Consider the following 230686-nt stretch of genomic DNA (forward strand, 5'->3'; position numbering starts at 1 on the left):
GCCTATTTAAGTGATGTGCTGAAAAGGTTGCCGACACATAAAGTGACTCAGATTGAAGAATTACTGCCACATCGCTGGAAATCCAACTCAAATTAAAAAATAGGCATGGGGTTCAGCGGACGCTTACGCTCAATACAAATAATTTTGATGAGCAAGGGCAACAAAAAATTCATTTAAAAGAATTTATGCAGCTTTATCGCGCTTGAGCAAAAGCCAACTATCAAGACTTTGAGCCTGTTAGTCATATCTTTTTTCAAGTGCAAATTCGATGATGTGCTGGCACTGCGCTTGCGAGCAGAGATTTTGACTTGATCGGTGTTTAAATAGTGATTTGACCGTTGATGCATGCAGAAAGTAAGAAAAAGCCTGCGGCTGTGTTGTCGCTGTTGGTAAAATTAAATTTTTATCTATTGCCCTTAGTTGAGCCGTGGATTCTAAAGTCCAAGGCTCAGTGGCATATATAGCAAAATGATTGAGACTGCTTTGCTCGGAGACACTGAGGTCTGTCGCATTTTGGAGCTTGAGTAAAATCTGAAATAAAGTCATCAAGTCGATTCCTTTATCGAAAGGTAATTTAACCGCGCTTTGAGCAGATGACCTTTACATGCTGTGCCTCTGATCGGTAACAGCATGTATTTAACAGTACATGCTATTCAAAGGCACTGACATCACCGACACCACGGCGAATCACTTCAGGGTATTCACCTGCAAGGTTTACAACGCTAGTGGTATTTAAAGTACCTAAACCGCCATCAATTAATACATCTATTCGTTTGCCGATTTGCAGTTCAATTTCATAAGGATCATCAATCGGTTCTTTTTGGCCAGGTAAAATTAAGGTCGATGTTAATAAAGGCTCACCGAGTTCTTTGAGTAATAATTGGCAAATCGGGTTGCTCGGAATGCGTAGTCCAATGGTTTTCTTTTTAGGATGCATTAAACGGCGAGGAACTTCACTGGTCGCAGGCAAAATAAAGGTAGTGACCGCAGGGGTGTTATTTTTCAATAAACGATACATGGCATTATCGACTTTGGCATAAGTGGCAATGTCAGATAAATCTGCACAAATAATCGCATATTGATGTTTAGCATCGAGCTGACGAATTTGGGCAATGCGTTCCATGGCATTTTTGTTCCCAATTTGGCAACCGATGGCATAGGCGGCATCTGTAGGATAAACCACCACATCGCCGGCACGAATCCGTTCAACGGCTTGCGTAATTAAACGGGGCTGAGGATTTTCCGGATGTATTCTTAAATGCAACATGTCGTTTTCCTCTTATTATTAAAAGCTCTAGACATTATGTCGCGGTCTATTTGCTTTGTGCAATGTGAAATGCAGTCAAATTGTATAATTTAATCAAGCATTTCACGTTGAAATTCATTCGCCTGTAACATTTTGCCAGCACGTGTACAGTGGCAAATGCATTGGATAAAGCGCCAAGCATCGCGTGGAAGTTTGGCTTCGCCCTTAAAATAAGCCTGTAATTGTGCATAGACATTATCTTTAAAGCTGCTGCCATCACCGCCTTCACCAGTAAGGTTATCAAGTGATACACGAAACTTACGTCCAAAGGCTTTGGCAAATAACCATTCGATCGCTTGGGGCTTAATTTCTACCTGTTCAAAGAGGGCTTGTTGCTCTTTGCTGCGACCATCTGGTGCATACCAATAGCCTAAATCAGGAAGTAAACGGCGTTGCTCGCCAGCAATAGTCCAATGGCTAATTTCATGCAAAGCGCTATTGAAATAACCATGAGCAAATTGAATACGGGCAGGGCCGTTTGAATCAGCAGGAAAGTACTCGGGCTCAAAGTCACCTTTCACTAAGCTCACATTCAGGTGGGAAAACCAATGATTAAAGTGTAAGATGAGCCAATCGACGTGTTCTGTTTCTGTGGAAAGTTTCTCCCAAGCCGAGAGTTGCACTTGGTCGGCTGAAATGTCAGAATCAAGCGTTGAAATTGTGCTCATAAGTGATGAAACATTCACTTCTGTTTGCGGCTGCAACAGATGCATAACTTAAGTTACCCAAATGGTCTGTCTAAATAAGTACAAAATTGTATCTTAATCTTTGACAGAGTACTGATGAATTTGTAGAATTGCCGCCTTAATTATGTCAGCAAATACCTTTCCGGCACAGATTGAGCCGTTTAAATGGGCTGAACAAGGCTTTAAATGGTCAGGAACACTGCCATTATCTCGCTTTGTTCGTATTGCTCGTGAAGCTGTTGGATCAATTGATGATCAATTGATTAACATAGACTGTAAGCTATCAATGGATGCTTATCATCGCATTGTATGGCTAGATGGTCATGTTGAAACAAATGTTCCAATGGAATGCCAGCGTTGTCTGGATACTGTTGAGATTCCACTTGTTTTAAGTTTTCATCTAGCTCTTGTAGATGACGAGTCACTGATAGAGCGCTTGGATGAGGATGCTGATTTCATCGTTTTAGGTGAAAGTGAAGCAACAACCAAAGGTTCATATGATGCACCTGCGACTGCTGATTTACTCTCACTGATAGAGGATGAATTGTTATTGTTGATGCCTTTGTCACCTAAGCATGACGCTTGTGAACATAAGCATCAACCTGCCGCTGAAGAGCTTGTTGAAGAAAAACGGGACAACCCGTTTGATGTTTTGGCAGGTTTGAAGGGTAAACTTAACTAATTTTTGTGTTATACTCTTAAGTATAAGACAATCGAATTTGTTCTGATCCATTTTTTCGATCTTTGTAAGGAGCCATCATGGCCGTTCAGCAAAACCGTAAAAGTCGCTCTCGCCGTGACATGCGCCGTTCACATGACGCTTTAACCGAGAATGCATTAACTGTAGACCAAGCTACTGGCGAGACTCACCGTCGTCACCACGTATCTAAAGATGGTATCTACCGTGGTCGTCAATTATTCGCTAAAGCATCTGCTGAATAATTGGTGATGTATTAAGCGTCAAGCTTAGTAGAAAAAATGGGAGCGTTAAGCTCCCTTTTTTTGTACCGATTTTTTGTACCGATTTTTTGTTGCATTTGGCAATTACCAAGACAAAAATTAAGTGTTAAATTTCCGTCCCTGAAACAAGCTTACATGGGATTGTGTTGAATAAATGTCCAAATAGCATAAATTCACCAGTCTTGATAAAGGATTTTTTTATGTCTGCTAAACAACTCGAGCAAGCAGCTCAAGCTACTAAAACTGCATTCGTGTTCCCGGGTCAAGGGTCACAGAAAGTCGGCATGCTCGCTGAACTTGCAGAACAGTTTAGTAGTGTGCAAGCAACATTTGCAGAAGCATCAGAAGCGGCTGGTTTTGATCTTTGGCAAATTGCGCAAAGTGGTGAAGGGTTAAACCAAACAGAATTTACTCAACCTGTACTACTGACTGCCAGTATTGCTTTATGGCGTGTGTGGTTAGAGTTAGGTGGTGTTGCACCGAAATACCTTGCAGGTCACTCATTAGGTGAATACAGCGCCTTGGTTGCCGCAGGTGCGATGAGCCTAGGTGATGCCGTTAAACTGGTGAACCTACGTGGTCAGTTAATGCAAAGTGCTGTACCTGAAGGTCAAGGTGCAATGGCGGCAATTTTGGGTCTAGATGATGCCAAAGTCATTGAACTTTGTGCTCAAGCAGAAGGCCCAGGTTCAGTAGATGCTGCAAACTACAATGCACAAGGTCAAGTTGTCATTGCGGGCGATAAAGCCATGGTTGAAGCGGTTATGGCTGCTGCTAAAGAAAATGGCGGTAAGGCAATTGCACTTCCGGTTTCTGTACCATCGCATTGTGCATTGATGAAACCTGCTGCTGAACAGTTTGCGACAGCATTGGAACAAACTGCCATTGAGCTGCCTACTATACCTGTAATACAAAATGTAGGCGCTGAAATCGCGACTGATGTAGCGCAATTACGTCAGGCGTTAACTGCACAGTTATACCAATCTGTACAGTGGACAAAGACCATGCAGTATTTGCAAGACCAAGGTATTCAGTACATTGCTGAATGTGGTCCGGGTAATGTCCTTGCGAATCTCGCAAAACGTTTGCCAAATATTGAAAAAGCATTCCCACTCGACACGAAAGGTCGTATGGAAGATGCACTGAATGCCATTTTAGTGGCAGAAGGGAAAATTGCATGACACAAGAACGCAAAGTTGCTTTAGTAACAGGTGCGAGCCGAGGGATTGGAGCAGCAATTGCTCAGCAATTGATTCAAGACGGTTATTTTGTTGTAGGTACTGCAACTTCAGAAGCGGGTGCGGAAAAATTATCTGCTGCTTTTGCTGAAAATGGTGCGGGTAAAGTTCTAGATGTACGTGATGCAACTGCAATTGATGCATTGGTATCAGACATTGAGCAAAACTTTGGTTCTGTATTGGTTTTGGTGAACAATGCGGGTATTACCAAAGATAATTTGTTACTTCGTATGTCAGAAGATGATTGGGATGACATTCTCAACATTCATTTGAAAGCCGTTTATCGACTTTCTAAACGTGTTTTAAAGGGTATGACCAAAGCACGTTTTGGCCGAATTATTAATATTAGTTCTGTGGTTGCACATTTTGCTAACCCAGGACAAGCAAACTATTCTGCTGCAAAAGCAGGGATTGAGGCCTTTGGTCGCAGCCTTGCAAAAGAGATGGGAAGCCGCCAAATCACTGTAAATGCAGTGGCTCCGGGCTTTATTGCAACAGAAATGACAGAACAGTTAAGCGAAGAAATTCGTAAAAAGATGAGTGATCAAGTGGCTTTAAACCGTTTAGGTGAGCCGCAAGATATCGCAAATGCCGTAAGTTTTCTTGCTTCTGAAAAGGCAAGTTACATTACCGGAACTGTATTACATGTAAATGGTGGTTTATACATGAGCTAAGCGCTCAAGTATAAACTTTCAAAACGATTTAGATTCAATTAAACTAACGGCATTAAAAACGCCACAAGCAATGAGGAGAATTCCTGTGAGCGATATCGAACAACGCGTAAAACAAGCAGTAGCTGAACAACTTGGTCTTAAAGCAGACGAGATCAAAAACGAAGCTTCTTTCATGGATGACTTAGGTGCAGACTCTCTAGACCTAGTTGAATTAGTTATGTCTTTCGAAAACGATTTCGACATCACTATTCCTGATGAAGATTCAAACGAAATCACTACTGTACAATCTGCAATTGACTATGTTTCTAAGAAACTAGGTTAATTTTAGATTTCAGCGATGCTGATTTAAAAAGCCACCATTCGGTGGCTTTTTTTATGCTGAATATTTTGTTTTTACATTAGCTTACGTTTCTGTCACCAACAACAACTCAAAAGCGGTTATTTTTTAGCTATAAAAATAGAGTTTGAACAATAGTTAAATTATTTAAAACAGTAAAAACAACGGAGAAAAACATGGGTCTTTTTGATTTTGTAAAAGGAATTGGTAAAAAAAATACAGCGCCTGCAGAACCTCAGGCAGCGCCAGCAACACCTTCTGAACCATCTGCACAAGAAATTGCCAATAAGTTATTGGGTCATATCAAAGCACTGGGCTTACCTGTAACTGGCTTGTCTGTGAGTTATAACGGGACTTCAGATCTAGCAACAGTGAAAGGTCAGGTGCAAAGCCAAGCAGATCGTGAAAAGATTATCTTGGCGGTAGGGAATATTGATCATGTGGCGCAAGTGGATGATCAGTTGACTGTAGCAACGCCAGAACCAGAAAGTAAATTTTATACAGTTAAATCAGGCGATAATCTTTCTAAGATTTCTAAAGAATTTTATGGTGATGCAAATCAATACAATAAAATTTTTGAAGCAAACCGTCCTTTGCTAAAAAATGCCGATGACATTTTCCCAGGTCAGGTGCTTCGTATTCCTGCATAAATATTTGTGTTTAAAGTAAAAAAAGCCATCTTGTGATGGCTTTTTTTTGTATGCGTGAATGGTGAAGTTGAATATAATGCGGCTGAAATAATTCAAAATAAGAAATCAATGAAACAAAAAATCATCTTTATTTTCTTGCTGTTGCTTGCAGTTGTTGTGTGTTTTTGTCTTTGGCTGCGGTGGGATGAGCGTATTGATCCTCGGGTGCTCAAGTGGCAGCAGTCTGAAATTTCTTATCATTCAAATTACACACAAGAGCCGTATTTTAACTTGCTTGGGCTGAATGCTGGAGATCGGTTTTCGGCATTGAATGTTGGGCGCTATCGTTATCATCAAGATTGGGCATTTAGTTTGTTGGGGCAAGAGCAACAAAATGTATTGGGTCAGCCATTGAATGCGAAGCTAACACGTGAAAAGTGGTCAGAAGAACAGACGAATTTAGTTGCGGAGTTTCAGCAATTGCTGGTCGATGATCCTAAGGCGGCTAGCGCATTTGTTGTTGAGCATCATCAGGTGCTCTGCGCTGATACAGCAAGAAAAGGTACCGTTGCAGCGCTTTAACACATGGTTGCAGCATGCAGACCAATACCGCAGTTTAAGTATGCCGAGCAATTCCGCATATCCAGACTTTAAGTATTTAAATCAGTTGGCGATCCTTTATCAGATCAATATTGCGTTAAATAAAGAGGATAAGCTGGATGCATATATGGCTGAATATCACAGATTACAGCAGATGCTTGAGCGCCCGATCTCATTGGTTGAAAGGATGTTGATTCAAAGCTGGCTGGCACGTTATGTTCGAATTATACGTAATGAGCAATTAAAGACCGGACAAGTTGTTTATTTAGAGCCTTTAAGTACCCGTCAGTTAAGTTTGCGCTCAGCTGCGCAATTGGAAGCCTATGGCGTATATGCGGTGTTGAAGCAGGTGCAGCAATCATCGGACTGGAATACCTCGTTGATGTATTGGTTGTATTTGCCAAGTCAAACTGCAAATCAATTGTTTAAGCAATATGAAGATGCGGCACAGCTATCTGAGCTTTCTTATGATTCGTTTAGGATGCAGGCTGGTCAAAAACAGGGACAGTATTCATCTTGGCATATCAAAAACTATTTGGGCAATACTTTGTCCAATATAGAGGGGGTGCCTTGGGAGCACTCTGTGCTTGCAGGGCACATTTTGAATGATCGTATTATGATTTTTAATTTGTTGAATCAGGGGGCGACTGATTTAACGCAGTTGAGTCAAAATAGCCACGGTCGACGTTTCTTTAAGAAAGAGGGGATGTTGTGTGCTGAAGTGCCGTATCCGCGTGAGCAATTTAGAGCACACAATTGGAATATTTTAGATAGCTGTGTGCAGTTGTAGTTTTTGTATATAAACATTTTGATATAGAAATAAAAAAGCCCCAATGAGTAGGGGCTTTTTTACAGTCGTTTAGAAGCTTGGCTTCACTACAACTAAAATAACCACCGCAAATAAAATCAAAGTGGGCATTTCATTAAAATAACGCCAGAATTTATGCGACTTATAATGTGCATTTTCGATAAGCTTTTTACGGTAATAACCACAAACAAAATGATAAATCACCAATAGTCCAACCAATCCAACTTTTAAATAGAACCAAAGCGCTTCATGGTAGTGTCGTGTTGCATCACCCCAATCGACGAGGAAGTGCGCCGTGATCAGTGTAGCAATCATAGCGGGCCACATAATGCCGCGGTATAGCTTACGTTCCATGATTTGAAAGCGCTGATGACTGGTAGCATCTTCACTCATAGCATGGTAGACAAAAAGGCGAGGGAGATAAAATAGCGCTGCGAACCAGCAAACAACTGCGATGATATGCAATGCTTTTACCCAGAGGAAAGCATCTGATGGAGCATCCATATATTAACCCTTAAAAGGGCGGTGGGTATGTGCTTTGGCACCGAAGCACCAAAGCAGCAAACTTTATATTATGCTTCCCATTTTTTGAAAACGAGGCAAGCGTTTACACCGCCAAAACCAAAACTGTTACTCATCACAGTATTCAATTTTGCATCACGTTTTTCAAGTACGATATCAAAAGGTTTTGCACCTTCGTCAAGTTCAGTCACGTTGATATTTGGTGCAATAAAGTCATTTTGCATCATCAAAATAGAATAAATCGCTTCTTGTACACCTGCAGCACCCAGGCTGTGACCGGTCATCGATTTGGTCGAGCTGAGCGGAGGAACTTGTCCTTCACCGAAAGCACGCTCCATCGCTTTAAGTTCAGTGACATCGCCTGCCGGAGTAGATGTACCGTGTGTATTAACATAGTCGATGGTATCTACACCATGTTGTTTAGCTTCTTCTAAAGCTATAAGGATACAACGCGTCGCACCTTCGCCCGATGGTGCAACCATGTCAGCGCCGTCAGAATTTGCTGCATAGCCGACAACTTCAGCCAAAATGTTTGCACCACGTGCTTGAGCATGTTCAAGTGACTCTAGTACAACGAAGCCACCGCCGCCAGCGATCACGAAACCGTCACGGTCAGCAGAGTAAGGGCGGGAAGCAGTTTCAGGAGTGTCATTGTATTTTGAACAAAGTGCGCCCATTGCATCAAATAAAAGACTTTGTGACCAATGGTCCTCTTCACCACCACCGGCAAGCATTAAGTCTTGTTTGCCTAATTGAATCAGGTTGTATGCATAACCAATGGCATCTGCAGATGTTGCACATGCGCTAGTAATCGTGTGTGCAATACCTTGCATTTTAAATGCAACACCCACGTTTGCGGTAATGGTGTTGGTCATGTTACGTGGTACAAAGAATGGACCAACTTTACGTGCACCTTTGGTGTCTAGAAGTTCTTTCATTTCAACAACAGATGCAGTTGAACCACCACCTGACCCACCTGCAATACCGTAACGTGGATTACCACCGATTTGTTCTGCTGTTAAGCCTGCATTTTCTACCGCAGCCAAAGCTGAGTTGTATGCATACATTGCGCATACGCCCATAAAGCGTTTTAAGCGGCGGTCAATACCGTCAAAGTTTTGTTCTGCAGCCGCACTGACATGACTTTTGAAATTAAGTTCAGCATAACTTGGGTTGAAACGTGTTCCAGAAATCCCGTTTTGCAAAGAATGAGTGACATCTTCTAATGTATTACCAATGCATGAGTTGATGCCCATACCAGTGATTACAACACGTTTCATCTACAGATCCTTTATAGGTAGTGTGTGAGCAAGCTATTGAAAGTATACGAAGGAAACTTTCTAAATAGACGAACTCATATAATTTGATTGGAATAATGATAGCAGAAAGCTTTTTGAATTCTTATGGCAAATCCTATGCCTATTTTTGACTGAGCTAATTTGCAACGATGCAGCAAAAAACTTAACTTAAAGATACATATTCAAGTTGTGATAAAGTTTGACTACACCTAGTATTTATCAAGAATTTCAAGAATAGTCTGAATGAGGTAGGGAATGGCGAAAACGAATAATAAACCAACGGCTGGTCTGCTCTCAAACGCCTTTGGAGTGGCTAAAAAGCTCAGTTCTACAGGGGTGTCTATTATCAATCATGTTGCACCCGAATCTGTAACTAAGGTCATTCAACCACAAAAAAATGGTCAAACCTTGGAAGGTCAGTCACGTCAGACGAGCGTATTTGATGTGAAAAAATATGATAATCCGCAGCAAATTCTGCGTGAACATGTTCCGAATGTTTCTAGACAATTATTCGGTCGACATTTTAATACCGTAAATAATGTAGCTAATTTTGTTGCCCCTCAATTTAGCGACAAGATTTCTGACTATCTTTTTGATCGATTGAATCATTTTAGTTCGGATATTTCATCTGTAGATGCAGTGCTTGATGAAGCTGGCGTACGTGATTTAGAAGAGTTGACACAAGATGTCGATCGTTCACGCCGCATTAGTCAGGCCTTAGGCGAGCAAAATAAATGGATTGCTTCAATTCAAGGGGCTTTAACAGGTGCGACAGGTGTTATCGGTTCAAGTATTGATATCCCTGCTTCACTGATTATGACTTTGCGAGTGATTTATCAAGTTGGACGTTCTTATGGTTTTGACTTAAGTAAAGAAAGTGACCAAGATATCGTTCAGTTTATTTTTAAACAGGTCGACCTGAGTTTAATTGCAGAAAAACAAACCTTGCTTATGGCGATTAAAGCCCTGAGTAGCACGCTGCAAAATAGTGATTTGCATCAGTTGCAGCAATTGGTGGGTTCAGACACCGATGCAGCTGCATTGAAGAAATATGTACTGGATGAAAATGGTCAGTTCAAGTGGGCATGGCTCAATCAAATGCCAAAAGTTTCACTTTTAAATCAGCTATCACGGTTATCTCCTGTGGCGAGTGCTGGTGTAAGTGTGGTGTATAGTCGCCGTTTGGTGGATGAAGTGAATCAGAAGGCACAGCAAGTCTTTTCAAATGCGCGCCAATATATTTTGCAGCATCAAGATATCACCTTGTCACCATTACATGCCTATGAGCGCTCTCTTGAGTTGCTTGCTCAAGCAACACCTAAATTACTAGAAGGCATTAAGGCGAAAGATATCGATTTGGCTGAACCAGTATTGGATCAGACCATAGATGTTGCAGGTCACGAGAGTATCCGCGCAGTAAAAGTCACTAAAAAAGCACAAGCTAAAACCGCTGATGCAGCCGAAGTGGCGGTAGCGCAGGAACAAAAAGTCTCAGAAGGTTTGGAGGCACTCGCAGAAAAAGTTGTTGAGCCTCATGCACCCGTGGCTGCGCAAAAACCTGCTTTAGCTGAAACGGATGAGTTTGATGTGTTGGAAGCTGTACAGGATGATGATGTCCCTGTGGCGAAAGCTGCACCCAAAGCTAAGCCGCGTAAAGCCAAAACAGCAGCCGTAGATAAAGTTACAAAAAAATCAGCAGATTCTTCTGAAAAATAACCTATTTATTTGTGGGTGAAAATTTGCGCAACTCACGATGAATAAATGTTTTCGATGATCGTATATTGTTGACCAATTTTAAGTCTTCGCTTACAATTGCATGCCCTCAAAAAGTAGTATTTTTTTGGGCTTTTTATTAACGGGAGAATTGCCAAATGGCAACAACAAATCAGTTGATCCGTAAGGGTCGTACAACTTTAGTTGAAAAATCTAAAGTTCCTGCGTTGAAGGCTTGTCCACAACGTCGTGGTGTTTGTACACGTGTTTACACAACTACACCTAAAAAACCTAACTCAGCAATGCGTAAAGTTTGCCGTGTTCGCTTAACTTCAGGTTTCGAAGTTTCTAGCTACATCGGTGGTGAAGGCCATAACCTACAAGAGCACAGTGTTGTTCTTATCCGTGGTGGTCGTGTTAAAGATTTACCAGGTGTACGTTACCATACCGTTCGTGGTTCTTTAGACTGTGCTGGTGTTAAAGATCGTAACCAGTCTCGTTCTAAATACGGTGCTAAACGTCCTAAGAAATAATCTGAAAAGATTGGCTTCTTAGTTCGTTAGAACTGCAATCCTTTATCGTCTCGCTTGTCTGATTTCTGCATTTTTTGTGAAAATTCCAAGCGACGTATAGTAAGGCCAGCGAAAGCACATGACACTTTGTGCACCTGCTGGAATAACCTGAAGTGTCATATTTATTAGGTGTATTAAAATGCCAAGACGTCGCGTAGTTGCTGCCCGTGAAATCCTTCCGGATCCTAAGTTCAGCAGCCAAACAATCGCTAAATTCATGAACCACGTAATGCAAGATGGTAAAAAATCTATTGCTGAAAGTATCGTTTACGGTGCTTTAGACCGCGTTCAAGAAAAATCTAAAGTAGACCCAGTTGAATTTTTCGAGACTACTCTTGAAAAAGTTCGTCCTATGGTCGAAGTAAAAGCACGCCGTGTTGGTGGTGCTACATACCAAGTGCCTATGGAAGTACGCCCATCCCGTCGTACTGCCTTGGCTATGCGTTGGTTAGTAGATGCTGCTGCTAAGCGTTCTGAAAAAACTATGGCTTTACGTCTTGCTGGTGAGTTGCTTGATGCAGCTGAAGGTAAAGGCGCAGCGATCAAAAAACGTGAAGATGTGCATCGTATGGCTGAAGCCAACAAAGCCTTCTCTCATTACCGTTTCTAAGCGGATAAAACAGCCCCTATTCAGGAGGGTGACAAATCAGTTGTCACTGTTTTGTCATCGAATCGCTTTAAGTTGCTATGCAGCTTAAAGCGTCCTGTTTTAAACAACAAAATTTAGGAATGCTAGAAATCATGGCTCGTCAAACCCCAATTTCTCGTTATCGTAACATTGGTATCTCTGCGCACATTGATGCTGGTAAAACTACCACTTCAGAACGTATTTTGTTCTACACAGGTGAGAGTCACAAACTTGGTGAAACTCATGAAGGTTCTGCAACTACAGACTGGATGGAACAAGAGCAAGAACGTGGTATTACTATTACCTCAGCGGCAGTAACATGCTTCTGGAAAGGGATGGGTAACCAATTCGAACAGCACCGTATTAACGTAATTGATACCCCAGGACACGTAGACTTCACTATTGAAGTTGAACGTTCTATGCGTGTTCTTGACGGTGCATGCATGGTTTACTGTGCTGTAGGTGGTGTACAACCTCAGTCTGAAACTGTATGGCGTCAAGCAAATAAATATAAAGTTCCACGTATTGCATTCGTGAACAAAATGGACCGTACTGGTGCGAACTTCTTCCGTGCTGTTGAACAAGTTAAAACACGTCTTGGTGGTAATCCAGTGCCAATCGTTGTTCCAATCGGTGCAGAAGAAAACTTCCAGGGTGTTGTTGACCTAATCGAAATGAAAGCGATTATCTGGGACGAAGCGTCTCAAGGTATGAAGTTTGAATATGGCGAAATCCCTGCTGAATTAGTTGAACTAGCTAACGAATGGCGTACTAACATGGTTGAAGCTGCTGCGGAAGCATCAGAAGAACTCATGGACAAGTACCTTGAAGAAGGTGAGTTAACTAAAGAAGAAATCGTTTCAGGTTTACGTGCACGTACATTGTTGAATGAAATTCAACCAATGCTTTGTGGTTCAGCGTTCAAAAACAAAGGTGTTCAACGTATGTTGGATGCTGTAATTGAATTCTTACCTGCGCCGACTGACGTTGAAGCGATTAAAGGTATCCTTGACGACAAAGACGAAACTGAAGGTTCTCGTGAAGCGTCTGACGATGCTCCGTTCTCTGCGCTTGCGTTCAAAATCATGAACGACAAATTCGTAGGTAACTTAACATTCGTACGTGTTTACTCTGGTGTGCTTAAAGCAGGTAGCCCTTGCTATAACCCAGTTAAAATGAAGCGCGAACGTGTTGGCCGTATCGTACAGATGCACGCAAATGACCGTCACGATATTGAAGAAATTCGTGCGGGTGATATCGCAGCATGTGTAGGTCTTAAAGATACTACGACTGGTGATACATTATGTGATGAAAACAATGTAATTACACTAGAGCGTATGGAATTCCCAGAGCCAGTAATTGCGCTTGCGGTTGAGCCTAAAACTAAAGCTGACCAAGAAAAAATGTCTGTTGCTTTAGGTCGTTTGGCGAAAGAAGATCCATCATTCCGCGTACGTACTGACGAAGAATCTGGTCAAACAATTATTGCTGGTATGGGTGAGCTTCACCTTGACATTATTGTTGACCGTATGAAGCGTGAATTCAACGTTGAAGCGAACATTGGTAAACCAATGGTAGCTTACCGTGAAACGATCAAAAAATCAGTTGAACAAGAAGGTAAGTTCGTACGTCAAACTGGTGGTAAAGGTAAGTTTGGTCACGTATACGTACGTTTAGAACCACTTGCTGAAGATGCTGGCAAAGATTACGAGTTCGCTGAAGAAGTTGTAGGTGGTGTAGTACCTAAAGAATTCTTCGGTGCGGTTGACAAAGGTATCCAAGAACGTATGAAGAATGGTGTCCTAGCTGGTTATCCAGTTGTTGGCATCAAAGCGACATTGTTCGATGGTTCTTACCATGACGTCGACTCTGACGAATTATCGTTCAAAATGGCGGGTTCTTACGCATTCCGTGACGGTTTCATGAAAGCAGATCCTATCTTGCTTGAACCAATCATGAAAGTTGAAGTAGAAACTCCAGAAGACTACATGGGCGATATCATGGGTGACTTAAACCGTCGTCGTGGTCTTGTTCAAGGTATGGACGATTTACCTGGTGGTACTAAAGCTATCCGTGCAGAAGTTCCACTTTCTGAGATGTTTGGTTACGCAACACATATGCGTTCTATGTCTCAAGGTCGTGCGACTTATTCTATGGAATTCGCTAAATACGCTGAAACACCACGTAACGTGGCTGAAGGCATCATCGCTAAGTTCCAATCTGGCGGTAAAAAAGGTGACGACGAGTAATCTTTCGATTACTATAAGCCCAAACTAATTCATAGTTAAAAACCAAATGCTCATGCAGTATCCCTGCATGAGTAGTTTAAAAAGGAAGATCTCATGGCTAAGGCTAAGTTCGAACGTAATAAGCCACACGTTAACGTGGGTACAATTGGTCACGTCGACCACGGTAAAACTACTTTAACAGCTGCAATTGCAACTGTATGTGCAAAAAAATTCGGTGGTGAAGCGAAAGATTACGCTGCAATCGACTCTGCACCAGAAGAAAAAGCACGTGGTATTACAATTAATACTTCACACGTAGAATACGATTCTCCAATCCGTCACTACGCTCACGTAGACTGCCCAGGTCACGCCGATTATGTTAAAAACATGATTACTGGTGCTGCGCAAATGGATGGTGCGATCCTTGTATGTGCTGCGACTGATGGTCCAATGCCACAAACTCGTGAACACATCCTTCTTTCTCGTCAGGTAGGTGTACCTTACATCGTTGTATTCTTAAACAAATGCGACCTTGTTGACGACGAAGAACTTCTTGAATTAGTAGAAATGGAAGTTCGTGAACTTCTTTCTACTTATGACTTCCCAGGCGACGACACTCCAGTAATCCGTGGTTCTGCTCTTGCGGCGCTTAATGGTGAAGCTGGTCAATACGGCGAAGATGCTGTAGTTGCTCTTGTTGAAGCTCTTGACTCTTACATCCCAGAACCAGAACGTGCTATCGACCAAGCATTCCTTATGCCAATCGAAGACGTATTCTCAATTTCAGGTCGTGGTACAGTAGTAACTGGCCGTGTTGAAACTGGTATCGTGAAAGTAGGCGAAGAAGTTGAAATCGTTGGTATTAAAGATACAGTTAAAACAACTGTAACTGGCGTAGAAATGTTCCGTAAACTTCTTGACGAAGGTCGTGCGGGCGAGAACTGTGGTGTTCTTCTACGTGGTACTAAACGTGAAGACGTTCAACGTGGTCAAGTACTTGCTAAACCAGGTACAATCAAACCGCATACTAAATTCGACGCAGAAGTATACGTACTTTCTAAAGACGAAGGTGGCCGTCATACTCCATTCCTTAACGGTTACCGTCCACAGTTCTACTTCCGTACAACTGACGTAACTGGTGCGATCGCGCTTAAAGAAGGCGTTGAAATGGTTATGCCTGGTGACAACGTAGAAATGTCAGTAGAATTAATCCACCCAATCGCAATGGACGCTGGCTTACGCTTTGCGATCCGTGAAGGTGGCCGTACAGTTGGTGCTGGTGTAGTTTCTAAAGTAACTGCATAATCACTAAATGTGTGTAAAAAAGCGCCTCTTTGAGGCGCTTTTTTTATGCTTATTCAATGTGATAGGGGAAATTGTCTGACAATATTTTTTAAAGCTGTCCTTTAGTGATAATTCACTGTCCTTAACTGAAATAATTACGCTTCAATAAAACCGTAATATGAACTCAAGAAAACCAATAAAAAGTTTGAGTATTTAATAACTCAAAAAGGAGTTAGGCATGAACGCTAAAGTAAAGATTACTAATCGAGCAGGTGCAAGTTTCCCTGTACGTCGCATGAATTTTGAATTTGATGCAGTACCAGAGTATTGGATGAACGGCTCAGCTGGTTTGACACATTTTATGACCGCATTATCTGCTTTATTTCCAGCGGGTGAAATGTTCTTTATTGATAGTGTGCGTGCCGTACGTAAACACCCAGCGATCGCAAACAATGAAGCCTTACAAAAAGAAATTAGTGCTTTCATTGGTCAGGAAGCCATGCATACGCAAGAGCATGAAGGCTTCAATGCTTCTGCACAAAAATACGGTCATGATGTCGAAACGCTTGATAAGGCAACGGGTCGAGTTATCCAAGGCGTGCGCAAAGTCTTTGCACGTATTGGTAAACCTGTTGGTATTACTCAAGAAATGGTGGATCTAACCGCAACTACGGCACTTGAGCATTTCACTGCAACGATTGCTTCACAGTTATTGGTTAACCCACATATTCAAGTTTTAATGACAGATGAAACCATGAAAAATATGTGGTTGTGGCATGCGATTGAAGAAAATGAACATAAAGCCGTGGCTTATGATGTTTTTGAAGGTGTCTTTGGTCAGGGAATTAAGGCCTACGCACTCCGTACAGGTTCATTGATTGGCGCAATGGTGACTTTATTCTTCGTACAAAGCTACTTTGTTGCTCGTTTATTAAAAGAAGATAACAAGCTTAATTTTGAAGCATTAAAAGATATTTATACCTATGGTTATAGCCCTTCAAAAGGCATCATCACTGGTATGGGTAAAGAAATGCTGATGTATTTTAAACCTGGTTTTCACCCGAATGATTTAGATACTTCAGGTTTGTTAAAAACGTGGAAAGCTTATTTGGGTCTCTAATCACAGCGCTGTGGTGACTTTTTGAGAAGGGCGATGTAAATCGCTCTTTTTTTTATTCAACTTTAGAGACAAACTTTTTATAATGCGCATACCCTAGCTATAGAAAGATAAACGAAGATGATTCGTTTGATGCAAGACGCTGATGTACAGCAGGTTTACGATATCGAGCGCCGCGTACAAAGCCATCCTTGGACCATAAAACAATTTCAAGAATCGATTGCTGCCTATCAAAGTACGGTGATTGAGCGACAAGGAAAAGTTGTAGGTTTTTGCATTTTACAACCCGTTTTAGATGAAGCAAATTTATTGCTGATGGCGATCGATCCGGGCCAGCAAGGCAAAGGCTTAGGTTTTCAATTGCTCGATGAATCTATTGCTTTACTCAAAAATAACCCCATTCAAATCTTCTTAGAAGTACGAGAAGGTAATCAACCTGCGATCCGTTTATATGAAAAAGCGGATTTTCATCAAATCGATTTGCGAAAGAATTATTATCCAAATGCCGATGGAACACGAGAACATGCCATTATTATGGTGAAGGCTTGTAGTGATGATTTTGCAGCTTTATTTAAATAAAAGTGGTGAAGCGTAGTCAGATTTAAAGAAAGCATTCGTGAATAAACGGATGCTTTTTTATTGAATATCTTTTGTTGATCCCTTTTATTTAATAATAGGATTATTCCAACCAGAAGGCAGGGTGGTCATCAGGGAATCCCCCAGTTGGCTGATTTCTTCTTGGGTCAGTGGTCGGTTGAGTCGACGCCATTGTCCATCAAGCAGAAGTTCCAGTGGAATGTACTGAGATTTATAATTCATTTTTTGCGAATCGGGCACCCAATAGCCCAAGTAGACATATTGCAGTCCAAGCTTTTGTGCATGCTCGATTTGTTTCAGAATGGCAAAAGTACCTAATGAGCGACGGCTTTCATCAGGATCAAAAAAGGTATATACCGCTGAAATACCATCATCGAGTGGATCACAGGTAGATACACTGATCAGTTGCTCATCCAACCACAGCTCTAAAAAGAAACTGTCAGTGCAGCTATTGATTAAAAATTTTTCAAATTGATCTTGGCTGGGTGGGTACATATCACCATCAGCATGCCGTTCATTGATATAGCGTTCGTACAGGGCATAATGCTTTGCATCGGCATCTTGAGGGCGGCTAATTTTCACCGTTAAATCTTGATTCCGTTTCCACGCTTTTTTTTGCACGCTGTTCATTTGAAATTCAAGAACAGGCACACGTGAGGACAGACATTGGCGACAAAGATGACATTCAGGGCGATAGACAAAATCACCACTACGACGAAAACCCATGCGGGAAAGTTCAGATAACGTGACCACATCAATACGATGGACAGGGTCAAGAAAGACCATCCGGGCAGATTTATTTTCTAAGTAGCTACAATCATGCGGAGGCGTGATGTAGTACTGTAATTCGTTCAACAGGGACTTCGGTTGATAGGAATTCATCGTAATATCCCTCTTTTATTGTCATGCGCTGAGACTTGCCCATTGCGCTATTGTTTTACTTGAAAATACACTGTCCTGATACTTTTTCCAATCGATAGAGGGTTGTTTAACAACATCTTGTAACGAATTAAGGTATTGTTGGCGAGAAAGTGTACTCGCACCTAAGCTTAAGAGGTGATCGTTGACCAATTGGCAATCAATCCATGGCAACTGATTCTCTTGCCCGATGAGCATTAAGGTGTAAAACGCCATTTTAGAGACATCTGTTCGTGTACTAAACATAGACTCGCCAAAGCAGCCATGACCAATATTGACCCCATAGAGGCCACCTACAACAGTCTCGTTTTCCCAAACTTCAATGCTATAAGCATAGCCTGCGTCAAACAGCGCAGAATATCCCTGAATAATATCTTCTGAAATCCATGTTTCATTGGCATAACTACGCGGCAAAGAACATGAGCGAATCACAGTTTCAAACGCATGATTAATGGTGATCTTATAGCCTATTTTTTTCATGCTGCGTAATAACGATTTACTCGGATGATAGTCATGCGGTCGAATAATGCAGCGGGGTTCAGGACACCACCAACAAATTGGATCACCTTCACTGAACCATGGGAAAAGACCGTGACTATAGGCTTCAAACAGTGTGGAAGGGGAGAGGTCAGCACCGATGCAAATTAAGCCTTCACCTTCGGGATCGCATTCAACAGGATCGGGGAAAGTAAATTCAGAAGGAGGAAGTATCGGCATGCCAAGCTTCTTATTGAGGTATACGGATTTTTATCATACATAAAAAAGCCGACCATCAGGTCGGCTAATTTTTAAAAATGTTTAGCTAAGCAAATGACTTAAGCAAAAGATTATTCACCGAGTGCATCAAGGTATTTTTCAGCATCGAGTGCAGCCATACAGCCTGAACCTGCAGAAGTAATGGCTTGACGGTAAATGCTGTCGGCAATATCACCCGCAGCAAATACACCCGGAATAGATGTTTGTGTTGCATTACCCGCAGTTCCGCTTTGAACTTGGATGTAGCCATCACGTAGGTTTAATTGACCATCAAAAATACCGCTGTTTGGTTTGTGACCAATTGCCACAAACATACCAGTGACATCAACATTTTGAGTTGAATCATCTTGCGTAGATTTAATACGTACAGAAGTCACACCGGTGTTATCGCCAATGACTTCATCCACTTGGTGATTCCAGATGATGCTGATTTTACCTTCTTTTTCTTTAGCAAAAAGATGATCTTGCAGAATCTTCTCTGAACGTAAAGAGTCACGACGGTGTACTAAAGTGACATGCGATGCAATGTTAGAAAGATACAGCGCTTCTTCGACAGCAGTATTACCGCCACCGACAACCATAACTTTTTGGTTTTTGTAGAAGAAGCCGTCACATGTTGCACATGCACTCACGCCTTGACCCATAAATGCAGCTTCAGATTCGAGACCTAAATATTGTGCAGTTGCACCTGTACAAATAATCAATGCATCACAAGTGAACTCTTCCATATCGCCTTTAAGTACGAACGGACGAACATTGAGGTCAACTTCATTGATATGGTCATACACGATTTCTGTGCCAAAACGCTCAGCATGTGATTGCATTTGTTCCATTAGGGCAGGGCCAGTTAAGCCTTCTGCACCACCTGGCCAGTTGTCTACTTCTGTCGTTGTAGTCAATTGACCGCCTAATTGAATACCTGCGATGAGTGTCGGTTTCAGGTTCGCACGGGCAGCGTATACCGCAGCGCTATAACCTGCAGGACCAGAACCTAAAATAATTAGACGTGAGTGACGAGCGCTCATCCGTAGAATCCTTTTTTTATATGATAATTTGTGGAATTATACGTCAAAGTTTGAAACGATTGTGTGAGATTAAAGTCGATATTATTGATCATCGAAATCGTTTTGAGCTATATAGAAGAAAGTTAACAACTATACTTAAATTATCTTGCATCTTTTTTATTGAACAGGTGCATAATAACAGGTTTAGATTCAGCCCATTTTTGTTGTGGGTAATGACAAAAACATTCATGAAGAATTGGTTACAGGAACGTATATGACAGCGGTGTCGGGTGCATATGCACAGCGCTTAATAATGACTTTATTCCTTGTTTCATTTGGGATATATCTGTTCCTTGCAACAGTCACATATACGCCATTTGATCCGGGATGGATGCATTTATCCAGTGATACTCAGCAAGTTTCAAATGCCAGCGGCGTCGCAGGTGCATGGATCGCTGATTTACTCTATGGATTTTTAGGTTGGGCAAGTCTGCTGATACCTGTCTATTTATTTCTCGAAGCAATTCAAGTGTGGTGGCCACGTAGTTTTCTAAACCGTCCATTTCGCTATGCCGCTCAGTTCTTTATTTTACTGGCAACTTCAAGTTTACTTTTCCTGTTTTGGAATGTCCCTGAAGATACTTTAGAAAATGCATCGGGCGGGATCATTGGCTATGAACTGGGTCAAAGTCTTGAACAAATATTAACGGTCTATGGTGCAGCAATATTTCTTATTGCATTTTGGATCATGTTGTTCACTTTGGCCTTTGGCATCAAGTGGAATAAGACATGGGCAACCATGAAATCCACACCAGCTTATCTGCAAGATTTGTTCTATCGCAATGTGCCTGAAGGCGACACCGCATTTGACCGTACAGTACCAACGACTAAAAAAGATAGTGCTGCTGCGCATGCATCAAAAGTGGTTGCACCAGTAACACCAGCCGACGAACATCATGCGGTCGATGTCGATCCTGTGGTACGTGATCGCGTCGCTGAACGTTTATTTGATGATATTGCCGATAAAGAATGGGCAGACAAAGAATGGAACGCACAGCATTCATCTGCGGTAGATTTGGCAGAGACTGCTACGCCATCTGATGAAGATTTTGAACATACCTTGGCGAAAGTGCATCAGCTTGAACAAGATCAACAACGTGTTGTTGCAACAGGTGAAGTTTGGCGCGCATTACATTCCAATGATGACCAACGTCATAAACAAGATATTGATGCTTTACTCAAAGCTGCGGAAGAAGAGCAGCCTGCCAATCAAACTGAATATTTCAACAAAACAGCAGATGTGCATTCGACTTCTCCGACAGAAGCAGCGCCAGCGGCTAAAAAATCAGTTGATTGGGATGATGATGAAATCTTTGATGAGCTACTTGCGGCTGTTCCAAATAGTAAAACAGCGACGGATGTGCATAGCCCATTTAATACAGCTCAAAATGAAAGTCCAGCAACGCATTCAAATGAATTTGCTACAGGTGCTGCTGCCACAGTTGCAGGTTTAGGTGTAGCTGCTGCACAGATTACACCGCTGACCACACCGAAAAATATCAGTGCTGAAACTGAATTTAATGATCTCGATGATTTGCTGGTTGAAGAAGCAGAGCCAGCGATAGAACAGTCACAGCCAGTTCGTACAACCAGTAGTTATGCGCAATCTACGCCTTTGGTTCGTGCTGAAATTAATACGCAGCCACAGACTTTTGTATCTGATGATGAAAAAGCCTTAATCAGCTCGAATAAAGATGCTTTCCGTGAAGTGTGGCAAGAAACGGCGGGTAAACCTGAAGACATCGATTTAGATCTCGAAGATGATTTTGACTTTGATGCGCCTTTAACTGATGCTTCTGGTCGTCCAATGTCACGTGCGATGCAAGTGGCACAAAAACGCTTGGATTTACCGACTTTGCCGGGCTTGGAAATCTTAGATCCTGTAGATCCGAACAAGAAAGTCAATTTCACTGCAGAGCAATTGTCTCGCTTGTCTGAACTTTTAGAAATTAAACTGCAAGAGTTTAATGTCAAAGCCAAAGTTGTAGAGGCACAGCCGGGACCAGTCGTAACACGTTTTGAACTTGACTTGGCACCTGGTGTGAAAGCGTCTAAAGTCACCAATATTTCACGTGACTTGGCGCGTTCGATGTCTATGGCTTCTGTACGTGTGGTGGAAGTTATTCCGGGTAAACCGTATATCGGGATTGAAGTCCCAAATAGTTCACGTGAAATGGTTCGTCTTATTGAGCTGTTAGAAACGCCGGCATACCGTGATCCAAATGCCTTACTTAGTATGGCGATGGGTAAAGATATTTCGGGTAATCCTGTCTTGGCCGATTTGGCGAAAGCGCCGCATATGTTGGTGGCAGGTACTACAGGTTCTGGTAAGTCAGTCGCAGTCAATGCCATGTTGCTATCGATGTTGTTGAAATACACACCTGAGCAACTGCGACTCATCATGATTGACCCGAAACAGTTGGAACTTGCCAACTATAACGATATTCCACATTTATTAACGCCTGTTGTAACCGACATGAAAGATGCGGTGAGTGCATTGAACTGGTGTGTCAATGAAATGGAGCGTCGTTATAAGCTGATGTCCTTGATGAAAGTGCGTAAGCTGACTGACTTTAACCGTAAAATTGAAGAAGCAATGGCCAATGGTGAAGATCTGATTGATCCAACTTGGAAGCCAGATGACTCTGCAACCCAAAGTCGTGCGCCACGTTTACAGCCAATGCCGTTGATCGTAATTGTTGCCGACGAATTTGCTGACATGATCATGCAAGTGGGTAAAAAAGCCGAAGAAATGATTACCCGTCTTGCACAAAAATCACGTGCAGCAGGGATTCATTTGCTGTTGGCGACACAGCGTCCAACCGTAGATGTGGTGACGGGTTTGATCAAAGCCAATATTCCAACCCGTGCTGCGTTACGTGTCAACAGTAAACTGGATTCACGTACTATCTTAGATGCTGGTGGTGCGGAAGACTTACTGGGTCATGGTGATATGTTGTTCCTCGGACCGGGTAAAATTGAACCTGAACGAGTACATGGCGCGTTTATTTCAGACGATGAAGTGAACCGTATTTGTGATGCATGGCGAGAGCGCGGTGAACCGAATTATGTCGATGAGATCCTCACGCCTTATGATGAAGAGCCGACATCTCGCGGTTTTGAAGATGGTGATGGTGGATCAGACCGTGATGCGCTGTATGATCAATGTGTTAGTTTCGTTTTGGAAACACGTAAAGCATCGACTTCATCTTTACAGCGTAAATTCAGTCTCGGCTATAACCGTGCTGCACGGATTATTGATCAGATGGAAGAAAATGGCATCGTCAGTGGGATGGGGCCAAATGGTAAACGAGATATTTTGGTCTAAGTCCTAAAACAAAAAACCTGCTTCGGCAGGTTTTTTTATTTTTAGATTGTGAACTCTTCTTGGTAGAACATGGACTGGGCCAGTTCGATAAAGGCTTTGCAAGCCGGGCTCATGAGTTTTTGATTTTTTACGGCGAGTCCAATCTGCCGTTGGGTATTTGGAAAGAGTGGACGTTTAACCACATGTGGATGTAGCGCCAACAGCTCAGTAGGCATCACCATATCCGCAACAATAGCAATCCCTTCCTGTAAATTCACCATGTTTAAAATGGTTAGCAGTTGCGACATTTGATAGGTGATTTTAGGTTGTATGTGGTGTTGTTTAAGCAGTTTTTCCACATGGGACTGGCTGCCTGCGCGGGTCATAATAAAGGGGTAGTTTTGCAGGTCTTGGATATTTAAATGACTGTGTTTGGAAACTGAATAACTATCTGGAATCAAGGCAATGAAAATGTCTTGAATTAGGGGGAAAGTGAACAGCTGCGGCTTAGGGAGTACAGCAAAACCAACATCAATCTGACGTTCAGAAATCCAACGTGACACTTCTGCATCGGTACCTTCTTCGACATAGATTTCAATATGCGGATAGCGCTCCCGATACGCTTTGAGCAGCTCTGGAAGCAGATGAATCGAACTAGAAGAACCAAACGAACCAATTCTCAGCGTTCCTTGTTGAATACCATGTGCGGCATGCACTTCTTGCTGCATGATTTGTGCGGTATTGATGACTTCTTTAGCATGCAGTAATAACTGCTGACCAATATGAGTCAGGCTAATTTCGCCTTGTTCACGGCTAAATAAGCTGACATTCCAATGTTGTTCTAAACACTTTAGGGCATGAGAGACAGCTGACTGAGTAATTCCCAGCTGTCGAGCAGCGAGAGTAAAGCTTTGTTGTTCTGCGACTTTAATAAAGATTTCAAGCTGAGAAAATGTCATTGCCATGAGTAATTACTCATTTTGTTATGAGTCTAGATGAGGATTATATTGTGCTACATAAATGGTTAAAGATGAAATAGCTACTTTATTTCAAGGCGTACAGCATGAATATCGTCGTCGCATTGTTTCCCCTCGTTGCATTAATCGTGATGGGCTATGTGCTTAAATACACACAGTTTGTTCAGGATGAATTTTGGGCAAATTCAGAAAAACTCAATTACTATGTTTTATTTCCTGTGCTGCTTTTTTTGAATGTATCAGCCGTGCAATTGGATATGAACACCGTTTCACGAATGTTGACAGTACTGGTTGCGGGCACCTGTTTGATCAGCATTGTGTTGTGGGGGATCAAGCAGTTTATGCATATCCCTGTGCAGCGTTTTGGCGTGTATATCCAAAGTCATATCCGTTTTAATACCTATATTGGTTTATCCCTTATGGGCGCTTTATTTGGCTCCACAGGCATGCAGATGTTTGCCATGTTAATTGCCGTTGCAGTGCCCTTAGTCAATATTATTTCAGTATTGGCCTTTTCAAATTTAAGTGTGAAGCAATTGGGGCAGACCTGTCAGTCCATCGCAAAAAATCCCTTAATTTTAGGCTGTGTGGTAGGGGTGTTGTTTAATTTATCAGGCTTGAGTCTATTTAAAGGCTTACCTGAATTATTAAAAATATTGGCAGCCATGAGTTTACCGCTCGGACTACTTTCTGTTGGGGCAGCATTACAGTTTCAGCAAATGCGCGCCGATCTACGTCGTTTAAGTTTAAATACGATAGGGCGTCTCATGTTAATGCCATGTATTGCTTATCTATTGAGTACTTGGATGGGTCTGACTGATTTTAAGCGAATGATTTTAGTGGTCTTTTTTGCTTTGCCAACTGCATCATCGTCTTATATTTTGACACGCTATTATCAAGGTGATTCACAACTGATGGCGTCCATTATTAGTGTACAAACCATTGGTTTTGGCTTGATGTTTCCATTGCTCATGTTGATCGTGCATTAATCATGCTGAAATACAATAACACTGATTTTAAATCAGATAAAAAAGCCCGCATGATGCGGGCTTTTTTTTGTTACTCGAAATTAAGCAAATTTTGCCAATACTTCGAGGAAACCTGCGCTTTGACGTGGGTATTGAGCAATCACGTCATGAATACGCTGACCTTCAGGATTAGTTGCGTTCACATCACGGCCATCGGCAACGAATTGAGTCAAAAGACGCTCATAGTCATTTGGACGCATATGTTTGAAAGCATGGTAAAGCACGTGAAAGTCGCCATTCACTCCTTCAGGAGGAAGCTGAGTAAGGTAGGCAAATACACGCTCATCTGACCATTCTTCGTTGAACGTTGCTGGCTGAGATAATGCCATCGCAATCTCCTTGCTGGTTTAAAAATACAAAAAGGCAAAAATGAGTACGCAAGTAAAATGGTTTTATTCGTCATCTCTAAGTTAAGCGACTCATTTTATGGTTGGATCAAAAGTTATTTTTTATCCCGTTTACTCGAAGCAAAGCTTTTGATTTAACACAGGAATAAAACTAATCCAGCCCACTCGAAGCAAAGCTTCTCATCTTGCGGCTGGGTAAAGCAGCGCTTTACTGATCCAGCCTCACATTTTGCCTTGATTCAATTTACTTGGCTAATCAGAATTCAGATTAACGTTCTTCAGGCAAATTGATATTCATTTCAAGCATTTCAATATTCGCTTCAGAACGAACAGACATTTGAATATGTTGCTCATCTACACCACGAACATAGCGGTTTACTACTTGCATGATTTCTTTTTTCATCATGTCAATCTTATCTTGGCTGAGGCGTTTACCTAAACCATTTTCAGATGCCACGATGACTTTTAAACGGTCTTTTGCCGTTTGTGCGCTTGACGGTTTCTCGTCGCTGCTAAAAAGTTTGCTCCAAAATCCTGCCATGATTACGCTCCAAATAGACGTGCTAACCAACCCTTAGGTTTTACCGTAATATGACGGTAAGGGCGCTCTTCACCAAGGAAACGTGCAACAAGGTCATCATACGCTTGGCCAGCCGCTTCTTCTGTAAACAGAATCACTGGTTTACCTTCGTTTGATGCTTGTAGAACGCTTTTACATTCAGGAATAACACCTAAAGTCGGTACGCGTAAAATATCTTTTGAAATATCATCAATCGTCAACATCTCTTGTTTATCCGCACGTTCTGGATTGAAACGTGTAATACAGAGATGCTTACGGATACGACCTTCGTTTTGTTCTACTTTTTTGGTTTTGCTGTCGAGCATACCAATAATACGGTCAGAGTCACGTACCGAAGAAATTTCTGGGTTCGTCACAATGATCGCTTCATCAGCATGATACATTGCTAAAATTGCACCACGTTCGATACCCGCAGGTGAGTCACAAATAATGTAATCAAACTCTTGAGAAAGTTCGTCCATCACACGTGCTACACCTTCATCTGTTAACGCGTCTTTATCACGCGTTTGAGATGCAGGTAGAATGTAGAGATTTTCAATATCTTTATCGCGAATAAGCGCTTGTTGTAATCGAGCTTCGTTATTCAATACGTTTACAAAGTCATATACAACGCGGCGTTCACAGCCCATGATCAAGTCTAGGTTACGTAAACCCACATCAAAGTCGATCACAACAGTTTTGTGGCCGCGAAGGGCTAAACCTGTTGCAAAAGATGCGCTTGTAGTTGTTTTACCTACGCCACCTTTACCTGATGTTACGACAACAATTTTCGCCACCGAATCCACTCCTGTTATGGTTTAAATCCCCTTTTTTAATTAGGGGTTTGGTGATTATTTATACATTAAAATTGCAAAGCTTCAAATACTAGCTCTTGCTGGTCATTCAAATAAATATGTACTGGCTGTTTGACCACATGAGGTGGAATGTCATCAGCGACACAGTAAGTCCCTGCAATTGAAACCAATTCAGCTTCTAATGAATGGCAGAAAATACGTGCAGCCGTGTTCCCACCAGCTCCGGCAATGACTCTACCACGAGCACTACCATAAATATGTATATTTCCTGAAGCAATTACTTCTGAACCGCTATTAATACCAGCATTAATAATGATATCGCCATGGTCTTGGACTAAACATTGACCTGTACGTAAGATTTCATTGTGATACGACGTAGCATGACGAATGGTCGGTACTTCGACTGCAGCAATTTTATCTTCGGTTTTTTCTTCTGCAGGTGCGGGTTCTTCAACCACTTGTTCGCGTGTCGGTTTAACTTGTTGTAGTTTGCGATCCGCAGGAACTACGGGAAATTGGATAGCACGTGCTTGGTCCGATAGCGGACCTTCAGTGACACCAATCGGTTGAATTTCAATACTAATAAGTAGTTGAATCAGTGCAATTAGTTCTTGATCAACCGTACTTTCAATCACGGCTAATGTTCCGGGTGGAAAAGCCTTTTGGAACATTGGAGTAAGTTGCTGGCGGATCGCATCATGATCATTGGTATCGAGGTGAATGCGAATCGCATTGACCATTTTGCCTTTTATCCGTATATCAGCCATATTGAATCCTTGAGACTTCTAACTATTACTTTTGTGCCGAAGTAGTTATGTTGTAAATAGAGCAAATCCTAGAACAATTTTCATGAATACTCTAGCGGAGTTCGCAATTATTTTTGACTGAGTGTTTATTCTGTAGCTTGGTCCTGTTCCTGCATAATCTGCTGCCACTGTTTTACTTTCACTTGCTTACGAATGGCTTCTAGACTTTCAAAAACCGCAGAGCGAACCAACTCATCCAGCTGGGCATTATTTTCGATTTCAATACGGCTAACACGCTGTGAAATGTCTAAATATAGATTGGGTTTCTGAGCCGTCGATGTATTGGGATAAGCCAATGGGGAAATTAAACCTTGGGTAATATTTTCACCTAAGCGTTGTCCGATACTTTGAATCTGCTGTTCAATACGGCTGCCAACGATTGGCACTAAGCGCAATAGCTGCGTGAGCTCGGGGGTATCTTCAATGGCCTGACTGACGATTTGTCCGACATTTTTGGCGATCAATTCACGTTCAGTACGTAGCTCTTTGCTTAAATTTTCTTGCAAAATCTCAGCTAAAACTTGGGTGAACATCTCACGGTGATGCTGCACAAGATTACTAATTAGGTCTTTATGGGTTGTACTGGTATTGAGCTCATGCTTAACACCATCTAACACGGTAAGTACCACACGATCAGACAGTTCTTCCATCACCACACGATAATAAAACAAAGCTTTCTTTTGCCATGCCGATGGCACAATCTGATAACCCATTTCATAAAGTCGATAGGCAATCACGCCCGCGCGAAATAAACGCAGGAAACGTAAATGCGGCACAATGGCTAAAATTTCGTACCAATGTATAAACGGGAAGAAGAACCAGCGCTGATGGTGCTTGTTGATAATAGCAATCGCCCAGCGCACCAACAATTCTACAATCAAAAAGATAATAAACCACGCTTCGGTGGTAATCACCCATGGATGCAAATGTTCACGGTAAAAACTCAGCACATCGGGCAGGTGGATACTGTTAAAGAACCAACTGCCAAGATTGCTCATGAGGAAAAAGTTCATGCACAGGCAGAACAAGTTAAAAACAATAATAAACACCATGAATATGTCATAAATCAAAAACAGTTTGAATGACCAACTGTTTGGATTGACATGATGATATTTAGATTTCTTGTTTTGCGGCATGCTGTTCTGCGACATAAAAACTTCTTCTTAATTATTCAGTAACTGAGTATTTAGCTTTCATACGAGTAATGAGTTGGTCTTTCTCCGTCCACAGCTCATCTACCCAATGCTGAAATTTTTCACGGAATTCTGCATCATCTTCATAGTTGCCGCCATGCATCCACGTTGGAATTTCAATTTTACGTAAATCCACGGCGATACGTGGAACTTCACCGAGCCAAAATTCACCATAACCTGGTGCGCCATTTGGATAGACGATGGTCATATCTACGAGGGCATCGACTTGATCCCCTAAAATATTGAGTGCCAGTGCCAAACCACCTGCTTTTGGTTTAAGAAGATTTTGATACGGCGATTGCTGCTGTGCATGTTTTTCAGGGGTAAAGCGAGTGCCTTCCAAATAGTTCAGCAGGGTAAAAGGCTGGCTCAATAACTGTTCACAAGATTTACGCGCTTCTTCCATATCTCGATATTTAAGTTCAGGATTTTTCGCGATTTGTTCTTTGCTATGACGTTTCATCATTGGGAAGCCTAAAATTTTAAAAGCTTGTCCCACAAATGGAATGAAAATGAGCTCCCATTTGGTAAAGAAACGCGTCAGAGGCATACGGGTTAAACCAAAATATTGGTTGACTGTCGTATCGACCCAACTTTGATGATTACAGGTCATGAGATAGCGACCCTGCAAATTTAAGTCGAGGCCTTCATCGATGGTAATGTCCCATTCGGTATTAGGCAGAACATGGTCAATCAGCCAGTTATTGACGGTGAGCCAACTGTTGGTGATTTTAATGTTGGTTTCATCGACCTTTTTTGATTTTTTAAAGAGTTTGGTCAGACCAAGGGCTAAAACAGGAGGACCATGGAAAAAAGTACTGCCTGTCATAATAGAACCGACGGTAAGTCCTTTGCTAATTTTTTTTAGTGTCGGTTGCTTATTTGTTTGAGATGACATATAAAAAGTCCTAGCGGAAATTGTCCAAATAATGATTGATTCTAATAAATATAGTTCGAGTTGATTAAATAAAAAAGGGCATCTGCAGAACTGTGAAGAAATTGTGATGGAATTAACAAATAAATCTCGTATTCATATTACAAATTGTAACTAAACGTTTTATTATTAACAAAAAATCAATGGTTCAGCCATTTGTTTTACTTCATCATTTCAACCATACAACAAAACACAAAGAAGGAGGCATGCAATGCGTGCACTAGTAATTTCGGCAGTAGTTGGGGCAATGGCACTTACTGGTTGTCAAAACATGGAATATGACAAAGCAGCAATCGGTACTGGTCTAGGTGCTCTTTTAGGCGCTGGTATTGCTTATTCTAATGCTGATAAAGACAAAATGGGTCAAGCAGCAGCAATTGGTGCTGTAGTTGGCGCGGGTGCTGGTCTTCTTCTTGATAAGAAAGAACAACGTCTTAAACAAGAATTGGCTGGTACTGGTGTTGACGTAGGTCGTAATCCAGATGGTTCGATCAACCTTGTTATGCCATCAGTAACTTTCGCAACTAACTCTTCAACTATTCAATCTCAGTTCCAATCTGCGTTGAATGACGTTGCTAAAGTATTGCGTGAAGACGGTACTGCAAACAAACTTGCAATCGTTGTACACGGTCACACAGATAACACAGGTTCTGATGCGATCAACAACCCACTTTCTCAAAACCGTGCAAACTCAGTGAAAAACTACCTAGCGTCTCAAGGTATTTCTTCAACTCGTATTACTGCACGTGGTTACGGTTCAACTTCTCCAGTAGCGGATAACTCAACTGCTGCAGGTCGTGAACAAAACCGTCGCGTAGAAATCTCAGTTTACGAAACTAAATAAGTTTTAGTTCGAAACGAAAGGCCACCCTCGGGTGGCTTTTTTTATGGCATTTTTAATGACCGATAAAATACATTTTGCATTAGGCAAGATCGTTTCAGATGACTATAATCATCCTCGAATTAATAAGAGGAAAGACTATGTCACTGGCAAGTCAGTTGAACGACAAGCAACTTGAAGCAATGAAATACACTCAAGGACCCTTGTTAGTACTTGCAGGGGCAGGTTCAGGCAAAACATCGGTGATTACCCGTAAAATTGCCTATCTGGTGAAGCATTGTGGTATTCCTGCGCACCGTATCACCGCGATGACCTTTACCAACAAAGCTGCGCGTGAAATGAAAGAGCGTGTGACGAAGCTGATGAGCCGTGAAGAGGCAAAAGGGCTGTCGGTTTCTACATTCCATAACTTCGGGCTAAACATGCTCCGTTTGGAATTAAAAAATACGCCGTTAAAAAATAACTTTTCAATTTTAGATGCAGATGACTGCAAACGCATTTTGATGGACTTAATGCATCGCGACAATTTATCCGGTGCAGAAAGTAAAGAGCTGATTGCCAAAGCCATGAAAATGATTTCAGATTGGAAAAACGATCTGATTCCACCTGAGCAAGCGCATACCACCTGTGAAACAGCAGAAGACGTTCAGTTTGCACATCTGTATCAACTGTATGAGCGTAATTTACGTGCCTACAATGCTGTGGATTTTGATGATTTGATTGTCATGCCGACGCGCTTATTACAAGAAAATGCAGAAGTGCGTGATCGTTGGCAGAATCGAATCCGCTATTTATTGGTCGACGAATATCAAGATACCAACACCGCGCAATATATTTTGGTGAAATTACTCGTGGGTGTTATGGGACAGTTCACCGCGGTAGGTGATGATGACCAATCGATTTATGCATGGCGTGGTGCTAAGCCTGAGAATATGGCTTTATTGAAGGAAGATTTCCGTAATCTGAAAGTGATTAAGCTTGAGCAAAACTATCGCTCGACCAGTCGGATCTTAAAAGCTGCCAATACAGTTATTGGCAATAACCCACATATTTTCGATAAAAAGCTTTGGTCAGATAAAGGCCATGGTGAAGTGATCCGCGTGATTACTTGTCGTAATGACGATGATGAATCAGAACGCGTCGTAAAAGACTTGATTACGCACAAGCTGATGAACGGTAAAAATTGGAAAGACTACGCCATTTTATACCGTGGTAATTTCCAAGCGCGTGCTCTAGAGACACAGCTACGCCAAATGCAGATCCCGTATAAATTATCGGGTGGTCAGTCTTTCTTCGCTCGTGCTGAAATTAAGGACTTGATGAGCTACTTACGTTTGATCATCAACCCTGAAGATGACAGTGCATTTTTACGAATTATCAATACGCCAAAACGTGCGATTGGTCCGGTGACTTTGGAAAAGCTTGGCTTATTTGCGCAGGAAAGTAATTTGTCTTTGCTCAGTGCAGCAGGTGACCAGCGCTTAAGCATGGCGATTCCGAAAAAAGCCACAACCCAATTGGCCGAATTTGCGGACTTTATTTCGACCTTTACTCGTGAATTAGTAGAAGATGATGAACCTGTTCCGATCATTCGTCGCATGATGATTGAAGCAGGTTATATCGACTATGTTAAAGAATCTGCAGCTACACCTGCGCAGGAAAAAACCAAACTGGATAATATTGAAGTGCTATATAGCAGTATTCAAAGTTTGATAAACCGCGCTGAAGATGTAGATGAAAAGAACATTGAAAGTGTGATTCGTAAAATGGTGCTGCTCGATATGTTAGAACAGCAACAAGAAGAAGAAGACACCGATAAAGTCAATTTGTTAACACTTCATGCGTCGAAAGGTCTGGAATTTCCATTCGTTTATTTGATTGGTCTGGAAGAAGAAATTCTACCGCATAAAAACTCCATTGCTGCCGACACGGTTGAGGAAGAACGTCGACTGATGTATGTGGGGATTACTCGTGCACGTCAAGGTTTAACCATGACTCTTGCAGAGCAGCGTAAAGCCGGTGGTCAAATGCGACAAATGACACCAAGCCGTTTCTTGGACGAACTGCCACAAGATGAATTGGAGTGGTTAGGGCGCAAGAAAAAGCTGGCAGGGGATATCGATCCTAAACAGCAAGCACAGCATTATTTAGAAAATTTACGCGCGCTGATTAAGCGTTAAAGCTTAATGCGTAGAATATTTTATTTATTTTTTGAAATTCGTTTTATTGAAACAGGAATGAACCATGAAAGTTCAAGTTAAAGTTCTCGACACACGTTTAGGTACGGAATGGCCAATGCCAACTTATGCCACAGCAGGTTCGGCAGGTCTTGATCTCCGTGCATGTGTAGAAGAAACCACCGTAATTGAACCGGGTCAAACTGTTCTGGTAAAAACAGGCCTATCGATTTATATCGAAGACACTAACTTTGCAGGTTTAATTTTGCCGCGTTCAGGCTTAGGTCATAAACACGGAATCGTGTTGGGTAACTTGGTCGGTTTGATTGATTCAGACTACCAAGGTGAATTGATGGTATCTGTTTGGAACCGTAGCCAAACTACATTTAGCCTAGAGCCGGGTGAGCGTTTAGCACAATATGTTTTAGTGCCAGTTGTACAAGCTCAGTTTGATATTGTAGATGAGTTTGAAGCCACTGAACGTGGTGCAGGCGGTTTTGGTCATACAGGTAAAAACTAATCAGCGCGAGACTTTTGATCCAGTGTGTTGACAAGTAAAATGCCTATAATCAAGTAGCGAATAAAAAACCATCCTCGTGATGGTTTTTTATTTAAATTTTAAATTTATTCATAATATCTAGATTTTTATCGTGAAAGATTATGGTGCCTACCAGAGAGTGTTGAATTCTGATGAACTTAATACGTTTATACTTTTGAATGACATGAATATCTGAATCAATGATGAGTGATTTTATTTTGATCAATTTACTATATGTGTACAGAGTGGATTTTGAATATAAAAATCTTGGAAAAGTAAAAATTTAATTAGATAAAAGAAAATAAGCAAGTTAATTAAATGTAACTCAAAGATTTATTTATGAAAATAATCTTGAAAACAAGAAGTAATGTTAGATTGTTGTCAGATTTTTGGTCAGTGCTTAAATATTATTAATTGATTATTAACTAAAATTGTTATAAAAAAGCTACACTTTTTTTCAGGATTTTATCCTTTAATTAAAAGCTTAAATTCTCAATAGAATTTAAGATTTTTTAATTAATAAAGATGTAATTAGAAGAACATAGTATGGGTTCACTGTTTAGTCACTTTCCGCAACATATTTTTCGTGCATATGACATTCGCGGGAAAATATCGCTCTTAAATGCTGATTTAGTTCAGTCAATTGCTTGTGGCTTAGTCAAACAATATTTAGATGCAGGGCAAAAGAGACTTGCCATTGGCTATGATGCGCGTTTAACCAGTCCAACCTATGCAAAAATAATTCAAAAAGTCTACCATGAGGCTGGCCTTGAAGCGGAAATTATTGGCTGCTGCTCAAGCCCGATGTTGTATTTTATTGCGGGACAATTTCAAGGCAATGGCATTATGGTGACGGCGAGTCATAATCCAAAATCAGATAATGGTATCAAGTGGATTATCAAAGGTGAGCCACCTTGTCCAGAGATGATTCAACACGTTGCAGTCGAAGCACGAAATTGTTTTACATCGGAACGTGTGCATTTGATGACTGAAATTGAGCCACACGAAATCAAGCCTGAATATTGTTTGGCCTATCAGAAATTTATTTTAGATGACATTCATTTACAGCAACCACTTAAAGTTGTGATCGATGGCATGCATGGTTCAGCTGGGCATTGTGCAGCCTTATCATTAAATAAATTAGGCTGTGAAGTTTTGGCATTACGTTGCCAAGCTGATGGACATTTCCCTGATCATGCTCCAGATCCATCACAGCTCAAACATTTAACCCATCTCCGCCAAGCCATACAGTTGCAAAAGGCCGATATTGGTATTGCGTTAGATGGTGATGGTGATCGTTTAGTACTGATTGATGAAACTGGCAAAGTGGTTTCTGCAGATCGATTATTATGTTTATTTGCTGAAATTTGTTTGACTCAAAAACCACATGCAGAAGTGGTATTTGATGTGAAATGTTCAACAATGATTCGGGATACCGTGTCTGATCTAGATGCGCAGCCTGTCATGATTCGAACGGGCAGTAGTTTCTTGCGAAAATATATTTCCCAATCTAAAGGCAAAGCGGTTTTTGGTGGTGAATACGCAGGGCATTATGTTTTTAATGATGGTCGTGGTGGTGGCTATGACGATGGTCTATATGCTGCTTTAAGGGTCTTAGAATATATTCAAGCTCAGGGACTGACATTGTCACAAGCTTTGGCGAAATATCCAGAGCGCTTTAGTACCGAAGATTTATATGTCAGTACGCATCAGCATGATCCAGCGGAAGTTTTAAAGCAGGTTGAAGCTAATTCTGCGCGAATTCCGGCACAAATCAGTAAAATTGATGGAATACGCCTTGATTTTGATGATGGATTTGGCATCATTCGAGCATCGAATACAGGTGAGTATTTCACTTTACGCTTTGATGCCAACTCATCAGCACGCTTAAAAGAAATACGAGATCTGTTTGTTTCCATGTTAGTTGAGCACTATCCAGACATTGCTCATGACATTCCAGATGCTCAATAAGGAGAGGCAAATGCCACATCAACATACTGGCATCGACAAAGCACAAATCCTGACGGAAGCTTTGCCGTATATTCAACGTTTTGCGGGTAAGACGCTGGTAGTGAAGTATGGTGGTAATGCCATGACCGATCCTGAGCTTGAGAGCTCATTTGCACGTGATATCGTACTGCTGAAAACGGTTGGTTTAAATCCGATTGTGGTACATGGCGGTGGTCCACAAGTGGATTCATTCCTCAAACAATTAGGCCGTGAGTCTGATCGTATCGACGGTATGCGCGTGACTGATCCTGCAACGATGGAAGTTGTCGAGATGGTCTTGGGCGGCAGCGTGAACAAATCGATTGTGAACTTAATCAATAAACACGGTGGCCGTGCGATTGGTTTAACCGGTAAAGATGGTAATTTGATCCGTGCGCAAAAATTATTGATGGAAAAAACTGCCGAAGATGGTTCAGTAAAACAGATTGATTTAGGTCTAGTTGGCGAAGTGGTTGGTGTGAAAACTGACGTACTTGAAATGTTTACCCAAAGCGATTTTATTCCTGTGATTGCACCATTAGGTGTAGACGAAGACGGCAACACCTATAACATCAATGCTGACTTGGTTGCAGGTAAAGTGGCTGAAGCATTGGGTGCGGAAAAGCTAATTCTTTTGACCAATATCACGGGTGTTTTAGACGAAAATAAAAATCTGCTGACTGGGTTAACAACCCAAGAAGTCGATCGTTTGATTGAAACTGGCGTGATTTACGGCGGCATGATTCCGAAAGTTGGCTGTGCATTAGATGCAGTCAAAGGTGGCGTAATCAGCGCACATATTGTTGATGGTCGTGTACCTCATGCAACATTACTTGAAATCTTTACGGATCATGGTGTGGGTACATTAATCACCAATCGAACCAATGTGAAAAAAGCTTAAGATACTTAGCATTTTTTGATATAAAAAAGCCTCTTTTGAGGCTTTTTTATTATTTATCAGTTGGCTAAGTAACTTTTGAAAAGATCAAATAATGTATTTGCCCTGTTGGATTATAAAAACTCTTATAATGGCGCCTATTTTAGATTTACAACAACTAAAACTGTCATGCACAATAGAGAAATCATAGATTTACTGCTGAAATGATCAATATGTGCCAGCTGCTCGGAATGAATTGTGCGACTCCCACCGATATTACTTTTTCGTTTCGGGGATTTTCGCAGCGAGCAGGAATTACCTCAGATCATTGTGATGGCTTTGGTATCGCTTTTTTTGAAGATAAAGCATGTCGTTTATTTGTCGACAATCAATCTGCTGTAGAGTCTCCGATTGCTGAGCTGATCCGAAACTACCCGATTAAATCTCGCAATGTGATTGCACACATTCGTAAAGCGACACAAGGCAAAATTAATCTTGAAAACTCACATCCATTTAGTCGTGAATTGTGGGGCAGACAGTGGATTTTTGCGCATAATGGCGACCTGTATGGCTTTCAGCCCGAGCTCACGGGGCGCTTCACTCCCGTCGGCAATACCGACAGTGAATTGGCCTTTTGCTATTTGCTTGAGCAAATGGTGAAACGTTTTGGTTATACCGAACCAACACTCGATCAGGTGTTTGAACTGTTATTAGAAATCTCTCCTAAAATTGCAGAACATGGCACCTTTAATTTTTGTTTGTCGAATGGGCAGGCGCTATTTAGTTATGCGATTACCAAGCTGCATTGGCTGGTTCGAGAGTTTCCATTTCAGCCTGCACAGTTGATTGATATTGATGTTGAAGTCGATTTTAGTGAAGTCACTACGCCTGAAGACCGTGTTGCCGTGATTACCACTGAACCCCTAACGCAAAACGAAGTTTGGACAGCATTTGAGCCGGGTGAAATGATTTTATTTCAACATGGTCGTCCAATTCGTGCTGCAAAGACGGTTGTTGAACGTTTAGAACGTGAGCGGCTGGACCCATCTTTAAAACGTGTCACACGTGCAGATCAGTATTAATTTTGAATGAAAGATATTCATTATAAAAATGAATATCTTACACTTTATTGAATTAAGGGTGTTTTCTAAGATATTGAATTGATTAAAAAATATCTTAGCTTTATACTCGGGATTAAATAAATTAACATAATAAAAACAATTGATTACAATATAAATGGCAGTATTTCAATTAAAACCAACCTTTTTACTTCATTTTTATTTAAGTTCTTTAATTATATGATGAAATTTACGTGATAAGTCCTTCATATTTATAGGTGGTCGTAATGAAAATGAAATGGGTTCCAGAATACAATACTGGTATCGATGTGATTGACGATCAACACAAACGGATTCTTGACTACATCAATGAAATTGATGGCATTGACGCAAATACAGATCGTGATCGTGTAAAACAAATTCTGGAAAACATTATTGATTACACGCAATCACATTTTACCTTCGAAGAATCTTTACAAGAAGAAGCGGGTTATAAATATCGTGTGCCACATAAACGCGTACATGATTTATTTATTAAAAAAATTGAATCTTACCGTGACCGTTTTGAAATGGGGCATGCGATTGAAAATGAATTACATGAAGTGCTTTCAAAATGGCTGATTAACCATATTCAGCACGATGATGCTGATTATGTCGGTGCGGTTAAAGAAAATATGATGGGTATCATCAAAGAAAAAGAAAAGAAAAAAGGCAAAAATTGGTTTGCACGTTTCTTTTCATAACCTCAAAAAATGAAATAAAAACAATTAAATTCTAATAATATCATTTGCGCAGCAAATCACCTTTAAGGTGATTTGCTTTTTGTTTTTGATTTTCAAGGCACAGCAAGGCAAAATAGCGCTAGAATTTTCAAAGGAATTTGTCATGCAGGACAATGCGATGTCGAAATGGTTATCGCCACTGATGGCGTTCTGTTTATCTTTTATCATTATTGCAACTTTAGCACCGGTAACAGGTATTCAAATTGAACGTCAGCTAGATTTCTGGCTGTTGTGGCTAGGTACAATGCTTATTTTAGCTTTACCGCTATGTTATTTGGAAATTGCTTTAGCAAAACGTTCAAAAATTACAGCAGTTCAAGCACTGTCTTCGCTAACACGTGATGCGGATGCTTCACCCAAATGGCGTATAGTCGGTTGGCTTGCCGTAGTATTTATTCCATTTTTAGCAGGTGCCATGCTTTCAGCCGCGTCGCAATATGTGGCAATTTTTACAGCTAATGGCTTTGCCTATAGCATTATTTTGGCTGTCCTTGCGGTCATTGCATTTGCATTGTCGTTTGTACCACGCCAATTTTTAGTGATTTTGACCGCTATTGGTGTGATTGCTGCAGTAGTTTTAGCGAATGTTATGGGAACGGCATTGCCAGAATGGAAAATGACTACACTCGAATTTAGTGAGTGGGGCAATGCAACTGTTTTGGCGCTCGTAGCAAGTGGTTTGGGGATGGGCTTGTATTGGCAGTCAAGTTTGCCAGCCGTGAAGCAACAAGAGATTGCAAGCAAAACGGTATTTCCAATTTGGATCGCTCAACTCTTGGCAGTGATTGCTTTTGCTTTTTTCGCAGCAAAAACACAAGTACCTGCTTTAGCATTGGTTGTGGGTTTGGTTGCTGCTTCAGCATTGCTGATTCAAATGGCACGTGAACAATTACAACAACGCCAATTGGCCGTAATGGTGCAATGGGCGATTTTATTGGTCGCGGTTTTTGTATGGGCACTGAGCACTGTTGTTCCAGTATTTAATATTGCCTTGTTGATTTGGGGCTTAATTATTTGTCTGATTTATGCGATTTTCGCAGGTTGGATTATGAAGATTAGTCATCTACGTAAGTCAATGAACTTCAGTCATGAAGCTTTCTATAATATTTGGCGTATTGCCGTACGAATCGTCTTACCCTTGTCGATAGTATTGGCATTAGTAGCTGTAGTTGGGCAGTTATTCTAATGACCGCTCAGTTACAAGTGTGGGTGGCTTATGCAGGCGTTGAACAGCAGATATTAATTCCGCTGAGCTTTAACCCCGGTATGACTGCTGAAGATGCCATTATGCAAAGTGGTATTCGACAGCAAGTTGAATTACCCGAAGAGTTAACACTAGGAATCTTCGGGGCGCGTGTAAGCGATTCATCTCAGTTACTTGAAGCAGGTGATCGTGTCGAAATCTATCGTGCATTAACCATTAATCCGAAAGATATTCGTCGTAATCGCGCCAAGAAAAATCCCGTTGGTCGTTATTGTCGAGGCAATCGTTTCAAACAATTGTACTTATAAAAAAAACCCCTAAATTTAGGGGTTTATTTTTATCTGAAAGCGACTATAGTGGTGGCGCAGTTAAAATCGCTTCTTTAGAACCTGGTAAGCCCGGTTGAGACTCTGGAATGGTTTCTAAGCCTTCAATTTTTTGAACGATACCGTTTTGGTCAAAGAAGATTTTTAAGTGTTGACCATGTGCAGCAGGAATCTTGGCTTTTTTAGCATATGTTCCTGGGGTATACTTATAAATGTAGTCCCAACGTAACGGATTCATTGGATCGGCAACAGTTGGACTACCTAGCAAAAAGCGAACTTGTTGGTGGCTCATTCCCACTTGAATTTTAGCCGCTTGTGCTTGAGTTAAAGGTGTACCTTGTGGAATATCAACTTTATAAACGCCCAAGGTTGAACAGCCTACGAGCAATGAAGTGACGAATAACGTCAGCATGATTTTTTGCATTTTGCTAAACTATCCCAAATTAATTATGATGCATTTGATCCAAGGATAGATCATACTGCATCTAAACTTTGTTGCATATTCCAACTTTAATTTTGTTGAGAGACCTTTTTTCATGCCTATTTCAAATCAAGATTTACGTAAAGCTGGACTTAAAGTTACACTTCCACGAATTAAAATATTGGAATTGCTTGAAAATTCAAGACAACATCACTTAAGCGCAGAAGATATTTATAAGACTTTACTTGAACAGGGTGAAGATGTGGGTTTAGCAACTGTGTATCGCGTGTTAACACAGTTTGAAGCTGCAGGTATTATTCAACGCCATCATTTTGAAAACAATCATTCTGTTTTTGAGATTATGCAAGAAGATCACCATGACCATATTGTGTGTCAAAACTGCAATAAAGTGGTGGAATTTACTAATGATGTGATTGAGCATGAGCAACATCAAGTGGCAGAAAAATTTGGTTTCCAACTTACAGGTCACTCATTAAATCTTTATGGCTATTGTGATGCGCCTGAATGCCAAGAAGCATATCGTAAAAAATAATCCGATGCGGATGAGAATGAATAAAAAACAGACTTCATGTGAAGTCTGTTTTTTATTTCCGAAAGCGTTTAAGCAAAATTAATGTTGACCATCAAAGGTAATATTTGAATTTGCACGCAGTAAATGCTCACCGCCTTCTTCAGACAATTTAATTTGTAGACGCAGGTCGTTCGGTGAGTCGGCATGTTTGAGCGCATCTTTGTAGCTAATTTGCTTGGCTTTATAAAGGTCATATAAGGCTTGGTCAAAGGTTTGCATACCTAGTTCACGAGAACGCTTCATCAGGTCTTTAATTTCATGCACTTCACCCTTACGGATTAAGTCTGAAATTAAAGGTGAGTTGATCAAAATCTCAATGGCAGCACGACGTGAATTACCATCAATGGTTGGAATCAACTGCTGCGCAACCATTGCTTTTAAGTTCAAAGACAAGTCCATGAATAGCTGACTATGACGATCTGCTTCAAAGAAGTGAATGATACGATCGATGGCCTGGTTGGCGTTGTTGGCATGCAGTGTTGCAAAAACCAAGTGACCGGTTTCAGCAAAGGCAATCGCATAGTCCATGGTTTCTCGTGAACGAATCTCACCAATCAGAATCACGTCAGGTGCCTGACGTAGCGTATTCTTTAAGGCAACTTCGAAAGAGTCGGTATCAATACCCACTTCACGTTGGGTAATGATACAGCCTCGGTGTTGGTGTACAAATTCAATCGGGTCTTCAATCGTAATGATATGACCTTTGCTATTTTCATTACGATAGCCAATCAAAGATGCCAAAGAGGTTGATTTACCTGTACCCGTTGCACCTACGAAAATGATAATTCCACGCTTGGTCATCGCTAATTCTTTTAAAATCGGCGGTAATTTCAACTCATCCATCGTTGGAATGACAGTTTCGATACGACGCAGCACCATACCTGGCTGGTCACGTTGTTGAAAGGCGCTGACACGAAAACGAGCAGATTTACTGGTATTACTAATGGCAAAGTTACATTCGCGCGTATCGGCAAATTCCTTACGCTGTTTGTCAGACATAATCGAATGTAAGATTTGACCGACAGTCGGGCCCGGTAACTTAGTCGAGCCAATTGGCAAAATTTGCCCATTGATCTTAATCGAGGGTTCAACATCGGCTGTAATAAACAAATCCGATGCTTTTTTCTCCACCATATAATCAAGTAAGCCGTTAAAATCCATAACGATCGCCCCAGAAAAATAAAAAAATTACAAGAAAGATTCGGGTTGCTTCGCTGCAGTCCGTGCAGTCTGCGTACTAATAATGCCTTTCGCGACAAGATTTTTTAGGCTTTGATCGAGGGTGGTCATACCGTAGTTGGCACCGGTTTGAATCGCAGAATACATTTGCGCAACTTTGTTTTCACGAATCAAGTTACGGATCGCAGGAATACCGATCATGATTTCATGCGCAGCCACACGACCGCCACCATTTTTCTTGAGTAGGGTTTGTGAAATTACGGCTTGAAGTGATTCAGATAACATGGCACGAACCATGTCTTTTTCTTCAGCAGGGAATACGTCAATCACACGGTCAATGGTTTTTGCGGCAGAGGTTGTATGGAGTGTACCGAAGACCAAGTGACCTGTTTCAGCGGCTGTCAGTGCCAAACGAATGGTTTCAAGGTCACGCATCTCACCGACTAAGATAATATCCGGGTCTTCACGCAGTGCGGAACGAAGTGCTTCGTTAAAGCCGTGGGTATCACGGTGTACTTCACGTTGGTTGACCAAACATTTTTTAGATTCGTGTACAAATTCTATCGGGTCTTCGACCGTTAGAATATGGTCATATCGGTTGTCGTTAATGTAATCGACCATCGCAGCAAGCGTGGTTGATTTACCCGAACCCGTTGGACCGGTCACCAGTACGATGCCACGTGGATATTCACAAATATCTTTAAAGATTTGGCCCATGCCAAGATCTTCAATGGTTAATACTTTTGAAGGAATGGTACGGAAAACGGCACCAGCACCACGGTTTTGGTTAAATGCGTTCACACGGAAACGTGCCACACCAGGGACTTCAAATGAAAAGTCAGTTTCTAATTTTTCTTCGTAATCACGACGCTGTTTATCGTTCATGATGTCGTAAACCAATTTGTGTACTTCTTTATGTTCAAGAGCAGGTAGGTTGATACGACGAACTTCACCATCCACACGAATCATTGGTGGCATACCAGAAGATAAATGTAAATCCGAAGCGTTATTTTTGGCAGCAAAGGCCAATAGTTCTGTAATGTCCATAAAATCCCCGAGATAAAAATTAAATCTTAATTATTTTGATAGAATAATAAGGCTTTCCCACAGCTTAACCAACACTTAGTTGAAGGGCAATGCAAAAAAAGATGAATGAAATGAGAACCTCGTCAATGAATATACTTCAAGAAGCACGAAATCAAGTTTTGCAGCAAATTGAGCAGGCTTGCCAACTTGCGGGTCGACCACAGCAGTCGGTTGAATTATTGGCTGTATCTAAGACGCATCCTGCTGAAATGCTAAGAGAAATGTATGCAACGGGGCAACGATCATTTGGTGAAAACTATCTGCAAGAAGCACTTGAAAAAATTGAGGCTTTGGCGGATTTAGAAATTGAGTGGCATTTTATAGGCCATGTGCAGCGCAATAAAACCAAACATTTGGCTGAAAAATTTGCGTGGGTGCATGGGGTAGACCGTTTAATTATTGCGGAGCGTTTATCGAGTCAGCGAGACGCAAGCCAAGCACCTTTGAATATTTGCCTACAAGTCAATATTGATGCGCAAGATACGAAGGATGGCTGTCAGCCGAATGAAGTAGCAGGTTTGGTCGCACAGATTTCTACGCTACCGAATTTACGCTTACGTGGACTGATGGTGATTCCTGCTCCAAACAATCCGCAAGCGTTTGCTGATGCCAAAATGCTCTTTGAACACGTCAAAGCACAGCATGCGAAACCTGAAGATTGGGATACATTAAGTATGGGGATGTCAGGCGATATGACTGATGCGATTGCTGCGGGTTCAACGATGGTTCGCGTGGGGACAGCATTGTTTGGCGCACGTGATTATTCAAAATAGGACAGAAGATTCAGCCTGCTTTCAAAAACTAGGCTTATAAAGTGTAAGCACAGCAGATAAATTTTCACAATAGATGAAACCTATGGGTTCAAAGTGAGCCTTTTAATTTGAACTTTCCATTAAAGTTGAGTACAAAATAATCAGGATGTTTTTGATATTGAAGTAATTCACACTTGGACAAATAGGGAAGTTCATGACGGCATATTATCAGTTGATTCAACGCGACGTAGATGCGCAAGGCTGTGTCACGGCACATTACCATTCGACCAATTTAGCACAAGGTGCATGGAATGCACATGAGCAACACATGGCACCAGCTACAGGCATTATTTGTGCTGAATTAGACCGTTTTTCACCACGTCATGATATGCGTATCGGGCGCATTAGCCTCGATATTTTGGGCTTAATTCCTGCTGGCGAGTTTGAAATAATCACGCAAGTGATTCGTCCGGGAAAAACCATTGAACTGATTGAATCTGAAATGCGGGCTCAGGGCAAAACCTGCATTGTGGCACGCACTTGGCGCATGATGACGCAAAATAGCCAGTCCGTGAAAGGTTTGGAGGATGCTGATGTGACTGGGCCAGAAACTGCGCCGATTTGGGACGGTATCCGTCAGTGGCCGGGGGGATATATTCAGTCGATTGAAGCAAGAAGCCATGGGCGCCGTGCAGGTCAAGGCATTGTGTGGCTGAGAACACAGCATGACATGGTTGAAGGTGAGCCGACTGCTGATTTTGTCCGTTTAATGGGCATGGTTGATACCGCCAATGGTATTGTTCCGCGTCAGGATTGGCCATTTGGCTGGGGCTTTCCAAATCTGGATCTACAAATCCATTTGCACCGTTTACCACAGGGACAGTGGTTAGGTCTGGAAACCGTGCAGCAGTATGGAGCGGATGGTGTTGGTTTGAGTAGTTCTGTATTGCATGATGTCCATGGCCCATTTGGGCGTAGTGAACAGATTTTAACGCTACGTCCACTCGGGACGTAATGATCTAGAGAATCAAAAATTATAAAGCCTGCTTTAAGCAGGCTTTTTTTAAGATACGATTTGGATGGTGCTTGCACCTGCTCCGACAGGATTGACTTGAATTTGCACAGGGATTCGTTCGTGCATTTCTTGAATGTGAGAAATTAGCACGACTTTACGCCCTTGGTTTTGCAACTGATCCAGAGCATTCATCACCATGTGCAGACTTGAAGCGTCTAGCGTACCAAATCCTTCGTCAATAAATAGGCTTTCAATTTTTGTTGTACCTGATGCCATGCTTGCAATGGCTAAGGATAAAGCGAGTGCTGTTAAGAACGACTCACCACCTGAAAGCGAAGAGACAGAGCGAGTTTCGCCATCCATGTCATGATCGATAATGGCTAGACTTAAGGAATTTTCAAGGCGCTTTAAGGTATAGCGCTGTGAAAGTATCGCCAATTGCTGGTTAGCATACTCGATTAAAATATCAAGGTTATATTGCTGCGCCAAATCACGGAACTTCTTGCCCGTTGCATCGCCCATTAAGCTCGAAATTTTATTCCAACGATGTTCTTCAGATTGGATCTGTTGAATCTGATCGGCAAATTGTTTTTGTTTGCTGAGGTTAGAAAAATGAACATCTAACTTACTTTTAAGTTGATCTCTAAGTTCTTGCTGTTCTGCAAGGGCTTTAAGATTTAGTGCAATGACACGCTCGATTTGTAAAATTTGTATTTCAGGCTGTGTTTTTAAATGCTGTTTCAACGTTTCTTGAATAGCCTGAATACCTGCTTGAGCATCTGAATAGGCACGTTCTGCATTTAAAACACGCTGTTTAAGCTGCTGTTCTTGTTCATATGAAATTGCACTAAGTTGCGCTAACAGCGTTTCACTAAATTCTGAATTTTGGCTCATCCATTGTTGAAGCGTATTTTCAACATGCCTCATTTGAGTGACTAATTGTGTTTGCTGGGTGAGGTATTCTTTTAAGCGACTTTGACTGGTTTCAAAGGCTTGACGTACTTGATCGAATGTTTGACGAGCCTGATTGAATCTCGTCTGTAACAGTTGTCTGTTTTGGTCAAAATCATTTAACCAATCATGTGGTTTTTCAACTTGTGTTTGGGTCATCTCAAAAATAGTTTGAATCGCAATATCACTATTTTTTTTGCCCTCAATTGTTAAATTTTCAATTAGATTTTGAGCCGTTTGAATTTTTTCCTGACTAAATTTAATTTGTTGCTGATAGTGCTCAAGCTGTTGTGAAGTTTGATTATATTGAGTATTTAACTCGTGGCGTTGCTTTAAGTAATTTTGACGTTGTTGTAGTGTGTGATAAATCTGTTCAGCCGCGCTTAAAGTCGACTGTTCCCATAATTTTTTTTCTACGTCATTCAACACAATGAGAATATGCTGAATATTGATTTCAGCTTGTTGCACACTGGATAAGTGCTGTGTGGTTTGTTGAATTGAAGTTATGAGTGCATGACTTTGTTTTTGAGCATTTTCATGTGAAATTAAGGCATCTTCAGTTTGTTTTTGCGCTTGTTGTGATTCATTGATTCTTGTCTGAATCAGTTGCGCCAAGGCTTCATGCTGATGTGAAAAATCAAAAGAAATATTTAGAATATTTAATTGTTGTTGAAGCGCATTTTTTGCCTGATCAAGTTGTATTTTTAAGGTCGCTAGCTGTTGCGCATTGGCATCCATTAACGCGGTTTGCTGAGTGGAGGTGGTTTGTAATTTTTGCCAAGCCTCGAAAGCCACTTTTTCCAATGCAAGTGCTTGTTGTTCTTGTTGCGTTTGTAGTTTCAGTAATTCATCAGAAAAAGCTTCTTTTTCTGAATAAGGATGATGGGTACTTCCACAGACTAAACACGCTTCGCCATCGACCAAATCTGCACGCAATTTTTCAATATTTTCCGTATTCAGTAAGCGCTGTTGTTGCAACATGTGTTGCAGTTTTTCACGCTCATTTTTCTGCGTTTGATAGGTAAGTTCGGCCGTTTTTAGCTGCGTATGACTTTGTTTAATTTGCTGAGCTAGTGTACGTTTCACCGTCATGAGATTATTGTTTTCAGCATCAATATTTTGGAAGCTTTGCCATTGTTGCTGAACAACATTGAGCTGATTTAATTTTTGTAAAAGCTGGTCACGTTCGTAACGTAGTGATGAAATTTTCTGATTGAGCGCATCTTCTTGCCCAAATGTTTGCGTTAATTTTTCAAGTTGTTTTTGTTGTGTCTGTAATTGTGTATTGGCTTGTTGCACATTGCCATAATTTTTTTCAAATTGTGCATAACTTTGAATAAATCGTTGAGTCTGTGTGATATGCGCTGAAAGTGCATCATCGAGTGAGGCAAAGTGATTTGAACTTTCTAGCTGTGCCGTGTGTTGAGCAATATTGGTTTGCAGTTGCTCAAGCTGTTCCTTCATCTGTTTTTCATTGTTGATATGCGGAACAAGTTGGTTTTCAATCTCTTTAAAATCACCTTGCGCTTTGCGTAATTGATCTACCAATACAAGACGTTCAGCAATCCGGTCACGCACCAGTTTAATTTTGTCTTGATGTTGAATCTCAAATTGATGCTGTTGTTTTTGTTCTGTATCTATTTTTTCAAAGATGGTTTTTTCAGCGTTGAATTGTTGTTCAATCTCTGAAAAATGCTGTTGTGCATGTGTCAATTGCGGCTGTAATTGTGCAATTTCAAGCTTGATATTTTTTTGTTGAATTACACTTGGGCGTATAGATGAAAAGCGTTCAAGTTGTTGCAGTTGTAGCTTTTCAGGCGCAAGTGCATCAAGTTGTTGTTGCTGATTTTGTAGTTGTTGCTGACGTGCTTGCACATCAGTTTCGTATTTTTGCTTTTGTTCATACCACTGTTGATTTTTTTCGAACGCTGATTTTTCTATTTCCAGCTTTTTATATTCTGTAGAAACCGTATTGAATTGATTCGTGGTTGTTATTAGATCTTCATCAGACAATATTTCAATATGTCCTAAAACATTTTCCAGCTCTTTACGCTGATTGGCAATTTGTTTAGTTTTTTCAAAGGCCAATTGACCAATTTTTCCGAAAATACTGGAATTGGTCAGATATTCCAATAGCTCGCCACGTTCATTATCACGCGCTTTTAAAAAAGCGGTCACTTCTGACTGAGCCAGTAAAACAGCACGAGTAAATTGCTCAAAACTGAGTTGAGTAATGCGTAAAATTTGGCTCTCAACCGCTTTAGTTTTATCTGCAACGACACTGCCATCCGTTAAGCATTTCAGTGAACGCTGTACGCTTTGCAATTTGCCATTTGGGTTTTCACGGGCACGTTTAATTTCCCAACGCGCTGAATAGACTTTTTGGTCTTGGGCAACAAAGCTGAGCTCGGCAAAGCCTTGACCTGTGCCACGGCGTAATACGGTTTGCGGTGAGTTGGTTGGCAACTCTGAACCATCGATATCGATCAGTTTACCATCGCTGTCTTTTAAACGTGGCACACGATTAAACAGCGCCAAACACATGGCATCTAAAATGGTTGATTTACCTGCACCAGTTTTGCCAATAATTGCTACTAAGCCTGCACTGGCTAAAGGCTCAGATTCAAAATCAATAAAATGTTCACCCGCTAAAGATGCCAAGTTTTTAATACGTATAGATAAAATTTTCATGGCAATTCCTTAAGCGTTCACATCATCTTCAAGTGATTTTTGTGCTTCATCGACCAAACTTAAAAAATCTTTCATTACGGTGTCATCAGCACCATAGCCTTGTTTTTCCCAAAGGTTTTGGAATAATTTTTCAGGCGTAGGTGGATCAAGGTTGATTGCGGCTTGTTGCTGATTATTTTGATCTGAGTTTAAATAACGGCGGCTGATGCGCACCAACCGATAACGGTTCGGCGCTAAAGCCTCTTCAAACTGCTGTCTTAAATTAGGTGCAGGCGGGGTGTCGGTATGGTATTCAATTTCGACATATTCACGCTGATCAATATCTTCAATTTCACCGTTCGCCAAAGCAGATAATTGTGCCAAAACTTCTGGAATTGTGCCTTTGATGCGATGCAATTGCACACTGCGCGGAATTGCTAAGGACCCCATTTGAAAGCGTGATTCATCTGTTTGAGTTGGATCAATACTGATCTCAAGCACTTGGTGCTTATAATTAATTTCACTAAATGACAGGGGAATCGGTGAGCCGCTATAACGGATATGGGTCTGTGCGACTTTTTGCGGTTTATGCAAATGCCCAAGTGCGACATAGTCAATTACATCATCAAATAGGGCAGTCGAAAGCGCTTCTTCATTGCCAATAATAATCGGGCGCTCTGAGTCCGACGTTTCACCGCCTTGCATGTGGGCATGTGACATTAAAATTAAGGCTTGATCTGAAGTTTTACGTGCTTTGGCTTCCGCAATTAATTGCTGATGCACATAGGTAATAGCGTTTTGGCTATTGGTGGTTTGATCATTGAATCCGGTGATCTCGGCAGCCCGTAAAAAAGGTAAGGTTAGACACCATGCCACAATATTTTTGTGTTCATCATAAATAGGCACGAGTAATCGGTCTAAATCGAGCTGACCTTCAGTATTTTTATGGACCACGCCAACAGCTTTGGCATGGTATTTTTCTAATAATGGCTCAACTTGTTCAATACGGTAACCTGAGTCATGATTGCCTGCGATCATCAGGGTTTGCATGTGCGGGGCACGCACATGCGCATCGGCTAAAAATTGATAGAGCTGTTTTTGCGCTTTGGAAGCTGGGTTGATGACATCAAAAATATCGCCAGCTATCAGCAGGGCATGCGGCTGCTTTTGTTCTATTTGTTCGAGTAACCAATGAAGAAACTGTTCGTGTTCGTAGTCACGTGAGTGGTTATAGAAGAATTGTCCTAAATGCCAATCAGAAGTATGAAAAAAACGAACAGTCATGCAAGCCCCCAAAAATCAAAAAAATTGATTGGGGTCTAAAGTATCACAGATGTTCACATTTTCGAGGGTGATTAATCATTCATACGTCAAACTAAGTCGTTCTCGACAGTTACAAGGTCATCAATCTAAGCTGTTACTGTGCATTTGAATCGACTTGTACGAGGCCAAAGGTATTGTGGTCTGGGTCTAAGAAATAGCCTTGCCAACATTGACCAGGAATCGCAAATTTTTCCATGGCAATTTGACCACCCTGCGCCAAAATTTTCTCAGCGATATGGTCGAAATCTTCAACTTCAAAACTACAGGTAAATGCATTGGTGCCGCAGTGCGTTGGTGGAGTCTGAGCAGGGCGCTCTAAGAGGCCACCATGAATGCCTTGAGTTTCAATACGGAAGTATTGAATCGGTAGCCCTTCAACTGGGATAAATGACCAACCGAAAACCGCAGAATAAAAGGCAACTTCACGCTTTGGATCGGAGCTTTGAATTTCAAAATAGCAGAGCTGGTTCATTGTTATTACTCTTTGTTTGATGGATTGCACATTTCAAATAGCAGAGATTTGAAATTAGGCTAAAAAATACCAAGAACTAGGAATATAAAATGTTGTTCTAATCCTGTATATAGATCAATTGTTGTACAGCAGGTGTATTACCTGCATTTGGGGTAGCAGGAGATGCAACATGCCAAATAATCCTTTTGATGAAGAAAAACTTGCAAATAGTATGGTGTATAAGACTTTATTAGAGTCTACATTAGCCATTCCTTGGTGTATTGATTGGGACAGTAAAACATTCAGCTATATTGGACCGCAAATTGAAAAGTTGCTCGGTTGGAAGCAAAATACTTGGCGCACCGTTCAGGACTGGGCATCACGTATGCATGAGGAAGACCGTGATTTTGTGCTGAATTATTGTGTTTCGCAGTCGATGGCTGGTATAGATCATGAGGCAGATTATCGCGCACTTAAAGAGGATGGTTCATATCTTTGGATACGTGATGTTGTGCATGTCGTGCGTAAACCAAATGGTGATGTAGATTGCCTCGTAGGATTTATGTTTGATATTTCCGAACGTAAAAAACAAGAAGAACAGTTACAAAAATTGCAACGTCAGCTCGAAGAATATTCATATAAAGATGGCTTAACCGGTATTGCCAATCGACGTTTGTTTGATGACTTTTATCAACGCGAATGGTTGAACGCGATACGCACACAAAAGCCACTGAGTTTAATTCTGATCGATTTGGATTATTTTAAACAATACAACGACTTGAATGGTCATGTGATTGGGGATACATGTCTGCGTCAAATTGCGAAAAGTTTGGAATCTTGTTGTACACGACCTCGTGATTTAGTCGCGCGTTTTGGTGGTGAGGAATTTGCTTGGATTTTACCAGAAACCAATGAGGCAGCAGCAGCAGTGATGGCCGATAGAATTATGGAGGCCGTGCGTGCTGCACGATTACCGCATAAAGCTTCAGCGGTGTCTGAACTCGTCACACTCAGCATGGGGGTAAAAACCATTATTCCATCAGATCTAGATAATCGAATGCAATTTTTGGATCAGGTCGATAAAAACCTTTATGTAGCGAAAAGACAGGGGCGTAATCGCTATTGTGCTGCATAACATGGCTTTGCTGTTGTGACTTATTTTAAAGTTGCAGCAAGTTTTTAGTCAGTCGATATTTTATCGGCTGATTTTTTTTGGTGTAGAATATAAAAATTAAATGCTGAATACATAAGGCACAAAATAAAAGACCGACGATTCGAGTGATGATGAAATCGTCGGTCAAAAAATCGATTTTAAATTTAAGTGATGGCTGCTGTTCATACTTAAATTCAAAATGAAACTTATTGCTTTTAAAAAGGTCACCGAAACATTGTGGATGCCGTCCAAATCATCGGTTGCTACAGACCTTGTACCCTATATAACGTAGCTGATTACAGATTGGTTGACATGAAAATGAAAAAAAATGCATTTTTTTTTATACTAGGTGTCAACTTCTTCTTGGGTTAGGGTTATGGTGTCTTTAACACGTTATTTTTTCTTGTTTTTTTTCATTTGTTTAATCATGACCTGTATTTGCGGTGTGATCGCTGCATTATTGCCACAGGGTTTAGGCGGTATTTTAACGGTCGTACCCTACCTGATTGCCATGATCGTGGTGTTATTTCGGTTTTTAAATAAAAACCAGAGAGCACCGACACAGGCAGAACGTAAAAAATTTACCTTAGGTTTTAGCCTGATTTTTTGGTTATATAATTTAGCTTTTGTACTTTTGGGTATCGTAATTTTTTCAAGAAAAGATCCTGAAATTTGGCAAAATTTAATGCTCTATGTTCAACATCCTCAGTTTATGAGTTTAATGGTGATCATGTTATTACTGATGGCTATCCCTTTGTATTTAATCACCTATTGGTTTTATGGTCCGCAAGCACAGCGGATGGCTTCTCAAAAGTTTGGCGCATAAAGCTTGATCATCTGGTGATCTTGTTCTATAGATAACAGTATTATTTCATATAGATAAGAACAAATTATGCATCAGCCCACAGTACTGCTGACGGGTGGCAGCGGTTTTATTGGCACACATCTCATCAAGGCACTTTTAGCTGCGGATTATAAAGTGATTGGGCTCAGTCGTAAGGCTGGGCGTATTTCTAAATCACCACATTTAACTTGGGTACAGCAGCTCGATCAAATTCCTCATGACCGAATTGATTATGTGATTAATCTTGCAGGTGAAAGTATCGGCAAAGGTCGCTGGACAGAGACGCGTAAACAGCAATTATTAGAAAGTCGGGTCAAAACCACAGAAGCGCTGTATCAATATTTACGTAAACGTAAAATTTTTCCGAAATGCATTATTTCAGGTTCGGCTGTTGGCTATTATGGTATTGATATTGAAGAACAATGGACAAAAGTGTGCGATGAAAATACTGCACCACAAGCCATTTTTATGTCAGAGCTATGCCAAAGTTGGGAGCAAGTCACACGCCAATTTCCTGAACAAAATACCATTATCACACGACTAGGTGTGGTCTTGGCTGAAGGTGGCGGAATCTTACCGCAAATGCTGCGACCGATTCAGCTCAATTTGGTCAACAAAATAGGTTCCGGTCGGCAGCCTTTTGTGTGGATACATATACAAGATATGATCCGAAGTATGCTGTTTTTAATGAAACAAGCAGAGAAAAAACATGCATTGCTTGAACCCACGCCAATCGATCCGCATATTTTTAATTTAGTTGCGCCTGAAAAATCGACACAGGCTCAATTTGCGCAGATTGCAGCACGTCAATTAGCGAAAAAGCCGTGGCTCAATGTGCCTGCAATTGTTTTTAAAATTTTATTGGGTGAGCAATCGCAATTAATTTTAAATGGTCAACTGGTTCAGCCAGCTGCTTTATTACAGCAAGGCTTTGAGTTTAAATTTCCGACGTTAAAAGAAGCCTTGCAGGATTTATTGGCTTAGTTGAATTTGACCTATTGACCATTATTCGACGCTTAACAATGCATCTTGAAACAGGCGAGTTGGACTATAGTTGTCTGCATTGAATGAAGGCGTTTCCCCAGTCATCAGTTCAGCCAATAACTGAGCTGAAGCAGGTCCCATACATAAACCATTTCTAAAATGCCCAAAATTTGCCCATAGATTGTCGAAATTTGGCATCTGCCCAATATACGGAATCCCTTCAGGGGAAGATGGACGCAGGCCAGCCCAAGATTTCACAATCGGAAAGTTGGCAAGCTCTGGCACCATGTCAAAGCATGATTCTTGAATATGCTGCAAGGTTGTATTTGTTGTCTGAGTATCAAAGCCACATTGGCGCATACTTGAGCCGCAAACCACATGACCGTCTTGGCGTGGAATCAAGTACATGACTTTATTCATGCACATGGTCGGCAACCAGTTCTGCGGGGTTTTAAAGAGAAGCATTTGTCCCTGTACGGGTTGTACGGGTATCTCAATGTCCAGTTGTTCACTCCACGCGGCTGACCAAGCGCCCGTGGCAATAACGAATTGATCTGCTGTATGTTGTGTACCATCTGCGGTGGTGATGGACTGGATACGATTGTCCGTACGGTTTAATTGGTGGATCAGACAATGTTCATAAATCTGAACTTTGGGATGCTGCTGTAAATAAGCCGTTAATGACTGCAAAAGTCGTGGATTACGGATGTTGGCTAATTGCGAAAAATAAATGCCATGTGCAAAGCGTGCTGAAATGTGAGGATTAATCTGCTCAATTTGATCGGATTGTAAATAATCAGCGTGTTGCATTGGGTCTTGGTGCAAACGGGAATAATCTAAGCCAATTTCAAAATCATCTTCATCAAAAATCAACATGCCAGTTTCATGAATTTCAAAATCAATCCCAGTCATAGGTTTTAATTTTTCATTCCATTTTTGGTAGCTCTGCTTGCCATAACGTGCGAGCGCATTGACTTCATTGGGATATCGCCAAGGATACATCGGGGAGAGGATGCCACCACCAGCCCATGATGCGGCAGAACCTGTGCGTTGTTGGTCGAAAATCGTCACCGTACAACCGCGTTCAACCAGTTCTAATGCGCTGAGTAAACCACTAATACCCGCCCCAATAATGGCAATATTCATGTTCTTTTAACCGATGAATGTATGAGTTTGATCTTAACTTCAGCAACGCCGAAGTTTTTCTTCCAAGACTGTTTTTTAAATTTTACAGATATAAAAAAAGCCTTCCTGAACGTTACCATTTCAGGAAGGCTTTGCAGGTTATTTCATGTCTTTCAACATGAGTGCTGCATCTTCAGCAAAGTAAGTCCAGATCCCATCTGCACCTGCACGGCGGCAGCTCATAAGCGATTCGATAATCACGTTTTCAGACAGCCAACCATTTTGAATGGCACCTGCCAACATGGCGTATTCGCCACTCACTTGATAGACAAATGTTGGAACACCGAAATTATCTTTGACTTCACGGACGATATCTAAATACGGCATACCCGGTTTTACAATCACCATGTCGGCGCCTTCTTGGATATCGAGTGCTATTTCATGTAAAGCTTCAGCACGGTTACCGATGTCCATTTGGTAATTGTATTTATTGCCACCTTTGAGGTTGCTTGAAGAACCTACCGCATCACGGAATGGACCATAGAAGCTAGACGCATATTTTGCAGAATAAGCCATGATGTTGGTATAGATATGGCCATTGGCTTCAAGCGCTTGGCGGATTGCACCGATACGACCATCCATCATGTCACTTGGTGCAACTACATCTGCACCCGCTTCGGCATGGCTGAGCGCTTGTTTAATTAAGCATTCAACGGTTTCATCATTCAGTACATAGCCGGTATCATCAATGATACCGTCTTGACCATGTGTGGTGTATGGGTCGAGCGCACCATCAGTGATGAGAACCATTTCTGGTAGTTCTTTTTTTAATAATCGGATGGTGCTTTGGACTAAGCCATCTTCACGCCAAGCTGCTTCAGCCGTTAAGCTTTTATCTTCCTGTGGGGTAACAGGGAATAATGCTAATTTTGAAACACCCAATTCGAGTAAACGTTCTGCCTTTTTTAGTAACAAGTCAGCAGATAAACGTTGTACGTTTGGCATGCTTGGAATGTCTTGAGTTTGTTTCTGGCCTGGCAACACAAATACTGGATAAATGAGATGATCAGTCGTCAGTTGAGTTTCACGCACCATGGCACGAAGCTGGTCATTTTTACGAATGCGACGCATGCGGGTGGCAGGAAAAGCTGGACGATTGAACGTATAGGTCATAACAATCTCATTGATCAGTATTAAACTTTGACTATTGTAGACGCATAATGAGGGTTTGGCGCACCCCGTATTATTTTTTTATTCAATGACAGCGATTCGAGTAGGCTATGACAGATGTAAATAAGAGTTGGACCGGTAATATTGACCTAAACTCGAAGATTGAAATCGATACTTTATTAAATAACATTGCTCAAGCATTTAACAGCTCCCCATTTTTTGTACACAATGCAATGAAAATGACGGTGATCGATGGTCAGATCGAAGCACGTGTCGACATGGCCAGTAATCTAATTGGAAATGTCGCATTCCAAATTTTACATGGTGGTGTTGCGGCAACTTTACTCGACAGTATCGGTGGTATCTCTGCAATGGCAGAATTGTATAAAAAGGCCACAGCTGAAGATCTAGCAGAAACGAGTAAAAAGGTATCTCGCTTAGCGACCGTCGATATGCGTGTGGATTATTTGGCGCCAGGACGTGGACAGTATTTCGTTGCACGAGCTGAAACCTTACGTTTAGGCCGTAAGGGTTGCACTATGCGTATGACCATGGTTAATGATGAAGGTAAAGCGATTGCAACGGCGATTGCATCGTATGCTTATTAAGCCATTTTTAAGTTAACACATTCAAAATGATGAAAAAATAAAGTCCAGTATTGGCAGCAGGGCATGATTTTATCCTGTTGCCGACGAAAAAAAGACTGACGAGTTACATTTTCTATTCTCAGGATATGATTTTTTAGCTTTAAAATGCCGGAAAATTGAAGAAGATAGACTTTCTCACGACACCATTATCTGACAGCAAAGTTGACATGCTTTGCAAAGCTCATGATGCCATGACCAAGTCTGCTAGATTTAGGACAAATCTATGACAGATACCGTTAGTAACCTGCCAGAAACCCCATCTACAGAGCAGCCCACCGATCAGGAATTAAAAGCACGCAGAAAAAAAGGCCTTGGTATAGTGGCTGTATTGATCGTGATTGCTTTGGTGATGTATTTGATTTGGTCAATATTTCTAAATCATTCCGTCAGTACCGATAATGCCTATGTCGGTGCAGAAACAGCGTCGATTACCTCGATGGTCACGGGGCAAGTGGCAGAGGTTTTGGTGAGTGATACGCAGCAAGTGAAAAAAGGCGATGTGCTTGTTCGCATTGATGCTCGTGATGCTGAAATTGCCTTAGCTCAGGCACAGGCTGAATTACTTAAAGCAAAACGCCAATACAAACAAACTGCGGCGAATAGTAGCTCTTTAAACTCACAAATCTTTGTCAGTGATGATGCGATTCATAGTGCAAGCGCACAAGTCGCCAAAGCACAAGCCGATCTGAATAAAGCACAAGATGAATTACAACGTCGTCAACAATTGGCTGCTTCGGGTGCGATTTCTAAAGAAGAATTAAGCACAGCGCAAAGTGCTGTGAATACCGCTAAAGCCAGCTTTGATGTGGCTCAAGCAGGGCTCGCTCAAGCCAAATCTAGTCAAAAAGCGGCACAAAGTAATAAAGCTGCGAATGATGCATTAATTCAAGACAGCAATGAAAACTCAACCCCAGATGTTTTAGTTGCGCAAGCACGTTTACAACAAGCCCAGTTGGACTTAGAACGTACACAAATCAAAGCACCTTTTGATGGTGTGGTGACACGTCGTAATATTCAAGTTGGGCAACGCATTGCACCGGGAACGTCATTAATGATGGTGGTGCCAGTCTCTCAGTTATATGTCGATGCCAACTTTAAAGAAAGCCAATTGGCAGGGGTGCAAGCGGGTCAAAAAGTTGAACTGACGTCTGATCTGTATGGTGACAAAGTTAAATTTAATGGCATAGTCACTGGTTTTTCTGGTGGTACAGGTTCAGCATTTGCCTTGATTCCTGCGCAAAATGCCACAGGGAACTGGATTAAAGTGGTTCAGCGTTTACCTGTGAGGATTCGTTTAGATCCAAAAGAGTTGGCAGAACATCCACTCCGTGTGGGGCTGTCTATGGAAGCGACGATTGACCTGAAATCGAAGTAATTGCCTATGAATCAGCAAATGCAAATGACTGACCTAAAAGGTGGTCGTCTGATTCTCGCTGCCTTGGTCTTGGCATTGGCGAACTTTATGGTTGTGCTCGACATGACCATTGCCAATGTATCTGTGCCGCATATTACCGGTAGCCTTGCAGTATCGGCATCCCAAGGGACATGGGTCATTACCTCCTATGCTGTGGCAGAAGCGATTTGTGTGCCATTAACCGGTTGGCTCGCTGGACGCTTTGGTTCTGTACGGGTTTTTGTGATCAGCCTGTTTGGCTTTACGGTATTTTCGATACTGTGTGGTTTATCGACCAGTTTGGAAATGTTGGTGTTTTGCCGAATTGGGCAAGGTTTGTTTGGTGGTCCGATTATGCCACTGAGCCAAACGTTGTTAATGCGCATTTTCCCTCCTGAAAAGCAATCCCAAGCCATGGGGATGTGGGCAATGACCACTGTAGTTGGCCCTATTTTAGGTCCAATTTTGGGTGGTACGATCAGTGATAATTTATCTTGGCATTGGATTTTCTTTATCAATATTCCTGTCGGAATCGGTTGTGCTATCGCAGCGATGCGCTTATTGAAAACGGCTGAAACTCCAACACAGAAATTGAAAATTGACCGCGGTGGCTTGCTGCTGTTGGTGTTGTGGATCGGTGCCTTGCAATTGATGTTGGACTTAGGCCATGAACGAGATTGGTTTAATCATCCATTTATTGTAGTACTGGCACTGACGGCATTTGTCGGGTTGATCGTTTTTACGATTTGGGAGCTGACTGAGCGGCATCCTGTGGTGAATATACTGCTGTTTAAGTACCGAAGCTTTACCATTTCGGTCTTGGCTTTGGCCTTTGGTTTTGGTGCCTTCTTCGGGAGTATTGTCCTGATTCCGCAGTGGTTACAGATCAACTTGGGCTATACCGCAACGTGGGCAGGCTATCTCACTGCAACGATGGGCGTCGGTAGTCTGACCATGTCGCCAATTGTTGCGAAGCTTGCAACCAAATACGATCAACGTGCTTTAGCGAGTTTTGGTTTAAGTATCTTGGGCGGTGTAACTCTTATGCGCGCCTTTTGGACCACGGATGCAGACTTTATGGCTTTGGCTTTACCGCAAATATTACAAGGTTTTGCCGTGCCATTTTTCTTTATTCCTTTGTCCAATATGGCCTTGGCATCGGTACTGCCACAAGACATGGCATCTGCAGCAGGATTGATGAACTTCTTAAGAACCATGGCAGGGGCAATTGGAGCGTCGATTGCAGTAACCATTTGGGATGATCACACCAAAGTCGCACGCAGTGAAATGGTCAGTAATTTACATGTTACTGAGGTACAAAATACCTTGGTGAATCATGGAATGAGTTCAGAAGCTGCTTTGGGATATATCTCCAGTTTGGTGGATAAAGAAGCCTTAACGCTTTCAGCCAATCATGTGTTCTTAGTCTTGGCAGGTGTCTTTATATTCGCTGCACTGATCATTTGGCTCTGTCCACGACCTAAAGCAGGTGTGGGTGGTGGTCATGCACATTAAATATTATCAAGTATAAAAAAACCGCTCAAATGAGCGGTTTTTTTTATTGCATACGGTGTTGATTGAAAAAAATTAAAGGTCCGAGCGCGCCCGTTTGAGTGCAGACTGCCACTGAGCCAAATGAAATTCACGTTGATCAGCATTCATTTTTGGTTCAAAAGCACGTTCTAATTGCCATGATGCGGCAATTTCATCAAGATTTGAAAACACACCCGCTTTGAGTCCAGCCATTGCGGCAGCGCCCCATGCTGTTGATTCTAAAAGTTTAGGACGCAGTACAGGCACATTTAAAATATCGGCCTGAAATTGCATCAGCATATCATTGCTACTGGCACCGCCATCGACTCGGAGTTCTTTAAGTGGACTAGACAGATCTGACTGCATGGCGGTCAACACATCCGACACTTGAAAGGCAATGGCCTCTAGGGCGGCTCGAGCAATGTGGGATTTATTGGTACCACGTGACATTCCACATAGGAGGGCGCGGGCATCACTGTCCCAATGCGGAGCACCTAGTCCAGTAAAGGCTGGAACCAAAACCACGCCATCGGTATGCTCCACTTGGCATGCTAGTTTTTCAACATCACTGCTTTTTTGAATAATCCCTAAACCATCTCTTAGCCATTGCACGATTGCGCCAGCCATAAACACACTACCTTCTAGTGCATAATGGGTTTGACCTTGAGCTTGCCATGCAAGTGTCGAGAGTAATTTATTATGGCTATATTGAACTTCGGTGCCGGTATTAAAAAGCATGAAACAGCCAGTACCATAGGTATTTTTTGCTGTTCCTGCTTCAAAACAGGACTGTCCAAATAGCGCGGATTGCTGATCACCTAAAATGCCGGTAATGGGAATGTTTGCGCCAAGTAAACCTGTGGCGGTATCTGCAATATATTCATCTGAACTGATGATTTTAGGAAGGACTGACAGGGGAATATCAAATAATTCTAAGAGTTCTTCATCCCAAGCTTGTTGCTGCAAGTTCATTAGCATGGTTCGTGAGGCATTGCTGGCTTCAATCACATGCTCTGCACCTTGTGTCAGGTTCCACACCAACCAACTGTCAATCGTGCCGAAAGCCACATGACCTTGCTCTGCGAGTTCACGTAGACCTTGGGTGTGTTCTAATAACCAGACCAATTTCCCAGCACTAAAATAGGGGTCGATACGTAAACCGGTCTTTTTGTGAATGAGGTCATTGAGGTTTTGTTGAGTTAGTTGCCCACACCACTCGGTTGCACGGCGGTCTTGCCAGACAATTGCAGGAGCGAGCGGTTGACCTGTGCGTTTATCCCAAACCACAGTGGTTTCACGCTGATTGGTCAGGCCAATGGCTTTAATGTCTTTGGCGAGGATACGGGCAGAAGCGAGCGCTTGCTGTACGACGGCAATTTGGGTACTCCAAATTTCCTGAGCATCTTGCTCCACCCAACCCGAATGTGGGGTTTGAATATGGGTTTCCCGTTGAGCTGTAGCTTGAACTTGTCCATGTTCGTTAAAAATGATCGCACGACTTGAAGTCGTTCCTTGATCGAGTGCCAATAAATAGCTCATATATTTTTCTTTTGCGGTCTTGAAAAATAAAATATTAACGCAATTATGTAATTAAGCGCAGATCAATGTGTAATTGTTTCAAAATTGCATCGCAATTTTTTGCAGTTATGCTATGATGACGCTACTTTGGGGATGTTTCTGGCTTCGACGCTGGTGATGAAACTCATAGATGCATGTCGAGAGCGCATTTTCTCTCGTAAATCAAATTTGCATATTTTAGTCGCAAACGACGAAACTTACGCTCTAGCTGCCTAAGGGCAGCTTGTCCGCATCCCTGAATACTTGTGGTTAGGGGTCCCGACTGAAGCGAACGCACACAAGTCCGTATAAGATCAAGCCTTGGGGTCTTATACTAAATCTTAAAGGATCGCGATTTGTACCCTGTTCGTCGGGTCACAAAGAGCTAAATCAATAGACGATATCTAAGCATGTAGTATTCTCGAGCGTAGTGCTGGCGGACGCGGGTTCAACTCCCGCCATCTCCACCAAAATTCAAAAAAGTCGAACCTTCGGGTTCGGCTTTTTTTATGATTAATTAAAAACATTTTTTGGTACAACAATGACTCAAGTCCAGCTTCAAGAACTGCAAAAACAACTCTGGAATATTGCCAATACTTTGCGCGGTAAAATGGGGGCAGATGAATTCCGTGATTACATTTTGGGCTTGATCTTCTACAAATATTTGTCTGAAAAAATTCAAAATAATGCCAACGACATTTTGGCGCCGGATCAAATTAAGTTTGCAGAATTGGTCGAAGATACTGAAATTAATCAAGCATATTTGAGTGCTGTGCGTGAAGAATGTCTTGCGAGTATGGGCTACTTCTTAGCACCACAAGAATTGTTCCATAGTATGGCAACATTGGCTCGAGCAAAAAAATATATTTTGGATGATGTAATTAAAACCCTTAAGGCAATTGAGCAAAGTACATTGCGTACAGATGCGGCAGATGATTTTTCGCATTTGTTTGAAGACATGGATTTAAGTTCGACCAAGTTAGGAAATACGCCTGATGACCGCAATGAGCTGATTAGCCGTGTGATCGTACATTTAGACGATATTAATTTTGATCTGTCGAATACTGAGTCTGATATTTTAGGCGATGCTTATGAGTTTCTCATTGGTGAATTTGCTTCAGGTGCTGGTAAAAAAGCAGGTGAGTTTTATACACCGCAAATGGTTTCGACTTTGCTTGCAAAACTTGTCACCTTAGGTAAAGAACGTCTACGCAGTGTATATGACCCGACTTGCGGTTCAGGATCTTTATTGCTACGTGTAAAGCGTGAAGTCGGCGATGTGGATGCGATTTATGGTCAAGAAATGAATCGTACGACCTATAACTTGGCGCGCATGAACATGATTTTGCATGATGTGCATTATTCAAAGTTTGAAATTAAGCAGGAAGATACTTTAAAACGTCCACAGCATATGGAACTGAAATTTGATGCGATTGTAGCGAATCCACCATTTTCTGCTAAATGGTCTGCGAGTGAGTCATACTTAAGCGATCCGCGTTTCCGTGATTTTGGTAAGTTAGCCCCAAGTTCTAAGGCCGATATGGCGTTTTTACAGCACATGCTTTATCAGTTAGATGAAAATGGGACTTTGGCGATTGTACTGCCGCATGGGGTTTTGTTCCGTGGTTCGAGTGAAGGGCATATTCGTAAGCATCTAATTGAAAAGTTAAATGTGATTGATACGATTATTGGTTTGCCTGCCAATATTTTCTATGGCACGACTATTCCGACTTGTGTGTTGGTGTTGAAGAAAAACCGTGAGCATAGCGACAATATTTTATTTATTGATGCGAGTAACGAGTTTGATAAGCAAAAGAATCAAAACAAGCTTTTGCCAGAGCATTTAGACAATATTATTGGTGCATTTGAAAACCGTCAGAATATTGAAAAATATGCCTACGTAGCGAGTCTGCAAGAAGTTGCTGACAATGATTACAATTTGAATATTCCGCGTTATGTCGATACTTTTGAAGCCGAAGCTGAAATTGATTTAGATGCAATAGCGAAACAGCTTCAAGCCTTAGAAGTTGAAAGTCAAAAAACTGATGCGGTGATTGCAGGTTTTTGTAAAGAGTTAGGGATTGATTCTCCGTTTGCGGAGGTGAAGTAATGGCTTCGCCTAAATTGCGGTTTAAAGAGTTTAAAGCGGATTGGACTAATACGTCATTAGGCTTATTATCAGATAAAATTGGGGATGGTATTCATGCGACTCCTGATTATGATAATCAAGGTGAGATTCCATTTATTAATGGTAATAACTTAATAGATGGTGTCGTTACTATTAATGAAAATACGAAACGAATTAATGTTTCTGAATTTCAAAAGTATAAACAAAATTTATCGAATCAAACCATTTTTTTATCAATTAATGGGACTATTGGAAATTTAGCTTTTTATCAAAATGAAAAACTCCTGTTAGGAAAAAGTGTTTGTTTTATTAATTTAAAACAGACAGTTGATAAGTTTTTTGTTTATCAAATATTGCAATCTCCTCTGCTTAAAAAAACTTTTAATTCCGAACTAACAGGAACGACTATAAAAAACTTATCATTGGCAACGGTGAGGAGTTCTGATTTTTTTTGTCCACACAAAGAAGAACAAACCCAAATTGCTTTTTTTCTTTCCGCTGTGGATGAAAAAATTAACCAACTGACCCAAAAACATGAACTGCTGAGCCAATATAAACAAGGCATGATGCAAAAACTGTTTAGTCAACAGATTCGTTTTAAAGCGGATGATGGAAGTGAGTTTCGGGAGTGGGTGAGTTTAAAAATTTTTGATATAGCAAAAGATAAATCATTAAATAATGGAGTTTTTAATGATCAAAATAAGGTTGGTAAAGGCTACAAATTAATTAACGTTTTAGATATGTATATTAGTAGAGATATTGATGAAAAAAGATTGAATTTATTGGATTTAGATAAGAAAGAGTTTGAAAAAAATAAAGTTCAGTATGGCGATATTTTCTTTACACGGTCTTCATTAGTCAAAGAAGGAATTGCATTTTCAAATGTATATTTAGGGAATAGTGATGATATTACCTATGATGGACATTTAATAAAATTAAGTCCAGATTTGGATCGTGTTAGTTCTAAATTTTTGAACTATTGTTTAAAAATGTCTTATGTTCGTAAGCAATTAATTCAAGGTGGTAAAACTGCAACTATGACCACAATTGGACAACAAGAGGTTGGCAATACGGTGGTAGTTATTCCTTGTTTAGAAGAACAAACCAAAATCGCCAACTTCCTAACTGCCATTGACCAAAAAATTGAAATTGTTGCACAGCAAATTGAACAAGCTAAACAGTGGAAAAAAGGCTTGTTACAGCAAATGTTTGTGTGATTGTTATATGGTTTTATAAAATTCCTGCATTTATTCAAATGTGGGAATTTTTTTATTTAAGAAAGTACTGAAGGACTCCTAAAAGAAAAAACAGTGATCTGTATCATCAGTTTAGATGTTTATTTGATGAATTTAAAAGATTGAAAAATATAATAAATCTATTAGAATCAAAAGATATACATACCAATAGTTAAAAACTGAGCAGTATTATAAATGTCGACCCAAAAAGAACTTGAACTCGAAAACCAATTTATAGAGCACTTAACAACTTTAGGGTACGAACGTGTTCAGTATAGAAACGAAACAGCCTTACTCGCAAACTTAAAAAATCAAATAGAAAAATTTAACGCACTGACTGCACCACTCACACATGAGCAATGGGAACAGGTGTGGAATTACCTGAGCAGCGAACATACGATTTTCGGCAAAGCCAAACTTTTACGTGGTTCATATCAGCTTAAACATGATGATGGTACGACCCAAACACTGCGTTTTTTAAGCGATGACGCAACAAAAAACATCTTTCAGGTCACCAATCAAGTGACTGTTCAATATGGCGATGACGGTACAGAAACCAGCCGTTTTGATGTCACGCTATTGATCAACGGCTTTCCGTTGGTACAAGTTGAACTTAAGCGTAGTGGCGTAGAAATCGCACAAGCGTTTCACCAAGTGCATAACTACAGTAAAGACGCCTATACATCTGGACAAGGTCTGTTTGGATACATCCAGCTCTTTGTCATTAGCAACAGCGTAAATTGCTTATATTATTCACACGGTACGCCACTGTTTGATTTCACATTTCCGTGGGCAGATGAAAACAACAAAGCTATTAATGACTTGAGTAAATTTACCGAAGCATTTTTAAACGCCGCACATATTACGAAAATGATCAGTAAATACATCGTTCAGCATCAAACCAATGAATGCTTAATGGTGCTACGACCTTATCAAGTCTATGCAGTTGAAAACATGATTCAGCATGTGAAAACCTCAACCGATCATGCCTATATTTGGCATACAACGGGTTCGGGTAAAACACTCACGGCATTTAAAGCCAGTGAAATCATGCGTCAGTTGCCAGAAATAGAAAAAGTAATTTTTGTTGTGGACCGAAAAGACCTAGATAATCAAACCACTAAAGAGTTTAATGCCTTTGTTCCCGACTGCGTAGACCAAACGACCAACACCAAAACATTGGTCGAACAGCTCATCGGTAAACGGCTGAACTCACGAAAAAATGAAAGCAATATACTCACAGATAAATTGGTCGTGACGACCATTCAAAAGCTGAATAACGCAATTACACTCCCTAAATTCAGAGAATTGATCGCCGATTTGGCAGATAAAAAAGTCGTATTTATTTTTGATGAATGCCACCGCAGTCAATTTGGTGATACTCACCAAAATATCAAGCGCTTCTTTAAGCAGGCACAAATGTTCGGCTTTACAGGTACGCCTATTTTTCCTGTGAACTGTCAAAGCATTGGTGGCGTGAAATACACCACAGAATATCTATTCCCTAAACGACTGCATAAATATGTGATTGTCGATGCGATAGCAGATAAAAATGTTTTACCATTTCAAATTGATTATGTGGGGCAATTTACCGCTCATCAGGTGAATGCAGGTGATGAAAAAATACAAGGCATCGATACTAAAGAACTGTATGACAACCCTGAGCGCTTAGAAAAAATTGTACGTTATATTTTAAAAAATCATGACAAAAAAACTGCAAAACGCGAATTTTGTTCAATGTTTTGTGTCAGCTCAGTAGATGTCCTGCTTCAATATTATGCAATATTTGCCAAAGTCCAAGCAGAGTTGGTTGCAGAAGCGGACAAGAAGGAAGAAATTTATACCCCTTTAGTGATTGGTACGATTTTTTCTTTTGGAGCGCAGGACACGACAAACGACGCCAATGACTCTGCAACAGGCACGATTTCTGAAGAAGAACTTGAACAGCCGAGTCAAGTTGATATGGGGCGTAAAGCGCAACTTGAACGGATCATTGCAGAATTTAATACGCGCCATCTGACTAGCTATAACTGTGACGAAGGATTTTATGAATATTATAAAAATCTAGGTGATCGCGTTAAGTACTTCAAAGTCCCTAAACCACCTAAAGAAGTTGGGGAGTTGAAAGGTCCGCCAATTGATTTGCTGTTGGTGGTGAATATGTTCCTGACAGGTTTTGACTCATTGCCACTTAATACGATTTATGTCGACAAGAACTTAAAATATCACGGTTTAATTCAGGCTTTTTCGCGTACAAACCGTATTTATAAGCCAACAAAAGCTTTTGGTAATGTCGTGTGTTTTAGAAATTTAAAGCAGGCAACAGATAAAGCTCTTTCTACTTTTGCAGACGACCAAAATTTTGAGCAAGTGATTGTGCCACCGTTGGATCAACAATTAGCAGAATTTAATAAGTGTGTTAGTGAATTAAGAAAAATAACACCTGAGTGTCAGTCAGTAGATGATCTAAAACTCGAAAGTCAGCAGTTGCAGTTTATTCAAGCTTTTCGTGATGTGATTCGTCTACATTCACAACTGAAAATGTATACAGACTTTGATGTTGATAACGCAGTTATAGTGCCGCAAGAACTTGAAGACTATAAATCTAAATATAAAGATTTATATGACAGAATAAATAAAGGTACAGCAGTTGAAAAAGATTCAGTGCTACGTGACGTGAATTTTGCTTTAGATTTTATTATTAGTGATTATGTAAATCAGGATTATATTTATACATTATTAAATATGATTGCTGCTGCGCCACCGTCCTCGATTCAAAGAGCGAAACAGCAGCAACAACTCCAATCTTTACTCAGTAATGACCGAAAAATGTATAAAAAAATGGATTTGATTCAGAAATTTATTGATGAACAAATACCACGAATGCTGAATGGCCAAAGTGTTCAAGATGCATTTAAGCAGTTTTGGGATGCAGAAAAACAGCAAGCCTACGATGTTTTTTGTAAAGATGAAAATCTTGTGATGGATGAGTTTAAAAAAGTGGTTAAACGATTTGATTTTACTGAACGTTTTCCGCACGCACATGAAATTCGTCCATTGCCAAAAAACAAGCCTTCAGCACTGGTGAGTAAAGTCTATTTTGAGGGATTGCATCAGAAAACCAATGCGATTTTAGAAAAATATGATTTACGGATTTAAACGTTAAGCTAAGTTATGAAAAATATTTGCTTAAAAGGAGGATTCTTTTTTTATGGAATTTAAGAACCTTATCCTGTTTATTCAATAATTGTATGATTAAATTTCTTAGAATAAATATGATTTAAAAACAAATCACAAAGTGAGGCGAAAATTAAATTTCGCGCCAAACTTCATTCTTATCTTTCAATGAAATCACAAAGTTAAATTTGTCATCATTACTTACCAAAAGGCCTTCTGGCGTTTGCATAATCACTTTTAGAACGGTACCAGTTTCAAAAACCAAAGGACTGCAATTTTCTTTATTTAATGTAATTGGTTTGAGTAATTCAACAATTGCACTTTCCATTTTACTTCCCCAAGCATAGGTTGTTAATTGAACTTAGCATATTATTGGCGAAGAAACATGTTTTGTAAATGACGTGAGCTACATCGCAGAAAATATTTTAGAGAATTCCATAACTTAAGTTTAAATAATGGTTAAATAATTTATGGATTTTAATTTATTGATATCAAAGAAAATTTATAAAATTACAAATTTTTTAAGTGTATCTGTATGCTTAAGATGCGTTTTTTGTTCCACAAACAATGACCAAATCATCAAAAGGGCATGATTAATAATGAATTTAAGGTGAACTTCAGTTTTCATACTTAAGCTAACCGAAGGATGTGTCATCGTGTATTTGATTGTTAAATTTCAGATTAAACAGCGTTAAATATTCAATCTGAATAACAAAATTGATGAAATAAAACTTATCATCAGCAACTCAAACTAAAAACAAAGATTCAGGGAAATGTAGGACCAATGTTTAAATCTTTTTTTCCAAATCCAAAATGGTTTTTTGGATCATTCCTTATATGGTTCGTGATCAATATTGTCTTGTGGTATAGCGGTGGCAATAGTTGGGGTACGATGTTCGGTTTAGCTGCAAATTATCATCAAGCAGAACTACCTATTGGTGTCAGCCGATTTTGGAGTCCCAAATTTTTATGGTTCTATGTTTGGTTTTTTGTAGCAACGGCGCTTTTTGCAGCCTTTTGGAAGATCAAATCAGATAATCCTTGGCAGCGATGGTCAGTGTGGGGAACCGCACTTATTCTGTTTAATGTTTGGTTTAGTGTGGAATGTAATGTCGTGATCAATGCTTGGTATAACCCATTCTATGACCTGATCCAGAAAATGCTTTCAGGTGGTGGGGGCGAAGTGACGATGCTATATTCTGAGATACTGACTTTTCTCTATGTGGCCATGGTGTATGTCACACTGGCGGTATTGAACCTGTTTTTCGTCAGTCATTATGTTTTTCGTTGGCGTACTGCGATGAATGACTTTTATACAGCGCATTGGGAAAAACTGAGAACCATCGAAGGTGCCTCACAGCGTATTCAAGAAGACACGATGCGTTTTGCGAGAACCACAGAAGGACTTGGAGTTAGCTTAGTTGAATCGGTGATGACCTTAATTGCATTTCTACCTGTGCTGTTAACTTTATCAACACATGTAAAGAAATTACCTGTCGTGGGGGAAATCGCCTATGCATTGGTTTGGGCGGCAGTTCTTTGGGCAGTATTAGGGACAGTTATTTTAATGTTGGTGGGTTATAAACTACCGGGTTTGGAGTTTAATAATCAAAAAGTCGAAGCAGCATATCGTAAAGAATTAGTTTATGGTGAAGATTATGCAGATCGAGCAGACCCTCTCACATTAAAAGAATTATTTACTAAAGTCCGATTTAATTATTTTAGACTGTATTTTCACTATGCTTATTTCAACCTGGTTCGTATTTGGTATATGCAGCTTGATAATATTTATGGGTTCTTTATATTGTTCCCAAGTATTGCAGCGGGAACAATCACGCTCGGTATATTAATGCAAATATTAAATGTCTTTGGGCGTGTACGTGATTCTTTCCAATACCTGATTTCCTCATGGACAACCATTATCGAACTGATTTCTATTTATAAGCGTTTAAGAGCATTTGAAGAAAAAATTAATAATTGATTTTATAAGTTTAAAATAGACCTGCACTAAAATGCAGGTTTTTTTATGACTTTAATTTTAAGTTAATATATTTCAATAAAATCAATAGATTAATATTTTTAGATGAGCTGTTTTTTTACTCGATTCCATATTGTCGCTCGAATCATGGATAGGCCCAGCTTTATATTATTATTAATAATAGAGGCTTGTTCTGATGGCAGATTTGATAAGCACATAGCGATACATAAATGCTTGCGAAATAACCTAAAAGGGAACGATGATGACCGTTCACCAAGGATAAACAAATACACTTAAATAAAATGTGAAATTCATCAAATTAAAATTAACAACATATGCACACATCTCAAACGTGTACGATTTTAGTGATTAAATTTATAAAAATAATAAATAAAATCAAGATTATAAAATTGTGAAAGGCACTAAATTACGCTATTTTTTAAAGGTGAAATTTTTGAGATTTTTGCTGTGAATTTAAAGGCAATGTTATGGGTGGGGAGTATTGGATTTGCATTACATGGTTGTACAACCATGCAGAGTTTAAACCCAAATTCATTTAATCATTATGCATCACCACAAGAAGTGATTAATCAAAAAGGGCTAAATAGCTCAAATGGGAAGGCGAAAGAATACGTCTATGATTGGGGGCCACAAAAGAAAAATATGGAAGCAGAATCAGTTATACCCAAGCAAAATATGAGCAGTTACTGCCAAGCCAAAAATGGCAAATTTATTCAACTGAATAAAAGCAATTTGAACCAAGTCAAAAATGCATGGAGTCGTAAATTATTAGCGACCTATAGCAGTATAAAACAGGGCACAGGCGTATTTCAGTGTAGTCAGGCAGATGGACAACGCTGGATGGTTGCAATTGAACCCGTTTCAGAGCGTAAATCAAATGACCGTTCTGAAACCCGCTTAGTGAGTTTGTATACAGCAATTATTGGACCCGAAGAACGTCGCAAAAATTATAATAAACAAGAAGAAGCTGTAGCTAAAAAAGCCACACCAAGCAAAGCCAAAGCAACGACAACAAAAAGCAATGCGAAAGAGGAAGCAAAAAAAGAAGTAGAGACTAAAAAAGAAACCAAAGCCAAAGAGCCTGAAAAAAAACCTGTAGTGAAACCAGTTGCAGAAACATCTCAGCAGATACAAATGCGTTTATATGTCAATGCACGACGTGACCTGAATGCCGGAAAAAACCAAGTCACTGCTTGTAATAATGCACAGCGTGCTTATAGCTATGGCAAATTAAATGGTGCAAATGCCAATCGGGCCTATGCTGAATCAGGCATGCTCGTTGCGAAATGCTTAACATCAGTGCCTGCATATAGCAAAAGTTATCCAAACGCCAATGCAAGAGCAAAAGGCATCCTACAAAACTTAGCGACCAACTATAACCACGCAGGGGCAAAAAATATGTTGAATCGTATGAAATAAACTTCAACAGGATAAAAGCCATTTGGGGAAATAAGCTTTTATCCTGATCCAATGATGTACTCAGATAAAATTTTAAAAAATAATAAGGAAAAACCATGAGTTCAGTAAATGAAACTTATTTTAATGCACCATTATTTGACCGAGAATTAACAGAGATTACAGTCAATATCGAGCAAACACCCTTCTTTTTGAATGATCGTGGGCATCCAACATATTTAGCATCACTTGGGGCAGGAATTCATTTAATTACCGAGTCAGCCACCAATGCGAAAATGACGATGGGAAATCCCTACGATGTGCCTTCCGAAATTTCGACTAAAATTACCAATTGGGGGGAGCAAACGGAGCTTGAATTTGAAGGGCAACACTTCGAGTTTATGCCATTGGTGGCAAGCAAAGAAACCGCGGCAGCTTTTGGTATCACCTTAGTTCAAGCAGGTGAAGCGATTCAGATTCATTCAAATCAAAAAGTACTGTCAGAGATTCATTATGAATACGGCATGATGGCAGGGCATTATTTGCCTTATGAAAATGCAACATCAAATTTAAATGGCTGTAAAACTTTAACGCCATTTGTCATTACTGATTTAGAACACCATGATTTTCCGCATATATTTAGCGCCACCGATCGGGATCAATTGCCACTCGTCATCTCAGTAGGACGCTATTTTCCAAATCTAGGCAAGATCTACTTGGCAGATTTATGGGTCAATCCGGGAGATGCTTTATACATTCCTGCGAAACCAAAATATTTGAATCCTGAGTTTATTGACCTACATAATAACCGTAATGCAGCACTTGCATGTTGGCGAGGGGATAGCAATAAATCGACATTGACCACCCATAGTTTGCTCGATACCCATGGACATTTTTATTGGTATTGGAATAGAAGGCCAACGATTCATCCTCTCATCTATGCACCGACTAGCAAAAATGAATAGTTGAGTTACACAGACCAAACAGCAAATACAGCACTTCATGATACAAAGGTGACTTAAGTTTTGGGAGTTTGGTCTATGGCTTACGGTTTATCTAAAAAAATACATCTACGTTTTTCCCGACCAGCAGGTTTGGCTTTATTGACGCTCATGATGCTCGGGACGACTCAGGTGAGTTTGGCGAGTCCGACGGTCGATCAGCTCAGTCAATGTTTAGTGAAATCGACCACTGCGGCGGATAAAACAGCAGTTTTACAATGGACTTTTTCAGCATTGGCAGCGCATCCAGATTTAAAACAATACAGTAATGTCAGTGATGCGCAAAAAACGCAACTCGATAAAAATCTGGCTCAAGTGATGCAGCGAATCTTGGTTGAGCAATGTTCTACACAAACGCAGGCCGTGATTAAAGCTGATGGTCTACAGGCTGTAGGTGATAGTTTTCAAGAGCTTGGTAGTATCACTGGGGATGAAATTTTAAAGACGCCTGAAATTAAACAACAACTACAAGGCGTACTCCGTTATGTCGATTTGAATAAATTGGTGACCAAATTTTTAACCCCAGAAATTTGGAATAAATTGGGTATTACCCGATAAGGTTTTTAAATTTGAAATACATATTTTTAAGTTAAATAATGATGTAAATGAGCGCTGTTTAGCGCTCATTTACATTATGGATTAGCTAATAATTATTCAAAAACCAGCACACTTTTACCTTTGGTATGACCTTCTAAAATATCGCCATAGGCTTGCTGTGCATTCTTAAATTCATATTCACGGCTGACTGTCCATGTGAAACGACCTTCAGCAATTCCATCGACGACATGTTGTAAGTTTTTAGTGTTACGTTTAACCCATACTGGCTGAATTTTATTTGAAGATAATTTTCTAGCTGCAATACTTCCCATAAATCCGCCAACTTTGACCACAGCAAGAGAGGATTGAGTTGCTTCTTCCGAGCCGATCATATCAATAGAGACATCAAAAGGTGTTGGATGTACTGCTTTTAGACGTTCAACTAAACCTTCTCCATAAGTGACAGGTGTAGCGACTAGTTTGCGAATATAGTCTTGATTGGCTGCTGATGCTGTTGCGACAACCTCAATGCCTTTTTCTACTGCGAGCTGTACCACAATTGAACCGACTCCGCCTGAGCCGCCATGTACCAGTAAAGATTGAGCAGGGCCCGTTTCATCTAAAATGGTCATGGCCGTTTGTGCTGCGCCTGCAATTGTTCCCGCAATAGACCAATCAATATTTTGGGGTTTACGGATCAAATTTGCTAGTGGTACATCAATCACGGTTGCATGGGTAAAAGCACCGCCTGAACCGAGCACTTCATCGCCAACAATCCATTCATTTTGAGAGCTGTCTACTTCTGCAATGATGCCTGCATATTCTGTACCAAAGGTTTGCGGTAGGGCCGCATGTTTAAATTCACCTGTCATGCGACGTGCGTCAATGGGGTTAATACCAGAGGCTTTAACGTGAATGCGTGCCATGCCTGCAGCTAGTGGAGGCAGTTCGTATTGTGCAAATTCGAGCACTTCAGGTTGGCCGTATTGGTGTGCTGCTAAGATGGTTGATTTCATTTTTGTGCCTATTCATATCTGGTTTTTTAAATCATGGTTGAATTATAGGCAGGTGGTGTTTATGGATTACAGAGCGAAATTTGCATTAGATTTTTCTATAAATAGAACAGTGCTTAAAATTAGTATGGATATGTGCACTGTTTTTGTTATTTTATTTTAGTGTGGAAATGAATGGAAAAATAAAAATGGTATTCCTAGTAAAGACATTTGTATCTATAAATTTATAAAGGGATAGTTATGATTAAGCAATTTATATGCGCGCTGATGGTTGTTTTGGGTTTTATACAAATGGCACAGGCAGAAGACCGATCGTTGAGTAAGCATTTTACAGCGTGTATGGACAAAGCTGGCGGTGTGACTGCAAGCATGGTGGAGTGCACAGCAGCGGAAACAAAACGTCAGGATATACGTTTAAATGAAGCTTATAAAAATTTGATGAACACCTTAAGCGCAACACGTAAAAAAGAACTGCAAAATACACAGCGTTTATGGATGAAGTATCGGGATGCGAACTGTAACTTTTATTATGATCCGAATGGCGGTTCAATTGTACGTGTAACCAGTGCTGGCTGTTTCATGGATATGACAGCAGAAAGGGCGAATGAGTTGGAGAATTTTTTAAAGTATTAATGATTAGCTCTCCTTTGCGGGATAGGAATTTAAAACTCGCTCACATTAATAATTTTCTAAAACCTCTCCCTAGCCCTCTCCTTGAAGGAGAGGGGACTTTCAATATTAAATTCATGTTGTTATATGATTCGTAATGAAAGCTCCTTCTCCCATTGGGAGAAGGCGGGGGATGAGGGTATCAGAAGTCACGCATAAAGAAAGACTTTGAAAGTTGAACACGTCCTAAGTCTTCGAGTTTAGCGATAGACGATACTTTTTTGATGGTCATGTTGTTTTTGGTGTGAAGTATTGGATTGATTGTAGGTTTAAATCATGCAATTGTAATACTTTGATTGGAATATGAAGCTTGGTTATATTTAAAAAAATTATTAGCATGGAAAAATCGATATCTTAGATGTGGTTTAGCTGTATTTTAAAATCATAAGAAAATTTAGTTTAAGAATAATTAATGCAATTATTTGATAAAAGAGGAATTATGAGTAAAGAAAGTAACTTTGAAAAATATGGACTTATATTAATTGGAATTATGGGGTTAGTTGGAGGAAGTGTAAAAGCTTATGAATTTTTTTTAGATAAAAATTTAAACTCTATCCCATCATTATCACCCAGCGAATATGATTTAAATTTGCAAAAAGAGGGGGTTCTAGATAAAAATTTTAGGTATACAAATAAGCCCATTGTCTATGAATTATATAGATCTACAACAAAAGAACTTAATAGGCACACTCCGATAGACATGGGTGATGGTGTGCTAATGACTCAAGCTTTAAAATTAAAAGGTATGTCTGCTTATAGTTATTCTCTTTCAATCGAAAAAAATAATCTTTCAGATCAAAGTGTAGAGTATTTTAATAATAACAAACACAATTTGAAATCAATATTCTGTAATCAAGTAAAAAAACATGTCCATTATAAAGTTAATAACATGATTGAGAAATTTATGTATTATGATGTGGCAGGAGAATTCCTATTTGAATACCAAATAAGAGCTGATGAATGCTAAGCTAAATAAGTGATAGAAACTGAATTATTGAAATTATATGTATGGTTGCATATTAAATAAAAACCCGCTTTCGCGGGTTTTTCTTCTAAAGAAAGATCAGCCTTAACCAATCAATTTCTTCATCAATTCATTTACTTGCGCAGGGTTTGCTTTACCTTTTGCTGCTTTCATCACTTGACCAACAAGACCGTTAAAGGCTTTCTCTTTACCAGATTTATACTCTTCAACCATCTTCTCGTTAGCAGCAAGTACGTCTTTAATAATCGCTTCAATCGCGCCTGTATCAGTTTCCTGTTTCAAGCCTTTTTCAGCAATAATCTCGTCCGCAGTTTTGCCTTCTTCCCACATAAAGCCGAACACTTGTTTCGCAATTTTGCCATTAATGGTGTTATCCACAATACGTGCAATCATGCCGCCAAGTTTCTCTGCTGATACAGGAGAGTCGGCAAGGTCTAAGCCCGCTTTGTTTAAAGCGCCTGAGAATTCGCCCATCACCCAGTTCGCAGCAACTTTGCCTTGTGCAGCACCGCCCGCAGCTTTTACCACGTCTTCATAAAACTCTGACATTTCACGAGTAAGCGTAAGCACGTGAGCATCGTACTCAGTTACACCAAAGTCAGCCACAAAGCGCGCACGGCGTGCAGCAGGAAGCTCAGGAAGGGCAGCACGTGCCGCTTCAATTTGCGCATCTGCAATCACAACAGGCAACAAGTCAGGGTCTGGGAAGTAGCGGTAATCGTTCGCTTCTTCTTTAGAACGCATAGAACGCGTTTCCATCTTCACAGGGTCGAACAAACGTGTTTCTTGGTCGATGGTGCCGTCCCATTCCAGAATTTCCATTTGACGTTCAATTTCAACATTGATCGCCTGTTCAATGAAACGGAATGAGTTCAGGTTTTTCAATTCACAACGTGTGCCGAACGGTTGACCTGGACGACGTAAAGACACGTTACAGTCGGCACGGAAAGAACCTTCTGCCATGTTACCGTCAGAAATGCCTAACCAACGCACTAAAGTGTGGATCGCTTTAATGTAGGCAACCGCTTCTTCAACCGAACGCATATCAGGTTCAGATACGATTTCAAGTAAAGGTGTGCCTGCACGGTTTAAATCGATACCAGATTGGCCTTCAAATTGGTCATGGATCGATTTACCTGCATCTTCTTCAAGGTGCGCACGTGTTACGCCAATGCGCTTAACCGTACCATCTTCAAGTTGAATGTCGATATGACCCAAGCCCACAATCGGGTTGTCCATTTGGCTGATTTGGTAGCCTTTTGGAGAGTCAGGGTAGAAATAGTTTTTACGTGCAAATACAGAAGCTTGGTCGATGTAAGCATCGATACCCAAACCAAAGCGAATTGCAAGATCAACCACTTCTTTGTTGAGTACAGGCAATACGCCCGGCATTGCAAGGTCAACTAGGCTCGCTTGTGTATTTGGGTCTTGACCAAATGTGGTAGATGAGCCTGAGAAAATTTTAGTATTGGTCGCAAGCTGAGTGTGAATCTCAATACCAATCACCACTTCCCAACCATCAATCAGGTTAGATTTTGGTTTAGCAGCGTTTTTAGCCATTATGCATTCTCCTCAGCAATTGCAGCGCGTTGTGTATGCCAATCCGTTGCTTGTTGGTACTGATGCACCACAGACAACAATTGAGACTCTGACCAGTAATTACCAATCAGCTGTAAGCCAACAGGCAAATTGTCTTTGTCAAAACCAACAGGCGCGTTAATCGCAGGCAGACCTGCCAAGTTCACTGCGATGGTGTAGATGTCACCTAAGTACATTTCTACAGGAGACAGGTTTGCACCAATCTTATATGCAGTTGTCGGTGCAGCAGGGGCAGCAATCACGTCTACAGATTCAAATGCTTTTAAGAAGTCTTGTTGAATTAAACGACGTACTTTTTGTGCTTTCACATAATAAGCATCGTAGTAACCCGCAGAAAGCGCGTATGTACCAATCAGGATACGTTGCTGAACTTCTTTACCAAAACCTTCAGAACGTGAACGTTTGTACAAGTCCATTAAGTCCACAGGATTTTCACAGCGGTAACCATAACGTACACCATCAAAACGCTGTAAGTTTGAAGATGCTTCAGCAGGAGCAATCAGGTAATACGTTGGAACATAGGCATCAGTCATGGTCAAATCAATCTCAACCAAGATTGCGCCCATTTCTTCTAACTTTTTCAGTGATTCTTCAACGCGTGCTTTCACGTCTGCATCTAAACCAGCAACATTAAAGTACTGTTTCGGAATACCAATGCGTAATCCTTTTACCGATGTGCCGTTGAGGTTCGCCACGTAGTTATCGACGTCTTTTTCAACCGAAGTTGAATCTTTCGCATCATGACCTGCCATCACGTTCATCAGGTAAGCACAGTCTTCAGCCGAACGCGCCATTGGGCCGCCTTGGTCTAAAGATGATGCATACGCGATCATACCGAAACGAGAAACACGACCGTAAGTTGGTTTAAGACCAGTCAAACCACAGAAAGATGCAGGTTGACGGATTGAACCGCCTGTATCTGTACCTGTTGCGAACGGCGCAAGATCAGCCGCTACCGCAGCAGCAGAACCGCCTGAAGAACCACCTGGAACATGATTTAAGTTCCAAGGGTTAGCCGTTGCGCCATAAAATGAATTTTCAGAGGTTGAACCCATGGCGAATTCATCCATGTTCACTTTACCTAAAGTGACAAGGCCCGCAGCTTTACCTTTCGCTACAACGGTCGCGTCGTAAGGAGAGATAAAATTGTCCAGCATTTTAGAACCAGCAGTGGTTTTAATGCCTTGGGTACAGAAAATATCTTTATGTGCAATTGGTACACCAGTCAACGCACTTGCATTGCCTGATTTAATTGCAGCATCAGCCGCATCTGCTTGCGCAAGTGCTTGTTCAGCTGTCACGGTCACGTATGACTTGACTTGAGCATCGATTTTTTCAATGCGTTTTAAATAGTGTTCAGTCAATTCGCGTGAAGAAAATTTAGCGCCAGCCAAACCTTCAGACAATTCACGAATTGATAAGCGATGTAAATCTGTCATGAGAAATATTTCTTTACGTTTAATTTGAAAAAATGTTGATCTGAATAAAAACTATTCAATCACACGCGGAACAAGGTACAAGCCATCCTGTACGGCAGGAGCAACTGCTTGATATGCTTCGCGATGATTGGTCTCAGATACCACGTCTTCACGTAAGGGCTGTGGATTGTCGAATGGACTTTTTAGTGGTTCAACACCGTCAGTATCGATGCCTTTCAGGGTTTCCATCATGCCTAAAATTTTATTTAAACTTTGAGCATAGTCAGCAGATTGCGCTTCATCTAGCGACAATCGAGCCAGATGGGCAATCGCTGAAACTGTTTGTGCATTTAGATCTGCAGAATGCTGTGCATCCGATGTAGACATAACATTACCTAATCAGTATTAAAAAAATTCAAAATATCGTGGCTTATAATAAGCGATTGACTTGTTCAAATCATCACATTTAGTTAAAGTTGCCACCTTGCGTCCATATAAAAGTTTAACTGAGAACGTCCCCGTGATTCTAAAACGACTAATTGGCTTGTTTTCGCCGGATCTTGCCATTGATTTAGGCACTGCAAATACACTTATTTATGCGCCAGGACGAGGCATTATATTAAATGAACCGACGGTGGTGGCAATTCGCCACAGTGGTTCACAAAAAATCGTTGCCGCAGTAGGTCTTGACGCGAAGCAAATGCTAGGTCGTACACCTGCAAATATTTCTGCGATTCGCCCAATGAAAGATGGTGTGATTGCAGATTTTGAAGTCACTGAAACGATGTTGAATCAATTCATTGGCAAAGTGCACGAAAAACGTTTGTTCCCACCTGCACCGCGTGTCGTGGTGTGTGTGCCATGTAAATCGACGTTGGTGGAACGCCGTGCAATCCGTGAAGCTGTATACAATGCAGGTGCACGTGAAGTTCGCTTAATTGAAGAGCCAATGGCTGCTGCAATTGGTGCAGGTATGCCTGTTGAGCAAGCCTGTGGTTCGATGGTTGTCGATGTTGGTGGTGGTACAACTGAAATCGCGATCATTTCACTTCAAGGTTGTGTCTATGCAGACTCACTACGTATCGGTGGTGATGTATTTGATGAACAAATCATTAACTACGTGCGTAAAGCACATGGTTGTGTGATTGGTGAAACCACTGCAGAAAACATCAAAAAAGAAGTTGGTATGGCGCTTCCAGAAGAAGGTGCAAAACCTTTGGAAATCGAAGTCCGTGGTCGTAACTTGGCTGAAGGTGTACCTCGTGCGATTACCGTAACTTCTGATGAAGTGACTCAAGCGATTTCTGATCCACTGCAAAACATTGTGGCTGCGGTTAAATCTGCACTAGAGCAAACGCCACCTGAGTTGTCTTCAGACATCGCAGAACGCGGTATTGTGTTGACTGGTGGCGGTGCATTACTTCGCAATCTTGATAAGCTTCTTGCAAAAGAAACAGGTCTTCCTGTCGTGGTTGCAGAAGATCCACTATCATGTGTTACACGTGGTGGTGGTAAGGTTCTCGAATTCTTCGATAACCCAAATCATGACATGTTATTTGTAGGCTAAGAAAAGGACTCGGCGGGTGCAAACGCAACTGTTTTCAAGACAACCGCCATCTTTTCGCTCATTTATCATTGCGGTGATTACATGCTTGGTGGTGCTTTTCTTTGATTGGCGCATGCCACATGTAATTCAACCGGCCAGAGACGTCTTGTATGCGGCATATAATCCAATTTATGCACTAGCAAGCTATCCAGTGTTATCGCGAGAATGGCTGAATCAACAAACCAAGTCTGAAGCTCAATTACGTCGTGAAAATACCGCGATGCAAGCAGAGTTAATTCAGGCTCAAGTCCGTTTACAGAAACTTTCTGAACTTTCTGCTGAAAATACTCGACTACGTGGACTACTCGATACACCACTCATCATTGATGGTCGTATGGAGATTGCCGAAGTCATTGGTACTGATGCTGATCCCTTACGTCATATTATTGTGATTAACCGTGGAGCCAGCAGTCAGCTTAAAGTGGGACAAACTGTACTCGATGACAAGGGCATTATGGGGCAAATTATCAATGTTTACCCGCATAGTAGCCGTGTCATGTTGCTCTCAGACAAAGAGCACTCTTTATCTGTGCGTCTGGAACATACTGGTATGCGCGCAATCGTTACGGGTACAGGTGACTTAGGTCGACTTAAGATGGAATACGTGCCAACCAGTGCGAATATCAAAGTCGGTGAAAAAGTCTATAGCTCAGGTCTAGGGGCACATTTCCCAGCGGGTTATTTGGTGGGTACAGTGTCGAAAGTCAGTCGTCACAATAGCGGTGAATTTGCCCAAATTGATATCAATCCTGCTGCCCAATTGGCAGGTGGTCATCATGTGGTTGTGCTATTTTCCGATTCTTTAGCGATGGAGCAACCGCATGTCACTCGCTAAGCTTAGTCGTCATACAGAGCGCGACCCATTATTTCCGATTATCTTTTCCATCATTTTGGCATCCGTGCTGATGGTGTATCCGCTTTCTTATGACTTATCGGGTTGGCGTCCATTATTCATGATGATGATCATGCTATTTTGGGTACTCTGTCAGCCGACATGGTGCGGTGTTTGGTTTGCATTTGCCACAGGTCTCTTTACGGACTTGTTGACTGATGCACCTTTTGGCATGAACGCACTGAGTTTTGTGGTCATTGCATTTGTGACGCGCTTTTTAACGCGTGAACGTCGTATCCTTACATTTGGTAATTTGTGGATTATTGCTGCAATGGCAATTTTCGCGCATTTACTGTTTGTGTGGATTGTTCAAGTGATGGGTGGGGCACAGTTTTCATTTGCTCGCCATTGGCAGCCAATTGTTACTAGCTTAATCATTTGGCCAATCATGTATTACTTCCTGAGAAAATGGCGCATATAATTTTAGCTTCGAGTTCTCCTCGACGACGCGAACTAATGCAACAATTAGGTCTGGAATTTGAAATTTTCAGTCCAGATATTGATGAGTCCGTGTTGGAAGGAGAACCTATAGCGGATTATGTAGAGCGTTTAGCACGTGCCAAAGCTTGCGCAGTACAACAACAATTCCCTGATGCTATCGTTATTGCCGCGGATACTAGTTTAGGCGTAGATGAGCACATTTTAGGAAAACCAGCGTCGAAAGCACATGCTTTTTCTATGTGGGAAATGATCTCTGGACGAAAACATGATGTGTTTTCAGGTGTTTGTGTCAGTACAAAAGATCAAATATACAGTATAGTAGTGCGTACACAGGTTGAATTTCAAACGCTAAGTCTAGCTGACATGGAAAGCTATTGGGCAACAGGTGAACCAATCGGCAAGGCGGGAGCCTATGCTATTCAAGGAATTGCTGCGCGCTATATTCCTTGTATTGAAGGGAGCTACAGCAATGTTGTTGGGCTGCCTTTGCATGAAACCGTACAGTTATTACAGATAGTTAAGGCATTAAATTAACTGCTGCAACACAAGAATTTTTATAATGTTTTGAGTTTTGATATGTCTGACGAGTTGTTGATTAACGTCACACCGATGGAATGTCGGGTGGCGTTGATTCAAAACGGTACGGTCAATGAATTATTTGTTGAGCGCACCGTGAAGCGTGGGTTAGTGGGCAATATTTATAAAGGGAAAGTTGTTCGCGTGCTTCCGGGTATGCAGGCTGCTTTTATTGATATTGGATTGTCGAGAACGGCTTTTTTACATATCAATGATATGGTCTGGCAGCGCAATCAACCAACCCCGAATGTTTTTGAGCTGTTACAACCAGGGCAAGTACTCACCGTACAAGTCATGAAAGATATGTTGGGTACCAAAGGTGCACGACTATCAACTGATCTTTCTATTCCTTCTCGTTACCTTGTTTTAATGCCATATGGCAGTCATACCGGTGTTTCTCAGCGCATTGAGTCTGAAGAAGAACGAGATCGCTTGCGTAGCATGATTGAACGCATTCAAAAGGAACACAACTTACCGGGTTCAGTCATCGTTCGTACTGCTGCCGAAGGTATTCCTGAATGTGAAATTGCGCAGGACATGGCCTATTTAGCAAAACTGTGGGAATACATACAACGTAAACAACGCAGTATTGTCGTACCATCTTTGATTTTTGAAGAGCTACCTTTACCGCAACGCGTCATCCGTGATTTAGCCAACGAAGAAACGTCTAAAATTCAGGTCGACTCACGCGAAGTACATGGCAAATTGCAAGAGTTTGTCCAAGAATTTGTACCGAGTATGCAAAATCGCTTACTGCATTATCCAGGTGAGCGTCCAATTTTTGACTTGTACAATGTCGAAGAAGATATTCAGAAAGCCTTACAGACACGTGTAGCACTTAAGTCTGGCGGCTATCTGATGATCGATCAAACTGAAGCCATGACCACGATTGATGTCAATACTGGCTCCTACGTAGGTGGTCGTTCGCTTGAAGACACTGTGTTTAAAACCAATATGGAAGCCACACAGGTCATTGCACGTCAGCTTCGACTACGTAACTTGGGCGGGATTATCATTATTGACTTCATTGATATGCAAGAAGCACATCATCGAGAAGAAGTGATGAGCCAGTTTGAGAAAATGCTCGAGCGCGATCATGCAAAAACCAAGATCACTCAAGTTTCTGAGCTGGGTTTGGTGGAAATGACTCGGAAACGCACCCGTGAATCTTTAGAGCATCTACTTTGTGATTCTTGCCCGACCTGTCAGGGGCGTGGTTATGTGAAAACGGCTGAAACAGTTTGCTATGAAATTTTCCGTGAAATCTTGAGATATGCACGTGCTTATGAGTCACAAAGTGGTTTTACCGTGGTGGCACATCCGTCGGTGATTGACCGATTGTTAACTGCTGAAGCACCTGCGGTAGCTGATTTAGAGCACTTTATTAGCCGTGTGATCAAGTTCCAAGTGGAAAATTTATATACGCAAGAGCAATACGATATCATTCTGAGCTGAAATTGTAACAGAATATCGTTAAACACTTGTTACAACTGAGATTTTACTTTTGAACTGTTATTTTGAATACTAGACACATCAAATAGCCAAAGCCATTTTCCTGCATTGGACTTGAAAATGGTTTAGCAAAAAGAGGTGTACTATGGGTGTTAGTAAAACAGTAATGAAAAGTGGTCTTAAAACTGTTGTTGAAGCAAAAGCGATCCATTCAGGTTATATCGTGGATGAACGTGGTAATGAAGTTCAAATTACAGCGTCTATGATTCGTTCTGCTTGTCATCAGTTACTTAAACAGTGCCGAGCTATCAAAGCTTAAATATTGAAATATAAATAATGTAATCCAGAGGGTTAAAGTGCTAACGCGCAATTCTAAAATATTTAATGCGCTAAAATTTTATAAATAATGGAAAATAAACTTAATTATCAGTTCGTATCTACAAGTCATAATTAAACAATAACAACGGATTTGTTCACCTAAATTTTAGCTTATACACGTAAATTGCTCCAAAAAATCACTCAAAGTTCAAATGATAAAAACCCGTCTAGATTGTTTAATTTAGACGGGTTTTTAATTTTTTTGATGGTTCAATCTGCTGATGAATTGATACAAAATCTAGAAACAGGCGGTTAGCTAACCGCCTGTAACTTTGGGGAATCTTGGTTCACAATAGTTTCAAATCGTTGAATTTCTTCTTCCAAATGCGTGAGTAAATTTTGCATTTTTGGCAGCGCATTACGACATGCCGTTAAACCCACTTCAAGCTTATCTAAATAGCTGGTCATGGTGATATTAAGCGCTTGACCATCCAAAACAATGGACGCTGGGTAGAGCGCTTCTAAACGTGCACCATTCCAATATAACGGCTCTTGTGGGCCGGGAACATTCGAAATGACCAAGTTAAAGGCCTGACGTTTTGGCATGAAGCCTGATGCAATATTTAAACCTGCTGCACTGTAGACAAAAGCACTGTAGTTTAAAATTTGATTCGAGTTCATCCGCTTAAAGCGCTCTTTGGCATTGAGCACACTACGACGCACAATCTTCAACCGTTCTAGCGGATCTTCTTTATGGGTTCCAAGATTGGCCAAAATCATGGTAATACGGTTTGACATATCTGAATCATCGGTACGAACTGATGCAGGCACCATGGCAATCAATGGCTTTTTAGGTAAAGCATTTTGTGTAATTAAATATTCACGTAATGCGCCTGAACAAATTGCAAGCACAATATCGTTAATTGTTACGCCGAGTGACTTGGCAATATGTGACAAACGTGAAAATTCAAAAGACTGAGCAGCGAAACGACGAGAAGAACTAACCCGTTGGTTTAATATTGAACTCGGCGCTTGGAAACTAGACACATAATCTGGGTTGCGCCCCATATCTTTCATTACTGTTTGTGACAGTTCGTACAAAACTCGTGGAGTTGAGTCAAGTTGTCCCTTAATGGTCGATAACAGACCTTTCATACGACTGGATTTAGGCTGTTTCAGGCGTTTTGCACGAGGGCCTTCTACACACCATGGTGGCACAATTCTTTTAGCATCTGGGTCATGCGAAAGTGATTTTTCAACTAAACGCATACCTGCAATGCCATCGACCATCGCGTGGTGGATTTTGAAGTACATAGCAAAACGATTGCCTTCAATGCCTTCAATAATATGGCAAGTCCAAAGCGGTTTCGCACGGTCAATCAGCGCACTGTGTTCTTGAGAAATATAAGTCAAAAGTTCACGAATACGACCGGGATGCGGCAGTGCGATATGGCGGAAGTGATGATCTAAATCAAACTCTTCGTCTTCATCCCAAAAGAAGCCGTTGAGTTTATTGTTAAAAGGAGGAATAGGAATGGATTTTGAATTACGAATATCTGCGACTAAATCTTGAATAAAAGTATCTGGTGCATTGTCAGGGATCTGAAATAAAAATAGACCACCTACGTGCATCGGTTGTTGCCGTTTCTCTAAATTTAAGAATATGAAATCAATAGGATGTAATGGACGCATAGCGTTGATTGCCTCACTGCAATTTCTACAGCTGCTCATGTATGAGTAGCATTGTTAGAATTATTAAATTGTCTTTTGCAGTATAGCGTTTTTACGTTGAAATGATACGGAATTATGTGTATCGATGCGTTGAAAAAAACCACTGCTATGCAGTGGTTTTGTGATCTTTATTTTTTCATGTTGCCTGCGTGTAAGCCGCATTCTTTATGGGTTGCATCTTCCCACCACCAGCGACCTTCTCGTTCGTGTTGATTCGGTAAAACAGGTCGAGTACATGGTTCACAGCCAATCGAGATAAAGCCACGTTCGTGTAGTGGATTATATGGAATTTCCATGAGACGGATATAGTTCCATACATCAGCGCTAGACCAGTTTGCCAAAGGATTATATTTAATCAATTGTTTGCCTGGACCTGAAAAACCAGGGTCTGCTTGTACCACAGGAATTTCATTACGTGTGCCTGGGCTTTGGTCTTTACGTTGACCAGTGATCCAGCCATCTAAAGTGGCTAGTTTTTTACGCAAAGGTTGTACTTTACGGATACCACAGCATTCTTTATGTTCATCTTGATAGAAGCTAAAAAAGCCCTTTTCTGTTACCAGTTTTTGTACGGCATCACTTTCTGGGAAACAGATTTCAATATCAATTTTATAATGTTTACGGACAGTATCTAAAAATTGGTAAGTTTCAGGGTGTAAGCGACCGGTATCTAAACTAAATACACGAAAAGGAATCCCTAAGTTTGATGCAAGATCAATCAGTACAACATCTTCTGCACCAGAAAAGGAAATCGCAACTTCACCTTGCTGGCTAAGCGCAAGTTTCATAATCTCAGAAGGTGATTTATCTGCATATTCAGATGCAAGTGCATCGACAAGGTCAATAGTAGGGATGGTAGTCATGAATGTCCTGGCTATAGGCTTGGAACGTTAAAACCTATATTAATTTATTTCAGAACTATTTTAATGGAAATGCTAAAACACACTTATCACTAAAAAATAGATACTTATGAAAAAAACAGATTTAAAAAAGAACAATGCATTTTTTTATTCTTCCGCTATGATAATGAAAAATTTTTTTCACATAACAGAGGGTAGAGTGCATGGAAGTCGTTTGTTTAGATCTAGAAGGGGTTTTAGTACCTGAAATTTGGATTAATTTTGCGAAAAAAACAGGCATTAAAGAACTTGAAGCAACGACTCGTGACATTCCAGATTACGATGTGTTGATGACTCAACGTTTAAATATCCTAAAACAACACGGTTTGGGTTTAAACGATATTCAAGACGTAATTGCAGATATGGGGCCATTTGAAGGTGCAAAAGAGTTTGTAGAGTGGGTACGTACTCATTTTCAATTAATTATTCTTTCAGATACTTTCTATGAGTTTGCACATCCATTAATGCAGCAACTTGGTTGGCCAACGATTTTCTGCCACAAATTAGAAACTGATGAAAATGGTATGATCTCAGCTTATAAGCTTCGTCAACCTGATCAAAAGCGTAAAGCCGTTCAAGCATTGCATGGGTTAAACTTCCGGGTGATTGCAGCAGGTGATTCTTATAACGATACGACGATGCTTGGTGAAGCAGATGCGGGTTTCTTATTTGATGCGCCTGACAATGTGATTGCAGAATTTCCACAATTCCCACCAATTCATGGCTATGCTGCATTAAAAGAAGCGATTCGTAATGCTTCAGTTCGTGATATTCCAGCTTAATTCTGTATAGCTGGTTATAGAAAAGGGCGCTTATGCGCCCTTTCTTGTTTAATGCAAAGCTGTTCTAACAACTTAGAAGCGATAGCCTATTTTCAAACCATAGCCAAGCGCATGGTTATCTTCAAATTCACCTACTGGATTACCACCAGTTTGAGCAGTAGCATCACCTAACCAGAAGTATTTAACACCTGCTTGGATGAAATAGTTTTCAGCAGGACTATATTGACCACCTAGACCAACATTCCAATACCCTTCAACAGGGCCTAAAGTCGTAACAGGGTTGCCAGCACCCGAATCGTAACCTACAGATGCAGAACCAGACCATTTGCTGTTAAATTTATGGCCTACACCAACATTAGCTGACCATTGGTCGTCTGAGTAATCAATAAGATTTTGACGGACATGAGGTGCTGGAATTGAACTTACGTTACCAAGTAAAGTTGGTTTAACCGCAAACTGGCTCCAATGTACCCAACGAACATTGGCAAATGCTAGCGTATCTTTAGCAATACCTGTTTGGAAATCTAAGTTAACTGATTGAGGTGTTGTTGCATCAACAGATGATGTCAGCGCACTTAAAGATGGATACGGTAGAAGCGTAGTTTCATTGGATTTTGTATTATGTTCAATTTCAGAGCGGTAGGTAATAGCCGCTTTTAATGCAATTTCAGGAATCGAATAAGCAACACCTGCTAACCAGCCATAAGCTTCTTCACGTTCCATTTCGATGTTATAAGTACCAAGTTTGGCATTACCACCATAAGCAGCACCACGTAGTTTGATATTGGCTTCTACAGTTTGCCAAACTGGACCTGCATAAAAGTTCCAATTTTCGTTTGGTTGGTAACCAATTAGGGCAGTTAAGCTTTCAGTTTTAACATCTACAGATGTACCTTGAGCACCATTACCAAATACTTGCGATGCAGCATCATATTCAGCTTCTGCACCGTATGGTTGGTCGTAAATTAAACCTAGTGAAATTTTGTCAGTCGCTTGTACTTTGACAGCAGCGGAAGGGAAGTAATATGACTTCGCCATGTCATCGACATTAAGTTCATTTGACTTTACTTCTGCATCTAGAACAGTGATACCTGCTTCTGCATAGTTACCAGGTTGTAAAAATGCAGAAATTGACTGGCCTGAACGATCTAGACCCGCTGCAAATAATGATGCTGTTGGTAAAGCGGTAAGTAAAATTGCGTAGCTAAGGTGATTTAAGCGCATACTTTTCCCTGTTTGTAACTTTTGATGTTATTTCAATGTGTGGAAAGTAACATAAATAGAAAAACAGTAAATAAGAGTTGCTACTCTAAAATTGAACTAGGGAAGTTAAAAAATGAGCATGACTAGAGTATTTATTCTAGTGATTGATAATTATCTTTATGATTTTTAAATGAAAAATTAGAGTAAAAAGCTTAGTTTTTGATAAATGTTTTAGTAAATTTAAATGTTTATTGTTTGATCAAACAAGATAGGGAAAGAATAAAAAGTTAGGGCCATAGCGAACTATGGCCCGAATCATATTTAAATTAGAAGCGGTAACCGATTTTTAAACCGTATGCCCAAGCATCGTTATCTTCAAATGATGCTACTGATTCATTTGTACCAAACATTGATGCAGGTTGTGCTTCAGCATCACCTAACATGAAGTATTTAACACCACCTGCGATAAAGTAGTTAGGCGCTGGGCTGAATTGTAAACCTAAGCCAACGTTCCAGTAGCCTTCAGTAGGACCAAGTGTTGATACAGGGTTGCCTGCACCAGAATCCCAACCTACAGAAACGTTACCAGCCCATTGTTCACTCAATTTACGACCTATACCAACTGTAGCATTGATTTGATCGTCAGAATAAGCAACAAGGTCAAATCCACCAACAGGACCACGACCAAGGGCACCTAATGTTTCAGATGCTTTACCAAAAGCGGTTGGGCGAATTGCAAAATTTGACCAATCTACCCAACGTACATTTGCAAATGCGACAGTGTCGGCCATGATACCAGTTTGAAAATCAAGGTTAACAGACTGCGGTGTGGTGATCTTAGTGTCAGCACGCGTTGAAAAAGCACCGCCTAGTAGAGCACTGCTTCCAGTTTCAGTGGTTGCAGCTTCGTGATCAATCTCAGAACGGTAAGTAATAGATGCTTTTAAAGCAATTTCTGGGATTTGGTACGCTAATCCTGCTAACCAACCAACGGCACTATCTTCTTTCATATTTGCATTATATAAACCGAGAGCTTGGTTTGCTCCATATGCAATACCGCGTAGTTGAACATCACCTTTTACTGTTTGATAAACACCACCGCCGTATATGTTAAAATTTTCAATTGGTTGAAAACCTAATATCATCGAGATATTTTGAGTGTTAACTTCGACTTCCGTTGTTTCGCCCATTAATTGGAATGCGCCAGGGTTACCTGCAACTGGTAGTGTTTGATCTGTTGCACTATATTTAGCTTCTGCACCAAAAGGTTGATCATATAGTAAACCAAAAGAAAAATTATCAGTTAGCTGTAATTTTAATGCTGCTTGTGGAAAATAGTAATCACCCGCCATGTCATCTAGTGATGTATTAGCAAGAGCTCCTAATGTTGGGTTGCTAGCAGGTGCAGTGCTGTTCATCTTCCCTGAAACATTCGGATCTAAAACCGAAATACCTGCTTCAAAATAGTTCCCTGGTTGTAAAAATGCAGAAATAGATTGTCCTGAACGATCTAGTGCTGCTGCAAAAGCACCTGTCATTGGAACTGAAGCAAAAATCATGGCTGTAGCTAAAGTTTTTAATTTCATTCTTCGTCATTCCTTGAGATACGAATTTGATTTTTATGGTTACTGCATATATTCGTTATGGAAAACTTCTTAATACTCTTAGGCTTAATTGTTACTCCATGTGACAAAAATAGCACAATTAAAATAAGAGTAAATGCTCTAGATTGAAAAATATGGCTAAAAGTTGCTATTTTTAGAGTAAAAGTACTAATTAGTATATATAACATTTTGATTATTATTTAATATTTTCATTTAGCGCATTATTTTCTAAACCTAGAAAAAAATTGAAAAAATTTTGATATGAGCAGTCATAAATTGATTTTTTGGCCTTATGGACCATACTATGTGTCGTTTTTTGCATTGAGAGGTAGGTGGTTAGCACGTTTTAAAGCGCTATTTAACTGTTCTTAAAAATAGTCTTTGAACAGTAATCTTTGTAAAAACAATAATTAAGTTAAAAACTGTAATTGATGGGTTTTTAGTGTGAAAGGTTCTTTCTTTATATTTATTGGTATATGGGGGATTACAAATACAGGGAGGAGGGATATCTCAGAAATTGTGCGCTCTGCGGGACTCGAACCCACGTCGGTCGCTTAGGAGGCAACTGCTCTATCCAGTTAAGCTAAGAGCGCAAGACGGAGGCTAATGTACTCCTATTTTAGCTAAAAAAAAAGTTATTGCCGAAACAATAACTTTTTAAATTACTTAGTCTTTATGAACTTCATTGGGGTCAATGTCGCTCAAATCTTTAGGATTAAGATAGTTAAACATTAATAACATGACTGTAATCCAAACAGGGATCATTAGAACAGATTCCATAAAGCCCTGAGTCCACATAATAAAGAGAACTAAAGCAATAAAGATCAGAACGATGTAGTTGCTGACTGGTGCCCAAAGTGCAGGATAAGACGTTGTAAAATTCAAAATACGTTTTGCACGACGGAACTGTAAGTGAGTCATGGTAATCATCGCCCAGTTCAGGACAAGTGCACCAACCACCACATACATTAAGTGACCAAGCGCATCTTCAGGTACGAAGTAGTTTAAGAGTACGCAACCGAAAATCAGGACTGCAGAAAGTAATACCGCTGGAATTGGCACGCCACTTTTGTTGGTTTTAGCGAAAACTTTTGGAGCATTACCTTGCTTCGCCAAGCTGTAAAGCATACGGCTATTGGCATACATACCGCTGTTATAAACAGACAGTGCTGCAGTTAAAATAATGAAGTTAAGTAAATGTGCAGCCCAATCAATACCCAGTTGGCTAAAGATCATCACAAATGGACTTTTGTCTAAACCACCTAGTTCAAGCTGATTCCATGGCACAAGTGATAATAGAATAGTCAAAGAACCCACGTAGAAAATCAAAATACGAAAAACAACTTGGTTAATCGCTTTAGGAATAGTTTCTTTTGGATTTTCAGCTTCCGCTGCCGCCATACCAATCAGTTCAATACCACCGAAGGCGAACATCAAGAAAGCCAGCATGAAGAATAAGCCTTCAAAACCATTTGGGAAGAAGCCGCCCTGACTCCATAAGTTGGTAAATGAAGCTGTTGAGTTAGCATCTGCAGTCAGTAGCAAATACAAACCAAATACGATCATCGAAATAACCGCAGTGACTTTAATAATCGACAGCCAAAACTCTGATTCACCATAAAACTTCACATTACCTAAGTTTACTAAAGTAATGATCACGAAGAAGAACAGTACAGATGCCCACGCTGGAATATGAGGCCACCAGTAGTTGATGTATTTCGCAACAGCGGTGAGTTCTGTCATTGCCACTAAAATATAGAGAATCCAGTAGTTCCAACCTGTTAAGAAACCTGGAAATTTCCCCCAATATTTATATGCAAAATGGCTAAATGAACCCGCTACAGGTTCATGGACGATCATTTCACCCAACTGACGCATAATTAGAAAGGCGATCAAACCGCCAATGGCGTAGCCAAGAATAATGGATGGTCCAGCAGATTGAATCACATGCGCTGAGCCCAAGAATAAGCCTGTACCAATTGCACCACCCATGGCAATCAATTGAATATGACGATTCTTTAAGCCACGCTTGAGTTCGGAGGAATTGGTAGTCAAGTTACTCTTCCCGAGAATGGTTTAATTTTGGTAATTGTAATGTATAGAGAATGAATAGCCTAGTAGCTCAAAATTTATGAAAAATATTTATAGGTTTAATAACCTATTTTTCGTTTTAAATGCTGAATTAAAAATTTATGAATCAATAGATTAATTTTATTTTAATTGAAATTCTGATGCTTGGCTTTATATGGAAAAGGTATCGAATGTTGTTTTTTTATACTTAAGTCATGTGATTGTTAAAACTTCAATTAAACATTGTATGATGCAAAAGCGCAGAAAAGAACGCTCTGCCAAAACACAATGATAAAGATTAAGGATTCAATAAAAATGAGTTTTGCTCCCCAAATTAAAATTGCAGCGACTTATATGCGTGGTGGTACAAGTAAAGGTGTATTTTTCAAGCTAGATGATTTGCCCCTTGCAGCACAACAAGCTGGAAAAGTTCGCGACCAACTTTTATTACGTGTGATTGGCAGTCCAGATCCTTATGGCAAACAAATTGATGGGATGGGTGGAGCGACTTCAAGTACTAGTAAAACCGTGATTTTGGCAAAAAGTTCACAGCCTGAGCATGATGTAGACTATCTATTTGGACAAGTGTCGATTGATAAAGCATTTGTCGACTGGAGTGGTAACTGCGGAAACTTAACGGCAGCGGTTGGTGCGTTTGCCATTTCAAATGGTTTGGTTGAGGCATCACGTATTCCTGAAAATGGTTTGTGTACGGTTCGTATTTGGCAAGCCAATATTCAAAAAACCATAATTGCGCATGTACCTATTACTGATGGTGCAGTACAGGAAACTGGTGATTTTGAACTAGATGGTGTGACCTTCCCAGCAGCCGAAGTTCAAATTGAATTTTTAGACCCCGCAGATGATGGTGAAGATGGCGGCGCTATGTTCCCTACAGGGAATTTGGTCGATACCTTAACCGTACCCGATGAAGGCAGTTTCCCTGCAACATTCATTAATGCAGGTATTCCAACGATTTTCTTAAATGCAGAAGATATTGGTTATGTCGGCACTGAACTGCAAGATGCGATCAACGGTGACGCTAAGGCATTGGCCCGTTTTGAAAAAATCCGTGCTTATGGTGCACAACAAATGGGTTTGATTTCAGATATTGCTGAAGCAGAGCAACGTCAACATACACCAAAGATTGCATTTGTTTCAAAACCGAAAGCTTATACATCTTCGAGTTCTAAACAAATTTCAGAACACGATACGGACTTATTGGTTCGTGCCTTGTCGATGGGGAAACTGCATCATGCCATGATGGGCACAGCGGCAGTTGCCATTGGTACAGCAGCTGCGATACCGGGGACACTTGTGAACTTAGCCGCGGGTGGTGGGGAGCGAGAAGCCGTGCGTTTCGGACATCCATCTGGGACGCTACGTGTAGGTGCGCAAGCGATTTATGAAAATGGTCAGTGGGTCGTTAAAAAAGCCGTAATGAGCCGAAGTGCGCGTGTCTTAATGGAAGGTTGGGTGCGTATTCCTGCGGATAGTTTGGATTAAGCATTTAACATCTAATTTGAAATCAGCCTCTGCTTTGCAGGGGCTTTTTTTTGCCTTTATCTTTTATATGAATAAGCAAATCATGAATTGGTATATCTTTTTATATAATATGAACTGCATTTAATATTAGAAAGTTTCTGTGATTTATGCCAGATTAATTTTGTTAGCATTTTGCGTAGCTTTACCCTGAAAAAAGTAGCGAAACCATGCTTAAAAAAGACTTAATAAAATCGGATCTACCTACTGAACAATTGGCTGTATTAGACGCGTTGCCAATGCCTGCTGCATTATTTTCTGCGACAGCTGAGCTGATATGCGCCAATCAAATATTTAAACATCGGTTTCAGTCAGACTTACAAGAGATCGTATTAAATCATGTGTCTGTGATGCAGCAAAAAACCAAAGCCACAAGTTCTGAGTTTGATTTACGCTGTTTAGAGAACGATAGCATTGAACCCTTTATGTATAGTGAAAATGAACGGCATTATTGGTTCACGCTCAAACCTAAGTTTCAACAAAGTGGCGATTTGGAACATGTGTTGTTGTGCTGTGCGGACATTACAAATTTAAAGCAATTCGAATTATCGCTGTTGAAACATAACCAACAACTCGAACAACAAGTTTATTTTGATTATCTGACAGGGATAAAAAATCGACGTGGATTTGATTTAGACCTTTCTCAGTGGCAAAAAAGCTTCGCGGTTGAACAAGCCGATGAAATTTGTTTGATGATGCTCGACTTAGACAATTTTAAGCAAATCAATGATATCTACGGCCATGCGTTTGGCGATGAAGTTTTAAGAAAAAGTGCGCAGCTTTTAAGGGTGCAAATTAGTCAACACGCAGATGCACAAATATATCGCATGGGTGGGGAAGAGTTTGCAATGATTTTGCCACGCACGGCTATATCGACTGCATGTTCGATTGCACAACAATGTTGTGAGCAAATCTATGCTTCTTCGATGAATTATGCGGATAAGGCTCTACAACTGAGTATCTCATGCGGAGTGGCCTTGTGGGATGGAACAGAGTCATTTTTTGAAACATTAGCACGTGCCGATCAGGCTTTGTATCAAGCCAAGAAAGGCTCGAAAAATTGTACCTGTTTTAATGATGGACAAAATGTGGCGCTATTTGAGGAAACGACATTTAAAAAACCATCAGACTGTGGGAAAAACACATAGATTTAGGCCGTAACATAGAGAAAGATCTGAGAAAGCAGTATGATGCAACAGGTCAAAATTGACAGAAAACATTGGCAATCAATTTGCTAATGAACGAAGCAGTTAAATATTTAAAGTATTTGAGGTGAATGTGTCTTCTTTAACAGACGTTTCCACACATGCCCTGACAGAAGCGCAGCAGCGTATTCAGCAGGATTTACTGACAGCGCTTGATGCATTTTCAATTCCAGAACCCTTAAAAGGGGCGGTGTATCATGCTGTGATGTTGGGTGGAAAACGCGTTCGACCGGCACTTTGTTATGCAACAGCAGCATTAAAACCGAATACTAATTTTGCAGCCGTACGCCGTGCTGCGGTGGCGATTGAATTTATTCATTGTTATTCATTGGCACACGATGATTTGCCGTGTATGGACAATGATTTACTTCGTCGCGGTCAACCAACCTGTCATGTGGCTTTTGGTGAAGATACGGCCTTACTTGCTGGCGATATTTTACAATCGATGGCATTTGAAGTTTTAGGTAGTCGTCTTTTTGATCAAGGCCCAGCCGTTGAAGCGCCGATCATCTTAAAGCAAATGCAAATTTTAGCGACTGCAACTTCAAAAATGGTCAATGGACAAGTCCTAGACTTACAAGCGGAAGGCAAGCATGTCAGTCAGGATGAACTGGAAAACATTCATCGAAATAAAACTGGTGCTTTAATTTCTGCTGCAATCATGATGGCGGCAGTGACGATATTTAATGGTACAGACCAAGCTATTCCTAAACTCCGCGAATTTGGTCTAGCGATTGGTTTAGCCTTTCAGGTGCAAGATGATATTTTAGATATTATTGCTGACACTGAAGCATTGGGTAAAACAGCGGGTAAAGATCAACAAGTGGATAAATCCACATACCCTGCGTTGATGGGTCTCGATCAAGCTCAAGCTTATGCAGAAGAATTACATGCACAAGCGCTTCAAGCTTTGGATTATTTTGCAGAAGATGCGGCAGAATTACACAAGATCACGCAGTTTTTATTAAAACGTCAAAGTTAATATAACGCAGTAAAAACCTCAGCTCACTCATTCAATATGTTGTGAGCTTTTTTTTATATTTTGTAGATTTGGAACAGAAGTAAATAAACCATCTACGGAATAGCTAAATGGATGACATGATAAAAAACAAAAAAGGACGCTAGGCGTCCTTTTTTGCAGATATTAAAACTTAGAAATTAAATTTAAGTGCTATTGGTCTTAAATACTTTCTTTATAGATACGATCTGCTTCTTCAAATTTTTCAGTGACTTCAGCAGATGGCGCTTTGCCCATTAAGCTCACAATGATGATTGCAAGTAGTGAGCAGATGAAGCCCGGAATAATTTCATAAACGCCTGTATCACCCCAGAGGTTTTTCCATAGAATGACCATGACTGCACCAACCACCATACCGGCTAAAGCACCGTTCAATGTCATACGTTTCCAGAACAATGACATGATAATCAGTGGGCCAAATGCAGCACCAAAGCCTGCCCATGCATATGCGACGAGACCAAGGACTTTAGAGTCTGGATTACCTGCCATATAGATCGCAAGAAGTGCGATCATTAAGACCATGAAACGGCCGACCCAAACCAATTCTTTTTGTGAAGCATTTTTGCGTAAGAATGATTTATAAAAGTCTTCAGTTAAGGTACTTGAACAGACTAAAAGCTGACAGCTGAGGGTACTCATGATCGCAGCTAAAATCGCAGCCAATACAATACCTGCAACCCATGGGTTAAATAGAATTTTAGTCAATTCCATAAAGACCGTTTCAGGGTTTGCTGTAACAACACCTGCCAGTTCTGGATGCTGTTGGAAATAAGCAATACCGAAGAAGCCTGCTGCAACTGCGCCACCGAGACAAAGCGTCATCCATGTCATACCAATACGGCGTGCATTGGGAATCGATTTGACTGAATCTGCTGCCATGAAGCGGACTAAGATGTGCGGTTGACCAAAATAGCCTAAGCCCCATGCCAATAATGACATGATTGCGACAAAGCTTAAGTCAGCAAATACATCGATGGCTTGAGGGCGTGCTGCTTCTAGTGCCAAAGTGAACTGGCTTAAATCCGAGAACGACAACATGACCACGATAGGTGTCAGCAGCAAAGCAAAAATCATAAAGCCCGCTTGAATGGTATCGGTCCAACTGACAGCAAGGAAGCCACCAATAAACACATAGCTCACCGTTGCAATGGCACTGATCCAAAGCGCAGTGCTATACGACATACCAAACATACTTTCAAATAATCGAGCGCCTGCAACCATGCCTGAAGCACAGTAAATTGCGAAGAAAATCAAAATAATCACAGCAGACACGATACGTAAGATTTTCTTTTGATCGTTAAAACGATTTGAGAAATAGTCAGGTAGGGTCAAGGCATTATTTTGAACTTCGGTATGTACACGGAGACGACCTGCAACAAGTAACCAGTTGAGCCAAGCACCGATGATCAGACCAATTGCAATCCACATTTCAGATAAACCTGAAAGGTAAATCGCACCCGGAAGACCCATGAGCAACCAACCACTCATATCCGATGCACCTGCAGAAAGGGCAGTGACAAAGCTCCCTAATCGGCGGCCACCTAAAATGTAGTCAGAAAAGTTACTGGTCGCACGGTATGCAAGTAAACCGATCACGACCATGGCGACAATATAAAAGAGAAAGGTAATTAGGGTGGGATTCAGGGAGCTCATACGGTATCCGCTTTGGCGTTGGACAATTGCGTTTAATTAGGGGACTCAATGGGATTTGCCTAAGCCAGGTAGGTGAAATCGAACGATAAGCCCTAAAACGTCAAAAAAATAACGTGAAATTTAAACATAAATTCACAAACTTTGCCTTCTTTTTTGTTTTGGGCATAAAAATGGGCCGTATGTCACGACCCACTTTTATTAATGTGAAGATTTAGTTATTACGTCCCATCACACCACGAATCGTATTCAGTACATCCGCAGGTAATACCACAGTTTTGGCATTATTAGATTTAGCCATATCTTGCATGGCTTTGACGTATTGTTCACCCAGTAAGTACGCAACTGGAATTTCTTTATCGCCGACGGCTGAACTCACCATTTCAATTGCACGTTGAGAAGACTCTGCCAGTACCACTTGAGCTTCTGCATCACGACGAGAGGCTTCTAAACGACCATCAGCTTCCAAAATAGCCGCTTGTTTTTCACCGTCTGCCTTGGTGACTGTTGCACGACGTTGACGTTCCGCTGCTGCTTGCTCTTCCATTGCCGCTTGCATGGTATGAGAAGGTTTAATATCTTGAATTTCTACCGTTTTAAGCGTAATACCCCAGTCAGAGATATCATCAGAAATAGCAGCTTTAAGTTTAGCCTTAATATGATCACGCGATGAAAGTGCATCATCGAGGTCCATTTCACCGACAATAGAACGCAAAGAGGTTTGAACTAAGTTTTGAATCGCCCATGTGTAGTTTTCAATACCATAAACTGCTTTTTCAGGCGTGGTTAAGTTGATATAAGCCACAGCATTCATCAGCAGTACCGCATTGTCACGTGTGATCACTTCCTGAGAGGGAATATCTAACACGATATCTTTGGTTGTGACTTTATAAGCCACTTCATCGACATACGGAATCACAAAGTTCAGCCCCGGATTGAGCGTTGTATGGTATTTACCTAAACGCTGAACAATCCATTTATAACCTTGGGGAACAATACGGACACCTTTAAAAATGGTGACGGCTACAAAAACTAAGAGCGCTAAAAAAACAATAGAAACACCAGACATGTCATTTCTCACTTATTTATGGATTGTCAGTGGGGTGGTTGCTGCTGTGCAGTTGGACGACTAAATCATTACCTAAAATATCGGTCACGCGAACACGGTCGCCGACTTGAAGTGCATCTTGGGTACGGCAATGCCATTCATCTGAACCTAAAACAGGCATTGGGAAGCGAACTTTAACGCTGCCATGATTGAGCTGGGTTTGAATCACCATACCCACTTGGCCAATCGTCGCTTCACGGGACAGACCTGCTTTGGTTTTATCAATGGATAAAGGCTTAATAAATTTGAACCACAAAAATGTGCAGAGCACGGCAAAAATAATCCAAACCACAATTTGGACATTAAAGTCCATGGATGGAAAGATCCAATATAAGATCCCAACCAAAATTGCAGAAACGCCAAACCATAGCGCAGCAAAAGACGGCAAAATCAGTTCAAAAAGCATCAAAGCGACGCCCAATACAAACCAGTGCCAAGGTTCTAAAATAAATTCCATACATCTACTCTTATATAAGGGTGAATTGATATAGATGAACCAGTATCTATATCAATGTAGCAGATGTATAACTCAATGAATATAAAAAAAATCGTTGAATTATATTTTCGCTTTTGGTGCTGGTTTAAAGGCCGCAGGGGACTGTTTAAAGTTATCGATCGCCTTAATAATGCTATTCACTTTGAGTTGTGCGGCTTTTTCACCTTCTAAAATCGTCGCATTGCTCGACTTCAAATCGAGTGTGCCGATATATCCCACTTTAGGTTGAATCACGAAATTAGCATTTTTCAGTTCTTCATTAATACTTTGTTGTCCCATGATGTTAATGGTTTGATCGAGTAAACCAAACATGCTTACGGCTTTGCTACCATCAGGACGCGCAGAAATATCCACCGCAATCACGATATCTGCACCCATATCACGTGCGGTTTTCACTGGAATTGGGCTGACTAAGCCACCATCGACATATTTCACTCCTGCAATGGTTGCAGGTACAAATACATTCGGAATGCTGCACGATGCACGTACCGCTTGGCCGGCATTACCACGGTTAAATTCAGTTTTACTGCCATTATCCAAACGGGTGGCTACAGCAACAAAGCGTTTTGGAAATTGTTCAATCGATTTATTGCCGACGTTTTTATTAACAAAGTCTTGCAGTTTTTGCCCTTGAATAATGCCTTGGCTATTTAAGGTTAAATCACGAATATCAGACTCTTTAAAGTTCAGGGCCAATTGCTGCATTTGATAAGGCGTTTTTCCACTAGCATACAAGCTGCCGACAAAACTACCCGCACTGGTCCCAGTCACAATCTTAGGTTTAATACCATGTGATTCGAGTACTTTAAGCACGCCAATATGAGCAAAACCTTTGGCACCGCCACCACCGAGCGCAATCGCGATCACAGGTTCACGTGCTTTGGCAGGTGTAGGTGTCGTGGTTGCAGGCGTTTTGGTTGCAGAATCACAGCCAGTGAGTGCCAATACAAAGAGGCTAGGAATCAGGTATTGCAAAAGTTTCATGGGTGAAATCTGATGGTTAAATATACAAAGTACACATCACATCAAAAAAAGAGCCATTTGACTAGGGCTTTTTCCAGTGCTTTTGTAACGGCAAGGCCAACCATTCGGGATTTTTTGGGGAAAATTTTCCATCATAAATCTTCAAAATTTTTTCGAGATCAGTTTCAAAATCTCCACTGGGTTCAAAAACACCCAAGCAATGAATGGTTTTCTTTGCATAATCAAAGCTAAACATCACAATAGGTATCTGTGCTTCATAGGCAATATAGTAAAAACCACTGCGGATTTTATCGGCTTTTTTTCGTGTTCCCTCAGGTGCCATTCCAATCCAAATTTGATCTGTCGCTTGGACAATTTCAGTAATTTCACGCGTCAGTCCATGTGGATTTTCACGCTGCACAGGGATCACGCCGACCCAATCCAAAAGTGGTTTTAAGGGGGTATCAAAAAGGGTGTTTTTACCAAAAATGGTTATTTTTATCCCGATTCCAAGCAAGGCGAGAAAACCATGCCATGCATCTATATTAGAAGTATGCGGAGAAATGATCGCTACAGCTTTGGCAAGGTTGGGAAATTCGCCGTCAAATTTCCATCCTTGTGCCAAAAAAAGTTTTTTAAAAATAGCGCGGCTCAGGGGGGAGCCGCGTGATGGAACTTGATCGGGCAAAACTGGAAATAATTGAGTCTTTTGATTCATTGCATATTCTTATATAAGTGAAATCCATTTTCGACGTGATGCACTTTAAAAATACGGCATCAGTATTGACCTTTATCTTAGGTCGATGATTTTTTTAGATCATTGGCAAAATAGCCGTATTTTGACTACTCTAAATGTAACTTCAGCGCATTCAACATTTAGGAACTTATGATCCAGCTTCGTCAGCTCTATCTTTTACTGTTTTCCTTATATTGGGCGCAAGGGTTACCTGTCGGTTTTATGACGCATGCTTTACCAGTGATTTTAAGAGCGCAAGGTGTATCTTTGGCGCATATTGGTGGTTTTGGATTACTCATGCTGCCATGGTCGATCAAAGTTTTCTGGGCACCGTGGATTGATCGGCATGGTTCAAGGTCCAAAGGGCACTATCGGAGTTGGATTATTCCAATGCAGTTGTTGTCCGTGGTGGTCTTGGTCTTCCTGTCTTTTTTGCCGATCCAAAGCTTGAATGAACCAATGTATTTGCTGCTGTTTTTTGTGGCTTTACTCAGTATGAATTTGGTCGGTGCAACTCAAGATGTCGCAACCGATGGCATGGCTGTCAATATTTTAAAAACTGACCAACAGCACTGGGGCAATACCTTTCAGGTGATTGGTTCCAGACTCGGCTTTATCGTGGGCGGTGGTGCTGTACTTTGGGCCTTGGATTGGTTGGATTGGCAAGCCACATTTCTGTTTTTAGCGGCATTGGTATTCATCAATACGATTCCTATTTTTCTGTATCGAGAACCTTCAAAGCTACCAATCAACATAAAATCTAGTCCAGAGAATGATAACAACTATAAACATACTTCAGGCTTATTCTATGCTATTCGCCAGTATTTGGCTTATTTTACCCAAACCAAAACCCTCACACTGTGGCTCATGATCTTATTGAGTTTTAAACTTGCAGATGGTCTAGCAGGTCCACTACTTAAGCCACTGATGGTCGATTTAGGATTGAGTTTTAGTCAAATTGGTCTGTATGTCACCATGCTAGGTGCAGTGGCTGCTTTAATTGGAGCAGGGCTTGCAGGTCTTAGCTTGAAGTATATTTCTCGGGCACAGGCCTTGGTTTTCTATTCAGTATTGAAAATATTCAGCTTATTAGCCTATGCATGGTTGGCTTTGCAGTTCGAGGCAAAACGGCCCGTCCATGAATGGCTGATCTATGGGATCAATGCTGCCGAAGACATGATTTCAGCCATGCTGCTCGTGATCATGCTGACTTTGGTGATGCAATATAGTCGTAAAGCATTTGCAGCAACGGACTTTACATTTCAGGTTGCCATTATGGCGACGGTGAGTGGGGGGCTGTATAGCATTAGTGGCATAGTGGCCGATCAGTTGGGTTATAGCACTTATTTATTTTGGATCACAGGTTTGGCTGCATTGAGCTTAGTCCCGATTCTATTTTGGGGAAAAGCATCAAAAAATGACCAAAATCACTTCTAAATCATGATTTTGGTTGTTTTTTATCAGCTAAAGCACTAAAAGAGCAATGCAAATATTATTTTAATAATTTTGTAATATGTTTCGTGTGTGTAATATCTGTTACAAAATAATTTAAGGAAAATTTTTGATGAAAACTAAGTTAGCAGCGGCTATCGCATTGAGCCTTTTGGCTGGGTCAACCTTTGCAGCACCAACCTTCTACGGTGAAATTGATGCGTCTGTTGATTATTTACCTGAAGATAATAAAACGGGTGTTTCAGACAAAGATGTCGTTGATATCAGTTCAAACAGTTCTTTCTTGGGTTTAAAGGGCGATGAAAAACTGACTGACCGTTTAAGCGCAGTTTATGCAATTGAATGGGCATTTAACTCAGACGGCGAAGGCGATGACTGGTCTAAGCGTAACCGCTTCGTTGGTTTGAAAGATGCGAAACTTGGTACATTGAAAGTCGGTGCACACGATACCCCATTAAAACAATTGTCTAGTCCGGTTGATACATTCAATAACTACGTGGGTAACCGTGCTGATGTTACAGGCATCATGACGGGTGAAAACCGTATAGATAACGTTGTTGTTTATGAATCACCAGCATTTAAAATTGCTGAAGGTGCAATTAAAGTTAATGCATTGCTTGCAACAGGTGAATCTTCAGGAATTAAGAGCGACAATGGTGTAGTAAAAACCGCGGGTCGTGGTCTTGGTGATGCTTGGTCGGCTTCTGTTGTTTATGACAGCCCCGTTGTTGTTGCAGGTTTAGCCTATGACAAAGCCATTCCATCAAATTTTGGTGGCATAGGGATCCTAAATGCTCAAATTCCTGAAGTTACAGGTACGAAAGTTTTTGCGGCAGCTAATACCGTTCGTGCGATCGGTCGTGTAAATCTTGAAGGTGGTTTAGCACTGAAAGCTTTATATCAAACGTCTGAAGTTGAAGAATCATCATATTCTAGCGAAGAGGATGCGATTAAGAATTCATCAAAAGCAGCAAATATTGATGATGCTCAAGGTTGGTTAGTCGGCGCAGAATACAATTTACCATCTGCAAAAGCTTGGACAGTCAAAGCACAATATAGTCAAAATACTACGACCTATAAAGTGGGTGATGATTACGAAGCTCAGCAATTCATTGCAGGTGCGGATTATGCATTTAGCAAACAAGTGAAAGCATATGGCTATGCGGGTTACTTGGCACTTGAACAAGGTTCGAATGAAAGCGAACAACCTGTTCTAGGTACAGGTCTAGAATTTAAATTCTAAGACCTTGATTTAAGTTGTTCAAAAGGCGATGTTTTACATCGCCTTTTTTGATTTTTCTTGCTTGGTTTTGATCAATTTTAAGTGATTTTTAAGTTTGAATTTTTAGATTAGGGCATCAAAGATCAATAATTGATGCCAATATGCTTCAGGTCATAGCTAAAATACAGCAAAAATTCCAAGACTTAGTTTAAGTCAATTTAACCTCGTGCTTGCCTTATGGCTTGGGGTGGTTTTGAACCTCGCGTTTTATCAGCAAATCCAGCAGCTCACACCTTATACGGGTCTGAAGGCCGGACTATTTTTAGCGGCAACCGTACTGGTGGTGGTGGCACTTTATAATGTGCTGATGCAACTTCTGCAATGGCGATGGAATTCAAAACTTTTGGCGAGTGTTTTGCTGATCATTGGTGGCTTGAGTGCCTATTTCGTCAATAGTTTAGGCGTGACCATTACATCTGACCAAGTGCAGAACATGATGCAAACAGATGTAAAGGAAGTGCAGGATTTAATCTCGCCACAATTTTTTATCTGGGTTTTTGGACTGGTTATTTTGCCAGTGCTATTGATCTGGTTTTTGCCACTGCATAAAGAAGCCCTAAGCACGGTGGTAGCCAAAAAAGGTTTACATATAGTGCTGTCGCTCATCCTCATGGGTGCTTTGCTGTTTGTTTATTTTGTCGATTATGCTGCGATCTTTCGTGAGCATCGTGACTTAAAAGGCATGCTCTCACCACAAAACAGTATCGCTTCGACCTTTTCCTATTATCACAAAAAAGCACCGAAACAGAATTTGCCATTGCTGAGCTATGGTGAAGATGCACATTTGGTTGAAAACGTAAGCGCCAATAGCTTGCCAAAATTGATGGTTTTAGTGGTTGGTGAAACTGCGCGCGCGGAAAGTTTTTCACTGAATGGTTATGCTAAAAATACCAATCCTGAACTCAGTCAGCAAAATATTATCAATTTTAGCCAAGTCAGTTCATGTGGCACCGCAACCGCTGTGTCAGTTCCTTGTATGTTCTCGGGCATGCAGAGAACCGAATATGATGAACAGCTTGCAAGTCATCGCGAAGGTTTACTCGATATTGCACAGCGTGCAGGCTATAAGGTGACGTGGCTAGATAATAATTCAGGCTGTAAGGGCACATGCACACGTGTTGAAAAATATGAATTTCCTGACGCGCTGAAGAAAAAGTGGTGTGATGCCGATGGCGAATGTCATGATGAAATCTTAGTGGATGGTTTGAAGGCATATTTGGCTTCGATCCCCAAAGCAGATCCAACTCCCCGTTTAATTGTGTTACACCAAATGGGCAGTCATGGCCCTGCTTATTTCAAACGAAGTACCGCAGCGTTTCAAAAATTTAAGCCAACCTGTAATAGCAATGCTATACAGGGATGTAGCTCGACAGAATTAATAAATAGTTATGACAACAGTATTATCTATACCGACCATGTGCTGAGTGAATTGATTAACACCTTAAAAGTGACTAACAACTATCAAACAGGACTGTGGTATTTGTCCGATCATGGCGAGTCGACAGGTGAGCATGGCTTATATTTACACGGTTCTCCATACGCAATTGCTCCGTCACAGCAAACGCATGTGCCGATGTTGATGTGGTTTTCACCGGCGTGGCAAAAAAATAATTCAGCGCAATATACTTGTTTAACGGCACAAAAAAGCCAAAAATTAAGTCAGGATAATCTATTTCCATCGCTATTGAATTTGCTCGATGTGCAGACTCAGGTGATTGATGAAAAAAACAATATGTTGCAACAATGTACTTCAGTACAGCGCAGGACTTAAGCCATGCACAAAATACTTATTATTGAAGATGATTTCATGATTGCCGAATCGACTAAAACTTTGTTGAACTATCAACAGTTTGAAGTCGAGTGGGTGAATAATGGTATCGATGGCTTAAAGCTCATTATGCAGGGGGGGATTGATATCGTCTTGCTAGATCTAGGTTTGCCGATGATGGATGGTATGCAAGTCCTGAAACAAATTCGTCAAATGCAGCCCAAATTGCCGGTATTAATCATCTCGGCACGTGATCAATTACGAAATCGTGTAGATGGATTAAACCATGGGGCAGATGACTATCTAATTAAACCTTATGAGTTTGATGAATTACTTGCACGGATTCATGCGCTCCTTCGACGCACAGGGCTGAGTTCAGTCGAAGCACCACAGAAAATTATAAAACATGGTGAATTGATTTTAGATATTGAGCAGCATCTTGCACGCTATAAGGGTCAATATGTCGATTTATCTAACCGTGAATGGGCCATATTGATACCACTGGTGACGCATCCGAATAAGATTTTTTCGAAAGCTAATTTAGAAGATAAGCTTTATGATTTTGATAGTGATATCAGCAGTAATACTATTGAAGTGTATGTGCATCATCTCAGAACAAAATTAGACAAAGATTTTATTCGCACCATTCGTGGTTTAGGTTATCGACTCGGTTAAGGCAAAGGAATTATCGACCATGCAGCAGCCTTATTCTCTGAAAAAGAGACTAATTATTTATGTGTCTGTTTTCAGTATGCTTTTGGGCTGTCTTTTGGTGTTTTCAGCTTATCGAATTGCACTTGAAGAAATTAATGAAATTTTAGATGCGCAAATGCAAAATTTGGCGGAACGTGTTGCAGAGCATGATCCGCAGCCCATTCGCAGCGAATTTGATCAACATAAGCATTATCATGAAGAAGATTTATTTGTCGATGTATGGACCTATCAATCCAATGCGCATCAAACCCATCAATTAAAATTATTGGTCGCGCCTCAGCCCAAAGCCGGTTTTTATACCCACAGTACCCAACAGGATGAGTGGCATACCTATATTTTGCCACTCGCAGATCGGCAAATTCAGGTCAGTCAGCAAGAATCGGTTCGACAGCATCTTGCAGCAGAATTGGCCAGTAGCATGTTTATTCCCTATTTGGTTTTTATACCTTTTGCATTAATCGCTTTGGGATGGTTGATTCAACGCAGTTTAAATCCACTGGAAAAATTTAAAAAAGAACTGGCAAAACGGGATGCCTTTGAACTTTCTCCAATCTCTCAAATGCCTTATCCAGAGGAAATTGCGCCGACCATTATTGAAATGAACCAGTTGTTTGAACGAATTTCGTTGTCGCAGCAGGAACAGCGCCAGTTTATTGCTGACGCAGCGCATGAGTTACGGACCCCGATTACCGCACTGAATTTGCAAATGCAGATTTTGCTACAAAAATTTCCACAAGATGACGCTCTACAAAATTTGAGTAAAGGTTTAATTCGTATTCAGCATTTGGTGAGTCAATTATTGAGTTTGGCAAAACAAGATGCCTCGGTCTTTGAACTTGAGCGCAAACAACATTTTGATCTTAAGCAAGTTGCAACCAATTGCGTGGAGCAACTGGTACATTTGGCGATGCAAAAAGATATTGACCTTGGCATGGAGCGACAACAGCGCATTGCCTTATATAGTCTTGAGCCAACCGTACATTCAATCATTTTTAATTTGATTGATAACGCCATCAAATATACCCCTGCACAGGGCATGATTAATGTCTCCGTCTTTGAACATGCGGGGCAGGCGGTTGTACAGGTTGAAGATAGTGGGCCTGGCATTGACCCAGCTTTATATGAGCAAATTCGAAAACGCTTTTATCGAATTTATAATCATGAAGAAATTGGAAGTGGTTTAGGGCTGGCAATCGTGGATAAAGCCGCAAAACATATCGGTGCGGATTTGGAGTTTTCTCAAAGTGAAACACTAGGTGGTCTGAAAGTGAGTTTACAGATCCCATTTAGTCAATCATGAGTGACTCAATCATTTTCGGATCAAGCTCAATTTAGATACTTAAAGATTAGATCCATGTAAATGCTTTGCTGTTTTGCTGCGTAGTTGATGTAGTGAGATGGCGAGAAAACAACAGATACATGACACAATTAAATGCCCAAATAAACCATGCTGTCCATAGATTATGACTGAGAAAATGTGCACCCCGCATCATTTGCGCCCAGCCAAAAGCAAAGTCTAAAATCAGCCCAGCACATAAAAAGAAGTAAGCACGGGCAGGTCGATGTATTCGATAAACAAAATATCCCGTAATTAAGGCAAAACCAGTCGCAGCATGGCCACCGGGGAAGCAGTGTCCTTGGCGTGCTGAAAAATCCCAAGAAAAGCCTTGGGCTGTGGCGACGGTCATATTCCAAGGGCAGGCATGTGCAGATTGTGATTTGAGTAAACCAATAATTGCCGTGCTGAGTAGAGCCACCACGATAAAATAGCCAAATTCAAACTTACGTGCTTTCAGATGCGGATATTTAAAACTGCATATCCATGCTGCGATATACAGGACATACACACCTATGACGATATTCTTGATATAGCGATGGTTCAGCACCGCAAGTGCCCAATCATTACGATGAGGAAAACCACCATGTAGGTCGACCCAAGGCTGAATAAAAGTTTGGTCGAGCGAACCACCGACGGGAAAAACATAAAGGAGGCCAACCAAACTGAGTGTGAGCAGCAGGGCTTGTCGTAATAAAAAGGAACGGTTCGAGAGCATAAGTCGTGTGATGTGCTGAAATTATTTTGTTTGAATGCTGCTATTTGAAACCACAAAACTTAAATCAGACTTAATCGGCTATTTGAACTGTATCGATATCGATAGTGAAGAAGGTGCATAAAGCAGAACGGGCATTGTGTTAAAGTTTTTGAAAACTCAGTAATGAAGATTTATGAGCATACGTGCAGTCCTTTTTGATTTAGATAATACCTTGACTCACCGAGATCACAGCGTTCAGGCCTATACGCAGTATTTAGCCGAGTCTTATCAGTCGACGTTGGCGGAGGTAGACCTTGTACAGATTAAACGTATTATTAACCGTATAGATAATGGGGGATATCCGAAAAAAGAACTCCTTACACATCCGAGTATTGGGGCATCTGTCGCTTATGCTCTACAAACGGAGCTGGATTGGATACAACGCCCTGATTTTGATGAACTCACACAATTTTGGTTTCAGCACTTTGGTCAGTTTGCTGTGGCGATGCCAGGAGCATTGAGCTTGCTGCAGCAACTAAAACAACAGCAGTATAAATTGGCGGTGGTGTCGAATGGTGGACATGCCACACGCCTGAATATTTTAAATGGACTGGGTTTTGCATCGTATTTTGATCAGATCATCAGCTCGGAAAGTGCACGCATCAGTAAGCCCAAAGTTGAAATATTTCAGTACAGTTGTCGTGAGTTGGGCGTGACGGAAACCGAGTGTTTATTTATTGGTGATCATCCTGTCAATGATATTTATGGTGCGAGCCAAGCAGGGATGTCTGCCGTATTGCTTGAAGGCTTTCATACTTTAAGTGCAGAACAACAGCACAGCATTCCGAATAAAATTCAGCATTTGGATCAGGTCTTAGATTTTCTAAAATAAGGATTTCTAAAAATAGAGCTTTGAGTGCATTTCAGGGTTAAAAAAGCGGCATAAATGCCACTTTAGATTATGCTGTTTAAAACATGTTTTCTTCAGAGTTTGCCGAAATACGGTGAATACTTAAGTCTGCACCACGGAATTCTTCTTCTTGATCTAGGCGAATGCCCATCGTTACTTTGAGTAGACCATAAACGATAAAACCACCAGCCAATGCAATCACGATCGCGAGCAGCGTACCGATACATTGAGAGATCATTGAAATACCGCCTAAACCGCCCAACCATTTTTGTCCAAATACACCCACTGCAATACCACCGAAAGCACCACAGACACCATGTAGTGGCCATACGCCAAGTACATCATCGACTTTGAGTTTGTTTTGAGTGTATGTAAATAGTTTGACAAAGATCAGACCTGCGATAGCGCCGATAATCAACGCACCGACAGGATGAACTACATCTGAGCCTGCACAGATCGCTACCAAACCTGCTAAGGGACCGTTATGTAAGAAACCGGGGTCATTTTTACCCATAAAGTTTGCTGCAAGCGTACCGCCCACCATTGCCATGAGAGAGTTAATCGCAACCAGTCCTGAAATGGCATCCAAACGTTGCGCACTCATCACGTTAAAGCCAAACCAGCCGACGATTAAAATCCAAGAGCCCAAGGCAAGGAATGGAATACTTGAAGGCGGGTGCGCACTGATACGACCGTCTTTTTTATAGCGTCCATGACGTGCGCCAAGTAAAAGTACTGCAACTAAAGCGATCCAACCGCCCATCGCATGTACCACGACCGAACCTGCAAAGTCATGAAAGGCTGCGCCAAATGTGCGTTCTAACCATGCTTGTAGCCCAAAATTACCATTCCACGCCATGCCTTCAAAGAATGGATAGACCAAAGCGACCAATAATAATGTGGCAATCGCTTGAGTCCGCATTTTTGCACGTTCAGCAATACCACCTGAAATAATCGCTGGAATGGCTGCGGCAAAAGTCAGCAGGAAGAAACAACGCATTAAGTTGTAGCCATGATCGGCTGCTAAAGTGTCCCCAATATGGAAAAAGTGCTGACCATAAGAGATGTAATAACCCACAAAAAAGTATGCAATTGCGGAAATAGAAAAGTCAGTCAAAATTTTACTCAGCGCATTGACCTGATTTTTATGTCGTACTGTACCTAATTCTAAAAATGCAAAGCCAGCATGCATGGCAAGAACCAATACTGCACCAAGAAGGAGAAAGAGGAGATCTATATTTTGCATAAGGTGTTCCAGTTTAGTGCGCTAGTTCACGAAAAGAACTTCAGTATATCGAGCGAAAAAAAATGGAAAAGAGATTGGCGCTAGGGAAATTTTGATTAAAAAAACTTAAAAATACATAAGACTCGATATAAAGCAAAGACTTGCATTTAAAGCTTAAAAGTGCACCAAAAAGATGCGCATCAATATTTACAAGAGAAAATTAACTAAATGATTCTTAAATGGAAAAGGCTGAAAAGTGAATATGTTTGAAACTTATTTAATTTTATAGCGCCAAAAAGGGATTAATTCAGGGCATTGAATATTTTTTGAATTTTCATCGGAATGCGAGAAATTTGGGCATGTATTTGAGTTTACTCGCAGATATTACGGTGAACGGTTATTATTGTGCAAATGAAATGAAAGTTGAGAAGAACACAGCTTTAAAATTTGCCTATCATTGGGTCATTTTGTTCATTGAGTTGGTTATTCTGTAGTGCAAATACATGACAAATTATTTCAAAGGGCTTTTATTAGAGTGTTGTAGCGGAAATGCGGTTTTGAGCTCTTTTAGTTCCGGTTGATGAGGAGAATACTAATTTAAGCGAGACGTTGAGTATTGATTGCCTCCGCCCAATCACAGCATCCACATCGTGGGCAAACATCTTGTGCGCCATGGATATACATAGTTTTACCGCAATGCGTACAGGCATAGAGATGATGCATTTTGATATCTCGAACCGCTTTATAGGGTTTCGGAAATAGTGGCAGTCCATAACGCACTTGTTCAGGTGGGTAAAACAAAATACTAAATTTTCCATCACTTTCTAATAAACCAACTCGAACTTGTCCAAGATGCTCCACATTTTGCTGACGCATTTCAGAGAAGAATTCATCATGTGACATTTTACCTTGTTTAATCTTTTCTAAAACCAATTCACCATCTTCAACAATGTAGAGGGCTTTGCCTTCAATTAAATCTTCAAAGGGTTGGTATTTCATCATGAGCCAAGTGATTACGCGGTATAAACCAATCACCACTGTCATCACAATGAGAGCTTGCAGGAGGGGGAGCTCCTCTTCAAACATTGGGTCGCCTGCAATAGAACCCAAAGCAAGGAGGATAGCAACTTCAAAGATGGATAACTGACGTACGCCGCGTTTGCCTGTTAGGCGTAAGAATACGATGATTAAAACGAACATAATGACGCTACGCAAAATCACTTCGGCAGCAAAAGTCCATGTGGTGTCATGGATGAATATTTGGGCTAAATCCATGTCTCATCCTTTTTTATCGTTATATGTTTTAACTTAGCAAAGCGCTAGGCGATAAAGCAGCTCAATTGTGTTAATTTTTAAGCATTATTTGAAAATGGATTTCATGCTAACGGTATTGTATGCATGAGATATTTGATGAAAAAAGTGCTTTAAAATAGCCATAAAAAAAGCACCGACGAATCGATGCTTTTGATGTGGTCTGGCAATTTTTAAAGATGCTCAGTTATTTAATATGTTCTGCAATATCCGTAAAGATTACACCTAAACCATGTGCGCCAGCATCTGGATAGCCAAGACTACGGTCGCCTACAGTTCCCGCACGTCCCATACGCGCTACGATCTCTTTGGTATTTTCAGCGCCTTGAACCGCCGCTTTTGCACCAAGTACAAAGTTTTCTTTAAAGGATTTATCGGTATGGGCAGACCAAGAATCTGCGCATGGTACAAGTGCATCAATCAGGGTTTTATCACCCACCACTGCGCCACGTCCAAATGAACGCTCACCTGTAGTTTGAATGCCTTTGACCGCTGCTTGCAGCATCTCGGCAAAATCAGCGACAGTTAAAACTGATTTGCCTTGAATTGATTTCGCTGCCGCACGGAATGCTGAACCCCAGATTGGGCCAGACGCGCCACCACAATGTTCCATAATGATCATTGAGCAGTTCAGCATGAATTCATCCATCTGCTGCGCTTGAATCAGACTTTGCCATTCACGTTTTAATTGCTTAAAGCCTTTCGCCACGCTCATACCGAAGTCGCCGTCACCAGCATGTGCGTCCAGCTCACAGAATGGCACTTCATTTCTAATGATACAGGCAGACATCACATCCACCACATAGCGCATGTTTTCGATGGTGAATTGCTCATTGCTAATCACCGCATGTTCAGGCTGTGTTTCAACTTGGGTGTTTACTACAGCTTCGGCTGAAGCATCTTTGGATACAAAAGTTAAAGGCTGTGCTGCTGAACCATCCATTTTAAATGCAGGGGTATTGGCTGCTGCATCGAGGTAGGTTTTCAATTCATCATCGACAGCAAGCAAGGACACAGATGCACCATTCATGTCGATACTGGTCATATAGTTGCCGACAAATGTGCGGTAAATTTTGATGCCTTTACGTGCAAGGTGTTCGCATACATCATGGTTAAAGACATACAACTCTTGCAGCGGTGTGCTACCAAAGCCATTGACCAAGACTGCAACTTCTTTCATGTCTGGGCGGTCAAGGAACAGGTCATCCACGATGCGCTGTGCCATTTTTTTGGATGGCAAGATTTTTTCACGACGGATGCCGGGTTCACCGTGAATGCCGATGCCATATTCCATTTCGTCATCAGCCAAAGTAAACGTTGGCGTGCCTTTGGCTGGAACAGTACATGAGCTATAAGCAAAACCAAGGCTAATGACGTTGTCCGCAGCTTTTTGAGCAATCGCTTTTACGTCTGCAAGTTCTAAGCCTTTTGATGCTGCTGCGCCTGCAATCTTATGTACAAATACTGTGCCTGCAACACCACGACGACCGACTGTATATAGGCTGTCTTTAACCGCAATGTCATCTGCCACTTTTACATAGTCAACTTTAATGCCGTCTTCAGTTGCAAGGGCTGCGCCATTCTGGAAATTCATCATATCGCCAGAATAGTTTTTGATGATCATCAGCACGCCTTTGTCAGTTGCGACTTGCTGTAAGGCTTTATAGACCTGAATTTGCGATGGAGATGCAAATACATCACCACATACGGCAGCGTCTAACATGCCTGTGCCTACAAAGCCTGCATGGGCAGGTTCGTGACCGCTACCACCACCACTGATAAGTGCCACGTTATTGTGCTTTTCTTTGCGTGAAATGATTTTGTGCGACTCGTTAAATGCGAGTTCTGGATGGGCAAGAACAAAGCCTTTGCACATTTCAATTACGATGTTTTCTGCACCGTTCATGAGTTTTTTCATGGATGTACCAATCTGTATTTATAGGGGAGAATGTAAAAAAGTTTATTATTATCGAAAAACATAATGTTTGCTGACATAAAAGTGTAAAAAAGGGCAGTTGATCGATGAGTGTGGTGGAAAATTGACGTCTCAGTTGTATATATTCTTCGATAGAATCCCCTTCTTGCGAAGCTACGCTTCTCACCTTTTGCAAAAGGGGACTTTTTCATGTGATTAAATGAATTACGTGATAGTCCCTCCCTTTTTTAAAGGGAGGTTAGGAGGGATTAAAAATATTAAAATAGAAGAATAAAATGAAACCCTACAATAAAAACTTAAAACAAGCCGCAGGTGATTTACGCAATAACATGACTGATTTACCTCTCCCTAACCCTCTCCTGAGAGGAGAGGGAACTTTCACTATTGAATTAACCTGATTATTAAATTAGATGGTGCGCCCTCTCCCTTTGGGAGAGGGCTGGGGTGAGGGCTTGAATGTAGGCTTTAGTGCGATGGTAGTCAGCACTTTTCGCCTGAAGGATTAGAGGCAGATCGAGTGCGAGATGAAGCTTTGGCTAAAGGTGTTGAGATTTGATAATGGGCAGGTAATGGCGCAGATTGATGATGTGGTGGAAGTGATTTATCGGTATTGTTTGGAAGTATTTTCTAAAGAATCCCCCTAAATCCCCCTTTTGCAAAGGGAGACTTGATACGAATTTGATTGCGGTTATGGAGTCGCATAGTTCCTCCCTTTTTAAAAGGAGGCTATGAGGGATTACATACGAAAATTATAGAGAAAATAGCTTTAATAGCCCATTAATTCAAAATGTCTAAAAAACAGTCTGTTTCTTGCTTCAGGTATAAAATTGAATATTGTTTCTAAATTATAAATTTTGATAATTTTTTCGGCTAAATCAATTTGATGAAGGAAAAACAGGCTTTTTACTAACTCTTCTAAGAATATAACTTTTGACAAAATATTACTTAGAGAGTCTCTAATGTTCTTATATTTAGCTTGTTTTTGAAAAAGCTCATATGAAGAAATATAGTTCTCACTGTACTTATGTTTATCTATAGATAAGTAATATAAAGATTGTAAGTCCGAAACATAATTGTCTGATAAGTCTTTTTCTAAAAGTATCATTCCTTTCTTATGCAATGAACCACATCGGAAAAAATCATCTATAAAATTTGAATCTTTTTCATCCTTATCTACAGTTGTTTCTTTATGACTATAAACTTCTTTAAAGTCAGGAGAAAAATAAGTTATCCAGATGTCACATAGTTCTAAAATTTGGACATCATTCAAAAAAGCAAGAGGTTTTTTGATTCCGATTTTATGACTTAATTCATAATGATCTTTAATAAGCTTTATGGCTTTAGCTAGTTCATTATTAGAAATTTTATAACATTTTGTCAGTTCCTCTTTAATGGCTTTGAAGGAGTTATCACTCCATTGTTCGTATGGCGGAAGATGTGTAGTTAACTCAAATATTTGTTGGCGTGATAGGTTTTTTGTGAATGTCCCAAGTTTGTATTCATCTATCAACGAATCAATCAAATAAACTAAATCATCTAGATTATCTTCTAAATCTTTGAATCTTGTATTGAGAATATAACAGTTGATAACACCTTGTTCGACTAAATGTGTCTGATCATCATTGCTTCTAGGGTATCTAAAAGTTTGTCCTGTAGGATCAATACTTGCTATATCACATATTGTTTCATTAATTCGATCAATTAACTCTCTAAAACGGGTATCAAGCAAATTTGCATTTATTTTGAAATATGACCAAATATTCCCAATATCATGTGAAGTAATCAAATTAAAACAGGGTAAATCAATCTTTTTGATGTGAGCTAATAATCTAATTTCTTCAATAGCACCTTTAAGTCTAAGCTCAATAGAATGGCGCATATTAAAACAGATTGGATAAATCAAATGATCAATTTGTTCACCTTTGGAATTTAAAATGTAATTTAAAAGAAGATTAGCCGCTTTAGAATAGCCTTTTGAATATTCTATATAATTAGGTTGTCCATTATCCCCAACACATGCATTAGCCCATGTTGGCCCACTTCCAGTGAATGTTTTGTTGTCCATAAGTGTTTATTACAAAGTTTTTAGAATTTTAATGCAATATTATTGCATAAATCCCTCTTAACCTCCCTTTAAAAAAGGGAGGAGTTGTCACGTAATTCATGTAATCACATGACAAAGTCCCCCTTTGAAAAAGGGGGATTTAGGGGGATTAAAAAATAAAAGCCCTCACTGTGAGGGCTTTTATTAATGCAAATTATTGAACCGAATCATCCAAATTCGGTGCTAACCAACGCTTCGCTTCATCCAAAGTCCAGCCTTTACGCTTTGCATAATCCTCAAGCTGATCGCCTGCGATTTTACCCACGTTAAAGTATTGGCTTTCAGGGTTTGCATAGTAGAAACCGCTGACAGATGAAGGCGGCCACATTGCAAAGCTAGAAGTCAATTGCGTACCAATTTTATCGGTAGAACCTAACCAATCAAACAATGGCGCTTTTTCAGAATGCTCAGGACAAGCAGGGTAGCCCGGTGCAGGACGGATGCCCACATACTTCTCTTTAATCAATTCTTCATTGCTTAAGGTTTCAGACGCTTGGTTACCCCAGAACTCTTTACGGATGCGCTCATGCAAATGCTCCGCAAACGCTTCCGCAAAACGGTCACCTAAAGATTGCGCAAGAATTGCAGAGTAGTCATCGCCTTTAGCTTTGTACTCATTGGCCATTTCTTCTGCACCAAAGATCGATACAGTGAAACCGCCCAAGTAGTCTTCTGCGACACCTTTAGGCGCAATAAAGTCCGCTAATGACAAGTTTGGTTTACCTGTCACTTTATCAGACTGTTGACGAATGTGATGGAAGGTATGCGTAACCGATTGACCATCTTCGCTATACACTTCAACCGAATCCGCTGCTGAACGGTTTGCAGGGTAAATACCAAACACAGCACGAGCATCAAAACGTTTGTTGTCGATGATGTCTTTTAGCATGGTCTGTGCTTGTTCATATAAGTCAGTTGCTGCTTCACCTACAACTTCATCAGTTAAGATAGCAGGGAATTTACCTGCCAAACTCCAAGAAATGAAGAACGGTGTCCAGTCAAAGTATTCAACCAAAGTTTCCAATGGATAATTGGTCAGCGTTTGCGTACCAATAAAGTTTGGCTTCGCAGGCGCATTGGCAGCAAAGTCAATTTTTAAGCCATTTTCTACAGATTCAGCATACGTCAGTTTGGCCGCTTTTGGCTGTTTATTGGCAATACGCTCACGGACTTTTTCATATTCAGCACGGGTTTCTGCAACAAACTTCGGTTTCATTTCTTTAGAAAGTAAAGTTGTTGCTACACCCACCGCACGAGATGCATCGGCAACATAAATCACCGCATCATTTGAATATTGCGGATCAATTTTTACTGCTGTATGTGCTTTAGATGTGGTTGCACCGCCAATCATCAATGGAATATTAAAGCCTTTGCGCTGCATTTCTTTCGCAACAAAAACCATTTCATCTAAAGACGGTGTGATCAGACCTGATAGACCAATAATGTCGACTTTTTCATCAATCGCAGTTTGCAGAATCTTCTCGCAAGGCACCATCACGCCAAGGTCGATGATGTCATAGCCGTTACAGCCCAGCACCACGCCCACGATATTTTTACCGATGTCATGTACGTCACCTTTCACGGTTGCCATCAGGACTTTACCCTTAGATTGGCCAGCTGTTTTTTCCGCTTCAATGAACGGATTCAGCCAAGCTACAGCCTGTTTCATGACACGTGCAGATTTCACGACTTGCGGCAGGAACATTTTGCCTGAACCGAACAAATCACCTACCACATTCATGCCGTCCATCAGCGGACCTTCAATCACATCGAGTGGACGTTTAGCTTTCAGGCGTGCTTCTTCAGTATCTTCATCAATAAAGGTGGTGATGCCTTTAACCAAAGCGTGTTCAAGACGTTTTTCAACTGGAAGTTCACGCCATTCCAAGTTTTCAACTTGTTTTTGCGCTGCGCCTTGACCGCGGTATTTCTCAGCAACTTCGAGCAGTTTTTCAGTTGCATCGTGCTGACTTTCACCTTGGTTTTGGTTCAAGATCACATCTTCAACCGCAGCTTTTAGTTCAGCGTCAATATCATCATAAATCGCCATTTGACCAGCGTTGACAATCCCCATGGTCATGCCTTGTTTAATGGCATGGTACAAGAACACGGAGTGAATCGCTTCACGAACGGGTTCGTTACCGCGGAAAGAGAAGGATACGTTAGACACACCGCCTGAAATCATCGCATGCGGCAAGTTTTGTTTAATCCAGCCTGTCGCTTCAATAAAGTCCACAGCATAGTTGTTGTGTTCTTCAATACCTGTTGCCACTGCAAACACGTTCGGGTCAAAAATGATGTCTTCAGCAGGGAAGCCCACTTCATTGACCAATACATCATAAGAACGTTTACAGATTTCTTTTTTACGTGCAGCAGTATCGGCCTGACCATTTTCGTCAAAGGCCATGACAATCACGGCAGCGCCATACTGACGGCACAAACGCGCTTTATGCACAAACTCGTCATAACCTTCTTTGAGGGAGATCGAGTTAACAACCGCTTTACCTTGTACGCATTTCAAACCTGCTTCAATGATGTCCCATTTAGATGAGTCAATCATGATCGGCACACGTGAAATTTCAGGCTCAGATGCTACAAGATTCAGGAAGTGCACCATTGCGCCTTCTGAATCCAACATGCCTTCATCCATGTTGATGTCAATAATTTGCGCGCCTGCTTCAACTTGCTGCTGCGCAACATCTAAAGCTTCAGCAAAGTTTTCTTCACGGATTAAACGCAGGAACTTTTTAGAACCTGTCACGTTGGTACGTTCACCGACGTTCACAAACAGCGAATCTTCTGTAATGTTGAACGGTTCTAAACCGCTTAAACGGCAAGCAGGCTTAGTTTCTGGCACTTGGCGTGGTGCAATGTCTTTTACGGCATTGGCAATAGCGCGGATATGATCCGGCGTTGTACCGCAGCAACCGCCCGTGATGTTAATCAGGCCGCTTTCTGCAAATTCTTTAATAAACGCTGCAGTTTGTTCAGGGGTTTCATCATAACCGCCAAAGGCATTTGGCAAGCCAGCATTCGGATGCGCTGAAACAAAAGTATCTGCAACGTCTGCAATGGTTTTCACATGCGGACGCATGGCATCTGCACCTAGGGCACAGTTAAAACCGATTGACAATAAGTCGCCATGACGCACTGAGTTCCAGAACGCTTCAGCGGTTTGACCGGTTAAGGTACGGCCAGAGGCATCGGTAATCGTGCCTGAAATCATCAATGGCAATTCATAGCCTAGCTGATTAAACACTTCTTTCACTGCAAAGATGGCAGCTTTACAGTTTAAAGTATCGAATACAGTTTCAATGAGCAGAATGTCCGCACCGCCTTCAATCAGGGCATGCGCAGCTTGAATATAGTTTTCTTTTAGCTCATCAAAAGTGATGTTACGGAATGCTGGGTCATTTACATTTGGCGAGATCGAGCAAGTGCGTGAAGTCGGCCCAAGCACACCTGCAACAAAACGCGGTTTTTCAGGCGTAGAGTATTTTTCACAAGCGGCTTTAGCAATACGCGCTGCTTCACGGTTGATCTCTGATACCAAATCTTCCATGTGGTAGTCAGACATTGAAACTTTAGTGCCGTTAAAGCTGTTGGTTTCAATAATGTCTGCGCCAGCATCGAGGTAGGCTTCATGAATGCCTTGGATAATTTGCGGCTGCGTCAACACCAATAGGTCATTATTGCCTTTGAGGTCAGATGCCCAATCTGCAAAACGCTCACCACGGTAGTCAGCTTCTTCGAGTTTATGACGCTGAATCATGGTGCCCATTGCACCGTCGATAATCAGAATCCGTTGAGCGAGCAGCTCTTTTAGGGTGGCAAGCGTGGACATAAATAACCCCAATCCGATGGAATATAAAATCGGCAAATATATTAACAGAATTCATTGCAGTTTTATTGATATTCAATCATCTTCACAGCGCGCAATTATTAGCTTGTTGAATTAATGAGCAATATTGCAACTTGATAATTTCATATTCCAATTTCATATAAATGTATGGAAAGCTTCATGAATTTGTCATATTGCTCAGGCAAGATTAAAAAACATCCAGCAGGGCTATGCAATATGACAAAAAACATGACAGATGAAATATAAGCTGAAACATTGGGTTTCAAAGAAAATAAAGTTTAAATACGCAGATTAAATAACTGATTTACTTTATGAAAGTAGAGTATAAAAGTCGGTTTTTAACACTTTAAAAAAACAAATAAAGCATGAAAAATTGCTTTATATGACACCGCTTTGTCATATAATTGTCATAATTAAATTGAACAATATGGGGATTTTAAAATCCTCTATTCCTGCCTGCATGAATTCTAAACAAACTCCCGTAGATTCAGCGCACACGTCGACTACTCAAAAGTCTACGAATGTTCATGTGCCTACACCGAAATTCTTTATGCCGGTATTTTTAACGGTGATTATTTCAACGTTGATTTATATTGGTTTTCAGGTGACTGCCGATTTAGCGCATGTTCCGCCTTTAAGTCTTTATTCAATGATTTTATTGGGCACAGCCTTATTCATCGCACTTGGCTTTGAATTTGTAAATGGTTTCCATGACACTGCAAACGCAGTGGCAACAGTGATTTATACCAACGCCTTGTCAGCACCAGTTGCGGTAATGTGGGCAGGTTTCTGTAACTTTCTGGGTGTAATGGTTGCCAGTGGTGCAGTCGCTTACGGCATTATTGCCTTATTACCTGTTGAATTGATTATGAATGTCGGTTCAGGTGCTGGTTTTGCCATGGTTTTCGCTATGTTGATCGCAGCGATTTTGTGGAATTTAGGGACTTGGTTCTTAGGCATCCCAGCGTCTAGTTCGCATACTTTGATTGGTTCTATTCTTGGCGTTGGCATCATGAACTACCTGTTAAATGCAGGCGGTGGTGCGAGCGGTGTAGATATGGAGCAGGTGCTTAAAGTGGGTAAGGCGTTATTGTTCTCTCCACTGATTGGTTTTGCATTTGCGGCTCTCGTTTTCTTGTTGGTGAAGCGTATTTTCCGCAAACAGCTTGAACTGTTTCAGCCACCAGAAGGCAATAAGCCACCACCACCACTGATTCGTGCAATTTTGATCTTTACCTGTACAGGTGTAAGTTTTGCGCACGGTTCAAATGATGGTCAAAAAGGTATGGGTCTGATCATGCTGATTTTGATCGGATGTGTGCCATTGGCTTATTCACTGAATAAGAACTTAGATAATCAACATATTCAATCTTTCCATCAGTTATCTGCTCAAACTGCGACGGCGATCTACGCAGAGCATAATGATATTCCTGATGCAAAGGCACGTGATGTACTCACCAAATACATTCAAACTAAAGAAGTCAGCCCAGAAGTTGTGCCAGCTTTGGCAAGTTTGACGGATCATTTAGGTGAGCGAGTTGCACAGTATGGCGACTTAAAAGATATTCCTGAACAAGAAGTATCTTCGATTCGTAATGATATGTACTTAAGTACCACTGCTTTTAAACGTCTAGATAAAGCTGAGCAACTACCAGCAATGGCAGAAGCTGAACAAAAGACTGTGAAGGAATATCGTAGTCACTTAGACTCCTTCTTACAATACATTCCAACATGGGTGAAAGTCGCTGTTGCATTAGCACTGGGTCTTGGAACCATGGTGGGTTGGAAACGTATTGTCGTGACTGTAGGTGAGCGTATTGGTAAAAACCACATGACCTATGGTCAGGGTATGTCTGCCGAGCTTGTTGCTATGTCAACGATTGCTGCTGCGGATGGTTTTGGTATGCCTGTATCGACTACACACGTACTTAACTCTGCGGTTGCAGGTACCATGGTCGCGAATAAATCGGGTCTGAACTTTACAACAGTGAAGACCATTCTATCGGCTTGGGTCTTCACTTTACCTGCAACGATCTGTCTATCAGGTTGCTTGTACTGGTTATTCTTGAAAGTGTTCTAAGCAACTCAAATTCCAGATATAAAAAAATGCTGCTTCGGCAGCGTTTTTTTATGGCTGTATCTTAGACATCACCGATTTGAATGGGATGGCTGAGAGCTGAAATGGAATAGTCAAACTAACAAGTTGAAGCTTTGAAAAGTTCAACACTTATTTGAACCAATGCAGTTACGCTTTTTTAAACAGTCCCAATACTTTTTTCACGGGCAATTTCTCTTCAGCAAAACCATACAGCGCTGCAAAAGGTAAGGCGGTACGTGCCAAATAAGCCACACGCCATAAGCCACCATGGTTGGCACCATGCATCATGAGTTCTAATGGATGGTCTAGCGCTGTTTCAGGGTTAGCAACCGATTGAGGATTTCTCAAGTCGTGAATCCATAATGCAGCCATGAGTGCATTGGTGGTTTCAGGTTGGAAGGATTCCACATCAAATAAACTCGCACCATTAAATGCGGCTTTTAATAATGGATTCTTCGTCACTGAGCGGGTCGTGGTGGATGGCGCAATATTGATACTAACCCGCTGACCATTTTGACGTGCGACAGTTGCGCGCCATTGTTGGATACGTTTTGCGAGTGCGTAGTTTGGACCTTGTTCCACCACCAAACAGTCAGCGATACCATAGGATTTTCCATTGTCTGCTGTGGTGGTTTGCTCATTATTTTGCTTAAAGAAATGCTGACCTGTGACTTTCGCAATACTTTGTGTCAATAGTTTTTGTGCAGAAGCACGGTTTTGGAATTTGGCTTGCGCTGCCGTAACAATCTCTTCTGGCACCGCATAGACATCGGTCGGAGTACACATAAACATCAAGCTGGTGTCGGCTTTTTGTTGGCTGACATAGGCCATGATGCTGTCCATTGCCATTGCAACACGAACATGCTTTTCACCATCCAAATAGGCAATTGCAGCCAGATCAAGCTGATGTTCACTTTGTGCAAGCCACTGTGCAATTTCAGGAATGTGTGTCAGTAAATTGGCACCCAATTTGTGTTTTAGTTCTTGAATGGGTGTGTCTTCATGCACAGCGTCGAGACTTGGCGCATATAAAGTGGCATTACCGGCCTGAACCGTGCTTAAGATTCGATCCCAAACACGTTCATTATTGAGGTCAATTGCCACAATATTGGCTTTCCATTTTGCTAACCACGTCAGAGGGCCAGCTTCGGAGGCAGCACCAAAAAGCACCATTGTCCGATCTGACAAATCGAACCATTCTGGGTGGGCAATGGCTTCACGTAATGCGTCTGCATGACTGGCTTCAATGATGCCAGTATCTTGCCATTTTTGAATTTGATCCAGTAAAGCCTCACCTTGTAGTTTTTGCCCATGATAGGGCACATACCACTCAGGCGCTGCATCACTTTCACCTTTTAATTTTACGGTATGCAGCGGATGTGCAGTCAAAGCTACTGCATCTTTGAGCGTATGCTTTTCTTGATCACGATAAAACTCAAAGACGTGATGCGCTTTATTTAAACCTTGCTCAGCAATGTTGATCGCTGCTTCAGATGATTGAATCCCTTGTTCAACCAAGGCTTTAAAATATTCAGGATATTTTTTACGCCAGTTTTTTTCTTGTTTCGCACGTACAGAAGACTGATGGTCAACTGCAGCTAAGGCTTCAGCGATAATTTCACGACCGGTTTTAGATGTACTCGGCTTTAGGTTTGAAGCCGAAATGGGAAATTGAAGACCTTCAGTTGAACTAGACATGCAAAATATCTCAGCTAATTTTGTCATTAATATACAGATGTATACATTATCTATGCCAAATTAAAAAATAGGGTGGCATAAAGTGCCAGATTTATATGATTTGTCATGTGCTTTTGTGAACTTTCGTAGAATATACAGCGTCAATTTTTATTGTCGGAATTGAAAAAGCCTTCGGTTTGAAGGCTTAAAAGAAGAGGGCATGAAATCAGCAACGGCAAATCAACAACGGCCTTTTTTAGCCTGTCCGGGCGGGCAAAAGTCGCCATGTCGATCTGGGTACTTATGAGGATAGTGATTACGATCTGGGTCGACCACGATACTGCCTTCACGGGTGTGAACGGCACAAGCACTCAACACGCAGGTCAACAGCAAACTTGAGAACATCAGGACTATTTTCATTGGAATTTTCCCTTTTTTATTCTGTGTCATTTCAGTTTAAATCAGGGCAAGGATAGATAGCGTTTCAATCTGCTGTGAAATTGTATAGCTCGATATTCAAAGTGCGGTGCTGTAAATGTGTGAAATTGGCTAAAGAAAAAATTAAAGGACATTTCGATTTAACGCAGCACAATAAAAAAGCCTAAACTGAAACGGTTTAGGCTGTCATATTACAGGTTCAATCAGTTTGATTTTTAGACTTATCCTTTAGAAAGGAACGTTTAATAACTGACTTAAGAAATGTGGAATGAGCTTCGGTTCAAGAATAATCGTCATGATTACACCATACGCTGCGCCCCAAAGGTGTGCGCTGTGGTTAATGTTGCTGTTGCCACGTTTACCTGACCAGATACTATAAGCAACATATAGCACGGCAAAAATAATCGCAGGAACAGGAATAAAGAATACAAAAATCAGTTTCCACGGCTCAAACAAGATATAAGCAAAGAGTACTGCAGATACTGCCCCAGAAGCCCCTAAACTTGCCCAATGGGTATCATGCTTATGTTTTAAATAACTCGGAATAATCGCAGCGATCAAACCGCCTAAATAAAACAATACAAAGCCCATGTCGAAGAAATATTGGCGATAAAAACTTTCAATCACGCTACCAAAGAAAAATAAGGTAATCATGTTGAACAATAGGTGCGCGCCATCTGCATGAATAAAACCATGGCTAATAAATCGGTCATATTCGCCACGACTGAGGGCTGGCGGCCAAAATAACAAACGATTCATCACTTTCTGATTTGAAAATGCAATCAGTGAAATCACCACCGTAATCAGGATAATGGTCACGGTGTGGTTAAAGGGTAGACCCAACATATATGACTATTCTACTTGTTAAAATTTATGCTCAATAATGCCATTAAAACGGCTTAAAGCGTGAACTTTCAGAATAATTCCGACAATTTTAGTTGATTTTTTTCTAATGCCCCGCATCTTAAGTTAAAATAGCGACTTCAGCTTGAGGAAATATTGTAATGTCGACTGAGAACAACAGCACAGCAGTTGCTGAAGAAATTCCAAACCTATTGATCACTCCAAATGCCCAAGAGTATTTGAAAGATCTTTTGGATAAACAAAATACACCGGGCATTGGTGTACGTGTTTTTGTGGAAAATCCGGGTACGCCACGTGCTGAATGTTGTATGGCTTACAGTGCACCAGAAGAAGTTGTGCCTACAGACTATAAACAAGACTATCCAGATTTCCCTGCATTTATTGACACACCGTCTATTCCATATCTTTTGGATGCGGTGATTGACTATAACAAAGACCGTTTTGGTGGTCAGTTAACTTTCCGTGCGCCAAACTCAAAAGTGCCACGTGTGGGTCCAGATGCCTCTGTAGAAGAGCGAATCACTTATGTTCTACAGTCAGAAATTAACCCTGGACTTGCAGGTCATGGTGGTAACTGTGCATTGGTAGAGGTGGTTGAAGATGCAGAACATGGTTTAACTGCAGTGCTTAAATTCGGTGGTGGTTGCCAAGGTTGTTCTTCAATCGATTTAACCCTGAAACAAGGTGTTGAAACAACATTGAAGCAGCATGTACCTGAGTTAATGCGTGTTGTTGACCAAACGGATCACAGTAATACTGAAGGTGCTTATTTCAAATAAGTTCAGTATTGTTATAAAAAAGCCGCAATGATGCGGCTTTTTTATTGTCTAAATCAAAAAAACGAAGATTTTTAGATATTTCTAGGGTTTTTACATCAAAATGATAAGCTATATCACAAATATAAATGAGAATGATTATTAAAATTAGTTGCAATATTGTTCGTGGTAGTTACAATGTGCAACACAATATTCAAGATTTCTCCATAAATACGTTCATTTGGAAGCACTCAATGACCAAACAACTATTCAAATCAACGCTTACACTTTCAATACTCTGTGCATTGGTAAGTTTGTCGCATGCAGAAGATGTGCAAACTGAAGCATCAGATGAATCCGTAACGAAGATGGAAACCATTGTTGTTACTGCAGCAGAACAGGTTAAACAATCATTAGGTGCTTCAAAAATTACGGCAGAAGATTTAGAAAAAATGCCGGTTGTGAATGATATTTCAGAGTATGTGCGCCGTATGCCGGGTGTGAATTTGACTGGTAACAGTGCCACCGGGCAACGTGGTAATAACCGTCAGATTGATATCCGTGGTATGGGGCCTGAAAACACGTTGATCTTAATTGATGGCAAGCCTGTAAATTCGAGAAACTCAGTACGTTATGGCTGGCGCGGTGAGCGTGATACACGTGGTGATTCGAACTGGGTACCTGCGGATGCTATTGAATCGATTGAAGTGCTGCGTGGTCCAGCAGCAGCGCGTTATGGTTCAGGTGCGATGGGTGGTGTGGTCAATATTAAAACCAAGAAAGTGACCAACGACGTGCATGGCTCTGTGGAAGTTTTTACCAATCAACCTGAAGACGCTAAAGAGGGCGCAAGTCACCGTGAAAGCTTTAACTTAAGCGGGCCAATTCTCAAAGATGTCCTTTCATATCGGTTATACGGTAGTTATAACAAAACCGATTCAGATGCTGCGGATATTAATGCCTTAATGGACAATGGCGCGCGTATGGCGGGTCGAGAAGGCGTAGAGAATAAAGATATTGCTGGGCGCTTGGCTTGGCAGTTGAATGATCAACAAGTCTTGATGTTTGATGCAAGTGTTGGCCGCCAAGGCAACCGTTTTGCAGGCGACAGTCAAAACAGTGTATTTGATCCAGCCGATCCAAACAAAGCACCAATTTTATCCGCTTTAATCGGTGAAGAAACCAATACCATTTATCGTGATAGTTTTGCATTAACTCATGAAGGTACGTGGGGTTGGGGTGACAGTAAACTCATAGCGCAATATGACAAAACCAAAAATAAGCGCTTACCTGAAGGTACAGGCGGTAGTACAGAGGGTCAGATTAATAATCTTGAAAATAAACAAACGTCACATCTAGAAACCATTCGCTTTAATGCAGAAGCCAATCTGCCGTTCCAATGGTATGTCCCACAAGTATTAACTTTAGGCACTGAGTGGGTCGAAGATGACTTTACCGATACGGTTAATACACAAGCTGGCGCAGGCGGTTTTGGTGATGCGCTGACTTCAGGTGACCGTTCACAAATGGATTCACGGATTGCGTCGGCCTATATTGAAAATAATATGAATTTGGGCGAAAGCACCGATGTTGTTTTGGCACTGCGTTATGATAATCATAGTAAATCGGGAGATAGCTGGAGTCCAAGTCTCAATATTACGCAAAAACTTGGTGACTATTGGACACTAAAAGGTGGTGTAGCTAAGGCGTATAAAGCACCCAATATGTACCAAAATGCGGAAGGTTATCTGTTAAGCACTCGCGGTAATGGCTGTCCAATTGGGCTGAGCCAATGTTTATTACAAGGTAATGGCGATCTCAAACCTGAAACTTCAGTGAATAAAGAATTAGGTGTACAGTTTGAAAAAGACATCGTAAATGCAAGCTTTGCATGGTTCCGTAATGATTATAAAAATAAGATCGTTGCAGGGGATACACGTCTAGAAGAACTAGAAGTAAATGGAACAACATATAATGTACTGCGTTGGATGAATACGCCAGAAGCCTTGGTGGAAGGTGTTGAAGGAAGTATTTCTTTGGACTGGGGTGATATCACGTGGACCAATAACGTCACCTATATGATCAACTCTGAAGATAAACGTACTGGCAATCCACTTTCAGTGATTCCAAATTACACCATAAACTCTATTTTGAACTACAACATCACGGATCGATTAGACAGTAACTTTGTCTATACCCAATATGGTCGTCAAAAACCACGTCAATATGCAGAAACTAGTCTTGAAAGCAAAAATGGCTTGGCGATGGATAGCGTGAAAAGTTATGGCATTGCAGGCATTAACTTTGGTTATAAATTTAATGCGGCTTTAAGTGCTCGTATCGGTGTGAATAACCTATTTGAGGAGCAAAAACTGCGTGATAAAACGGTCAACCAAACATATAACGAGCCGGGTCGAGCTTATTATGCAAGTTTGAAATACCAGTTCTAAGTATTTCTAAAAGAAAAGCCGCTTAACGCGGCTTTTTTTATGTTGGGATATTTAAAATTTTCAGTGCTTCACTTGAGTAGTAGAATTGTTCTAAATAGAGACGTGAACGCTCACGTATATAACCCGACTCTATCATCTGTTGTACGATAGGATTGAGTAAGTTTTGAAGTTCATGCTGAATCAGTGCTTCATCAATATTTAAATCACGTAGCAATAAATCAAAAGGGCGTTCTGCATTGCGCACGTACCAAGCGTATACGCCATCATGCACTTGCTGTTTCATATACTCAGACTGTCGCATAAAGTCCCAAATTTCATGACCCATGGCAACTGTTTGCGGCAAGTCCTGAACTTCAACATAGTTCTTTAATACTGAAACTGGCAGCGCTTTAATTTTATGCCACAAATTGGCTTGAAAATGGTACAGCTTATGATCATCAAAGTGCTGATTTAACACGGTTTCACTCATTTGACTGAGCTTTAAAATATTCTTTTGTAAGTATTTGCTGACTGCATTATCTAAATTGGTATCAGTGACATTTTCCAGTACCGATTTCCCCATTTTCATAAATCGTGAAACACCGGGGACAGATTTCGCAATAACTGAGTTGTCTAAATAATCTTGTATCGCATGTTGAATCAACTGACTGATCATGGCTGAAAATGCAGGATTGTTGACCATGGTATGAATTAAACGTTGACGATGTCCCTGTTTACTCGCCACATACTGTGCAATTTTATCAATGGTCAACACAGGAATGATTTCGGCAATCGTGGTGCTGTCATTTGCAGGATGAATCAGTGCAAATTTGATATGTTCAGCAATTTGCTCAATCAGAAATTGACTTGCAGGGGTATTTAAAATTTGTTTCTGCAACAAGGCATTGATTTGATCAAAACTCCAAATCTGCTGCAAAGATTGTTTACGAAACCATTGATAAAAATGGGTGAATTCAGTGGCTACGGTATCATTGTGTGAAAAGCTCTGATCTAAAAAGTTCAGTTGAGCGTCAATCAACTGCTCAATCATCGGGTTTTTCTGCATACTTTCCCTGAAGTCCCAGTGATGGGGATCTAAAAATGGCGAATGCTCAGTTTAACTGAATCAGTTTATCTACCAAAGGGTTTTTAAACTTTTGACTTTTCGCAAGGAAAGGCAAGTAATGGTCTGCAACTTGTTGTTCGGCTTCTAAGATTGGCATATGACCGACGTTATTTAATATCACTGGGGTTTCCGCACGTTTCAGTAAAGACTTGAGTTCGCTAGCCACTTCAACATTAAAGATTTTATCTTGTTTGCCCCAAAGGATCAGGGTTGGGGCTTCCACCGTTCGGGTTAAACGAGCAAAAGTTTCAGGGGTGTAGATTCGATTGAGCGTGACGACTTGATCGATCATTTTACTGGTGAAGGGCGCACGCGCAATTAAGATATTTTCCTGCGCTTCTTTAAGCTGTGTCGGAACATTAGGCGGATTCTGCATGAGTTTATGCATAACATCATCTAAATCCCCCGGTTTTGAAACGATTAAATTTTTAAGTTTATACGGGTCACGGGTATAACTGGTATTGGCTTGTTTATAAATGCCCGCGCTGTTGAGTAAAAATAAACTTTGGGTATCAAAAGGATATTGAGAGGCATATACCGTGGCAATGGAACCACCCAATGAGTGACCTGCAACATTCAGTTTATCTTCAATATCTATTTTAAGGACAAACTGGCGTAGTTGTTCCGTGACATTCGGGACAGAGACATCAAAATCGACAGGGACATGGGTATCGCCATTGGCCGGAAGGTCAGGGATGATCACGTGATAGTTCGGTGTTAAATAATGCGCAACACGGTTCCAATTATCACGTGTGCCGCCTAAACCATGAATGAGCAAGATGGTCGGTTTAGAGCGTTGACCACCTTCGCTATAACTCCAATTCACATTCCCGACTTGAACACTGTGTGTGACTAAACCAGCCGCTTTACGTTCTTGGCTCAAATAATTTTGCACGATAGAAGGTACGGCCAGGTTTTTGCTGATGGGAGACGGATTTGCAGCCAAAGCATGGTTGGCAGTAAACGTCATACAGCAAATTGTTGCTAGCTTGAAAAAGCCAAAAACGCGTGAATGATGTCCTTTCATTGACGTTTACCCCAGTTAAATCGAATCGATATATTTTTTAGATCATTTATATGACTATTATCAGAATGGGCTGAAATAGTAAAAGCGTATATTTATGAAATATATTGTAAATTAAAAATGACCTTTGTCATCCATTGCTTTTTTGATGTGGTTAAACTTGCGGTTTAATAATGTGAACCATTACAGAAAAAATAATTTTTTTTGATGAATGTGGAGTAGCATTTTCTATCAAGTTGCATCGTCGTAGAAAAAATTCACAGCAATTGTTTTTGCAAGTGACAATCGATTCGACTGGGATTAAAATATTGCAACTTCGGATAAGGGTAATTAGAACATGCTAGCAGCAGCAGAAGCTTTAGATCGTTTAAAAAAAGGGAATCAACGTTTTGTAAACGGTGAAACGAATCACCCAAAGCTTTTGACGCATCAACAACGTGCTGAAATGGCCGAAAGCCAAGAACCTTTTGCGATTATTTTAGGGTGTTCAGACTCACGTGTTCCTGCTGAAATGGTATTTGACCAAGGCTTAGGCGATTTATTCGTGATTCGTGTTGCAGGTAATATTGTGGCACCGTCTCAAGTCGGTAGCGTGGAATTTGCAGCAGAAAGCTTCGGTTGTCCTGTGGTCATTGTATTGGGTCATACACACTGTGGCGCGATTCATTCTACGATTGAAGCTTTAACTAACCCTGCGACACCGCCATCAGCGAACTTGATGTCGATTGTGAACCGCGTTCGTCCATCTGTAGAAATACTTATGCAAACTGAATTGAAAGATGACCTTGAAAAACTTTCAATGCATGCAGTACGTTCAAACGTTTTTGCATCAGTAAATCAACTGCGTCATGGTTCAGCAGTCCTCGAAAACTTAATTGCGCAAGGCAAATTAAAAGTGGTGGGCGCTGAGTATTCACTCGAAACAGGTGAAGTAAGCTTCTACGATTTCTAAGCAAATTACAGTAAAGACAAGATATTAAAAAAGGCGCTCAAATGAAGCGCCTTTTTTATGAACCGATTTTCACCAACTAAATTTATAAACTTGCTTTGATCAATGGATAAGCATTGTTCAGCAAAATTGTTTGCGCTTTGGCATTCGGGTGGATCTGATCTTGTTGCATTAAGTTTTTATGTCCCGCAACCCCTTGCATAAAGAAAGGCAATAATTTGACTTTGTACTGTTGGCTCAACACTTGATAGTTATTTTCAAAAGCTTGGCTATATGCCTTGCCATAATTCGGTGGAATTTTCATTCCAAATAAAATGACTTTCGATTTGGCCTGTTGGCTTTTTTGAATCAGCTGCGCTAAATTTTTTTGAATTTGTGCAGGGGGCTGTCCGCGTAAACCATCATTACCACCTAACTCAATCACCACAAGGTCTGGACGATGAGTTTGCAACAGTTTAGGCAGTCGTGCCAAAGCTCCACTGGTGGTTTCACCGCTGACACTTGCATTGACCACTTTATGTTGTTTCGGATACTGTTGGTCTAGACGTTTTTGTAATAAGTGGACCCAACCTTGCTGCACTGAAACACCATAACCTGCACTTAAGCTATCGCCCAAAATCATAATGGTTTTGGCAGAGAGCAGCATCGGGCAGAACATCAGTGCAATAGCCAGCAAGTAACTCAATAGACGATTATTTTGAATGCGATTTTGCATATAGGGAAGATATGACCCAACTCACGACAGATGTTGACATCATGCCACAGGCGATTATTTCTGCACAGCAATTGACACAAAAGATACAACTTCCACAAAAACAGTTATCGATCTTCGAACAACTCGATCTTGAAATCTTTGCAGGGGAACAAGTTGTGATTACTGGTCGTTCTGGTTCAGGTAAATCCACCTTGTTGGGTATTTTGGCGACCTTAGATCAGGCTAGTTCGGGACAATTACGGGTCTGTGGTCAAGACATTCATCTATTAAATGAAGAACAGCGTGCTCAAGTCCGTTTGGCTCATATTGGATTTGTCTTTCAGTCTTTCCAGTTGTTGCCACATTTAACGGCACTGGAAAATGTCATGCTGCCGCTACGGCTACAAGCAAATTTTCAGGTCAAAGCCGCCGAAGAAAAAGCATTAAAACTGTTAGCAAAGGTCGGACTAGAACGCCAAGCGCATCAAGCTCCCAAAGTTTTATCCGGTGGTGAGCAGCAACGGGTTGCGATTGCCCGTGCTTTGGTGAGTGAACCCGATCTGATCTTTGCAGATGAACCGACAGGTAATTTAGACAGTGCAACGGCACAGGAAATTGAACAATTGTTATTTCAGTTAAATCGTGAAATGGGAACCACATTGGTATTGGTGACACATGATGCCGATTTGGCCCGTCAATGTCAGCGCCATTTTGAATTGGTCAATGGTCAATTGATTGAGCATCGAACAGGAGATGCTGCATGAATCTTTTGGCACTGTTTCGACCACTCTTACAGCTGAGTTTTAAAACCACGGGTGTGTATTTATTATTGATCGCACTAACCTTGGCGATCAGTGCCACCACGGCTTTAAAGTTTAGTAATGTACAAATTCAAAATGCTGTAGCGCTACAAGCTGCTGAAATGTTGGCAGCAGATTTGGTGCTCACAGGCAATGAACCAATTCCACAAGAGTGGCGACAACAAGCCAAAGCACAGCAATTAAAACAATCGAATGTCACGCTATTTAGCAGCATGGCGCACACTGATCAGCAATTTGTCATGGTTAATGTCAAAGCCGTTGATGCTGCATTTCCATTACGAGGTGAACTCGAAACAGAACCGAAACTAAACCGTTCTATACAAGCAGGTGAGGTCTGGTTAAGTCCTCGTGCCATGGATTTATTGGGTGTAAAGGTTGGAGATCAGATCAATATTGCTGATGCTGCTTTTCAAGTCAGTGCCAAAATCATCCATGACACCAATCAGGAACTCGGTTTCAGTGGTTTTTCACCGACAGTTATGATTGCGCAGTCTGAGGTGGCGAGAACCAATGCCATCCAAGTAGGAAGCCGGATTGAATATCGCCTGTTAATGGCTGGAGATGCACAAAATACACAGCGATTTGAAAAACTGTATAAGCAGAAATTTGGCGATCAAAGCGAAAGTGGTGCTGCTAATTCAGATCATGCGCAGGTTCAAGATGCGGCTCAAAGTAGTTTAAAACTGAGAAATGCCAGTGAAGGCAATACCCGCTTGATGAAGCCGATTGCCAACCTAGAAACGTTTTTACAGTTGGCCAATATTTTAACCATTTTACTTTGTGGCATCGCCATCGCATTAACCAGCCAGCGTTATGTCCAACAAAATCAGGATGCCATTGCACTGATGCGCTGTATTGGATCGACCAAACAGCAAATATTAAGTGCTTATCTGGCTTTACTGTTGGTAGTACTCGGGCTTTCAATCCTGTTTGGAAGTTTGATTGGTCTGGGATTGGGTTATGGCTTATTGCAACTGATGCTACAGCTGATTCCAAATTTACAATTAGAGTTTTCAGCCCTTTCCATGCTGCTTGGCCCGCTTCCAATCGCAATATTTACCAGTGCAATCGTGCTATTAGGGTTTGTTCTTCCAAGTCTTTGGCAATTATTAGGGACTCCGCCTGCACGGGTGATACGACAACAAGAGCGTTCAGTGCGTTCCATGCTTTGGATGCTCAGTTTCGGCACACTCAGTTTGGTGGTGTTTTGTGTGGTTTTAACTGAAAATTTACAACTCACCCTGTGGCTGATTTGCGCCATCATCTTCCTGTGTGTTGGCCTATATATGATGGTCTGGCTCAGTTTGAAAGCCTTGAAAAGTTGGGGGACGAAAATCTCAGCGTATATACGTACACCGTATCAAACGGCATTTCAAATTACCGCATTGGCATTGGGGCTAAGTCTGATCACGGTTTTAGCGGTATTGCGTACGGATTTGCTGGAACGTTGGCAACAACAATTGCCACAAGGGACACCTAACCAATTTGTCTATGGTTTACCGCCATTTGAGTTACAGGATTTTAATCAACAACTCAAGCTGCATGGTTGGCAAGGGACGCCGATGTACCCAAATATTCGTGGGCGTTTAGTTGCCAAAAATGATCTCCCTTTTTCGGATGCCTTAATTAAAAGCAATAATTCATTACGCCGTGAATTGAATCTCACACAGGCTGCAACTTTTCCAAAAGATAATCAAATCATCGCGGGCAATCAGCAGTTTCAACAGGTCAATGAAGTATCGGTAGAAGTGAAAACCGCACAAGAGCTCGGTATTCAAATTGGAGATCGACTGAGTTTTAGCCTTCCTGAAGGGATTTTGCAAGCCAAGGTGATCAACCTTCGCAGTGTAGAGTGGGAAAGCTTTAGTCCAAACTTCTTCTTTATTTTTTCTCCCCAAACTATGGATGAAAATGCAGGCAGTTATTTGGGGAGTTTCTATGTTCCACCGCAAGATAAAAGTCAGTTAATTGATCTGATTCAGCAGTTTTCGAATACCGTGTTTATTGATGTTAGTCTAATTTTGGATGAGATCAAACGCATCGTCAGTGTATTGGTTCAGATTATTACTATCTTGGCGCTATTGGTCAGTATTTCAGGCATTTTGGTCTTGATCGCATGTTTGAACTTATTTATGGATGAACGCAAAAAAGAAGTGGCATTACTGCGTTCCTTTGGCAGTTCCAAGCAAAAGCTAAAGTCGATGCTCAGTTTGGAAGTTGGTTTGATGGGGCTAATTTCAGGTGTCGTGGCGTGTATTTTTGCCGAAGTAATCAGTGCGATTGTCAGTTATAAAATGGAACTGGTCATCCAACTACATGCAGAAATTTGGTTGATCCTCCCATTGGTAATGACCTTAGTCTGTACATTGATCGGACGTTATCGCTTAAGTTATCTTTGCGACATCCCACCCTTAGAAAGTTTGCGTGAACTAAATAGTTAAGCGTGGAGAAGGTTAACGGTTGAGCTAATTAAAAGTGGAGCAAGAACCTAGTGCGTAGTTTGGATTTAGACAAGATTTGACGTGTTTTCAACATGTCTGTGTTGATAGCCACTGGGTTCATTCCACTATTTAATGTGCTGTGAGCGATTGCTTCATCAGCAGGATAAAGTGTTCCCAAAGCGGTAAAATCGGTTGGATTAATTGTTGGCAATGCAGATAAAACAGATAGCATCCGACAGTTGCGGCGATTAGACCGATCATTTGAATGATTAGGGATTGATGTACTTTTTGTCCTAAATACCAAATAAAAGCCAACGCAGCCCCCATCAACATGCCGCCAATATGCGCGGCATTGTTAATCCCACTAATCATAAAGCCCATCGCGAGGTTAATCCCCATCACCATCAATAAGGTTTTTTTATCCAGATAAAATTGCTGTTTAGGTAACATGGGGAGCAGCGAAATAATCGTCAGCGCTGCACCGAGACCCATCACTGCACCCGATGCGCCTGCACCAATACTCGGAAAAAGTTGCTGATTGGCTGCACCTTCGGCCAATAATGCATAGCTGTCCTGAATGGTTAAATACCCACTCAATAAACTTCCCATCAGTCCGGCTAAAACATACAGGCCGAGGAAGTAGAAACGACCTAACATTTGCTCGGCAACACTGCCAAAAATATACAAAGCCCACATATTCAACATCAAGTGAATCAGGCCAAAATGAAAAAACATACTGCTGAATAAGCGGATGGGTTCCTCTAAAAAGGTTAAAGGTGCATAATCAGCACCCCAACGCAAAGCATCCAGTGTGTCGGGTTGGCTTACGTTCATTCCATGCAACACTTGCCAGCCAAAGAGTCCAACATTGATGGTAATTAAGAGTGCCGTGATCCACCACAGTTGGATTTGCAGCTTACGGGTTGATACAGCAGGAGGGCTGAGTTCAGACATGCTATTCTTGTACTGTGTCAAAAAATTTAAAAATAAGCTTAACATGAAAAAACAGAATTTCTGGAGTAACACACTGACATGAAAGCCTTTATTGTTCGTACATTGTTAATTCTTGTCAGTCTTGTGCTTTTGGTGCAGCTTTGGATCTTTGGTAGTCTGGTGTGGTGGCGTACACATCCTGTGGAATCCACGATGATGATGCGATTAGATTATTGGTCAGAGCCGTCTAAACCGATTAAGCATGAATGGCGTGATTACGACCAAATCAGTGATTATGTCAAACATGCTGTTGTTGCCGCGGAAGATGGCAAGTTTTTACAACACAAAGGTTTTGATTGGGAAGGCATGCAAAATGCCTTAGAACGCAATAAAGATAAAGGCAAAGTAGTCGCAGGTGGGTCTACCATTTCTCAGCAATTGGCAAAAAACTTATTTTTGTATAACAAGCGTTCATTTATTCGAAAAGGGCAGGAAGCCGTTGCAACATGGATGATGGAGCGCATGTGGACGAAGCAACGCATTTTAGAGGTATATCTCAACTCGGTTGAGTTTGGGGATAACATTTACGGCGTAGAAGCTGCAACACAGCACTACTTTGGTAAAAGTTCAAGGAGTTTGAGTCGAGAGCAAGCAGCGTTTATTGCGGCTATTTTACCCAATCCAAAATATTATGATGAAAATCGACAAGATCGTAAGCTAAATTATCGTAAGCGCATGATCCAAAAATATATGCGTTATAGCCATATCCCAGATTAAGAACGATCTAAACACTCGTCAAATGGCATGGCAGTGATTTGAATTACAACAAAAAGCTCATATTAATGGGCTTTTTTTATGAAATTGTCACAAATTTGAAGCATACTAAACTGAGTACAGCACACATTTTTTAATATGGGTTTGAAATGAATACCGCAGCTGAAGTCGCGCAAGTACCTACTGAATATACTTATAATGATCGTTATATTAATCGAGAGTTATCGATTCTCGACTTTCATCTGCGTGTGCTCGAACAAGCGGTTGATCCGATACATCCATTACTTGAACGCATGAATTTCTTGCTGATCTTTTCACGTAACTTAGACGAATTTTTTGAAATTCGTGTTGCGGGAATGATGGAACAGCTAGACTTAGGTAATGAAAGCCGCAGTCCAGATGGCTTAACACCAAAACAAGTATTAGATGAAATTTCTGCGACAGCGCATGCGGCAATTGAGCGCCAGTATCGTATTTTAAATCAAGAAATTTTACCTAAACTGCGTGAAGAAGACATTTGCTTCTTACGTCGTGGTGAATTAACCCCTGCACAATCGGCTTGGGTAAAAAAGTATTTCCAAGAACAAGTTGCACCAGTTTTAACCCCAATTAGTTTAGATCCTGCACATCCATTCCCTCGCTTAGTCAACAAATCGTTGAACTTTATTGTGACTTTAGAAGGGAAGGATGCTTTTGGTCGTCAGATTGACTTAGCCGTTGTACCTGCACCGCGTTCGCTGCCACGTGTCGTTCGACTCCCTGATGAGTTAACAGGTGGCAAAGAGCATCATGTGATGCTATCGGCAATTATTCATGAACATGTCTCTGATTTGTTCCCCGGCATGACGGCGACGGGTTGCTACCAATTCCGCGTGACGCGTAATGCCGATTTGGCTTTAAATGAAGATGTTGAAGATTTGGCTAAAGCCCTGAAAGGTGAGTTGAATTCACGTCGTTTTGGTCGTGCTGTTCGCTTGGAAGTGACAGAAAATTGTCCGCAGCATATTTATGAATATTTGCTTGATGAGTTTGATTTAGAAGAAGAGCAACTCTATAAAGTAGATGGGCCAGTTAACCTTGCACGTTTACTGTCAAACTTTAAACGTCCACATTTACGTTATGACGCACATATTCCGGTTATTCCGAAAGTACTCAAAAAATCTGAAAACATTTTTAGTGCGATGCAAAAGCAAGATATTTTGCTGCACCATCCCTTTGAATCATTCGCACCGGTAATTAATTTACTGCGTGAAGCTGCACGTGATCCACAAGTTTTGGCCATTAAACAAACGCTTTATCGAAGTGGCGCAGATTCGGAGATTGTGCAAGTTTTAGCGGAAGCAGCACGTAATGGTAAAGAAGTCACCGCTGTAATTGAGCTTCGAGCACGATTTGATGAAGAATCAAACATTGCTGTGGCCAATGTATTACAAGAAGCTGGCGCAGTTGTCGTGTATGGCATCGTGGGCTATAAAACTCATGCCAAAATGATTTTGGTGGTTCGCCGTGAAAATAATAAATTGGTGCGTTATGTGCATTTAGGTACGGGTAACTATCACGCGGGAAATGCGCGTATCTACACGGATTACGGTCTATTAACCACAGATAAAGAACTCTGTGAGGATGTACATCGTATTTTCCAAGAACTGACCGGAATGGGCAAAATGGCGAAGTTGAAAAAACTGCTGCATGCGCCATTTACCTTACATACTCAACTGATCAATTATATTGATAATGAAATTGCCAATGCAAAAGCAGGTAAGCCTGCGCAAATCATTGTCAAGGTCAATGCATTAACTGAAGTTCAGTTGATCAATAAACTGTATGAAGCTTCACAAGCGGGTGTGCAGATTGATTTAATTATTCGTTCTATTTGTTGTTTACGTCCAGGTTTACCGGGGCTGTCTGAAAATATTCGCGTGCGCTCTATTGTTGGGCGCTTTTTAGAGCATACTCGAGTGTATTATTTCAGTAATAATGGTGATTCACGTATTTTTTGTTCAAGTGCAGACTGGATGGATCGTAATTTATTTAATCGCGTGGAAGCCTGTTTCCCAATTGAAGATCCAGCCTTGAAAAAGCGTATTTATCAATTAGGTTTAGTGAATTATCTAAAAGATAATCAGCAAGCTTGGTTGCTCCAAAGTGATGGGCGTTGGATTCGTACGCATGTTCAAGAGGGTGAGGAAGCACACAATTCACAGCATGTCCTTATAGAAGCATTTAAATAAATGCGTTAGAAAAGTAAAAGGGAGCAATGCTCCCTTTATTTTTTTAATTTATAAGTTTTTTTGAATCATTTATCTGAACTAAATTTAGCTGTAGCTACTAATTTTTCGGTAGATATTTTTAACAAAACCATCAATTTGATACGTTGAAAGTTTTAACTCACGGACCATCTGCTCTTGAGTCGCGCTATGGCTGACCATATCTAAAATTTGGTATTCAGCTGGATTCAGACTGAGCTGCTTCGGCGCTGCATTTTGCGGACTAAAAGTTTCACTCAATAAAAATTTAGCAAAACTAGGATGAAGGGCAGCCCCACCTCTTAAAATGGTTTTCAGTTGGTTATAAGTGTCTTCAATCGGTTGTTGAATCAGCATATAGGCGGTTGCACCGATCTGAATCGCATGTAAGGTTAAATCAGCAGATTGTTCATTGACTAAAATGATGAGATTACTCGAAGGATAGATCTTTTTAATTTTATGGATGAAAGAGATATCAGACTGTTGCGTGACCACTAAAAAGATTAAATTGGGCAATTGATTGAAAATTTGTTGTTCCGCATCTGCTAAATTTTCTGAAAATGTAATGAGGTCTTCAGGATAACCGAGGTCTCCTAAGATGTTAAACAGCACTGTTTTTGAAGTCATTGATTGATGATCAATGATCAAAACGGGTACTGGCAATAAAAATTCACTCATCATACATTTCGCTCATTTATTATTTTTAATCAAATTGCATTTCCATAATTTGCACGAATGCGAATCATAAAAATATACCTAGAAGTTGGGATTTATACATCAAAATATAATTAAGTTATTGTGATTTAATAGAATTTAAATAGCGTATATTTTTGGTGTTTTTCATTATTTTGAATGAAAAGATTTATGGTTTTTTGTTTTTAATTTTAGATTTATTGGTTAAATAACAATTAAATTTGTATTCGGATTGAAAAAAATAATCGAAATGTGAATATCGTATTTTGACAACGGATAAATTGGACTGTTTCCGATATGAATTTATTTCTATCTATTGCTTAGTTATTTTAAATATAAAGCGTAGTAAATATTTAAAATAATGTGATTGATTTTTAGTCAACATTTATTCTATAGGACCTTATTTTCAATTCGCCTACTTTATCTAAAATACCTGAAACTAGTGATTTTAACGAAGGTTATATTTTAATAAGATGTATTTATCTTCTTACTTATCTGGCTAGTGTGAAGATATTATCGAGGCGATGAATTGAGATATACATCAAGTCATATATTACCTTATCAGGCTACCTATTTGGGTTAGCCTTTTCTTTTTTCTAGATGCTGTATTTCATTTTTTAACTGATGTTATATAGTAACATCAGAAGCGCGATTTGATTTAAATAAAAACCGATATGCGTAAGGCCATCCGCAAGTGTTTGAGACAGGATGACTTCTAATCAAAAATGTTTTTGCGATACTTTGAATAAGTAGACGCTAGTGAACGAGTTTTGCGGTGAGGAGCATTGCTCTGCAAGATGGTTTTCTTACGAAGCGCACTTCTCATTTTGCCGAATGAAGAAACAACGTTTCGTAAGAGTACCTCCAGCCGAAAACTAATCTCTTTATTCAATCCCTAGATGTAAGATTCCATCGAATAGATTTAAAAATGCGAAATTACTTTTACGTGAGTAACATCAGTTTTTAAATTAATATTAACTTCTGCCAAATAAAAAAAGAGAGCACAGGGCTCTCTTTAATTTTCACACTGATTAGTTAGTGCAGATTGTTAGTGATTTTCTGCAAGATTTGAAGCAATACATCAAATTCACTTTGAAGCGGCGTACTTTTACGCGTCACCAATGCTAATGTGCGTGTAGGGCTTGCTTCAATTTCTTTCACAGCCAAATCTTCATTGGCTTTGATCATATTGGTATGAACTGCAATTTCAGGCAATAAGGTAAAGCCTAAATCTGCGGAAACCATTTCAACCAAAGTTGGCAATGAGCTTGCTTTTAAACGATGGTCGTTTTTACGTTCACCAATCGGGCAAGCACTCAAAGCATGATCACGTAAGCAATGGCCTTCTTCAAGCAACATTAAACGAGATAAATCTAGGTCGTCTAAAGATTTCGCTTGAGCTGCATTTTGGTCAGCTTTGTTGTACACCAAGAACAATTTTTCTTTGTTTACTTCTGCAACTTTCAAGCTACGTGTATCGAAAGGAAGAGCAAGTAATACGATATCTAGATTACCGTGCTCGAGTTTCTCAACAATTTTTTCACTTTGTGCTTCATGTAAATGCAATTGAATTTTTGGTAGTTGCTTATGCACTTCTTCTAATAATGGTGCAAGTAAAAATGGCGCAATAGTAGGAATGACCCCTAGATGTAAATCACCCGTTAGAGGTTCGCTCATTTCACGACTTAAACGCATTAGGTCTTGCGCATCTGCCAATAGAACTCGAGCTCTTCCGACAACTTGTTCACCAAGAGGAGTTAAACGCACGTTTTGACGGTCGCGTTCTACCAATACGCCACCTAGTAAACGCTCAAGTTCCATGATCCCGCCAGACAAAGTAGACTGGGTGACAAAAGAACGACGCGCAGCTTCAGTAAAGTGTAGCGTTTCTGACAGTGTTACTAGATATGACAGCTGTCTTAAGGATGGTAATGCAGCCATAGTGTCCTAATTTATGATTTAAAGTGATCAGCAAACAAACCGCTAAGATATGGAATAAAATGCGGTGGGATATCATGCCCCATTCCATCAATTAATTCAAATTTAGCACCTGAAATAGCCTTTGCAACGGCCTTACCATGGCTTGGCGGCAGCAAACGGTCACGAGCTCCATGAACCACAATGGTTTTATGCTGAATTTGTTTATCCAACTGCAGCAGGGAACCTGTACATAATATTGCTAAAAACTGTTGAAGTACACCCGCTGGGTAATAACTCCGTTTATAGAGTTTACGTGCAGTTTGTATCGCTTCAAGCTGATTAATATAGCCTGGAGAGCCTATAATATTAAAAACTTTCAGGCTATGGTTAATAATGCCATCTTCATCGTTAGATTCAGGTTTTTCAATTAGACTAAATAATTGCTTTGGAAATGGCGGTGGAAGTAAGGGGTGGATGTTACTGGTAAAAAGTAAGCTTAAGTTGTGCACTTTATCTGGATAGCGTGCCGCCACGATTTGAGCAATCATGCCGCCCATCGAAGCGCCTAAAATATGGACTTTATCAAGTCCCATACGATCAATTAACAGTGCAACATCGTCTGCCATATCGTATAGATCATAAGGCGCACCTTGATTCTCTAGACCTAAGGCAAAACGTCCCATCAGTTTAAAGGTGTTAAGACGTGGGCCTGGGTTACGAATTTTACTCGACAGACCAATATCGCGATTATCAAAGCGAATAACTCGGTAACCTTGGTCTATTAGGGACTTACAAAAGAAATCGGGCCAATACAACATTTGTGCGCCGAGTCCCATAATCAGTAAGATTGCAGGATCTTCAGGATGACCACCCACCTCGACATGAAGTTCAATGCCATTGCCTAACTCTACGCGAGTTTCATGCATAAAAGAGGCATAAGGTGAAATATTAAACTGAAGGGCACTATTCATTGTTATTTTCCTTTAAAAAGGACGTCTATTATTATCAGGACGTCCTTGTATTTAAACCTTAAACTGAAGCGGGAATCAAGTCCGGAACCTGCTTAGTCAAAGTTAAGCGTTGCTTCCCAGCAGTTGCACCGAGCAGTACAAATCCACGTAATACGCCATCTTGATCAATCGCACGGGCAATCATGCCATCTTCAAGCTCTTCTGTTTCCCATTGGGTTTCTACATCAATTGGCGCAGGAAGGACAGTTAAAGGTGCAGCAGGTGTTTTAACAGCTACAGGCATGGCTGGATAATGCACAGCGGTATGTTCACCATTGAGGGTTTTTGCCAAAGCACGTGCTTGTTGCATGATCGGCATCACGTATGGCAGAAGGGTACCATTAACTTCAGCACAGTCACCGACAGCATAGATATCTGCCAAGTTGGTTTCTAAGCCTTTATTGGTTAATACACCGCGGCTGGTGTGAATGCCGGCTTGTTTTGCTAAGTTAATCTCAGGCTGTAGACCAATCGCAGACAACACAACATCTGCCACTAAGCTTTGACCATTGGCAAGGCTCACTTGATAGTCACCATTTTCAATACGTGACACTTTGTCGACTGTCGTACCTAAAACGAATTGAATACCCGTTTCTTCTAAATTGCTTTGGAATTTAGCTGCAACATGAGACGGCAGTAGGCGACCCAAAGGTTGCGGAGCTAAATCGACCACCGATACTTTCGCCCCAGTATTTTGGAGGTCGTTGGCAAATTCACAGCCAATCAAGCCTGCCCCTAAAATCACCACACGTTTATCTTCACGTGCTGCAAGCTGTTTACGGAAAGCTTTGTAGTGATCTAAATTGTTGACGACGTGAATGTCTTCACTGCCATCACCCGAAATAGCTAAGCGAATTGGATTTGCGCCGACTGCTAAAACGAGTTTTGAATATAGTTGTGTTTGAGTTCCATTTTGGCTTTCAATAGTAAGCTCATGTTTTGCTGCATCAATGGATTTAACCCAACTCTTATTGATGATTTGCATATTGAGTTGAGCCGACATTTTTTCGGCATCCCCTAGAGGGATTTGCTCAGGAGTTTTATTACCAACGAGCGCATTGGATAATGTCGGTTTAGCGTAGTTAATGGCATCATCCGCACAGATCATAATAAGTTCTAGTTCAGTATTTAACTTTCGAAATTCACGTGCAACGGCATATCCCGCCATACCAGAACCAATAATGACAATAGGGTGCATACTCAACTCCAAACACATTTCATATTTTTTTAAAGACAAAAAAAAGACCATAACGATGATGGCCTTAGATTCTATTTATTAGATTTCAACCATTTCAAAATCTACTTTTGAGACGCCACAGTCTGGGCAAGTCCAATCATCCGGGATATCTTCCCATTTTGTTCCTGCCACGATACCGTCTTGTGGCCAGCCTTCTGCTTCGTCATAAATCCATCCACAAACGATGCACTGATACTTTTTCATTCCATTCTCCAAAAACTGACACAAAATTAAGTCAGTAAATACTTCATAACTGTATAAGTTTATACCTTAAGGTTAATTAGCCTTATACAGTAGACTGTTATGTTAAATTTTTACGCAGTTCTAACGATAAAGTAAAGTGGCTAAGAGTTTAATGAGTGAAATTAAAAGCAGAATGGCAGTGAGGGACAATAAATATCATCAAAACCCCAGATCTGGGAAAAATTGTCTGACAATATTTATGCCTATTGAAAGCTATATTGGAATTCATTTCCGTGAATTGGGTTCTAAATACCGCTTTTTCTATATTCATAGACTAAAGTCTTGCAGAAAAAAACTCTAAAATCTTTTATTTTATGATCAGGAAAATATATATTTGATATTTTTTAAATAAATATAACATTAATAATCAATAACTTATGTAAATTTACTGTATCTTAAATATGCATTTTGGTAGGGGGTTAGCTGTTCTTTTCTCTCAAATCGCGTTAAAATTCACACATTCCTTCCTTAATTTATTTTCTCCTATTATGAGTAATTCTACTGCTGCGGCATTGTGGTCTAACATTCGTACTGTCCAAGATTTTCCAAAACCAGGAATTTGTTTCTTTGACCTTACGCCGTTATTTATGAATAACATCGAATCGTTAACTGATGCCCTAATTGCAAGTATTCCAGCTGAGCAATTGGCAGAAGTAGATAGCTTTATTGCAGTTGAAGCGCGTGGTTTTGTTTTGGCAAGCTTACTTGCCCAGCGTACGGGTAAAGGTTTGGTCTTGGTACGTAAAGCAGGCAAATTACCACCACCAGTTGTCGGTGTGGGTTATAGCCTTGAATACGGTTTAGATCGTCTTGAAATGTCAGCTGAAATCGAATCACAAAAAGTAATTATTGTGGATGACGTATTGGCGACGGGCGGTACGCTTCGTGCAGTGAAACAATTGGCTGAAAAATGTAAACACCAAGTTTTAGGCGCAAGCATTTTCTTAGATTTGCCTGACTTGCATAAAGATTTGGGTTTAAATATCTGGTCGGTTTTAGATGATAAAACACGTCCTGAAGCAGATGCTGCCTAAGCGTCAGCTTTAAAATGTAAAAAGCCTTGTCTATGACAGGGCTTTTTTATGTCTGATAAAAACGACGTTGCTACTTATGATTAATATGATTTATTTTTTTAAGTAGTTTAATTCGAGATGTTGGATTAAATCATTGATATTTTCAGGGCATTGTAGACGATGGTGTCCGCCATCCATCACTTGAACTTGCATATAATCTTCGAGTTGTTGTTCTGCTTCATACATATCCAAGATTTCATCACCACGTTCGATATAGGCAATTTGTGGAATATCGTGATCCAAATCCATTTCATTGATTGCAGGGTAGTCGTCGCGAAAGTCTGGATGCAGACTCGGGTTGGCAATTACACACGGAATGCGATGAAACAGCGACATTTTCAAAGCCCAATATGCCCCGAGACTATGACCGACGATGATATCAGGCTTAATGGTTTCAATACTCTCGTGGTAAAAGTCAGCAACAGTTTGAAAATTTAAGTTGCGATAGTCCACTTCAATGCAGAATTTTTGTTTTGCATCGATGGCATGGAATTTAGTGGATTCACGGGAAGAATCCAATCCATGTAAAAACAGAATTTTCGATAAGCAGGAAGTCATTGTTTTTCTACACACTGTTTTCAGACATTTTGGATGTGTTGAATATTTTATTTTTCAACAATTTTATGACTTCATTGTAGAGAGAATTGTCAAAAAGAGAATTTAGCTTTTGGTCTAATTTGTAGGCATTTAAAAGACTTTAGTCTTAAAGAAAATAGATTAAAAGGTTGAATTAAGTTATTAATATTTATTTTAATGTGTTGATAGTTATAAGTATTTTTTAAAGCTTTTAGTTCTCATTTGATATCGTTAAAATGTAGGTTTTCGAGCTTGAGTATTTAATTTTTATCTACTGCATATTTGCAAGGTATGTTTTATGTCTACCTGAAGGTATAACGATTAAAACATCTTACTTCGATAAATTTCTACTTATTAAAAAAATGCGCGCATTGCTTACTGCTCAATTCAAAGGAAATCTGCTATGCTATGCAACTTCCGTTTTTTAACTATTTGAGACAGAGATGACGCAACATAACGCTCAATCGACTTCTGAACAAGCCATTTCCGAAAACGATTTAATTGCACAGCGTCATGCCAAGTTAGAGCACATCAAAGAGCACGCCAAGGAAACAGGTGTTAGCCCGTGGCCTAACACATTTAAGCGTGAACACTATGCACAAGACCTACAAGATCAATTCGCTGAAAAATCAAAAGAAGAAATTGAAGCAGGCGAAAAGGTTTATGTAAAAGTTGCTGGTCGTGTGATGTTGAACCGCGGTTCATTCATCGTAATCCAAGATATGACTGGTCGTATCCAGCTTTATGTACCACGTAAAGAGTTGGATGCTGATGTTCTTGCAACTATTAAAGCACTCGATTTGGGCGATATTATAGCCATTGAAGGTTATATTGGTCGTTCTGGTAAAGGTGACCTGTATGTTCATATTGAACATTTTGAGCTTTTAACTAAATCACTTCGTCCTCTTCCAGACAAATTCCATGGTTTGACTGATACTGAAGTTAAATACCGTAAGCGTTATTTAGACCTCATCATGAACGAAGAAACACGTAAAACTTTTGAAATTCGTGCAAAAGTGGTGTCAGGTATTCGTTCATATTTGAGCAATGAGCGTTTCATGGAAGTTGAAACACCAATGATGCATGTGATTCCGGGTGGTGCGTCTGCGCGTCCATTCGAAACTCATCACAACGCTTTGGATATGCCTTTATTCTTACGTATTGCACCTGAGCTTTACTTAAAACGTTTGGTCGTTGGTGGTTTTGAGCGTGTGTTCGAAATTAACCGTAACTTCCGTAACGAAGGTGTATCAACACGTCATAACCCAGAATTCACAATGATTGAATTTTACCAAGCGTATGCAGACTACAAAGACCTGATGGCTTTGACTGAAAATATGCTTGAAAAATTGGCGATCGACATCTTGGGTTCGACGGATGTGCCTTATGGTGAAGAAGTGTATAGCTTCAAAGGTCCATTCAAGAAGATTTCGATGTTTGATGCGATTCTTGAACACAACCCAACGTTCACTGCTGAAAATGTATCTGATCGTGAGTTCCTTGCAAACTTCGTTAAAAATGAACTGAAAGAGCAAGTAAAACCTGGTTTTGGTTTAGGCAAACTTCAAACCATCGTATTTGAAGAAACTGTTGAAACAGAACTTCGTCAACCGACATTCATCACAGAATACCCAGCGGAAACTTCACCATTGGCACGTCGTAATGATGAAAATCCACATATTACGGACCGTTTTGAATTCTTCATCGGTGGTCGTGAGTTGGCAAATGGTTTCTCAGAGTTAAATGATCCGATTGACCAAGCTGAACGTTTCCAAGCCCAAGTTGCTGAAAAAGATGCGGGTGACGATGAAGCAATGCATTACGATGCAGACTTCATTGAAGCATTGGAATACGGTTTACCTCCTACAGCGGGTGAGGGGATTGGTATTGACCGTTTGGTGATGTTATTTGCGAATGCTGCAAGTATTCGTGAAGTGATCTTATTCCCTCATATGCGTCATAAAAACTAATTTAGTTTTTGAAATAAAAAACCCGCTTAATGCGGGTTTTTTATTGTTTCAATAGGGGATATTTAATTCTTCTTAGCCAATTTTCAGACAAAAAAATACGCAATGATTGGGGTGTTCACTGCGTATAACAACGAATCTGCTTTCACAGGTTCGGTAAAGGAGAAATGTTATGAATTTAGGTATTCCTAAAACATAAGTAGATAATAGAGTGAACGGTCAGTCATTTCATTGGTGTTCACGTTAAGTGATGTTACCTAACGTTAAAACTAAGGAGATTTTGTGAATACCTTCATAAAAAGTGCCTGTAAAAAAAAGCCTTTCACATTGGAAAGGCTTAATTTTATAGAACTTTTTAAATTTAGAAGTGGAATACACCCAAGCCAGATTTAATCTCATCCAACGTTTGTTGGGTAATATCACGGCATTTATCGGTACCGGTTTTTAAAATATCCATGATGTAGTCAGGATCTTTTTGCAATTCTAAACGGCGTTCACGGATTGGACCGATCAGCTCTTTTAGCACACCTTCAAGACGCTTTTTCACAGTACCATCGCCTAGACCACCACGACGATAGTGTTCTTTTAATTCCGCAACAGCTTCTTTATCAGGATCGAATGCATCGAGGTAAGTAAATACGACGTTACCTTCCACTTGACCTGGATCTTCAATACGTAAATGATTTGGGTCGGTATACATTGCATTAACAGCTTTCTTGATATCTTTATCAGTCGCGTCAAGCACAATAGTATTGCCCAAAGATTTAGACATTTTTGCTTTACCATCAAAACCTGGCAAGCGGCCGACATTAGAGAGTAAAGCTTTACATTCAGGAAGTACGTCACGACCAATTTGACGGTTTAAACGACGAACAATTTCGTTGGTTTGTTCAATCATTGGAATTTGGTCTTCGCCCACTGGAACGACAGATGCTTTAAACCCTGTAATATCGGCAGCTTGAGCTACTGGATAGCATAAGAAACCTGCAGGAATATCACGCTCAAATCCACGCATTTGAATCTCAGATTTGATGGTTGGATTACGCTCTAAGCGAGAAACCGTCACAAAGTTCAAATACAACATGGTCAATTCATTCAATGCTGGTAAGCATGATTGAACGCAAATCGTGGTTTTGGTTGGGTCAATTCCTACAGCAAGATAATCGGTTGCGACTTCAATAATATTGCGACGAACTTTTTCGAAGTTATCGGCATTATCAGTTAAGGCTTGAGCATCAGCTAAAAGGAGATGTTGATGATGCGAATCTTGTAAACCTACACGTGAACGTAAAGAACCTACAAAATGACCTAAATGTAATTGTCCAGTCGGACGGTCGCCAGTCAAAATCACTGGACGATTATCTTGAGTACTCATTATCTGTTCCAAAGTGGTAGTCAAAGCTACGGCTGATTTTCAAAGAATGTCCCCATTGTACGGCATTCTATTTTTGATTGTTACTGACACAGCACAATTGATTGAAAAATGGGTGAATATTTTATTAATTATTAAAAAACTAAATACAATTTTAGCGTTAAATAGAATTAGAATATTAAAAAATGCCTAAAGGATAAAAATAATGGCGAGTAGCTTATTAATCTTACTTGATGATATTGCAACTGTGTTGGATGACGTTGCTGTGATGAGTAAGATGGCAGCCAAAAAAACAGCGGGTGTCCTTGGAGATGATTTAGCACTGAATGCACAACAAGTCAGTGGTGTCCGTTCCGATCGTGAACTTCCTGTCGTTTGGTCTGTCGCCAAAGGTTCTTTTGTTAATAAATTAATTTTGGTTCCGGCTGCTTTATTGATCAGTGTGGTTGCACCTTGGCTGATTACACCGCTTTTGATGATTGGTGGTTTGTTTTTGTGCTATGAGGGTGTGGAAAAAGTCCTGCATAGTTTGCATCATAAAAAAGCCAAAACAGAAGAAGTTGCTCGTGAAGAGATGACCCATATTGAAACGGATTTGGTGACTTTTGAAAAAGAAAAAGTCAAAGGTGCCATCCGGACCGATTTTATTTTATCTGCTGAAATTGTGGTGATTTCATTGGGTACGGTTGCAACTGCGGCATTTGGGACCAAGGTCATGGTGCTTTCGGTGATTGCAATTATAATGACCGTTGGTGTTTATGGTTTTGTCGCGATGATTGTCAAAATTGATGACTTAGGACTTTATCTCACGCAACAAGCATCACAATTCAAAAAGACTGTTGGACAAGGTTTGTTAGCATTTGCACCTAAGTTGATGAAGACATTGACCATTGTCGGTACGATTGCCATGTTTTTAGTGGGTGGTGGCATCATTACCCATGGTGTGCCTTTACTACACCATTTTATTGAAGGCTCTGTAGATTATGCTGAACATATTCCTACAGTTGGCAGTATTGTGGGTGCATTAACACCGACTTTAATCAATTTAGTGACAGGTTTTATTGCAGGTTTAATCGTGCTGTGCGTCGTATCTTTAATTCAAAAAGTATGGCCAAAGTCGCAAAAGGATTAATCTGTAAACGCACGGATATCAACTATTTTATATAAGGAAGATCACTATGCGCTGGAAAGGTCGAAGAGTTAGTTCAAACGTAGAAGACCGTCGCGGTGGTGGCGGTGCAAAAGCGGGTGGTATCAGTATTCTCGGTTTGGTTGTGGCATTTGTTGCGTGGAAATTTTTTGGTGTAGATCCGCAGCAAGCTTATCAGGCGACCAAACAAGTGACTTCACAGGGTCAAACGGCTGAAGTCAAAGGTCTGGATAATCCAACACCTGAACAACAAGAAGCGATGGATTTTGTTGGAACGGTTTTGGCCGATACGGAAGATACGTGGAATAAAGTCTTCCAAGAACAGTTAAATGCCCAGTATAAACCGCCTAAATTGGTCATGTTTAATGGTGTGGTCAATTCGGGTTGTGGTACAGCACAAGCTGCAATGGGGCCGTTTTATTGCCCAGCAGATCAAAAGGTCTATATTGATACTGCATTCTTTAAAGATATGCGTACGCAAATGGGCATTACGGGTGAACAAAATCAAACTGAATTGAGTCGTCAAGATCAGGCGGGTGATTTTGCGCAAGCCTATGTGGTTGCCCATGAAGTTGGACACCATATCCAAACGATTTTAGGCATTTCTGAGCAAGTTCAGCAGGCGCGTGCGCAAGCGTCTAAAGCTGAAGGTAATCGTTATTCGGTCATGCAAGAACTACAAGCAGACTGCTTTGCGGGTATTTGGGCGCATCATAATCAACAACGTACCCAATTTTTAGAGCAGGGTGATGTAGAAGAAGCGATGGACGCTGCACATAAGATTGGTGATGACTATTTACAGAAAAGTGCAACTGGGCAAGTTGTCCCAGATAGCTTCACGCACGGCACCAGTGAACAACGTATGAAATGGTTCCAGACAGGGTTGAAATCAGGCAATATCAATAGCTGTGATACCTTTAACCAAGCCATTTAAAACAAAAAAAGGAGGATGCAAACATCCTCTTTTTTTTATTGAAAAATAGATTGAAGCTTATTTGTTGAGAAATGATTTGAAGTTTCGAACAATGCGATAGCTGACATACAATGCGGCAAATGCAAATAAAGCTACGCCAAAAACAGTATATTTAAGGCCTGAAATATCGTTTTGATAGAACTGTTTTAATTGGGCATCGCTATAGCGTAATTGTTGTTTTTGACCAGTGCGGCTATTGGTGAAACTCACATTTTGGATATATTGAAATTGTCCAATTTTGAGTAAATCGAGGTGTTGAATTTGTCTGGTGTGTTGCTGATTGAATTCATCGAGACAAATATCTTGTGCATAGTTTTCACAATTCAGTTTGGCAAGATAACCATTATTCGCCAGCATGATAAAAATCGCACGATCGGGTGATTCATTATTGGAGACCAAAACCAATTGTTCTTTGGGCGTTGAATCCAGTGAGATCGTTTTTGCCTGACTAAAATAGTGCTTAGCACGTAAAATTTCCTGTGTCTTGCTATAGCAAGTGAGGATCAGGGCCGCCGTAATGATAAAGATCACAGCCGCAAAAAAGAGTCGAAAAACAGTTTTAATAGTCTGATGCATAGGAGAAATCATGTAGATGATGAGAATGCATAAAATCTATGCAGGCTTGCTATGTTAAATGATCTTGATAAAAGATGTGAAAAAAACTGAATTTATACACGGTATTTAGATAAAATTCGTTAGAATATTTTATTTTTAAATACCAAATAATTTAGTATTTATTTTTAAAATACCTATATCTCACTCTGTAGGCGACAGAGCACCAAAATTGGGAACGAAATGGGAAATTATTTTTTTCTACAGGTTTTTACCGTTATTTTTGCACTTTCGATTGCAACCACCATTTTTAATAAACGTATCTTGGGTTTTCCACAAGCCATAGGTGTTCCTATTGTTTCTGCAATTTTTGTCTTTATTTTGCAATGGGGTGCAAGTTTGCTCAATGGCAATCAATTTGTGACGATTAATTTACACAATATTGAAGAAGCCGTTCGTCATATCGACTTTTATGACTTTTTAATTAATGGCGTGATTTGTTTTATTTTGACCTCTTCAGCCTTGAAATTTAAAGTTTCAGATTTACGTTTACATTGGAAGCCGATCAGTATTTTGGCCAGTATTGCCTTGGTGCTTTGTGCGGTGTTTTTTGGTGTTGCTTTATATGGTTATCAGTTCTTAATTGGTCATCATGTTGATTTATTGGTGTTGTTATTATTAGGTGCGGCTTTAGGTGCAACTGACCCAATTGGGGTTAAAGGTGTATTAAGTTCTGTACGTGCGCCACATCATTTGATGGTGAAATTAGAAGGCGAATCGCTCTTTAATGATGCCATGTGTATTGCCGTGTTTATGACCTTACTCAATGTTTTGCAAGGTGAACATTTTACCGTCATTGGTACGCTTGAAACACTGTTATATGAAATTGTTGTCGCAGTCATCATTGGTTGGGCATTTGGCTTAGGGATTTTACGTTTACTCCGCGGTAAACATGAAATGGAATCCTTGATTTTAACCACAGCTTTATTGGCAAGTGGTTCATATCTAGTCGCTTTATTCGCACATGCATCAGCACCAATTGCATGCGTCATTGGTGGTTTAATTGTTGGGAATAAGTGGAAAGAAATCCTTCAAGATCGTGAAATTCGTGAAGTCAATCATTTCTGGCATACCGTGGAAGGGATCATCAATTCCTTCTTATTTACCCTGATCGGTCTTGAATTATTTATCTTAGATTTAAGTATCAGCTTGATTTTAGGCGGTATGGTGGCGTTTATCATTTTGCATGCATCGCGCTTTGCAGCAAACTATTTATCTTTTGCATTCTTCCCAAGTTTCCGCAAAAAAAGTTACAACGGTAGCCTTGCCATCTTATCGTGGGGTGGGGTTCGTGGCGGTATTTCATTGGCCTTAATCCTTGCTGTTGCCAATATTCCTGAACTCAGTGAATACAGCAGTATTTTGATTGGATATACATTTATTGCAGTCTTAATGTCGGGCCTCGTGTGTGGCCTAGGTTTACCCGCTGTGATGAATGCTTTTTATTACAACCCGAATGAAGAAACCAAAGGTTTCAAAGGTTGGTATCAAAGAATGTGCCATAAAATGAATAAAAAGGGTTTCCAATATATCGTGGGCGAAGATATACATGGTAATGAAACCATCACGGTATATAACCCAGAAGCATTAATAGATACCAAAGCGGATGATGGTGTTGCTGCTGTACATAATCCAGAGAAAGTGCAAGAAGTTCGTCGATTAGAAAATCCCGAAAACTTCTAAATTGCTTTGTTCGATTTAAAAAAAGGAAATGCTTGAGCATTTCCTTTTTTTATTTCTAGCTGTGTTCCATCATGAAACAGCAAAATGTGGGAAATTATGACTGGTCATTCAGCAGGAGATAAAAACATATTGATATTGCGATTAGCTATCAAAAAAGTTCTGATGGACTACATCTACTTGTTGACTCTATAGGTTTGAAGTTATTAGCTGAAGGTGAATCGAAACCTAATAAACATCAGTCTGAAGGTCGACGACAATGGCGTAAACTTCGTATTGGTATAGATGCTGAAAACATTGCAAACATGGACAATTCAGCTCATGACAACAATGTCAGCAGTTCATAAGTACTAGAAAACTTACTTGCATAAATTTCACCTAGTGAGCCAATGAATTCTAGCTATACCGATGGCGCATATGACACAAAATGCTGTAGGCATATCATTTCAGATTTATAAGCACTCTAGTCATTCCTCAAAGAAAAAATGCGAAACCATGAAAAGACAAAAAACTGTGGCTTTGGGAAGAAATGAATTCTTAAAGACAGTCCGACGTGTAAGGTGTGCCGTCATGAAGCTTTTAGTCACATCATGATAAAGTTTATTTGAAGTTCTGCTTTAAATGACGCTGTCTTTTTGCATAAGAAATACGATATCTCGCCATGTTTTTAATTGCATAAATGCGCTCTCTACCAAGGGGCGATATTTATACAAATGGTTGTCATAGCCCAAATGTGTCGATAAAGTTGAATTACTCACTTTGAAAAATACCGATGTGACTTTACAAGATCTAATCGATCACAACCAATTACTGTACTAATCTGTAAAAATTAAGTATTAATCAAAGAGAACCTTAGGGTTCTCTTTTTTGATGCGACTCAAAGGAGCTCATGTGAAGCAGAGTGATGAATTGGCAACGCAAATTTTGTCGGTCATTCAATTGATACCGCAGGCGAAGATTGCCACTTACGGACAAATTGCCAAATTAGCGGGTTTACCGAAGCATGCACGACTGGTTGGCTATGTACTCAAGCATTTAGATGCAACATCAACGATCCCATGGCATCGGGTGGTCAATGCGCAAGGAAAAATCAGCACGCAGCGTTGTAATGAAAAAGGTGAAAATATCCAGCAGTTGAAGCTGGAAGCCGAAAATGTCTTTGTAGTGAATGGACGCATCTCATTGAAACAATATCAATGGATACCTTAAAAAATCCTTGCCTTAAACTTAGCGTTTTAATTTTATTATTGATGAAGTAGTCAATAAAAAGCCCTCTAGGATCAGAAGGCTTTTTTAAGCTATAAATCTAATGGCTTATTTGCGCACAACCAAAACAGGAATGTCTGAAGCACCCAGTACACTTTGAGCTACGCTGCCCAAGAAGAATTTTTTGATCCCTGTACGGCCATGTGAACCAATGATAATCAAGTCCGAATGTGTTTCTTCTGCAGCTTTAACCAGTTCAGTATGCACCACTTGACCTTCAAGTAAGCGAGTTTCAACAGTGACACCTTCAGTTGAAAATTTCGCTTTTGCTTCTTCAAGTGTATTTAAAATCGATGCACGAGCACGTTCAATTAAATCATTGGTTTGTGCTGCTGAAATATACTCTGCAGCAATATATGGATCGAGCGTCAGTACTTGAACCACAGTAATTTTACTGCCAAAAGTTTTTGCAAACTCGACAGCTTTAGCCACCGCAGCATAAGAAGTTTCTGAACCGTCCACTGGAACTAAAATATTATTTAAAGCCATCTTATTTCTCCTTATCTGATCAATTGAATTTGGATGGAAAAACCTGAAAAAAAGCGCTATTACATTGATCATAGTTTCATCATACGCTTTTTTATTTTGGAATAAAACCAAGTAAATTCATAAGGATATTGTGAAATTCGCAATAAAAATATTGCAAAAATATAGACTTGTTTTCACCTCGCTTAGCGATAGCAAAAATGCTCAATAATGTAAGCAGCTATGTCTAGATTGTAAGACAATTTGGTGCTGAAAAATTGAGCCTAGATAATTCATCCAACAGCAGACATATTTTCAATCACACCGTTTCTCTTGCTCTGTCAGGGTAATATGCAACGCTTGTTGCTCAAGCAAGCTTAATTTATGCAACGCATCTTCAGGGAAGATCTGTTTTTGCAGGCGTTGAATCTGTCGTGCTGATAAATGCTGATTGGCACAATACATCGCAGCTTCATTGGCGCGAGCAACACTGACTAATTTCTCCTGATCATTGAAGTCGAGACGAATGATAGGCTGCTGTGCTCGGCTAAGTTGAGCCATGCTGCGTTTTTGTTGCATGCTTAATAAGGGCTGTTTATTAATCCAAGTCGCCACATCACGTCGCACGCCATTGTAGTCAACAAAAATAGGCGAGACGATTTGGCAGCCCGTTAAGGTCATGACAGCAAGGCTGAGGGTCAGACAGGTTTTTTTTATCGAATTGAATTGCATGATAAAACTCTAATTTTTAATCAAAAAATATAGTAATTAGGCCTAAAAATAGCATGATTTGCTTAAATAGTAACATCTTGAACTTTGCTTGTTTAAACTCTGAACAATTGCAAACAAAAATGCTTGACGATAATGTGTGAAATCTAGATAATGCCACCACAGTTTACGGCTATGTAGCTCAGTTGGTTAGAGCACCGCACTCATAATGCGGGGGTCACAAGTTCAAGTCTCGTCATAGCCACCATTTTTATAGACCAAGCTCTCAGCTTGGTCTCTTTTTTTGTGCCTAGAAAAAGTCAAATAGATTGAAATAATTACAGCACTAATAAAATAATCTATTTACGATGTTAATGTAGAAATAAAAGACAACTCAAATCTTTGATGTTATGAATTGATGTCCTAACTTTTGAAATACACATCTCAATTATTTTTTATTCTTACTGCTGCGTATTTTGCGCCTATAAAAAAGCCCAGTGATAGAACTGGGCTTTTTTTGATTTGAATCAAGTAATTAGATACCCGGTTTCCAACCATTCACGATCGGATAGCGACGTTCACGGCTAAATGCACGTGAGCTGATACGTGGACCGATCGCGCCTTGGCGACGTTTGTATTCGTTTAGATCAACCAAACGGATCACTTTTTTCACAACTTCAGCATCAAAACCTTTGGTAATGATGTCATCTTGGCTCATGTCTTCTTCGATATACGCATACAAGATGGCATCCAATACTTCGTATTCAGGTAATGAGTCTTGGTCTTTCTGATCTGGACGAAGTTCCGCAGAAGGTGGGCGAGTAATTACACGTTCAGGAATCACTGGTGTTTCTGAAATGCTGTTACGGTATTTTGCTAGTTCAAATACAATCGTTTTATAGACGTCTTTAAGAACCGCAAAGCCACCGACCATGTCACCGTACAATGTGCAGTAGCCAACAGATAATTCAGACTTGTTACCTGTAGAAAGGACTAAATTGCCGAACTTGTTCGATAAGGCCATTAACAATGTACCGCGAGAACGCGCTTGTAAGTTTTCTTCAGTCGCATCGGTCGGTGCATCACCAAAGAATGGGAACAAGGTTTGCATAAAACCATTCACAATTGGATTGATTTCGGCAATACCAAAAGTCACGCCCATATTCTTGGCTTGTTCAGCCGCATCTTCAACACTGATTTGCGCGGTATAAGTATATGGCATCATGACCGCTTGAACTTTATCGGCACCAATTGCATCGGCAGCAATCGCTAAAGTTAATGCTGAGTCAATACCACCAGATAGACCTAAAATCACACCTGGGAAGCCTGAACGTTGTACGTAGTCACGTGTTGCGATCACAAGGCTTTGATAGATTTCAGCCATGGTATTTAATACAGGGGTGATTGCACCTGTTTTAAAGGCTTTTTGTTCGGCATCGTATTCTGCGATATATAGATCTTCAACAAAACTCGGTGCTTGCAATGCAACTTCACCTGAATTGTTCATTACAAAGCTTGTGCCATCAAAGACAAGATCGTCTTGACCGCCGACTTGGTTGCAGTAAACCAAATTGATGTTCAATTGTTTGGTCAATGCAGCCATTGTTTCAATGCGATGCTGTGGTTTACCAACTTCATAAGGTGAAGCATTCAACACCAAAGCGGTTTCAACATTTAACTGAGCAAGCTGTTGAACAGTTGGTAAAGCCCAAACATCTTCGCAAATCAATACACCAAACTTATGACCTAAATATTCAAAGACTAGGTGTTGATGACCTTCACTGAAATAACGTTTTTCATCAAAAACGCTATAGTTTGGAAGATTTTGTTTATTGTAAATCCCGAGAACTTGACCATTTTTCATGACAGCAGCAGAGTTATAGCGCTGACCATCTTCAGTTTGATTTACAAAACCAAAGACTAAAACGATGTCCTTAATGCTCGCTAATTGTTCAAAAGCTTGCTGTGTACGTTTATTTAAACTTGGACGTAATAATAAATCTTCAGCAGGATAACCAACTGTAGAAAGTTCCGGAAAAACAATAATATCTGCGTTCTGTTCTTTTGCAACATTGGCTTGTTGAAGCATTTTTGCTGCGTTTGATTCTAGGTTACCAATATGCGGAGAGAACTGAGCAAGTGCAATTTTAAAACTATTCATTCCAACTAAATCCTATTCCTATAGGTGAATACACTTAACACACTGATTTGTATTATTGTGATTATTCAGCGAGTGTATTTAGATACGAAAAATACTGCCGAAAGGCGAAAACAAAACACCATCATCGTATGATAATTCACTTGTTTTGATGCAAAGCAAAAAAATAAGGTGAGCCTATTTTATCTGAATTTAAGCGAGATACTAGAGGTATTCATAGCTTTTAAAAGCCTAGCTGAGCTTATGTGCCATAAAGTAAATATTAATGCTGTTTTTTTGTACTTAAAATGGCGTCAATGGATTAGCAATAGCGTGAAATGGAATGATCAGGTGGTATTTAATTATATCTAAAAATATTCGCTACAGAGCATGGACGCTTTAGAGCTCAATTTGATGAACAAGTTCAGGATATAAAATAATATTTTTAATTCGCTTTAAATAGATGTCACGTGCAATGTCACCTTGTTGCTCAATGTTGTAGTCAAAAAATGCCTTGTGTGCTTTGAGGGTATAGCGGTAAGGATTATATTTTTTAAAACTAAAGAAATACGCCATCTGTAAAACAGCACCCCGCCCCAAAACATTGATCTGCTGCTGGTATTGATAAACATGGGCCATCTCATGAATAAACAGGGCACGATATCCTAAAGACGCTTTGGCATAGTCCGCTTTAAACAGTAAATTTCGTGCATGAATATACCCCTGCGGCGCCATGACCACATGTGCCGATTGCCAAGGCAAAAAAGGGTGATTCATCACTTTCACTTGTTCATATTGAATCAAATCCCCAAACACACTGCGACACATGGATATTTCACCTGCCGTGAGTGATCGATATTTAAAACCTTCAAGTTTTAGCAGCCGAATGAGTGGGGGAAAGAAAGGCAACATGATGAAAAGTGATTATTGTTCCTAAGGGATGTGTAGTTTTACTATAACCTGAAAATATAATATCACGCTGTTGCGCTGTATTTAAAAAGCGATATTTTTGCATCTGCTACAGCGAAAAATCGGTCAGGGCGTTACAATTTAGTTTTCGGTCAAACAGATAGTCAGATGCAAGCACGGATCAATACTTTAATTTCTGAAATCAGCAAAAATATGTATGAACGTGAGCAGATTATTGCTTTGAGTTTGTTGGCTGGTGTTGCGGGTATGAATACCTTTTTATATGGTTTGCCCGGCACTGCAAAAAGTTTGATTTCACGTCGAATCGCCTCTGCTTTTGAGGTCCATGACTATTTTGAATACTTGATGAATCGTTTCAGTACACCGGAAGAAATTTTTGGACCGGTATCGATCAAAGCCTTAAAAGAAGATCAATATATTCGTAAAACAGAACATTATTTACCACGAGCAGATTTTGCTTTTTTAGATGAAATTTGGAAAGCCAGTCCAGCGATTTTAAATACTTTACTGACCTTGGTGAATGAGCGGAGTTTTAAAAATGGTGACATTGTCCAAAAAGTTCCATTGAATGTTTTGGTTAGTGCATCGAATGAAATTCCCAAACCAAATCAAGGTCTAGATGCATTGTATGATCGTTTTATTTTGCGTTTAGAAGTGCCGCCGATTGCTATTGCAGAAAACTTCCATGCACTATTAGAGGCCAAACCGAGTCAAGTCAGTGTTGAAGTCGATGCAACTTTAAAAATAACAAAAGCAGAGTTACAAGATTGGCGGGAACAGATTTATCAGGTGGATTTACCCGAATCGATTTTAAATCTATTTGATCAACTTAAAACACGACTCAATCATAACTTTGAAGATCACGTGGTCTATGTCTCTGACCGTCGTTGGCAACGTGTGGCTTATTTAGTCAAAGCCTGTGCATTTTTAAATGATCGTCCATCGGTGATTTTGAGTGATCTATTGATTTTAAAACATTGCTTGTGGAATCAGCCTGAAGACATTGGTTTTGTATCGCAGCAGATAGATGAAGTATTGGCTGAAAATGGCTTAAATTACGGTTTGCAATTCGAACAGCATGTGGCAGAGAAGGATGCACTTGAACAGCGGGTGCTCAATCATTTTTATTATACCGATGATGTGTATGAGAGTTATTTAATTCATGGCATTGACTACTTGCGTGCAGTGACTAATCTAGATCGACACTATAAAGATAAAGTGTTGTATCTCGAACTGGATAAAATGGATACGAAAAAGGACTTCTTTGCCTTAGATGATACGGGTGAAGAAGTGCGTGGCATCGTATGTAATTTTAATGGTTCAAGAGTATGTACGTTAAAAGGTGGTTATTACGGCTTAGAAGAAGTGGTGACGCCGTATATAAAACATACCAAAGGTAGTCCACGCAGCTCTCTTTCAGCACAAAGCCAATATGAGCTGTTACACGAAGTTCAACAGCTCAAAGCACTGTTTCAAACAGAATTGGATCTGTTGACGGAACGCTTTAACAGTCAAAAACATCAGTTTAAATCGGTCTTTGTCACTGAACAGGATATTCAACAATTAATTCAATCTATTGAGCAGCAATTGGCGAGATATCAGTTGCAGTTACAAGATTGTGAGCGCTTGGAACAGTTATGTCGCAATTAAAACTGACACGACATCAAACTCAATCGGCACTCGATGAATTAAGTTCACAACTATATGATGAATTAAAACAATCCAGTTTAAAACATTGGTTGGAAGATCATAAAGTTGCAAAAAAGCTCGATCAAAAAATTCAGGAATGGGCCTTTCAGGCAAAATCGAGTTTAGATCAGCAGCATCCCTATGCAGTGGCGCAGCAGCAATTGGAATATTGGCTTGCGTTAAAGCATTGGGAGCAGGGTGATTTTGTTCAATTCCACACTGAATATGCCGCCTTCATGCAAACCTTAGGGATTCCAGAATTCACTGAAATGTGGCAACAGAGCCAACAGCCATTGCTGACCAAGCAGCAGCGTCAATTACAAATAGAGCTATTTAAAGGCAAATGGCAGCGTAAATTGACCGAAGCCATTGCGCATTGGGAGTTTGAGCAGCTCAGGTTACAACGAGATGCCTTTTTAGATGAAATCAAAGATTTTCTTGCGACATTGTCGAAAATGGTCAAGCACCATGACAGTGTCGGGTTTGAAACTGGGATTTTTCTAGACTATTCCAAAGGGCAATTAACTGAGCACGATGTACAAAACTTTGAGCAATGGGCGAATTATCTCGAGCAAGATCGGGCGCTTAAACGTCTATGTCAAATGATTGGAAGCGCACAGCCGAATATGCCACGTAAGCGGATTTCTGCGCAGTTAGAACAAGAACCACTGCAGCTTATTCACACCCCGATGGCGCAAGAGGAAATTACTGGAATTAAATTGGCACAAGAACTCAGTATGGCTTTACCTAGCGAGTTGGCGCTATTAGCCGATCCAGACTTGCAAGTTTTATTTGATTTGAAATATTTAGAATCTAATTTGATGAGTTTTAATCGACAAGGTCAGCAACAGGGACGGGTGATCGAAGACCCACGCCATACGCAGCATCGAGTCGGACAAAAAGGCCCGATGATTGTCTGCTTAGATACCAGTGGCTCAATGAATGGGCAACCTGAACTGATTTCCAAAGCGATTTGTTTGTATTTATCTATTCGAGCGCTAAAAGAAAAGCGAGCGATGTATTTGGTGAATTTCTCGACCAATTTAACCGCGCTGAATTTACAGCGTAACAGCGCTTTGGATGATGTCATTCACTTTTTAGGGCAGTCATTTCATGGGGGAACCGATATTATCCCTGCGATGAATCATGCCGTGGACATGTTGAAACAACCGAATTTTGTACATGCCGATGTGGTGGTAATTTCCGACTTTATAATGGGTCAACTGACTGAAGAACTCATGCAAGAGATCACACATTTTAAGCAGCAGGGCAATGGATTCTATGCTGTGGCTATCGGTAATTTTAAACTAGATCATTTAGATGACAGCCTGTTTGATCATCAATGGGTCTATCAATCTGTGACTGGCGAAGTGCAAAAAATCTAATAATCGTCCCTCACAAAAAATACGCCATGACCTTTAATGACAAGCTTTTGAGCCATACAGCATTGATGTTTTAAAGATTGTCTGACAAAGAAAATATTTGAGCATTTTTGCAAATCTAGAGGTCGGTTTTGCTAATGGTCTAGTGATCTATCTCACTTAATTTGATCCTCAATCTATGTGTTTTTACTTTAATCGACATGAAGTCAATGAACGGTAAACACCCAAATTGAGAGCAAAATCATGAGCGCTTTTCAACCGATAAAAAAAACTTTAGCACGCGTATTTGCAGGCCCTGTCTTTGACCCAACAAAACAGTCTGCCGTTGTTCCTATTCGTCATATGAAATTTGATTTCGAGCCAGAAAAAATTGATCCAAAATTTTATATGAATGCAGAATTGGCCAGTGCCTATTTTGCATCTTTATCTATTTTCTTAACCCGTGGCGAAGATTTAGTGATTGATACTGCTCGATATCATCGCGACTTTATTCAAGATCCTGTATTAAGACAACGTGTCACGTCGTTGATTGGGCAAGAGGCCATTCATTCACGTATGCATGAAGAAATGAATGAAGCATATCGCGCAAGAAATCTGCCTGTGCAATTTTTTAGAAAGTTAGAACATTACGTCTTTGCCTATGGCTTTGAACGTATGCCGCAGCCAATGAAATTATCCTTAATGGCGGCTATTGAACATTTCACCGCAGTGCTTGCGGAATACATGATGAATCATGAAGAAATTTTCTTTAGTTCAATTGATGAAAAGCAGCGCGCTATTTGGATGTGGCATATGTTGGAAGAGTCTGAACACAAAGACATTGCCTATGATGTTTATCAAGAATTATCTGGTAATTATGCTTTACGTATTGCCGGTTTTTTCCCTGCATTAATTACCATTTTGGGTTTAATTTCAATTGGTGCATCGATTGTCCCGTTCTACAGAAAGCCATCGAACCTGATTAGCCTAAGTTATTGGAAGGATGTTCCGCGCAGTTTCCAACTGATTTTTGGTTTAAAAGATGGTGTCTATGGTAGCAGCCTCGGGCATATTTTTGACTATTTAAGACCAAGTTTTCACCCGAATGACCATGACACTTCTGCATTTCTTGAATATTACAAAAAGCGTTTGTTGAACCCTGTTGATGGTGTGTTAACACCTTATTTTGTCAAAGAATTTACCCCAGCATTAAAACGATAAAAGGACAAAACCATGGGTCTATTTGGAAAAAAGAATAAGCCAAGTGAAAACGCCTACGCGGTGGTTACTGGTGCAGGCAGTGGTATAGGAAGAAGCTTTGCTTTGGAGTTGGCACGTCGTGGTGGGACAGTGGTCTGTGCCGATATTCATCTAGAAGCAGCGCAAGAAACGGTTGATCAAATTCAATCCATGACCTCATCAAACGCATATGCAGTGCAGTGTGATGTCGGTAAGGCTGAAGAAGTTAAAGCACTGTCAGAGCAAGCTGAGCAGTTGATGGGGCATGCTGTGACCTTAGTGATCAACAATGCAGGCGTCGGGCTGGGTGGTAAATTTGATGAACTGAGTTTAGACGACTGGCAGTGGTGCATGCATGTCAATTTGTGGGGTGTGGTGCATGGCTGCCATTATTTTGTACCCAAGTTGAAACAAAATAAGCAGGGGGGCGCGATTATTAATGTTGCTTCTGCTGCGGCATATACCGCTGCACCGGAAATGACAGCATATAACGTGACGAAGTCGAGTGTGTTGGCATTGTCTGAAACTTTATCGGCAGAGCTTAGATCGGCAAATATCCGTGTGAATGTACTGTGCCCAACCTTGGTGCCGACCAATATCATGAAAAATGGACGCTTGCCCAATCGATATTCAGGCTTGGCTGATCAACTGCTGATGAATCATGCATTTATGACGAGCCACGATGTCGTCAATTTGACATTGAATAATTTAGATGCTGGGAAGTTGTATACCATTCCGCAACCTGATGCCAAATTATTTTGGTGGTTAAAGCGTTTATCCCCGCAAACCTATACTCGTTTATTGGGGGTGGGTTATCCCTTATTTAACAACTATATTAAAAAGTCGGGAGCAAAAGCATGAACATGCCGACACAATTACATGACGAAGATGTAAAAGCATTAGATCAAGAGAAAACTCAAACTAAAAAGGCAACAACGCAAACTAATGTACGTCGTCCTGTAACGTCTTCTGCCAAAGCAAAAAAAGCAGTACAAGACCAATCAGAGTCAGAGCCTAGCCTAGAAAAACCAAGCGTAGAAAATCAAGTGCGTGTCTACGATACCATTGTGATTGGTGCGGGGATATCAGGTTTAGCTGCTGCTCATCAAATGAATGAACGGGGTTATACCGATTATGTGGTTTTAGAAAAAGCCAATCGCGTGGGAGGAACATGGCGCGACAACACCTATCCAGGTTGTGGATGTGATGTTCCTTCGGCGTTGTATTCTTTTTCATTTGCGCCGAGTCATAAATGGAGTCATTTATTTGCCAAGCAACCTGAGATTCTGAACTATTTAGAAGATGTTGCGGAGCAGCATGCGCTGTATCGCAACATTCAGTTCAACTGTGAATTAATTGCAGCGGAATGGAATGAGCAATTAAAGCAATGGCAATTAGAGACGAGCAAAGGTAAGTATGCGGCGAGAACGGTGATTTTTTCCACTGGGCCGATTACTGAACCTCAAATTCCAAAAATTAAAGGTATTGAAAGCTTTGAAGGTGAAATGTTCCATTCTGCGCGATGGAACCATGCCTATGACTTAAAAGATAAACGTATTGCCGTGATTGGTACGGGGGCATCTGCGATTCAGTTTATTCCTCAGGTTCAACCTATTGCCAAAAATGTGGTGGTGTTTCAACGGACAGCACCATGGGTATTACCAAAAGCAGATTTACCACTGAATGACCGTGCGAAAGGCATTATTACCCGCTTTCCAGCTGTTCAAGAAACTTGGCGCAAAAGTGTAGCTGGTATATTAAATGGTATCAATTTAGGACTGCGTAATCCTTCACTTTTAGAGCCTGTGAATTATTTAGGTCGTCAGTTGTTGAAAACACAAATTCAAGATGCTGAATTACGTGAAAAAGTTACACCAAACTTTTCTATTGGTTGTAAGCGTCTTTTATTTGCCAATAACTATTATCCTGCTTTGCAGCAAGCCAATGTTGAACTTGTGCCACATGGTTTAGTTGAAATAGAAGGTAATACCGTCATCGCTGCGAATGGTGAACGTCATGAAGCCGATGTTATTATTTGGGGCACAGGTTTTGAAGTTTCTCATCCGCCGATTGGACAACGTGTAAAAAATGCCAAAGGGGAGTTATTGTCAGAACTTTGGAAAAACAGTTCTCCTGAAGCGTTTTTGGGTACCAGTATCGCGCAAGTACCTAATGCCTTCTTGGTGCTCGGGCCAAATATTTTGGTTTATGACTCATTCATTGGGATTGCAGAAGCACAGGTTGGGTATATCGTCGATGCCTTGGTAAAAATGAAACAAGAGAAGATACAACGGCTTGAAATTAAGCCAAATGTATTGGCCTATCACAATGCAAAAGTGCAGACACATCTACAGACGACAGTCTTTAATAGTGGCGGCTGTAAGAGCTATTACTTAGATGCCAATGGGCGCAATTTTGCAGCTTGGCCGTGGTCACTGAAACAGTTAAAGCAGCGTCTTAAACATGTGGATTTGGCAGATTATGAGACTGTTGCTTAGAGACTTTGGTTTAATAAATGTCGCTTAACTCGATAAGCCAAAATGAAGCATCATCAATATTTAAACCTTTTGTTTACAGCCTAATTTCTACGTGGCATTGGGCTTTTTTTATGACGATATCTGATGAAACAGTGTGAGATTTTCTAGAAAATGGCGATTTAAAATACACTCAGCAATAAACAGCATACTTTATAGCTTGTGAGGCATCGTTTTATCTAATGATTGAGCAGGAAAATTCAGTCAGATGGGGCTGTTTAATAGCGAAAAATAAATCTAGTTGCATAAAAAAACCGCCCCAAAGGGACGGTTTTTAGATTCGCACAATTCTTTCGAATTAACGACCTTGGATATCGCGTTGAGTTTCGCCAGTGTAAAGCTGACGAGGACGACCGATTTTGTAAGGTGCGCTGTGCATTTCTAACCAGTGGCTGATCCAACCAACAGTACGTGCAAGAGCGAAGATTACTGTAAACATTTCTGTTGGGATACCAATCGCTTTAAGGATGATACCTGAGTAGAAGTCTACGTTAGGGTATAGGTTACGTTTGATGAAGTATTCGTCAGAAAGCGCAATACGTTCAAGTTCCATAGCCAAAGCAAGTTGTGGATCGTTGATACCAAGTGCAGTTAACACTTCGTCACAAGTCTCTTTCATTACTTTCGCACGTGGATCGAAGTTTTTGTAAACTCGGTGACCGAAGCCCATAAGTTTAACTTCTTTAGTTTTCACTTTTTCCATGAACGGAGCAACGTTTTCTACAGTGCCGATTTCATCAAGCATCTTAAGAACAGCTTCGTTCGCGCCGCCGTGAGCAGGTCCCCATAGAGCCGCGATACCCGCAGCGATACATGCGTATGGGTTAGCGCCAGTAGAACCAGCAAGACGTACTGTAGAAGTAGACGCGTTTTGTTCGTGGTCAGCATGAAGCGTGAAGATACGGTCCATTGCTTTAGCAAGAATAGGGTCAACTTTGTAATCACGGTCTGCAGGAGTAGCAAACATCATGTACAAGAAGTTTTCTGCGTAGCTTAAATCGTTACGTGGGTAAACGAATGGTTGGCCTACTGTGTATTTGTAAGTCCAAGCAGCTAAAGTAGGAACTTTAGCGATTAAGCGAATAGCAGTGATTTCGCGGTGGTCAATGTTTTCAACATCGAAACCGTTGTGATAGAACGCAGAAAGCGCACCAACAACACCACACATGATCGCCATAGGGTGAGCGTCACGACGGAAACCATTGAAGAAACGGCCAACTTGATCGTGAACCATAGTGTGGTTACGAACTTTAGCATCGAATTCTTGTTTTTGTTCAGCAGTAGGAAGCTCGCCGTTCAAAAGAAGGTAGCAAGTTTCTAAGTAGTCTGCTTTAGTAGCAAGCTGGTCGATTGGGTAGCCACGGTGTAGAAGAACACCTTTACCGCCGTCAATGAAAGTGATTTTAGATTCACAAGCAGCCGTTGAGACAAAACCAGGATCAAAAGTAAAGTGACCTGCGGCCAACACATCTTTAACGTCAATTACATCTGGGCCTAGAGTGCCACTGTAAATTGGTAAGTCAATTTCTTTGCCATCAAGCTGTAAAACGGCTTTTTTGCCAGTTGCTTCAGACATTCAATAGATCTCCTGTCCTGGTGAATGTTTTATCTGACTCAGTACTAATCTTTTAATGCGAGAATCAGACGGATCAAAAATTTGCTCTAAGATTAGAGGGAACTGAAATTTTGTCAATTATACTTATGGATATAAATTGAGGATCATTCCTTGGAATGAAGCACAATTCATCCGCTTAAAAAATGAGTAAAATCACAGTGCCGACGCAGTATAATAAGTCAAATTGCAGGGGAGGTGCAGATTAAAAAAAGCCTATTGCCTTAATTGTAAGCAATTTTTAATTCTTAAAAACTCTGAAACAAATATGAATTACAAGACCGCTATTTCATTAAATTATTATAATTTTCGTAACTTACACACATCTGTGGCTCTAAATTGCTGTTTTCTTATTCATAATTAAAACGACTTAATCGCCCTTAAAAAAAAGTTCGTTTGGTTAAAAAATAGTTAATTAAACGCCTTTAAGAGCTTAATAAATGATCATTTTTGTCATTTGAAAGGTAAAAAATGGCGTTTTATTAAACAGATTTGCTGTTGCTGAGATTTTTATGCACAGACTAAGTTCTTATTTCGTTTCATGATCTTTGAGTTTTATCATTTGAGAAAATGATGCACATTTATTTTTATGATTATGGCTTGGCGAATGTGTTGGAAGATTTTAAAATGTAGTGGGAAAAGAAAGATTTAGATTTGTTCATCTTTAGTCTAAAAGTTTAAATCGCTATATACACACAAAAACAATAAGTTAAATTTACATTTAACTGATTAAAACCAACAAGATAGTCTGATTTTCTTAGATAAATAAGGTATTTGTTTTTAGAAAAGTTATTGTTAATGATTCTTATTTAAGGATATTTTGCAAAATTCCTAATTGTCTTCGTTTGTGTTTTGAAAGTTCACGTTTTATAATTCCCTGTCGTTTATAAGATCAGACAGCTGCAGAGTTTATTATATTGTAATGTCTGACTATGCTAGCTTTCCTACGAATTAATTCCAACAAACTCCGGATGGAGTTTTTACTTACAGGATGCCCGCTGTGAAAAGCAACAGACCTGTCAATTTGTCCATGGGTCAAGTTTTAGACGTAAACTTAAAATCCCCTGTGGCTATTGCATCAATTTTACACCGTCTATCAGGTGTTATCGTATTTTTACTCGTACCGGTCCTTCTTTGGATTTTAGACAAATCTTTATCTTCACCTGAAGGTTTTGCGCAAGTTCAAGCTGTGTTTGACAGCTTTATTGTGCGTTTTGTCGTATGGGTATTTGTAGCCGGCTTAATTTATCACCTTATTGGTGGTATCAAGCATCTATTTGCAGATCTTGGCGTTGCTGAAGAACTTCAAAGTGGTCGTATCGCAGCTACTATTTCATTGATCTTGTCTGCAATCGGTATTGTTGCAGCATTTGTATGGATTGTTCTCTAATGAAAAGTGCTACAGGTTTAACAGGATCAGGTTCGCGCGATTGGTTTATCCAACGTGTAAGTGCCGTTGTATTGGCTGTTTATACTATTGTTGTGCTGGGCTGGATCCTTTGCAATAGCGGATTCACTTTTGAGCAATGGTATGGCTTTATGATGACAACACCAATGAAGATTTTATCTTTATTGTCTGTCTTATCTCTTGTTGCGCATGCTTGGATTGGTATGTGGCAAGTATTCACTGACTATGTGACTACTCGTCAAATGGGTCCTTCAGCAAACGGTCTGCGTTTAGTGCTGACTTCTGCAGTGATTGTTGCAGTATTTGCATACGCGATCTGGGCGATCCAGATTTTTTGGGCAAATTGATAGGAAAATATCATGGGCGCTATAACCCCTAAAGAAGATTACACAAATATTCCACACCTAACTTTCGATGCGGTCATCGTTGGTGGTGGTGGTTCAGGTATGCGTGCTTCTTACCAACTTGCTCAAGCTGGTTTGAAAGTTGCTGTACTGACTAAAGTATTCCCAACTCGTTCACACACTGTTGCAGCGCAGGGTGGTATTGGTGCATCTCTTGGTAACATGCAAGAAGATAACTGGCACTACCACTTCTACGACACAGTTAAAGGTTCTGACTGGTTAGGTGACCAAGACGCAATTGAGTTTATGACTCGTGAAGCGCCGCAAGTTGTATATGAACTTGAACACCTAGGTATGCCATTTGACCGTAACGCTGACGGTACAATTTACCAACGTCCGTTTGGTGGTCATGCTGCGAACTATGGTGAAAAACCAGTTCCACGTGCATGTGCTGCTGCCGACCGTACAGGTCACGCACTTCTTCACACGCTTTATCAAAGCAACGTGAAAATGGGTACTCAATTCTTCGTAGAATGGATCGCACTTGATTTGATCCGTAACGAAGCAGGCGATGTACTTGGTGTGACAGCAATTGACCAAGAAACGGGTAAAATTGCAGTATTCCAAGGTAAAGCTACATTGTTCGCTACTGGTGGTGCTGGTCGTGTTTACCGTGCATCTACTAACGCTTATATTAACACTGGTGACGGTCTTGGTATGGCAGCTCGTGCAGGTATTCCATTGCAAGATATGGAATTCTGGCAATTCCACCCAACAGGTGTTGCGGGCGCAGGCGTATTGTTGACAGAAGGTTGTCGTGGTGAAGGTGCGATCCTTCGTAACGATGCTGGTGAGCCGTTCATGGAACGTTATGCTCCGACACTTAAAGACTTGGCACCTCGTGACTTCGTATCACGTTCTATGGACCAAGAAATTAAGGAAGGTCGTGGCTGTGGTCCTAAGAAAGACTACATCTTGCTTGATATGACGCATCTTGGTGCTGAAACAATCATGAAACGTCTTCCATCTGTATTCGAGATTGGTAAGAAATTCGCGAACGTTGACATCACTAAAGAGCCAATTCCTGTAGTACCTACAATCCATTATCAAATGGGTGGTATTCCTACAAACATTCATGGTCAAGTGGTTGTTCCTGTATCTCGTGAAACTGAAGCTTTGGTTGCGAACTACAACAAAGAAACTGATGTGTACTCACACAACGCGGGCGACCGTGATTTCACTAAACCAGTGAAAGGTTTTTATGCAATCGGTGAATGTTCATGTGTATCTGTACATGGTGCAAACCGTCTAGGTACAAACTCATTGCTTGACTTGGTTGTATTTGGTAAAGCTGCTGGTGAACATATTGTTGACTACGTAACTAAACACCATGGTGATGAATACGCTCCATTACCTACAACTGTTCTTGAAAACACTTTGAATCGTGTTCGTCATCTTGATGAATCTACTTCTGGTGAAAATGCTCAAGAAGTTGCTGATGCAATCCGTGACATCGTTCAAGACCATGCTGGTGTATTCCGTACATCTGCACTTCTTGAAGAAGGTGTGAAACAGATTCTTGCGATCGAACCACGTGTACGCAACATTCACTTGAAAGACAAATCTAAAGTATTTAACACAGCACGAGTTGAAGCTCTAGAAGTTGAAAACTTGTATGAAGTTGCAAAAGCGACATTAATTTCTGCAGCTGCACGTAAAGAATGTCGTGGTGCGCATACAGTGGTAGATTTCGAATTACCACCTGATCATGCTGACTACCCATACGGCCGTCGTGATGATGAGTGGATGAAACACACTTTATGGTTCTCTGTAGATAACCGTCTTGAGTACAAACCAGTACGTTACAAGCCTTTATCTGTAGATGCTATTCCACCTAAACCACGTACATTCTAATTGGGAGAAGTAAGATGAGTAGAGGTACTCGTACATTTAATATCTACCGCTACGATCCTGATAAGGATGCAGCTCCGTACATGCAAACTTTTAAACTAGAGTTGACTGACAAGCACCGTATGTTGCTTGATGCGCTTCTAGCATTAAAAGTACAAGACGAATCATTAACATTCCGTCGTTCATGTCGTGAAGGTATTTGTGGTTCTGATGGTGTAAACATCAATGGTAAAAATGGTTTAGCGTGTCTTTGGAACCTAAACGACTTACCAGAAGTGATTACAATTCGTCCACTTCCAGGTCTTCCAGTTATTAAAGACTTGGTTGTAGATATGAATCAGTTCTACGATCAGTACAACAAAATCCATCCGTTCCTAATCAACAATCAGCCTGCGCCTCCTAAAGAGCGTTTGCAGTCTCCTGAAGAGCGTGAACATTTAGATGGTTTGTACGAATGTATTCTTTGTGCATGTTGTTCAACTTCATGTCCATCATTCTGGTGGAACCCAGACAAGTTCTTGGGTCCTTCAGCATTGTTGAACGCATATCGCTTCATCATTGACTCTCGTGATACAGCAACTCAAGAGCGTTTGGCTCGTCTTGACGACCCATTCTCATTGTTCCGTTGTAAAGGTATCATGAACTGTGTATCTGTATGTCCTAAGGGTCTTAACCCAACTAAAGCAATCGGTCACATCCGTAATATGCTTTTAGATCTTGGTTAATAGATTTAGCAGTAAAAAAAAAGCGCACCATTGGGTGCGCTTTTTTTGTCATATATAAAAATGATGATAGTGAAAGTTATTCGCTGTCATTGCAGAGTGCTATAAATGGATTTCATAGAAACGTAGTGAATTAAAAGTATAAAGTGATAGATAAATGGTTATTTATTGATGAAACGCTCGTTCAAGTCTGTCAAAAGGATTAGAAGATGTTATTATGTAACGTAGTAAAAAGAGAGAGGATAGGAATGTCAGCTCTCTTTTGTTTTTGTATATGAGATGAGGTAAAAATCGAACGTAGACTTTTGTCTTAATTGAAAGATCATTTTATATGTAGCACCATATCATAGATGAAAATACAAACAGTGTATTTCGCTAATTTATGAGAGGTATGTGTCAAAAAAATCAATTGAAAATGCTCGAACGTGTTAGCATTTAAAGTATCACTATATGTAAAAAATGACTTTGAATTGGGTACATTTTTTCTACAATTTAAGCGCTGTAGACGGTATATAAATGTTAATAAAGTCGCTTTAGAAAAGATAATTGCGAAAAATTTATTTTTTCTAAGATGATTTGCAAAAATTGCCCGATTTATGTCGGGTATTTCTCAATGAGTAATGATGCCGCTGAGGGCGTTATTGTTCATTAATCACATTGGGTAATCCTAATGTAGTGATAACGCCTCAAGGCTTAAGCCTAATGGGGACTAATGTCATATTACCAATTTGACATTACTAATCATGGGTTCGCTTAAAAAGCATCCTGAAATGTTTTGCAATAGGAAATGGGTCCACAAATGCAAGAAGTTGCTGACGCACTGCGTCTTGACACTGAACTTAGCGCTGACAGTGCAGCGTATATTGAAGAACTTTATGAGCAGTATCTAACGGCTCCAGACTCAGTAGAGGCTGATTGGCGTGAATACTTCGATAAATTCCCGAAAGGTGATCAACCACACAGCAATGTACGTGAGCAATTCCTATTATTAGGCCGTAATTCAAGCCGTGTTCAGCCTGTAGTGCAAAGTGCAGTAAGTTCTGAGCATGAACGCCGTCAAATCGGTGTATTACAGTTGATCGCTGCATACCGTAACCGTGGTCATCAAAACGCAAAATTAGATCCACTAGGTCTTGCAAAACGTGAAATCGTGCCTGATCTAGATCTTGCTGCGCATGGTTTAACTCAGTCTGACTTAGACACTGTATTTAATACAGGTAACCTTGCAATCGGTAAATCTGAAGCAACACTTGGTGAAATGGTTCAAGCAATGGAAGCAACTTATACTGCTTCGATTGGTGTTGAATACATGCACATTGTTGATACAAAAGAAAAACGTTGGATTCAACAACGCCTTGAAGGTACTCGTGGTCAATTTGGCTACACTGCAGACCAGAAAAAACATATCCTTGAACGTCTAACTGCAGCTGAAGGCCTAGAAAAATACCTTGGTAACAAATTCGTTGGTGCGAAACGTTTCGGTGTTGAAGGTGGTGAATCTTTCATTCCTATGGTGAATGAACTTATTCAACGTGCGGGTTCGGTAGGTTGTAAAGAAGTGGTTATCGGTATGCCTCACCGTGGCCGTTTAAACCTTCTTGTAAACATCATGGGTAAAAACCCAGCTGATCTATTTGGTGAGTTCGAAGGCAAATCTCTGCATAAAAAAGGCTCTGGTGACGTTAAATACCACCAAGGTTTCTCTTCAAACGTCATGACTCCGGGTGGCGAAGTTCACTTGGCATTAGCGTTTAACCCATCACACTTAGAAATCGTTGGACCTGTAGTAGAAGGTTCTGTACGCGCACGTCAAGTACGTCGTAAAGATATCGGTGGTGATGATGTATTACCAATCATCGTTCACGGTGATGCTGCATTTGCAGGTCAAGGTGTAAACCAAGAAACCTTCCAAATGTCACAAACTCGCGGTTATACCGTGGGTGGTACAGTTCATATCGTCGTGAACAACCAAGTTGGTTTCACAACGTCTGACCCACGTGATGCGCGTTCTACAGAATACTGTACTGACATCGCGAAAATGATCCAAGCACCGATCTTCCATGTGAACGGTGATGATCCTGAATCTGTATTATTTGTTTCTCAATTGGCACACGATTTCCGTCATACATTCCGTAAAGACGTTGTAATCGATATGTTCTGCTACCGTCGTCGTGGTCATAACGAAGCCGACGAGCCAGCTGCAACTCAGCCAATGATGTATCAAATCATCAATAAAAAAGCGACAACACGTACGCTTTATGCTGACAAGCTTGTACAAGAAGGTGTTCTTGATCGCGCTTCTGCTGATGCAATGGTTGAACAATATCGTTCTGACCTTGAAGCAGGTAAACACGTTGCAAATGCGTTGGTACTTGAGCCAAATACAAAAATGTTTGTGGACTGGAAACCTTACCTAGGCCACGAATACACAGACAAATGGGATACCACTTTCCCAATCGAACGTCTAAAAGAGCTTGGTGCGAAAATGCGCGAGCTTCCAGAAGGCTTCGTGATGCAACGTCAGGTTGCTAAAGTGATTGATGACCGTCTGAAAATGCAGACTGGTGAAATGCCATTGAACTGGGGTGCTGCTGAAACATTAGCTTACGCGTCTCTTCTAGATGAAGGTTTCCTTGTTCGTTTAACAGGTGAAGACGTTGGTCGTGGTACATTCTCACACCGTCATGCAAAACTTCATAACCAAGTAGATGGTTCAACTTACATTCCATTATGTAACTTGAAAGAAAACCAACCACGTACAGCTATTTATGACTCATTATTGTCAGAAATGGCGGTTCTTGCATTCGAATACGGTTATGCAACGACTCTTCCGAAGAGCCTTGTCATTTGGGAGGCGCAATTTGGTGACTTCGCAAACTGTGCACAGGTTGTAATCGATCAGTTCATCGCGTCTGGCGAAACTAAGTGGGAACGCGTATGTGGTCTGACTATGCTTCTTCCACATGGCTTTGAAGGTCAAGGTCCTGAGCATTCATCAGCTCGTTTAGAGCGTTTCTTACAGCTATGTGCTGAAGAAAACATGCAAGTGATCACACCGACTACACCAGCGCAGATTTACCATGCGATGCGTCGTCAAGCACTTCGTCCAATCCGTAAACCAATGATCGTGACTTCACCGAAGTCTCTTCTTCGTCACAAACTTGCAACCTCTACATTAGAAGAACTTGCAAATGGTTCATTCCAAACTGTGATCGATGAAATCGACAATATCAACAAGTCAGACGTAACTCGTCTAGTGCTTTGTGGTGGTAAGGTTTACTACGACTTACTTGAAAAACGTCGTGAAAAAGAATTGAACAACACAGCAATCGTTCGTATTGAACAATTGTATCCGTATCCAGAAGCACGTCTTGCTGAAGTTCTGGCACAATATCCAAACGTTAAAGAATTGGTTTGGGCTCAAGAAGAACCGAAGAACCAAGGTGCATGGTTATTCATCGCTCCGCGTCTGTATGACGACGTGATGAAAGCGGGCAAACAAGTTCGTATTAGTTATGCAGGTCGTGAAGCTTCTGCTGCACCGGCTTGTGGTTCACCATATTTGCACGCAAAACAACAAGCTCAGCTCGTAAATGATGCTTTAGCTATCGTAGCTGAATAACAGGAGATTCTTAATAATGGCAACCGAAATTAAAGCACCGGTATTCCCAGAGTCAGTTGCTGACGGTACAGTTGCAACTTGGCACAAACAACCAGGTGAAGCAGTATCACGTGACGAAGTGATTTGTGATATTGAAACAGATAAAGTTGTTTTAGAAGTTGTAGCTCCTGCTGACGGTACGATTTCTGCAATCGTTAAAAACGAAGGCGATACAGTTCTTTCTGCTGAGGTGATTGCGACTTTTGAAGAAGGTGCTGCTTCTGGCGCTGCTCAAACTCAAGCTGTTCAATCAGAAGAGAAAGTAGAACAAGCTGCTGCGCAAACTCAAGCGGGCGCTGCTCCTGTTGTTGAACGTGCTCAACCTGTTGCTGATCAAGCTCCTGCAGTGCGTAAAGCATTGACTGAGTCTGGCATTGCTGCTGCTGACGTTGCTGGCACTGGCCGTGGCGGTCGCATCACTAAAGAAGATGTTGCAAACCATCAAGCTAAACCAACTGCTCCTGCTGCTGCGCCATTAAGCGTTGCTGTTGGTGAACGTATCGAAAAACGTGTTCCTATGACTCGTCTTCGTAAGCGTGTTGCTGAACGTCTACTTGCTGCAACTCAAGAAACTGCAATGTTGACTACGTTCAACGAAGTAAACATGAAACCAATCATGGAAATGCGTGCACAATACAAAGATGCTTTTGAAAAGCGTCATGGTGCACGTCTTGGCTTCATGTCATTCTTTGTTAAAGCAGCAACTGAAGCACTTAAACGCTACCCAGCTGTAAACGCTTCGATTGATGGCAATGACATCGTTTACCACGGTTTCTACGACATCGGTGTTGCTGTATCAAGCGACCGTGGTCTAGTAGTTCCAGTTCTTCGTGATACTGACCGCATGAACTATGCTGAAGTTGAAAATGGTATCCGTGCATACGCTGGTAAAGCGCGTGATGGTAAATTGGGTATTGAAGATATGACTGGCGGTACATTCACTATTACTAATGGTGGTACTTTCGGTTCTTTGCTTTCTACACCGATCTTAAATACGCCACAAACTGCGATTTTGGGTATGCATAAAATCCAAGAACGTCCTATGGCTGTAAATGGTCAAGTTGAAATCTTGCCAATGATGTACTTAGCGCTTTCTTATGACCACCGTCTAATCGATGGTAAAGAAGCAGTAGGCTTCCTTGTAACAATCAAAGAATTGTTAGAAGAACCAGCTAAGCTAATCCTTGATCTTTAATACTTCAGAATAATGCAATGGGCTTAGAGCGATCCTCTAAGCCCATTTTTGGAGATACACATGTCTCAATTTGATTTAGTTGTTATTGGTGGCGGTCCTGGTGGTTATGAAGCTGCTATCCGCGCTGCTCAATTAGGCTTTAAAGTAGCTTGTATTGAAAAACGTATTCATAAAGGTAAACCATCTTTAGGTGGTACTTGCTTAAACGTGGGTTGTATCCCATCTAAAGCATTACTTGATTCATCTCACCGTTATGAAGATACCGTTCATCACTTAGATGACCACGGTATTACAACAGGTGAAGTGAAATTTGATCTTGCAAAATTACTTGATCGTAAAGACAAAATTGTTAACCAATTAACAATGGGTATTGATGGCCTACTTAAAGGCAACGGTATCGAATGGTTAAAAGGTACAGGTAAATTACTTGCAGGTAAGAAAGTTGAGTTTGTATCTCACGAAGGTGAAACTCAAATTTTAGAACCTAAATATGTAATCCTTGCATCGGGTTCTGTGCCAGTCAATATTCCAGTTGCTCCTGTAGATCAAGACATTATTGTTGACTCTACTGGTGCACTTGAGTTCCCAGAAGTGCCTAAACGTCTTGGCGTAATTGGCGCGGGTGTCATTGGTCTAGAGCTTGGTTCTGTTTGGCGTCGTCTAGGTGCTGAAGTAGTTGTATTTGAAGCAATGGATGCATTCTTGCCAATGGCTGATAAAGCTTTGGCAAAAGACTACCAAAAAGTATTGACTAAACAAGGCCTTGATATCCGTGTTGGCGCTAAAGTTGCTGGTACAGAAGTCAATGGCCGTGAAGTTACTGTTAAGTACACTCAAGGCGGCGAAGACAAAACTCAAACTTTCGATAAATTGATCGTTTGTGTGGGCCGTAAAGCATATGCAGAAGGTTTATTGGCCGAAGATTCAGGCATTAAACTCACTGAACGCGGTTTAGTTGAAGTAAACGATTGGTGTGCAACTTCAGTTGAAGGTGTATACGCAATTGGTGACTTGGTACGTGGTCCAATGCTTGCACATAAAGCAATGGAAGAAGGCGTAATGGCTGTTGAACGTATGCACGGTCACGCAGCTCAAGTGAACTACGACACAATCATCTCTGTCATCTACACACACCCAGAAGCGGCGTGGGTTGGTTTAACAGAAGAGCAAGCGAAAGAAAAAGGCCATGAAGTGAAGACTGGTCAATTTGGCTTTGCTGCGAATGGTCGTGCAATGGCTGCTGGTGAAAACGCAGGCTTTGTTAAGTTTGTTGCTGATGCGAAAACAGATCGTCTACTTGGTATGCACGTGATTGGACCTGCAGCGTCTGATATCGTACACCAAGGCATGATCGCGCTTGAGTTTGTGTCTTCAGTTGAAGATCTTCAGTTAATGACTTTCGGTCACCCGACATTCTCTGAAGTGGTTCATGAAGCTGCGCTTGCAGTCGATGGACGTGCGATTCACGCGATTCAGCGTAAACGTAAATAAGATGTAAAAAGAGCGGCTTAGGCCGCTCTTTTTTGTTTCAGATGGTTGTTTTAATTTGAATAATCATCTAAAAATAAAGATAAGAAATATTTTAAGATTTAAAAAGGTTAAAGCTGCTTTGACGGATGTCTGGGCTTTAATGGGTCATAACAAAGCGAAAAAAGAGTAAAAGGTTGTTCAATGAATCTACACGAATATCAAGCTAAAGCGTTATTAAAAAAATATGGTATGCCAGTTCAAGAAGGCGTATTTGTAACTACCGCAGAAGAAGCAGTCAAAGCTTTTGAGCAACTGGGTGGTAAGTTTGCGGTACTCAAAGCCCAAGTACATGCAGGTGGTCGTGGTAAAGCAGGCGGCGTTAAAGTGGTAAAATCTGCACAAGAAGCCACTGATTATGTGAACCAAATGGTCGGCTCACGCTTAGTCACTTATCAAACAGATGCATTAGGTCAACCCGTCAGCGGTATTTTGGTATCTGAAGATGTTTATCCAGTAGAGCGTGAATTGTACCTAGGTGCTGTAGTTGACCGTTCTAGCCGTCGTGTGACCTTTATGGCATCGACTGAAGGTGGGGTTGAAATTGAGAAAGTTGCAGAAGAAACCCCTGAAAAAATTATTAAAGTTGAAGTAGATCCTCTAGTTGGGTTGTTACCATTCCAAGCGCGTGAAGTGGCATTTGCTTTAAACCTAAAAGATGGTCAAGTGAATCAATTTGTCAAAATCATGTCTGCGGCTTATCAAGCATTCATTGAAAATGATTTTGCTTTATTTGAAATTAACCCGTTATCCGTACGTGAAAATGGCGAGATTTTATGTGTGGATGCAAAAATTGGTATTGACTCAAATGCTTTATATCGCTTACCAGAAATCGCAGCACTACGCGATAAAACGCAAGAAAATGAGCGTGAGCTGAAAGCATCAGAATTTGATCTGAATTATGTTGCCTTAAAAGGCAATATTGGCTGTATGGTCAATGGTGCTGGCCTAGCGATGGCAACCATGGACATCATTAAACTCTATGGTGGTCAACCTGCAAACTTCCTAGATGTAGGCGGTGGCGCGACCAAAGAACGCGTAATTGAAGCCTTTAAAATCATTTTGGCGGATAGTTCTGTGCAAGGTGTATTAATTAATATTTTTGGTGGGATTGTACGTTGTGACATGATTGCTGAAGCAATTATTGCAGCGGTTCAAGAAGTAAATGTGACTGTACCTGTGGTTGTTCGTCTAGAAGGGAACAATGCAGAGTTGGGTGCAAAATTACTTGATGAATCAGGTTTGAAATTGATTTCTGCAAATGGCTTGGCTGATGCTGCAGAAAAAATTGTTGCTGCGGTAAAAGGCTAAGGGAGTAGAGATCATGAGCGTATTAGTTAATAAAGACACCAAAGTATTGGTACAAGGTTTTACCGGTAAAAACGGCACATTCCATTCTGAACAGTCAATTGCTTACGGCACAAAAGTGGTCGGTGGGGTGACTCCGGGCAAAGGCGGCACACAACATTTGAATCTGCCCGTATTCAATACCATGAAAGAAGCTGTACGTGAAACGGGTGCAACGGCAACCTCGATTTATGTACCGGCACCATTTGTCCTAGATTCAATTATTGAATCGATTGATTCAGGTGTTGAGCTGATCGTTGTGATTACGGAAGGTGTGCCTACACTCGATATGCTAAAAGCTAAACGTTACCTAGAAACCTATGGTAATAATGCACGTCTAATTGGTCCGAACTGTCCAGGGATTATTACTCCGGGTGAATGTAAGATCGGTATTATGCCGGGGCATATTCATCAGCCGGGTAAAATCGGCATTATCTCGCGATCAGGGACTCTGACCTATGAAGCTGTAGCGCAAACCACCAAGCTGGGTCTAGGTCAGTCGACGTGTATCGGTATTGGGGGAGATCCAATTCCGGGTATGAACCAAATTGATTGCTTAAAGCTGTTCCAAGACGACCCGCAAACTGAAGCGATCATCATGATTGGTGAGATTGGTGGTACAGCAGAAGAAGAAGCAGCTGAATATATCCAGTCGAATGTTACAAAGCCTGTTGTTGGTTATATCGCGGGTGTAACTGCACCTAAAGGTAAACGTATGGGGCATGCAGGGGCAATCATTTCGGGCGGTAAAGGCACAGCTGAAGAGAAATTCGCTGCCTTTGAAAAAGCGGGTATGGCTTATACCCGTAGTCCTGCTGAATTAGGTTCGACCATGTACGAAGTGCTGAAAGGCAAAGGTTTGGTTTAATCGCCATACTTAAACATCAAAAGAGAATCTTCGGATTCTCTTTTTTTTACGCAAAAAAAAGCGTATTTCAGCCGCTATGCAAAAGCCATAAGGGCATGGCTATGTGTTCTGCTTTGGGGTGCAGTGACGCTGCATAAACGGATGGAATATTGGTTGTTCAATAACTATGAAATGTAAAGAACACATAATAATCCGAATATGTGATGATTGCGGGGATGGTCATAGGTTTATGATTTTTAAAAATAATTTCGTATAGCGTGCAGTATATTGATTTTAGGGAAAATAACTAATTTAATTGAGATTTTTAATGGATCTTTATCATTAAAGAGCTTTTTTACTTGGATGAAGCCTAATATTTTCAATAGAAATTATTTTATTTGTAATTTTCTCAAGCCTTATACAAAGGATGGTAGATCAGGAATATGAGAAGGGGGAGCTTTAAAATTGGTGAAATTTGCTATCTCAGTGATGAAATTTTTTTAAGAAAATCTACATGAGCATATACATCTATAGTCAGCTATTATTTTTTAGTTGATGGTTTGAAGTGCAAAAACCTTGTTAGGCCCTATTTTCAATTTAATAAGCAATTTCCAAGTTTTATAAAAACAATAGATAGAACAAAATGTTATCGAGCTGAATATATAGAAGTAAATATCTTATTCTGTAAGATGAGAAGGATATATCAATTAATTGATTTTAAATATTTTGTTTCATAATTTTATGCTGTTTGCTCTATAGCTTCTAAATGAGTATTTTTATGAAATACGCCATTTGTTCATTGATTTAACATCAGGCTGTGATGCGAAATATAAATGTCAGAAACCATTAAAAGCGCTCTGATAAGACAGAAAATGTTGTTCATTTCTTTGGGAGATTGTATGCCCATAAGTACAAGTATCTAAGCCATAAAAAAAGCAGTGCGGACACTGCTTTTTTAATTCATTTAGAATGTGTTGCTCAAGCAATCACTTCTGAATAAAGAGATTTGATGGAGCCCTATCTCAATCAAAAACTTAGTTTTTGCTGGTTTTTAAGCTCTGAGTTAAACCGTTAATATCGCCACCTTGGATACCAAGCTCACTCATCAAGCTATCAATCAGTGGGGCCTGGCTGCGGTAGCGTAGGGCACTATTCACCACTTGGTCTGACAAGGCAACATTACCGCTGCCTTCGTGGTGAGCATCACCTTGGCAAGAACCTGCATGACCACCATTTAGGCCATTCACTTGCAAAATCTTAATGTCATCAATGTTTTCCATTGGTTTCACACTTTCGCGAATGATTTCAGGTAAGTATTTCAGCATCGCTAAACGAATTTGCATTTCAACCTGTTCAGATGACAATACGTTGTTTGCTTCGTTCACTGCACGTGTACCTTCAGCATCAACTTGGTATTGTTTTTCCATCGCTTGAGCCAAGAGAACTTTTGCGTCAGCTTCACCTTTGGCTTTTAAGCGAACTTTTTCAGCTTCGGCTTCAGCTGCAATACGAATCGCTTCTGCATCATCTGCTGCTGCTTGTTTACCTGCTTCTGCCGCGACAGTAATGGCAATCGCATCTTTCTCCGCTTTTTCTTTCGCAGAGACTAATTCGACAGCTTTTTGACGTTCAGCTTGTTGGATCTGACGAACGGTAATCACTTCTTCTTCGGCTTTTACCGCTTGAGCACGTGCTTGATCGGCATGTGCTTTAGCTTCAGATTCAGCACGAGATTTTTCAGCAATGGCAATGGCACGGTCTTGCTCAGCGAGTTCAATTGTTTTCTTTTGTTCCACTTGGGCTTGCTGAATAATTTGTGACTTTTGAATATTTTGATTTTCAACGTCACGTGCAGCAGTAATACGCTTTAAGTCAACTTCACGTTCAGCAGCAATACGCGCTTCTTCGGCTTCACGTTTTTTAGCAGCTTCTTGTGATGCAATTTCTGCAAGCTGTTCTGCACGACGGATTGAAATTTCACGTTCTTGTTGCAGTTTTGCATATTCTTCTTCACGCAAAATTTGTAGACGTGCTTGTTCTGCTTCTAAGTTCTTGGTCTTAATCGCAAGATCTGCATCTTGTTCAATCGCATTACGTTTACGACGACGGTCTTCAATGGTTTCTGTCAGTTTAGTTAAACCTTCAGCATCGAACGCATTTTGTGGGTTAAAGTATTTAAAGCCTGTTTGGTCTAAGCCAGTTAATGAAACAGTTTCAAGTTCCAAACCGTTTTTATGTAAATCTTCAGACACCACTTGCTGAACTTTTTGTACGAAGTCGACACGTTTTTCATGCAACTCTTCCATCGCCATTTCTGCGGCAACTGCACGCAATGAGTCAACAAATTTTCCTTCGACCAAATTCTTTAACTCATTTGGCGACATGGTCTTTTGACCTAACGTTTGTGCTGCGGTAGCAATCGAATCTGCGGTTGGTTTCACACGGACATAGAACTCCGCCATCACGTCGACACGCATACGGTCACGTGTAATCAGCGCTTGGTCATCTGCACGGCGTACTTCAAGACGTAGGGTGTTCATATTGACTGGAATAATTTCATGCAGCACAGGAAGCACAATAGCACCGCCACCTAAAATCACTTTTTCACCGCCGAAGCCTGTACGCACAAATGAAATCTCTTTACTTGAGCGACGATAAAGTCGAGCAATAATAAAACCAATAAAAATAAGTGCGGCAAAAATTATCCCGACTGAAACAAGGATACCGCTTGGAATAATGTCTAACATGGACGTTTATCTCTTTTGTTGTAGTTCAAGTTAACCCTCTAAAGTGCTAACAAGTTTGGTTTAAAAATCAGTATTTTGTTGACTCATCATGACTTCGAGATTTGCTGAACGTATGACGCGTTAAATGTATTTATATGGTGTTAGAAGAACTGATCGAGCATCAATTCATTCAAAATTTAGAGCATGGTGGCTTGAAAGCCTACATTTGTTTTTTGGGTTAAAACCACTGATTGACCTTGGCTGAAAATTTCATCTTGTTCAGGTTCAACCAAAATATAATGGGTCAATCCGTGTTGATCTTTGACTTTGGCTTGAGCAGGAGACTGGGGTCGTGCATCACCCAAAATGATCGTGGCCGTTCTACCGATCAATTCATCACTATAAATGGCAGTGGTTTCATCTTGGGGTAAAATACGGGCAATGAGCATTGCGCTAAAACGTACGAAGGGCATGCACAGAAAAATACAGGCTGGTGCAATAATCCATGCACTGAACATCATACTGGTCATTTGGTTAACGATGGCTTGAATAGCAAAGCCCAATAAACTATAGACACATAAGAAAATGATGAGCCATACAAACAGTGGAATACGACCCAAATACAACCAATCGAGCACACGTGTCACGATACCTGCATCGGCATCTACACCTAGCTCTGCATTATGACCAACATCCTCAGGTAGGAATTGATCTAAGAAGCCTTGAGAACCACCCCCTAAAATTGTTAACACAATCTCAAAAAGTCCAAACAAGAACATTAAACAGAGACTGATGCTAAACACGATATTAGACGGGTGAGTAAACAATTCCCACATTATATTTATCTCTATATTTATGCTTATAAAAAATCAAAAAAAAATAATTCTGGCTGAATTTTTTTCAGTAAATAAAATAACATTATCTGTCGAAATTGTGTAAAAAAATTACAGATCAGATTAACAAAAAGTCGGCTTTTATGTGAGCTATTACTAAGTTTTTCTTTAAAAATAGGTGATCAATTAAGTCAAGATTATCTAAATCTAAAGTTAATAGTATTTCTGCTTTACCCATTTAAGATTTAAGTCATTGTGATCAATCAAATTTTCAGTCTAATTGCAGATATATAAGTGGTCGTGCTTAACGGAGAAAAATGGCTTGTTAAAAGGCACAGAAAACAATGTTAGGAAATGTAAATTTATAACCGTCACGGCAGTGCTGAGAGCTTTACCGTGACTTTCGATGTCATATGGAGATTTGAACTGGTGTTCAAAAGAGCTATTTTTAGGTGGCTTTAACCGTTTTTATAACAATGAAGTTTGAATGCGTACTTTCATATCTAAAGCCGCTTGAACAATAAAGGTTTTCATCCACTTCACTTGTTCGCCCATCGGATTGGTTTTAATCGCAGTGTCTAAAAAGCCCATGCTTTCAAGTTGAAACAATTGCTTTTCGATCTCTTCTTCTAACTGGGTGCTATTGGCTGCGAGCGGGAAATGGATTAAGTGAAATGCTTTGGGAAAATTATAAAAAGCATAGAGCAGATTAAATGCGCGTTGATCGGCCTTTAAATTGCCAGCGCCAATTTCGTAGCCGCGATCTTGGTTACTGTGAGTCACCCCAATCAAAAATTCGAGTTTATTGTCCAAAAGTCGTAGGCCGAACTGAAGGCCAATTTGGTCTGCACTTAGCTCATGTTGAATAAAGTTATTCAGCGGGCTGCCGTCATCATTTAAAGCTTCTTGGAGCACGAGGATGTGTGACGAATGCTGATAAATATAGCCAGCAAGACCTGCTGCTTCAATCAGCGACTTTAAGGTTTCAAGCGTATAGTGACTATATGGCATATCAATAACTATTGGAGAGTGATATAGATACTTTAGATACTTTAGATACTTTGAGCGAATTTGAATACCGATTGTTTAGAGGATTTAGCGATTAGTTAATTGATAAAAAATTGCGTAAAATTACGGATCTCGGACTAGAATAATAATGAAATTGATAAGTCTATCGTATTAAATTAATTAAAATTGATAAGCACTATCAGACAATTTGTATATGACGAATAAGAATATCAATATCACAAAACAAGCAATCGTTATGAAAGCTTAATCACTATAATGTATATATATCTTTAAAAGTGTAATAAGTACACATATTCTAAGCTGGTGTTGTCCATGTCATTAAATGAGGAAAGACTTACTCATCTTAAACAGCTTGAAGCTGAGAGTATTCATATCATCCGTGAAGTTGCTGCTGAGTTCGAAAACCCAGTCATGCTGTATTCAATCGGTAAAGATTCAGCGGTCATGCTGCATCTTGCTTTAAAAGCATTCTATCCTGCCAAACTTCCATTCCCACTACTGCATGTAGACACGGGTTGGAAATTTAAAGACATGATTACTTTCCGTGACAACATGGCAAAAGAGCATGGCTTTGATTTGATCGTGCATCAAAACAAAGAAGGTAAAGACGCAGGTGTGAATCCGTTCGATTATGGTAGCTCAAAATATACTGATATCATGAAAACTCAAGGCTTAAAACAAGCACTTGATAAATATCAGTTTGATGCGGCTTTCGGTGGTGCACGTCGTGACGAAGAGAAATCTCGTGCTAAAGAACGTGTTTACTCGTTCCGTGATACCAAACACCGTTGGGACCCTAAAAACCAACGTCCTGAACTTTGGAATCTTTACAACGGTAAAGTGAACAAAGGCGAAAGTATTCGTGTATTCCCATTGTCTAACTGGACTGAGTTGGATATTTGGCAATACATCTACCTCGAAAATATTAAATTGGTTCCTTTGTACTTGGCTGCTGAACGTCCAGTGGTTGAGCGTAACGGTACACTGATCATGGTTGATGATGAGCGTATGCGTTTGAACGAAGGTGAAGTGCCACAAATGAAATCAGTGCGTTTCCGTACTTTAGGTTGTTACCCACTTACAGGTGCGGTTGAGTCAACTGCAACAACTTTACCGGAAATTATCCAAGAGATGCTTTTAGCCACCACATCTGAACGTCAAGGTCGTATGATCGACCATGACGAAGCAGGTTCGATGGAAAAGAAAAAGCAGGAAGGTTACTTCTAAGAATCTCATAATCTCCCCCTAACCCCCTCTTTACGAAAGAGGGGGAACTCCCGAGAAAGAACGGAGCCAAGTCTCCCTTTCTTAAAGGGAGATTTAGAGGGATTAAAAAGATTCAGAAACCGATTTCAAAAGAATATGTGGAGCTTTGAGCAATGTCTCATCAATCAGATTTAATTAGCCAAGACATCTTGGCGTATTTAAAACAACACGAAAATAAAGACCTTCTACGTTTCCTCACTTGCGGTAACGTGGATGATGGTAAATCGACTTTAATTGGTCGTTTGCTTTACGATTCAAAATTGATTTATGAAGATCAATTGCAAGCCGTAACACGTGACTCTAAAAAAGTCGGTACTACGGGTGATGCACCTGACTTGGCTTTACTTGTAGATGGTCTACAAGCGGAACGTGAGCAGGGTATTACCATTGACGTGGCTTACCGTTATTTCTCTACTGAAAAACGTAAGTTCATTATTGCTGACACCCCAGGGCATGAGCAGTACACACGTAACATGGCAACTGGTGCGTCGACTGCTGATTTAGCGATCATCTTGATTGATGCGCGTTATGGCGTTCAAACCCAGACTCGTCGTCACTCATTTATTGCGAGCCTTTTAGGTATTCGTAATATTGTGGTTGCAGTGAACAAAATGGACTTGGTTGAATTCTCTGAAGCGCGCTTCAATGAAATTCAAGCGGAGTACAACGAGTTCGTTAACCAACTGGGCGATCGTAAACCTGCGAACATTATCTTCACGCCAATTTCTGCGTTGAATGGTGATAACGTTGTAAACAAATCACCAAATACGCCGTGGTACCAAGGTCAGACTTTAATGGAGACTTTGGAAACTGTTGAAATTTCGCATGATACAAGCAAGCACGAATTCCGTTTCCCTGTTCAGTATGTCAACCGTCCGAACCTCGACTTCCGTGGTTTCTGCGGTACGATCGCACTTGGTGAAGTGAAAGTTGGCGATACCATTACTGCATTACCATCTGGTAAGTCTTCTACGGTTAAAGAAATCGTGACTTTTGATGGTAACTTAGACCATGCTGTTGCAGGTCAAGCGGTAACACTTACGCTAAATGATGAAATTGATATTTCACGCGGTAACGTGTTGGTGAAAGCGGGCGAACAGCCTCTAATTTCACGTTCTGCACGTGCCTCTGTGGTATGGATGACAGATGCGCCTTTAGTGGTTGGCAAACTGTATAATGTGAAGTTTGGTACACAAACTATTCCTGCGAAAGTTGCGAAAATCAACTACCGTACCAATGTAAACACATTGGAAAAAATGGAAGTGTCTGAGCTTGAGTTAAACTCAATTGCTGATGTAACCATCGAGTTTGATGCGCCAGTGGTATTTGACCGTTATCAAGACAGCCGTTACACAGGTTCATTTATCTTCATCGATCGTTTAAACAACGTGACTGTTGGTGCGGGTATGGTTGAGTCTGCAGTGGAATGGACTGCACACAACGAGCCTGTAACTGCTGAAGCGCGTGCTGCACGTCTAGGTCAAAAACCTGCTGCGGTAACTGTAACTGCAAAAGCACTTGAAAATGCGCAAGCGATTGAAAGCTTGTTGATTCAGCAAGGTGTAGTTGCGATTGCGAAAGCAGGTTTGACTACAGAGCAAGTTGCGCTTGTACGTGAAACTGGTGTGGTTGTGATTACAGATACTGCTGAAGGTACTGATGTGGCTTACACAGTAGAGACTGCTGAAGAAGTTGCTGAGAAAATTGTTGAGTTGGTTCGTCTGTAATAGATTGAATTGATTTAAAAAAAGACCCGCCGAAAGGCGGGTTTTTTTCGATTTTTATTAATTTAAAAAATGTATCAGTTTGTTTTTTTTTGATTTATTAAATATTTAAGTTTATGTTTTTATTGATATATTTTAAAGCTTAGGTTTGGGGTGAGTTATTGACAAGTAGAGTAAATGTGCTATCTTGTGCTTATACAGTCAAGACCTTAGAAGCCTATAGCTTACTAAGGTGTTTTTTTCAATAGGAGGAAATGATGAACTATAATAAAAAAGTGACTTTCTGTCTTAGTGAAGGATATGGTTTAGGCTAATATCTACTTAACTTATTCTCAAAAATAAAGCATCCTATAAGGATGCTTTATTTTTGAGAATAACTATGTCATTTATAACAACATATTTTTTAATAATTCCATATATCACAATTATTGCGTATTTTTTTGCTTATAAGAGAGATAACTTTTTTTTAAAAATACGAAGTAGTGTTCAGTTGCTTTTAATTTTGATCTTATTGGGAATGGCCTTTACAAATATTCTAGTGTGGAAGGCATTTTTTGAAGAATATACTTTTCTAAACTTTGATATTCAAAATACTGAGACACAATTTAAAACTACAGCTTTAGTGACAGCCTTGGCGGCAATTGCAGCTGTTTTTGGCTGGATTTTTACATCGAGGGTGCAAATTATTAATACGGTTCGATCGCATTCTGTACAAGTATTAATGAATAGCCGTAATTCAACTGTTTATATAGATAAAGTTGATAAAGCGACAGTTATTAGAAGAAAGTTGATATTGGAGAGAAAACCCAAGCCAGATGAAAAGGTGCAATTAACAGTTGGTGAATTTAAGGACTTAGGGGATGCTGAAAAATCAGCAGTGACTTATTTATTAAATTTTTTAGAATTTGTTGCTATTGGTATTAGGCATAATAATTTAGATGAAGATCTTATTAGGGGGAGCTTTAAGTCTATATTAAAGTCAAATTACATTCTTTTTCAAAAAATCATTGAGCATTTACGGGAGTTGGATAATCCAAAAATTTACAATCAGTTGGAAATGCTACATAAAAGATGGGATGAAGAAAATCATTCTAAATGTGCTGAATGTAAAGAGTGGTATAAAGTTGGGGTAGTTGAAGGTGGTTTTAATACAGCTAAGATTGTTTTTACTTATATCTTATTGAATTTTTTTACATGTTTTTTATGGTCAATAATAAGTTGGATTATGCAAGTAATTGAATGGTTAACTATTCATAAAGAGTCAGATAAGTTTATATGTATTGACTGTTTAAAAGGAAAAGATTTCGAGTAGTGTGGATCTGGCATTAATAAAAATAAGTGACATTATAAGAAAATCAATATAAGATATATCTTAAGTAGTTTTAAGGTGTATCTTTGCGATGTCAAATTCAGACCTTCTCGACAGTAGCGATAGTCCAGTCAAAACCCGAAAACGCCTGTTTGAAGCAGGGCACATGAAACTATTGGTGCTGCATCTGATCTCCCAAGCGCCTAAGTTTAGTTATGACATCATTAAAGATGTAGCAAATGTCGTAGGCGGCGGTTACAGTCCAAGCACAGGTACAATTTACCCAACGCTGAATTACCTCGAAGAACAGCAATACATCCATGCAGAATTGAATGCAGAAGACCGTAAACAATACAGCGTCACTCAGTCAGGCTTAGTACATCTAGATGCAGAAAAAGCCACTGTAGAGAAAATTCTGTGTCGTTTTGATACCCGCAAGCAAATCCACAACAACGAAAAATACGTTGATATCAAACGCGCGATGGAAAACCTAAAAGCATCCCTGCGCATCAAAATTCAGCACAGTGAACTGACTCCTGAACAAGTGTATGTCATTGCAGAAAAAATCGATCAGGCGGCAGTCGAAATCAGCCGTATGGAGGTGACACAATGAAACAGCATCAATATGAAATTACGCTCAAACACATTGCTGATGCGCAGGGCAATCCTTCGACTTATACCGAAGCGTTGCAGTTTAATGCCTACAACCATGATGACATGTTTAAGGTATTGGAGCATTTGACTAAAGCGAAGTTATTAGATGAAGAAAAGACTAAAGCCTTTGCTGTGGGTTTAAAACTGTTTGGTGAAACCTTGCTGGAAAATAAAGACCATCCTTTATTTAAAGATTTCATGCCGCATTTCGGCCAGTTTATGAAAACACTGAAACAAACCGTAAAAGCCCAGAACGCAGCCCAAGACGAACAATAGGTGTTTACAGATGAATCAACGCCCAAAATTTCATCCCAAACATATGACTTGGCTGATGCCCCTAATCTTGTCCGGCATTATGAGCGGTTCAATTTCTTGCTTTAACATGCTGATGAATAAAGGCTTGGTTGAAGGTTTTCTTGGTATTTGGTTACATGCTTGGAGCCTATCGTGGATGATGGCATTTCCGCTGATATTAGTGGTTTTGCCTTTGGTACGTAATACGTTAATGAAGTTTGTACGCTTGCCGAATGAACCGACTTCCAAATAATAGTTAGGAAAATTTTCTTAGTCATCGTCTGAGTGTGACTGCATCGCGCTTAGAATGATGGCTGTTAATTCAGTCAGTGATTTGACACCTGCAATACGTTGAATCACTTGCCCGCGATAAAACAGCAAGGTTGAAGGTAGACCATAAACGTTATAGCGCAAAGTCAGTATCGGTGAGGAATCAATATTCACCTTGCCAAATTTGAGCCGTGCATGCTCTGCTGACATTTGGCTTGCACACTGCTCAAATACAGGGAAGTTCTGCACACAGGGCGCGCACCAGTCTGCATAGAAACGAATCACGGCAAAACCGTCGAACCATTCATAGTCGCTGGCGTTATCTTCATTGTATTCAAGGATCTGAGACATGCTTGGCCTATTATTCATTTACGAAATACACTACAAATTATACATAAGTCCATGTTTATTCATTCTGCGCCATTTCTATGTTCAAATAGTGCAGAGATAGATGAATAGTCAATAATTGAAAAGGAAAAACAATGTCACAGCAAAGCATGCAGCAGGTCATTATTACTGAGCCGGGCGGTGTTGAAAAACTGGCCTATGAGAGCGTTGCCATCCCAGAAGCGAAAGCAGATGAAGTGTTGGTAAAAGTGCATGCCTTTGGCATCAACCGTCCAGACATTTTACAGCGTCAAGGTTTATACCCAATGCCGAAAGGGGTAACACCAGTACCGGGTCTAGAAGTGGCGGGTGAAGTGGTTGCTGTGGGTGCAGAAGTCACTTTGTTTAAGGTGGGCGATAAGGTTTGCGGACTGACCAATGGTGGCGGTTATGCAGAATATTGCGTGGTGCCTGAAAGCCAAACCATTGCGATTCCTGAAGGCGTCAGCTTTACCCAAGCTGCTGCGATTCCTGAAACTTTCTTTACGGTCTGGGCGAATGTATTCCAAATGGGTAAAGCCAAAGCAGGTGAAACGGTGCTGATTCATGGTGGAACCAGTGGTATTGGTACAACAGCTATTATGCTGTGTAATGCCTTAGGCATGAAAACCTTTGCAACAGTCGGTTCAGATGAAAAAGTGGAAGCGATCTCTGATATCACACATGCGATTAACTACAAGACTCAAGACTTTGAGCAAGTGATTAATGAAGCGACCAATGAGCAAGGTGTAGATGTCATTTTGGATATCGTTGGTGCGCCGTATTTGGCGCAGAACCTCAATCTATTGCGTCGTGACGGTCGTTTGGTTTATATCGCATTTTTAGGTGGTGCAAAGGCCAAAGAGGTGAAGCTGGGTCAGATCATGATGAAGCGTTTGACCATTACAGGTTCAACCATGCGTGCGCGTAATACTGAAGAAAAGGCAGAGATTGCCAAAGGCATTCAAGAAAATGTTGTTCCGTTATGGTCTAAAGGTGAATGCTTGCCAATGATCTACAAAACATTTAAGTTTGATCAAATTCAAGAAGCGCATGCAGCCATGGATACGGGTGACCATGTAGGTAAGATTGTGGTTGAAGTGATCTAAAGTTTTCTTTTTAAAACACGCTGTATTTGTAGGGTGTTTTAAAATAATTAAGGAGGGCAATGTCCCTCTTTTTTATTGTCTTACTAAATTTTAGGCATAAAAAAACCAGCTTATCGCTGGGTTCTTTATTACACCATCTTCAGTAGTAGAAGAATGGTGCCCGAGGCCAGACTCGAACTGGCACGCTTTGTGGGCGGGGGATTTTAAATCCCCTGTGTCTACCGATTTCACCACTCGGGCTTAACAAGATTGGAGGCGGAGGTCGGAATCGAACCGGCGTACACGGAGTTGCAGTCCGCTGCATGACCACTCTGCCACCCCGCCATGTCTTGTTGATGCGTATATTAGCAAGCTCTGAAAAAAAAACAATAGCAGATTCATCTGTATGAGCATAAAAGCAGCATACAAGGTAAAAAATTTAAAATAATCATGTATTATGTGCAAAATTGATTCATATCATCACTTGGAGAAGTGCCGTGGCATTAGTTTTAGATGGTCGTGCATTGGCGAAGAAAATTGAAGCTGACTTGTTGACTCGCGTAGAAGCGCTAAAAGAGAAAACTGGTCGTACCCCAATTCTTGCGACTATTTTGGTAGGTGACGATGGTGCATCTGCAACTTATGTACGTATGAAAGGGAATGCTTGCCGCCGTGTTGGTATGGATTCATTAAAAGTTGAGCTTCCTAAAGAAACCACAACTGAGCAATTGCTTGCTGAAATTGAAAAATTGAATGCAAACCCAGATGTTCACGGTATTTTGTTACAACACCCAGTACCTGCTCAAATTGATGAGCGTGCATGTTTCGATGCGATCTCTCTTGAAAAAGACGTAGATGGCGTGACTTGCTTAGGTTTCGGCCGTATGGCGATGGGTGAGGCTGCGTATGGTTCTGCGACTCCTGCAGGTATTATGACCATTCTAAAAGAAAACAACATTGAAATCGCAGGTAAACATGCAGTTGTTGTGGGTCGTTCTGCAATTTTGGGTAAACCAATGTCTGCAATGCTGCTAGAAGCGAATGCAACAGTGACCACTTGCCACTCACGTACTCAAAACTTAGCTGACTTTGTTAAGCAAGCTGACATTATTGTGGGTGCGGTAGGTAAAGCTGAATTGATTCAAAAAGATTGGATCAAACCGGGTGCAGTGGTTGTTGACGCTGGCTTTCATCCACGTGATGGCGGCGGTGTAGGTGATATCCAATTGGTGGGTATTGAAGAAGTTGCTTCTGCGTATACACCTGTTCCGGGTGGTGTAGGCCCAATGACCATTACAACGTTGATTCGTCAAACTGTTGAAGCTGCTGAAAAAGCTTTAGGTTAATGTTGTCGGTTTTTCCTTCTCCCTCTGGGAGAAGGCTAGGATGAGGGTGCTTTTTATAAATAATCCTCTCCCTAACCCTCTCTTGCGCTTCAATTTAAAAGCAGTGCTTTAAATTTTGCTCAGGAGAGGGAACTTCCGATCTTAATTTAGGCTTTTATGACACTAAAACTCTGCATATTCGAAAAATAAAATTCTAATGAGCTGTACTTTCCAATTCCCCAAAGCCCCTGAACATTTACTGAAAGCACTGCATGAAGTCATTCCGCATTGTGAATTACATGCTCAACAGTTACCTGAAACGCCTATTTCTTTATGGCTGATTCCACCGGTATTTCCAACCGATAAATTGGATGATGAAGTCATTCGCCGTATATGGAATGACACGCCGTATTGGATCTTTTGTTGGGCTTCAGGACTTGCTATGGCGCAGTGGTTATTGGCTGAGCCGCATCATGTCAAAGATAAAGTGGTATTGGACTTTGGTGCAGGTTCAGGTGTGGTGGCGATTGCAGCGAAAATGGCAGGGGCAAAGCGTGTAATTTGCTGTGACATCGACCAAGTGAGCCTGGATGCCTGCCGTGCCAATGCAGAGCTGAATAATGTCGAACTCGAATATTTGGACGATCTGTATAAAGCCGAACAAGTCGATATTTTATTGGCTGCCGATGTGCTATATGACCAATGCAACCGTTTCTTTTTGGATGAGTTTTTAAAGTTTGCTCCAGAAGTGTGGGTGGCAGACAGTCGTGTGAAAAACTTTAGTCATCCTAAATATGAAAAACTCGATGAACGTAGCGCGACGACATGGCCTGATTTGGATGAATCACCTGAGTTTCGAAATGTGAGTTTTTATAAAACCCTATAATTATTGAACCCATAAAAATAAGACGCTTTAAGCGTCTTATTTTTTGTCTTTTGAACATCATAATAGTTATTAAGAACAGGTATAGCGAACCACACGTAAGGCTGCAGGGCGAGCATCGAGTGCATCACGTGCGCCTAAGTTTTCTGAATTGCGTAGGTCTGGGGTATTTGACAGACCGAAGTTCGCACGTGTATTACCAATTTGACGGCCGTACTGGGTATTCTCCAAAGCAGGATTTGCAATTTCGTTCACGCTTAAGATTTGTAATTTATAGGTCTTTTGCGTATTTAATACTTTTTGGCAAGCACGTTGTAATTTATTGGCATCCAGTTGTTGGTTTTGGCGACCCGCTAAAGTATATGCAAGTGTTGCGCTATCTGCAGATAGTGATTCTATTTGAAAGCCCGTTTGACCATTAAAAGCACGTGGAGTGCTTTGGCAAGCAGCCATCGACATTGCAACAATACCCAAACTTAAAACTTTGTAAATATTTTTCATCATTCATTCGCCGTGTGTATTTGTATACTCAGTATGCCATAGTCCGTCTGTCGACTCGATGGCGAAAACAAAGAAAGCCAAAGAAGTTTGATTAAATCTTTGATGCAGCCGAAACGATGAGTAGATGGAAATGCAGATAAAAAAAGCTCATCAAAATAGGCTTTGATGAGCTTAAGTGGAATAGCAGGGCTGAGCGAATTAATCGTCAGTGATCATGCTATGTTTTTTAGTATCTTTCATGAAGACATAGGTAATTAAAGATAAACCAATCATGAATGTAATGTAGTAGAAGAAGTAGTTTTCATGGCCTGCATTTTTGAAGCTCAAAGCCACAAGTTCTGCTGTACCACCAAAGAGTGTATTTGCAATCGCATAAGGTAATGCAACACCTAGGGCACGGATGTGTGCAGGGAACAACTCTGCTTTCACTACAGCATTAATCGCAGTATAACCAGTGACAATCACCATACCACTCATGCAAAGCATAAATGCTGTGGTTGGGCTAGTCGTAGAACCGATACCGTTGAAAATTGGAATGGTGAAGAGTACACCAAGCACACCAAAGGCGATCATAATTGGCTTACGACCAATTTTGTCTGAAAGCGCACCGACAGCAGGTTGTAATAGCATGAAGATGAAAATCGCAGCAGTGGTAATTTCAGTTGCTGTGGTTTTTTCAAAGCCCGACGTGTTGACCAAATATTTTTGCAAATAAGTGGTAAAGGTGTTGAACGCTAAAGTACCACCGGCAGTTAACATGATCACAGTGAAGGCTTGTTTAGGGTGTTTGGTAAATAACGCTAAAGCACCTGATTTTGGACCACCATTTTTAGCCTGTTCTTGAGCTTCTTTAGAGGATTGAGTTTCAACTAAACCGCGACGAATCCAGAACACCACAATAGCGAGTAATGCACCGATGAAGAACGGAACACGCCAGCCCCATTCAGTTAAAGCTTGTTCTGAGAAATTGCGTTGTAAGATAATTAAAACGCAAAGTGCCAATAGCTGACCTGAAATCAGTGTGACATATTGGAAACTTGAGAAGAAGCCACGATGGTTTTTACCTGCCATTTCAGTCAAATAGGTGGCACTAGAACCATATTCACCACCAACACTTAAGCCTTGGAGTAAACGCGCTAAAAGTAGAATAGCGGGTGCGAGCATGCCTACAGAATCATAGGTTGGTGCACATGCGATCATCAGTGAGCCGACACACATCAACGATACAGACAGCGTCAAACCTGCTTTACGACCTTTACGGTCCGCATAAATACCCATGACCCATGCGCCGATTGGACGCATTAAGAAACCGAGTGCAAAGACTGCAGCTGCTTGTAAGAGTTTTACAGTATTGTCACCGTCAGGGAAAAATTGCGGTGCAAAGTAAAGGGTAAAGGCAGCGTAGACATACCAGTCGTACCATTCAACGAGGTTGCCGGCAGATCCGCCGAGGATAGATTTGACACGAGTTTTTCTATCCAATTGTTCAGGAACAACTGGCTCAGATGAGTTTGACACATCATTCTCCAAGGAATGAATGCAAAACATATCCATTTAAACTCTTTGGGAAAAGTTTAAATCAATATATTTTGTCGAAATGGGAGATGGAACTATATTTATTTAATTTATACTCCTGTTGTCGCAGAAAATCATGCGACTTTAGTCTATAAGATGCGAATTTTTTGACCAGATAGATTTTTCACGACTAAATGAAAACAGCAAAGCCTCATCAATTGAGGCTTTGCTTTGAAATATATTCTGTTATTAATCAGTATGATTAATAACTCCGAGGCTTAATTGGGTAGAATTAATGCTCTTGAATTTTGGAATGGTGTTTGGTGTCTTTCATAAAGACGTAGACCAATAACGAAATAAAAATCATGATGGTCACATAGATGAAGAACCAAGACTCGTGAGCAGCTTCTTTAAAACTTAGCGCAAAGAATTCTGCCGTACCACCAAAGATGGTATTTGCAAGTGCATAAGGCAGCGCAACACCCAATGCGCGAATATGTGCAGGGAACATTTCTGCCTTTACAACCGCATTGATCGAGGTGTATCCCGTGACAATCACTAGACCTGCGAGACAGAGCCAAAATGCAGTCCAATAATCTTGAGTTTGTCCTAAGGCGCTGAATAGAACATAGGTGAACAGCACCCCTAAGATACCGAAGGCGATCATTAGAGGCTTACGACCAATTTTATCGGATAAACCACCTGCTAGTGGTTGTAGGCACATAAAAATAAACAGCGCTAAGGTGGTGATTTGTGTGGCCTCAGGTTTACTAAAGCCAGAGGTATTGACCAGATATTTTTGCAAATAGGTGGTGTAGGTATAAAAAGCCAATGTACCCCCAGCTGTTAAAAATAACACCGTGAATGCTTCTTTCGGATAATGCTTAAATAGAGAAAATAAGCCTGATTTAGGCTGGTCCTTTTGCTCTTGTGCATTTTTGAAGGACTGGGTTTCTTGCAGGCCACGTCGAATACGGAAAACCACTACCGCTAAGCACGCACCAATAAAGAACGGAATACGCCAGCCCCAATCATGCAATTGTTCTTCTGTCAGCAACCATTGCAAAATAAGTAGTACGCACAGTGCAGTCAACTGACCTGCAATCAGTGTCACATATTGAAAGCTTGAAAAAAAACCACGACGGTCGCGGTCAGCCATTTCACTGAGGTAGGTCGCACTAGCGCCATATTCACCGCCGACACTTAAGCCTTGAATCAGTCGAGCTACCACAAGAATAATCGGCGCCAAAATACCAATTTGGTCATGCGTTGGAGAAATTGCAATCATCAATGAGCCGATACACATGAGTGTGACGGAGAGGGTTAAACCTGACTTTCGACCTTTTTTGTCTGAATAGATCCCCATAATCCATGCACCAATGGGCCGCATGAGGAAGCCCACTGCAAAGATGCCCGCGGCTTGGAGAAGTTGTGCAGTCTGGCTACCTTGAGGGAAAAAAGCATGGGCGAAATAGAGGGTGAATGCCGCATAGACATACCAATCGTACTATTCAACAAGATTACCTGCTGAACCTCCGAGAATGGATTTCACTCGGGTCTTTGTATCTAAATTTGATTGAGTAACAATTTCTTCCGTCATTTTAAAATCCATCTTTTTTATTGTGTGAAAATATCTTATGCGTATCGAAAAGCATGAAATGTAAACTAAAAAAGAGGTTTTGTTTAAAAAGTGTACAAATCAACAACTTGTCGTGAATTTTGCTTTGAATAATGGTTTGGGCCTTAAAATGATTGATTTCATACTTGAGCCAGCAGGCTTTTAAACGTACATTTAAAATATAACTTCTCATTTAATGAGGAATACAAGAACTCAGCGTAAGGATATCGTGACCAAAATAGGTATCTTGATCAAAAAATCATGATCAATGAGAAAAATAATAAAGCAAAGAAAACGATGCATTGTTGAATAAAAAAGACATAGTGGGAGGGAGCGATGAATACACAACAACAATCAATATATGACATGGTGGTCATTGGTGGTGGAATCAATGGTGTTGGTATTGCTTGTGATGCAGCGGGGCGGGGGTTAAGTGTTTTGCTCTGCGAAAAAGACGATCTCGCGAGCCATACTTCATCTGCAAGTAGCAAGTTAATTCATGGTGGTCTTCGCTATTTAGAGCATAAAGAATTTCGTTTAGTACGTGAAGCACTCGCAGAACGCGAAGTTCTCCTTAAAAAAGCCCCTCATATTATTCGACCGATGCGTTTTATCATGCCACATGAACCGCACTTACGTCCGGCTTGGCTGATTCGTACTGGATTATTCTTTTATGATTATTTGGGTAAACGTGAACAGCTTGCAGGTTCAAATGGAATTGAATTTGATGTGGAAGCTAGTCCTTTAGCACCTAGATTTACCCGAGGGTTTGAATATTCCGATTGTGCAGTGGATGACGCACGCTTGGTTGTACTTAATGCGATACAAGCACGGGAACATGGTGCACAGATTCTGACTCGAACAGAATGTTTAAATGCATATAGTAAAGGTGGCATTTGGCGAGTGTGTTTAAAAAATGCTAAGGGTTTGCAAAATGTGCAGGCTAAAGTATTGGTGAATGCGGCAGGTCCTTGGGTTGCTGACTTTATAAAACAGGGGTTAAAGCAAGAGTCACCTTATAGTATACGGCTGATACAAGGTAGCCATATCATTGTTCCAAAGCTCTTTGACGGTGATAAAGCTTTTATTATGCAAAATGATGATCATCGTATTGTCTTTGCGATCCCTTATTTAGAACAATATACCCTGATCGGCACGACAGATCGTGAATATCACGCAGACCCAAATCGAGTAAAGATAAGCCAAGAAGAAATTGATTATTTGCTTGATGTGTCAAATGATCACTTTAAAACTCAATTGACGCAAACGGACATCATTTCAACTTATTCAGGTGTGCGTCCGCTGTGTGATGATGAGTCAGATAATCCAGCCGCAGTCACGCGAGATTATACTTTGGCACTGACCGATGTAGAAGGGGCTGCATTACTTTCAATCTTTGGTGGCAAACTTACCACTTACCGAAAACTAGCAGAAGCGGCATTAGATCAGCTTAAAACTGTTTTTCATCATCGATCCAAACCTTGGACTGCTGATACAGCATTGCCTGGTGCGGAAAATTTAGAATCAATCGAGCAGTTGATAGCTGAAATCCAACAAAAAGTGCGAGGGGTTTCGATCAGTCTAGCCAGTCGTTGGGCGCATGCTTATGGAACACGTGTCTGGATTTTGCTGAATCATTTAACTTCGATTGATGAGCTTGGGCAAAACTTCGGGCATGGCTTGTATGCTCAAGAAGTAGATTATTTGGTTGAGCATGAGTGGGCGAGAAGCTCTGAAGATATTTTGCAAAGACGCACAAAGTTATATTTGCAATTCAGTGCATCTGAAGTTGATGTTTTGGACGAGTACTTAATGGCAATACGTATAAAGCAAAAAGCTCAAGATGTGGCTTAGTTGATATAAAAAAGACCGCGCAAGGCGGTCTTTTAAATCTTTCTTAATCCCTCTTTTAAAGGAGGGAAATTAAAGGCCAATTAAGCAGATTTTTTTACAGCTTCTAAAAGTTCGTCTTGACGTACTTTAAGTGCTTTTGGTAAGCGATCACCAAGTTTGTTGAACAATTCAGTGTGGCTTTCAAGTTCTTTGATCCATTGATCTTTATCTTGAGAAGTTACAAGCTCGAATTGCTCTTTAGTGAAGTCTGAACCAGTCCAGTTCAATTGTTCGTATGTTGGAACAAGGCCGATAGGTGTTTCAACAGCGTCTGCACGACCTTCACAACGGTCAATGATCCACTCAAGAACACGCATGTTTTGACCGAAACCAGGCCATACAAAGTTACCTTCAGCATCACGACGGAACCAGTTCACGTTGTAGATACCAGGAAGTTTATTGCCAGCAGCTTTAGCTTTAGCAGCAACTTCTTCACCAAGTTCTAACCAGTGAGAGAAGTAGTCAGCCATGTTGTAACCCGCAAATGGAAGCATTGCGAATGGGTCACGACGAACGATACCTTGTTGACCAACAGCAGCAGCAGTTGTTTCAGAGCCCATAGTTGCAGCTTTGTAAACACCGTCAACCCAGTCAAATGCTTCTGAAATTAGAGGCACTGTGTCTGCACGACGACCACCGAAGATGAACGCAGAAATTGGAACACCTGCTGGATTTTCCCAGTCAGCATCAATAGAAGGACACTGACCAGCTGAAACAGTGAAACGAGCATTTGGATGAGCTGCTTTTTCTTCGCCGGTGTGTGGTTGACCTTTCCAGTTAGTTAGATTAGCAGGTACTTCTTTAGAAAGACCTTCCCACCATACTTCACCGTTGTCAGTTACAGCAACGTTAGTATAGATTACGTCTTTATGAAGAGTCGCCATACAGTTCGGGTTAGTCTTGGTATTTGTACCAGGTGCTACACCGAAGAAACCAGCTTCAGGGTTGATTGCATATAAACGACCATCTTCACCTGGTTTGATCCAAGCAATATCATCACCTACAGTTTCAATTTTCCAACCTTCGTAACCCGCTGGTGGAATCAACATCGCGAAGTTTGTTTTACCACACGCAGAAGGGAATGCAGCTGCGATGTAGTGTTTTTCGCCTTGTGGGTTTGTCACGCCAAGGATGAGCATGTGTTCAGCTAACCAACCTTGTTGACGACCCATAGAAGATGCAATACGTAAAGCTAGGCATTTTTTACCCAACAATGCGTTACCGCCGTAACCAGAACCGTAAGACCAGATTTCACGAGTTTCTGGGTAATGAACGATGTATTTTTCAGGGTTGCAAGGCCAAGCAACGTCTTTTTGACCTTCTTCAAGCGGAGCACCAACAGTGTGTACGCAAGGAATGAAGTCACCGTCAGTACCAAGTACGTCATAAACAGCTTTACCCATACGAGCCATTTTAGACATGCTTACAGCAACGTAAGGAGAATCAGTAAGTTCGATACCGATGTGAGCAATATGAGAACCTAAAGGACCCATAGAGAAAGGAACAACGTACAAAGTACGGCCTTTCATTGAACCGTCAAATAAACCATTCAGACGAGCACGCATTTCAGCTGGAGCTTCCCAGTTGTTTGTTGCGCCTGCATCTTCTTGTTTTTCAGAACAGATGTAAGTACGACCTTCAACACGAGCAACGTCAGAAGGATCAGAATTAGCAAGGTAAGAACCAGGATGTTTTTCTTGGTTAAGTTCTTGCATAGTGCCGTTAGCGATCATCAAGTCGATATAACGTTGATATTCTTCTGCGCTACCGTCACACCATTCGATTTTTGCTGGTTTGGTTAATTTGGCAATTTCTTCCACCCAAGCAATTAGCTTAGGGTGACGAACGAATTCTGGTGCGTTCACTTGGGTCATGGTGAGGCCTATCTCAAAAATGTACTAACCGTACAAAGTATAATCTGCATCATGGGTTACATCATGCAGATAAAAGATGAAAAAAAGTGGCTGTATTAAAGCATAAAATCATAAAAAAAATAAGACTAAAGAAGTGGTAGATTTTTTTTGGTAGTTAATGCTATTTAAATTAAATATAAATAAAATACAATAACTTAATAGATTTTATGGCGAATTTTAACTTTATTTATTAATGTGATGGACAATATTTTATATATTTATTTTTAATAAAAACAAAAAGTTGCATATATTTGATATTTGAGAATTATTATTGATTAAATAAATGGTGGTAATTCGATTTTTACATAAAGGCGCTATTATTTGCTGTTAAATTCGACAAAATACAAAACTAAGCGGCCAAGATGTATAAAAAGTGATTAAACAAGCCAAGCCTTTATCTATTATTTATAATAAAAAATCAGGATTTCATGCTGCAAACAAAGATGAAGTCTATGAGGAACTTGTGCGGATATTATCCGATCATGATTTCGAAATACAGTCATTTGAGCTTGGGCAGGAAGCCAGTTTTGATACTTTAATGAGCAAGGTGTTTGCACGCCATCAAGACCCCGATAATTTGGGCGTTGTCGTTGCGGCAGGCGGTGACGGAACCTTAAATGCAGTTGCTCACCGTTTGATGTATACCGATATTCCAATGGGGATCTTACCTTTGGGCACATTTAATTATGTGGCGCGCGTACTCAATATTCCTCTCGATTTAATTCAAGCGGCACAAGTGATTGCGACAGGCACTAATCGACAGGTGCATGTGGCGCAAATCAACGAACATATCTATTTAAATAATGCCAGTTTGGGCTTATACCCTTTATTTATACAAAAAAGAGAGTTTTATAATCAAAAGTTTGGTCGTTTTCCATTACATGCTTATACCTCGGGTTTGGATGTGCTGATTCGAGATCGCAAAGAGTTAAAATTGGAAATCGAAGTTGATCATCATATTTATCCAGTCAAAACGCCTTTGATCTTTTTTGGTAATAACCAATTGCAATTGGCCGATTTAAATTTGCAAATTGCTAAAGATGCAGAAGCAGGTAAAGTTGCAGGTGTGGTGGTCGCAAAAAGTGATAAGAAAACTTTATTTAAAATTTTATGGCAGTTGATCCGTGGCAATATCGACAATGCGCCAGATGTGTATAGTTTTGCCGCTGATGAAGTCACGATTCATACCCAACGAAAAAAAATGACCGTTGCTGTGGATGGTGAGATTGTAGAAATGAAACCGCCGCTTAAAATTCGAGTGCAAAAACAAGCCTTAAAGATACGGGTGCCACATGATACTGCATCTGTCTGATCTGCATTTTGGCACTGAAAAGCCAGAGTGTATGCGCGCGATTCAGCAATTTTGTCATGAACAGCGCATCGAAGCCGTGGTTGCCAGTGGAGACTTGACCCAACGTGCGCGCTATCGTCAGTTTTATGCATGTAAGCAATTTTTAGAAAGCTTAAAGCTACCTTATATCGTTGTGCCGGGGAATCATGATATTCCGCTGTATCATTTATGGAACCGTGTTTTTAGTCCTTTTGCACGTTATCAACTTTTTTTTGGTGCTATGGAAAATGTACTGGAAACTGAGCATTTTTATTTAATTGGGATCAATAGTATTCGTCGTCGTTACCATACGCGAGGGCATGTGTCGCTCGAGCAAATTCATCATGTCGACGACTTACTTAAACATGCGCCTCCCAATAAAGTGAAATTAATCATAGCGCATCAACCTTTTTATACACCGCCCAATGACCCGCATGGTGTGAAGGATTGTCCTGTTCAAGGGCGTTTGGCGCTCGAACAGTGGAGTCAACACGGTTTGAATGGTTTATTGCATGGACATTTACATGTTCCAGCCAGCTATGACCTCAATCAAATTTATGCTTTAGGTGTTGATCATCCCGTTTGGGATATTCATGCAGGCACAGCGACGTCATATCGCCTACATGAGAACCTTGCCAACAGTTTTAATGTCATTGATGAGCAGATGAATGTGCGACATTATTTTTATCATTCAAAGTTAAAAATTTTTGAAGAAAATCTCAGCACTCATGTTTTAGATGAGCTTTAACCATTTAAATTTAAATTTTGAAGAAAAAAAATACAAAAAGATGAAAAAATTTAGAATTTGCCCTTGAAGCGTTTTATTCCATCCCCACAAAAGTGTCATATCAAAATTTTGTCGATGACCTAGGAAATAAGAAGTCATCTTCACATCGTTATCAATGACATTTTAAATGTCTATGGAGTTAGAAATGAGCAAGATTCGTCCTTTACATGACAACGTCGTTATCCGCCGTGTTGAGAAAGAAACTAAAACTGCTGGCGGTTTAATCTTGAGTACTTCTGCTGCTGAACAACCAGCTCAAGGTGAAATCATTGCTGTAGGTAACGGCAAAGTAACTGACAACGGTGTTCGTGCGTTAGACGTTAAAGTTGGTGACAACGTGCTTTTCGGTGCTTATGCAGGTACTAAAGTAAAAGTTGACGGCGAAGAGCTTCTTGTAATGAAAGAGTCTGACATTTTAGCTGTACTTGAAGGCTAATCTCAGAACTTTCGAACCGAATTCGATTTGAAAAATATATTAAAAATTTTGGAGTAAACCATGTCAGCTAAAGACGTAAAATTTGGTGATTCAGCGCGTTCAAAAATGATCGCGGGCGTAAACGTACTTGCAGATGCTGTAAAAGTAACTTTAGGTCCTAAAGGCCGTAACGTTGTCATCGACCGTTCTTTCGGTGCGCCGCACATCACTAAAGATGGTGTTTCTGTTGCTAAAGAAATCACGTTAAAAGACAAGTTTGAAAACATGGGCGCTCAGCTGGTTCGTGAAGTGTCTTCAAAAACCAATGACATCGCGGGTGACGGTACAACAACTGCAACTGTACTTGCTCAAGCAATCCTAAATGAAGGGATCAAATCAGTTACTGCTGGTATGAACCCAATGGATCTTAAACGCGGTATCGACATCGCGGTTAAAGCTGTTGTTGCTGAAATTAAAGCGACTGCTAAACCTGCTTCTGACTCTAAAGCCATTGAACAAGTAGGTTCGATCTCTGCGAACTCTGACACCACTGTTGGTAAACTTATTGCTCAAGCAATGGAAAAAGTCGGTAAAGAGGGTGTAATTACAGTTGAAGAGGGTTCAGGCTTTGAAGATTCTCTAGATGTTGTAGAGGGTATGCAGTTTGACCGTGGTTACATCAGCCCGTACTTTGCAAACAAACAAGATACACTAACAGCTGAACTTGAAAACCCATACATTCTTCTTGTTGATAAAAAAATCAGCAACATCCGCGAATTAATTGCTGTACTTGAAGCTGTTGCTAAAACAGGTAAACCGCTTCTTATCATTGCTGAAGATGTTGAAGGTGAAGCACTTGCAACTCTTGTTGTAAACAACATGCGTGGCATTATCAAAGTTTGTGCTGTTAAAGCACCTGGTTTTGGTGATCGTCGTAAAGCGATGCTTCAAGACATCGCGATTTTAACTGGCGCGACTGTAGTTTCTGAAGAGGTTGGTATGTCTTTAGACCAAACTACACTTGAGCACTTAGGTACAGCGCATAAAGTTACTGTTTCTAAAGAAAACACAGTAATTGTTGATGGTGCAGGTGTTGCAGAGCAAATTGCTGAACGTGTAACTCAAATTCGTGCTCAAATTGAAGAATCAACTTCAGAATACGACAAAGAAAAACTTCAAGAACGCGTTGCTAAATTGGCAGGCGGTGTTGCTGTAATCAAAATCGGCGCTGCAACTGAAGTTGAAATGAAAGAGAAGAAAGATCGCGTTGACGATGCACTTCATGCAACTCGTGCTGCAGTTGAAGAAGGTGTTGTAGCAGGTGGTGGTGTTGCACTTGTACGTGCTGCAAAAGCACTTGAAGGTGTGTCTGGTGCTAATGATGACCAAAATGTTGGTATCAACATTTTACGTCGTGCAATTGAAGCACCGCTTCGTCAAATCGTTGCAAACTCTGGTGATGAGCCATCAGTTGTAATCAATGCTGTGAAAAACGGTGAAGGTAACTTCGGTTATAACGCTGCGACTTCAGAGTATGGCGATATGTTAGAAATGGGTATTCTTGACCCAGCTAAAGTAACACGTTCTGCGCTTGAGCATGCTGCATCTGTTGCAGGTCTTATGCTTACAACTGAATGTATGATTACTGAAATTCCAGAAGACAAGCCAGCAATGCCAGATATGGGTGGCATGGGTGGTATGGGCGGTATGATGTAAACCTCAGCGTACCCAAACTTCAAAAACCTCGTATCGTCAGATACGGGGTTTTTTTTATGGCGTAGTTTTTGTAATGTAGAGATTGCACACATGAAAAGACAAAATCACCTAGCTATTTTTTATTTACACATTAAATGTGTAATATGTATCTAAACTCCTTTTTTTTGTGAATAAAACTCATTATTCTTTTTAGAACAATAAGAAAAACAAATGATTAAATAAATGTAATGCAGATTGGAGTAGGCATAAAGGGGATAAAAATGGATAACCGAGAACACGAAATTATAGGCAGTATTTATGATGCCGCTGTAGATGTGAATTTATGGCCGCAAGTAATTGAAAAAATTGTTCAATATACAGACAGTAAAACCGCCATTTTTACTGCCTTAGATCAATTTAGCCCAAGTTACGATTTTTTATTTAGTCACAATATTCCAGATGAAGCTTTGCATGCCTATCGTGATGAGCGGATTCGCGTGATTGACATGCAGTTACACCGAGTATTGTGGGAAAATTTAGGTGTGGGGCAAGTAGCGAGCTCGGATTTATCGCATTATGGGGAAAACCCTGAAAGTGATGAATATATCTTTTATGAACGGTGTTTGAATCCGACGGGAATTAGTTATATCTCGGCTGTTTTGCTCGATCAGGGTTCACATCGTTGGGCAGTTTTAGGATTACATCGTGCGCCAGATGTAGCGCCGTATCAACAAAAAGAGTTGGATTTTTTAAAGCATTTGGGTGTGCATTTGCGCCGTACCTTACAAATCCATCGTCAATTTAGTTTGGTTAAACAAGAAAATTTAAGTTTGTATAGTGTGCTCGATCATTTAAAAACAGGTGTAATTTTGCTTGATCATCAGCTGAGTTTGATTTATTCAAACCCTTTAGCTCAAAGCATGCTGGAACACGATTCATGTTTAGATTTGGACTTGTATAATCGTTTAAAAACCCATGCTTATGATCAAAGTCGTTTAGATCAATTATTACATTCAGCGTTGTTGGGACAGTCGGCATTAAACGCAGATGTAGGCGGTGTATTGTCTTTGTCAGATGCGAAAGGACAACAATTAATGCTGACTATCGTACCTTGTTCTAAATTAAAAAATATGCAGCATCAAAATGCAAGACAACATCAAATTGCGGTATTTCTGACCGATATGCATCAGCACTATGCCTTGTCACAAGCCTATTTGCAGCAAGCTTATCAATTGTCTAAACGCGAGTTTGAGCTGTGTGAGTTGTTGTTGAATGGTTATAAGTTAGAAGAAATTGCGGAACATTGCGGGATTACCCTCAGTTCCGTGCGCACTTATTTTAAAAATATTTATGAAAAAACCCAATGCAACTCGCAAATTGAACTCATGCATTTATTAATGAGCTGTACCATTCATTTTGAGCATATTGGTTAAAGCTGCCTAAATTTTGCTTAGGCAGCTTTAAAATATGTTTAGTTACTACGTTGTAGGGTAATAGTGTCTTCGCCTTGTGGATGCAAGGTTAGACTTGTTCCGGAGATGCTATAAGTTGCATTAACTTTAGCGCTATCCGAAGTGTCATGTAATCCACCGCAACCGTTGGTGTCATATAACACTTCTGTTACGGCAAGTGTATTGGATGTTATTGAATATTTACCATATTCAATTCCTGGGTTATCGCAATCACCTTCGGTGTCTAACAAGAAATAGAATCCTGTGTCAAAGAAAGCAAACAAGTGAGTTTGATTAAATTGCCAAGTGCCAACTAGACCTGATGATTGTTTTACTTTAGTTAAAATATAGGTGCTATTACTTCCTACATCAGTCAGCACTAGATCTGTGCCATTATAACTTAGGCGGTGGTGACCATCATTGTCAGGATGTGAAAGCCCGTAGTCACCGTTTGTATCTATGGAAATTACAGGGTTCAGCGCTGAGGTTAAAGCATTCCAATTTAATTGTCCGATTTCAATACCAGGCTTCCCTGTTTCATCAGCTACATCTGCTTCACCCAGAGCATAACGTCCATCGGGTAAAATATGTAATAAAACAGCAGATGCATTGGTACGTCCAATTTCCCAAGTTCCAGCAATATCTTTATAGAATTGGCTTGCGCTACTTGTGGTAGTACCTTCTGTATTGGGTCTTGTGAGTATAAATGTACCTTCATTTGGTTCGTGGAGTGTAAGTGATGTCGTATTAACCGTGACTGGTAGACCTGAGCTTGAGCTTGCACTATTGTCAGATAAGCCTGCACAGCCATTTGTATCGATCAGGATATTATCTACGAATAACTTTCCATCTTGAACACGATATTTACCATATTCGATACCTGGTCCACCACAAGGCGTTTCTCCAACTTCCACTTGATCGTCCCCAACAGCATCAACCATGATATAGGTATTATTATCCGGATTGAAAACAAATAGTTGCTTGCCTGAACTTGAGTTCCAAGCACCTGCAATGCTCGAATTGTTTTGAGGGACTTTAGTAAATGTTGCACTTTCATTAGGGTTTTGAGCTTCAGAAATTTTTAACTGTGTACCATCAAATGATATTTTCATATCACGTGTTTTTCCAGAATCAGTTAAGCCCCAATCTTCATTTGTATCAATTGAAGATTGCGCCCATAAATCTCCAGCAACAGCATTCACCGATAACTCACCGTACTCCATGCCATTCGCACTATCAGATGGTGAGCTAACAATAGGTTCGCCAATCAGGTATTTCCCGTCTGAGGTTACTTGAAGTACGATTTCTGATTCAGCATTTTTTGCGTACCAAACCCCAACGATATCTTTGAGGAGTGTTTTGTTAAAGTTAGCTTGTGCTTCTGTTGCGCTAACTACGACTTTATCTTTAAAAACTTCTATTGTTTGTAGAACAGGTTGAAAGCTTGTAATAAATTCTGTTGTTGGTTTAGAGAAGTCAATTGAGTTTGCAGGGAGTTGACTCACTGAGTCAGGGATTTGAATACCATCGTCATGATCACCCTCAGAATCTAAAGATTGTAAAAAAATAAGTAAATTTGTTCGTGTTGTTACATCATCGGCTAACTCCACAGGGGTAATACGATCAGCACCAGTTACTGTGCCAATTTCAATATTTCCGATATGGAAAGTGATTTCATCACCTTCTTGATATTCAAACTCCCCTTGAGCATTTGTACGTTTAGAAACGCCATTAATTGTATACGTTGCGCCACTCACAGGTCCATCGGTCAGTATCCCAGTTTTTAGGGAGCTTGAAGGTGGGGGAGCAGAACTACCAGAATCATTGTCTGAACCGCCACATGCACTCAGTAAGCCTGCTAAAGTTAAGCATAATAAAGTTTTTTTCATCACGAATTCCTTGTTATTCAAATTGTCATATCTGCAGTATAGAAATTAGATGAGTTTAGGAGCTATCCCAAAATTGGGAGGGTAAACACAAAAATCTGTGAGAAAAAATGAAGAAAAAACAATATTTTTGTGAAAAAGTATAATTTTTTGGTTTTCAGTCACGGAAGATCCACTCGCCTATGTTAATTTGAAGAAAAATATTGCGTGTTTAAGCCCAATCGCCACCAGAAAGTGATCTTGTTCTATGCTGTCAAAATTTTTTATTGAACGTCCAATTTTTGCAGGTGTGCTCGCTATTATGGTGATGGCCGTACTTCACTTAGCGCTGCAATCGGTGTTGCTGGTGGTAGCGAAGTTGGTGGTCGTGTAGGTCTTTCTTATGTATTTGGCGGAAAATAATTAACCCGTTGGTACATTTGGATTAAACAAAAAATCCCCGCTTTTGCGGGGATTTTTTATGACTAACATATGACTACAAATGTTAAATAAAACGCTAATCAAGCTTTTTGGTGAGTTTAAGATTTACTTCAGGCATTTCTAGTTTTTCACCTTTATCACCTCGAAGCTCAATAAAGTTTTCACCTACAAAGTAAATTCGATTGTCGCCCTCGGCATCAAGTTGAATCATTCCAGGTTGATCTGGCAAAAACTTAAAACTGCCTTTTACTTTATTTTCAGTATTTGCAGGCTTACCTAAAAACTCTTGGCTAAGCTCATAGCTTTTATTGAGTTTGAGTTCAAGCTCAGTTTCAATCCCTTTGCAATCATGGCAAGGCAGAATCCCTTTATACTCACCCGCCCAATCAAGTGCATTTTCAGTGTTATCACCTGTGGCAATCGGACTTTCTGAGGCTGCGTCTGTATTGGCAATGACATTATTATCTGGGGGTGTCGCAGTTTCAGATTCATTGCTGGTTTTTGAACATGCCGTTAAGGTTGCACTGACCACACAGAGAGCGAGCATTAGTTTTTTCATGAGATTTATACACCGTACGTACCCAATATAATGCTAAGCGTGGCTTTTATTGCTCAAGAAAAATAGCCTATTCCTGTTAACAATTGTGTGTTTGGTTAATACATCAAAACAGACATTTGATTTTTAAAAATTCGTAAATAGTGAAATATTGGTGATTTACCTAAAAGTGAACGCTGAAGGACATTTATATATTAATTGGTGAATAACTGAACAATATAGGCTTTTATAATTATTTTGCGTTGTTAAACTCTGCGGCATAGAAAAAACTGTCGGTGCAAATTGTGTTTGAAAAAACAGCGGAAAAAAGTCTGAACTTAATGGGGTGGCAAATTGATAACCATTGGGATTTAAATATTGACCAATGTGTCATGATTGCAGCGCCACATACCAGTAATTGGGATGCACTTTATGCACGCCTTGCCCTGAAAGCTTTAGGGGTAAATGTTCGTATCACGATTAAAGACAGTTATATGAAATTCCCGTTTGGGCCTTTTGTACGTGCAATGGGCGGAATTGGTATTAATCGTCGTCCAAAACAAGATGGTGAAGCACGTCAAAGTATGGTTGAGCTCATGGCTGACTTATTTAAGCATCATCCGAAATTAGTCATGTTGGTAACGCCTGAAGGGACACGCGCCAAACAAGAGAAGTGGAAAACTGGTTTTTATCATGTTGCTATGCAAGCAAGTGTGCCGATTGCTTTAGCTTATATGGACTATGCGCAGAAAAAAACGGGTGTGGGTAAAATTGTTTATCCTACAGGCGATTATGAAAAAGATATGGCTGAAATCATGGATTTTTACGCGCAAATACATGCCAAATTTCCTGAAAAATTCAGTGTCGATACACGCTATTACTAATCTAACAATCCAATAAAAAGGACAGCATCGGCTGTCCTTTTTTATGTTTAGATTCTTCTATTTAGATTCTTCTGTTTAGATTTTTATATTGAATTTAATCATGAAAATCGGGATGGATACCGCCCAGATTTTGACATGCCGCCTTATAAATAATGTATTGCTGATCAACTACATCGATGAGCGGAATACGAAATAATTTTTCGCCTTCTTTATAGCTGTCGATATATGACACGACTTTTTGTTTACTTGATGCCAGTTTTTCTTCATGAAAACTTGTAATCGAGCTATGAGTCATATGTGAACTTTCAATATTATTGCATTGAAAATGTGAGAGTAGTTTTTCAGCTTTTTTAATTTCACTGGACGTGCCAAACATACAGCCGCTAAGCAGAGTCACACCTGCAAGCAGGATGAACTTTTTCATGGTTTTATTTTAAGCAAAATTATGAGGTGCAATATTCTATTAATTTTCGTCAAAAAAATTAATCACTTTTTTACCATTTGGCTAATTTTTATTTAAATGTGAACTGTGTCATTGTTACAAGATGTGAATGTCTAACTGAGAAGGGGTTTTTCTAGAATGATTTGGACAAATATCTTTAGGTTTTGAGTCATCAGGTTAAGATACTCATCGTCACCAAGAAGCAGCCTGAAGAAAATAATAGCCCTAATACAATATGTTTAAATTGGCGTTCTGAAATGCGATAAAAAAGTTTGGCACCAAAAATCACTGGAAAAGCCATAATCACCAAAAGCACGGCTAAATAGGGCAGATGTTCACGATGGATGATCCCTTGTAGCAGATAGCTAATGAGTGTGACGAGCTGAATGGCTAAATTGAAATGTCGCAAAATATAGCGTTGTGCTGCTTTGGGTGTATTTTTCAGCATGAGCCATGCAGAGGGTAATGCACCACAAAAGCCTCCAAGACCACCCAAGATTCCAGCAATATATCCAATACTAGAATCCGCCCATTTCCCTGATTTTTGGATGAATGAAAATTTAGGATTAAAAAATAAAATTGGGCACCAAAACATTAAAAAAGCGCCCAAAACCAATTTAAATGTATCTGGATTAATGCTGTCTAATAAATACGTACCGAGCGGTACACCTAAAATTCCTGCAATTAAATAGGGATAAATGATTTTTTTATTGATCGGAATGCTTTTGCGTTCTGATGATAATGAAATGAAGTGGCTATAAACTGAAGCGCAGACCACCAAGGGTGCGGCTATTTGAGGGGGGAGTATCCAAACCCAAAATGACATTGCGATAAGGGCGAATGCAAACCCTGTTAATCCTTGTATGAATCCCGCAAAGATGGCACCAAGAATAAAAAACAGCCAAGTCATTAAATTACAGCTTTGAAATACGTGGCGCTATTGTAGTGAATTTTTCTATATAAATGTGGCTGACTGAACAAATGTAGCAAAATTGGATGTCAAATGATGAATAAAACATGAATGTTTAAATACAGCAGATGTACACAGACTTCCGATTGAATTCATTTCGATAATTGAAAATGCTCTTCATCAAAGACGAGTGCTACACATGCTTAAACAAGTTGCTTTGCTATCTGTGGTTGCAGTTACATGTACAGGGTGTGTCGTGGCGCCATTTGATGATGGCCGATACCATTCGAATCAATATGGCTATGCAAATCAATATGGTTATTCAGGTCAATATGGGGGGGCATACGGACAGCGCTATGACTCAAGTCAGCGTTATGACCGTTCATATAGTCGAGTGAATAGCCCGCAACATCGACCAAACTCACCACGATCGAATTCGAATAACCGTCCAGACAATATATATAAACCAAATGCGCATAAACCGAATGTACAGAAACCTTCATCTCAGCATCCGTCAAATGTGCATCGTCCAAGCGCAAAGCCTCAGACGCCAGCTAAACCCAATACAAGTAAGCCCCAGCAGCAAAAACCACAGCAACAACGTCCTAAAGTAACGCCCGTGGATAAAGCTAAAACCCCAGGTGGATTTAACAGCCAGCGTCCACTTCGACCACAGGTTTAATGATTTTCAAGTAATAAAAAAGGACGCATTAACGTCCTTTTTTGTGTGCATTTACATTAAGCCTTTTTATATAAGCCTGCACGTACCGTACCTGCTTTGGTTTGTTTGATTTGCTGCCAACTGCTCGGGAGCTTTAACTGAGCAAGATCACGGTCAGCTTCGATATAAATTAAACCATTGTCTGCAATGCACGGATCGACCAATTCAGCAAGTTCTTGCCATAAATCAAGACTATAAGGGGGATCTAAGAAAATCAGATCAAATTGATCTTTCAAGTTAGGAATGGCTTGTTGTGCCGTCATGTTTTTGAGTTGCACACGTTGTTTGCTCACCCTTAAGAGTTCTAAATTGTCCATGAGAAACTTCGCTTGGGTGCGATCAGGTTCAATTAAAACGGCTTCTGCTGCACCACGTGAGAGTGCTTCAAACGACAAAGCACCTGAACCTGTACACAGGTCGAGAACTTTGGCATTTTGAACATCCCACATGAGCCAGTTAAATAATGTCTCGCGGACACGGTCAGGAGTAGGGCGTAGACCGTCAATATTGGCAAAAGGCAATTGACGACGCTTCCATTCACCCCCAATGATTCTTAATTGATTTTTCATGAATTATTCCTCATCGGTTGCATGTGCTGCACTGGCAGCACGAGGTGTTGTATTTACACTATTCGGTTGTTGAGTGGCACTGTTGTTCTGCTGAGCTGTTGGGCTCGCATTTGGATCGGCTGATAAAATATTTGAGCCGCTTGGTAACTCACTCGGTTTTAGACCCGCAGTCATGAGACCACCGCTAATTTGATGGCTTGCAGGACGAATTGGATTCTTTTTACGTGTTAATAACCAGTAGTCAAACATCGGTTTCGCAATTTGAGCAGCAGAACCACCGTGACGACCATTTTCCCAAACGACTGCAATCGCAATTTCAGGTTTTTCCGCAGGGGCAAAACCAACAAATAAACCATGGTCAAGCTGACGCTCTGTCAATAAGGACTCGTTATAACGTTTACCTTGGGCAATACTTTTAACCTGTGCGGTCCCTGTTTTACCTGCTATTTGATACATTGGGGTACGAATACCACGACCTGTTCCTGTTTGAACCACATCAATCATGGCATCACGCATTTTGATCCAATCATCTGGCTTACCATTAAATTGAATGCGACCATTCGGGGCGTTATGGACTTTGTGAACTTTAGCACCTTTACTCTCACGCAGAACGTGAGGTGTAACATGAGAGCCTTGATTGGCAGTAATGGCAGTCGCCATCGCCAGTTGTAATGGTGTTGCAGTAAAAGCACCCTGACCAATACTGACAGAAATGGTTTCACCTTTGAGCCAGTTGGACTTCCGTGTGCGAAGTTTCCATTCAGGATTTGGATATAGCCCAGTGCTTTCACTTGGTAAATCTACACCGGTTTTTTCACCGAAGCCAAACTGACGCATCCACGTATTCATTTTTTCAATGCCCATACGATAGGACAAGACATAGAAATAGGTATCGCAGGAAACGACTTGGGCTTTGTGTAAATTGACTGAGCCATGACCAGTTTTTTTGTGGTCACGGAAACGATGGCTGTCACCCGGAAGCGTGAAATAGCCCGGATCTGAAATGGCAGTACTCCAGTCCACTAGACCATAATGAATACCACCCAGACCAAACATTGGCTTAATCGTTGAACCCGGAGGATAAGCCCCTTGTACAGCACGGTTATATAAAGGTTGATCGAGGCTATCACGCAGTTCAGAATAATCTTTACTGCTAATGCCAGTAACAAATAAATTGGGGTTAAAACTAGGACTGGACACAAGAGCAAGAATTTCTCCAGTACGTGGGTCAATCGCCACAATTGCACCACGTCGATCTGCAAGCTGCTCTGAAGCGACCATTTGCAGTCCATAATCTAGGGATAAATATAAGTCATTACCACGAATCGGATCTTTACGACCTAGATGACGTAACACATTACCAAAGGCATCGGCTTCAACCGACTCATTTCCCGGCATACCGTGTAAAAGTTCTTCGTATGATTTTTCAACGCCAATTTTACCGATTAGGTTTGAGCCAGCGTATAAATCTTTATCAATCGTTTTTAGTTCTTTGTCATTAATACGACCTACGTAGCCAATCACATGGGCAAAAAGTTCGCCATGTGGATAGTAGCGAGTCATTTGGGTCTCTATATTGACACCCGGAAATTGATATTTCACCTCACTAAAACGGGCGATATCATTTTCATTTAAATTCAGTTTAATCGAAACACGTTCAGTCTTTTTAGAGGTTTTAATTCGACTTTTAAAGCGTTCGATATCTTCAGATGTAAGCTCTAATAAAGGTGTTAGGCGCTCAACAGTATCATCGATATCTTCAACATCCGCACGGCTCATGGTTGCTGAGAAAACCGGATAATTATCGGCTAATAACACGCCATTACGGTCATAGATATAACCACGAGAAGGTGCAAGCGGTTGCAGTCGAATTCGGTTTTGATCTGCAGCAGTTGAAAAGGTCTCATAACTCTTGATTTGCAAATATGCATAACGTGCCACAAGCAACAGCATAAAGAAGGAGACAATCCCTATCGAAATCACCACGCGATTACGATAAATCCGCTTTTCTTGCTGGACATTTTTTAAAGGATAATGCTGCTTCATACGCGTTCGACTTAAAGACTGAGAGCTAAAATAACGGAAGAGGCATATTCTAGCGCAACTGACATTTTTTTGATAAATAAAAACGACTCTGCTGTGATTGCAGTCTATATTTTGACTTTGCAGACATGAAAAATATGGGGCTTTGTGTATAACAGTTCATATTATTCTGCTAAAGTCGAAACGTATAAAAAAGGAATATTCCAAAAAATAATACTAAGGAAGTTTGTGAAAACAATGAATAAATTATATCCATTGCTTGCATTTATGATGCTTGGAAGCATCGCACATGCCAATGACAATTCATTTTTACCTGAGGCAAAATTAACAGGTGAGGGTTATCAACCATGGAATGTTGGAGCAGGTTTTACTCAAAAAATTATTCACGTGAATGGTGAGTGGGTAAACCCATATGGCATTGCTTATGCAAAAGCTGGTGTTTTCTTGAACGATGATAAAACACCTGGCGGGCAAGTCGGCTTTCGTTACCCAGTTCATTTCACTGGCAAAGATAAAAATGGTTATTATATCGGAGCTTATGCGGGCCACATCGACTCCAAGAAAGTAGATGGTGAAGATGAAGCGCGTTTAGGTGGTGGTATCGATCTTGCTTATGTGATGTTGAGTGCCGAGCGTATTAGTACGTTTAGTGTAGGCATGGGTGCGGGTGAAAAATTAGAAGACAAATCAGGTAATGTGATTGTGGAAACCGAACCGAGACTACAAATCTCATATACTTTAAGTTTTGGTTTGTAGTGAAAATAATCAACTTTATTTTATAACCGCACTCACTGAATAAAATTAAATATGGAAGTTATGCATGCTTGAGTACGTTAACGAATTGTGGCAAACCTTTTTGCAACGTCCCGATTTTTGGGCTGTGCTGAGTATTATCCCCGTTACCGCATTCGTTACCTGGGCACACGTTTGGATGGCACTGAAAATGGTGTTTTACCCGATTACTTTCTGGGGATTCCATTTAGGTCCATTACCCGTGGGATGGCAGGGGATTGTGCCAAGAAAAGCTGGACGTATTTCTGGCATTATTACGGATAACACATTGTCTAAATTGGGTTCCTTACGCGAGTTTTTGGATGCAATGGATCCTGAGGATATGGCGCGCATCATTGGTGAACAAGTTGGCTTTGAACTTGAGCATTTGATTGATGAAGTCATGCTAGACCGAAATGCGGTGCTTTGGGAAAACTTACCGTATTCGATTAAACGCCGTATTTATGCCCAAGCACATAAACAGCTGCCAAATACCTTAAAAGAACTCGTGACCGAACTGACCATGAACGTAGAGTCACTTGTTGACATGCGAGAAATGGTGGTGAGTCAAATGGAAGCGGATCGTCTCTTGATGGTGCGGATGTTCCTTAAAGTTGGCCAGAAAGAAATCAACTTTATTTGGCATATCAGTGCCTTGATTGGGATGTTCTTTGGTATCTTCCAAATGATCGTTTGGTTTGTGGTGCCTTGGCATTGGACGGTTCCATTTTGGGCAGCAATCTGGGGATTTTTGACCAACTGGATTGCCATCTGGATGGTATTTAATCCAATTGAGCCGCACCCCGTAAAGTATTTGCAATTATTTGAATTAACTAAAGATCGTAAATTCCCTTGGATTAAACCTGTGATTCCACGTATTGGAACGTACAATGTTCAAGGGGCGTTTATGAAACGCCAAGAAGAAGTTTCGGATGTATTCGCAAGTGTAGTCACAGAAGACCTAATTACGTTAAAATCCATCATGACCGAAATGATGTATGGCGGGAAGAAAGATAAGACCCGTCGCATTGTGAAACGTCATATTAATGAAATTATGGAATCTCCACTGGTTCGTACCTCATTACAGTTGTCTTTAGGTCCAAAAGAGTACGCAAAACTCAAGACAGACTTGATCGATCGCTCAATTGAAATTACGATGGTGCCTGTATGCGACCCTGCGTTTAATGCGAGCCGTGCACAGAAAATCTTTCAAATGTTTAGAGACCGTATTCGTGAGCTAACACCGAAAGAATTTCAAAATCTATTACGTCCTGCATTTCAGGAAGACGAATGGATTTTAATTGTCTTGGGTGGTGTAACCGGTTTTATCGCGGGTACAATACATTTGTTTGTGGCTTTCTTATAATTAGATGCTGGAAGATGATCTGAATCTTGGGTTTAGATCACTACATAGCGTCATATACAATGTTTAAAATGAGGATGTTTTTTTATGCGCATTATATTACTCGGACCACCTGGAGCAGGTAAAGGGACACAAGCTCAGTTGATCTGTAAGCGCTACGATATCCCACAAATTTCAACCGGTGATATGCTCCGTGCTGCGATTCGTGAAGGTACTGAATTAGGTCTACAAGCTAAAAGCGTCATGGATAATGGCGGCCTTGTATCTGATGAGCTTATTATTGGTCTTGTAAAAGAACGCATTGCTCAACCTGACTGTGTCAACGGCTGCATTTTCGACGGTTTCCCGCGTACGATTCCACAAGCTGAAGCGCTTGAAAACGAAGGGATCAGCATCGATCATGTAATTGAAATCGATGTACCTGACGAAGAAATCGTTCAACGTTTATCTGGTCGTCGTCAACACCCTGCATCTGGTCGTGTATATCACACCGTTTACAACCCACCAAAAGTGGAAGGTAAAGATGACGAAACTGGTGAAGACCTTGTTCAACGTCCGGATGACCAAGAAGCAACAATTCGTAAGCGTTTAGGTTCTTACCACGCTGAAACTGAGCAATTGGTTGGTTTCTACCAAGGTCGTGCAGCTTCTGGCGAAAACGCACCGACTTATGACAAATTAAATGGTCTTCGTCCAATCGATCAAGTTCAAACTGATTTGTTCGCGATTTTAGATCAGTCTAAATAATTCAACTTTTTTGAATTTTTGACAATCAAAGAGTCCTACTGCATAGTGGGGCTCTTTTTTTATGTGGCTTTTAGGGCGAATCTGTTATGAAATTTGCTTTGGTTATAATGGTCATCATCGCTGTGGCGGTGTTATTGGGCTTATTATTTGTCAGCTTTAAAATGTTGCGTAAGGTGCAAGTGGAAGAAGCAGAGCAAGCTAAACTGAACCCTAAGCAATATCGCTTACATCCAAAGCTGCAGCAAGAGTTTGATAAAAAACAGAAAGAACAAGATAAAAATTAATCATCAATTTGATCAATTGATTCTTACAAATTCCATCTAGCCCGAAATTGAAGAGATTAATCTTCAATTTGGGTGGTTTTAATCGGTCTTAATGCGCCAAAGTCAAAACGGTCAGGCCAATTACATACATCAGACACGATGCATTCATCGCATTTTGGTTTGCGGGCAATGCAGCAATAGCGTCCATGTAAAATTAGCCAATGATGTGAATCGACGATAAATTCTTTAGGAATCACTTTGATGAGTCGGTGTTCGACTTCCAAAACATTTTTGCCGACAGCCAACCCTGTACGATTACCTAAACGAAAAATATGTGTATCAACGGCCATGGTCGGTTGACCAAAAGCAGTATTTAGCACCACATTTGCAGTTTTACGACCAACACCGGGTAAGGCTTCCAAATCTGCACGATTATTCGGAACGATGCTGTTGTGCTTCTCAATGAGCATCTTGCAGGCTTTGATGACATTTTCTGCCTTAGAGTTATACAGGCCAATAGTCTTGATATATGCCTTCAGACCGTCAACACCTAGCGCATAGATAGCTTCAGGAGTGTTTGCCACTGGAAAGAGTTTGTCTGTGGCTTTGTTGACACTGACATCTGTGGCCTGGGCAGATAGGGTAACAGCCACCAAAAGTTCAAATGGACTACTATAATTGAGTTCAGTTTTTGGGTTAGGGCGTTGCTCACGTAAGCGTTCAAAAAAAGTTTGAATTTGCTTCTTAGTCATGTTTTTAACAGCCATGATTAAGCCCCTTGCAGTTGTGTTAATTGTTGCGTGAGCGTATGGAGTAACTCACGTTTTTTTGCATCGTCTCGTACACTCAGCTGTTTTTCTAACTTTTTGATTTGTGTTCGAATTTTAGCAAGTTCAATGGTGGTCTTTGCATCGAGCTGCACGACTGGCGTAGCTGATTTTTCCACGACTTCAATGACCGGTACCGAGTCTGTTTGGGTCGAAAATTGGGCAAACAGTTCCGTGTCAATTTCTGCACGTACAACAGGGCCTTTACGATGAATTCGGCGCTTTTCCTCACGTTGAATATGTGCATAGTAGCGGCGACGTAAATCATTCTGTTCTGCGATTCGAACAGGTTCAGATGGCACTTGATCAAGCTCTTCGACTAGGTCGATACAATCCACTGGACACGGTGGGATGCAGAGTTCGCAGCCCGTACATAAATCCGTCAAGATCGTATGCATCAATTTGCCTGAGCCAATAATGGCATCGACAGGGCAGGCACTGATACATTTGGTACAACCAATACATTCATCTTCACGAATCACGGCTTTGACCCGTTGCGGGCGTCCATCACTTTGGATTGGCCAAACACTGGCTTCTGCTGTTAAGTGTGGACGATTTAATAACGCTGCCAGTGCATCTGCCACAGGTTGACCACCGGGTACACATTTATTGGCTTCTTCTCCTTCACTGATGGCTTTGGCATAGGGTAAGCAGCCGTCACGGTGTCCACAAAGTCCACATTGAGTTTGTGGCAATAGGGCATCAATTTGTTGGATGAGGGAAATTTCAGAAGTCATGGGTAGTCGCGGGTACAAATGAAGGCAGAGAAAAACCGAAGAGGACGTTGAATTCTAGCATGTTTCAGTATGAATTGCTGTGCGCAAAAATGGGTCTAAAGATGCATCATAAATGAGCAAAATAATTCATTAAAACATTCCTAAAAGTAATAATATTTATAACTAAAATATCTGAATAATCAATTTAAATCGCTGTTCTTTAAAGAATTTAAAGATTTTTTAAAAAAACTATTGCTGATTAGTTACAAAAGATATTTAATATTTTGCGCCAAAATATATCTTTGATCAAAATTGTGATCGATTTTGATCCATACATCTGCTGAGGATTAAGCGTTGAAATATAACAGCCTTAACGACTTCCTAGACTACGTTAAAACACGTGATGAACATCAACCTGAATTTCTTCAAGCTGTTGAAGAAGTGATGACGAGCCTTTGGCCATTCATCGAAAAGAACCCAGAATATGCTGACTACGGTTTGCTAGAACGTCTTGTTGAGCCTGAGCGTGCAATTCAGTTCCGTGTTTCATGGGTAGATGACAAAGGTCAAACTCAAGTTAACCGTGCTTTCCGTGTTCAATACAACTCAGCAATTGGTCCATTCAAAGGTGGTATGCGTTTCCACCCATCAGTGAACCTTTCAATTCTTAAATTCTTAGGTTTTGAACAAACTTTCAAAAATGCCTTAACTACACTTCCTATGGGTGGTGGTAAAGGTGGTTCAGATTTTGACCCTAAAGGTAAATCTGAAGGCGAAATTATGCGTTTCTGTCAAGCATTAATGATCGAGTTATACCGTCATCTTGGTTCTAACACTGACATCCCAGCGGGTGACATCGGTGTAGGTGGCCGTGAAGTGGGCTACATGGCTGGTATGATGAAAAAATTAAGCAACGACACAGCATGTGTGTTCACTGGTAAAGGTTTAACTTTCGGTGGTTCACTTGCACGTCCTGAAGCAACTGGTTACGGTACTGTGTATTTCGCTGAGGAAATGCTAAAAACTCGTGGCGACAGCTTTAAAGATAAAGTTGTAACGATTTCGGGTTCTGGTAACGTTGCACAATACGCTGCTGAAAAAGCAATGTACTTGGGTGCGAAAGTGGTTTCACTTTCAGACTCAGCAGGTACTGTATACGTAAAAGACGGTTTCACAACTGAACTTCTTGCTGAAGTAATGGAATTGAAAAACGTTAAGCGTGGCCGTATTTCTGAATTTGCATCTAAGCACGGTTTTGAATATTTAGAAGGTCAACGTCCTTGGTCTATCAAATGTGATATCGCGCTGCCATGTGCAACTCAAAATGAATTAGATGAAGCTGATGCTGAAGCTCTTCTTGCAAATGGCGCAATCTGTGTTGCTGAAGGTGCGAACATGCCTTCAACTTTGGCTGCAGTTGAGAAATTCGTTGAAGCGAAAATTCTTTATGCACCAGGTAAAGCATCGAATGCGGGTGGTGTTGCGACTTCTGGTCTTGAAATGTCTCAAAACGCAATTCGTTTGGGTTGGACTTTCGAAGAAGTTGATGAGCGTCTACATGCGATCATGAAAGAAATTCACCGCAACTGCGTGAAATACGGTACTGAAGAAGATGGTACTGTGAACTATGTAAACGGTGCGAACATTGCAGGCTTCGTAAAAGTTGCTGACGCAATGCTTGCTCAAGGCGTTTACTAAGTTCTCCGTAAGTTGAACTGAAAACCGAGGCTCAAGCCTCGGTTTTTTTATGGCGGAATGGTTTAGAAAATATAGATATATTGCTAGGTGTTCATTAGCCTAAGTTGTAATTTGCTATCCATAACATTGAAATGAAAATTTAAGGGTTGGCTGAGCAAACGTTTAATATGAAGCCCTAGCCGATGTAACTGTGTGCTGAACTTCAGTGTACTCCCTACATCTCCTGTAAAACGCAAAATATGTTGCTGTAAATCATAATTGCGGCCAATGTGATTACAGCCACTAAAATTATCATACGGTCATTGTTGAAAGTGAGAGTGTTTTGGGGGGCGCCATTCTTTACGAAAAACAACGTCTTTTGAGTTATTTGTTCTGCTTCAAAATCGCGTAAATCGGCAATTCGCTGTAAGCCTTTAAAAATATAGGTCTGTTGATTGCGATTCTTCAGGATGAATTCAGGCAGGGCATTTTGCTTTTGTAGTAGCTTTAAATTTACATCGCTAAAGCATTGGCTGAACAGTACATCGTGATTTGAAAACTTTGCACGGCTGATCAGCGTTTCCAGTTGTGAAGATATAAAAAAACCGAGGCGTTGATCTCGGTTTTTTTATAGGCTGTAACTTACAACGTACCTTTTACAGCTTCACGTTCGACTGACATATCAAAAATATAGGCATATTTTGATTGATCAGCTGCAGGGTTTTTACGTTCAAAACGTTTTACGCGAATAATTTGGCGTTCTGCAGGAGTGTGCTTAAAGCCTTCAATTTGATCGTAAAATAAAGTCCAGTCTTTATCAACTTGTGTTTTTAAGCCTTTTTCATCGTACTTCACTTCACGTACTTGTAAGCAAGTTTGTGGAGCAACACCTGTACATTGTTTGGTTTCAGGGCTGACTTCAAGGAAAATTGTTTCGCCTTGTGAGTTGTACTGGGTTTCAGGTGTTAATTTTCCAGTGAAAACCAGTTTCTCACCTGTTGCAGAAATAATCGTTAACGTTGGATTTTGTGGATCTGTGGTATTTAAGACAAAAGGTGCTTTACGGTCACTAAAGAGTGAAGATGCAAGTCCTTCTTGTTTCATCGCATTATCAGGACATGCCATCATGGTAGATGCAATGTTGCCTGTTACAAGTGTATTGTGTTCCACTTTCCATTGGGTTGACATGCTGTTACAGCTGGTTGAAATACCCAAAGTGCCATTTTCTAGAAAATTTAAAACCAAAGGTTTTGGTGCATTTTCAGTGGTGGTGCTCCATTGATATGAAGCTAAAGTTTTATCAGCATTTTGTTGTTGTAATACGCTCACGGCTAAATCTCCAGCTTTTTGGATATCGCTTGATTGACATGCTGCAAGGACTAAAGGGAAGAGGGCGATCGCTAAATATTTTAATTTCATTACGCTAACTGTTCTAAGTGAATTTCAGCCTGTAGCATAACCCATTCATTTTAAAAAAATATGAATACATTCAGCTCAAATAAGTAGCAAAATGTATCCATGAATAATAATTTGTTAACTTATTAATATAAATTATGAATAAGTCAAACTACCAAGTTTATTTCACGTTTAATCAAAACGATAAATATCCATACCCAGTGAACCCATACTAAAGCTACTGTGAACAATTGAGAAGCGGGGGCCTGCACCCATCGCAAAGAAGATGGGTGCAAAATGTTCAATGGTCGGATGGTTGCGTTGTACAAACGGGATATTTTGCCAATCGAGAACTGCATCAAAATCTTGATGAGTGAGCTTATTGACCACAAAATTACGGAATGTAGACGCCCATTCAGGCACGGCTGCTGCACGTCCATCCCAAGCCAACTCACGTAAGTTATGAGTAATACTGCCCGATCCAATCAACAGAATTTGCTTGTCACGTAAAGGGGCAAGCGTTTGTCCAATTTTATAGATCTCTTGCGCAGACAGAGTCATCGGCAGCGATATTTCAATCACAGGAATGTCGGCATCAGGATACATATGCAATAACGGCATCCAAACGCCATGATCGCGTGGACGGGTGCTGTTGGCATGTGCAGATAATCCTGCATTGGCAAGCAAATGAAGGATTTCTTCAGCAAGCTCTGGGTTACCCGGCGCTGGATAGCGGATATCATAAAGTTCCGGAGGGAAGCCACGGAAGTCATGCCAAGTTTCAGGACGGGCACTGATACTTACTTCTAGTGCGTTACTTTCCCAATGCGCGGACATGATAATAATGGCTTCCGGTTTTGGAAGATTCAGGCTTAAACGTTCCAACGCAGGACCGACTTGCTCAGGATTGATGGCAAGCATAGGTGAGCCATGGGAAATAAATAAACCTGGAAGTGTTTGTAAATTCATCGCGGTCGCCGTTGGTTGTTTAAAGGAATATGATGATCATGCACTAAATTATTCAGCGTAACAATTCGGATAATTTCAACGGTTTGTTTCATTGTTGCAACGCTGTAACTGCTATATACGCTGGATGTTAGTTCGGATTAACCCGCACGATGGTAAGGGTGATTATGGTTAATACTCATTGCACGGTATAGCTGTTCGATGAGCATGACACGAACCATTGGATGCGGCAAAGTTAGTTTAGACAAAGACCAATGCCATGCTGCAGCTTTACGTACCGCCTCAGAATGTCCATCTGGCCCACCAATGGCTAAAACCACATCATTGCCTTCAAGCATCCAGCCTTTCATGGTTTCAGCCAGTTTTTCCGTACTGAACTCACGACCACCAACTTCTAAGGCGATCAGTACTTCATTCGATTTCATGGCATTTAAAATGCTGTCACCTTCAATTTGACGGTATTTTAAAATGTCGGCTTCTGAGTCGTTCTTGCCACGTTTGGCCATAGGCAGTTCAATGATTTGCGTTTGAACAAAAGGCTGAATACGTTTGAAATAATCTTCAAAACCCGTCAGTACCCATGCTGGCATTTTTTGACCGATTGTCAGAATACGAATTTTCATACAGCGCCTGAAAGTATACAAAAGAGCATTATAACGGTTCGCTTGCGCTTTGTATGTTCAGACACAATTTGCAATTGAAATCGTGTTCTGCTTGCTGTTTAAATACGCAGCATAAGCAGATTAGATCGAAGATGAAAATTGGAATAATAACAATGAAAAAAACATGGCAGGACGGTAAATTATTTTTGCTCAAGCAAGCAGCAATGCTTTCAATTTTTGCATGGTGTTCATTTGCGGCGTATGCCAACAATATTAGAACCGCTGAACCGGATAATTTAAAAGTCTATTTAGAGCAAATTATTGGTAATGAAGCTGAATATCGTAACTATAAGAACATTCAAGAGTTAAATCGGGTGTCTGCTTGGATTCGTGAGCAGATGCGTTTATTTGGTGTGAATTGTCGTTTTCAAACCTATACCGTCAATAGCCAACCATACCGGAATGTAGTCTGTCCCTTAAATGCAGGGCATAGCAATCGAGTGATCATTGGCGCGCATTACGATGTATTTGAGGAGCAGCATGGCGCTGATGATAATGCCTCCGGTGTTGCAGGTGTACTCGAAGCTGCTCGGATTCTTTCGGCTGAAAAAGCGCGTTTAAAACAAAATATTGAATTTGTATTTTATACCCTCGAAGAACCGCCGTATTTTAGAACAGAGTCGATGGGCAGTTTTATCCATGCAAAATCGGTAGCAAAGGAAAAGGATAAAATTTCAGGTGTGTATATTCTGGAAATGATTGGTTATTTTGATCCCAAAGTTACCCAAGAATATCCTGTTGGGCTGAAATGGATTTATCCATCGCATACGAATTTTATAGCATCGGTGGGGAACATTCAGTCTCGTGATTTAACCTCATCGTATTGTGCGGCGATGGAGTCTTTGAAGCAGTTGCAATGTGAACGCTTGATTTCACCGTCATTTATTCAGGGGGTGGATTTTTCAGATCATATGAATTATTGGCAATTTGATATGCCGGCGATGATGATCACCGATACTGCATTTTATCGTAATAAGCACTATCACACTGAGCAAGATACTATGGATAAATTAAACTTAGATAAAATGGCTCAAGTGATTGATGGTTTGGTGAAAACCATCTTAAATTTGAAATGAGTGTCTTTAAAAACATGACATAAAAAACGCAGCCCCGAAAGCCTGTGGACTGCGATAAAAGGTCATCTACCTGGAGATGTAGATGACCATCTTGTTCCAATGATCATCACGCTTTTAGACGTGATTGGAACCAATAAAGAAACATACAGCGCGTATATCTCTTTACTATATATGTGGGATAGAGGGCGATATTTCAAGTAATAGCATTCAAATTTTGTAAGACTTTCTTATTGGCTATTCTTGATATTGACGTCGAATTTGAAATAGTAATCCAATCCATAGTTGTAGCTGTTGTCTTGAATCTAGTGGTTGTGAAGAATTTGAATGAAAAGTTTCGAATATTCAGTATGAAATAATGGATATAAAAAAGCCCTGTCGAAACAGGGCTTTTTTTCTTTTATTGCTAGTTACTAGTCGCTAGCGCTTAGTGACGTGCAGCTTTGCCACCTTCAGTTGCTTTGACAATCGGTGTCTTTGCAAGAGGTTTAGGCATATCAACCAAGGCTAGTGGTAAAATCTCATCAATCGATTTCACTGGTTTAATTTCTAGACCTTCTTTGACATTGTCTGGAATCTCAGTCAAGTCACGAACGTTATCTTGTGGGATAAAGACAAGCTTGATGCCACCACGGTGAGCAGCGAGAAGTTTCTCTTTTAAACCACCAATGCGCATTGCACGGCCACCAAGACTGGTTTCACCGGTCATCGCAATATCTGGACGAATCGCAATGCCTGTAAACGCTGAAACAAGTGCGGTAGTTAGGGCCAAACCAGCAGATGGACCATCTTTTGGTGTTGCACCTTCTGGTAAATGCACGTGTACATCTGTTTCTTCAAAGCGAATCGCTTCAATACCCAGTTCATCAGCACGAGTACGTACAACAGTCATCGCTGCAGTGATCGACTCTTTCATGACATCGCCAAGAGAACCGGTGGTAATGAACTTGCCTTTACCTTTCACTGCTGCAACTTCAATCGTCAGTAGTTCACCACCAACAGATGTCCAAGCCAAGCCGTTTACACGACCCACTTCAGCTTCTTCTTCGGCCATACCGAAGTCGAATTTGTGTGGACCTAAGTAGTCAGGAAGATTTTTCGAATTCACTTCAATTTGAAGATTTTTCGCTTTCTTACTCACCGCTTCTTTTACCACTTTACGCGCAATTTTCGACACTTCACGCTCTAAGCTACGCACACCGGCTTCACGTGTATAACGTTGTACGATATCGCGGATGGCTTCTTCGTGAACGGTTAATTCTTTCGCACGTAGACCATTGTTCTTGATGGCTTTTGGAACAAGGTAACGTTCAGCAATATTCACTTTTTCATCTTCGGTGTAACCCGGTAGACGAATCACTTCCATACGGTCAAGCAAAGCTTCTGGAATATTCATGCTGTTTGCAGTACAGATGAACATCACTTCAGAAAGGTCTAGATCAAGATCTAAGTAGTGATCATTGAACTTGCTGTTTTGTGATGGATCTAGGACTTCAAGCAATGCTGAAGCAGGGTCGCCACGGTAGTCTTGCGCCATTTTGTCAATTTCATCGAGTAAGAACAGTGGGTTCTTTACGCCAACTTTTGTCAAAGACTGTACAATTTTACCTGGCATCGCACCAATATAAGTACGACGGTGACCACGGATTTCAGCTTCATCACGCACGCCGCCAAGCGCCATACGGACAAATTCACGGCCAGTTGCTTTGGCAACAGATTCACCGAGTGAAGTTTTACCTACACCTGGAGGACCAACTAAGCACAGGATTGGGCCACGAAGTTTTTTCACACGTGATTGAACAGCAAGGTATTCCACGATGCGGTCTTTCACGTCGTCTAAACCATAGTGATCGGCATCAAGAATATCTTGAGCTTTCGCAAGGTTAATGCTGACTTTGCTAGCTTTGTTCCAAGGCGTATCTAAAATAACTTCTAGGTAGTTACGCACGACAGCAGCTTCGCTCGAAGCAGGTTGCATCGCTTTTAGCTTGCGGAACTCATTTTCAGCTTTCTTGCGTACATGTTCAGGTAAATCGGCTTCAGCTAGACGTTTTTCAATTTCTGCAACGTCATCCTCACCACCGCCATTCATGTCAGAAAGTTCGCGTTGAATGACCTTCATTTTTTCATTTAAGAAGTATTCACGCTGATTCTTTTCCATTTGGCGTTTTACAGAATCATGTAAGGTTTGCTCAATTTGCTGTTCTTCTGACTGTTGTAATAAATACGTCATCAGCTCAGCTAAATGTGCTTCAAATTCATCATGCTCTAAGAACTTTTGTTTTACATCAATATTCAAAGGCACGCGTGTTGCTACAAAGAATAATAATTGTAGCAAATCATCAATTTTATTGGCTGCTGCAATCAATTCACGTGCATTACGCAATTTTGCTTCTGCATATTGAGCAAATAAGGTGCGTAATTCTTCCACACGGTTATTCTGAGTTTCTGAGTCTACAGAAACCGTCATTGGGCTTAATGAATGCTCGGCAGTCAGGTAATCATCGGTATCGATAATTTTTTCTAACTTGGCACGATATAAGCCTTCAATCAGTACTTTTATACAGTTTTCATCATTCTCATGATTCACAACTTGCACAATCTTCGCGACAGTACCGTATTGATATAAATTGTCGTGATCAATTTCTTCTGTTAGCGAATCTTTTTGTGCAACTACGAATACAAGATTGTCACTGTCACGTGCGACATTGACTGCATTGATCGACTTTTCGCGACCCACAAACAGTGCAATTTGCATGTGAGGATATACAACCACATCTCGTAGCGCTAAAAGCGGTAATACGCTCGGAATTGTAGTTTCCAAGCTTTCTTCATTCATAATAATCTCAGACATGGGCACTCCTAATGAGTGACAACGGTGTTGCCATGTTTTTTATAGTGATGTGTATTTTTTAAATTACAAGGGTCATGCCAATTAAAATGTATAAAAAATGACTAAATATGTGATTTTTAAGTGTAACTCAGCGTCAAAAATATCAAATTAACGTTTGAAACTTAAAGTTTGAGATGGGCTGATAAAGCCATCTAGCGGTTGATCCCATGCTTCTCGGACTAAGGGGTCTTGGATGAGTTGAAAATCGTGACCAAGTCCTAAACGGTAGGGTATAGAGTGAGCTGTTGCTAATGTTTTATCGTAGAAGCCACCCCCCATGCCAATACGTGTGCCGTACTTGTCGCAAGCGAGCAAGGGCATGATTAAAAGGTCAAGATGAGAAACATGCTTCCCACGACTCGCCATAGGCTCTTTCATGCCGAGTGGGTGATGAGAAAAACGTTTGTTGATGTATTGATGTCGTGAGATTTCAACCCAAACCAGTTGCTGATTCATGTTGCAAATCATGGGTAAATACACATGTTTTTGATGCGCAAAACAGTAGTGGATGATCTTTTGAGTGTGAATTTCACCAAATGCATGTAAATACACGCCTATATGCTGACTGCTCTGAAAATGACTGAGTCTGACTAAACGCTGTAGGACTTGTTGTTCAGCTTGTCGTTGGGTCCATAGGTTTAGGCTACGACGCTGCTTGCGGAGTTGTTTACGAAGGCTGGTGGTGCTCAAAGTCATGATTCATTTCAAAGTAGCACAAAATTCTCAAGGCATTTTAACGTGTTCAAGCTTAAAAGTCCGAAAAAATAGGTTTTATCTTTTTTATATAAAGCGTTCCTTAAACACTAGTTGGCTTAGGGAACGCGGACTTATTTAAAGTTTTTTTATACCAAGAATTTGCACATCAACACGGCGGTCTGCTTGTAAGCAAGCTTTTAAGGCATTTCGATCTTGCACATCAAAACAACCATTGGTTACAGGCTGAGTTTCACCTGCTGAAGCGAAACTTAATTTATCAGCAGCAATCCCTTGGTTCATTAAGTAATTTTTGACAGTTAGTGCACGTTGCAATGCAAGTTGCTGATTATATTTTTCACTGCCTAAACGGTCGGTATGGCCGGTAAGCTTAATCATATCAATACGTGCATAGTGGTTATTAAGTTTAGTTGCTAGTTCATTCAAGCTTGATTTACCAGCAGGAAGTAAATCGGTTAATTTGCCACCATTAAATTTAAATAAAGAATCGGCAGCTAAATTTATATTATCTAAACTCGGTTCAATTGGTTTTATCACATTATTTAGAGCATTTTCTCTAATCAGGCAATTATTAATCGTAGTGCCATCATTATTTAATATAATAGGTTTGCCATTATTATCAACTGTAAGTAATAAGTTATTCAAAAGTGAATTTTCGTTTACACAATAGCTAACTGAATAATTTTCACAAAGATTTGTACAATTTTTCACCTTAAATTGGTATTCACCTTCTTTTAAATAAAAATCAGCAGAATTATTAATATAAAAATCACCGGCTTTAAAGTCATCTATATAGAGCTTAGTTGCACATTTTTGGTTCTTAGCTTGATCATCTGCGCATAATTTTTCATCACGTTGAACATGTATTTTGTATACATCAATCATATTGTTTTGAAACAATAAATTATCTGGTTTTGCATATTTATTTACGCCAGGAAAAGTTGAACATGCGACAACTGAGCGTCCACAAGTTGAAGTGACTGTGACACCGAATGGTGACATCGTACAGACTTACCCTGATGACACCGATCCATCCACAATTACGCCTGACCAAATTACGGTTAAAGATCCAAATGGCAAAGACATTGTGGTTGAGTTTGGTACACCTGAGACTCAACCAGACGGTTCAATTACGGTAACGGGTAAAGTGCCAGAGGACGTTGAAGGCAAAGTTACGGTTAATGTACCAGAAGGTTCATATGAAGACACTTCGGGTAACCTGGGTCTACCAGGTAAAGGCAACGAAAACATCAATATGGTTCCGCTTGTAGCAGAAGTGACGATTACACCAGATGGTAAGATCACTGTGACTTATCCTGATGATGTTGATCCATCGACAATTACAGAAGATAAAATCATTGTTGAAGGTCCAAATGGTCCAATCGAAGTACCATTTACGCCGCCAGTGGAACAACCAGATGGCTCATATGTGGTGACTGGTGAAGTACCTCCGGGTGTTGATGGTAACGTTACGGTAACTGTCCCTACAGATAGCTATGAAGATAAATCAGGTAGTCCGGGTGAGGAAGTAGATAAAACTGTCCCAGTGGACAATATCGCTCCTGAAGTTGAGACAACCCAAGTGGTTACGATAGAAGATCAAAGTGTGACATTAACATGGGCGCATTTTGGTATTTCAGATGCAAATACAGCAAATGATCAGCTTGTTATTACGGTAACAAATCTGCCAAAAGACGGTGTATTGACAATCGTAGATGCTGCTGGGAATAAAACACCAATCATCGTGGGTCAAACACTATCTTATGCTGATATTAATGTCGGAAAAGTTGTATTTGCGCCAGATGCTAACGAAGCTTCAGCAACTGACGGCGGAGTATATGCAGCCCTAGAATTTAATGTTTCTGATGGTAAACATGTGACTTCAGGTGAATTGGAAATTGTTGTTGATGCAGTGGCAGATAAACCTTCTTTAACATTAGATTTATTAGATTGGAGCCCAACGGCAGTTAATTTAAATATTCAAACTTGGAATAATCTTAAAACTGTTACTGTTGATGGAAAATCTTATAATTTATTGCAAGGTAATGGTAATGGCATGCCA

199 protein-coding genes, 4 tRNA genes, 1 other RNA gene and 5 pseudogenes (1 of these 209 cut by a window edge) are annotated in these 230686 nt (G+C 40.6%); 119 read left to right on the plus strand and 90 right to left on the minus strand.

Going from position 1 to position 230686, the window contains the following annotated elements; all coding sequences use genetic code 11:
- Positions 1–96, plus strand: a 96-nt coding sequence (locus FTU16_RS03925) for a transposase domain-containing protein (protein WP_141192730.1), incomplete at its 5' end; no start/stop codon positions are given.
- 141 nt (positions 97–237) lie between these two features.
- Here the strand turns inward: FTU16_RS03925 and FTU16_RS03930 are convergent.
- The 3 genes from FTU16_RS03930 to FTU16_RS03940 all read right to left on the minus strand — a co-directional run bounded on the left by FTU16_RS03930 (position 238) and on the right by FTU16_RS03940 (position 2019).
- Entirely contained in the window at positions 238–549 is a 312-nt protein-coding gene (locus tag FTU16_RS03930) for a hypothetical protein (RefSeq protein ID WP_180162750.1), read from the minus strand.
- 100 nt (positions 550–649) lie between these two features.
- Positions 650–1267 (minus strand): L-threonylcarbamoyladenylate synthase, encoded by a 618-nt coding sequence (locus FTU16_RS03935; RefSeq protein ID WP_078190059.1) that lies wholly within the window; start codon positions 1265–1267, stop codon positions 650–652.
- A gap of 89 nt (positions 1268–1356) precedes the next feature.
- A complete protein-coding gene (locus tag FTU16_RS03940; RefSeq protein ID WP_180059474.1) occupies positions 1357–2019 on the minus strand; it encodes an elongation factor P hydroxylase in 663 nt (220 codons plus the stop codon).
- Positions 2020–2116: 97 nt separating this feature from the next.
- Here FTU16_RS03940 and FTU16_RS03945 point away from each other — a divergent pair, with 97 nt between their 5' ends.
- The 8 genes from FTU16_RS03945 to FTU16_RS03980 all read left to right on the plus strand — a co-directional run bounded on the left by FTU16_RS03945 (position 2117) and on the right by FTU16_RS03980 (position 7220).
- Positions 2117–2674, plus strand: coding sequence for a DUF177 domain-containing protein (locus FTU16_RS03945; protein ID WP_078190057.1), 558 nt, complete (start codon positions 2117–2119; stop codon positions 2672–2674).
- A gap of 77 nt (positions 2675–2751) precedes the next feature.
- Positions 2752–2934, plus strand: coding sequence for a 50S ribosomal protein L32 (gene rpmF / locus FTU16_RS03950; RefSeq protein ID WP_004279227.1), 183 nt, complete (start codon positions 2752–2754; stop codon positions 2932–2934).
- 218 nt (positions 2935–3152) lie between these two features.
- Positions 3153–4133 carry an ACP S-malonyltransferase gene (fabD, locus tag FTU16_RS03955; RefSeq protein ID WP_180025026.1) on the plus strand — a complete coding sequence of 327 codons (981 nt, stop codon included), beginning with the start codon at positions 3153–3155 and terminating at the stop codon, positions 4131–4133.
- Positions 4130–4864, plus strand: coding sequence for a 3-oxoacyl-ACP reductase FabG (gene fabG, locus FTU16_RS03960; RefSeq protein ID WP_078190055.1), 735 nt, complete (start codon positions 4130–4132; stop codon positions 4862–4864). The genes fabD and fabG overlap by 4 nt, the downstream gene beginning before the upstream one ends.
- 85 nt (positions 4865–4949) lie before the next feature.
- The gene (gene acpP, locus FTU16_RS03965) at positions 4950–5186 is read left to right on the plus strand and encodes an acyl carrier protein (protein WP_078190054.1); all 237 of its coding nucleotides are present in this window, start codon (positions 4950–4952) and stop codon (positions 5184–5186) included.
- Between the two features lie 191 nt (positions 5187–5377).
- Positions 5378–5851, plus strand: coding sequence for a peptidoglycan-binding protein LysM (gene lysM, locus FTU16_RS03970; protein ID WP_180008199.1), 474 nt, complete (start codon positions 5378–5380; stop codon positions 5849–5851).
- Between the two features lie 108 nt (positions 5852–5959).
- Positions 5960–6412 carry a hypothetical protein gene (locus FTU16_RS03975; RefSeq protein WP_180162751.1) on the plus strand — a complete coding sequence of 151 codons (453 nt, stop codon included), beginning with the start codon at positions 5960–5962 and terminating at the stop codon, positions 6410–6412.
- Positions 6399–7220, plus strand: a complete 822-nt coding sequence (locus FTU16_RS03980) for a hypothetical protein (protein WP_180162752.1) — start codon at positions 6399–6401, stop codon at positions 7218–7220. The genes FTU16_RS03975 and FTU16_RS03980 overlap by 14 nt, the downstream gene beginning before the upstream one ends.
- A 69-nt stretch (positions 7221–7289) precedes the next feature.
- Here FTU16_RS03980 and hemJ read toward each other — a convergent pair whose 3' ends face one another.
- Both hemJ and FTU16_RS03990 read right to left on the minus strand, forming a co-directional pair.
- Entirely contained in the window at positions 7290–7742 is a 453-nt protein-coding gene (gene hemJ / locus FTU16_RS03985) for a protoporphyrinogen oxidase HemJ (RefSeq protein WP_180077409.1), read from the minus strand.
- 68 nt (positions 7743–7810) lie between these two features.
- Positions 7811–9040: a beta-ketoacyl synthase N-terminal-like domain-containing protein gene (locus FTU16_RS03990; RefSeq protein WP_180162753.1), complete on the minus strand. Its 1230-nt coding sequence runs from the start codon at positions 9038–9040 to the stop codon at positions 7811–7813.
- A gap of 273 nt (positions 9041–9313) precedes the next feature.
- Between FTU16_RS03990 and FTU16_RS03995 the strand changes: the two genes are divergently transcribed.
- From FTU16_RS03995 to rimI, 7 genes are all read left to right on the plus strand, one after another.
- Positions 9314–10774 carry an EcsC family protein gene (locus FTU16_RS03995; RefSeq protein WP_168379593.1) on the plus strand — a complete coding sequence of 487 codons (1461 nt, stop codon included), beginning with the start codon at positions 9314–9316 and terminating at the stop codon, positions 10772–10774.
- 155 nt (positions 10775–10929) lie between these two features.
- Positions 10930–11304, plus strand: a complete 375-nt coding sequence (rpsL, locus tag FTU16_RS04000; RefSeq protein ID WP_000246374.1) for a 30S ribosomal protein S12 — start codon at positions 10930–10932, stop codon at positions 11302–11304.
- 178 nt (positions 11305–11482) lie between these two features.
- Positions 11483–11953 (plus strand): 30S ribosomal protein S7, encoded by a 471-nt coding sequence (rpsG, locus tag FTU16_RS04005; RefSeq protein ID WP_005011815.1) that lies wholly within the window; start codon positions 11483–11485, stop codon positions 11951–11953.
- 131 nt (positions 11954–12084) lie between these two features.
- The gene (gene fusA / locus FTU16_RS04010) at positions 12085–14220 is read left to right on the plus strand and encodes an elongation factor G (RefSeq protein ID WP_180004228.1); all 2136 of its coding nucleotides are present in this window, start codon (positions 12085–12087) and stop codon (positions 14218–14220) included.
- Positions 14221–14313: 93 nt separating this feature from the next.
- Positions 14314–15504, plus strand: a complete 1191-nt coding sequence (tuf, locus tag FTU16_RS04015) for an elongation factor Tu (RefSeq protein ID WP_180002848.1) — start codon at positions 14314–14316, stop codon at positions 15502–15504.
- 217 nt (positions 15505–15721) lie between these two features.
- A complete protein-coding gene (locus FTU16_RS04020; protein ID WP_180008205.1) occupies positions 15722–16603 on the plus strand; it encodes a metal-dependent hydrolase in 882 nt (293 codons plus the stop codon).
- 117 nt (positions 16604–16720) lie between these two features.
- Positions 16721–17179: a ribosomal protein S18-alanine N-acetyltransferase gene (rimI, locus tag FTU16_RS04025; RefSeq protein WP_168379089.1), complete on the plus strand. Its 459-nt coding sequence runs from the start codon at positions 16721–16723 to the stop codon at positions 17177–17179.
- A gap of 84 nt (positions 17180–17263) precedes the next feature.
- Here rimI and FTU16_RS04030 read toward each other — a convergent pair whose 3' ends face one another.
- From FTU16_RS04030 to trxB, 3 genes are all read right to left on the minus strand, one after another.
- Positions 17264–18079 (minus strand): arginyltransferase, encoded by an 816-nt coding sequence (locus FTU16_RS04030; protein ID WP_168379088.1) that lies wholly within the window; start codon positions 18077–18079, stop codon positions 17264–17266.
- A 21-nt stretch (positions 18080–18100) separates the two neighbouring features.
- The gene (gene aat / locus FTU16_RS04035; RefSeq protein ID WP_180162754.1) at positions 18101–18832 is read right to left on the minus strand and encodes a leucyl/phenylalanyl-tRNA--protein transferase; all 732 of its coding nucleotides are present in this window, start codon (positions 18830–18832) and stop codon (positions 18101–18103) included.
- A gap of 110 nt (positions 18833–18942) precedes the next feature.
- Complete coding sequence (gene trxB / locus FTU16_RS04040) at positions 18943–19896, minus strand: thioredoxin-disulfide reductase (protein ID WP_168379086.1); 954 nt, start codon at positions 19894–19896, stop codon at positions 18943–18945.
- Between the two features lie 253 nt (positions 19897–20149).
- Here trxB and FTU16_RS04045 point away from each other — a divergent pair, with 253 nt between their 5' ends.
- Positions 20150–23263 (plus strand): DNA translocase FtsK 4TM domain-containing protein, encoded by a 3114-nt coding sequence (locus tag FTU16_RS04045; RefSeq protein WP_180162755.1) that lies wholly within the window; start codon positions 20150–20152, stop codon positions 23261–23263.
- Positions 23264–23304: 41 nt separating this feature from the next.
- Here FTU16_RS04045 and FTU16_RS04050 read toward each other — a convergent pair whose 3' ends face one another.
- Positions 23305–24201, minus strand: a complete 897-nt coding sequence (locus tag FTU16_RS04050) for a LysR family transcriptional regulator (protein WP_180162826.1) — start codon at positions 24199–24201, stop codon at positions 23305–23307.
- A 104-nt stretch (positions 24202–24305) separates the two neighbouring features.
- Between FTU16_RS04050 and FTU16_RS04055 the strand changes: the two genes are divergently transcribed.
- Positions 24306–25208 (plus strand): AEC family transporter, encoded by a 903-nt coding sequence (locus FTU16_RS04055; RefSeq protein WP_180162756.1) that lies wholly within the window; start codon positions 24306–24308, stop codon positions 25206–25208.
- Between the two features lie 80 nt (positions 25209–25288).
- Here the strand turns inward: FTU16_RS04055 and FTU16_RS04060 are convergent, their stop codons facing one another.
- From FTU16_RS04060 to FTU16_RS04085, 6 genes are all read right to left on the minus strand, one after another.
- Positions 25289–25576 (minus strand): PA4642 family protein, encoded by a 288-nt coding sequence (locus FTU16_RS04060; protein ID WP_067766167.1) that lies wholly within the window; start codon positions 25574–25576, stop codon positions 25289–25291.
- A 286-nt stretch (positions 25577–25862) separates the two neighbouring features.
- The gene (minE, locus tag FTU16_RS04065; RefSeq protein WP_078190039.1) at positions 25863–26135 is read right to left on the minus strand and encodes a cell division topological specificity factor MinE; all 273 of its coding nucleotides are present in this window, start codon (positions 26133–26135) and stop codon (positions 25863–25865) included.
- Between the two features lie 2 nt (positions 26136–26137).
- Positions 26138–26950 (minus strand): septum site-determining protein MinD, encoded by an 813-nt coding sequence (gene minD / locus FTU16_RS04070; RefSeq protein ID WP_067670152.1) that lies wholly within the window; start codon positions 26948–26950, stop codon positions 26138–26140.
- Positions 26951–27015: 65 nt separating this feature from the next.
- Positions 27016–27735, minus strand: a complete 720-nt coding sequence (gene minC, locus FTU16_RS04075) for a septum site-determining protein MinC (protein WP_078193110.1) — start codon at positions 27733–27735, stop codon at positions 27016–27018.
- A gap of 125 nt (positions 27736–27860) precedes the next feature.
- Complete coding sequence (locus FTU16_RS04080) at positions 27861–28925, minus strand: preprotein translocase subunit SecA (protein ID WP_373423587.1); 1065 nt, start codon at positions 28923–28925, stop codon at positions 27861–27863.
- 16 nt (positions 28926–28941) lie between these two features.
- Positions 28942–29865 carry an acyltransferase gene (locus tag FTU16_RS04085; protein ID WP_180162757.1) on the minus strand — a complete coding sequence of 308 codons (924 nt, stop codon included), beginning with the start codon at positions 29863–29865 and terminating at the stop codon, positions 28942–28944.
- A gap of 247 nt (positions 29866–30112) precedes the next feature.
- On the opposite strand from FTU16_RS04085, the gene FTU16_RS04090 reads away from it, so the two are divergent.
- From FTU16_RS04090 to FTU16_RS04130, 9 genes are all read left to right on the plus strand, one after another.
- Positions 30113–30745 carry an OmpA family protein gene (locus FTU16_RS04090; protein ID WP_078190036.1) on the plus strand — a complete coding sequence of 211 codons (633 nt, stop codon included), beginning with the start codon at positions 30113–30115 and terminating at the stop codon, positions 30743–30745.
- A gap of 137 nt (positions 30746–30882) precedes the next feature.
- Positions 30883–32922, plus strand: a complete 2040-nt coding sequence (locus FTU16_RS04095) for a UvrD-helicase domain-containing protein (RefSeq protein WP_180026556.1) — start codon at positions 30883–30885, stop codon at positions 32920–32922.
- Positions 32923–32986: 64 nt separating this feature from the next.
- Positions 32987–33439: a dUTP diphosphatase gene (gene dut, locus FTU16_RS04100; RefSeq protein WP_180110805.1), complete on the plus strand. Its 453-nt coding sequence runs from the start codon at positions 32987–32989 to the stop codon at positions 33437–33439.
- Between the two features lie 564 nt (positions 33440–34003).
- Positions 34004–35428, plus strand: coding sequence for a phosphomannomutase/phosphoglucomutase (locus FTU16_RS04105; protein WP_180162758.1), 1425 nt, complete (start codon positions 34004–34006; stop codon positions 35426–35428).
- Positions 35429–35438: 10 nt separating this feature from the next.
- The gene (argB, locus tag FTU16_RS04110; protein ID WP_078190033.1) at positions 35439–36347 is read left to right on the plus strand and encodes an acetylglutamate kinase; all 909 of its coding nucleotides are present in this window, start codon (positions 35439–35441) and stop codon (positions 36345–36347) included.
- Positions 36348–36556: 209 nt separating this feature from the next.
- On the plus strand, positions 36557–37405 hold the full coding sequence (locus tag FTU16_RS04115) for a class II glutamine amidotransferase (protein ID WP_180162759.1): 849 nt from the start codon (positions 36557–36559) through the stop codon (positions 37403–37405).
- A gap of 263 nt (positions 37406–37668) precedes the next feature.
- Entirely contained in the window at positions 37669–38124 is a 456-nt protein-coding gene (locus FTU16_RS04120) for a bacteriohemerythrin (RefSeq protein WP_078190032.1), read from the plus strand.
- Between the two features lie 142 nt (positions 38125–38266).
- Positions 38267–39349 carry a hypothetical protein gene (locus FTU16_RS04125; protein WP_180134772.1) on the plus strand — a complete coding sequence of 361 codons (1083 nt, stop codon included), beginning with the start codon at positions 38267–38269 and terminating at the stop codon, positions 39347–39349.
- Positions 39349–39675, plus strand: coding sequence for an RnfH family protein (locus tag FTU16_RS04130; protein WP_180162760.1), 327 nt, complete (start codon positions 39349–39351; stop codon positions 39673–39675). Before FTU16_RS04125 ends, FTU16_RS04130 begins: the two co-directional genes overlap by 1 nt.
- Before the next feature lie 43 nt (positions 39676–39718).
- Here the strand turns inward: FTU16_RS04130 and FTU16_RS04135 are convergent, their stop codons facing one another.
- Positions 39719–40117: an outer membrane protein assembly factor BamE gene (locus tag FTU16_RS04135; RefSeq protein ID WP_078193102.1), complete on the minus strand. Its 399-nt coding sequence runs from the start codon at positions 40115–40117 to the stop codon at positions 39719–39721.
- A 112-nt stretch (positions 40118–40229) separates the two neighbouring features.
- On the opposite strand from FTU16_RS04135, the gene fur reads away from it, so the two are divergent.
- Entirely contained in the window at positions 40230–40667 is a 438-nt protein-coding gene (gene fur / locus FTU16_RS04140) for a ferric iron uptake transcriptional regulator (protein ID WP_078193101.1), read from the plus strand.
- 78 nt (positions 40668–40745) lie between these two features.
- Here fur and FTU16_RS04145 read toward each other — a convergent pair whose 3' ends face one another.
- Both FTU16_RS04145 and FTU16_RS04150 read right to left on the minus strand, forming a co-directional pair.
- Positions 40746–41867, minus strand: a complete 1122-nt coding sequence (locus tag FTU16_RS04145; RefSeq protein WP_168379063.1) for a PilT/PilU family type 4a pilus ATPase — start codon at positions 41865–41867, stop codon at positions 40746–40748.
- Between the two features lie 27 nt (positions 41868–41894).
- Positions 41895–42932, minus strand: coding sequence for a type IV pilus twitching motility protein PilT (locus FTU16_RS04150; RefSeq protein ID WP_078190026.1), 1038 nt, complete (start codon positions 42930–42932; stop codon positions 41895–41897).
- 125 nt (positions 42933–43057) lie between these two features.
- On the opposite strand from FTU16_RS04150, the gene FTU16_RS04155 reads away from it, so the two are divergent.
- Together FTU16_RS04155 and FTU16_RS04160 are read left to right on the plus strand one after the other, a co-directional pair.
- Positions 43058–43744 carry a YggS family pyridoxal phosphate-dependent enzyme gene (locus FTU16_RS04155; protein ID WP_180162761.1) on the plus strand — a complete coding sequence of 229 codons (687 nt, stop codon included), beginning with the start codon at positions 43058–43060 and terminating at the stop codon, positions 43742–43744.
- 193 nt (positions 43745–43937) lie between these two features.
- Positions 43938–44738, plus strand: coding sequence for a thioesterase family protein (locus FTU16_RS04160; RefSeq protein WP_078193098.1), 801 nt, complete (start codon positions 43938–43940; stop codon positions 44736–44738).
- 48 nt (positions 44739–44786) lie between these two features.
- On the opposite strand, the gene FTU16_RS04165 is transcribed toward FTU16_RS04160, so the two are convergent.
- The 3 genes from FTU16_RS04165 to FTU16_RS04175 all read right to left on the minus strand — a co-directional run bounded on the left by FTU16_RS04165 (position 44787) and on the right by FTU16_RS04175 (position 50154).
- Positions 44787–48380, minus strand: coding sequence for an AAA family ATPase (locus FTU16_RS04165; protein ID WP_180026561.1), 3594 nt, complete (start codon positions 48378–48380; stop codon positions 44787–44789).
- Between the two features lie 9 nt (positions 48381–48389).
- Positions 48390–49643, minus strand: coding sequence for an exonuclease SbcCD subunit D C-terminal domain-containing protein (locus FTU16_RS04170; RefSeq protein ID WP_373683884.1), 1254 nt, complete (start codon positions 49641–49643; stop codon positions 48390–48392).
- A 133-nt stretch (positions 49644–49776) separates the two neighbouring features.
- Positions 49777–50154: a VOC family protein gene (locus FTU16_RS04175; protein WP_180004259.1), complete on the minus strand. Its 378-nt coding sequence runs from the start codon at positions 50152–50154 to the stop codon at positions 49777–49779.
- A 169-nt stretch (positions 50155–50323) separates the two neighbouring features.
- Here FTU16_RS04175 and FTU16_RS04180 point away from each other — a divergent pair, with 169 nt between their 5' ends.
- From FTU16_RS04180 to FTU16_RS04190, 3 genes are all read left to right on the plus strand, one after another.
- Positions 50324–51268, plus strand: coding sequence for a GGDEF domain-containing protein (locus FTU16_RS04180; protein ID WP_180004261.1), 945 nt, complete (start codon positions 50324–50326; stop codon positions 51266–51268).
- Between the two features lie 394 nt (positions 51269–51662).
- Entirely contained in the window at positions 51663–52112 is a 450-nt protein-coding gene (locus tag FTU16_RS04185) for an ABZJ_00895 family protein (protein WP_180026562.1), read from the plus strand.
- A 66-nt stretch (positions 52113–52178) separates the two neighbouring features.
- The gene (locus FTU16_RS04190) at positions 52179–53114 is read left to right on the plus strand and encodes a TIGR01777 family oxidoreductase (RefSeq protein WP_180162762.1); all 936 of its coding nucleotides are present in this window, start codon (positions 52179–52181) and stop codon (positions 53112–53114) included.
- Positions 53115–53135: 21 nt separating this feature from the next.
- On the opposite strand, the gene thiO is transcribed toward FTU16_RS04190, so the two are convergent.
- A complete protein-coding gene (gene thiO, locus FTU16_RS04195) occupies positions 53136–54260 on the minus strand; it encodes a glycine oxidase ThiO (protein ID WP_180134776.1) in 1125 nt (374 codons plus the stop codon).
- A gap of 138 nt (positions 54261–54398) precedes the next feature.
- Positions 54399–55412, minus strand: a complete 1014-nt coding sequence (gene hemB, locus FTU16_RS04200) for a porphobilinogen synthase (RefSeq protein ID WP_180162763.1) — start codon at positions 55410–55412, stop codon at positions 54399–54401.
- 107 nt (positions 55413–55519) lie between these two features.
- Here hemB and FTU16_RS04205 point away from each other — a divergent pair, with 107 nt between their 5' ends.
- From FTU16_RS04205 to FTU16_RS04215, 3 genes are all read left to right on the plus strand, one after another.
- Positions 55520–56017 carry a thioesterase family protein gene (locus FTU16_RS04205; protein ID WP_180004269.1) on the plus strand — a complete coding sequence of 166 codons (498 nt, stop codon included), beginning with the start codon at positions 55520–55522 and terminating at the stop codon, positions 56015–56017.
- Positions 56018–56279: 262 nt separating this feature from the next.
- Positions 56280–57431, plus strand: a complete 1152-nt coding sequence (locus tag FTU16_RS04210) for an efflux RND transporter periplasmic adaptor subunit (protein ID WP_180010034.1) — start codon at positions 56280–56282, stop codon at positions 57429–57431.
- Positions 57432–57437: 6 nt separating this feature from the next.
- Positions 57438–58964: a DHA2 family efflux MFS transporter permease subunit gene (locus FTU16_RS04215; protein WP_180008247.1), complete on the plus strand. Its 1527-nt coding sequence runs from the start codon at positions 57438–57440 to the stop codon at positions 58962–58964.
- A gap of 72 nt (positions 58965–59036) precedes the next feature.
- On the opposite strand, the gene glpK is transcribed toward FTU16_RS04215, so the two are convergent.
- Positions 59037–60521, minus strand: a complete 1485-nt coding sequence (glpK, locus tag FTU16_RS04220; protein ID WP_180010036.1) for a glycerol kinase GlpK — start codon at positions 60519–60521, stop codon at positions 59037–59039.
- A gap of 128 nt (positions 60522–60649) precedes the next feature.
- Here glpK and ssrA point away from each other — a divergent pair.
- The 5 genes and pseudogenes from ssrA (at position 60650) to FTU16_RS04240 (ending at position 67061) form a co-directional block, all read left to right on the plus strand.
- Positions 60650–61009: a transfer-messenger RNA gene (gene ssrA, locus FTU16_RS04225) on the plus strand.
- Positions 61010–61080: 71 nt separating this feature from the next.
- Positions 61081–62649: a type I restriction-modification system subunit M gene (locus FTU16_RS04230; RefSeq protein ID WP_180162764.1), complete on the plus strand. Its 1569-nt coding sequence runs from the start codon at positions 61081–61083 to the stop codon at positions 62647–62649.
- A pseudogene (locus FTU16_RS16675) lies at positions 62649–63140 on the plus strand (restriction endonuclease subunit S); the annotation flags it as partial. The gene FTU16_RS04230 and the pseudogene FTU16_RS16675, both read left to right, overlap by 1 nt.
- Positions 63123–63884 (plus strand): annotated as a pseudogene (locus FTU16_RS16680) (restriction endonuclease subunit S); the annotation flags it as partial. The pseudogenes FTU16_RS16675 and FTU16_RS16680, both read left to right, overlap by 18 nt.
- Positions 63885–64097: 213 nt before the next feature.
- Positions 64098–67061: a type I restriction endonuclease subunit R gene (locus tag FTU16_RS04240; RefSeq protein ID WP_180162766.1), complete on the plus strand. Its 2964-nt coding sequence runs from the start codon at positions 64098–64100 to the stop codon at positions 67059–67061.
- A 151-nt stretch (positions 67062–67212) separates the two neighbouring features.
- Here the strand turns inward: FTU16_RS04240 and FTU16_RS04245 are convergent, their stop codons facing one another.
- Positions 67213–67407, minus strand: a complete 195-nt coding sequence (locus tag FTU16_RS04245) for a hypothetical protein (protein ID WP_180004283.1) — start codon at positions 67405–67407, stop codon at positions 67213–67215.
- Between the two features lie 456 nt (positions 67408–67863).
- Here FTU16_RS04245 and sbmA point away from each other — a divergent pair, with 456 nt between their 5' ends.
- The 4 genes from sbmA (at position 67864) to FTU16_RS04265 (ending at position 72032) form a co-directional block, all read left to right on the plus strand.
- The gene (sbmA, locus tag FTU16_RS04250) at positions 67864–69060 is read left to right on the plus strand and encodes a peptide antibiotic transporter SbmA (protein ID WP_180162767.1); all 1197 of its coding nucleotides are present in this window, start codon (positions 67864–67866) and stop codon (positions 69058–69060) included.
- Between the two features lie 465 nt (positions 69061–69525).
- Positions 69526–70497: a hypothetical protein gene (locus FTU16_RS04255; protein WP_373683885.1), complete on the plus strand. Its 972-nt coding sequence runs from the start codon at positions 69526–69528 to the stop codon at positions 70495–70497.
- Positions 70498–70592: 95 nt separating this feature from the next.
- Positions 70593–71438: a hypothetical protein gene (locus FTU16_RS04260; protein ID WP_180162768.1), complete on the plus strand. Its 846-nt coding sequence runs from the start codon at positions 70593–70595 to the stop codon at positions 71436–71438.
- Between the two features lie 147 nt (positions 71439–71585).
- Entirely contained in the window at positions 71586–72032 is a 447-nt protein-coding gene (locus FTU16_RS04265; RefSeq protein ID WP_180040460.1) for a hypothetical protein, read from the plus strand.
- A gap of 92 nt (positions 72033–72124) precedes the next feature.
- Here FTU16_RS04265 and FTU16_RS04270 read toward each other — a convergent pair whose 3' ends face one another.
- On the minus strand, positions 72125–73027 hold the full coding sequence (locus FTU16_RS04270; RefSeq protein WP_180162769.1) for an NADP-dependent oxidoreductase: 903 nt from the start codon (positions 73025–73027) through the stop codon (positions 72125–72127).
- A gap of 237 nt (positions 73028–73264) precedes the next feature.
- On the opposite strand from FTU16_RS04270, the gene FTU16_RS04275 reads away from it, so the two are divergent.
- Positions 73265–73657 carry a lysozyme inhibitor LprI family protein gene (locus FTU16_RS04275; RefSeq protein ID WP_180040422.1) on the plus strand — a complete coding sequence of 131 codons (393 nt, stop codon included), beginning with the start codon at positions 73265–73267 and terminating at the stop codon, positions 73655–73657.
- A gap of 448 nt (positions 73658–74105) precedes the next feature.
- Complete coding sequence (locus tag FTU16_RS04280) at positions 74106–74660, plus strand: hypothetical protein (RefSeq protein WP_180040420.1); 555 nt, start codon at positions 74106–74108, stop codon at positions 74658–74660.
- Positions 74661–74762: 102 nt separating this feature from the next.
- On the opposite strand, the gene gatB is transcribed toward FTU16_RS04280, so the two are convergent.
- Genes gatB through gatC form a run of 3 tightly spaced genes read right to left on the minus strand, consistent with a single transcriptional unit; the run spans position 74763 to position 78082 of the window.
- Positions 74763–76238, minus strand: a complete 1476-nt coding sequence (gatB, locus tag FTU16_RS04285; RefSeq protein WP_180162770.1) for an Asp-tRNA(Asn)/Glu-tRNA(Gln) amidotransferase subunit GatB — start codon at positions 76236–76238, stop codon at positions 74763–74765.
- Positions 76238–77716 (minus strand): Asp-tRNA(Asn)/Glu-tRNA(Gln) amidotransferase subunit GatA, encoded by a 1479-nt coding sequence (gene gatA / locus FTU16_RS04290; RefSeq protein WP_180162771.1) that lies wholly within the window; start codon positions 77714–77716, stop codon positions 76238–76240. The genes gatB and gatA overlap by 1 nt, the downstream gene beginning before the upstream one ends.
- Positions 77717–77767: 51 nt before the next feature.
- On the minus strand, positions 77768–78082 hold the full coding sequence (gene gatC, locus FTU16_RS04295; RefSeq protein WP_078189985.1) for an Asp-tRNA(Asn)/Glu-tRNA(Gln) amidotransferase subunit GatC: 315 nt from the start codon (positions 78080–78082) through the stop codon (positions 77768–77770).
- 133 nt (positions 78083–78215) lie between these two features.
- On the opposite strand from gatC, the gene FTU16_RS04300 reads away from it, so the two are divergent.
- The 6 genes from FTU16_RS04300 (at position 78216) to FTU16_RS04325 (ending at position 82981) form a co-directional block, all read left to right on the plus strand.
- Entirely contained in the window at positions 78216–79262 is a 1047-nt protein-coding gene (locus FTU16_RS04300; RefSeq protein ID WP_086178633.1) for a rod shape-determining protein, read from the plus strand.
- 16 nt (positions 79263–79278) lie between these two features.
- Entirely contained in the window at positions 79279–80136 is an 858-nt protein-coding gene (gene mreC, locus FTU16_RS04305; RefSeq protein ID WP_180022294.1) for a rod shape-determining protein MreC, read from the plus strand.
- Positions 80123–80614, plus strand: a complete 492-nt coding sequence (mreD, locus tag FTU16_RS04310) for a rod shape-determining protein MreD (RefSeq protein WP_180004304.1) — start codon at positions 80123–80125, stop codon at positions 80612–80614. Before mreC ends, mreD begins: the two co-directional genes overlap by 14 nt.
- Positions 80602–81168, plus strand: a complete 567-nt coding sequence (locus FTU16_RS04315; RefSeq protein WP_180022310.1) for a Maf-like protein — start codon at positions 80602–80604, stop codon at positions 81166–81168. The genes mreD and FTU16_RS04315 overlap by 13 nt, the downstream gene beginning before the upstream one ends.
- Before the next feature lie 42 nt (positions 81169–81210).
- Positions 81211–82665 carry a ribonuclease G gene (rng, locus tag FTU16_RS04320; protein WP_111885603.1) on the plus strand — a complete coding sequence of 485 codons (1455 nt, stop codon included), beginning with the start codon at positions 81211–81213 and terminating at the stop codon, positions 82663–82665.
- Positions 82666–82807: 142 nt separating this feature from the next.
- Positions 82808–82981: a PA1571 family protein gene (locus tag FTU16_RS04325; RefSeq protein WP_168379036.1), complete on the plus strand. Its 174-nt coding sequence runs from the start codon at positions 82808–82810 to the stop codon at positions 82979–82981.
- 311 nt (positions 82982–83292) lie between these two features.
- Here FTU16_RS04325 and FTU16_RS04330 read toward each other — a convergent pair whose 3' ends face one another.
- Both FTU16_RS04330 and FTU16_RS04335 read right to left on the minus strand, forming a co-directional pair.
- On the minus strand, positions 83293–84672 hold the full coding sequence (locus tag FTU16_RS04330; protein ID WP_168379035.1) for a wax ester/triacylglycerol synthase family O-acyltransferase: 1380 nt from the start codon (positions 84670–84672) through the stop codon (positions 83293–83295).
- Positions 84673–84839: 167 nt separating this feature from the next.
- On the minus strand, positions 84840–85574 hold the full coding sequence (locus FTU16_RS04335; RefSeq protein WP_168379034.1) for a phosphoadenylyl-sulfate reductase: 735 nt from the start codon (positions 85572–85574) through the stop codon (positions 84840–84842).
- A 200-nt stretch (positions 85575–85774) separates the two neighbouring features.
- On the opposite strand from FTU16_RS04335, the gene thrH reads away from it, so the two are divergent.
- Complete coding sequence (thrH, locus tag FTU16_RS04340) at positions 85775–86392, plus strand: bifunctional phosphoserine phosphatase/homoserine phosphotransferase ThrH (RefSeq protein WP_078189978.1); 618 nt, start codon at positions 85775–85777, stop codon at positions 86390–86392.
- A 72-nt stretch (positions 86393–86464) separates the two neighbouring features.
- On the opposite strand, the gene FTU16_RS04345 is transcribed toward thrH, so the two are convergent.
- The 4 genes from FTU16_RS04345 to FTU16_RS04360 all read right to left on the minus strand — a co-directional run bounded on the left by FTU16_RS04345 (position 86465) and on the right by FTU16_RS04360 (position 91254).
- Positions 86465–87616, minus strand: a complete 1152-nt coding sequence (locus tag FTU16_RS04345; protein ID WP_180064049.1) for an OmpP1/FadL family transporter — start codon at positions 87614–87616, stop codon at positions 86465–86467.
- A 305-nt stretch (positions 87617–87921) separates the two neighbouring features.
- Positions 87922–89181 (minus strand): OmpP1/FadL family transporter, encoded by a 1260-nt coding sequence (locus FTU16_RS04350; protein WP_180162772.1) that lies wholly within the window; start codon positions 89179–89181, stop codon positions 87922–87924.
- Between the two features lie 538 nt (positions 89182–89719).
- Positions 89720–89792: transfer RNA gene (locus FTU16_RS04355), tRNA-Arg, on the minus strand.
- 73 nt (positions 89793–89865) lie between these two features.
- Positions 89866–91254: an amino acid permease gene (locus FTU16_RS04360; protein WP_078189974.1), complete on the minus strand. Its 1389-nt coding sequence runs from the start codon at positions 91252–91254 to the stop codon at positions 89866–89868.
- Between the two features lie 330 nt (positions 91255–91584).
- Between FTU16_RS04360 and prpF the strand changes: the two genes are divergently transcribed.
- The 3 genes from prpF (at position 91585) to FTU16_RS04375 (ending at position 94998) form a co-directional block, all read left to right on the plus strand.
- Entirely contained in the window at positions 91585–92775 is a 1191-nt protein-coding gene (gene prpF / locus FTU16_RS04365) for a 2-methylaconitate cis-trans isomerase PrpF (protein ID WP_180004315.1), read from the plus strand.
- A 206-nt stretch (positions 92776–92981) separates the two neighbouring features.
- Positions 92982–93959: a GGDEF domain-containing protein gene (locus FTU16_RS04370; protein WP_180162773.1), complete on the plus strand. Its 978-nt coding sequence runs from the start codon at positions 92982–92984 to the stop codon at positions 93957–93959.
- A gap of 130 nt (positions 93960–94089) precedes the next feature.
- Positions 94090–94998, plus strand: a complete 909-nt coding sequence (locus tag FTU16_RS04375; protein ID WP_180004317.1) for a polyprenyl synthetase family protein — start codon at positions 94090–94092, stop codon at positions 94996–94998.
- Between the two features lie 198 nt (positions 94999–95196).
- On the opposite strand, the gene putP is transcribed toward FTU16_RS04375, so the two are convergent.
- From putP to FTU16_RS04400, 5 genes are all read right to left on the minus strand, one after another.
- A complete protein-coding gene (gene putP / locus FTU16_RS04380) occupies positions 95197–96687 on the minus strand; it encodes a sodium/proline symporter PutP (RefSeq protein WP_180162774.1) in 1491 nt (496 codons plus the stop codon).
- Between the two features lie 211 nt (positions 96688–96898).
- Positions 96899–97753 (minus strand): SPFH domain-containing protein, encoded by an 855-nt coding sequence (locus FTU16_RS04385; RefSeq protein WP_078189969.1) that lies wholly within the window; start codon positions 97751–97753, stop codon positions 96899–96901.
- A gap of 16 nt (positions 97754–97769) precedes the next feature.
- A complete protein-coding gene (locus FTU16_RS04390) occupies positions 97770–98249 on the minus strand; it encodes an NfeD family protein (protein WP_078189968.1) in 480 nt (159 codons plus the stop codon).
- A gap of 99 nt (positions 98250–98348) precedes the next feature.
- A complete protein-coding gene (locus FTU16_RS04395; RefSeq protein WP_180162775.1) occupies positions 98349–99272 on the minus strand; it encodes a patatin-like phospholipase family protein in 924 nt (307 codons plus the stop codon).
- 61 nt (positions 99273–99333) lie between these two features.
- Positions 99334–99969, minus strand: coding sequence for a 1-acyl-sn-glycerol-3-phosphate acyltransferase (locus FTU16_RS04400; RefSeq protein ID WP_180146153.1), 636 nt, complete (start codon positions 99967–99969; stop codon positions 99334–99336).
- 168 nt (positions 99970–100137) lie between these two features.
- Here FTU16_RS04400 and FTU16_RS04405 point away from each other — a divergent pair, with 168 nt between their 5' ends.
- The 5 genes from FTU16_RS04405 to FTU16_RS04425 all read left to right on the plus strand — a co-directional run bounded on the left by FTU16_RS04405 (position 100138) and on the right by FTU16_RS04425 (position 106503).
- Positions 100138–101424, plus strand: a complete 1287-nt coding sequence (locus tag FTU16_RS04405) for an MFS transporter (RefSeq protein WP_180162776.1) — start codon at positions 100138–100140, stop codon at positions 101422–101424.
- Between the two features lie 127 nt (positions 101425–101551).
- Positions 101552–102682, plus strand: coding sequence for a porin (locus FTU16_RS04410; protein ID WP_180162777.1), 1131 nt, complete (start codon positions 101552–101554; stop codon positions 102680–102682).
- Between the two features lie 172 nt (positions 102683–102854).
- A complete protein-coding gene (locus FTU16_RS04415) occupies positions 102855–104492 on the plus strand; it encodes a phosphoethanolamine--lipid A transferase (protein ID WP_180162828.1) in 1638 nt (545 codons plus the stop codon).
- 3 nt (positions 104493–104495) lie between these two features.
- Positions 104496–105164, plus strand: coding sequence for a response regulator transcription factor (locus FTU16_RS04420; protein WP_180162778.1), 669 nt, complete (start codon positions 104496–104498; stop codon positions 105162–105164).
- A 19-nt stretch (positions 105165–105183) separates the two neighbouring features.
- On the plus strand, positions 105184–106503 hold the full coding sequence (locus FTU16_RS04425; protein WP_180162779.1) for an ATP-binding protein: 1320 nt from the start codon (positions 105184–105186) through the stop codon (positions 106501–106503).
- Between the two features lie 46 nt (positions 106504–106549).
- Here FTU16_RS04425 and FTU16_RS04430 read toward each other — a convergent pair whose 3' ends face one another.
- Positions 106550–107257 (minus strand): phosphatase PAP2 family protein, encoded by a 708-nt coding sequence (locus FTU16_RS04430; protein ID WP_180162780.1) that lies wholly within the window; start codon positions 107255–107257, stop codon positions 106550–106552.
- A gap of 172 nt (positions 107258–107429) precedes the next feature.
- Between FTU16_RS04430 and FTU16_RS04435 the strand changes: the two genes are divergently transcribed.
- The gene (locus tag FTU16_RS04435; RefSeq protein WP_180026488.1) at positions 107430–108128 is read left to right on the plus strand and encodes an HAD family hydrolase; all 699 of its coding nucleotides are present in this window, start codon (positions 107430–107432) and stop codon (positions 108126–108128) included.
- Positions 108129–108204: 76 nt separating this feature from the next.
- Here the strand turns inward: FTU16_RS04435 and FTU16_RS04440 are convergent, their stop codons facing one another.
- The 3 genes from FTU16_RS04440 to dhaK form a co-directional block, all read right to left on the minus strand.
- Complete coding sequence (locus tag FTU16_RS04440) at positions 108205–109392, minus strand: ammonium transporter (RefSeq protein ID WP_180005262.1); 1188 nt, start codon at positions 109390–109392, stop codon at positions 108205–108207.
- Between the two features lie 576 nt (positions 109393–109968).
- Entirely contained in the window at positions 109969–110646 is a 678-nt protein-coding gene (locus tag FTU16_RS04445) for a DUF421 domain-containing protein (protein ID WP_180007438.1), read from the minus strand.
- 223 nt (positions 110647–110869) lie between these two features.
- The gene (gene dhaK, locus FTU16_RS04450) at positions 110870–112600 is read right to left on the minus strand and encodes a dihydroxyacetone kinase subunit DhaK (RefSeq protein ID WP_180162781.1); all 1731 of its coding nucleotides are present in this window, start codon (positions 112598–112600) and stop codon (positions 110870–110872) included.
- A 293-nt stretch (positions 112601–112893) separates the two neighbouring features.
- Here dhaK and FTU16_RS16685 point away from each other — a divergent pair.
- Positions 112894–113262 (plus strand): annotated as a pseudogene (locus tag FTU16_RS16685) (endonuclease domain-containing protein).
- Between the two features lie 122 nt (positions 113263–113384).
- On the opposite strand, the gene FTU16_RS04455 reads toward FTU16_RS16685, so the two are convergent.
- Positions 113385–114683, minus strand: a complete 1299-nt coding sequence (locus tag FTU16_RS04455; protein ID WP_180162782.1) for a hypothetical protein — start codon at positions 114681–114683, stop codon at positions 113385–113387.
- Between the two features lie 193 nt (positions 114684–114876).
- On the minus strand, positions 114877–118566 hold the full coding sequence (gene metH / locus FTU16_RS04460) for a methionine synthase (RefSeq protein WP_180162783.1): 3690 nt from the start codon (positions 118564–118566) through the stop codon (positions 114877–114879).
- Between the two features lie 478 nt (positions 118567–119044).
- Here metH and FTU16_RS04465 point away from each other — a divergent pair, with 478 nt between their 5' ends.
- Positions 119045–120664: an inorganic phosphate transporter gene (locus FTU16_RS04465; RefSeq protein ID WP_180007497.1), complete on the plus strand. Its 1620-nt coding sequence runs from the start codon at positions 119045–119047 to the stop codon at positions 120662–120664.
- A gap of 165 nt (positions 120665–120829) precedes the next feature.
- Here FTU16_RS04465 and FTU16_RS04470 read toward each other — a convergent pair whose 3' ends face one another.
- The 3 genes from FTU16_RS04470 to FTU16_RS04480 form a co-directional block, all read right to left on the minus strand.
- Entirely contained in the window at positions 120830–122380 is a 1551-nt protein-coding gene (locus FTU16_RS04470) for a hypothetical protein (RefSeq protein ID WP_180162784.1), read from the minus strand.
- A gap of 219 nt (positions 122381–122599) precedes the next feature.
- Entirely contained in the window at positions 122600–122779 is a 180-nt protein-coding gene (locus FTU16_RS04475; protein ID WP_180162785.1) for a hypothetical protein, read from the minus strand.
- A gap of 246 nt (positions 122780–123025) precedes the next feature.
- Positions 123026–123643: a rhomboid family intramembrane serine protease gene (locus FTU16_RS04480; RefSeq protein WP_111884441.1), complete on the minus strand. Its 618-nt coding sequence runs from the start codon at positions 123641–123643 to the stop codon at positions 123026–123028.
- Between the two features lie 158 nt (positions 123644–123801).
- Here FTU16_RS04480 and nfuA point away from each other — a divergent pair, with 158 nt between their 5' ends.
- On the plus strand, positions 123802–124440 hold the full coding sequence (gene nfuA / locus FTU16_RS04485) for a Fe-S biogenesis protein NfuA (protein ID WP_078189947.1): 639 nt from the start codon (positions 123802–123804) through the stop codon (positions 124438–124440).
- A gap of 230 nt (positions 124441–124670) precedes the next feature.
- Positions 124671–126866, plus strand: a complete 2196-nt coding sequence (locus FTU16_RS04490) for a TonB-dependent siderophore receptor (protein WP_180162786.1) — start codon at positions 124671–124673, stop codon at positions 126864–126866.
- A 37-nt stretch (positions 126867–126903) separates the two neighbouring features.
- Here FTU16_RS04490 and FTU16_RS04495 read toward each other — a convergent pair whose 3' ends face one another.
- Positions 126904–127911 (minus strand): hypothetical protein, encoded by a 1008-nt coding sequence (locus FTU16_RS04495; RefSeq protein WP_168379238.1) that lies wholly within the window; start codon positions 127909–127911, stop codon positions 126904–126906.
- 46 nt (positions 127912–127957) lie between these two features.
- Positions 127958–128998, minus strand: a complete 1041-nt coding sequence (locus FTU16_RS04500; RefSeq protein WP_373683886.1) for an alpha/beta fold hydrolase — start codon at positions 128996–128998, stop codon at positions 127958–127960.
- 334 nt (positions 128999–129332) lie between these two features.
- Between FTU16_RS04500 and FTU16_RS04505 the strand changes: the two genes are divergently transcribed.
- On the plus strand, positions 129333–129947 hold the full coding sequence (locus tag FTU16_RS04505) for a carbonic anhydrase (RefSeq protein ID WP_078189941.1): 615 nt from the start codon (positions 129333–129335) through the stop codon (positions 129945–129947).
- Positions 129948–130029: 82 nt separating this feature from the next.
- On the opposite strand, the gene FTU16_RS04510 is transcribed toward FTU16_RS04505, so the two are convergent.
- Complete coding sequence (locus FTU16_RS04510; RefSeq protein ID WP_078193022.1) at positions 130030–130659, minus strand: arylesterase; 630 nt, start codon at positions 130657–130659, stop codon at positions 130030–130032.
- An 11-nt stretch (positions 130660–130670) separates the two neighbouring features.
- Here FTU16_RS04510 and FTU16_RS04515 point away from each other — a divergent pair, with 11 nt between their 5' ends.
- The gene (locus FTU16_RS04515) at positions 130671–131402 is read left to right on the plus strand and encodes an ABC transporter ATP-binding protein (RefSeq protein WP_180162787.1); all 732 of its coding nucleotides are present in this window, start codon (positions 130671–130673) and stop codon (positions 131400–131402) included.
- Positions 131399–133900 (plus strand): ABC transporter permease, encoded by a 2502-nt coding sequence (locus FTU16_RS04520; protein WP_180162788.1) that lies wholly within the window; start codon positions 131399–131401, stop codon positions 133898–133900. Before FTU16_RS04515 ends, FTU16_RS04520 begins: the two co-directional genes overlap by 4 nt.
- A 129-nt stretch (positions 133901–134029) precedes the next feature.
- Here the strand turns inward: FTU16_RS04520 and FTU16_RS04525 are convergent, their stop codons facing one another.
- Entirely contained in the window at positions 134030–134854 is an 825-nt protein-coding gene (locus FTU16_RS04525; protein ID WP_180113048.1) for a rhomboid family intramembrane serine protease, read from the minus strand.
- 78 nt (positions 134855–134932) lie between these two features.
- Here FTU16_RS04525 and mtgA point away from each other — a divergent pair, with 78 nt between their 5' ends.
- The gene (mtgA, locus tag FTU16_RS04530) at positions 134933–135610 is read left to right on the plus strand and encodes a monofunctional biosynthetic peptidoglycan transglycosylase (protein WP_078193019.1); all 678 of its coding nucleotides are present in this window, start codon (positions 134933–134935) and stop codon (positions 135608–135610) included.
- Between the two features lie 146 nt (positions 135611–135756).
- Positions 135757–137838 (plus strand): polyphosphate kinase 1, encoded by a 2082-nt coding sequence (gene ppk1, locus FTU16_RS04535; protein WP_180113884.1) that lies wholly within the window; start codon positions 135757–135759, stop codon positions 137836–137838.
- An 84-nt stretch (positions 137839–137922) separates the two neighbouring features.
- Here the strand turns inward: ppk1 and FTU16_RS04540 are convergent, their stop codons facing one another.
- The 5 genes from FTU16_RS04540 to rubA all read right to left on the minus strand — a co-directional run bounded on the left by FTU16_RS04540 (position 137923) and on the right by rubA (position 142917).
- Complete coding sequence (locus tag FTU16_RS04540; RefSeq protein ID WP_180066510.1) at positions 137923–138534, minus strand: response regulator transcription factor; 612 nt, start codon at positions 138532–138534, stop codon at positions 137923–137925.
- A 1047-nt stretch (positions 138535–139581) separates the two neighbouring features.
- Complete coding sequence (oxyR, locus tag FTU16_RS04545) at positions 139582–140487, minus strand: LysR family transcriptional regulator OxyR (RefSeq protein WP_180007453.1); 906 nt, start codon at positions 140485–140487, stop codon at positions 139582–139584.
- Between the two features lie 11 nt (positions 140488–140498).
- Entirely contained in the window at positions 140499–141437 is a 939-nt protein-coding gene (locus tag FTU16_RS04550; protein WP_218948613.1) for an alpha/beta fold hydrolase, read from the minus strand.
- Between the two features lie 58 nt (positions 141438–141495).
- Entirely contained in the window at positions 141496–142674 is a 1179-nt protein-coding gene (locus FTU16_RS04555; RefSeq protein WP_180024096.1) for an NAD(P)/FAD-dependent oxidoreductase, read from the minus strand.
- Positions 142675–142752: 78 nt separating this feature from the next.
- A complete protein-coding gene (gene rubA / locus FTU16_RS04560) occupies positions 142753–142917 on the minus strand; it encodes a rubredoxin RubA (RefSeq protein ID WP_005179369.1) in 165 nt (54 codons plus the stop codon).
- A 527-nt stretch (positions 142918–143444) separates the two neighbouring features.
- On the opposite strand from rubA, the gene FTU16_RS04565 reads away from it, so the two are divergent.
- Positions 143445–143990, plus strand: coding sequence for an adenine phosphoribosyltransferase (locus tag FTU16_RS04565; protein WP_078189930.1), 546 nt, complete (start codon positions 143445–143447; stop codon positions 143988–143990).
- A gap of 90 nt (positions 143991–144080) precedes the next feature.
- On the opposite strand, the gene FTU16_RS04570 is transcribed toward FTU16_RS04565, so the two are convergent.
- Complete coding sequence (locus FTU16_RS04570; protein WP_078189929.1) at positions 144081–144587, minus strand: YqiA/YcfP family alpha/beta fold hydrolase; 507 nt, start codon at positions 144585–144587, stop codon at positions 144081–144083.
- 461 nt (positions 144588–145048) lie between these two features.
- On the opposite strand from FTU16_RS04570, the gene lysS reads away from it, so the two are divergent.
- Entirely contained in the window at positions 145049–146575 is a 1527-nt protein-coding gene (lysS, locus tag FTU16_RS04575) for a lysine--tRNA ligase (RefSeq protein WP_168379233.1), read from the plus strand.
- Between the two features lie 358 nt (positions 146576–146933).
- Here lysS and trpS read toward each other — a convergent pair whose 3' ends face one another.
- Positions 146934–147947 (minus strand): tryptophan--tRNA ligase, encoded by a 1014-nt coding sequence (gene trpS, locus FTU16_RS04580; protein WP_180162789.1) that lies wholly within the window; start codon positions 147945–147947, stop codon positions 146934–146936.
- Positions 147948–148149: 202 nt separating this feature from the next.
- Between trpS and FTU16_RS04585 the strand changes: the two genes are divergently transcribed.
- Together FTU16_RS04585 and FTU16_RS04590 are read left to right on the plus strand one after the other, a co-directional pair.
- Positions 148150–149076, plus strand: a complete 927-nt coding sequence (locus tag FTU16_RS04585; protein WP_168379230.1) for a DUF808 domain-containing protein — start codon at positions 148150–148152, stop codon at positions 149074–149076.
- A gap of 46 nt (positions 149077–149122) precedes the next feature.
- Positions 149123–150028: a neutral zinc metallopeptidase gene (locus FTU16_RS04590; protein ID WP_078189924.1), complete on the plus strand. Its 906-nt coding sequence runs from the start codon at positions 149123–149125 to the stop codon at positions 150026–150028.
- Between the two features lie 57 nt (positions 150029–150085).
- Here the strand turns inward: FTU16_RS04590 and FTU16_RS04595 are convergent, their stop codons facing one another.
- Positions 150086–150643, minus strand: coding sequence for a hypothetical protein (locus FTU16_RS04595; protein WP_168379229.1), 558 nt, complete (start codon positions 150641–150643; stop codon positions 150086–150088).
- Positions 150644–150862: 219 nt separating this feature from the next.
- Here FTU16_RS04595 and FTU16_RS04600 point away from each other — a divergent pair, with 219 nt between their 5' ends.
- From FTU16_RS04600 to FTU16_RS04610, 3 genes and pseudogenes are all read left to right on the plus strand, one after another.
- Positions 150863–152362 carry a sodium:proton antiporter gene (locus tag FTU16_RS04600; protein WP_078189922.1) on the plus strand — a complete coding sequence of 500 codons (1500 nt, stop codon included), beginning with the start codon at positions 150863–150865 and terminating at the stop codon, positions 152360–152362.
- A gap of 122 nt (positions 152363–152484) precedes the next feature.
- Positions 152485–152917, plus strand: a pseudogene (locus FTU16_RS16485) (transposase); the annotation flags it as partial.
- 312 nt (positions 152918–153229) lie between these two features.
- The gene (locus FTU16_RS04610; RefSeq protein WP_180162790.1) at positions 153230–153568 is read left to right on the plus strand and encodes an MGMT family protein; all 339 of its coding nucleotides are present in this window, start codon (positions 153230–153232) and stop codon (positions 153566–153568) included.
- Between the two features lie 105 nt (positions 153569–153673).
- Here the strand turns inward: FTU16_RS04610 and FTU16_RS04615 are convergent, their stop codons facing one another.
- Positions 153674–154114, minus strand: a complete 441-nt coding sequence (locus FTU16_RS04615) for a universal stress protein (protein ID WP_180102599.1) — start codon at positions 154112–154114, stop codon at positions 153674–153676.
- A 291-nt stretch (positions 154115–154405) separates the two neighbouring features.
- The gene (locus FTU16_RS04620) at positions 154406–154822 is read right to left on the minus strand and encodes a hypothetical protein (protein WP_180162791.1); all 417 of its coding nucleotides are present in this window, start codon (positions 154820–154822) and stop codon (positions 154406–154408) included.
- Positions 154823–154989: 167 nt separating this feature from the next.
- On the opposite strand from FTU16_RS04620, the gene FTU16_RS04625 reads away from it, so the two are divergent.
- Positions 154990–155066 (plus strand) — tRNA-Met (locus tag FTU16_RS04625).
- Positions 155067–155333: 267 nt separating this feature from the next.
- On the opposite strand, the gene FTU16_RS04630 is transcribed toward FTU16_RS04625, so the two are convergent.
- Both FTU16_RS04630 and FTU16_RS04635 read right to left on the minus strand, forming a co-directional pair.
- The gene (locus FTU16_RS04630) at positions 155334–156959 is read right to left on the minus strand and encodes an NAD+ synthase (protein ID WP_180113037.1); all 1626 of its coding nucleotides are present in this window, start codon (positions 156957–156959) and stop codon (positions 155334–155336) included.
- A gap of 375 nt (positions 156960–157334) precedes the next feature.
- A complete protein-coding gene (locus FTU16_RS04635; protein ID WP_218955621.1) occupies positions 157335–157847 on the minus strand; it encodes a hypothetical protein in 513 nt (170 codons plus the stop codon).
- 165 nt (positions 157848–158012) lie between these two features.
- On the opposite strand from FTU16_RS04635, the gene FTU16_RS04640 reads away from it, so the two are divergent.
- From FTU16_RS04640 to FTU16_RS04660, 5 genes are all read left to right on the plus strand, one after another.
- Positions 158013–159515, plus strand: a complete 1503-nt coding sequence (locus FTU16_RS04640) for an AAA family ATPase (protein ID WP_180162792.1) — start codon at positions 158013–158015, stop codon at positions 159513–159515.
- The gene (locus FTU16_RS04645) at positions 159503–160939 is read left to right on the plus strand and encodes a VWA domain-containing protein (RefSeq protein ID WP_180162793.1); all 1437 of its coding nucleotides are present in this window, start codon (positions 159503–159505) and stop codon (positions 160937–160939) included. The genes FTU16_RS04640 and FTU16_RS04645 overlap by 13 nt, the downstream gene beginning before the upstream one ends.
- Before the next feature lie 240 nt (positions 160940–161179).
- The gene (locus FTU16_RS04650) at positions 161180–162136 is read left to right on the plus strand and encodes a metal-dependent hydrolase (protein ID WP_180162794.1); all 957 of its coding nucleotides are present in this window, start codon (positions 161180–161182) and stop codon (positions 162134–162136) included.
- Positions 162137–162148: 12 nt separating this feature from the next.
- Positions 162149–163015 (plus strand): SDR family NAD(P)-dependent oxidoreductase, encoded by an 867-nt coding sequence (locus tag FTU16_RS04655; protein ID WP_180162795.1) that lies wholly within the window; start codon positions 162149–162151, stop codon positions 163013–163015.
- Complete coding sequence (locus FTU16_RS04660; RefSeq protein WP_180162796.1) at positions 163012–164652, plus strand: NAD(P)/FAD-dependent oxidoreductase; 1641 nt, start codon at positions 163012–163014, stop codon at positions 164650–164652. Before FTU16_RS04655 ends, FTU16_RS04660 begins: the two co-directional genes overlap by 4 nt.
- Positions 164653–164986: 334 nt before the next feature.
- Here the strand turns inward: FTU16_RS04660 and gltA are convergent, their stop codons facing one another.
- Positions 164987–166264 (minus strand): citrate synthase, encoded by a 1278-nt coding sequence (gene gltA, locus FTU16_RS04665; RefSeq protein WP_078189909.1) that lies wholly within the window; start codon positions 166262–166264, stop codon positions 164987–164989.
- A 1027-nt stretch (positions 166265–167291) separates the two neighbouring features.
- On the opposite strand from gltA, the gene sdhC reads away from it, so the two are divergent.
- The 9 genes from sdhC to sucD all read left to right on the plus strand — a co-directional run bounded on the left by sdhC (position 167292) and on the right by sucD (position 179283).
- Positions 167292–167690 (plus strand): succinate dehydrogenase, cytochrome b556 subunit, encoded by a 399-nt coding sequence (gene sdhC / locus FTU16_RS04670; protein ID WP_078192993.1) that lies wholly within the window; start codon positions 167292–167294, stop codon positions 167688–167690.
- A complete protein-coding gene (gene sdhD / locus FTU16_RS04675; protein WP_078189907.1) occupies positions 167690–168055 on the plus strand; it encodes a succinate dehydrogenase, hydrophobic membrane anchor protein in 366 nt (121 codons plus the stop codon). Before sdhC ends, sdhD begins: the two co-directional genes overlap by 1 nt.
- A 12-nt stretch (positions 168056–168067) precedes the next feature.
- A complete protein-coding gene (gene sdhA / locus FTU16_RS04680) occupies positions 168068–169966 on the plus strand; it encodes a succinate dehydrogenase flavoprotein subunit (protein ID WP_180003914.1) in 1899 nt (632 codons plus the stop codon).
- Positions 169967–169980: 14 nt separating this feature from the next.
- Positions 169981–170688 carry a succinate dehydrogenase iron-sulfur subunit gene (locus tag FTU16_RS04685; RefSeq protein WP_078189905.1) on the plus strand — a complete coding sequence of 236 codons (708 nt, stop codon included), beginning with the start codon at positions 169981–169983 and terminating at the stop codon, positions 170686–170688.
- 796 nt (positions 170689–171484) lie between these two features.
- Positions 171485–174307 carry a 2-oxoglutarate dehydrogenase E1 component gene (locus tag FTU16_RS04690; protein ID WP_111884450.1) on the plus strand — a complete coding sequence of 941 codons (2823 nt, stop codon included), beginning with the start codon at positions 171485–171487 and terminating at the stop codon, positions 174305–174307.
- Between the two features lie 16 nt (positions 174308–174323).
- Positions 174324–175541, plus strand: a complete 1218-nt coding sequence (gene odhB / locus FTU16_RS04695) for a 2-oxoglutarate dehydrogenase complex dihydrolipoyllysine-residue succinyltransferase (RefSeq protein WP_180162797.1) — start codon at positions 174324–174326, stop codon at positions 175539–175541.
- Between the two features lie 60 nt (positions 175542–175601).
- Positions 175602–177032 carry a dihydrolipoyl dehydrogenase gene (lpdA, locus tag FTU16_RS04700; protein WP_078189903.1) on the plus strand — a complete coding sequence of 477 codons (1431 nt, stop codon included), beginning with the start codon at positions 175602–175604 and terminating at the stop codon, positions 177030–177032.
- A gap of 180 nt (positions 177033–177212) precedes the next feature.
- On the plus strand, positions 177213–178379 hold the full coding sequence (sucC, locus tag FTU16_RS04705) for an ADP-forming succinate--CoA ligase subunit beta (RefSeq protein ID WP_180108900.1): 1167 nt from the start codon (positions 177213–177215) through the stop codon (positions 178377–178379).
- A gap of 13 nt (positions 178380–178392) precedes the next feature.
- Positions 178393–179283: a succinate--CoA ligase subunit alpha gene (sucD, locus tag FTU16_RS04710; protein ID WP_168379215.1), complete on the plus strand. Its 891-nt coding sequence runs from the start codon at positions 178393–178395 to the stop codon at positions 179281–179283.
- A 1013-nt stretch (positions 179284–180296) separates the two neighbouring features.
- On the opposite strand, the gene FTU16_RS04715 is transcribed toward sucD, so the two are convergent.
- From FTU16_RS04715 to FTU16_RS04725, 3 genes are all read right to left on the minus strand, one after another.
- On the minus strand, positions 180297–182009 hold the full coding sequence (locus tag FTU16_RS04715; RefSeq protein ID WP_168379214.1) for a flotillin family protein: 1713 nt from the start codon (positions 182007–182009) through the stop codon (positions 180297–180299).
- A 176-nt stretch (positions 182010–182185) separates the two neighbouring features.
- Positions 182186–182824 carry a YqiJ family protein gene (locus FTU16_RS04720; RefSeq protein WP_180007473.1) on the minus strand — a complete coding sequence of 213 codons (639 nt, stop codon included), beginning with the start codon at positions 182822–182824 and terminating at the stop codon, positions 182186–182188.
- A 465-nt stretch (positions 182825–183289) separates the two neighbouring features.
- A complete protein-coding gene (locus tag FTU16_RS04725) occupies positions 183290–183832 on the minus strand; it encodes a hypothetical protein (RefSeq protein ID WP_180049124.1) in 543 nt (180 codons plus the stop codon).
- A 330-nt stretch (positions 183833–184162) separates the two neighbouring features.
- Here FTU16_RS04725 and cysD point away from each other — a divergent pair, with 330 nt between their 5' ends.
- From cysD to FTU16_RS04755, 6 genes are all read left to right on the plus strand, one after another.
- On the plus strand, positions 184163–185077 hold the full coding sequence (gene cysD, locus FTU16_RS04730; RefSeq protein ID WP_078189893.1) for a sulfate adenylyltransferase subunit CysD: 915 nt from the start codon (positions 184163–184165) through the stop codon (positions 185075–185077).
- A 152-nt stretch (positions 185078–185229) separates the two neighbouring features.
- Positions 185230–186843, plus strand: coding sequence for a sulfate adenylyltransferase subunit CysN (cysN, locus tag FTU16_RS04735; protein WP_180162798.1), 1614 nt, complete (start codon positions 185230–185232; stop codon positions 186841–186843).
- A 376-nt stretch (positions 186844–187219) separates the two neighbouring features.
- Positions 187220–188152: a DUF4760 domain-containing protein gene (locus FTU16_RS04740; protein ID WP_180162799.1), complete on the plus strand. Its 933-nt coding sequence runs from the start codon at positions 187220–187222 to the stop codon at positions 188150–188152.
- 88 nt (positions 188153–188240) lie between these two features.
- A complete protein-coding gene (locus tag FTU16_RS04745) occupies positions 188241–188762 on the plus strand; it encodes a PadR family transcriptional regulator (protein ID WP_180162800.1) in 522 nt (173 codons plus the stop codon).
- A complete protein-coding gene (locus FTU16_RS04750) occupies positions 188759–189079 on the plus strand; it encodes a DUF3861 domain-containing protein (RefSeq protein ID WP_180133622.1) in 321 nt (106 codons plus the stop codon). Before FTU16_RS04745 ends, FTU16_RS04750 begins: the two co-directional genes overlap by 4 nt.
- A 10-nt stretch (positions 189080–189089) precedes the next feature.
- Positions 189090–189350, plus strand: coding sequence for a DUF2798 domain-containing protein (locus FTU16_RS04755; protein ID WP_180162801.1), 261 nt, complete (start codon positions 189090–189092; stop codon positions 189348–189350).
- Between the two features lie 17 nt (positions 189351–189367).
- Here the strand turns inward: FTU16_RS04755 and FTU16_RS04760 are convergent, their stop codons facing one another.
- Positions 189368–189718: a co-chaperone YbbN gene (locus FTU16_RS04760; protein ID WP_180162802.1), complete on the minus strand. Its 351-nt coding sequence runs from the start codon at positions 189716–189718 to the stop codon at positions 189368–189370.
- A gap of 131 nt (positions 189719–189849) precedes the next feature.
- Between FTU16_RS04760 and FTU16_RS04765 the strand changes: the two genes are divergently transcribed.
- Positions 189850–190842 (plus strand): NAD(P)H-quinone oxidoreductase, encoded by a 993-nt coding sequence (locus FTU16_RS04765; protein WP_180162803.1) that lies wholly within the window; start codon positions 189850–189852, stop codon positions 190840–190842.
- A 154-nt stretch (positions 190843–190996) separates the two neighbouring features.
- Here FTU16_RS04765 and FTU16_RS04770 read toward each other — a convergent pair.
- Both FTU16_RS04770 and FTU16_RS04775 read right to left on the minus strand, forming a co-directional pair.
- Positions 190997–191082: transfer RNA gene (locus FTU16_RS04770), tRNA-Leu, on the minus strand.
- A 10-nt stretch (positions 191083–191092) separates the two neighbouring features.
- Positions 191093–191166 (minus strand) — tRNA-Cys (locus tag FTU16_RS04775).
- 152 nt (positions 191167–191318) lie between these two features.
- Here FTU16_RS04775 and folD point away from each other — a divergent pair.
- Positions 191319–192167, plus strand: coding sequence for a bifunctional methylenetetrahydrofolate dehydrogenase/methenyltetrahydrofolate cyclohydrolase FolD (gene folD, locus FTU16_RS04780; protein ID WP_078192972.1), 849 nt, complete (start codon positions 191319–191321; stop codon positions 192165–192167).
- A gap of 196 nt (positions 192168–192363) precedes the next feature.
- Entirely contained in the window at positions 192364–193032 is a 669-nt protein-coding gene (locus tag FTU16_RS04785) for a methyltransferase (protein WP_078189884.1), read from the plus strand.
- Positions 193033–193101: 69 nt separating this feature from the next.
- On the opposite strand, the gene FTU16_RS04790 is transcribed toward FTU16_RS04785, so the two are convergent.
- The 3 genes and pseudogenes from FTU16_RS04790 to FTU16_RS04800 all read right to left on the minus strand — a co-directional run bounded on the left by FTU16_RS04790 (position 193102) and on the right by FTU16_RS04800 (position 196657).
- Positions 193102–193530, minus strand: a complete 429-nt coding sequence (locus FTU16_RS04790) for a hypothetical protein (protein WP_180162831.1) — start codon at positions 193528–193530, stop codon at positions 193102–193104.
- A 198-nt stretch (positions 193531–193728) separates the two neighbouring features.
- Positions 193729–195048 carry an MFS transporter gene (locus FTU16_RS04795; RefSeq protein WP_180162804.1) on the minus strand — a complete coding sequence of 440 codons (1320 nt, stop codon included), beginning with the start codon at positions 195046–195048 and terminating at the stop codon, positions 193729–193731.
- A 289-nt stretch (positions 195049–195337) separates the two neighbouring features.
- Positions 195338–196657, minus strand: a pseudogene (locus FTU16_RS04800) (MFS transporter).
- A 342-nt stretch (positions 196658–196999) separates the two neighbouring features.
- Between FTU16_RS04800 and glpD the strand changes: the two are divergent.
- Positions 197000–198517 (plus strand): glycerol-3-phosphate dehydrogenase, encoded by a 1518-nt coding sequence (gene glpD, locus FTU16_RS04805; protein ID WP_180162805.1) that lies wholly within the window; start codon positions 197000–197002, stop codon positions 198515–198517.
- Between the two features lie 80 nt (positions 198518–198597).
- On the opposite strand, the gene FTU16_RS04810 is transcribed toward glpD, so the two are convergent.
- Positions 198598–200430, minus strand: coding sequence for a phosphoenolpyruvate carboxykinase (GTP) (locus FTU16_RS04810; RefSeq protein ID WP_180003944.1), 1833 nt, complete (start codon positions 200428–200430; stop codon positions 198598–198600).
- Positions 200431–200842: 412 nt separating this feature from the next.
- Between FTU16_RS04810 and FTU16_RS04815 the strand changes: the two genes are divergently transcribed.
- The 5 genes from FTU16_RS04815 to FTU16_RS04835 all read left to right on the plus strand — a co-directional run bounded on the left by FTU16_RS04815 (position 200843) and on the right by FTU16_RS04835 (position 206129).
- Entirely contained in the window at positions 200843–201781 is a 939-nt protein-coding gene (locus tag FTU16_RS04815) for a diacylglycerol kinase family protein (protein WP_180162806.1), read from the plus strand.
- A complete protein-coding gene (locus tag FTU16_RS04820) occupies positions 201762–202547 on the plus strand; it encodes a metallophosphoesterase (protein WP_180162807.1) in 786 nt (261 codons plus the stop codon). Before FTU16_RS04815 ends, FTU16_RS04820 begins: the two co-directional genes overlap by 20 nt.
- A gap of 184 nt (positions 202548–202731) precedes the next feature.
- Positions 202732–203022, plus strand: coding sequence for a co-chaperone GroES (gene groES, locus FTU16_RS04825; RefSeq protein WP_078189876.1), 291 nt, complete (start codon positions 202732–202734; stop codon positions 203020–203022).
- 60 nt (positions 203023–203082) lie between these two features.
- Positions 203083–204717 (plus strand): chaperonin GroEL, encoded by a 1635-nt coding sequence (gene groL / locus FTU16_RS04830; RefSeq protein WP_078192965.1) that lies wholly within the window; start codon positions 203083–203085, stop codon positions 204715–204717.
- 260 nt (positions 204718–204977) lie between these two features.
- Positions 204978–206129, plus strand: coding sequence for a LuxR C-terminal-related transcriptional regulator (locus FTU16_RS04835; RefSeq protein ID WP_180162808.1), 1152 nt, complete (start codon positions 204978–204980; stop codon positions 206127–206129).
- A gap of 38 nt (positions 206130–206167) precedes the next feature.
- On the opposite strand, the gene FTU16_RS16490 is transcribed toward FTU16_RS04835, so the two are convergent.
- Positions 206168–208036: a hypothetical protein gene (locus FTU16_RS16490; RefSeq protein WP_257227090.1), complete on the minus strand. Its 1869-nt coding sequence runs from the start codon at positions 208034–208036 to the stop codon at positions 206168–206170.
- A 244-nt stretch (positions 208037–208280) separates the two neighbouring features.
- On the opposite strand from FTU16_RS16490, the gene FTU16_RS16495 reads away from it, so the two are divergent.
- Positions 208281–208406: a hypothetical protein gene (locus FTU16_RS16495; protein ID WP_257227091.1), complete on the plus strand. Its 126-nt coding sequence runs from the start codon at positions 208281–208283 to the stop codon at positions 208404–208406.
- Between the two features lie 123 nt (positions 208407–208529).
- Here the strand turns inward: FTU16_RS16495 and FTU16_RS04845 are convergent, their stop codons facing one another.
- A complete protein-coding gene (locus FTU16_RS04845) occupies positions 208530–209012 on the minus strand; it encodes a copper resistance protein NlpE (RefSeq protein ID WP_180162809.1) in 483 nt (160 codons plus the stop codon).
- A 281-nt stretch (positions 209013–209293) separates the two neighbouring features.
- Between FTU16_RS04845 and FTU16_RS04850 the strand changes: the two genes are divergently transcribed.
- Positions 209294–209872, plus strand: coding sequence for a 1-acyl-sn-glycerol-3-phosphate acyltransferase (locus FTU16_RS04850; protein WP_180162810.1), 579 nt, complete (start codon positions 209294–209296; stop codon positions 209870–209872).
- A gap of 94 nt (positions 209873–209966) precedes the next feature.
- Here FTU16_RS04850 and FTU16_RS04855 read toward each other — a convergent pair whose 3' ends face one another.
- Both FTU16_RS04855 and FTU16_RS04860 read right to left on the minus strand, forming a co-directional pair.
- Positions 209967–210296 (minus strand): hypothetical protein, encoded by a 330-nt coding sequence (locus FTU16_RS04855; RefSeq protein WP_180041659.1) that lies wholly within the window; start codon positions 210294–210296, stop codon positions 209967–209969.
- Positions 210297–210486: 190 nt separating this feature from the next.
- A complete protein-coding gene (locus tag FTU16_RS04860) occupies positions 210487–211224 on the minus strand; it encodes a sulfite exporter TauE/SafE family protein (protein ID WP_180162811.1) in 738 nt (245 codons plus the stop codon).
- A 199-nt stretch (positions 211225–211423) separates the two neighbouring features.
- Between FTU16_RS04860 and FTU16_RS04865 the strand changes: the two genes are divergently transcribed.
- Positions 211424–211906, plus strand: a complete 483-nt coding sequence (locus FTU16_RS04865) for a hypothetical protein (protein ID WP_180162812.1) — start codon at positions 211424–211426, stop codon at positions 211904–211906.
- Between the two features lie 56 nt (positions 211907–211962).
- Here the strand turns inward: FTU16_RS04865 and rsmD are convergent, their stop codons facing one another.
- Together rsmD and mrdA are read right to left on the minus strand one after the other, a co-directional pair.
- Complete coding sequence (gene rsmD / locus FTU16_RS04870; RefSeq protein ID WP_180162813.1) at positions 211963–212514, minus strand: 16S rRNA (guanine(966)-N(2))-methyltransferase RsmD; 552 nt, start codon at positions 212512–212514, stop codon at positions 211963–211965.
- 3 nt (positions 212515–212517) lie between these two features.
- Positions 212518–214560 carry a penicillin-binding protein 2 gene (gene mrdA / locus FTU16_RS04875; protein WP_180026661.1) on the minus strand — a complete coding sequence of 681 codons (2043 nt, stop codon included), beginning with the start codon at positions 214558–214560 and terminating at the stop codon, positions 212518–212520.
- A gap of 234 nt (positions 214561–214794) precedes the next feature.
- Between mrdA and FTU16_RS04880 the strand changes: the two genes are divergently transcribed.
- From FTU16_RS04880 to FTU16_RS04895, 4 genes are all read left to right on the plus strand, one after another.
- Positions 214795–215313, plus strand: a complete 519-nt coding sequence (locus tag FTU16_RS04880) for a hypothetical protein (protein WP_180060043.1) — start codon at positions 214795–214797, stop codon at positions 215311–215313.
- A gap of 64 nt (positions 215314–215377) precedes the next feature.
- Positions 215378–216694 carry a hypothetical protein gene (locus tag FTU16_RS04885; protein WP_168378316.1) on the plus strand — a complete coding sequence of 439 codons (1317 nt, stop codon included), beginning with the start codon at positions 215378–215380 and terminating at the stop codon, positions 216692–216694.
- 84 nt (positions 216695–216778) lie between these two features.
- Positions 216779–217438, plus strand: a complete 660-nt coding sequence (gene adk / locus FTU16_RS04890) for an adenylate kinase (protein ID WP_078189866.1) — start codon at positions 216779–216781, stop codon at positions 217436–217438.
- An 86-nt stretch (positions 217439–217524) separates the two neighbouring features.
- A complete protein-coding gene (locus FTU16_RS04895; RefSeq protein ID WP_078189865.1) occupies positions 217525–217722 on the plus strand; it encodes a hypothetical protein in 198 nt (65 codons plus the stop codon).
- A 56-nt stretch (positions 217723–217778) separates the two neighbouring features.
- Here FTU16_RS04895 and nth read toward each other — a convergent pair whose 3' ends face one another.
- Positions 217779–218468 (minus strand): endonuclease III, encoded by a 690-nt coding sequence (gene nth, locus FTU16_RS04900; protein ID WP_180162814.1) that lies wholly within the window; start codon positions 218466–218468, stop codon positions 217779–217781.
- A gap of 2 nt (positions 218469–218470) precedes the next feature.
- Positions 218471–219265 (minus strand): RnfABCDGE type electron transport complex subunit B, encoded by a 795-nt coding sequence (locus tag FTU16_RS04905; protein WP_180162815.1) that lies wholly within the window; start codon positions 219263–219265, stop codon positions 218471–218473.
- Between the two features lie 333 nt (positions 219266–219598).
- On the opposite strand from FTU16_RS04905, the gene gdhA reads away from it, so the two are divergent.
- A complete protein-coding gene (gdhA, locus tag FTU16_RS04910) occupies positions 219599–220942 on the plus strand; it encodes an NADP-specific glutamate dehydrogenase (protein WP_180162816.1) in 1344 nt (447 codons plus the stop codon).
- Positions 220943–221563: 621 nt separating this feature from the next.
- Here the strand turns inward: gdhA and FTU16_RS04915 are convergent.
- From FTU16_RS04915 to rlmH, 3 genes are all read right to left on the minus strand, one after another.
- On the minus strand, positions 221564–222340 hold the full coding sequence (locus tag FTU16_RS04915) for an META and DUF4377 domain-containing protein (protein WP_180040690.1): 777 nt from the start codon (positions 222338–222340) through the stop codon (positions 221564–221566).
- Between the two features lie 168 nt (positions 222341–222508).
- Positions 222509–223285 carry a dioxygenase gene (locus FTU16_RS04920; RefSeq protein ID WP_180162817.1) on the minus strand — a complete coding sequence of 259 codons (777 nt, stop codon included), beginning with the start codon at positions 223283–223285 and terminating at the stop codon, positions 222509–222511.
- 137 nt (positions 223286–223422) lie between these two features.
- On the minus strand, positions 223423–223905 hold the full coding sequence (gene rlmH / locus FTU16_RS04925; protein ID WP_078189858.1) for a 23S rRNA (pseudouridine(1915)-N(3))-methyltransferase RlmH: 483 nt from the start codon (positions 223903–223905) through the stop codon (positions 223423–223425).
- Between the two features lie 152 nt (positions 223906–224057).
- On the opposite strand from rlmH, the gene FTU16_RS04930 reads away from it, so the two are divergent.
- On the plus strand, positions 224058–225020 hold the full coding sequence (locus tag FTU16_RS04930) for a M20/M25/M40 family metallo-hydrolase (RefSeq protein ID WP_373683887.1): 963 nt from the start codon (positions 224058–224060) through the stop codon (positions 225018–225020).
- A 424-nt stretch (positions 225021–225444) separates the two neighbouring features.
- Here the strand turns inward: FTU16_RS04930 and lon are convergent, their stop codons facing one another.
- The 3 genes from lon to FTU16_RS04945 all read right to left on the minus strand — a co-directional run bounded on the left by lon (position 225445) and on the right by FTU16_RS04945 (position 229626).
- Positions 225445–227871, minus strand: a complete 2427-nt coding sequence (gene lon / locus FTU16_RS04935) for an endopeptidase La (RefSeq protein WP_180162818.1) — start codon at positions 227869–227871, stop codon at positions 225445–225447.
- A 147-nt stretch (positions 227872–228018) separates the two neighbouring features.
- The gene (locus tag FTU16_RS04940) at positions 228019–228606 is read right to left on the minus strand and encodes a 5-formyltetrahydrofolate cyclo-ligase (RefSeq protein WP_180162819.1); all 588 of its coding nucleotides are present in this window, start codon (positions 228604–228606) and stop codon (positions 228019–228021) included.
- A gap of 135 nt (positions 228607–228741) precedes the next feature.
- Positions 228742–229626, minus strand: coding sequence for an OmpA family protein (locus tag FTU16_RS04945; protein ID WP_257227092.1), 885 nt, complete (start codon positions 229624–229626; stop codon positions 228742–228744).
- On the opposite strand from FTU16_RS04945, the gene FTU16_RS04950 reads away from it, so the two are divergent.
- Positions 229607–230686 carry the 5' portion of a cadherin-like domain-containing protein gene (locus FTU16_RS04950; protein ID WP_180162820.1) on the plus strand. 603 nt of this gene lie beyond the right edge of the window, so only the first 1080 of its 1683 coding nucleotides appear in the window; the start codon lies at positions 229607–229609; the stop codon falls past the right edge of the window. The two genes, FTU16_RS04945 and FTU16_RS04950, sit on opposite strands and share 20 nt — an antisense overlap.

It is taken from the genome of Acinetobacter sp. YH12069, assembly GCF_013419675.1.
GTDB classification, from domain to species: Bacteria; Pseudomonadota; Gammaproteobacteria; order Pseudomonadales; family Moraxellaceae; genus Acinetobacter; species Acinetobacter amyesii.

Coding starts and splice junctions, on each gene's coding strand:
- FTU16_RS03935 (WP_078190059.1), bottom strand. CDS start 1,267: ATGTTGCATTTAAGAATACATCCGGAAAATCCTCAGCCCCGTTTAATT.
- FTU16_RS03940 (WP_180059474.1), bottom strand. CDS start 2,019: ATGCATCTGTTGCAGCCGCAAACAGAAGTGAATGTTTCATCACTTATG.
- FTU16_RS03945 (WP_078190057.1), top strand. CDS start 2,117: ATGTCAGCAAATACCTTTCCGGCACAGATTGAGCCGTTTAAATGGGCT.
- rpmF (WP_004279227.1), top strand. CDS start 2,752: ATGGCCGTTCAGCAAAACCGTAAAAGTCGCTCTCGCCGTGACATGCGC.
- fabD (WP_180025026.1), top strand. CDS start 3,153: ATGTCTGCTAAACAACTCGAGCAAGCAGCTCAAGCTACTAAAACTGCA.
- fabG (WP_078190055.1), top strand. CDS start 4,130: ATGACACAAGAACGCAAAGTTGCTTTAGTAACAGGTGCGAGCCGAGGG.
- lysM (WP_180008199.1), top strand. CDS start 5,378: ATGGGTCTTTTTGATTTTGTAAAAGGAATTGGTAAAAAAAATACAGCG.
- FTU16_RS03975 (WP_180162751.1), top strand. CDS start 5,960: ATGAAACAAAAAATCATCTTTATTTTCTTGCTGTTGCTTGCAGTTGTT.
- hemJ (WP_180077409.1), bottom strand. CDS start 7,742: ATGGATGCTCCATCAGATGCTTTCCTCTGGGTAAAAGCATTGCATATC.
- FTU16_RS03990 (WP_180162753.1), bottom strand. CDS start 9,040: ATGAAACGTGTTGTAATCACTGGTATGGGCATCAACTCATGCATTGGT.
- FTU16_RS03995 (WP_168379593.1), top strand. CDS start 9,314: ATGGCGAAAACGAATAATAAACCAACGGCTGGTCTGCTCTCAAACGCC.
- rpsL (WP_000246374.1), top strand. CDS start 10,930: ATGGCAACAACAAATCAGTTGATCCGTAAGGGTCGTACAACTTTAGTT.
- rpsG (WP_005011815.1), top strand. CDS start 11,483: ATGCCAAGACGTCGCGTAGTTGCTGCCCGTGAAATCCTTCCGGATCCT.
- fusA (WP_180004228.1), top strand. CDS start 12,085: ATGGCTCGTCAAACCCCAATTTCTCGTTATCGTAACATTGGTATCTCT.
- tuf (WP_180002848.1), top strand. CDS start 14,314: ATGGCTAAGGCTAAGTTCGAACGTAATAAGCCACACGTTAACGTGGGT.
- FTU16_RS04020 (WP_180008205.1), top strand. CDS start 15,722: ATGAACGCTAAAGTAAAGATTACTAATCGAGCAGGTGCAAGTTTCCCT.
- rimI (WP_168379089.1), top strand. CDS start 16,721: ATGATTCGTTTGATGCAAGACGCTGATGTACAGCAGGTTTACGATATC.
- FTU16_RS04030 (WP_168379088.1), bottom strand. CDS start 18,079: ATGAATTCCTATCAACCGAAGTCCCTGTTGAACGAATTACAGTACTAC.
- aat (WP_180162754.1), bottom strand. CDS start 18,832: ATGCCGATACTTCCTCCTTCTGAATTTACTTTCCCCGATCCTGTTGAA.
- trxB (WP_168379086.1), bottom strand. CDS start 19,896: ATGAGCGCTCGTCACTCACGTCTAATTATTTTAGGTTCTGGTCCTGCA.
- FTU16_RS04045 (WP_180162755.1), top strand. CDS start 20,150: ATGACAGCGGTGTCGGGTGCATATGCACAGCGCTTAATAATGACTTTA.
- FTU16_RS04050 (WP_180162826.1), bottom strand. CDS start 24,201: ATGACATTTTCTCAGCTTGAAATCTTTATTAAAGTCGCAGAACAACAA.
- FTU16_RS04055 (WP_180162756.1), top strand. CDS start 24,306: ATGAATATCGTCGTCGCATTGTTTCCCCTCGTTGCATTAATCGTGATG.
- FTU16_RS04060 (WP_067766167.1), bottom strand. CDS start 25,576: ATGGCATTATCTCAGCCAGCAACGTTCAACGAAGAATGGTCAGATGAG.
- minE (WP_078190039.1), bottom strand. CDS start 26,135: ATGGCAGGATTTTGGAGCAAACTTTTTAGCAGCGACGAGAAACCGTCA.
- minC (WP_078193110.1), bottom strand. CDS start 27,735: ATGGCTGATATACGGATAAAAGGCAAAATGGTCAATGCGATTCGCATT.
- FTU16_RS04080 (WP_373423587.1), bottom strand. CDS start 28,925: ATGTCGCAGAACAGCATGCCGCAAAACAAGAAATCTAAATATCATCAT.
- FTU16_RS04085 (WP_180162757.1), bottom strand. CDS start 29,865: ATGTCATCTCAAACAAATAAGCAACCGACACTAAAAAAAATTAGCAAA.
- FTU16_RS04090 (WP_078190036.1), top strand. CDS start 30,113: ATGCGTGCACTAGTAATTTCGGCAGTAGTTGGGGCAATGGCACTTACT.
- FTU16_RS04095 (WP_180026556.1), top strand. CDS start 30,883: ATGTCACTGGCAAGTCAGTTGAACGACAAGCAACTTGAAGCAATGAAA.
- dut (WP_180110805.1), top strand. CDS start 32,987: ATGAAAGTTCAAGTTAAAGTTCTCGACACACGTTTAGGTACGGAATGG.
- FTU16_RS04105 (WP_180162758.1), top strand. CDS start 34,004: ATGGGTTCACTGTTTAGTCACTTTCCGCAACATATTTTTCGTGCATAT.
- argB (WP_078190033.1), top strand. CDS start 35,439: ATGCCACATCAACATACTGGCATCGACAAAGCACAAATCCTGACGGAA.
- FTU16_RS04115 (WP_180162759.1), top strand. CDS start 36,557: ATGTGCCAGCTGCTCGGAATGAATTGTGCGACTCCCACCGATATTACT.
- FTU16_RS04120 (WP_078190032.1), top strand. CDS start 37,669: ATGAAAATGAAATGGGTTCCAGAATACAATACTGGTATCGATGTGATT.
- FTU16_RS04125 (WP_180134772.1), top strand. CDS start 38,267: ATGCAGGACAATGCGATGTCGAAATGGTTATCGCCACTGATGGCGTTC.
- FTU16_RS04130 (WP_180162760.1), top strand. CDS start 39,349: ATGACCGCTCAGTTACAAGTGTGGGTGGCTTATGCAGGCGTTGAACAG.
- FTU16_RS04135 (WP_078193102.1), bottom strand. CDS start 40,117: ATGCAAAAAATCATGCTGACGTTATTCGTCACTTCATTGCTCGTAGGC.
- fur (WP_078193101.1), top strand. CDS start 40,230: ATGCCTATTTCAAATCAAGATTTACGTAAAGCTGGACTTAAAGTTACA.
- FTU16_RS04145 (WP_168379063.1), bottom strand. CDS start 41,867: ATGGATTTTAACGGCTTACTTGATTATATGGTGGAGAAAAAAGCATCG.
- FTU16_RS04150 (WP_078190026.1), bottom strand. CDS start 42,932: ATGGACATTACAGAACTATTGGCCTTTGCTGCCAAAAATAACGCTTCG.
- FTU16_RS04155 (WP_180162761.1), top strand. CDS start 43,058: ATGAATATACTTCAAGAAGCACGAAATCAAGTTTTGCAGCAAATTGAG.
- FTU16_RS04160 (WP_078193098.1), top strand. CDS start 43,938: ATGACGGCATATTATCAGTTGATTCAACGCGACGTAGATGCGCAAGGC.
- FTU16_RS04165 (WP_180026561.1), bottom strand. CDS start 48,380: ATGAAAATTTTATCTATACGTATTAAAAACTTGGCATCTTTAGCGGGT.
- FTU16_RS04170 (WP_373683884.1), bottom strand. CDS start 49,643: ATGACTGTTCGTTTTTTTCATACTTCTGATTGGCATTTAGGACAATTC.
- FTU16_RS04175 (WP_180004259.1), bottom strand. CDS start 50,154: ATGAACCAGCTCTGCTATTTTGAAATTCAAAGCTCCGATCCAAAGCGT.
- FTU16_RS04180 (WP_180004261.1), top strand. CDS start 50,324: ATGCCAAATAATCCTTTTGATGAAGAAAAACTTGCAAATAGTATGGTG.
- FTU16_RS04185 (WP_180026562.1), top strand. CDS start 51,663: ATGGTGTCTTTAACACGTTATTTTTTCTTGTTTTTTTTCATTTGTTTA.
- FTU16_RS04190 (WP_180162762.1), top strand. CDS start 52,179: ATGCATCAGCCCACAGTACTGCTGACGGGTGGCAGCGGTTTTATTGGC.
- thiO (WP_180134776.1), bottom strand. CDS start 54,260: ATGAATATTGCCATTATTGGGGCGGGTATTAGTGGTTTACTCAGCGCA.
- hemB (WP_180162763.1), bottom strand. CDS start 55,412: ATGACCTATACGTTCAATCGTCCAGCTTTTCCTGCCACCCGCATGCGT.
- FTU16_RS04205 (WP_180004269.1), top strand. CDS start 55,520: ATGACAGATGTAAATAAGAGTTGGACCGGTAATATTGACCTAAACTCG.
- FTU16_RS04210 (WP_180010034.1), top strand. CDS start 56,280: ATGACAGATACCGTTAGTAACCTGCCAGAAACCCCATCTACAGAGCAG.
- FTU16_RS04215 (WP_180008247.1), top strand. CDS start 57,438: ATGAATCAGCAAATGCAAATGACTGACCTAAAAGGTGGTCGTCTGATT.
- glpK (WP_180010036.1), bottom strand. CDS start 60,521: ATGAGCTATTTATTGGCACTCGATCAAGGAACGACTTCAAGTCGTGCG.
- FTU16_RS04230 (WP_180162764.1), top strand. CDS start 61,081: ATGACTCAAGTCCAGCTTCAAGAACTGCAAAAACAACTCTGGAATATT.
- FTU16_RS04240 (WP_180162766.1), top strand. CDS start 64,098: ATGTCGACCCAAAAAGAACTTGAACTCGAAAACCAATTTATAGAGCAC.
- FTU16_RS04245 (WP_180004283.1), bottom strand. CDS start 67,407: ATGGAAAGTGCAATTGTTGAATTACTCAAACCAATTACATTAAATAAA.
- sbmA (WP_180162767.1), top strand. CDS start 67,864: ATGTTTAAATCTTTTTTTCCAAATCCAAAATGGTTTTTTGGATCATTC.
- FTU16_RS04260 (WP_180162768.1), top strand. CDS start 70,593: ATGAGTTCAGTAAATGAAACTTATTTTAATGCACCATTATTTGACCGA.
- FTU16_RS04265 (WP_180040460.1), top strand. CDS start 71,586: ATGATGCTCGGGACGACTCAGGTGAGTTTGGCGAGTCCGACGGTCGAT.
- FTU16_RS04270 (WP_180162769.1), bottom strand. CDS start 73,027: ATGAAATCAACCATCTTAGCAGCACACCAATACGGCCAACCTGAAGTG.
- FTU16_RS04275 (WP_180040422.1), top strand. CDS start 73,265: ATGATTAAGCAATTTATATGCGCGCTGATGGTTGTTTTGGGTTTTATA.
- FTU16_RS04280 (WP_180040420.1), top strand. CDS start 74,106: ATGCAATTATTTGATAAAAGAGGAATTATGAGTAAAGAAAGTAACTTT.
- gatB (WP_180162770.1), bottom strand. CDS start 76,238: ATGGCTAAAAACGCTGCTAAACCAAAATCTAACCTGATTGATGGTTGG.
- gatA (WP_180162771.1), bottom strand. CDS start 77,716: ATGACAGATTTACATCGCTTATCAATTCGTGAATTGTCTGAAGGTTTG.
- gatC (WP_078189985.1), bottom strand. CDS start 78,082: ATGTCTACATCGGATGCACAGCATTCTGCAGATCTAAATGCACAAACA.
- mreD (WP_180004304.1), top strand. CDS start 80,123: ATGTCACTCGCTAAGCTTAGTCGTCATACAGAGCGCGACCCATTATTT.
- FTU16_RS04315 (WP_180022310.1), top strand. CDS start 80,602: ATGGCGCATATAATTTTAGCTTCGAGTTCTCCTCGACGACGCGAACTA.
- rng (WP_111885603.1), top strand. CDS start 81,211: ATGTCTGACGAGTTGTTGATTAACGTCACACCGATGGAATGTCGGGTG.
- FTU16_RS04325 (WP_168379036.1), top strand. CDS start 82,808: ATGGGTGTTAGTAAAACAGTAATGAAAAGTGGTCTTAAAACTGTTGTT.
- FTU16_RS04330 (WP_168379035.1), bottom strand. CDS start 84,672: ATGCGTCCATTACATCCTATTGATTTCATATTCTTAAATTTAGAGAAA.
- FTU16_RS04335 (WP_168379034.1), bottom strand. CDS start 85,574: ATGACTACCATCCCTACTATTGACCTTGTCGATGCACTTGCATCTGAA.
- thrH (WP_078189978.1), top strand. CDS start 85,775: ATGGAAGTCGTTTGTTTAGATCTAGAAGGGGTTTTAGTACCTGAAATT.
- FTU16_RS04345 (WP_180064049.1), bottom strand. CDS start 87,616: ATGCGCTTAAATCACCTTAGCTACGCAATTTTACTTACCGCTTTACCA.
- FTU16_RS04350 (WP_180162772.1), bottom strand. CDS start 89,181: ATGAAATTAAAAACTTTAGCTACAGCCATGATTTTTGCTTCAGTTCCA.
- prpF (WP_180004315.1), top strand. CDS start 91,585: ATGAGTTTTGCTCCCCAAATTAAAATTGCAGCGACTTATATGCGTGGT.
- FTU16_RS04370 (WP_180162773.1), top strand. CDS start 92,982: ATGCTTAAAAAAGACTTAATAAAATCGGATCTACCTACTGAACAATTG.
- putP (WP_180162774.1), bottom strand. CDS start 96,687: ATGAGCTCCCTGAATCCCACCCTAATTACCTTTCTCTTTTATATTGTC.
- FTU16_RS04385 (WP_078189969.1), bottom strand. CDS start 97,753: ATGTCTGGTGTTTCTATTGTTTTTTTAGCGCTCTTAGTTTTTGTAGCC.
- FTU16_RS04390 (WP_078189968.1), bottom strand. CDS start 98,249: ATGGAATTTATTTTAGAACCTTGGCACTGGTTTGTATTGGGCGTCGCT.
- FTU16_RS04395 (WP_180162775.1), bottom strand. CDS start 99,272: ATGAAACTTTTGCAATACCTGATTCCTAGCCTCTTTGTATTGGCACTC.
- FTU16_RS04400 (WP_180146153.1), bottom strand. CDS start 99,969: ATGAATCAAAAGACTCAATTATTTCCAGTTTTGCCCGATCAAGTTCCA.
- FTU16_RS04405 (WP_180162776.1), top strand. CDS start 100,138: ATGATCCAGCTTCGTCAGCTCTATCTTTTACTGTTTTCCTTATATTGG.
- FTU16_RS04410 (WP_180162777.1), top strand. CDS start 101,552: ATGAAAACTAAGTTAGCAGCGGCTATCGCATTGAGCCTTTTGGCTGGG.
- FTU16_RS04420 (WP_180162778.1), top strand. CDS start 104,496: ATGCACAAAATACTTATTATTGAAGATGATTTCATGATTGCCGAATCG.
- FTU16_RS04425 (WP_180162779.1), top strand. CDS start 105,184: ATGCAGCAGCCTTATTCTCTGAAAAAGAGACTAATTATTTATGTGTCT.
- FTU16_RS04430 (WP_180162780.1), bottom strand. CDS start 107,257: ATGCTCTCGAACCGTTCCTTTTTATTACGACAAGCCCTGCTGCTCACA.
- FTU16_RS04435 (WP_180026488.1), top strand. CDS start 107,430: ATGAGCATACGTGCAGTCCTTTTTGATTTAGATAATACCTTGACTCAC.
- FTU16_RS04440 (WP_180005262.1), bottom strand. CDS start 109,392: ATGCAAAATATAGATCTCCTCTTTCTCCTTCTTGGTGCAGTATTGGTT.
- FTU16_RS04445 (WP_180007438.1), bottom strand. CDS start 110,646: ATGGATTTAGCCCAAATATTCATCCATGACACCACATGGACTTTTGCT.
- dhaK (WP_180162781.1), bottom strand. CDS start 112,600: ATGAAAAAACTCATGAACGGTGCAGAAAACATCGTAATTGAAATGTGC.
- FTU16_RS04455 (WP_180162782.1), bottom strand. CDS start 114,683: ATGGACAACAAAACATTCACTGGAAGTGGGCCAACATGGGCTAATGCA.
- metH (WP_180162783.1), bottom strand. CDS start 118,566: ATGTCCACGCTTGCCACCCTAAAAGAGCTGCTCGCTCAACGGATTCTG.
- FTU16_RS04465 (WP_180007497.1), top strand. CDS start 119,045: ATGAATTCTAAACAAACTCCCGTAGATTCAGCGCACACGTCGACTACT.
- FTU16_RS04470 (WP_180162784.1), bottom strand. CDS start 122,380: ATGTCTAGTTCAACTGAAGGTCTTCAATTTCCCATTTCGGCTTCAAAC.
- FTU16_RS04475 (WP_180162785.1), bottom strand. CDS start 122,779: ATGAAAATAGTCCTGATGTTCTCAAGTTTGCTGTTGACCTGCGTGTTG.
- FTU16_RS04480 (WP_111884441.1), bottom strand. CDS start 123,643: ATGTTGGGTCTACCCTTTAACCACACCGTGACCATTATCCTGATTACG.
- nfuA (WP_078189947.1), top strand. CDS start 123,802: ATGTCGACTGAGAACAACAGCACAGCAGTTGCTGAAGAAATTCCAAAC.
- FTU16_RS04490 (WP_180162786.1), top strand. CDS start 124,671: ATGACCAAACAACTATTCAAATCAACGCTTACACTTTCAATACTCTGT.
- FTU16_RS04495 (WP_168379238.1), bottom strand. CDS start 127,911: ATGCAGAAAAACCCGATGATTGAGCAGTTGATTGACGCTCAACTGAAC.
- FTU16_RS04500 (WP_373683886.1), bottom strand. CDS start 128,998: ATGAAAGGACATCATTCACGCGTTTTTGGCTTTTTCAAGCTAGCAACA.
- FTU16_RS04505 (WP_078189941.1), top strand. CDS start 129,333: ATGCTAGCAGCAGCAGAAGCTTTAGATCGTTTAAAAAAAGGGAATCAA.
- FTU16_RS04510 (WP_078193022.1), bottom strand. CDS start 130,659: ATGCAAAATCGCATTCAAAATAATCGTCTATTGAGTTACTTGCTGGCT.
- FTU16_RS04515 (WP_180162787.1), top strand. CDS start 130,671: ATGACCCAACTCACGACAGATGTTGACATCATGCCACAGGCGATTATT.
- FTU16_RS04520 (WP_180162788.1), top strand. CDS start 131,399: ATGAATCTTTTGGCACTGTTTCGACCACTCTTACAGCTGAGTTTTAAA.
- FTU16_RS04525 (WP_180113048.1), bottom strand. CDS start 134,854: ATGTCTGAACTCAGCCCTCCTGCTGTATCAACCCGTAAGCTGCAAATC.
- mtgA (WP_078193019.1), top strand. CDS start 134,933: ATGAAAGCCTTTATTGTTCGTACATTGTTAATTCTTGTCAGTCTTGTG.
- ppk1 (WP_180113884.1), top strand. CDS start 135,757: ATGAATACCGCAGCTGAAGTCGCGCAAGTACCTACTGAATATACTTAT.
- FTU16_RS04540 (WP_180066510.1), bottom strand. CDS start 138,534: ATGATGAGTGAATTTTTATTGCCAGTACCCGTTTTGATCATTGATCAT.
- oxyR (WP_180007453.1), bottom strand. CDS start 140,487: ATGGCTGCATTACCATCCTTAAGACAGCTGTCATATCTAGTAACACTG.
- FTU16_RS04550 (WP_218948613.1), bottom strand. CDS start 141,437: ATGAATAGTGCCCTTCAGTTTAATATTTCACCTTATGCCTCTTTTATG.
- FTU16_RS04555 (WP_180024096.1), bottom strand. CDS start 142,674: ATGCACCCTATTGTCATTATTGGTTCTGGTATGGCGGGATATGCCGTT.
- rubA (WP_005179369.1), bottom strand. CDS start 142,917: ATGAAAAAGTATCAGTGCATCGTTTGTGGATGGATTTATGACGAAGCA.
- FTU16_RS04565 (WP_078189930.1), top strand. CDS start 143,445: ATGAGTAATTCTACTGCTGCGGCATTGTGGTCTAACATTCGTACTGTC.
- FTU16_RS04570 (WP_078189929.1), bottom strand. CDS start 144,587: ATGACTTCCTGCTTATCGAAAATTCTGTTTTTACATGGATTGGATTCT.
- lysS (WP_168379233.1), top strand. CDS start 145,049: ATGACGCAACATAACGCTCAATCGACTTCTGAACAAGCCATTTCCGAA.
- trpS (WP_180162789.1), bottom strand. CDS start 147,947: ATGAGTACTCAAGATAATCGTCCAGTGATTTTGACTGGCGACCGTCCG.
- FTU16_RS04585 (WP_168379230.1), top strand. CDS start 148,150: ATGGCGAGTAGCTTATTAATCTTACTTGATGATATTGCAACTGTGTTG.
- FTU16_RS04590 (WP_078189924.1), top strand. CDS start 149,123: ATGCGCTGGAAAGGTCGAAGAGTTAGTTCAAACGTAGAAGACCGTCGC.
- FTU16_RS04595 (WP_168379229.1), bottom strand. CDS start 150,643: ATGCATCAGACTATTAAAACTGTTTTTCGACTCTTTTTTGCGGCTGTG.
- FTU16_RS04600 (WP_078189922.1), top strand. CDS start 150,863: ATGGGAAATTATTTTTTTCTACAGGTTTTTACCGTTATTTTTGCACTT.
- FTU16_RS04610 (WP_180162790.1), top strand. CDS start 153,230: ATGCGACTCAAAGGAGCTCATGTGAAGCAGAGTGATGAATTGGCAACG.
- FTU16_RS04615 (WP_180102599.1), bottom strand. CDS start 154,114: ATGGCTTTAAATAATATTTTAGTTCCAGTGGACGGTTCAGAAACTTCT.
- FTU16_RS04620 (WP_180162791.1), bottom strand. CDS start 154,822: ATGCAATTCAATTCGATAAAAAAAACCTGTCTGACCCTCAGCCTTGCT.
- FTU16_RS04630 (WP_180113037.1), bottom strand. CDS start 156,959: ATGAATAGTTTTAAAATTGCACTTGCTCAGTTCTCTCCGCATATTGGT.
- FTU16_RS04635 (WP_218955621.1), bottom strand. CDS start 157,847: ATGTTGCCTTTCTTTCCCCCACTCATTCGGCTGCTAAAACTTGAAGGT.
- FTU16_RS04640 (WP_180162792.1), top strand. CDS start 158,013: ATGCAAGCACGGATCAATACTTTAATTTCTGAAATCAGCAAAAATATG.
- FTU16_RS04645 (WP_180162793.1), top strand. CDS start 159,503: ATGTCGCAATTAAAACTGACACGACATCAAACTCAATCGGCACTCGAT.
- FTU16_RS04650 (WP_180162794.1), top strand. CDS start 161,180: ATGAGCGCTTTTCAACCGATAAAAAAAACTTTAGCACGCGTATTTGCA.
- FTU16_RS04655 (WP_180162795.1), top strand. CDS start 162,149: ATGGGTCTATTTGGAAAAAAGAATAAGCCAAGTGAAAACGCCTACGCG.
- FTU16_RS04660 (WP_180162796.1), top strand. CDS start 163,012: ATGAACATGCCGACACAATTACATGACGAAGATGTAAAAGCATTAGAT.
- gltA (WP_078189909.1), bottom strand. CDS start 166,264: ATGTCTGAAGCAACTGGCAAAAAAGCCGTTTTACAGCTTGATGGCAAA.
- sdhC (WP_078192993.1), top strand. CDS start 167,292: ATGCCCGCTGTGAAAAGCAACAGACCTGTCAATTTGTCCATGGGTCAA.
- sdhD (WP_078189907.1), top strand. CDS start 167,690: ATGAAAAGTGCTACAGGTTTAACAGGATCAGGTTCGCGCGATTGGTTT.
- sdhA (WP_180003914.1), top strand. CDS start 168,068: ATGGGCGCTATAACCCCTAAAGAAGATTACACAAATATTCCACACCTA.
- FTU16_RS04685 (WP_078189905.1), top strand. CDS start 169,981: ATGAGTAGAGGTACTCGTACATTTAATATCTACCGCTACGATCCTGAT.
- FTU16_RS04690 (WP_111884450.1), top strand. CDS start 171,485: ATGCAAGAAGTTGCTGACGCACTGCGTCTTGACACTGAACTTAGCGCT.
- odhB (WP_180162797.1), top strand. CDS start 174,324: ATGGCAACCGAAATTAAAGCACCGGTATTCCCAGAGTCAGTTGCTGAC.
- lpdA (WP_078189903.1), top strand. CDS start 175,602: ATGTCTCAATTTGATTTAGTTGTTATTGGTGGCGGTCCTGGTGGTTAT.
- sucC (WP_180108900.1), top strand. CDS start 177,213: ATGAATCTACACGAATATCAAGCTAAAGCGTTATTAAAAAAATATGGT.
- sucD (WP_168379215.1), top strand. CDS start 178,393: ATGAGCGTATTAGTTAATAAAGACACCAAAGTATTGGTACAAGGTTTT.
- FTU16_RS04715 (WP_168379214.1), bottom strand. CDS start 182,009: ATGTTAGACATTATTCCAAGCGGTATCCTTGTTTCAGTCGGGATAATT.
- FTU16_RS04720 (WP_180007473.1), bottom strand. CDS start 182,824: ATGTGGGAATTGTTTACTCACCCGTCTAATATCGTGTTTAGCATCAGT.
- FTU16_RS04725 (WP_180049124.1), bottom strand. CDS start 183,832: ATGCCATATAGTCACTATACGCTTGAAACCTTAAAGTCGCTGATTGAA.
- cysD (WP_078189893.1), top strand. CDS start 184,163: ATGTCATTAAATGAGGAAAGACTTACTCATCTTAAACAGCTTGAAGCT.
- cysN (WP_180162798.1), top strand. CDS start 185,230: ATGTCTCATCAATCAGATTTAATTAGCCAAGACATCTTGGCGTATTTA.
- FTU16_RS04740 (WP_180162799.1), top strand. CDS start 187,220: ATGTCATTTATAACAACATATTTTTTAATAATTCCATATATCACAATT.
- FTU16_RS04745 (WP_180162800.1), top strand. CDS start 188,241: ATGTCAAATTCAGACCTTCTCGACAGTAGCGATAGTCCAGTCAAAACC.
- FTU16_RS04750 (WP_180133622.1), top strand. CDS start 188,759: ATGAAACAGCATCAATATGAAATTACGCTCAAACACATTGCTGATGCG.
- FTU16_RS04755 (WP_180162801.1), top strand. CDS start 189,090: ATGAATCAACGCCCAAAATTTCATCCCAAACATATGACTTGGCTGATG.
- FTU16_RS04760 (WP_180162802.1), bottom strand. CDS start 189,718: ATGTCTCAGATCCTTGAATACAATGAAGATAACGCCAGCGACTATGAA.
- FTU16_RS04765 (WP_180162803.1), top strand. CDS start 189,850: ATGTCACAGCAAAGCATGCAGCAGGTCATTATTACTGAGCCGGGCGGT.
- FTU16_RS04785 (WP_078189884.1), top strand. CDS start 192,364: ATGAGCTGTACTTTCCAATTCCCCAAAGCCCCTGAACATTTACTGAAA.
- FTU16_RS04790 (WP_180162831.1), bottom strand. CDS start 193,530: ATGAAAAATATTTACAAAGTTTTAAGTTTGGGTATTGTTGCAATGTCG.
- glpD (WP_180162805.1), top strand. CDS start 197,000: ATGAATACACAACAACAATCAATATATGACATGGTGGTCATTGGTGGT.
- FTU16_RS04810 (WP_180003944.1), bottom strand. CDS start 200,430: ATGACCCAAGTGAACGCACCAGAATTCGTTCGTCACCCTAAGCTAATT.
- FTU16_RS04820 (WP_180162807.1), top strand. CDS start 201,762: ATGATACTGCATCTGTCTGATCTGCATTTTGGCACTGAAAAGCCAGAG.
- groES (WP_078189876.1), top strand. CDS start 202,732: ATGAGCAAGATTCGTCCTTTACATGACAACGTCGTTATCCGCCGTGTT.
- groL (WP_078192965.1), top strand. CDS start 203,083: ATGTCAGCTAAAGACGTAAAATTTGGTGATTCAGCGCGTTCAAAAATG.
- FTU16_RS04835 (WP_180162808.1), top strand. CDS start 204,978: ATGGATAACCGAGAACACGAAATTATAGGCAGTATTTATGATGCCGCT.
- FTU16_RS16490 (WP_257227090.1), bottom strand. CDS start 208,036: ATGAAAAAAACTTTATTATGCTTAACTTTAGCAGGCTTACTGAGTGCA.
- FTU16_RS16495 (WP_257227091.1), top strand. CDS start 208,281: ATGCTGTCAAAATTTTTTATTGAACGTCCAATTTTTGCAGGTGTGCTC.
- FTU16_RS04845 (WP_180162809.1), bottom strand. CDS start 209,012: ATGAAAAAACTAATGCTCGCTCTCTGTGTGGTCAGTGCAACCTTAACG.
- FTU16_RS04855 (WP_180041659.1), bottom strand. CDS start 210,296: ATGAAAAAGTTCATCCTGCTTGCAGGTGTGACTCTGCTTAGCGGCTGT.
- FTU16_RS04860 (WP_180162811.1), bottom strand. CDS start 211,224: ATGACTTGGCTGTTTTTTATTCTTGGTGCCATCTTTGCGGGATTCATA.
- FTU16_RS04865 (WP_180162812.1), top strand. CDS start 211,424: ATGCTTAAACAAGTTGCTTTGCTATCTGTGGTTGCAGTTACATGTACA.
- rsmD (WP_180162813.1), bottom strand. CDS start 212,514: ATGAAAAATCAATTAAGAATCATTGGGGGTGAATGGAAGCGTCGTCAA.
- mrdA (WP_180026661.1), bottom strand. CDS start 214,560: ATGAAGCAGCATTATCCTTTAAAAAATGTCCAGCAAGAAAAGCGGATT.
- FTU16_RS04880 (WP_180060043.1), top strand. CDS start 214,795: ATGAATAAATTATATCCATTGCTTGCATTTATGATGCTTGGAAGCATC.
- FTU16_RS04885 (WP_168378316.1), top strand. CDS start 215,378: ATGCTTGAGTACGTTAACGAATTGTGGCAAACCTTTTTGCAACGTCCC.
- adk (WP_078189866.1), top strand. CDS start 216,779: ATGCGCATTATATTACTCGGACCACCTGGAGCAGGTAAAGGGACACAA.
- FTU16_RS04895 (WP_078189865.1), top strand. CDS start 217,525: ATGAAATTTGCTTTGGTTATAATGGTCATCATCGCTGTGGCGGTGTTA.
- nth (WP_180162814.1), bottom strand. CDS start 218,468: ATGGCTGTTAAAAACATGACTAAGAAGCAAATTCAAACTTTTTTTGAA.
- FTU16_RS04905 (WP_180162815.1), bottom strand. CDS start 219,265: ATGACTTCTGAAATTTCCCTCATCCAACAAATTGATGCCCTATTGCCA.
- FTU16_RS04915 (WP_180040690.1), bottom strand. CDS start 222,340: ATGAAATTAAAATATTTAGCGATCGCCCTCTTCCCTTTAGTCCTTGCA.
- FTU16_RS04920 (WP_180162817.1), bottom strand. CDS start 223,285: ATGAATTTACAAACACTTCCAGGTTTATTTATTTCCCATGGCTCACCT.
- rlmH (WP_078189858.1), bottom strand. CDS start 223,905: ATGAAAATTCGTATTCTGACAATCGGTCAAAAAATGCCAGCATGGGTA.
- FTU16_RS04930 (WP_373683887.1), top strand. CDS start 224,058: ATGAAAAAAACATGGCAGGACGGTAAATTATTTTTGCTCAAGCAAGCA.
- lon (WP_180162818.1), bottom strand. CDS start 227,871: ATGTCTGAGATTATTATGAATGAAGAAAGCTTGGAAACTACAATTCCG.
- FTU16_RS04940 (WP_180162819.1), bottom strand. CDS start 228,606: ATGACTTTGAGCACCACCAGCCTTCGTAAACAACTCCGCAAGCAGCGT.
- FTU16_RS04945 (WP_257227092.1), bottom strand. CDS start 229,626: ATGTCACCATTCGGTGTCACAGTCACTTCAACTTGTGGACGCTCAGTT.